Source organism: Rhizobium sp. BK316 (assembly GCF_014193695.1).
Taxonomy (GTDB): domain Bacteria; phylum Pseudomonadota; class Alphaproteobacteria; order Rhizobiales; family Rhizobiaceae; genus Rhizobium.
Window position 1 is genome coordinate 1 of sequence record NZ_JACHZR010000006.1, and the last position, 218,620, is coordinate 218,620.

Below are 218,620 nucleotides of genomic sequence, written 5' to 3' on the forward strand. Positions count from 1 at the left end.
CGCTGCCGTCAGAGACGTCTTGCCGTGGTCAACGTGGCCGATCGTGCCAATGTTGACGTGCGGCTTGTTGCGCTCAAACTTACTCTTTGCCATTTGAATGCTTCCTGTGGACGTAAAATGGGTGACCCCGGCGAACCGGTTTAGTGCCGCCGTTTAAGGCTTTCGGCGAAATTGCGCAAGACTTAATTACAGACGCCATTCTTGGCGTGTGGCCGGATATGGGAGATAATTTGCAACCCACAAGACGATTCGCCTGCCGCCTCCCCAAAATCCCTGAAATTTCAGACAAAAATCGAAAGAAGGGCGGGCTCGCGTCTTCACCGACCCTGGTCGTGACTGCAAATTCCGCAATCGTCGCGCAAGCATCATATGGTGTCGGCAATGCAGAACCTTCCGGCCCAGACGCAAAGCACTACGACAGGTCTTCTATGAAGGGGAACAGATGGAGCGGGTAGCGGGAATCGAACCCGCGTATTCAGCTTGGAAGGCTTTCAGATTATCTAGGCTTTATAATATAGGCGTGTCACTCTGTTTCTGTGTCGTTCATCTCGGAACATGACGGCGAGACACATTTTGTTCTCGTCATTTCAGAAATCACTTATGATGGAAACGAGCACAAGGACAACGCCAATGACTGATACAATCGGCAGATTGCGAGAAGCACGGCGCACCTCGGAAGTTCTGGATTTGCTGGAAGAGGCTATCGACAAGATCGAAGGTCTGGAGGCTGATCTAGATAGCGCCGTGGAAGTCGCTTACAAGCGTGGCGCTACGGAATGGGTGCGGCTGAACTATCCAGCGAAGTACGCAAAGCTCAAGGAGCGCAATAATGACTGATATAGCCCTGACGAAAGAGCAAATGCGCGATTTGCGCGCCATACACGGAAATCCAGGTTGCTATAGCCGGTGCAAAGAAGACGGCGAACTGATGACACTCGCCAATTTAAGCCTGATACGATGGATCGAAACCGGCGGCTATGAGATAACCAGGAACGGCATTGCCGCCCTAAACGAACCAAAGAAGGCGCGGCTTGAGCGTGTCGAAGCAGCGCTCCGTGACAATATCCAAGCAGCACTCCCGAAAGGCGTCATAGTGGATTACCGGTATGCGGCTTTGGCCGCAATTGCCGCGGCCGAATCTTTCGAGAAAGAGCTCGCCCAATGACAGACATGGTAACGCGAGTTGCGAGAGCGATCGGGAAGGTTGCCGATCCGCACACGCCATGGAATGAATGCGGAAGCGGGTTCAAGGAGATTTGTGCGGAATTTGCGCGGGCAGCTATCGAAGCCCTCCGCGAGCCTACCGAAGAAATGCTTGAGCCTTTTGACGACCTGTATCAGGCTGAGTCTGTATGGGAACTCATGATAAATGGCGCCCTTCGTGAACCGAACGGGGAAGATGAGAGGAGTGGGGAATAATGGAAGTCAAATATGGCGGTGGCACAACGAAATATGGGCCAGGTGTGTCAATAGAATTGACCGGAGATGAGGTCGCTACTGCGATCGACGCCTACCTTGTCGCGCATGGTGTTTTCGTCTCTGGGCCTCGAACGATAACGGCCAATGGTGATTTATGCGAAGATGGGCAGGTATATGTCGATCCAGGCGGTTTCGTGATTTATAACGGAAATAAATTTTCTGGCAGAGGTCCGGGTTATTGATGTTCACCCGCCTGAAATGGACGATCTACACCGCCATCGTCTTTACCGGGTTCATCGGTGTGCTGGCTTGGGAAGGGGTGAAATGGGTATGGGAGGGGATAGTGGGATGATAGACGATTTTTCACCGGACGCAGCGGAATTTCGATGCCTTGTGCCATTCCCCGATCAATCAGAGAACTTTGTCTTGGGATTCGAGGCCGGGATGATTTGGCAAAGAATGGTGAGCGGAGAGACAACCATTGGCGGTTTAGACGAAATAGCTACGCATGCTGGGAACATTGCTGTTTTCCAGCGCATGGCTGATGCTCAAGGTTATGATTTAATGACTGATGATGCTGGCGATGGATGGATAATCGCGACGTTTACCAAGCGTAAAAATCGATTTCGGTTGGTTAAATGACGGAATCATGAAGTTTCTGCTTGGCTAAACGCCCTATCCAGCAGACTTCTTGACCCGCAACGAGCGATAAAAATTAATCACGCCGTCCTTTGCAGTAACGGCTTTAATATCGATCCAATCCGGCAGTTCACCGATTTCATGAAGCTCCGTAAGAGCATGAGCTAGATTAGCCTTAATGGCCGACGCCATAGCCTTCTTCTCTTCGGCGGATTTAATCTGCTGTTCCAAGGCCGCGAGTTCTCTTTCCGCTGCTGCCTTCTGCTTTTTCAGTTCGTCCAGTTTTGCCATTGGTGTACCCCCGATTGGTTGATGGTCGGGCGCATGTGATGGCGGAAGCTAGGGATTGTCAACTTATTTGCCGAGCGCGGTAAAGAAAGCCTTCACCTGATCCCCAAATGTCGCGACTAACCCACCCCCTGTAATAGCCGCCCCTACCGCTACACCGGCAAGCCATCCCCTACCCTGCTTGCGCATGGTATCGATGATCTCCGCGGCTTCCTCTCCCTTTGCGATTCTCGGTTCAAGGCTTTCAATCGTTCCCTTGAGTTCGGTAATGACCTGGGTCAGGGCGTGGATGGATTCCGACCGTTCTTTTCCGTCTTCGAGCAAGCGCTTTACATCAGATTTGAGAGAACCGATGTCACCGGACAGTTCGAACAGTTTGACTTCAGCTTCGGTCATCATGGGCTTTCGGGGGGATGGGAGAGGAGGAAAAACCGCCGCTAGTGGGCGACGGTGGGTGTCAGACGATGGGGCGGCGAGGATCAGGCAGTTAACATCGGCTGCGCATTGAAATTGGCCATTTTGTTATAGCCCTGCGCTGTTGGGTGAATACCATCGACATTGATATCGCCGTTTGCGGAAGCGGTAGCGTAATCGCCAAGGCCTGCCGGTGGTGCGAGTTGAAGATCAACGAGTGGAGTATTGAGCGTTACAGCCAAACCTTGAATATAGCCACGGAAGGCCGCCTGGTTGGCTGTTGCGCTGCGCGGGTTCGGCACATTAAGGACCACGTCTCCGCTCAATCTGGCGGTATTGACAAGAGTCGTTACGTTTGCCTCGAACGTCGCCTGCGGTGTGGTCGGGTAATCGTTGATGCCGATATTCAGGATCATCAGATCCGGCTGCATGAACTGGATCATGTTCAGCGTGCGATAATTCGCTGTCGTCACCACCAAATCCGTAGATTTCGCCGATGCCCAACCGCAGTTATAGATGAGGAATTCCTTGTTCTGGCTGTCGTAGACCTCGACAGAGCTGACATAGATGTTCGTTCCAGAATTGCGCAGGATTTCAACGGACGTGTGCGCCCCACGAGGAACCGTGATCGTAGCTCTTTGAGGTGTCCCGGTTACGCCGCCGCCGGCCGTGGGGGAGAAACTGCCAACAGCAACCGCACCGCCATCGATGAAAACAGAGCAGTTCCCAGCGGCGATGTTGATGTAGACGATCTCGATCGTATCCCACGTGCCTGAGAACGTCTTCACCCACCGATCTACTGTGGTGCTTCCGGCGCGGATCAAGCCGGCGCCGATAGATGATGCAGTCTGAATAGCCCACCCCACACCAGAACCGAAAGAATTTCGTGTGTCGTATGCGGTATAAGCAGACAGCGAAGCGCTGTTCCCATCACCCATAGAGCATGATCGAGCAGGAAGCCCATGGCTGGTCAGATAAGCTGCTAGATCAGCAGGGTAAGAAAGAGGAAAGGCACCATCAAGCGTACCGTTGGTCAGGGCGCCAAAACCTGCCGTGGTAGAGTCTCCTATGTTTAAGGCGCGGCCGAACCGGGTTCCAGCCAATACCGCAGCGCGAGCAGCCTTGTACTTCGCCATATTGTTGACCCCACCGCCCCGAGCAAGGGCGAATCCCTGCGGTCCAAGAGAAGAAATCGCGGTATTAGGGCCGCGCAGCGATGTAAGTTTGGTATCGATACCGACCATGCGCGTCTTCCCTTAAGCGGCGGAGGCGTTGACCTTGAAGCCTTCTTTGGCCGCGATATCGCGAAGCTCGTTGGCGGCTAGGTGCGCTCGTGCATTGTTTGCATTGGTTGAGACCGCCACTGTCGAGTCTGGCGCGATGCCGGCGGCGACATACACTTCAGCCGCAGTAGGAGCGCTGATGCGGAAGATCAGATTGCCATTGAACGGACCAACTGGGGCCGCTTGCGTGGTAGTTCCGGGGACAGCAATCGTCTCCGACCAGATGACCGAAAAGAGGGTCGAATTGCCGTAAACGATAGACGTACCGCATTCGACATGGACGCCGGTAAGGGCCATGGTGGTATTCTCCTGTTGATGTTTGGGTTAGTTGGTGGTTAGTGAGTCGTTTCAGTCTTGGACAAGGCCGCCCCGTATTTCTTCCTGACGGAGTCGTAAAAAGCCCCACACAGCCCCGTACGCGCGTTTTGTGCTCTGGCCGCTGTCACCCACCGGACATAGATGCCAAACCACTCAGCGCCTTCCATTAAGCCGATTATGGGCATTTTCTCGCGACACTTTTCCGGAAGTTCAGGAAGCGCGACCGGAGCCTGCGCGATAGCCGCCTTAATTGCCGCACCCTGTCTCCGCTCATTGAGCGTTGAGCACCCTGTTAATGCGCTCAATGTCATCGCGAGTAACAACCGACCCGCCACGGTTCTCCGAGATGGCTTTCTCATCTGCGGCTTGCCTCTTTTGGAAATCGATATCGAGTTGTTCAGCGGCCTTGTCGGCCTGTTCCCGGATCTGTTGTCCGAGGTAGAGGTCATGCTGGAGCTTCTTCACGATGGCGTCGGAAGCGTCCTTTTCCGATTGGAGGACATAGCCCTTGAGAATCGCTTTATTGTGCTGATGCAGCCAGAGACGGAACGCGCCAACGATAGCCAGAACAAGCAGGATGGAGCCGACAATCCGGAATACCCATTTGCCAAGAGGCGTAGCGAGGAAAGCGGGCATCAGAGGCCGCTCATGCACATCTCGCCATCCCCAATTCGGGAGGCGTCGCCCATACCGCGGCGCTTGACCAGGCCGTCATATGTCCTGCCGCCCGACTTGATGTAGAGGGTGGCATAGCCGCAACTCGCCTTGTAGTCAGGCGTTTTCTTCAGCTTAACAGCCGTCTTGACGACTTGGATTGCTGTTGAATTGCACGTTGCGCCGGGGCCAATGTTCCACGACAGATCAAGCATCGCGCCGCGCCATCCAAGCGGGTGATTATCCCAATCTGGAACGCACGCAACGAGCTTCGGGCGGTAATCGCGCTCCATCTTGACGGCAACACGCTTGTCGCAACCTTCATTAGTTTCGACTTGGCCCGGTTTTACATCTGTTGTATCGCCATCGCAGATCGTCCAGCGATCCGGATTCGGAAGCGTGTCGAGATAGGCGACAAGTCGGCGCCCCTCCCAAGGGCCGGTCAGGTACTTGATGGCAAGCGCGGTATCGTCATGGACTTTGTAGCCGGACGGCAGCGTAGCCCACCCGCCAACCGCCATTGCGACGATGGAGGCAATAGCTGCGGAAGCGCGCTTGCTGGGCACGAGCTTAATCGGCATTGTCGTCTCCCTTGAGAGTGGGTTGGTGGATGACGTAGGCGAGCGGAGAGACCGCCAGGATGGCGATAGAGGCCCACTTCGGAATCCAGTCATCGATGTACGGAAGGAAGTACGGAGCGATACTCAGAAGCCCGGAACAGTAGACGCACCACATCGAGTAGGAGCGCGCTAAGCGCCTACGCTTGTTCTTCACAAAGATCATGGGATCTGCCTATTTCCAACGCGATGCGCTAACGATATTCAACGCAATCTCCACCACTTCAGCGTGGGTGAGGTCGCAGAGCTTTTCGCCGCGGAACATGAGTTCGTAGAGGGTCTTGGTGCCGTTCTTGGAGACACGGACATATGCAGGGGGGAGATCGCTCATGCGACGAATGCCCTCCTCGTTATCGGCTTCAGATGGATATGACGGCGGCTGTGCTCGCCCTCCCTGGTTTTCACCCATCGGGCAATCTCCCGCCCATCGGCACCGATGAACGCCGAAACACCCTTGATCCGATGCCCGTCAGGCGGCTTGAACGTCGGCCCCTTCTCTGGCTTCTGCTCCACTGTTGTCCCGCGAGGTCCGGTCTGGATTCGGGTGACTTCGAAACCCGGCATGATGTCGGATTCGGATGCAGGAGAAAGAAACCCCCTCCTTGCGGCAACCTTCAGTTGGCTTTGTATCGTTGTCCTTGGCCGGTCGAGAGCCAATGCTGTCTGTACTTTGTTCATCCCGGTCGAAAGATAGACGGATACAAGTTCCGCCAACTCCTCATCAGAGAGCGGGGATGCAAAGGACATGGGTCCACTTTCATTATTGCCGGGGAATTGTATTGACCCTCATCCAAGGGCGCGTGGGTTGCATCCTGGCTGCAGACTGCGTATGGAATGCAGAAACAACCGTGGGGGATGGTTCTTTGATAAATTCACTCAAGCGTGCCGTGCAGAAATCGATCAGTAACATCGGGATTGAAGTTCGGCGCCTGGAAGATCCGTATCGGCTTCATGTCTATGAAAAGCTGTTCGACAAGCAGACGCTTGCCCGTCGGCCGTTTTACAACATCGGCGCGGCAAACTTTAAGCACCCGTACTGGACGAGCGTCGATTACGATTCAGATTGGTACGGGCGAAACCGCGATATCGTGCATTACGACCTTATGGCGATAGAGCCTCTTCCGATCGGTGACGGACAGGCCCATATCATCTACACATCGCACACGATCGAGCATGTAACCGATAAGGCCGTGGCAAATCTATTCCGGGAAGCCTACCGCGTTCTTGCACCTGGCGGGGTCTGCCGCGTCACTACCGGCCCCGATGCTGAAACCGACTATCGCGCCCTCATGGCTGGCGATGACGATTGGTTCTACTGGGATCAATGGTACGACAAGCCGGAAGCATACTCGTCATTCCTACGGGCTCCGGCGACCAGTGCCCCTCTCGAAGAGAGATGGCTGCACCATGTCGCTTCACAGCTAGCTCCTAATCAGGTGGAAGACCACAAGAAGATCACGGCTGCTGAGGTGCGTGCGCTGTTTGCCGAGAAAGGCTTCGAAGGCACGCTCGACTATCTTGCCAGCCTCGTCTCCTTCAATCCTCAGAAGCCAGGCAACCACGTCTCCTGGTGGACGCATGGCAAGGTTGAACGATTCCTGAGAGACGCCGGCTTCACGACTGTTTACCGATCAGGATATAGACAGTCCGTTTCTCCACTTATGCGGCAATCAAACCTGTTCGATTCGACGCATCCACAAATGTCTATCTACGTGGAGGCGATCAAATGACGCCGAGCGCTTGGAGCGCCGCCTTGATGCCGGCGCACTGGATATCGTCGCCGGCGCGGCTCAGATGCATTCCGTCGATGTGGTTGGCGGCGGCAAGATTCCCGGTGCTGTCCACCAGTTGCTCCTTCAGCCCGACGAACTGGACTTGCGCGGGGCTGGTTGTCCACACATTCCGAACCTTCTGGTTTGCCATGTCAATCTTGGCATTCATGCCGGAATAATTGGCGCTGACATTGGCGCATAGAAGCGGCTCATCCACCGGCAGGATATCGCGGATCACCCATTTCCCGGTTGCTTGCGCGGCAAGCCCAGAATGCAGATAGGCCACGTTGTCGGTTATGACTGAAGCCGAATAAGGAGCGTACCCAGTGAAATTCGAAAGCTCATTTATGCCGGATGCAAACACGACAGTGCCGGCTCTATGGACCAAGCCGCCCCGAGCCATTCTATTGATGCAGCGTCGTAGGCTTTCGCCACCGACACCGAACGTCTGAACAAACTGGCTGATCTTCCCATCTACCATATCCTGAACAGTCGAGTCGCCCCATATGCCGATCGTGCCATCAGGGCAATGTGCCATGAGGCGATCGTAGTAACCAAGTTCAACCGATGTAGGCTGCGTATCATTGGAGTAAAGGCTAAGCGGGAACGCCGGATAGTTTGCCCCTGTCGGCCATGTACCTGCCAGGCAGTCTATTCCGGTCGGGATAGTTGGATCAGTCGGCACACCTACAGGGATAGCATCAACCGCATCTGCTATCGTCTGGAGAGACAGTGCCACGGCGCGAATGGAATCACCTATTGCCGTCATCAATTCCATCCATCAATTGGCGTTGAGAAGCGAAGAATTATCGGGTTTCCGGTTCCGAGCACTGATCCGGCAACCGGAGTAAGGCCGTCACGACCTGAAGCCGCAAAACTCAGATTTACGAGATTTGAGCCCCCAAGCCCCAAGACATAGATGCTTATTGCACCCGCCACCTGTATTGCCCCGACCCCGACAACCGGTCGGAAGCCGTTCCAGAAGGTATCGCAGACGACACTTCCGTTGACGCCATTGAACCCCATTGTCATATCAAACGTCGTCCCGGTGACCGTCCCCGTCGCAAATGCCACCTCTACTTCCAGGTTGGCCCCGACACGCCTAGATCGGCATTTGACATTCGTAGCCGTGCCTATCCCGTTGAATGTAGGCGTGTAGGATACCCACGGCGTCACAATGGGAGGAGGCGCAACGGCCCTTGTATAACTGACGCACCTCCATACGCCGGAACCTTCGAAAACGAAGACCGCCACATCGCCGGCAGCTGTTATGATATCTGCGCCCCCCGGCAGGATGATATTGGCGTTGTTCGTCAAGGTGGCGGCATCATCGAATGCCAGCGTGACCGGGCTCGGCGTGCCGCTGATGGCGGTGATTATCGCGGTCCCGGTGACATGGAAGAAGTTCCCACCATTGCCGAGCACCAGAGTAGCGGCCGATGCAATGGCTGTCCCCTCGCTCCATGCTTGGGCCGCTGTGAATGTGTTTACCGCAGATGTGGTGATCGCTCCGATATTTGCCGCTGCCGCTGCCGGGTTTGCCACATCGGAGAGATTGTTGGCTGCAGCGAGGCGCGAGGTATCGGATGGATGAACGTGATCAGCCCTCGCAAATCGCGTGGACACGCCAACAGCCCCCGTCCCGTCCATGACCGGCGTTGTGGACGAGGCCTGCGCGAGAACAAAGGCCGTTGAAGCAGCCTGCGTCGTATTCGTCCCTACGGAGGCCGTCGGCACAGTCGGTATGCCGGTCAATGCCGGCGAAACGCTCAAAACAACGGACCCGGTTCCAGTTGATGTCGTCGTGCCGGTACCGCCCTGCGAAATGCTGAGTGCCGTCGTGAGCCCCGTCAGACTTGTGATATCGAAATTCACACCGGATGCCGCGGCGCCAATGTTTGTTCTCGCACTCGATGGATTAGAAACATCCGACAGGTTATTGTTTTTGTTGAGTGCGTTGACAATACGACTGTCGTCGCCAGCCGCGACTGTATTCACTCCAGTTCCGACCGGAAGGCGTGCATAGGCCACAGTTCCAGTCAATTGTCCGGCATCTATGCTCTTATTCGTCAGCGTCTGGGTGTCGGTCGTTCCAACAATCGCGCCAGCCGGAAGCGCCTTGCCGGAATCGGATAGTAGTTTTCCGGTCGTGTTGGAAAAGATCGGGATATCGCCGGCTACGGAAGACGCGGGGCCAACGACATCACCCTGATTCGTGATCACGACCTGAGATGCCGCAGTAACGCGCCCCGTTGCATCGATCGTCACACGGGAGACATGGGTTCCGTCACCATAAGTCCCGGCCACGACGCCATTTGTGGCAAGGCCTATGCTGATATCCGCGCCGGGGCCGCCATCACTCACGTTGATCTGGCCCGCAGCCCCTGCGAGGCGTCGTGAATTGGGAAGACCGACCGTGACCTGGGCAACAACATAGGGCTGCGTAACGCCGAGCGACGAAAGAGAATTGATCGACGTCTGCTGCGTCACATATCCAGGCCCGGTGTTCTTATCGATCGCGATAAGTTCCGTGCCGTCGAGAGAAGCGGCTGGCGGCAGTTCGTTGATTTCAATGTTCGCCATCGGCGGTCTCCGGCGCGAGAAGTTCGTCGGCGCGTGCGGGCGGCAGACATGAGGCGAGCATCCGCTGCAGTGTCGGCCACAGAGCATCATTGGATTGGAGGTACGGAGCGGACTTGTAGATTTCCTGCAGTCGGATCGGCATTCTATCCATGGCGGCGCGGACGATGGCCGCTTCCTCGTCCGTCATCCGCAACCACGGAGTCATCTTGGAGATGATGTAAAAATCCGGCGCGCCCGGTATGCCCGGTTCTGGATGTAGTGGCGCGTCCTTGATCTCTAGGCCGTTGCCGACTGAGACGGTCTTGCCTTCCTGCATCCCAGCGAGCGCAGCGCGATATTGCTCCGCCGAAATCGAAATGCCGCCATCGATCGGGTCTTCTGAGATAACGCCGTTAGCTGCATAGGGCATTACTTGATCCTCATATAATAAGGCACAGCTTCGTTTTTCACACGCGTCTCAATACCCACGCGGGGTGTTCCGTTCGTTCCATCACTGACTGGGCCTCCCGTTGCAGCAAGGGCTGCTACGGTTGACCCGCCAACCAAAGCCGACCCGCCAGGGCCGCTTGTGATAAACCCAACTTGGCCTGACGGAGGGGCGTGTGCGTGTCCTTGGAATGCATCCATCTGGAGAGTACCGATCGGAAGGTTCGGTCGGGGGCTGCGGCCTTCCGTGTTCCATAAATTGATCGTCTGGCCGTTCATTGGGCTACCGGCTAACGAGACGACCGCCGTCGCAATCACCAGAGGCGCCGACCCGCTCACAGTTTCGCTCGTCAGAACGCCCGTATTGTAGGCATCCGCCGCGGTGAGCTTGACATAGCGATAGCCTTTGGTTGTCGGCGGTTCCGTGGCGCCTTTATGGGTCATGATCGGGAACGGGACACCGATTGGCATAGCCCACCATGGGTCATTCGTTTCCTGAACCACGTCGGTGCCGTTAAGTACGAAGAACAGCGCATCTCCTTGAGAAATGGCCACTGTCGCGCCACCGACTGCCGAAGTCTTCAGCGTGACGGTGAAGGCCCCTGTCGTTCCGTTGCGGACAAAGTAGGTTCGACCAATCTGCGGGAAGATGACGTTGACATTAGCGGACAGGGTACCGCTCAGGTCGATGAAATTGTTCTGCGACTGGGTGGTGGTGAGGGTGACATCGGCGCCAGCGAGCGGCAACGACAGGACACGCCCCATCGCGTTGTCCACGATGGAGAAGACGTTATTGTTTAAATTGTCTCCCCACGTCCCATTATCCTCGCCCGTCACCTGCAATTCCAGGTGAAGGTTTGGGCTGAATGTAGATGCCACTGGCCGGCCCTTTCATGAAAAAGGCGCCTCTTTCGGGGCGCCTGTAGGTCGTATAAAAATGGTATAGAGATGGTCAGCCAAGCCAAGCCCATCTCTTGCCGCTCTGGACGCGACTGATAACTGACTGGTCAACGCCAAATCGTTGTGCGATTTCCGCTTGCTTGGCTTTGCCGCACAAGGATCGAATCGTCTCCACGGCAGCCTCAGTTAACTTTGCATTTCCATGTTTGGTGCCGCGAGCACGCGTCCCGTGGATTAGTTGATCAGCCTTATTCTCTGTTGGTGTCTTCCAAGACAGGTGACGTTTAGTGGCGCACCCGAGATGACCTTTGCCGCATGAGTGAGCGGCTTCATGCGTTATAGATGGCGCCGGACCGCAGATTTTTTCACAGACAAAGCGGCTGACTAAAGCCGACTTTCCATCGATTCTAACCAATCCATAACCGGTCGATACGCGACCGAAGGGCCAAATGAGGCATTCGTCGCCATTATACGAAAGAACGACATCATAAAGATACTTCTCTGGATCTCCAGGTGTGGTTTTACTGATATGCGGGTCACCGTATTTTCTCAGGCGTTGCCAATGCTTATTGCATAACCCGCGACCGTAATGTGGCTTGCCGCAATCAGGAATCGAGCATAAACGAGATTTAGCCATTCTTCGAACCTCCTATGTTCGGGCTTGGTTAGAGCGCGTCGTGGGATTGCCGTCCCCGGCGCGTTCGCATTTGTATTACATCTACTGGCGGTTGTCACCGCTCTGCTTCTGGCTCTGCGCCGCCGAGAATGCCGACAGGTTCCGAAGCCTCGCCGCTAGCGTCAGCGCCGATCCTGTATCGGGCCGTTTCGGAGCCTTCATCAGGAGGGCTTTCGCCAGATCAGGATTCAGCATCGCGTCTCGAATGAGATCCTCAATGTTGCGGATACCTGCCTCGCGCATAGAACCGAGAACATGGCTACCGACAACGCCAGCAGCCAAGCCCACCGGTCCAGTCGTCAGGAAGCCGGCACCACCGCCAACGATATGCGTGACGATCTTCGACAGAAGCGATTCCTTCATGCTGTGCGCAGCAATGGCCGCCGTGTCCTGGGCGGTGTTCGAGCCGCCAGGTAGTTTCGAGCTTGCGATCGACCGGTTGGCCCGTTTCAAATCCTGGGCGATGGCCCGCATCGTGTTCAATTCTTCATCGCTGAAGACCTGGCGCAGTGCGGTGAAGTTCTTGCCGAGGAAGGTCTGGAACTGGTCGGACTTGATGAGATTCCGGCCCGATGTGCCGGCTTCTGTATTGGAGATCAGCCGGTTTTCCATATGCTCGACGATAGCTTTCCGAAGGCCGGCCATTGCATCGGGATCAGCCGCCGCAGCCTTGGCAAGCGCCTTCATCTGGGCCACGGCGTCGCTGCGGTTGAAGATGGCGCCAATGGTCTTGACGACATCGGAGGGATCATCGACCTTGAGCAACTTTCCGGCGGCGGACTTCTGGTAGGAATCAAGCGCGGCTTTTCGGTCGGCTGCGGTCTGGGCAAGATGCTCTCCAGCCTTCGCTGCAGTCTCGAACTTCGCCATAGTACCGGGCGCTGCTTCCTCAAGAGCATGGAGAGCAGGACCATGAGCCTTCTTCCATGCATCGAGAGCCTTAGGCGTGATGACGCCGTTCTCTGCCTTGTCCCGGAGGGATTGTGCCGCCATGTTGCGGATCGCATCGACGGACTCGGCGCTGTTGCCAGCGGCCTTCAGGGTAGAGCGAACCGTGTCCGCACCGGCATTCCCGGCCTTCCAGATGGAAGACGTGACGCCAGCAGAGGGCATCGTGTAGGGTTGCGTGTTGCCGGGACGCTGTAGGATTTGCGAGACAGGCTTTGCGCCATAGGTCTGCTTGCGCTCGGCGGTGGCAGCAGTGGCAGTCTTCAGGCGGCCGGCGGCTTCTTCGTCGAGGAACGGTTGTCCAGACAGATCCTCGCCGCCCGCATCATGACCAGGTCGGCTTCTTGCTTGGCTTTCTGTTCCAGATGGGCGAGAAAAGGAAGCTTGTCCGCTTCCGGCATTCCTTCCATCCCCTGTTCCAGAAGCCTCCAAGGCTCTTTCATCGTACCACTTTTGCCTCTCAGCAGCGATACGCGCCATCATCGCGTCTTCTGGCTGCAACGCCCCTGTAACCACGGCCTGCTGCTCTTGCGCGGCCTTCTGGGCGATGCTGTCAGATATAGCGTCCTCAATCGCTCCGCGCAATTGGGTGAGCCGTGCATAAGCTGGCTGATTTGCCTGTAATGGTGAACGCACATCCCGCATGGCCTGCGAAACCGCGCTGCGCAGGTTGATCAGCCGCTGAAATGGCAGCGTTTGCCCGTATCCCTCGATCACGCTGGCAATGTTCTTCTCGATCGGAGCAAGACCGAGTTCGCCTTCCGGCCCAAGATCGCGATAGATGCGGCTTGCGGCCTGCTTGATGGGAGAGGCCACCGTTACGAGATTGCCTTCGGGGTCTACGGCCTTCCACAGCGACCGTTCCTGATTGCGGACATCATCTAGGCGGTTCTGGATGGCAGTTCGTGCCTGCTCCCCAAGGGTTGCCGCATCTCCGCCGCCAAGACCAGAGGCCGCATTCTTGGCCTGCGTCTCTGCGGCCTCGTGAAGGGCCTGTGTCGATTTGTCGAGATCATCCAACTGGCTGCGGAAGAAACTGCTGACCGCCTCCGGATGGCCGGCTGCCTGTATGTCGGAAAGCGCATCAAGGCGTGCGGCGTTCTGTTCGCCTCGGATCTGCTGGAACGTCTCCGGGTTCTTGGCCGCGACGGCGCGCTCCAGCGTTCCGAGACCAGGATCGCCGGTCAACTGGAACGTGGTTGGCTCGGACCCTGCAACGAGATTGCGCGGCTGCTTGTCGATGGAGGCAATCACGTCTTCAGGATTGGACGCAGCATCCCGCAGCGCCTGCCCCGCTAGGCGTTCCCGGCCGCCTTCGGTAAGAGGCGCGACATAATCCCTTGCCCCCCTCGCCGCAGATTTAACCACCCCTGGAACTGCCGTGACGGCCTCACCCGTCAACCCGCCGACCAGACCGCCCACGAGCGATGCCAGCGGCTTGTATTTCTCGGGAACGACTTCAGCCGCTGTCTGCGATCCAGCACCGGACAGGCCACCGACAACAGCCCCGCGTGCGATATTGGCAGCCGTGCCAGCCTTACCGAAGAGGCCGCCAGGAACGGCCATGGTGACCGCGCCCTCGCCCGTCATGCGCGCGACACGCTCTTGCGGATTCTTGGGCTCCGGCAACTGGTCGACATGCGAAAGGCGTCGGATATCATCACCAGTCGTCGGGATATACGGTTCCGGCTTCGGCTCTTCGCCATCGATCAGACCCAGCGTGCGGCCCAGAGCATGGAACGTGTTTTCCCCCGTCACCGGGTTGGAAAACGTCAGCGTGTCCATGGTGCCCTTTTCGAGCAGATCGGAAATGCCTCCGATGGCGTTCGGGATACCGCTGAGGAGTCCGAGACCGGCCTGTTTCGCCAGACTTCCTGCGGTTGGCCGCGTGACGTGGGGCTGGTCTACAGAATGGCCCGTATTCCCCTCTGGTTGCCCCATAGGACGCAAGGACGAGATATCCAGCCCATGAGACCCGCCAGAGGGAGACGCAGCGCTGTGGCCTCCCAGAGGCGTCAGAGAGGATGTATCCAAATCCATCACTTCACCATCAGCTGGCCATTGACGTTGAACATCGTGCCCTTCGGCGCATTATCGATGTCGGCTTGAGATGTCGGAACCACCGCAAGGCTAAGGAGCGCTGCGTTGGCATATTTTTCCGGCGGATTGACTTTATTGAAATAATCATCCGCCCCAAGGATGGAGCCGCCGCTCTTGGCCGTCCAGTCCTGAAGGAACCGGTAGTAATCGAGCTTGCGCTGGTTGGCAGCCTCGATGCCAGCAATGATGCGCTGCGCACCTTCCTTGGAATTGTAGCCGCCGGGAACGGCAGACACGGCCTGATCCACAACCGAGGCCGCTTCGTTGGAGCCCAGCGTCTTGCTGAGATCGAAACCGAGACGGGTGGACAGCTTGTTCAGGTCTTCGCCAGCGGCAACGGCCGTCGCATCGATCGGTGGCTCAATGCCTAGCCCCTGAAACGCCGTGTTGATGGTCTTCGCCCACTGAACACGGCGCTGGAACCCAGTTCCCGGTGTCGTCCATGCGGAATTGTCGATGGTCGCCAGATCGTGCTTCATCTCCTCGAGCTGCGTCTGCGCGCTGGCGGCACCTTGGTATTCGGCGCGAGCCTGCTTCAGACCATCGATCGCTTCCTGCTTTGCGATGTCCTGCCCTGCTGGCGAGAACAGGCGCCCATCCATCGGGACCGTCTGCGGCGCACGGGTGACAAACTCCTGCGGCCCTGCAACGGGCTGCGTGGGCGCCGCGGTCACCGGAGCCTGTTGTGGCACGCGATTGCCCTTGGTGGGCTCCTGTGGGGCATTCTGAGGCTGCTGGTTGCCGGATGCCACTGATGCACCGATAGCCTCATTGCTGGTCGCTTCCGGCGGCAACCCGTTCTTCTGGATATCTCCCCAGGTGGTGAGCTTCGGCGGCGCGTTCGGGTCCGTCATGTCGCGGATGATGATACCGGCCGGCGTGATCGTCTGCTGATAGCGCTTGGTCTGGTTCTCCAGTTCCAGATTGGCGGTATTGGCGGTGGTCTGCGCTATATCGGCAGCATTCTTCTGGGCTTCAAGAGCAAGCTGGCGCCCTGCGATATCGACACGCTGGCCTTCCAGCCCGAGCTGCCCCCTGCGGGTGGCGATTTCGGATTCGGCCTGCGCCTTCTCGCGGTTGATCTTCTGGGCTTCGCGCCAGGATTCAACGCCCTTGAGGCCACCCGTCCCGACATTGGTTGCGAAGTTCGGGCTGGTTCCCGCCATCATCCCGAGACCAGCCGATAGAAGCGCCATGCGCTGGTCATTGGACAGGTGGAAGCCCTTACCGCTGAACAGATCGCCAAGGCTCGTAGAACCCTCTTCATTGGAGGCCGGAGGAATCACACCAGAGGCATCAGCGAATGTCCTTGTGGGCACCGTGGAGCCTGTCGCGCTGGTATCGACGCTCGAATCACTGGGGGCGCCGTTGAACTTGTTCGTCCAGAGTCCGGCAAACTGGCCAGCGGTCATGCCGGCCTTACCACCGTTTTGAACCACCGCAGCGCGACCAACGATGTCGGTTGCCGGCGCATCGGGATGCGTGAGAAGGTTCAACGCTCCGGATGCGCCCTGCTGGTGGGCGAGATAGAGCTCGCCAGCAGACGGATCTCGACCAAGTCCATTCTTGAGGAAGCGATAGTTATCCTGCGCCAGACGCGCTGCGGCATTGGCGGATGCCATCGGGTCGAACGGGTTCTTGAGCCCATACTGCCCCGCCGTCGCATTGGTGAACTGGAACATGCCGCGCGACACGCCATTATTGGCGTTCGGGTTATAGGTGCTCTCCAGATAGGCCGTGCGATTGAGATACCCCTCCGGCAGACCAAACTCGGAATTGATCTTGTTGAGTGGTGCGGTCCACTTGTTGCCCTTCGCGGGTTCGGGGGCGGCAGCATTGTCATTCTGCGGCACGACACCGGCAACCGGATAGCTCTTCTTTGCCACTTCAACGGGTGGGGGAAGCGCAGGAGCTGCTTCCGGTGCCCCGGCGGCTGCGGTCGGTGCGAACGCATTCCAATCTGCAGGAGCGGTCTGAGCTGGCGGCAGAATGCCTTCGTTCAACTGCTGCCCGACAAGGCCCTTCTGTAGATCCTTCGGGGTCGTGGCGACGGGTTCCGAGGCAAAGCGGCTCGGATCGAAAGCAACTGGCGCAGGCGCGGCGTTTCCTGCATCGAATGCAGCGATGCCCGGAGGGACAGGATCGGGAGCGACCAGATAGGGATCTACATAGCCTCCGGGAGCATAGCCGCGCACAGCCCCGCCGTCTGCGAAGCCAAAGAGATGCCCAAGCGTCGAGAAAACACCACCGTTCGCTTCAGGTGCCGGCACTGGCGGCGTGGGAGCGGCGGCAGGCGCTGCGCCGAGGCCAGCGATAATCCCGTTGGGATATTTCTCCTGAATGCTAGACGAAGCAGCCTTGATGCCCTGCTGCAGCATCTGGTCGCCCTGGTCCGGCTGATGCGATCCGCCCGAAGGTGCCTGCGGCAATGTGGATCGACCCGGCGAAATGCCGGCCGTTGCTACCTGCGGCACATATCCCATGCCGCCGTTGTCATTGGCACCGGGAGGATTGTTGTTGTTGGCCGCCATGATGCCGGATGGGCTGGTATAGGGGATGATGCCGCCCTGTGCGAAGTGACCGCGCTCGGCTGCTTTGTCCGTTGCAGTCTTGTACTCGACGGTCTTGTAGCCATGGCTTTCACCAACGGCATCCGGGTTCCGCTTCTCGACTTCCTGCGCCATGAGGCCGATCCGTTCTGTCGGATCATCCTTGTACCGGAAGCGATAGATGTTCTGCCCATCAAAGGTTTTGCCGATCGGGACAACGCCTTCTTTGAGTCGGCGGTCGGAGAACAGCGATGCAAGCGACAGGACGCCACCAAGCACGGCACTCCCGGTGTTACCACTTGGCTGCGTGGTGGTGGTTGTCCCGCCCATTCCCGACCCAAGGCCAGAAACGATATTGGCAAGCCATGAAGTCGTTTCAAAGGGATACGCGAGTTTGTTCTGATACTGCTGATAGTTCCACTGCTGCTGCTGCGTACCCGCACCGACCTGTGCCGCAGCCTGAGCAAGGTTCGTCTGCATGGCAGTCGACCCGAGATTGGCATAACCCGCTGCTGCGTTCTGAGCGGCTGCCTTGTCGGATTGTGCAGCCCCAAGCGCGGTATTGTAGCCCTGATTATAGAGACCGGCGATCGTCTGCTGGTTGGCGAGGTTCTGCTGACGGGCAAGTTCGGCCTGCGCCACGCCGACACGGTTGCCACCAAGCGCACCCATCGCCGCGGCATTACCGAGCACGCCCTGCTGCTGTTCGGCATTCTGCTCCGCCATATTCGCCATCGTGGATTTGACCACGTTGTCGAGATACGGGCTCATATACTGGTCGACCGTGGAATAGGTCGGCGCCGTGGACGAGTTCAGGGCAGCGTTGGCGCTGTCGAAATAGCCGTTTGAGGCGCCATTGAGGCCGGCGATGGTGTTGAAGCCGGTAAGCTGGTTCTGCTCAAACCCGGAGCCCCCGACGCCGCCCGTATATGCCTGATACGGTGTCTGCGAAATGGGCGTCGCCTGAGCAATAAGGGCGTTATACGCCTTTTCGATCGACGGCGGGAGCTTTGTCTCTGTCGTCGTCTTGGAGCTTTTGCCGCCCATTGCCTATCCTTACTTATCCCATGCCGAGGGGCCGACGAGATGCCGGTTCCAGACGAAAAAGGCACCCGCCTTCTCCAATTGCTTCTCGTAAAGCCGGACCTTGGCCTCGGTCCTGTGATTACTGACGATGCCCACCATGAGAGGCAGCTTCATCTGCTCGGAAATATCCTTGGCCCAGCCGAGAAGCTTCTTGGCGTAATCGGAGCGCCGATGGTCGGGATGGACGAAGTTCCACGCCTCGTTCAGATACCAGGCGTCACTGTAATAGGGCTGCTCGATACCGAGATAGATGCTCGCCACCGGATCGCCGATATCACCTATGACACCGATCAACGCCCCCTCCTTTCGGAAATAGCGCTGCATGTACTCGCGAACCCGCTTTTCGGAGAGCGGGAACAAGCCATTCTCGTCATGCAGGAGCGAGATCATCGAAATGATCTTGTCCTCGTCTTGCGGCACTGCGTACCGGACGGTTTCAGACATACAGGTTTCTCACTTATGGGGACCGGGTAGGGACTTAAGGGTCTTGATAGTCTTCTTGCGGACGTGACGGACGAAGGAGTCGAGAACCTTGTGCCCCTTCTTGATGTCGCCACCGCCAAGCTTTGCGACGACTTCGGGCGGAACGACAAACTCGCCACCCGCGGCCATGATCGGCACGGCACCGCCATCCTTGCGATTGATTGCGGGCGGGGCAGACCCACCCGGAAGACTGAACATGTTTTCGAGAACCTTATGGCCGTTCTCGGAATTTCCCTCCCCGAGGCCGGAAACAACGTCTGCCGGGATGACGAAGCTTTCAGCGGGGACATCAATTGCGAGGTGATCGGTGCGCCCTGCCACATGCGAGCGTAAAGCCCCCACAGAGGGCGCAGGACGCGTGTAAGGCGTTGCGGCTAGTCTCATGGCTGCGCCGATAGAATCGCCGTCAGCGCCGCTCTGTGCCGGTTTATTCATGAGTAGTATGGAACCTTAGCCGATGTGCCGTCAGGCAACGTTACGACGATGAAACCGACCGGGTTTGGCGGCAGAGTTGCCGCTCCGCCTGTTGCAGATGTCGCCGTGCCGCCCGTTTGAGGAAAGATGGCAGTGATTGCCAGCCGCAGGTCGTTCATCGCCCGCACGCCAAGCTGCAGCGTTGAGAGAATGCCGTCGCTATATGCCATGATTATCGTTTCCCATCAGGGGCACCCCTGTACCGAAGTCCACCCATGCGCCACCAGCCGCCCAATCCCGTTCCCTCGATCCTCATTCCGACCTCTCTGGCCCGAATGCGCGGGTTGCGGAAATTGGTCGTCGAGATCACCTGATACGGACCTTTCGACTTTTCCGAAGAGCCGGGGTAGTCGGTGAATTTCAGAGTGACGTTGAGGGCTGCGTTCGGCGCAGCGTTGTATTTTCCGTAGGTGAAATCCGGGATCATCCAATCGATGAACGTCAGTTCCTCGCCTTGGGAAATCTGCGCATAGCCGGTCTCGAAATATTCGCCCATCGGAGCGCCGTCTGCATCATTGGCGACCTCATGCTGGTAGATGAAGCCATCGGACGTTGCGCCGATCGGTTGACCAAGCACGGATTGATCGATCCACGCCGTGCGCTGAAGACGCCCGCAATCCCAGCAATTGAGCAAAAAATTGAACTTTATGTACGAGTCCACTTCCCCCGTGCCGCCAGACTTTGACGGGAAGTACCACGCCACCTCGCCAAAGCCATTATTGGAGGCAACATGAATCTTGTCGGCGTTATCGGTATCGAGATCCTGAAACACGAAATCCCAAACCGAACAGACGATCGGCTGCACCCCGGCGCCAGCATATTGGAAGAACTGGTTGTTCCCCATCCAGTAGACGGTCGAGTTGATGACGCAGGCCGAATGCCTGGATATCAGCCCGCATTCCTCCGCCAGCTTGTTAAATCCAAACACCAGCGGTGGCTGGATATACTGCATCGCCCAGACATCGACATCGGTCCAGATGAAGCCGAACTGCGGCCCTTGCAGCCCTCCGACGATCTTGGAACCGGTCGGAATGCGATAGCCACCGGCTTGCGTCAGGGCCGAGACGGTCCAGTTGGTAAAGTCGCCACTATCGGACCAGTTGATCTGCAGCGGGTCTTGAACGCCATCGATCGAGGACGCCCATGCCACCAGGATCTGCGAGGGCTCGGAAACGAAGATGCCACCGTTCACCCTTGGAGCATTCACGACCTTGGACGCGACCGGAAAGCCGCTATCGGCAGACCATGAATAGATCGCTCCATTCGCCGGACAGGCAAGGAGAATATTGCCCCAGTTATCGAGGCTCCAGTTCGTCGCGGTGATCGGCGTGCCGCTGCTCGGGGACGGTGCGACACCTAGACCGTAGGCACCTGCCCCATAGGGACCGATACCGTATCCCGCCAATGGGTACGTCGGGGATAGCGTGACATAATAGATGATATTGACCTGGCCGCCATTCATCGATGCCGTGGCGCCCGATGTCGCAAGCGACGAGGCATTGATCGTAAAATTGTTGGCATCGACGACAGACCGGACGAGATAGGAGCCGGAAAGCGTGATTCCGCCAACCGTTGTTGGTACCAGAACCGGGAATGTGGTTCCGACGATTTCCCCATGATCGGCAAGGTTGACAGTGACGGTGGCGGAATTGGCCGTGGTCGTGAATGACGGAACTGCGCCCCCGTTTGCCACAGTTGCAGTCGCAGCCGTTGCGGCCGTGATCTGGTACGAGGTCGAGGACAGCGTCAGGTCGATCTGGTATGCACCCTGCAACACAATCCCGCCGACCGATACCGGCGTTGTGATGAAGATCGAGTCCAGATTGGATGTCACGAAATTCGGGTCAACGATTGTGACCGTCGTGCTGCCTGATGTCGTCGAGAAATCCACCGCGGCATTGCTGACGAAGGTTCTCGGCGTGATGTTCTGCGCCGCATTCTGCGTGATGACGCTGAGAGACTGTTCCGCACCAACGGCAAGGTGTCTGCCCGAACTCGTGTCCTGCCAAGCGTGAAGCTCCCGGATAGCCGATCCGATCGAGGTGGCGTAATATTTCAGCCATCCGCCCAGCTTCTCCACCAGGATCATCTTGCCGGCCGCCTTGAAGCGGATGAGCTGCGACTGCTGGATGGTTGCGGCGTTCTGCGTGGCTGTCGCCTCCACATTCACGCCGGCATCAAGGGTAATCGTCTGGAGCGGCATGAGTTAGCCTCTCGAGGGCTGCGCAATGGGGGTTGGAGAAAACGAGGTCCAAGCATCCGACCACGACTTCTTGCGCAACTCTTCGATGTTCGCCGATGCCTTCAGGTTCTGGTATTGGGCCTCCCATGAAGACGACATTTGCGGGTCAGAGGACATAGCGCCGAAATTTCTCATCCAGCCCGAAACGAAGATCATGGAGGCGGCCAGAAACAGATCATAGAGATAGGTGGTCAGGAACGTGGTTGGGTTTGTTGCCGACAACGGGTTTGGCCGGATCGTACCGTAGCTTTCCACTCCGAATGCCGCGCTCGGGGATGGACCGACAATCGCCGTCCATTGATCGACCATGGCATACATGGATGGCGTTCCAGTGGCCGTAGGATCGCCCCACAGCGCGTAGACGACTTCCTTGGACACAGACACCAGCGGCGTGCGAGACGCCGTTGCTGGAGCTGCTCCGGCGGGAAGAAGATTGATGCCCTGAATGACGACAAATGTATTGGGCAACGTGATGTTCTGGTTGCCTGCGGTCATGACAACCGAGGTATCTCGCGTGATCGTGCTGATCAGGTCCAGTTCGCGGTAAATCCGCATCTCCGCGTAGTTGATGATGGCCGGAATGATCGTCGGAAAATCCCCGTCTGCGGGGTCCATGGCGATCATGTTTTCGAGCTGGGAGACGTATGTCGTATAGTCCGTCATGATCCGCTCGTGATTATGTTGTCGTCATCATTGGTGGAGATGCGATCACCGTCATTCGTGGTGATGAAGGTATTGTTGGCCGTGTTGTAATCCTGCGGGCGTGGGTCTTTGATCGGCATCGGATCAGGCGGCAGGATACGCGTCTTCAACTGCGGTTGCGGTACGTCAAGGCATCGATTACAGACGAGAAGACGGAGATTCTGCAGGCGCGTCCCTGCCCATTCCTGTTGCCAATTAAGGGACGTGTGGTTGTAAAGGGCACCGCACCGATCGCAGATGGCGAACGAACGCGGATTTGAAGGACTGACCTGCGCCCTACCGTGGAACCTCCAAGCCAAATCTCGTTACCTCTGATAAAATCCGCCGGTTGCAGGGGCCAAAAACAAAGGCACGTTCTCGGTGTCCTGCTCTTGCGCGTTCTCCAGCGCCTGTTGCGCCTTGGCCTCAAGCCGTCCGACCTGTGCCGGTGCATAGCTGTGGGCCAGTCGTGCAGCCAGCCCCCACGCGAAGGCGCCGAACCAGCGATTAGGCAGATCGACATTCTCCCCGCCCTGCATGTTGGCATCGAAGATCTGCGAGACGCGGTAGTAGCGCAGCAGATACGGGCCATTGCCGTCCGGAACCTGCCAGAGGTAGATCGACGGCGACAGCAGACGGTCGAACCAGAAGCTCGTCACCCGCCCCTGTTGTTCCTTGTTCGGAAGCGATGCGTATTCGGTGCGCGACAGCGGCCAGATGACCGTATCGATCGGGTTCCCCGCGCCATCAAAAATGCGCCAGTAGATATCGAGGATCATCACCGTGCTGGGATCGACGGCATATTGCGCCTGTCCCTCGATCAACGGCACTTCGACCAGATCGACCTTCCACAAGTTCGGCGTGTCGTTGTTCCACTCCGCGAGCATCAGGTTCATCGCCATGCGGGCGTCCTGAAGATGCTCCTGCGTGATGGCGGAACGCCGGATGCCCGCCAATCCGAACGAGTAGAGGATGAACTCGCCGTTGGACGGATTGAAGTTGGTGGTGCCGCTAAGGGTCATCGGATCAGCTCAACACAATGGCGGTCACAGCGCCGCCGGAAACCGTGAGGGTAGCAGTCGTCGTGTATGTTCCGGTTACAGGGACAGTGAGAGCCTGATTGTTCGTCACGACAGCCTTTGTCGGGGCAAATGAGACCGTTACGCTCTGCAAGCCACCCGATGACACATTGACGGTCGCAAAATCGGTGGAGGGACTGACCGCAACGGACGCGTTTGTGGTGAAGCCATTCGATATGATCGTGTCTGTCGCAGCGGCAAGCGCTACCCAGTTGATGAAGCCGCCGGTAATCGCCACGGTACCGTCAACGGGACCGCCACCGCCGTTGTTTGCCATCTTCACGGTCATGCCGTTGGTGACGAGCGCGCCAGTACCTGGAACACCCACATAGGAAAGCTGGCCGGTCGGATCGACGATGGTTGCGGTGCAATTGATCTGCGTGCCATCGGCATCCTGAACGGTAATTGCGCCGGCCTGGTTGGTGATGACCGTTCTTCCCGCTGGCAGCGACAGGCTTTGCAGAGAGCCGCCGGAAACCTTGGCCGTTGCCGTGGAAAGCTGCGTTGTGCCATTGGAAGCCGTGACTGACGAGGATACTCCATCGATCACAACGGCACCGTTGGACGGCACTACCGTACCCGGCACGAAGGAAACGCCGCCCGGTCCAGACAGACCGTTCGCTGATATCGATCCAGCCATGCGTTGATCCTTATTGTACCGTGTAGCTAAAATTGATGCCGTAATCGTTGCTGCTGGTATTGGCCGACCAGAGTGTCAGGGAGGCGCTGTTGTCTCCTGCAAAGGAGATGACCGAGAATTGCCCCGCAGCGACAGGGTTCAAGACCGTCGTGCCAAACCCAGTTGCCTGATTCCCGGTGGTGAACGACGTGGAGACTGGCACCGAAAACCTAATGCTCGCCGATGATGCGTTGTTCGTGACCGTCGCCGAGAACCGGCCTGTCACGTTCACCACGTTCCCGACACGCTGATAGTAGAACAGGCCGACAAAGCCGACGGACGCGTTGTTGGTAAACAGCACACTCGGCGTATAGGTGCCCGAAGCCAGAGCAAGGCCTCCGCCAACGGCGGTGTCAACGTATTGCTTGGTGGCGAGCGACGCGGGATTGGCCGGGGCATACCCAGCGGCTGCCGCAATATCCGTATCGGAAATCGCCAGCCTGGCAGCAGCTCCGGTCAGAAAGACATGCTGCGTGACCGTTGCTCCGCTACGCACCATGGAATAGCCGACTTGGCCGGTCGTCGGGTCGGCGTCGGAAGCGGCCTGGATATTGAAGGTCGTCGTAGTCGGAAGAAGGCGCCAATATTTCTGATCTGCGGCATTCCCGCTGCGGAAGAAACGAATCTCCGGGGAGATATCTCCGAGAACCATGCTCGGGGTCCCGGCAACATTTCCTCCATTGAACGTGTGGAGGCCCGTCCATGTGGGAACGATAGCCTGATCGATGGGAGGGGCCGCATCGCTGCGCATGAATGTCTGAGCGCTGCCATTGACGGCGCTTGTACCAACCGATGCAGTCGGATTGGCAGCAGATGGAGGCGTTGCGCCCGGAACGTAAGAGATGCCCCCGCCGGTCGAGATACCGCTCATCCGATTTTACCACTCAGTTGATCGAAAGGGACTGGCGCACCTTCAGTTCGATGCTGCCGCCAGTGATGGTCGCGACATTCAAGCGAACCGCTGCGATAGGCACGATATAGTTGCCCGTGATCGTGGCGCTCGACCCGACCGGAAACTGCGGATCGGTTGTCCAGCGGACATTCGGGTTGGCGGTGTTGTCCTGCAGAAGTAGGTCATCCAGCGTGTATTCGACGCTATAGGTCGTGGTCACGCCGCCGGGAACATAGACCTGTATGGCGACGCTGAACGGCGCAATGGTCGAATCCAGATTGCACACCGTCGCCGTGCCCGTCGCTGATACGGTGACGAATTTCGAGAGCGGAGACGCCATTGGGCCATCCTCATACGGAAAGAGAAAGGCAGAGGCCGTAGCCCCTGCCTCAGTGGTGGAAGGATTTGAGGGTTTCGGCGAGCCGTGCTCTCTTGGCGAGCTTCGGATTGTCCGAGTGAGCAGCCTTTTCTAGCTTCTTCTCCGGTATCTTATCGCCTTGAGCTACGCCTAGCTCGCGATGCAGGGCACCCTTTTCGATATTGGCGCCCTGTATCCACTTCTTGCCGACTTCGCCACCTCGGGCGTAGTCAGTCACCCTCCTTGTCGCTGCGGTCGGAAACCTTAGCCGCAGACGATAACGGGCTGGAGTCGGCGCCGACACGGCCACCCGACTTGCGGCCGGGACGGTCGAGACGCATTTTCGACATCTTGCCGTCCGGCTTGCCCACTTCCTTCTTCTTGACGCGGCCTCCGTCCTTGCGTTCGTCGGCTTCCTTCACGACTTTGCTGCCGGCACCGGCATAGACTTCCTTCGGAGAGTCGTCCTTCGGAACCACACCGCCGTCCTTGCGGCAATTCTTCATCTTAGCCTTCATGGCGTATCTCCTGCCTGGGGCTGTTGAACATAGAGAACGGTTACGCGAACCGATCCGGCTGTGGTGGCTCCAACCGGGGTGATTGTGAACACCACTTGTGGAGTGGTGCCGATATCATCCATTGCTGCGAGCTGGGCGGCCGTGAACGTGGGACGTACCCGGCCTGCTGTCTTTGCATTGACGCCGCTGGCATATTGCGTGCCAGCAGCAGCAGTTCCCGCCGTCAACGTCGCGGAGGTCGCGGAGTCGAAGGCGACCAGCACGTCAACGATGATATCCACGATCTGGCTGCCGAATGGCATGTAGAGCGTGGAAGACACTGCATTGGTGCTGTTCTGTGTAAGGAGGGTGGTCTGCGACATCGCGCAGAAGCCCATATCGGAATAACCAGCGGCCGTTCCGTCGGGCTTCTCCGTGAATGTGGCAACCGGCCCCGTGAAGGCCGTCGTTGTCATGATGGCCTCCGATCAAGCCGTTGGGAAGGAGCCCCAGAGCGCTCTCCAGTCATTATACCCAAAGCTGTAGCGCTCGTATCCCTTCACCAGAAGGTTATCGGTGGTAAAATCGACCTGCATATCCGTCTCGAAGGCGACGCGCTCCAGATAGAGCAGTCCTTCGTTGTTGGTCAGCAGGAACCACGCGAAGTTGCTGGTGAGGAATTCCGAGACGACATAGCCCTCGCGAAGACCGCCCGAGGTGGACAGGATGGCGTTGACATCGTTGTCGGCTGTACCCGGACGAAGTTCCGTCTTGGTGAGGCGGATGGCGACCGGTTCAAGCGCATTCGGAACCACGAGCTTGCGAGCCCGTGCGAAGGTCTTCAGACCGGCATTATCGAGGAAGGTGACCGGGATCGTGGTCATCGCATTGAGCAGCGATGCCTCGTTGAGGTCAACCTGGACAGCCGGCGTGTTGGCGACAGTGCCGCCATCGATCGGATGCGCAGTGGAGCAGAGTGCCACACCATCGCCGCCGACTGCCGGATTGTAGACGTTCGCCGTGTTGAAGACGTTCCAACCGTAGATTTCCTTGGTCTGGGCAAAGGACTGCATCAGGCCGAGGTTGGAGGGCTGGAACTGCGCCTTGTAGAGGTTGTCGTCGATCGCCTTGCGGGTGATCGCGTAACCAAGAGCGATTTCGTTGTGCTCCTGGTTGTAGACGTAGCGCTCGCCAGCCTGGTTGTCGAAGGAGGTTTGCCCACCTTCGGTCTTGAGCTTGGCAAGGCCGAGGTAACGCATGGAGACCGTGCGTTCCAGAGCCATGTTGGATTTGCCCTTGCTGAATACATTCGGCCAGCGGGCGGGGATCTGATCGTACTTGCCGGTAACGCCACGCAGGCCCGGCAGCAGGAGATCGCGGATTGATGCGAGATTGACAGCCATGTTCCGAGACCTCCGTTACACGATGCCGGTGAGCGACTTGGTGTCGACGTTATTGAAGGCGACGACGATCCAGTTGCCGTTCGAAGCGACATCCGTACCGGGTCCACCCGGAGGCTGGGTCACGACAGCCACGATGCGGAAAGGCAGCGTAGCGGTGGTGGCAATCGTTGCCTGGTTGGCATAGGCGCCGGACTGGCCGTTGAGGGCATTACCGGTACCGATGGCGAAGTTGATGTTCGCGCCGATATCAGTTGCCGCAACGGGCGAACCGGCATTACCGGACTGAACGAGGAACTGCGCGTTCGGGTCGGTGATGATGTAGGCCGTGACGGTCGTATTCGCGAGAGCGGAACCGGAACCGGGCCAATAGGGCGACCAGACCTTGCGGTTGACGGCGGCGGAGTAATATTCGCAACCGACGAAGATACCGGCAATCTGTGTGGTGCCGGCGACGGACTGGGCAACCGTGCCGTCCGCCTGGGTCGTTACCGGGTCGCCCGAGTAGATCGCGCCAGCGGTCAAGGCGACACTGCGAGCAACCTGCTCATAAGTGGGCGCAGAACCGGTACCGCGGTACTGAGAGAACCCGAAGGGAGCAAAGGTATTAGCCATTGCCATTCTCCATTCTGGGATGTCTGAGTCTTGCTACCGGCCCGGTAGTTCGTCTCTGGGTGATGCCGCAGCGGCCCGCCACGGCATGAGAAATGGAAGCGCTCAATTGTCGATCGGGAGCGCTTCGTAAGAGGTGCGAGCGTAGTTCTTCAGGTTGGACGCTTCGCGCGACATCGTGCCGGCCGGCGTCTCCCCGAGGATCTGCTGTTTCTTGATGGTGACCATCTCGGTCGCGTTGGCGCGGTCTTCGGCCATTGCTTCCTGAGTGAGTTCGATCGGGCGTTCCATCAGCATCAGGCCGTCACGGATGATCGGGCCTGTGTGGCCGTCTGCGACGAGACCGGGATGGCGGGAGCTGTCCACCGGTTCCCATCCCTGTTCGCGCAGCAGCACGTTGTAGGACGGGTCTTCCTTGCCGTAGACCGTGACCGTCTTCCATTCGTAGGAGGAGCCGGACGGAATCTGCGATGCATCGATATGGAACTTATCGACGCTCTGGCCGCCCTTGCGCTTGCGGGAGCGGATTTCGTCGCGCACCGGTTCAAGGCGCAGGCTGGAGCGTGGTGCCACGCCGCGACGGGCTGGCTGTTCTGTCTCTTCGGTCATGAAGGTATCCTCAGTGAGTGGTGGTGCCGCTCTCGCGCTGGATAGCGACGAGGTGTCTGGCATATTCCGCATCGGTCATGCCGCAAGCCGCAGCAATCTCACGCTGGGCCGCAGAGAGGCGAATGCGGGTCTGCGAAGGGTTGGATGGCGACGTGGCGCTCTCGCGGCTTGGCGGGGCTGCTGGGGCCGATTGCGTGCGGGTCTGCGCTGGTTCGTGCATCGGGTCGGTGCGCGTCTCTTCCTTGGCCGGGTAGAGCTGCTTGTTCAGGAACTCGAAGTAGCCATCCGTGTCGGCCTGATGACCATTGCCGAGCGCCAGGTAATGCGCCTGCTCAAGCTTGCGCTGCTGATCGACGGTTCGAACGCTGTCGGGATGCGAGCGAATCCATGCCGCAGACTTTTCGGATACGCGGGATGCCCACTGTTCCACCGGATCGCTCTGCTGGCGGGCATCCTCGGCGCGGCGCTCGATGGCTGCCTTGCCTTCCTTGATACGCTGCGATCGGACGGCGATATCGGCAAGCTTGGCCTGTGCTTCTGCCGCAGCTTCATAGTCGCCGGCTTCCATCGCCTTGCTGTACTCGGCCTTGGCATCGGCCTTTTCATGCTCGACATTGGCAATCGCATTGTCGATCGCCGTCATTTCTGCACTTACGGCAGTGGCGCGGACCTGGGCGGTTTCGCGGGCATGACGCTCTGCCTCGCTCTGGCGAAGGCGTTCCGCCTCCTCCCGCTTGGCGTCTGCTTCCTCGGCCCGCTTCTGCGCGGCTTCGAGCTGCGCTTTCCAGTCTTCCGGCTGCGTGTCATTGCTGGGGACTTCGATATCGCCGTCCTTGGCCTTGTCAAGCGCAGCGTCATCGACGATCACTTCCAGATCGTCCTTGTCGGTCTCAATGTCTGACATGATGGATCACCTTAGTAGATAACGGACGGCTCGCTGACGCGGCCCTTGATATGAACGTCTTCAAGCAGACGGCAATGCGTGGCGTTCACGTCGATCGAGAAGCCGTCGGAGGTGCGATAGATCACCCAATCGCCTTCGTTGACGGTCTGCCCCCTGAAATCGTTATTGGGGTCATCCTCGAAGGCCAGCGGGCCTTTCTTCAGAACGAGTCCGACCTTGCCCTGCCACTTGTCCTCATTGATCGTGTTGTCAGTGAGGAAGATGCCGCCAGCTGTCTTCTCCGGGCGCATCCAGATACCGACGAGGATCTGATTGTGCATGACTTCGATCTGCGAGAGGTCGCCGACCGATGCGAGGATTTCTTCTTTCGTGCTCTGCGATTTCCTGCCTAGCATAAGGGCTCCATGGTTATAGGCGGCTTTCGCCCATCTGGCGGACGATCTCTTCCATCACCTCCAAGGCCATCCGCATGCCCTGGATTTCACCGCAGCGCTGTTTGTAGGCTGCGTGGTCTTCGGCCATGCCGGACGCCACCGCTTCCGTTCTGGAGTCGATCAGTTCATTGATCTGCTGGCGCGCTCTGGTGAGCAGGCGAACATCGAGATGGCTGGCGGTCATTGGTCCTCGCTTGCCTGCTTCCCCCGCCCTTCGATGCAGAGCGCACGCCAACGGAGCCGTTCTTCACGGACGAGCAAAACCTTGTCCCACCCGCGAGTTGGGGCAGCTTGTGAGAAGCGTGCGCTATTTCTTGGCTTTGCTGCCGTACTCCTCGATCTTCTCCAGTCGGCCGTCGCCCGAGCCTGCGCCGGCTTCCATCTTCGGATAACTGACACGGCCACCGTCCTTGCGCATCGGCATGGATGGAGACGGCGGCATGGGAGCGCCAGGAGCGCCTTGTGCGGGCATCGGAGGCGGAACTGGAGCACCACCCATGGGAGGAGGAACAGGCGGCGCTCCCGCCCCTTTCGGGCCAGATGCGACGATCACATTCACCGTGGTCCCCGAACCTTTCTTCGCCTTGCCGACATTACCGCCATTAGCGAACTTGCCGGGGCGATCCATGCGGGTCTTTGTCTTGGCGCCATCGACCTTGCCGCTGTCCACCCGACCGCCGCGCTTGTAGCCCTTGGCATAGCCGGTGGATGCTTCACCCTGCGAGCCATCGGATGCTGGCATGACATGGCCCACGCCTTCATCGCGCCCGAGATCGGCGGTGGTGATCTTCATGCTGCGCATCTTGTCATCGCGGGACTGGTCGGCCTCGCGCTTCATCTGGTGGGCCATGGTATTCTCCTATTGAGGGCCTAGAACGCCCAGATTGCGGGAAGCGTCCTGCACTTCATCAAGCGCCGTCTCGTGCTTTGCCAGATCGCCAAGGAAGTTGAGGCCGGCGATCTTGGTTTTGGCCTGTAGCTCTCTCGTATCGGTCGCAGCGGTTGCCATCGCGGTCTCGCGCTTCAATTGCAGTTCGTCATTGTCGGCTTTGGCCTTCTGAGCAACGCTAGCGGCCTTGAGTTGGATTTCCTGAGCCTTGGCTGCGGCCTTGGACTGCTGATCCTGCCCCTTCAGTTGCAGTTCAGCCATCTTGGCGAGAGCGAGAGGATTCGGCGGCTGTGAACCGTCTGCGGCAAGCAGGGCATCGGGGTTATCGTCACCCATCATCATGATGACACGGCGCAGCACTTCCTTGCTGTTCATCTCGCCTGGATATGCCTTGTCCAACTGGACCAGCGCCTGCGCCTTCATCAGCCGGTGCATATGGGATGGTGTGTTCGGATCAGCCATTGGCACGAGGGATGCATCCTCAAGTGCGGCGACGAACATCTCAGCGTTCCAACTGATCGTTCCCTTGACGGAACGTGTGAAGGATTCCGGGTTCTCCCTGAAGCATTCCTTCAGAAGCTGGAATTCCTCTGCCTGAGCGGCGTGGAGGCGTTTGTGGACCGCGCTCTCTATCTTGGTCGCCTGCTCGATCAAAGCGAGCGTGGTGCCAACTGGGGCGTCCTGCTTGCCCTCTCCAATGGCTACCTCTGCCGTGCCGCCGACCCTCTGGCCGGTTTCGCCGACCTTATCGATGAAGCCCGCGAAAGAGGGGCCGATATCCTTGTAAGGCAGTGGCATCACGGCATCGGATAGCTTTCCGCCGGATGTATCCAGACCCACGCCTCCGCCCGGAGGAACACGGAATTCATTGGTGTTCTGCCGCCCCGCCCCCTTGGCATAGAGGAAACCGGGGAAATTGGCGAACATGCCGGCATCCAGCATTTCACGCCATGCAGCGGTCAGCGCATTGGTGGTGTTCCCGAGGATATGGACGAGACCGATGTCATAGAAGCCGAGACCGGGGACGAACGAGTATTTGACGAAGCAGATCTTCGCCAGCTTGTTGTCATCTTCCTCGCGCCAGTTGCGACGCACTTCCAAGATGCGGCGGCTGTCCTTGTCGATCACCACGCGATAGGGAAGCGCGAGACCGGTGATCTTGCCCTTCTGCCGATCCTCAAAGCCGCGGATATCGAGTTCGCAATAGCATTCGTAGATCGTGTGATCGCGATCGGACTCCTGCATTGCAATCTGCGGATCAATGCCCTGGGTATTGGCAATTTCCTGATCAACCGCATTGGGCTGCGACGGATTGGCAACGCCAAGCTCCACAGTGCGATAGGCACCCGCCAACTGCATCCGCTTCAGTGTTGAGGGCCGCATTGTGATCTGATGCGTGACGCGGCGCGAGTTGCGCAGATCCGTTGATGCATCCGAGACGATCAGATCCTTGGCATCCACCGATTCCGATACCGGGCGTTGTCTGATCGGGCAGTTATAAACCTTCTTGAAACTGCAGCCACCGAAGCCGACGTAGAACAGCATCCGATCCGTGTCGGGGTAATATTCCGTCGCCGTGGTCGTCAGGTAGTAGTTGAGCCCGCTTTCCAGCGCTTCGGCAAGCTGGTCCTGCGTACCGTCTTCCTGGATCTTGTCGCTGACCTTCACCGGCCCGGAGGCAGGCAGGAGTTCGCCTCTCGCATTGGCCTGGAACCGCAGCACCGCCTCAAGCAGCAGCGGGTGGCGAACCGTCGACATGCCTTCGAGCGCGACGGAAGAGTCAATGCCGCTCTTCGGGTTCTCAAGCTTCAGACCGAGCAGGCGGATGCCCTGCGCCCGCGTTTCCAGCCAGTCGGTGCGTGACTGCTCGTCCTGCTGAATGCCGAGAAGCAATTCTTCCGATATGCGGTTAAGCTCACTCTCATCGATGTATTCGGCAAGGTTGGCATCATGCTTGGCCGAGCCGGTCGGATCGCGCTTGGCCTCCGGTTCGAAGTCGACAATGACGCCGCCGTCATCCATCTCGATGATCGCAGCACCCGTGGCAGGATCGACCGCAATACCATCGACATCGCCTTCCGTCTGCAGATCGACATCGATGTCACCGAGTATGCCTGCCGGCTCCGGTGGCGGCTCACGCAGCGCAGACGGCGCAAGCAAGCCCATCGGCATAGGTACTGCCGGGATGTCAGTCTTGGGCGGTCGTGCCATCAATACTATCCGCGGGTCAGAGCCGAGTCACGGCTGCGCTCGATCCAATGGCGATGGAGTTTTGTCATCCATGCATGGGCCTCATCCATCCTCATTCCGAGGAACAGAGGGCGGCATCCGAACGCTTCCTCCATAAGATTGTTGAGCAGGTCGTTCTCTTCCGCCATAGAGATTTTCTTGGGGTTATCGTTCGCAGTTTTGGCCACTGGGGCAACTCCTTAGATATCGAGAACGCTCAAAGCCGCTTCGGCCTCGGCGGTGAAGAATGTCCAGAGCGGGCGCTGATGGTCGGATGGGGGGACAATCATGATCCCGGCTCCAACCTGTCGCGGCGTGTATCGGCATGCCAGTGCATCAGGATCGTAGCCCATGCGGGTCACGACGGCGCGCGCTGCCCTCTCTATGCGGTCCATCTCTGGGACGGCGCCCGTCATTGATGGCGATGTGAGGAGATGGTCCGGGATGTAGTAGGACATAGGCTGGGGAACCATAGCCCCCTCATTGGCCGAGGCGATGATGCTTTCGGAAATATTCACCATACGGCTTTCCATCACTTTTCCTCTGCGCTGTCTGAAAGCATGACTGCTTCCTTCCATGTTCCAGCAGCAAACCAGCGGAACGGCGTATATCGTGGTGGAGGAAGCATCATTAGAGGCGGCAGCCAGCGCTTTTCAGCGGCAGGGTCGCGATAGTAGACCACATCGTAAAGGGTTAGCGTACCACGCTCATCAACTGACACGCGTCCAGCGTTCATGTTTTCGAAGCCGCCATCAGAGAACGTGACGCAGTATCGGTGTGATTGCTTCTCTGCAACGATGGCCATGATCGATCCTCACACTGGATAAAGCGGCTTCTCAACGCCGCGATGTTGCAAATCATCCACCAAGTCGGCGGCCATTTCGGAACCGTGGACCAAGAACCCGATATCGCGCAGATGCTTCAGCGCCTGGGTGCAGCTATCCACCAAGTCGTCATGCGGCGCCCTCGGGAATGACGCCATCTCGGTAATCACCATATCCGCCCAATCCCGATCAGGCGCATAGATCATCTCGTCCGCAAACAGATGCTGGATCGCATAGGCTCGGGCTACCTTGTCGCCACCCTTGGGATCGACGAGCTGCACGCCATACCCTTCAGCGGCATGAAGCCTGCGCAGTTCCTGCGAGACCGATATGCCGGCCGCCTTGGACTCGATCAGCAATCGATCCACCTTCAACCGCCGGCATGTCGACGCAGCCCGCTCCACCAGATTGTGAAGCGCCAGTCGATCGCGCCAGGCATTCATCAGGATCGCCTTGGGCATGTCGTAGCGGTCGTAGTAGACGCCCCAGACCGTCATGGCCGAATAATCGTTCTCTGTCTTTTCGGTGTAGGCCGTGTCTAGCGAGGCGATGATGTAATCACAGGATGGAAACTTCTTGAACTGCGGGTCATCGGGATCATCAGGATTGCCCCAGAGTTGCCACCAACCCCGCTGGAAAATGCCGCCGCCGCGTGGCGTAGGTGCCTGCTGATACTGGCCCGCATAACCATATGGCCCGAGCGTCGTCTTGAAGCCCTCGACCGTTCTGCGGGAGAAGCGATCAGACCAAGCAAGCTCTCCGTCCTCATCGCGAGGATCAGTCCAGCCGATAGAGGTATGATAGCGTCGGCCGTCCCATTCCATCGGGATCATCAGGTGCTCATAGTCGCCCAGTTCGATCAGGGCACCCGATACGTCTTCCTCATGGACACGCTGCATGATGACAGCGATTGCCGACTTCTCTTGATCGTTGAGGCGGTTCGACATGCCCTCACGGACCCATCGTACAGTTTCCTTGCGAACGTCTTCCGACTCCGCCTGCTTGACGTTGTGCGGGTCATCGAGAATGACACGGTCACCGCGCTCGCCCGTACCAACACCCCCGACAGACGAAGCGAACTTAAAGCCCGTATGACTGTTGGTAACGCGCTCCTCGCCGATCTTCCTCAGTGTGAACTTGTCACCGAATATACCCTGATACCAAGGGCTGATGAGCAGATCGCGGAAGCGCCCATTGTCGCGGTAGGTCAGAGCAGAGGCATAAGAGAACGCCACGTAACGCAGATGCGGGAACATGGTCCACTCCCATGCGGGCCAGAGCACATCCGCAATGAGAGACTTCATAAATCCCGGCGGGACGTTCACCAGAAGGCGATTGATCTGCCCGTAGGTGATCGCCTCGAAATGCTCGCAGATAGCCTCCAGCGCCCAGCCTTCGACCAACTGGCGGGAGGGCTCAAGGATATGCCATCCCTCGCGGACGAAGCCTAGAAGCGTCTGGCAGCGGGCTCGTATCTCTTCAGCTTCTGCAGCGATCCGATCACGTTCAGACTGAAGCTTACGCCGCTCCTTCTCCTCCCGGATCATCCTCAGCATCACGGCCGGCGCTACCGGCAAGGTTACCAAAGATGGTTTCGAGGCGTTCAAGGTCATCCGGCTCAAGATGGGTTAGATCGACTTGGATTGGTCCGCCGTTCGGGCCGCTGATGCCCTGCGTCACCTTGCCATCAAGGCGATCCGCAATTTCCTTGATGGCGCTTACTTCGCCCTTCTCAAGAAGCTGGCGAGCGTTCCATCTGAGTGAGCCTTTTTTGGCCACGCACTTGTCGCCGCGCTCAGCCGAAAGAGCCTCCATGAGAAGCGCTTCCTTGAAGGGTTTTGATTTTGGTCGGCCACCGGGATTGCCGCTTTTACCGGCTTCGAAGGTCATGTGTTGTTCTCAACTGATACGGTCGTTGATTTTGTTGCGTTTTCTTATATGAATTTCGAGAACTTAGAAAATATTTTCGCGCAGTTCAGTACTGGACCGGTAAAATACGATACATGGCGGATGAATTTTCTAAGCCACATAGATCAGCAGGACGATAAGCGCGATCCATAGCCACCCTATCTCGAAGGATAGTTCATCGCCGGCCACGCGAAGTTTGAAGGCGCATATATTGCGGATGTACTGCATCATCGGCACACCACCACAAACCCGCTCGCCTTCACATTCCCATCCTTGCCCCGTATAGCCCACAGGACGCGCTTTGGAGTCATGCCTAGTGTCTGACAGCGGACAGCACCAGAAACCTCGTGTACGACGCTCTGTGTGGCAAATAGAGGCATATCCGGTTTAGGGGTGTACTGTTTTGCTTCTGCGGCGGCTACAAGGAGTGCCATGGTGAACCCAGCAATGGCTGCGAGGACAGCAATAGCAATGAGAACGTCTTTAATGGACCGTTCGGATTGCGGGCTCACGCTGGAACACCCAACGATGGACGCGCCTGATGATACTCGCATTCGAAGCGCATTGTCTTGAGAGCGGCGAGTTCCTTTGCGGTCACATTACGGTTCTCCGCCTTGGAGAAACCCGTATCGATGACCTCTTGCGTCTTGGCCCGAAATACGTCTCTGCGGCTTTCGCACTCTTTCATGTCATAGGGCAGCGGGCCGGCTACACCGCCGATCGCTACGCCCATGTAGATGACAAGGAAGAGATTCATGCCGCCTCGCACTTGAATTGCTGCATGCGCTTGATGTCGGAATGCTTGGCGCGATGGCCGATACAAGAGCCCTGACGCTTCCACGGCTTGCACATGAGGCAGCCGGAGCGGGTTGACTTGGGGCGCTTGCGCTTGATGGTGGGCCATCAGTTCAGCCACCTGTGCGTCAGTTCATGTTCGGTGATGTAGAACCAGATGACGCTTCTGTTTTCCGAGAACAGTTCAAGCTCTCCGTCGCTGTCGAAAAGAGCCCAGCCGGGGAGCCCTTCTTCCGTCGTGGCGCGGCGAATGTATCTGCAGCGATCCAATGACGAGAAGTCGCTTTCACTGCTCATCTCGCTCTCCTGAATGATCCACGCCTACCAAATCTCGCCCAGGTGGCGAGCGCTGATTTTATTGATCTTTCAGCCAATTTAACGGGATTTCCCCGTGATTTACGCCCAGGTTGGCGAGCGCCTACCGGATGGGTGTGGGTGTGGTCGGGAAGGCAATCCTGCATATTCGCCTACGGGACGGATGCCCTCTTTGGTGCGATTTCTGCCTAGTTCAAGCTACACGCTTGTTTCGGCTATCTGCCGCTTCGGCTACTTGCGATCCATTCGCCTTCCCGATCTGGACGCCGAGGAGGCCGAAGCCTCACACGCAAACGCGCTCCCGAACGATATGCTGGATCTTCAACGGGGCGCAGGCCCTCAGATCCGTAACTTTCCTGCGCTGCATGTCCGCCTACCGGATGGGCGAGAGAGTTCTCCCGAACGATTCATGCCCTAGTCGGACCCTTGCGGGCGAGGACCTCACGAGGCCTTTGCATCCACCATTAACCGACTGTCGGAAACGACATGGACTTCCACCATGCTCGGAGTATTGCCGGCCGGGCTAGGCTCCGTTTCCGATCTCTGTGCCTTGCGGCGAATTGGCTTTGGAAGGCTGGAACCCGTTTATTAGACGGGGGCGGACTTTTCGCTTTATACCAGCGCTTCCAAATTCTTACGCAGCCTGCCGCTTCTTGCGCTGTTCGTAGCGCTGGCGACGGCGTTCGTTTTGCGCCTCGGCCCACGAGAACTCTTCAAGCTCACGGTCGAAATCGCTTGCCATTGGCCTTGCATCAGGAGCGCGCCATACTGCGATGTTGGTGTCTTTATGCCCGATTTCCGGGTCATCTGTAAAGCCATCGTCTGGCGCATTATCGTTATGCTGCAATGGCTTGCGCCGAAAAGCTGCAACAATGCATTCAATTGCGGCCCGACGACGCCAATCTCCGAGCTGTCGGCTAATCCCCTCGACCTGCTTACACCACTTGGCGAACGGTTGCCTACCGGCTTCAGAAGCTGCCCACGCCCATAGCGCCCGACGTTTCCTTTCATCGGGGATAAGGGCAATCACCTCCATAGCAGCTTCCCACAGCCCCACGTCATTTGTGGTAGCGCGTAGCTTCTTCGGGTCGAGCCACGCCCAGTTGGCAGCGTGAAGGTCTTCTTCGTGCCAATGGTTCATGTCTGCAAACGAATGTATGTACCCGTGATTCATAGCTTTGAGCTGAATAGGCCGCGCCGTGTCCGGTAGCTTGCGATCGACTTCTGCAGCCTTGACGAAAAGCTCGATTATCTGTCCCTCATTCATGCCGCACCTCTTCGCCTATCGTCTAAAAGATCGGGTTGTTTGGCTAAGCCGCCGAACTGGCGCTTCAGTCTCTCGTATATCATGCCAGATAATGCGTATCGCTTGGGAATGATACCATCGAGGTCTAAGCACCAATGTTCAAGCCATCCGAGCGGAAGCGCATCCCAGAACTTGAACCATGATTCAACGTTGTTCTCTATCAGGTCTGGGAAGTTCTCGTTCGTTGCCCGGATCATATCACTAACGGCCCAAAGCGTAGTCTCTGTCAGCGCGCTCTTGTTGTTGGCCGTCTCTGCCAATGTCATCACAAGAAAGCGGCCATGATCCTCTCCGTAGCGCCTGCATATCCGCTGCAATGTCACGACAGCCCGCGTCTCTCCAACAGCCGGCATGACATTCGCCGGGACTATGGTTATCCCAAAGTCGGAGAATATCTGTTCAGCGCAGAGAGCAGAGACGCGGGGGGATACCGTCATATGCCTGCCGCTTTCTCGATTGCTTCACGCTTCATTGCATTCCAAAGGCGAATAGCTTTCGTGCGGTTGAGATCGTTAGGGTCAGCCTTGAAGGCCCCGATTGCTTTCCGATAGACCTTGCGGCGCTCCATTCGGATCGATGTCCAATGCGAGCGGCATATCCATTCGACAGCGCGCTCATCACCCTTCCAAGTGCGTCCGCAGAAGGGCACGCAGCAGGAAAGACGGTCGCTCATGCCTTCACCTTCCTTTCCCATCCATTGCGGTCTGCAAGACGCACAATGGTCTTGCCCCGGCTTTGCAGCGCCTTCTTCGTCAAATCCGCTCGCCTATAGGGCCATTCCATGTAACGGGCGATCCTTTGGATGCTGTTCCTGCTTATCTTGAAGGTTTCGTTGAAATCGCAATACGGCATACCGTCATAATAGGCTTTCTCAACAGCCCAAAGAAACGTTTCCCCGCTTGGAAGAACGAGCCGCATTGACGCCTCTTGTTCAGTCGGTTTCGGCTCCTTGAGCATGAGATAAACGCAACTGTGATCCCGCATGAACATCCTGCCTATCTGGGTGGTGCCCAATCCCCATTTGGTGTGCAATTCCCAAGCGAGAACACGCCGCGCCATCCGATGCGGAATATATTGGAATTCGCCTATTATCTCATTGACGGTAAACCCCAGTTCCCACGCCCTGCGCTCAAGGTATTGCCGTGGGTTCTTGGCATATTTCGATGACCTGCGGTAATCATCCACATGGGCATCAAACCAGATATGCTCTCTTTGCCACGCAGCGTTCGCTACAGCGCGTTCAATGGGTTTTGCAATGGTAGACACCGGACGCGGCTTAACGCTCGTCTGTAGCCCCATCAGCTTCTTTCTGCGCTCTGCCTGCATTCTGCAGTAGGCGTCTGCGTCGAAGGGCTTCTTTGGTTGGACGTGGACGTTCATTGGCCTATCGCCTTCAACAGATCGCGCAAGGAGCGCTTGTGATAGAGCATGTTGATCTCCTCTTGGATCAAGGTCATGCGCTCGCTGTAGATTGCCAGCTTGCGATGGGCCGCTACCGAATGAAGCGCCATGACGTTCTGAGATACGATCGGATCAAGCCGGTGAAGTTTTTGCTGCCGCTTTTCTTCGATCTCGTCGTCTGAGAGTTGGCCGCTGATAAGGCGCTTGAGACGGGCGATCTCGTCTAGCCGCCAGTCTCCGCTGCCTTTAATGCAGCTAGCGTCGGATACCGGAGTGCCCCATGGCTGAACCGCCATAAGCCCACCGACATTCATACCGGAAGGAAGAGACTTGACGGCTGTCTTCGCCGCTTGTGGACCGGCTATAGCCGCGCCGCCGATGAAGCCGAGGAAACCGCGTCGTTTCATTCCGCTGCCTCCTGCATGTCTTCCTCAAGCATGCGCTGCCAGCGTCGGAAACCATTCAGCTTCCGGTCGGCTCGATCGCCGTCGTATTCATCGTTGACCAGCTCGCGCAGCCACTGCACTGCTGCATCAAGGTCGGCGATCTCTTCGAACAGCGCTTGGCGGTTCGGCTTGCCGGTGACTGGCTCGCTTTGGTCGAGGCCCTGAATGAGACAACGGGCAAGGATGCCGGCAAGCTCGGTTGCTTCTTCGCATGCCTTACCGAGCGCCTGGTGGATGAGCACGTCCGGCTCTGGTTTCCAAAGGGTGATGCCGCTCATGCCTTCTCCTTTCGCTGTCTGAAAACCGACCCCGCTTCTTTTCTCGCGGCTCCGATAACCTCTCCGTCGCGGACCATTTCGCTATTGAGATAAACCAGTAACGCATCCGCTGCGGCTGCTCTTGCCTTCTCTTCCGTTGGATAGATGACGGGTTTGCCGTGAGATTTGATGATCTCGTTGGTGGCTTTGTGCACCCGTCTGAACCAAGCCAGATAGCCATTGCGGACGGGTTGAGTGCCGATGGCGAAGTGGTTCATCTCTCGGAACTGCCCCTGCGTCGAAGCTCACTGACTTTCTGATCGACACGTGCGAGATTCATAAGAACAGGCTTCAGTTCGTCAGGGGCGGCGTCGTAAGCCATGACACGGGTCGCACGCCCACCATTGAGCCTGGGAAGAACGCCGCGAGGAATCAGTATCCAATTCGCAGGATCTGTGTTCTGCCTGTTGCCGTCAGCTGCCTTCAAGCACATGCCATCCGGCACCGCGCCGTTGGCTTTCTCCCAAAGGTAAAGGTGCTTCAGCACATACCGGCGTTCATATCCAGTGTGAAGGTTTTCCTCATCGACGCTGATTTCTATGTAGCCGTCCTTTGAAAGGCGCTCATGTCCGAGGAACTTGGTGTTATGCGGAAGTTGGCCGCGTTTGAATTGCGTCTTGCGAGCGTTCGGGGGGCGCCCACCCTTACCTTCTGGGCATGGAACCCCCTTGTTGTGTGGCTCCTGTCCTTTGGAAAAATAACCCGTGCGGCCTGTCTTCCACCCCTTACGCTTGCGTAGCGCGTGAAGGTTCGCGGCTGATACATCCGAACGCCCAAAGGCATCTGAAAACGCGCGGTGATAGTCAGCAATGGGGAGAAGACGGTTATCCTCAAGCCATGCCATCTCGGCGGCGCTATACGGGATCGAACGACCTTTCACTTCTCGCTCCCGTCAGCGATAGCCTTACCTTCGATAGTGTCAGGCTGGCGGAAGATCGTCGGTAGCATTGGCTTGAAGCGGTCGCCGTGATTGGCAACGAGAGTTGCCGCCTTCAAGGATAGATCCGAATTGCGGATGATCTGCTCGCTGACACCAACAATAGCATCGGCGCGCTTCACTTCGTTTTCTATCTGCTCTGTTGTCAGGTTCTCATCACACAGCCGTTCAAGCTGCGAAAAAAGATGATTGTTAAGATCAATAAGGCGGTTCTTCATGCTCATCTCCTCGATGAAAACTGTTTCGCTAACTTCGCCATCACACTCCAAGACTCCCCTGCCCCGAAGCGCCCAAGTCTTCGAACTGTGTCCGCGCTCCGTTCATGCTGCCTCTCCGAAAAGGTCCATTTGCCCCTTGGCCTCGGGTGGATTTGGTGTTGTCGGCTGTGGCTCAGAATCTGCCGCGGGCTTTGAGGTGATTGCCTCGACTTCCTTCTCTTCGAAATCGCAGCACACAACCTCACAGATGGGCGATACACTGCGCCAGGCATCCTTGTAGCAAGCAGTATCGATGCCGCATGACGGGCCGAGATAAATGCCGGTCTTCTGTTGGAAATCGAAGGCTTTGCCGCTGGTATCTCGCCGATAGGTCTGGTCTCCGCTGTACCGGAATCCTGCCGACATTTGCGGAAGGATGAAGGCGCCGTAGTTTGCTAGATGGGCGGCAATGTCGATCACATGGAATTCGAACTCAGCGCCAGTGTATCTTGGCGCGCCCTTCCCTTCGGGTCGCTTGATCTTGCCGAAGGGCGGGTTGCTGATCGCGATATCGAAGTGGCCCAGATCCATATCCAGCACATCGAAGACGCTTGCTTCGATCCATCTGGCTTCTGGGAGGAGTTTCTTGCCAACGGCGATATAGTCGGGATTGATCTCAATACAGGTGATATCTAGCGGCGTCCCGCTCCAGCGATGCATCATGCTTGCCGCGAACGAGAGGATGCCTATGCCGGCGCAAAGGTCGATCATTCGACCCGAGAACGTCTCAATCGCAAAGTCTCGCGCCAATTCGTATGGGGTGAAGAAAGCACCGGCCACGGTGTTGATATGCGAGGCGGACTCCTGCCAGTTGTCGATAACGAAGAACTTCTCATCTTCAGTCAGCACATCTTTGCTGAGTAGATCGCAAGCCTGTTGATGCGCCTTGGCTTCGGCCTTGGTGAGCTTCGCCATCAGATCATTCTCCCTTGCGGGTCTTCGGACCTCATGGACACATAGCGGGTATATCGAGCCTCAAATTTCAGGCGCTGCGTAACGGACGTATCGCCGAAGCGGCTCTTGATGACGCCGATCTCAGCGACCGTTTCGATATCCGCGCCGAACTCCGCAAAGACTGCGGTTATGTTTGCATGATCCTTCGGGCCAGCCGTCGCCAGCATATCCTTGCGGTACTTCTCTGGGCGATAGAGATATACGATGGCATCGTAGTCTTCACGGGCGCCCGCGCCGCCATAGAGATCCTTGCTGATCGGACGCGGGTTTAGACGACGATCACCCTCCCCGTTTCTTTGATTGAGCATCAGAACAGCCGTCTTCGTCTCGTCCGCAAAGGATTTCCATTCGACGTTGATTTCGCCGGCAATGCGGTCTGGAGACTGCCGCTCGTCGCGCGGCTTGATCTTTTTGATGTGGTCTATGACGATGAATGGCGTCTTGCCGCCTTTGTGCTTGGCTATGAAGTTCTTTGCGTAACCAATTAGGCGAGGATTGCTTTCGCGATGGCAGCGGATGATGTCGATCGGCTGGGTGTTGATCCATGTGGCGAAATTGATGCTCTGGTCCTGTTCGGATTGGCTCATCAGGCCATGCGGGTTCTTCTGCTGCTTGGAGTCGATCCCGTAAACCTGGGCTATCATCTGCGCTACGCATTGGCCCTGCGATTGGTCATAGGAGAGGAAGAGGACCGGATGGCCGCACTTGAGGGCGTGGAGCATGATCTGGATGGTGAGGCTCGTCTTTCCTTCATTACTTGCCGATAGAAGGCCGTAGAAATTTCCGGCTTCGAAAACATCCTCGTTCAGTACCTTGCGCAGTTCGGACAAGCCCACCGCAACACCGACCGAACCTTGATTGGCCGCCGACGCATTAAACCGGTCCATGTAGGAATCACCGGGACGCGCATGCTCCTTCGCGGACAATTCCATGCAGCGGGTGCGGATCTTCTGGCTTAGGCTATCGATCTCATCGAGAAAACCAGCAGTGCCCCACCGATCATAGGCGGCGGCAATCATGTCCTCCGCATCCTCGATAGCCCATCGAGCCGCGGCAGCTCTGATGATGTCCTCCGCGTGCTGGTTGACCATGATCACCATGCAGGCGCTGTTGACGAGAAGCGCCAGGTATTCCGCTACGGTCAGATCCCCGACCTTCATTGCAGACCGGATAAATGGCATGATCGATACCGTGGTGATCCGCTTGCCATCGGCGCGAAGCTGTTTCATTGCCTCGTATATCTTGCCGTGCAATGGCTCGTAGAAGTGTTCTGGCTCCAGTGGATGACGGATTGCATCGAATGCGTCTCCGTTCATCATGATGGCGCCTATGAGCTGCTGTTCTGCTAGAAGGCTTTCAGGGACAGAGCGAGACGTTTGGAGATTACGGGCGGGGGCTGTCATGCGAACATCTCCCCCTGACGGGCGTCATTGCGGTCAAGCATGCGGAGAATGGTTTCGCCTTTGTGCGCCTTATCCCAAATGAACCAGGCATTGAGCATGGGAGGAGCGCCCTGCCCGGTGAAGTCGATCTTCCAGCGCATGAGGTAGACGCGGGCCGGAGGGTGCGCGGCGTAGAACTGCTTGAGCCCCCCAGCGCCAGGCCATCCCCAATTCATCAGGAGGCCCATGTATTCGACATCGAGAACATCAAGAGCGTGTTTCAGCCAGCGGGCCTTGCCGTTCCCCCAACCACATTCTGCAAACGGAGGATTTTCAAGAATGGCCGTCGCCGGGGCTTCTGAATATTCGTAGAAGCTTTTGATCTCTGCTCCGCATCCACGGTCAACCAAATCGCTATCGTAGGTATTCAGCCCATGCGCACGCAGTTCCCGGCCGATAACGCCAGTGCCACAGGCCGGCCCCCAAATAAGAGGGAAATCTTTGAGGCGATCTATCTCGGCGTGGATGATGGCGCGAATGGGTTCGATCGGAGTCGGGTAAAACTCGTCCTTCTCACGCTCCAGCGCGTCCACCTTGACGATATTGCCTTCGAGGTCGCGCACGGCGACGGGCTTTGACTTCTTGCCAGTCGCGCGGAATAGCCCGCGTGCAGATGTCGCAGTGTTCATGCTGCAGCACTCCGCTCGTTACGGCGCTGCAGGAGGGCAAGGAAAGCAGGCTCGTATCGACGCGCATGGAGCTTTGCACCCCGCCAGCAGATCGCAAGGGCGCAGCTCTCCGCGGCATTATGGCTGATTGCCTTCTGTGCAGGCAGAGTGATCTCCAGCCGCTCGCATTCGGCTACCGCCGCGGCCTTCCAATCCTTCTTGCCCTTGTTGTCGAGCGGCGGTTGAAAGCGTTCACCGAAGAACAGCTTCCGCCATGTTGCCGGCGGTATTGTTCCATACGCGATTCCAAAGTTGGATATTGTGGCGACAATGGCCGAGGTAGCAATCCAGGGATAGAGCATTGCATCGGCGCTCGTATTGCCGATCTTGGCTAGGGACTGCTCTTCCAGCACCACAAAATCAGGCTTGCCAAGCTCACGGATAAGCCGCGTTACCTTGAGGCCGATCTGGTCTCCGGTGAAATAATGGTCGGAACCTTTCGGCACTTCCATGACACCGCAACGGATAGCCGAATGATGCTTGGAAGTGTCGTACCAGCAGTAACCGGTGTGCTTTGACGGGTCGAATGAAGCGATTATCAAGACAGCTTCTCCATTCCGCGATGCGCCCGCCGCTCGGATTCCGTTCCCGGCCCGAAGGAAATACGCGCATGATGAGAGCAATAGGACGGGTGACGTTCGGATATATGCGAACCGCAGCAGCCCATGTCCGGGCCCAGTTCGTTATCGACCGGGAATTTGCATTGCCCTCCTTGGAGATCGATGAGTTTGACCGGCGCAACGCCTTCCAACTGAAACTGCACCGCATCGAATATGTGCGTCTTCGCCTTGTTGTTCATCAGGGCTTCAACCGGAACTTCGGGAATACCCTTGATACGAACGACGGTCGGAATCCGTTTGCGCTTCGGAAAGCGATGCCGGTATTCATGTGCCCTGTCATTGATGGTCGTGGCACCGCACCCGAGAGCGGCGGCGATCTTCACCACCAGTTCGCCAGCGGCCCACATACGCGCTGCTTTGTCCTCAAGCTCTTTCGTCCACATGAAGCGCTTTTTGGAAGGTTCGTGCGGTTTGGACGAGCTCGGCGACATGCGCCGTTGCGGGAACCTGTCTCGCTCGCGCCTGGCTAGACTGACGACGGAATTCTTCGTGCGGTTAAGACGATCTGCGATCTGCTGCGAGCTGTATTCGTCGCGCCACATCTGGACGGCGATGGTCTTCTCTGCGTCGGTCCATGAGTCTTGTTTGACGTGGATGCTCATGCGAACGCCCTTTCCCGCTTATCGAACCCGGCATAGTGGATAAGTGTTTTGATTACCGGCTTCGGCACAGAAACCGCCACAGGAGGCCGCTGAGTGGCTTTCTCAGTCTTGGTTACCTTCCTATGCTCTTGACGCTTCGTGCCCTTTGGCGCGCCAACGCGGGCGATTGTGACCACTTCGCATTGCTCGGGTCTGACATGGCAGACGAATTCCGTTCTGCCCCAGCGCCGCTTGGAGTTGATACGCTGCGCAAGGCCCATATCCGCCAGTTCGTTGACGATGGTGTAGATGTTGCGCTTGTCTTTGTAGCCGAGGTCATGGGCTGCATCGTCCATGTTGAAGGCGACGATGGAACCGAGTGGCCCCCATGATGAGAGATAGGCGAGCAGAAGCTCTTGCTGGACGGAGATTTTAGGTTTCATGACGTTGCCCTCAGAATGATTGCGGCGGGGCGTAAAAGCAGCGGAGGGTGTCTTCGTCTGGATAGAGGCAGGCGTGATATCCGCCGTCTGTCGCCTCGCGCACCTTGTCGTAGGGAATGAAGAAGACGTGTTGCCGCGTCACAAGGCGATGGTCGCCCGGATTCAGTGAAATTTGGTAGCCACCCGAGACGGCCTTGACGCTGCGGGATGGAATAGGCTGGCAATCTCCGCTCATGCCATCGCCATTACAGCAGTAGGCACTGTATTCCATGCCGCTCGGGGCTGTGTGCCCATAAGCAGAACCTGCAACGAGAAGCGCCGTGAGAAGAACTGTCTTGCGCATGGCCTCAGTCCTTCTTGTGAACGGTGGTCTTGAGATAGCCGCCGATGAAGCCAAGTGCGGCTCCGAGTTGCCACATCGTCAAGCCTTCGGTATCGACGCCGATCCGGTGAAGGAAGCCGAGGATTTCAGTTGAGAACACGAGGCCGACAAGCCAACCAGCGAGCGCTCCGAACGCGACTCCGAGGATCGGAGATACAAGCGTCAGAACGAGGCTGAACAGCACGATAGATGCAATCTTTTCCATTTGACCCAACCTTTCGAAAATGTCGGGGAGGCATTTGCGCCGTCCCCGACCAGTTCACCATCACCTCTTGGGAGGAGGATTAGGGCGACGGTGTCGTACCCAACCAAGACGGAGAGGATTCCGGCTTGCGAAATTCGTGTGCCCTTAGCGGGTGGTGCAGATGAAGAAGGCGACAAGAAACGCCGCTATCGATGCAGCCACGCCAACAGTTGCAAAAGCGTCAGGCCAGCCCATGGATCACCTCACGCTGCTTCATCTTCGGAGAACGGATCGGAGTCTGCCGGTGGAGAGGGTTCCTCTTTCGTCGCCTGCGCCTGGATGCGGGCCATGATGTCCGGCAACTCGGTTTCGTATTCCTTGCGTCCAGCGTCGTAAGACGATAGCCAGAGCTTGTCGTCGGATGACCCAGCATCGTAACAGGAGACACGGTCAAGACCGTTCAGTCCGGCGAAGAATCCCTTGGCTTGGATCATCCCTTCGGCATCAACCCGATCAACGCGCGAGAACAGATCGCCCTTGATGTTTGGATCGGGGATCAGACCCAAATAGGCCAAATTCTCCATATCGCGCTTCAGCTTATCGACCGGCTTCTGCTGGTCTTCGGCCTCGAAGGACTTCAGCAGATGGTCGAGCTGCGATGACGGGATGCCAGCGGCCTTGGCATTGAGCCGGTTTGCTTTCTTGTCGGCAGCGAGAGCCTTTGCCCTTGCTGCAATATCCCTGTCTGTCCGGTGGTAGTAGGCGAGCGTCACTCGCCGCTGTTGCTCTGCCTTTTGGCTGTTATCGCCTATTGTCGTCATCACGTTTAGCGTCCTTTCGCTCGCTCTTTCGCAGCGCGCACTTGCGCCGCCAGATCGTCCACATTGTCTTTAAAATCCGCCACAGCATCATGGCCGTGAGTCTCCTCGATAGCCTTCACGTCGTTCTGTAGCTGCGCGATAAGGGAGTTACAGAGGTTCAGGTAGGCCAGACGGATGCGCTTGCTAAGCCCAACGTCCACACCCTTCCTCTGCCCCTTCATCAGACGCTTGAAGCTGATTGCCGACATACCGCACTGACGGGCAACCTTGCTCAGGGCGCGCTCCTCATCGCCCCATCCGGCACTCTCGTGCCGATACATTTTGTTGGCGAGTAACCTCGCCTCCTCCGGGCTAAATGCGTCGATTACGCACGACATCTTTTTCGCCTCATTCCCTGTTTTGGTTTTGACTGATGAATGTTGACTTTCTGAGCAGTCCATGAACGAAAACCCCGTTATGTTGGTCCTCGTTCGGGCGGTGCAGAGAAAGGAATTAACCGCCGCTATTGAGCGACAGACGTTGATAGACATTCCGAACGCTAAGGCTACCAACCGGAGCAGACGGATATGGAGACTGAACACCGAGGAGAAGGCTTCGCTGCTGCGAAACAAGACGAAGCGCTTCGCTCTCGTGGATGTGCAAGAAAGACGCGATATCGGAGGTATCGTTGCCTGCTTTGAACAGGTTATAGGCAACAGCCTGCCGATCGCGGTCATCGAAGATGGAGTCGTGTCGAGTACGGTTCGACATCACGCGGCATCCGTGGAATTGAGGTGCTTGACGTAGGCGGTCAGATCGCCTTCCAAAGCTGCCTCATCGATTTCTTCCCGTGCACAGCGTCCATATACACGGCAGGCTGCGAGGACGAAGAATGTGACGAAGATTGACGCGCCACCGAATGCCAATAGGAAATTGCTCATTGCCGAAATCTCCGTTCATTTGTGCGTTCGCTACCCGCTTCAACAGCGTCCCTTGCATCGCAATGCGGGATGGAAAGGCTATCGCCAATGATGCGGTCGAAGTCGGATTCCAAGCGTTTCCACTCTTCGGAAGAGCGGGCTTTCTGTGCGGCCTGGATGAGACGTTTGCCGGAAGTGGTCATATCAGTCGAACCTCACGGTGTAGCCCTTGAGAACGCCGCCACAGACAACGCCTCTGATGTCGTGCCCTTTGGCATCCTTCGCAGTGAACGAGGAACGGTATGTGTCCTCCTTACCGCACCCAAACCATGAGTAACCGCCGATAACGACATCGCTCAAACCCTGCCCTTCGAGAATGCGTTTTGCCTTCGTGTGGTCAACGCCACAGCCAGCGAGAACGGAAAGGCATGCAATTGCGACAAGCTTTCTCATGCTACTCGCTCCTTCACCGCAACGGGCTTCGTGTATGTCTTGCAGTCGGTGCAAAACCTTTCAATGAATTCCGCGACACTCAATACCCGCTCGCATGTCGGGCAGTGGTGGACTGTATGAACGGGCTCAATGGGCGATTGGAGACCGGTGATGAGCTTGGGGGATGGGTGGGTCATGCTGCGGCCCTCCACTCGTTTGGAAGAAGAGACTTGTTTCCGCGAGCAATCTTTGGGCGCTGCTTTTTCGGGATGCGATTGAGTTGAAAGACGAGGGTATAAACGTCCTTGACCTTTGGGTTCGCATCTATGCGGTCGCCCCACAGGATGCGAGCTGCACGCCAGTAATCTTCGATACCATCGAGCTTGCCCACCTTGACGCCATTGGCACCAAGGAATGCGCGAACACTACTTTCCGCCGAAGACATATTACCGATATCGGACTTAGCTTTCTTACCGGCCACCTTCGTGCGAATGAACAGTTCAAGACGAGAGAGCAACCGCTCCCCGTTCTCATCGGATCGATCATCGAAATTGAAGCCACCGAATTCTGTCAGAGCATCATCGTCGAGATCAGTGGCAACGTTCACCGCAGCCCAGAACTTCGTGAAGCCTTCTTCGCTGAGATTGCAGCGCTGAAACTTGAGGCGAGCGGCGCAGAACGGATATGCGGAGACGTTCAGCATGTGCCGTCCTCCCGAATGAGGTTTGGCCATTTCGCCTTGGCTTCGAACATGCGTTGGTCAATACCATGCAGGTGTTCGACTTCTTCAGGAGCCGGTATCCTTGACCCGAGAAATTCCAAAAGCTCAGGGAACTCCCAGAGAATGTCCTGCCGCCCATGATTGATCACAGAGGAGACGACTTTGCGAAGGAGACTAACCGGATTGATATCAAGCTCTCCGGTGCAATCCTGCGATTTTCCGCTTACGAGCTGTTCTTCCTGCTTCGCCAGCATCCTCTCGATACGATCTGGCGTGAGGAGATTGCTGGAACACATAGGACATTTGATCGCGCTCATGCCGCAGTCTCCGGTTGCTGCGAAATGCGCTGGCGGGCGAGCCACTCAAAGGTGATGCCCTCTATTTCCTTCTCTGCGGAGATGGCGATCACCTTGGGCCAGTGCTCGGGAGCAATGCTATTTCGCTTATGCATCTTACGAGCAGCCTCATACCCGCAGCCCATATCGGCCGCGAAACCAGCTATCGTTTTCCACTCGGAGATGAGGTCTTGGACAGTGCTTGGATTTTTGCTCATGCCTATTCGTACAAAACGTACGAGAATAAATCAAGCGCAAATCGTACACCTTGGACGACAAATTTCAGTCATAAGATGGCAATGACCGCACCGAACGTACGATTGCAGATGGCGATGGAAGCTGCCGGCGTCAAAAAGCCGGCTGATGCTGCAAGGAAATTTCGTGAAATCAATCAGAATACGATTACCAGCCACGCTAACGGGAATAAGCCGTTAACCAAAAAGGCGGCGACAATGTACGCCAGGCTGTTTCGCTGCTCGGCGAGCTGGCTTCTTTTTGGGGAAGGCCAACCACCGGGCGGTCAACCTCCAAAGACCGAGGAATGGCTGGACCGCATCAAAACCACCGCAACGGAGGCAGTTATGTCTGGGGCCGACAGCAACGAAGTAGTCAACGCCTTACTCGACGTGATCTCTACGATTCGACAAATTGCGGAACAGAAACCCGAACTTCTTCCAGAAGCGAAAGAGGTTGTTCGACGAGCTGCCGCGCAGTCTCGCACTCGGAAAAACGATGGCAAAGAAAACAATGGAGAACGACATTAACTGCCGCAATCTCCTGAACCGACATCCCCGATAGACTCTCGACTGCCCCTGCTAATTCCATATCACCCGACACAACCCCACCCTGCCTTTTGTTGATTTTTAATGCACCTGATAATTGCTCGTTCTTGAGAACGAAATAGGAACATCTTCCTAACCCGTAAGTCAACCCTTTTATTCGCCCGCCTCAGAGCATGGCACATCCACGGCACATTGCCACCATACTTGCACCATTTTCAGCACTGATAATTTCCCCCATAAGGCAATAATGCCACAGCACGAAGATCCTCGTCATAACTTGCGACTCCCGCCGGAACTGAAGAAAAAGCTCGCCCATTCCGCCGTGGACAACGGCAGAAGCATGAACGCTGAAATCTTGTCCAGGTTGGAAAAGTCTTTCGACCCGTCCCCGATAAATGACGTAAGCGCAGCACTTCGGGGTGTACTCGCTCTTGACGATGCTGACCGCGCCGAAGCCGCCGCGCTCCTATCGAAAATCGCCGCGATCCTCGCAAAAAAATAAGGGATCGTTCGTGGCCGAGCATTCGAATATATAATCTACCCCTACGTTAGCAATAGGGAAAACGTGGGTATCAAAAAAGGGTGAGTAGCGGACGGGATTTCAGTCTGCTTTTAGCGCTCTCCCACCCTTCCAACTACTCCCCTCAGAGCAAGAACCTTATTAACAAACAAACTATGTTATTAAGCCTACCGTTATTAGGGGGGGCGCTAGTGCACCTTTGCCAAGGGGGCGCTAGTGCACCCTAGAGAACTTCCCATGCGAAGATCAGCCGGTATTGATTGACGGCACGTCCGCGCCTTCCACGCTGCACTTGGTCCTTGTCGATCAGTTTTTCATCGACCAGCTTCGCGACAGCTCGTTTGACTGTCGAAGGGCTTAAGTTCAGATCTTTGGCGATCGTCTTTTGCTGGTGTTTAGTGTGATTGTCGCGCCGGTTCATGTGCATGGCGATGAAGATAGCCACCCTTTGGCAATCTGCGGAGAGATACGAGCGCCCCAAGATGTGGCGAATCCATTCGTCCCTGTTCCGATACCACCTTCCCGCATCGGATAACTCCGGCTCGTTTTCCATCTTCACCTGTCCAATTTTGAGATTCCGCTGAGGCGACAATCGCGCCGTCATCCGTGATGTACGATTAAAAAAACACCCGAACAAGGAAAATCGTACAAAGCGTACTTGACCTGCAATCGTACAAAGCGTACGAATGTCTACATCAACCGAAACGGAATGACCCCGCGAAAGCGAAGCACTGAGAAACCGGATCGGCTGATCATCCACCCCAAGCATACGACCTGGGCATGTCGGAAAACTGCCCCAACGGATTGAGGAGCGAGACGATGATCTTGAATGAAATGCACATGATGCCGCGTACTCGCGCAGCCCATGAACGGCTTAGTGCTCAGATCGAAGCTCGTCGTGCCGCGGATTTCAAGGCGGATATCGACTCTCACCTTCTCCGCTGGAGCGAGCCTCCGTGCACGCTCGACGAGGCCCGTTGGTACGACAAGAACGAGCCGAACACGAGTGCTCGTGATGCCGCCGAAGACATCATGTTCCAGCGTTACTAACCACACCAGAAACCGCGCAGGGCTCGCGTTACAGCCCAACAGATTCACCGGAGAGGGAATGAAGATGGACAGCAAGGAAATCCAGAAGCGCGTTGATGAAATCTCTCAGGCTATGACGGCCAAGGGACTTCGCGAGCCGAACGTACAGGCCACGATCGAAAGCAACGTCCAGCCCCACGTTTACCTCAAGTGGAAGGACGTGACTGCTCCCGCAGCTGCGATCCTCAATCACGAATACAAGTTCATCAGAGCCGGATCGATCATCGCATGTCTGGATGAGGCAGACAAATTCGTTTCCGACATGCCTTCTGCTGATGAGACCCGCATGAAGCAGTTCATGGGTGCGCTCGCCAACGTTATCGAGCTTGGCAAGGACAACGGCATGGATGTCGCGTTTATCAACCCGCTCCAAGCCACCATGAAGAAGCTCTCCGAAAACATCCTGACAGATCAACGCGCAGCCTAACACACCCACCCACCGCCCCGCCCGCCCCAAGCGAAGGCCGGGGACTGTGTGAAGAGAGGAATACGGACATGCCAATGATCAAGCGTTACGCGATTGCCCGCCGGTCCGGTTTTGCCACGGAATATTACGACGGCTGCGAAACCGCCCGTTACGACGGCTGGTCCGAATTCCGCACGGATGCCGATGAATTCCGCACCTATGCCAAGGCAAAGCGTCGGGCCGACCGGATCGGTGGAGAGGTTTTCTCCTACGAGCGCTTCTCCGACATCCCGGACACGTTCGCGGTTCCGGTGATCGTTCTTGCGCCGTCAGTGGGCTCACGGCTTGAGCGCCATTTCACACAGATCGCAGCCGAATAATTCAACCAAACAATCAGAGGGTACCATGCAGTTTAACGTTCTTGACCGCTTCAGCGGCGAAGTGAAGTTCACAGCCGAAATCGACTGCGACGAAAACGCGTTGCTTTCGGTGAAGCTTGGCCTGGCAGTGAAGTGGGCTATCAAGGAAAAGGCCGACCTGCGCTCCGCCAACCTGAGCTCCGCCAACCTGCGCTACGCCGACCTGCGCTACGCCGACCTGCGCTCCGCCGACCTGCGCTACGCCAACCTGAGCTCCGCCGACCTGCGCTACGCCAACCTGAGCTCCGCCGACCTGCGCTACGCCAACCTGAGCTACGCCGACCTGCGCTACGCCGACCTGCGCTCCGCCGACCTGAGCTCCGCCAACCTGAGCTCCGCCAAGAATGCGGAATTGGCTATCGCCATGACGCGCATTCTTCCCGAAGGCTCCCTCATCGGCTGGAAGAAGTGCATGGATGGCGTGATCGTCAAGCTCCGCATTCCGGAAGAAGCAAAACGTTCTCACGCCTTCGGTCGCAAGTGCCGCGCTGAGTATGCCGATGTTATCGAAGTCATCGGCGGCGAGTTCGGGATTTCGCTTCACGACCGCAAGACGAAGTACGTAGCCGGCCAGCGCATAACGCCCGACAAGTTCGATGAGGACTGGGCCGAGGAATGCTCCAACGGCATCCACTTCTTTGTGACGCGGTTGGAGGCCGAGAACTACAGCGGCTGACCGCCACCCACCCCCACGACAGACTGAAATAAACTAGAGGACGTAAGGCGATGAGCAACACCTTCGACATGCGTGAATTCAGCGCCGAAAATCTTGAGCGCTGCACATCTCCGGAAGTCTTCAACCACAAGCTCGATAGCTGGTCTTTGTCAGACTGGATGACAGCAACGCTTGGCGAACTCGGCGAGGCGGCAAACGTTCTCAAGAAGCTGAACCGCGTTCGTGACGGCATTCCAGGCAACAAGGAAACTCCTGACGAGCTGCGCGGGATGCTTGGCGACGAAATCGCCGACGCGTTCATTTACCTAGACCTATTCGCTCAGGCCGCCGGCATAGACCTCCCGTCAGCTGTCAGATCCAAGTTCGAAAAGACGAGCCTCAAGATCGGCTACGTCCGCCCCTCCAATAACGGCTGAGGAGGCCGGTACGATGAAGAAAGAACACATTCTGGCTTTGGCCGATCTGATCGAGGAGCAGGAGCACACCGAAGAGGATGATGCTGAAGGCTTCACAATGACTGCAATAACGCACGACTGCGGCACGCCTGCATGCATTGCAGGATGGGCAGCTTGGGAGGCTCTAGGGCGCCCAAGCGGTCATCTGTACGATGTTGCTTGTGACTTGGAAGGCGAAGCAACGGATTATCTAGGGATCAATCCCATGAAGGCGGATCTCCTGTTCTATCCGCCCGAAGAAGTGGGCTTATACCAGGAGATCACCCCTTCCCAAGCCGCCGCCACTCTCCGCCATCTCGCAGAGACCGGTGAAGTCGATTGGACTGTCGGAGGTGTGAAATGACCATTTCCGCCTCCACCCTCCGCAACATCATAGCGATCCTTCGTAACATTGACCGGGACCAGATCGACTCTGTTCTCTCTGCCGGTGAATGGATCAAATTCCGAGACGACCCTTACGGCTCATTCCTACGCATGAACGACGAACAGCAAGACGCTATCGCCCGTATCGTGTCGGAGCGGCTAGGGCCGAAGCCCGTCGATGAAGATCAGGAATGGCTAGAAGCCCTAGAAGAGCACGAAACATCCTGGCTGTCACCGGCAGAACTTGCTGAATGCGAAGCGCGTGCCGCCGCTGCGTCCGACTTCCACGGCGAACCGCCAGCGCTCAAGTCTGCGCTGACAAGAAAGCAAGAGCTTGAAGAAGGCGAAAGAGACTTCGCCGATGGCGAGATGCCCGGAGGGTTCAACTGATGGCAGACGTAAACATTACGCCACGCATCTCCTGCGACAACTGCGGGTTCACCGCTGATAAGGTTCAGGAAGCGTTTTCACAGAACAAGTCGTTCAAGAAGCCCGGCGCTTGGGGCTCTCTGAAAATCGAAGGCTCCCGATCCGCTGATAGTTACGGCGGCAAGGAGAAGCTGGATTTCATCGACCTTTGCCCGACCTGCGCTACTGCCGCTCTCGATGCTGCGGCATCAAGGCTCAAGATGATGCGGGGTGAAGAGTGATGAACACGAACCTTATCAGAGTAGCAGCATCAGACATTGAGAAAAACCAGAAGGCTTTGAGCTGGTTCGAAGAATACGGCCACAACCTTCTTTCCAGAGACAGAGGCAGCTTCAAGATTGCTGTTACGCTATACGCCGCGTCTGCATGCGTAGGCGCGACAGAAGCAACGGAAATGCTGTCAGCCTATGCCGCCTCAATGATCGAGGACATTCTGATGACGGCGCAGAAGGGTTGCGCCAATACGATCGAGATCAGGCGAGATCAAATTAAGCAGGAGATAGGCGAATGACCATCTTTTGCTCCATGCGCACCGTCGAATGCACCTGCACGCAAGACGAATGCCGCGCTGCAAAGCCTCAATCTCTCGCTGCCGAACTTATGGTTCCATCGTGGAAGACGCAGCTAGCCGTCTGTGTATTCGGAGGGGTTATCGCCGGCATAACCGCATTCGGAATTCTCGGTAGCCAGGAAGGCTATTTCAAACAGATCGATCTTGCACAACAGGAGAGCCGTCGTGGCTGAACAATCAATTGGCGCTTTGGCACAGAAGGTCATCGGCCCGTGGGCTTGGTGGCAAGCAGCATTGAAGAACCCCGCCGCTATCGGAAAGACGCTCCCTGTTCATGATGGCGATCCTCAGCAGGGCTATTACCGCGTCCGCTACGGCAAGGATAAGCCGTTCGAGCCTGTCGCGATCTGGAAGGACGAGCAGGGCAACTGGATTGCGTATCGAGCGGGACGCGAAGTTCGCGCCGAAGACATCTGGACGAGCGTCTGCCGCAATCCTGTGAGCTATGAAGCATATGTCAATGCCGATGAAGGCAAAGGCTGGCCCGACGATGACAAGGTTGTTGCCGCCCAGGTGAAGCCACCGGAACCGACAGTTGGTGACAACTCTGGCGCGGCAGATGAAGCCGCAACACTCATGGATCAGATCGAGGCGGCTCTCGCTGGCATGGATGCCTACAAGGCTATTTCCGATGATGCCACGGCGGCAAAGGCGCTCTCACTGCGCAACAGACTGAACGAGCTTTCCCGCGAAGCAGATAAGATCCGCACCAAGGAAAAGGAACCGCATCTTGAGGCCGGGAAAGCCATAGATGCCAAATGGCAACCTTTGGTGAAGAAGGCAAAGGCCGGAGCCGATCAGGTTCGCGATTCTATCGGCGCATGGGAGACGAAGAAGCTCCAGGCAGAACGCAAGCGACAGTACGAAATTGAACAGGCCCGTATTGCCGCAGAGAACGCCGCACATGAGCGAGACGGCGAAACCGCTGCATTGGACGCGCCACAGGCCGACGCCATTCCTGAAGGCGCCACGGGACAAATAAAGGCTACCTATGGCAAGGCCGCCAGTGTCTCGGCAAAGGTGTTCCTGAAGGAAGTCACTGACTATGCCGCACTGTATGCCTACATGGCCGGTCGCGAGGAAGTGCAACTCGTGCTTCGCCAGCTTGCGCAGCGCGCGCTCGATGCGGGCCGCACAAACATCCCAGGCATCACCACTGAAGAGAGGGCAAACGTGAGATGAACGCTGTAGCTGAAATCAGGCCGAAATCCGTCCTGCTCGACATGGCAAACCGCTACGGCATGGAGCCGCCGGCATTTGAAGCCACGGTTCGCGCCACATGCATGAAGCCCGACAAGAACGGGAAGGTTCCTTCTCGTGAAGAGTTTGCGGCGTTCCTTCTCGTCGCGAAGGAATACAATCTCAACCCGCTTCTGAAGGAAATCTATGCATTCCCAGCGAAGGGCGGCGGAATCGTACCAATAGTCAGCGTAGACGGGTGGGTTAATCTCATCAACAGCCAAGACGCATTGGATGGAATCGAATTCGCCGTAGAACACGATGACAAGGGCGCTCTCGTTTCGATCACATGCCGAATCTATCGCAAGGATCGGTCGCGCCCGATTGAGGTCACTGAATATCTTGTCGAGTGCGTGCGGCAGACAGAGCCGTGGGCAATGAAGCACAGGATGCTTCGCCACAAGGCTCTCATCCAGTGCGCTCGTTATGCGTTTGGTTTCGCTGGAATCTACGATGAAGACGAAGGCGAGAAGATCGCCAACATGAAGGATGTCACGCCCCCGAAGCCGCCGGCACCTCCTGCCCCCCCATCTGAGGACACAGCAGAAGTTATCGAAGAGCGCCGCGTGGAAAAGGTAATCGATGGCGAAATCATCAATCCACATGAGGACGCGAACGGCATATATCTCGACCCGACGCAGTTCTTCGAAACTATGGAAGCCGAAATGGCGCAGGCAACCACGGCTGCAGATGTTGAGGAAGTATGGACGGCCCGCGACCCAATGGCTGTCTTCGATGGTGACGACATCAACCAGGGAATTGCCAAAGCCATCAAGAACCGGCGCCTGAAGCAGATCGGAGGCTGACATGTCGAAGGGAGATTTTCCGGCGCTGCGAATGATCATAGAAGGAGGCAGGCTTTCCCCTGCTGCTCAATTCGATCAGGAGCGACTGAATAGTTATCGCCGCGGTACTGTCGTCTATGTTCGCTTCACAGAGGAAAAGGATCGCGTTCTTGTACGCAAGTGGTGGGCAATCCTTAGCCTTGTCGTCAAGCAGTGCGATACGCCGTGGAAGACAAAGGAAGAGGCCAGCGAGGCAATCAAGCTCGCTCTCGGTATCGTCAATCTTTCGAAGACGGTCGGAGGTCAGTTTATGCAGTATCCGAAATCCCTTACCGAACTCGACGACCCGGAGATGACCGAAGCTCTGGAGAATATGACCGAGCTTCTATCACGCATGACTGGCGTTGATGTTGCGACCTTGAAAAAAGAAACGGCTCATATCCGCGAAGAGGATCACGATCCATCAACCGGCGAAATCATTGAACAAGAACCCGGCGAGCGCCCTCTCGCCGGCGCAGACGAGTCCCCGCATAATTCCTCGTCTGCCGAGCCTGCCGATCACGCCCCCGATTTGGCAGGCTCACCCCATACCGACACAACGGATTCCCGTGGCGGATCTGTGTCGGTCGAGTCCTTCGGTGGTGGTGGCTCGACATCGTCACCGGAGGCTCCAACCCTTATCGACTGCGCTCGTGAAATGCTCTCTCTCACCGTCATGAGTTATTCGGATGACGAAGAGCGGGTAGCCGCCATCGGACAGTGTGCTGGTGAATGGAAGGTGAAACTTCCTGACGATCAGAAGAAGATTGATTCTATCCTCATCGCTGCAAACGCGGTCTCCACAAAGAACAGGACGCTTCTCCAAGCCCGGTCTTTCCTTTCCGGTGTTCTTGAGTGCAGTTTGGAAGATCTGGAGAGCGATAATGGATGAATCTAGTTCATGCTCGATTTCTGGCTGCGACAAGCTTCAGTACCGCAAGGGCTACTGCCAAGCGCATTACAGGCGCCTTTTGCGGCACGGGGACCCGCTAGCAGGCGGCACGTTTGAAGGTGACCCCCTGCGCTTCATCAACGAAGTCGCCATGCTCCACACTTCCGACGAGTGTCTGTCTTGGCCGTTTAGCAAGGGCAGAAACGGCTATGGACAGATCAGGATCGACGGCAAGACGGCTACTGCTTCTCGCTACGTCTGCGAACTCGCACACGGAGCTCCTCCAACTCCAAAACACGAGGCGGCGCACAGCTGCGGCAAAGGCCATCTCGGATGCATCAGCCCTGGGCATCTGGACTGGAAGACGAAGACAGAGAACCAAGCTGACAGGTTAGTCCACGGCACGCTGATGCGTGGCGAACGACACGGCCAAGCCAAGCTCACAGAGAATGACGTACGCGATATATTGGCCCTGAAGGGCAATGTGACGCAAAGCAAGATGGCTAAGCGGTTCGGTGTGACGCGCCAGACTATCAGTTACATCCAATGCGGTAAAAGACGGGCTTGGCCTACTGATGGCCCGTCCACCCTCCGCAGCCAGTCTGAACCGGTAGAGTAAGGGGAAGGATATGGAAATCGTCGAACACGCATGGGCGGCATTCTGGCCGTCCGGAACTCCAAGGGCGTTTATCCTCGCAAATACAGCTCGCGATACCCGTAGGGCATCATGCGAAGCGATTGGCAAAACGTGGGCTCGGGAAGGTGGAACGGAGATGCAGGGTTGGAAGCGTGCTTATCGAGCTGGGTGCCGGGTTGGGCGTGTCACTTTGCGTCTGAACCCTGCATACTTCCCTCATCAGGAGCCCAAACAATGACCGGACAGACAGATCATGAGAAGGCTATTGACGCTGCTGTTGCCGCATATTGGGCGGCTTTCACAATGGATGATGAATATTCCCGGCAAGAGATTGAAGCGGCAATAAGCGCCTATCTCAAAGCCCGCAATGCCGAGCCGGTGGCATGGTACATGATTGACGGCCTTGGATGCTATTACATCACAATGAGCCGTGCACAAGCTAAAGCATGGCCTTCGGCAACGCCACTCTACGCCTCACACTCTCCATCTGAAGGAGGAGGAGCGGAGGGCCGCCGCATGACTGTTGTCGAAAAACTTCAGCGCGTTCTCCAAACCATGACGAGCGACGACGTGTCTGCCGCCAGATCTCCGAATCGCGAACGGTTCGTAGAGCGCTCGAGGCTTTTGCTCGAATGCATTGAGGAACTTGGCTCTCCGTCGCCCGTCCCACTTTCAGCCGGCGGAAGATACATCAACCCGGCAAACGGCGTTGTCTTCGTCGTCGCGGGAGAAGACGACGACGTCGTCTCATTCAAGGCCGAAGGCAGTGAGACGCTGCGGTATCTCGGCCGAGCCGAGTTCGACAAGCGTTTCGAACCGGTCTCCCCATCGCCCTCGCCACAAACGGTGGTGCCCTCCATTGAGGGCGGACGCTTCGAAACATGGTCGCTGGCTGACTTCGCAGGCCAGTGCCGCATGCAGGCTCGTGAGCAGCTCGATCCGGAATTCTCGCAGTTCATGGCGGCGCTCGGGCAAAGGCTTGCTGAGGTCGCATCTCTGCTCGACGACCCTGTGCCCGATGCCATGCTGGCCTTCGTCGATAACGTTGATCGATGGGGAGCATTCGAGTGGTTCAATCGAATGGCGTGGGCTATTCGCGCGCAAGACAAGGCGGTCATTGAGGCCTACCGCGCCAAGGGAGACATGCCTATCCTAGACACGTTCAAGAACATCGCCCTTTCGAGTGCGATGCGACTGGTACGCGACTATGAAGACGAGGTTCGTCTATCCCTCGCGACAAGGCCCGCTCCCGCTGAACATGTGCTTGGGGGTGATCAGCACCCTGACGATATCGCCGTCGACCAATTTGCCGCCGCCATGAAAGCCAAGCTTGCCAAGAAACGCGAGGAAGGCCGCGGCGGCTGGGACGATCCAAAGCAATGCTCACTCTCCCACCTCGGCAAACTCCTCGTCGAGCACATCGAGAAAGGCGATCCCGTCGATATCTGCAACTTCGCCATGATGATCCACCAGCGCGCAATTACGGAGGCCGATCATGGCTGATCGCAAAACTAAGACGTTCCCGATAGACGCCGTCATGTCCACGCTGACCGGCTTCCTCGTGTCAGAGAGTGGCATTGGATGCGTTTATGAAGTTCTCAACTGGATGACGGGCGAGAGCGTCTACACGCATCAGATCCCGCGCATCAGCCGCGAGGCGCGCCCCGTGCTGCTGGCGGAATACCCTGACATGCAAGGCGCAATCGACGAGGCGAAACAGGTCAACGGTGAGAACTGGCGCGACTGGCTCGCCACATGGACAGAGCGCTACGGCACAGAGATCGCCGTGCCTGTCATGAACATTGCAGAGCACGAGCGCATCGATCCTATGTCGGAACTGGCAGAGATGGTCCCATCCGACCGCATCATCGCGATTGGAGTTGAGAAGCCATGACAAACGCTGTCACCCCTGCCGGCTGGAACGATCCTGCTACCGCACCGAAAAACGGCACCATGCTTCACCTGCTGATCCTGCCAGGTCAGGAGGAATTGGACGCCTTCACTTCATTCCACGATAGCCGCGACCCGTACGAAACAATTGGCTTCAACCAGCTTTCGGACACGACGGTAGATGAATGGCGGTTCGCCGGCTGGGACTGGTGCCACGATTGCATCACCGATGGTCATGGCGAGGTTATAGGCTGGCTGCCCTTCGGCAAGACGCCATCCCCCAAGACAAATGTGCGGGCGACCGACAGCTTCGGAAATGACCTTATCGAGCGCGAGCTTGTGTCCATCGTCCTGCGCATGTCCCGTCATCTTCAGGCCGTGGAAACGCCCGCTGCCAAGAAGCTCAATGACGGTGCGCTCGACTATCTACGCCGCAAAGGGCTCATGCCTTCTCCACTGCGGGCTGATGAAACCGTCGTGCAATCCGCAACGGAGGGCAGCGGCGATGCCTAAAGTCATATTTGATCAAGAGGATGTGCGCAAAGCCGTCGATGCGGGTTTGAAGAAAGTGAACCTGATCGAACTCGCGAATGACGACGTGCTTAGGCTTGATAGACTGGACGAGTTCATGTCCGCGGCCCTAGCCGCCTTATCGGGTAGGGTGAAAAAATGACCGACCGCAGTAACCGTCGTGAGGTTCGAAACCCTGTGCTCGCTCTGCCGGCAGTGAAGCGGCTCGATGATTTGTCGCCGGAAGCCCGTGAGATCGTCGCCGATATCCTTGGTGACCTAGTCACCGATGCCCGCAACCGCGCACAGCAATCTTGGTCGAAGAATAAAGGCCCGATGGCCGCATATTGGAAGGCAGTCGGCGCCTATGCCCACCACTTCCGCCGTGTTGTTCGGTCGCCATCACCCTCGAAGGGAAAGGTGGGGTCCGATGTCTAATCCCACCCACCAGCCCAACCCCGTAAAGCAGCTACGGGCCATTGCCGTATTGATGGCAAAGCAGGCTGCGGAGAACGAGCGGGTCGAGCGAGAAGAAAGGGAGATTGCCAAGGATGTTTGAGCACAGGATCAAACATGGAATCGTGACCCTCTGCATAGTCAAGAGCGAGGATCGCAAGGCTGCAATCAATGCAGCGGTAAAGCGTGTCATCGAATTTCAACGAAAGGGCTTCACGCCTAGGATCACCAACGTTGATGCCGAAACATGGGCGCTCGTTGAAGATGTTCATAACTGGCCAAAGACGGTGGTGCAATGATGTGGACGCCTTACGAGATAGAAATCATCCTGCACCACAACTGCAGCCTTGCGCCGTTCGAAAGGAACACCGCTCCCAGCTATTGGCCAACCGTCAAGCGCCTCGTGGATGTCGGCATCTTGCGTCGGGGTGATATCGAAAGCCCTGTCGAGACGACGGATCTAGGTAAGGGCCTCGTCCGTCTCTGGTGCGAGACTCCTATACCGGTTCAGCAGTTCGTTGACCCACGTTTCATGGGAGGTGGCGCCGAATGACATCCTTCATGAAAGAGCCATGCGCTCATTGCCCCTTCCGTCGAGACGTTCGCCCTTTCCTCCATGTAGAGCGGGCTGAAGACATCGCCTACTCGGCGCAGAACCCGTATTCGGAATTCCTGTGCCACAAGACCATCGAACACGATGACGAGACGGGCGAAGGGATTGCGACCCGAAAGTCTCTGACATGCGCCGGGTTTCTGTCCATGCAGATCAACGAAGCAGGGGTAAAGCCGCCTCGTGGGTTCAAAGTCAGTGAATTGGCATACGACAACTGCCGCGAGATGATCGACGCCTATTGCGATGAAGAAGAAGGTAATTGGAAACCACCTGCATGGCTCCTGAAGAAGGAGCCTGCAACATGAGCCGCCGCGAATTTTCCCGTAACCAGAAAGAGCAGATCGTCGAGCGTGCCCGTACCGCCTCTGGGAACGTCGCCTGCGAGCGTTGCGGCTTGGTGCTGAAGAAAGGGGCATGGGAAATCGATCACGTGATTCCCGAGGCTCTACGACCGGAAGCCGACAAGCAGCGCAAGATAACCATCGCCGAAGGCCAGTTGCTAGGCTTCTGCTGCCATCGCGGCAAAGACGGCAAGACGAACGATGATGTGAAGAAGATAGCCAAGGCCAAGCGGGTTTATAATGCCGCTCACGGGCTCAAGGCGGCCACGCAGAAGCCCATTCGCAGCGCGGGCTTCCCTCAGTCACCAAAGGCTGCAAAGCGACTCCCTAAGCCCGCGTTGCCGCCAAGGGCCATGTTCAAACCGGTGGATGAGTCGAGATGAGAGGGACTGTAGAGCAAGCCATATCGGACGCCATTGACGAGATCAATCGCCTACGCATCGAACTTGCTGGCAAAGAGACGGAATCTCTAGGGTACCTCAAGGCGGTTGGCGAATTACAAAAGCGCAACGATGACGCAGCAGACGAGATCGAGCGGCTTAGGAAGGCATTGGAGCCGTTTGCCGATGAAGCCGCCTGCTATGATCCCGACAACGGAGATGGCGATGATACAGTTTGGGCAACACCGGCATATTTCAAAATCAGGGATCTCCGACGCGCCAGGGCTGCTCTCGACGCTGTAAAGGATAGGTAGGATGACGCGAGCCGCTTTTCGCCAAGCCGACATGGAGCGCATCTTCCGAGCCGCCAAGTCTCAGGGGATGGCGGTAACGATCGATATCAAAACGCTGGTTGTCACCGCTATCCCCGATATCCACAAGCAGAAAATGGTTGACGCCCCCTCAATTGACCCAGGCATGGTTCCATCGGGCAATCTCGCCCCTGATGGAAAGGAAGATTGGGATGAGGACTGATAGGCCCGGTTACCAGTACCGGGATAACAAAGATGGGTCTCGCGCCCACTACTGGAATCCGAAACGGGCGGTCAAGGGAGCACCTGCCGCCCTTTCTGCTATCCGGCTTGATGATGGTTTATCTGATGAGCAAATCGCCGCAGAATGCCAGCGCCGAACAAACGAACTAAAAGCCGAACTCGTAGAACGCAGCGTCCCGCATCAGTTCGACGGCACAATCAAATCCCTGATTACCTGCTACCGGAATGACAAGACCAGCACCTTGCATTCCGTGAAGCATTCAACTCGCATAAGGGATTATGAGCCGAGCCTTCGTGTGCTAGAAAAGAACGTCGGGAAACGTCGCGTTGACGCATTGCGGGCTTCCGACTTCCGGGAGTGGTTTGCCAATTGGCGCAAAAAGGGCCACAGAAGGGCGTCAGGCGCGATCAAGCTCTTGCGGGTGATAATCTCCTATGGAGCAGGAGAACGCTTCCACGGCTGCGCACAGGCCAGACTGATACTGTCTGACATGCGATTCGAGCAGCCGGCGGCGCGTACCGTGGCAATGACCTACGACCAATGCCTAGCAATCGTGAAGAAAAGTGCCGAACTCAAATGCCCCTCGATTGGCTTTGTCGAGGCCGTCAAGTTCGAAACGGCTCTTCGCCGCATCGATGTCATCGGGGAATGGGCGCCGCCGCCCGGTGGTGGGGAATTCCGCTGGTCGGGCCTGATGGCCAAGGACATATCAAGAGATATGATCCTGTCGCTCAAGACGAGCAAGACCGGTGCTGCGGTTGCACGCGATCTGAAAGAATATCCACTCGTCCAGGAGGCTTTAAAAGCCTACCGCATTCCCGATATTGGCCCTGTTGTCATCGATGAAGATCACGGCAAGCCATATTGGGAGAACCGCTATACGGAAAAATTCCGTAAGGTTCGCGATGCGGCTGGAGTTCCTTCGAACGTTTGGTCGATGGATTCCCGAGCTGGGGCTGTCACGGAAACGGAGGAGGCTACTGGCTCTCTGGAAGATGCCAGCAAATTGGCAACCCACAGCACGACGAAGACGACTCGGCGCTATAGCCGGGGCGACGGTTTGGAAAAGAGCCGGGAAATAGCGAAGGCTCGTGCCAAAAAGCGCGGCTGACACGGCATGACACGGGTGACACGCCTGTTATCTAAGTAATTGAAAGTATTGGAGCGGGTAGCGGGAATCGAACCCGCGTATTCAGCTTGGAAGGCTGCTGCTCTACCATTGAGCTATACCCGCGGGGTGGTCCGATCCAATGACGAATGGTGGAGAGAGTTGGATTTGAACCAACGTAGGCTGAGCCAACGGATTTACAGTCCGTCCCCTTTAACCACTCGGGCATCTCTCCAGTTTTTCGTCCGGATCTTGAAGACCAAGTTCGTCAGACTTTGAAGCGTTGCCGCCCCGTCGTCTGCGCCGCGTATATGACCGGACGATTTCAGTCTGTCAACACGATGACAATGGAAAATACAGGAAAAATTTCATTGTCCGTTGAAAGCCGGCGCATGAAAGAAGGCCTATGCGGCAACAAGCGCCATCGTTATAAAGCCGCATGAGCAAAGATAAAAAATCCGGCGGCACGCCCGCCACCGACAAGTCCGCAAAAGACACGCATTACGCAACGCTCCGGCGCGCGCACCGCGACGCCAAGCGCGAACGCGGCGAAATCCCGACACCAGCGCCGCAGAAGCGCAAGCGAGGCGCTGATGACTGGAAGCCGCCGGCGCTCGCCCCCGATCAGGTCTTCCTCTACGGCCTTCATACCGTTCGCGCCGCGCTTGAAAACCCTGAACGCAAAAACATCAAGCTCTCGATCACGCAGAACGCGCTTGCGCGACTGGAGGTCGATCCCGACGTGATCGGCATTCCGGTCGAAATGGTTTCGCCGCAGGATATCGACAAGGTGCTCGGCCCCGAAGCGATCCATCAGGGCGTGCTGCTGGAAACGCGCCCCCTGCCCGTCCGGCGACTGGAAGCGCTGAAGGACAGCCCGCTGCTTCTCGTGCTCGATCAGGTGACCGATCCGCACAATGTCGGCGCCATCATGCGCTCGGCCGTCGCCTTCAACGCCGGCGCCGTCATCACCACCCAGAGACATAGCCCGACCGAATCGGGCGTGCTTGCCAAATCGGCTTCGGGCGCGCTGGAGCTCATACCTTATATACAGATCACCAATCTCTCGGATGCGCTCGGCGAGTTGCACAAGCTCGGCTTCTTCACGATCGGTCTCGATTCGGAAGGGCCGGCGCCGCTCGAAGGCACATTCTCAGGCGGCAGAATCGCGTTGGTGCTCGGCTCCGAAGGCAAGGGCTTGCGGCAGAAGACACGGGAGACCGTCAGCGCGCTCGCCCGCCTCGATATGCCCGGCGCCATCAAATCGCTGAACGTGTCGAATGCCGCGGCGATTGCCCTTTATGCGGCAAGGCTGCACCTGAAGGCATAGGTGTCAATGCCCGGCTTCTCGGGCAGCCACCACCAATATGTCGTGGACAGAGGCAAGGATTGCCGCGCTTGCGGTTGAACACCTTCGTTCATGGTCCATATTCCGCCTTGGAAAAGGCCAGCCGGTCATTGTACTCGGCTATACATTCTTTTTTCCAGGGGCGCCGGCAAAAAGGAAATCCACATTATGGCATTTCGACCGCTGATCTTCGGCGTTCTCTTCATCGCGGTCCTTGTCATGATCATTCTGAGCCTCATCTGGGTCGATAAATCGCATCCGATCCGGCAGCCCGACCCGCTCGCGCCGACGGCACCGGCAAATCCGCCCCAGCCAGCGCAATAGCCGGTCCGGAACCCACCAAGCTGTCGGATGTTCAATCCCGCAAGACAAACAGGGATTTAAATGTTCGTGCGCCCGAAGATGCCGTCGTTGCCGTCTCAGCGAACGAGGCGCAGGACGTTATCCTCGATATCACGAAGCAGCTTTGCGCGGCTGGCTCCATCGTCGCCGGCATCGTCTTGATTGACGACCCCATGAAGGGCGTTGAACAAAAATATGGCGGTGAAAGCCGGGTCCGCCAACGACCATGCGCCTTCGCGGTTTCCTTCTGCGAGCAGTTCCGCCTGCGACCGAATACAGGTCGCGCAAAAATCCCGTCGCAAGCTCGAAATCTTGCGACGGGATTTTGTTCGGGGTTGGAAGGCGGCTTGCCTCACTCAGCTCCGATAGAGCCAATAGGGTCCGCCGTGATGGCGCCGCCAATATTGACGCTCGCGCCAACGCTCTTCCTGCCACGGGCTCCAGCGGCGCTCATAACCCCAGGCCGGGCGCCAGTAACGACGTTCACGCCAATGGCGGCGCTCGCGCCAGTCACGGCGATCGCCCCAATCCCGATCGCCCCTATCGCGATCACCCCAATCCCGATCGCCGCCACGGACCTGGATCACATCGCTCCGTTGCGAGACGGCAGGACGGTCGAGAGGGACAGCCGCAGCCGGGGCTACGGCGGAAAACAAAGTACCGGCCGAAATGGCGGCTGCTAGGAGAAAACTGGAGATCCTCATGGCTCACTTCCTCGTTTCTGATGAAGCGAGAATGATCGAGCGCGTCTGAATTGCTGCTGAATCGACCCTTCAGTCTCTGTTCATGTAATGGAATGGCTGGAAAACTGGTGCCCCCGGCAGGGTTCGAACCCGCGACCCCCTGATTACAAATCAGGTGCTCTACCAACTGAGCTACAAGGGCAATGGCTGCGAAGTAGCAGATTCTGATCTTTTGTAAAGAAAATTTGCCCTTTCCGGCAACGAGGCAAATCTATCCACAGCGGAGGTTTTGTGCCATCGGCGCTTCGATAAGGATTCAATTCGAGCGCGGACGTAACCTGCTGCGGCATATCGATCGAAGGGCGGCGGCCTATCTCTTTGTTTCCAGGATCGCCCAAACTCCGGCAGCAGACGCAAAACGTCTTGTCGTAGAAGCCCTTTATCCTTTAGCTAGAGCAGCATAACAAAGGGCATTGCATGGGCCGGTCATTTCAGACGCTTTCTTTTATCGCCTCGCCGACCACGGAAGCGCTCGCCGCGCGAGACGAGCTGATTCGCCTTTACGGCGATGTGCCCGCAAACGAGGCCGATGTGATCGTCGCGCTCGGCGGCGACGGCTTCATGCTTCAGACGCTGCACAGCACGATGAACAGCGGCAAGCTCGTCTACGGCATGAATTGCGGATCCGTCGGCTTTCTGATGAACGACTACAAGACGGACGGCCTGCACGACCGCATCTGTGCCGCCGTCGAGAATGCGTTTCACCCACTGAAGATGACGACATCCAATGCCGACGGCAGCAACTCGTCGGCGCTTGCGATCAACGAAGTCTATCTTTTCCGGCAATCCTATCAGGCAGCGAAGCTCAGGGTGGAAATCGACGGGCGCGTGCGGCTGGAGGAGTTGATCTGCGATGGCTTGATGGTGGCCACGCCTGCCGGCTCGACCGCCTACAATCTTTCCGCCCACGGTCCGATCCTGCCGCTTGACGCGCCCCTCCTCGCCATGACGCCGGTTAGCGCCTTCCGGCCGCGGCGCTGGCGCGGAGCGCTGCTTCCCAACCGGGTGACCGTCGACATCCATATATTGGAAGCCGAGAAGCGGCCTGTGAATGCGGTCGCAGACAATACCGAGATCAAATCCATACTGCATGTGCGCATCGCCCAGTCCGAGGACATGACGGCACGCATCCTTTCCGATCCCGACCGCTCGTGGTCGGACCGGATTCTGGCGGAACAGTTCGAGGATTGAAATGATGGCGATGCGGCAAGCATTTATGACGGCGCTCCTTGTTTCGGGCTGGGCGACCGCCGCCGAGGCGCAGACCGTTCACGACGATATCCTGCCGGCCTCGATCATCTTCGCGACCAGCACCGGCTATTGGGAAGATGACGGCAATTCGCTGCCGGTCGAGCGTGCCCCGACAACCACGCAGAGCGTCAGCACCCAAAATGTGAGCGGGGAGGATGCCAAACCGCAGCAGCGGCACGGCTATTACAAGCTTTTCGCCGTGCGCCAGCCGGACAAAACCTCCAAGATCTATCTGCAGCAGATCGCGCAGAGCGACGCCGGACCTGCCATCGTCTCGACGGTCGAACTGCAGGAAATCAGCGACCTCAAACCCTATGTCACGGATATCCGGCCCGAGAATTCGAGCGGCATCATCAAGGAGCCGGGCCTTTTCGCCACGGTCTACCTGAAGACCGATGCTGCTGCCGAATCCGACGGCTGGACGGTGCTGATCGACGAGTTCGGCGATATTACCGTGGAGAAAGCGACGAACTGAGCGTCGCAGGCTATTCATCGGGGCTAAGCCATGAAACTCGGCTTTCGCGAAGGCATTCTCCATGACGAGACGCGGCCTGACTGGGGCGGGACCGGCCCAAGACCTGTTCGCTGGTCCCTGTGGTATCCGGCAGCCGAGGGCTCGCTTGAAACCGAAATTCCGGGACGAAGCTGGTTCCGGAGGGCCGCGGTCGCCCGCGATGCGCCCATCCGCCCGGCGACGAAATCCTATCCGCTGGTCCTGCTGTCGCATGGTACCGGCGGCTCGGCAGCCGGGCTGGAATGGCTCGCCCGCCGTCTGGTCGATCGTGGTTTTATCGCTCTCGGCGTCGACCATCATGGCAATACCGGCGGCGAAGCTTATCGCGCCGAGGGTTTTGCCTGTCTCTGGGAGCGCGCGCCCGATCTGAGCTTCATGCTCGACCGCCGAAAAGACTGGCAGGGCGATCTGGCCGGACATATCGATACGGACAGCGTGTTCGCCGCCGGATTTTCAGCTGGTGCCTATACGGTGATGCTGCTTCTCGGTGCCATCGCTCAATTCTCGCAGTTCGAACAATCCAGGCTGAAACCTGGAGGGCCACGTGGCCCGCGGGAGTTTCCCGACCTCGCCGATCATATCCCGTCGCTGCTCCGCACAAGCACGGCATTTCGCGAATCATGGTCGCGGATGTCGCGATCCTATCGGGACGACAGAATCAGGGCAGCGCTGGTCTGCGCGCCGGGTCGATCTATCCGCGGCTTCAGCGAGGAGAGCCTGAAAGCCATCCACAAGCCCGCTCTCATTCTGGTCGGCGATGCCGACAACACGGCCCCGGCCGAAGAATGTTCGTCATGGCTGCATGCGCGGCTTGATCGAAGCACCTTGAAAATCCTTCCGGGCGGTCTTGGGCATTATATCTTCCTGCCGGAAGGCACGGCACTGGGACTCTCCTTTGCAGAGCTCCTGTTTACCGATCCGGCGGGTATTGAACGTGCTGATGTTCACGAGGAGATCGCCGAACTATCGGGTGCGTTCTTTCACGGAATCGACATTTCTGCGGACGCCTGAAAATGAAAAAGCCCCGTTTCCGGAGCTTTCTATTTCAGGTCTGTCTTTGCCGATTAGTCGACGTCATCGACGACGGCATCGGCTGCGCCGCTGATGCGGTGAGCAAGTGCTGCTTCCATGAACTCATTCAGATCGCCATCGAGCACGTCATCGGGAGCAGTGCTCGTAACGCCGGTACGCAGGTCCTTCACGAGCTGGTAGGGCTGCAGAACGTAGGAGCGGATCTGGTGGCCCCAGCCGATATCCGTCTTGGAGGCAGCCTCGGCGTTTGCGGCCTCTTCGCGCTTCTTCAGCTCGGCTTCATACATGCGGGCACGCAGCATTTCCCAGGCCTTGGCGCGGTTCTTATGCTGTGAGCGTTCCTGCTGGCAGGCGACGACGATACCGGTCGGAATGTGAGTGATACGTACGGCCGAGTCCGTCGTGTTGACGTGCTGGCCGCCGGCACCCGACGAGCGGTAGGTATCGATCCGGCAATCGCTTTCATTGATCTCGATGTTGATCGAGTCATCGACGACAGGATAGACCCAGATCGACGAGAACGAGGTATGGCGGCGCGCATTGCTGTCATAAGGCGAGATGCGCACGAGGCGGTGCACGCCCGATTCCGTCTTCAGCCAGCCATAGGCGTTGTGGCCCTTGACCAGCAGGGTCGCGGACTTGATGCCGGCTTCTTCGCCGTCATGCACTTCCATGAGTTCGACCTTGAAGCGCTGGCGCTCAGCCCAGCGGGTATACATGCGCAGGAGCATGTTCGCCCAGTCCTGGCTTTCCGTGCCGCCTGCGCCGGAATGGACTTCCAGATAGGTGTCGTTGCCGTCGGCCTCGCCTGACAGCATGGCTTCGACCTGTCGGCGGGCGGCCTCGGCCTGCAGGCCTTTCAGCGCGTCCTCGGCTTCCTTGACAATGCTTTCATCGCCCTCTTCCTCGCCGAGTTCGACAAGCTCGATATTGTCGGAAAGCTGCTGCTCCAGCGACCTGACGCCATTGATGCCGTCATCGAGCTGCTGGCGCTCGCGCATCAGCTTCTGGGCTTCCTGCGCATCGTTCCAGAGGTTGGGATCCTCTGCCTTGTTGTTCAACCAGTCCAGTCGTCTTACCGCCTGGTCCCAGTCAAAGATGCCTCCTCAGCAGGGTGATAGCCTGCTTGGTTTCATCGACTATGTTCTGGATTTCCGCTCGCATTTTCCTGCTTCTTTGCTTCGGTATTCTGTGAGTAACCGGGTATTCTGTAAGGCTGGTGACATAGAGACGCCCGCCGCGGATGTAAAGAGCCGTGGCGGGCGCAATGGAAATCGGTTGTGATCAGAACAGGCCGGGCGTGTTGGTCTGGACTGCCTGGTTTGCCTGCGGCGACGTGCGCAGGATTTCTTCCGGCGCCATCATGCCGTCCATGCCGATGACGGAGAGGCTGTCGGCCGGGCCGGTGCCTGGCTTGAAGGCTTCGATGATGGTGCCTGGATCGCCATCGACAGCCGCCATGCCGGTCTTGCGGTTGATCGCGATCATGTTCATGCCGGCCGGGACCACGAATTTGGATTCAGGCATATCCTTGACAGCCGCCTGCATGAATTCATTGAAGATCGGCGCCGAGAGACCGCCGCCCGTGCCGCCGCGGCCGAGCGGAGCCGGCGTATCGAAGCCCATGTAAAGGCCTGCGACCAGATCCGGCGTGAAGCCGACGAACCAGGCATCCTTCTCGTCGTTGGTCGTGCCGGTCTTGCCGGCAACGTCGCGGCCCGAAAGATCGATCTTGCCGGCAGCGGTACCGCGCTGGATGACGCCCTGCATCATCGAGGTGATCTGGTAGGAGGTCATCGGATCGAGAACCTGCTCGCGGTTGTCGACGATGTTGGGCTCGTCCTGGCTCTGCCAGTCGCCGGCATTGCAGCCTTCGCAAAGACGCTCCTCATGCTTGAAGATCGTCTTGCCGTAACGGTCCTGGATACGGTCGATCAGCGTCGGCTTGATCTGCTTGCCGCCATTGGCGATGACTGAATAGGCCGAAACCATGCGCAGCACCGTCGTTTCGCCCGAACCGAGCGACATGGCGAGCAGCGGCGGCATCTTGTCGTAGATGCCGAAGCGCTCGGCATATTCGGCGACGATATTCATGCCGAGATCGTTGGCGAGGCGCACCGTCATCAGGTTGCGCGAATTCTCGATGCCGGAGCGGAGCGTCGAGGGGCCGCCGACTTCGCCGCCATAGTTTTCCGGCTTCCAGACCTGACCGCCCGAAACGATCTCGATCGGCGCGTCCATGATGACCGAGGCCGGCGTGTAGCCGTTGTCCATCGCGGCAGCGTAAACGAAGGGCTTGAAGGAGGAACCCGGTTGGCGCATCGCCTGGGTGGCACGGTTGAATTCCGACTGGGCATAGGAGAAGCCGCCAACCATGGCGAGAACGCGGCCTGTCTTCGGGTCCATGGCGACGAGACCGCCCTGCACTTTCGGTGGCTGGCGCAGACGATAGGAGGTCGAACCGTCGCCTCCGAGACGCTCGACATAGACGACATCGCCTGCCGAGACGGCGCCGACCGGCGACTTCGTGGTCTTGCGGTCACCGCCGGCGGAGCGGAATGCCCACTGCATGTCCTTAGCCGCAATCGTGCCACGCTCACGTGCGGCCGCAACCTTGCCGCCTCCATCCTTCGGCGGCTGGAGGCCGATATCGACAGCCTCATTGGAAACGGCAAGCACGACCGCAAGGCGCCATTCCGGCACGTCGGAGAGAGCGGGTACTTCGGCCAGCGGCGGACCCCAGTCGCCAGACGTGCTGATCTGCTTGATCGGACCGTGGAAACCGCGACGCTCGTCATAGGTGATCAAGCCGTCCTGCAGCGCCCTTCTGGCCTCGAGCTGCATCTGCGGATCGAGCGAGGTGCGCACCGAAAGGCCGCCCTCATAGAGCGCCTTTTCGCCATACTGGTCGATGAGCTGGCGACGGACGGCTTCGGCGAAATAATCGGAGGCAAAAAGAGATGAGCCGCTGTTGCGGGCGGTAACGCCGAGCGGCTGCTTCTTGGCGTCCTCGCCATCGCTCTGGCTTACGTAGCCATTTTCGACCATACGATCGATGACCCAGTTACGGCGCGTGACGGCGGCATCGGGATGGCGGAACGGATGGTAGTTGGCCGGCCCCTTCGGCAGCGAGGCGAGATAGGCCGCCTCGGCAATGGTCAGTTCACTGACGGACTTATTGAAATAGGTCAGGGAAGCGCTGGCAACGCCGTAAGAATTCAGGCCAAAGAAAATCTCGTTCAGATAAAGCTCGAGAATCTTGTCCTTGCTGTAGGCCTGCTCGATGCGGAAGGATAGGATCGCTTCCTTGGCCTTACGCTCCATGGTCTGTTCGCTCGACAGCAGGAAGTTCTTGGCCACCTGCTGGGTGATGGTCGAACCGCCCTGCGTCGGACCGCCGGTCAGATAGGCAACCACCGCGCGCATGAAACCAGTGATATCGATACCCGGATGCTGGTAGAAATTCTTGTCTTCGGCCGAAAGGAAGGCCGCCTTCACGCGGTCGGGCACGGCCTGGATCGGCAGAAACAAGCGCCGCTGCTTGGCATATTCGGCCATCAGCGCGCCGTTGCCGGCATGGACTCGCGTCGTGACCGGCGGCTCATAGCTGCTCAAAACGGCGTAGTCCGGAAGATCCTTCGTGACGCTGCCAAGATAGACGGCGACGACAGCCGCAGCGCCCAGAAAACCGACGCACGCTATTCCGAAGAAATATCCAAGAAGTCTAACCATATTTTCAGCTACCGGTACTTCTAATCTCTGATCGGCGCAGCCGCTACAATCGCATAGACGATGCTGGTTTGCACATTGCGCGGCTTACTCCATGCGCGTTGGCGCCACAAGACGATTCCGTCTCACATATGCGAAACATATAGACCCGAGTAACGGCGTGAATGTGAGCAAAATAGGGCTCGTCCCACCACTTTCCCTTTCCCTTCCTCCAAGAGGTCCGGTTTAGGCCTGGGTGTCGCTTCCGGGCAACGCCTGGTTTAGCCGCCGTTGGCCATAAGGCTCGTGCGGTAACGCTTCACCGCATCGGTCAAAAGATCGGTTATCTTTCCGCGCCAGCCCTCATCGAGCAGAAGCTTCTCGTCATCGACGTTGGAGAGGAAGCCGAGTTCGAGCAGGATCGAGGGGACGTCCGGCGCCTGCAGCACACGAAAGCCTGCATGACGGTGCGGATTGTTGATCGTGCTGACCTGATCCTTGAAGGAAGCGAGTACGCTTTCGGCGAGCGAGATCGAGAAAGCCTGTGTCTCGCGCCGCGTCAGGTCGAGAAGGATATCGGCGACTTCCGGCGGCTCGGCGACCGTTTCCTTGCCGGCGATCTGGTCGGACAGATTTTCGCGTTCGGCGAGATCGGCGGCGAGCTTGTCCGAGGCTTTGTCGGAAATCGTGTAGACAGTCGCGCCGCGAATGTCTTTCTGCTTCAGCGTATCGGCATGCAGGGAAATGAAGAGACCGGCGTGGTTCTGCCGAGCGATGAGCACGCGCTGCGAGAGCGACAGGAATTCGTCACTGTCACGCGTCAGGAAAGCCTTGATGCCCGGCTCCTTGTTCAGGCGGTCGGCGAGCGCCTTGGCGAAGGCAAGCGTCACCTGCTTTTCCTCGGTCTTCGTATCGACGCCGATAGCGCCCGTGTCGATACCGCCGTGGCCGGCATCGACGGCAATGACGAAATCTCCCGGCGCGGTCTTTTCCGGCTGCGGAATGGCGCTCGTCGTCTGCGCTGCATTGGCCTGATCGGTCCAGGACTGGGTCTTCACCAGTTCGGCGAATTTCTGTTTGTCGATCATCTCGGCATCGAGCACCAGCCGGTGACCGCTGCCTTTCTCATCCGTCTGTACCTTGGCGAACGCGAGCTGGACCGGGCGTGCCGCCGTCAACACGATGCGGGCGCTCCCCTCGTCCATGGCACCGTAGCGGATGTCCTTGAAGAGGCCGCGGGCTTCGAGGTCCTTGGCCGGGAAACCGAAGGCCGTTGCCGGCAGGTCGACGACGATACGCTCGGGATTGGCGATGTAGTGGACGGAGAAACGCGGCTCGCGGTCGAAATCGATGACGATACGGGTTCTGGCGTCGTCGCCGACGATTCGCGCTCCATAAGCCAGCAGGGAATCCTTCGCACCGGCTGCGCTGCCCGGAACCGTGCAAAGCGCCGCGAAGGCGAAAAGCCACGCCGCAAATCCCAGTTTTCGCCCTGCGGACAACTCCGCCCCGACCCAAAACCTCTTAAACAATAGCCCGTCACACCCTATTTATTACTGCGATGGACCCTACGTCGCCCCGGCGCACTCTCGCCAGAGGCGAGCGCGCATATGCCGACCCGCGAATCAGGATCGCTTATCCCCCAGGAGTTTATGCGATACGAAATCCATCAATATTATGGCACATTTGGCTTTTCCCTTGCTATTGTGACAGAGAAAACATACAACAAATTTCAGGGTAGAAGTGTTGACGGGATAGAGTCGCCGCGAGGCAGCCAGCCGGCCCCCCGGACCTGGCGCCACAACCGGTAATCGTCCGCCGTCGAATGCATTTCCACCCGAGAACTGGATCCTGATTTTCCGGCTTCATGCTGGGATTTCATCGGTGGATCAGCCACCACGCTCTCAGGGAGCAAACTCATCGGACCCGAAATGGGTCTTCGTCATTGTCGATCACGCTTGGTTGTTGATGGTTTCGCAGCAGGTTTTATCTGAAGTGTACAGGCCCCGGAACGAAATTGTTCCGGTTGCGGTCTGGCTGCTGCCCTCTCCCCCGCACCAATCGCGACTTTCATTATCCGGCGCGGCCACGGCGGACCGCATTCTTTCTGTGTCAACAGCAGTCGGGAATGCGCTCTCGCGGCCTCGCCGAGGAGCTCAGCTTACATGGCAGACAAAATGCTTATCGATGCGTCTCACGAGGAAGAGACGCGCGTCGTTGTCGTTCGCGGGAACCGCATAGAAGAATTTGACTTTGAGTCGCAGCACAAGAAGCAGATTCGCGGCAACATCTATCTTGCAAAAGTAACGAGGGTCGAGCCCTCGCTGCAGGCCGCTTTCGTAGATTACGGCGGCAACCGGCACGGCTTCCTTGCCTTCGCCGAAATCCATCCCGACTATTACCAGATTCCGCTTGCCGACCGTCAAGCCCTGCTTCGCGCCGAAGCCGAGGAGCACCGCCGCGACGAGGATGTCGAGCATGTCGAGACGGCTCCTGTCGTCGATCTCTCGACGCAGGATCAGCCCGATATCGGCATCGTTCCGGTCGAACAGCCCGAAGCAGAGTCTGCGGAAACAAACATAGCAGCAGTGGCGACCGAAGAAGCAGCACCCGTCGCTGAAGAAGCGCCTGCCAAGAAGCCTCGCGCCCGCCGCAGCCGCAAGAAGGCAGCCGAACCTGTCGCCGAAGAGGCCGCAGCACCGGAAGCATCCGTTGCCGATAACGACGATGAAGGCTCCGTTGGTGGCGAGATGGCCGCTATGGTCGAAACGGACTCTATTTCCGAGGACGTAGACGTTTCCAAGCGTCGTCACGACGATGATGACGACGATGACGACCACGGCGAAGAGGAAGTCATCGAATCGGTCGGCGCCGAAGATGCGATGGAAGAGGTTCCGGACCGCGTGCAGCGCAAGCCGCGCAAACAGTACCGTATCCAGGAAGTCATCAAGCGCCGGCAGATCCTGCTGGTGCAGGTTGCCAAGGAAGAGCGCGGCAACAAGGGCGCGGCTCTCACAACCTATCTCTCGCTTGCAGGCCGCTATTCGGTTCTGATGCCGAACACGGCGCGTGGCGGTGGCATTTCCCGCAAGATCACCAACCCGCAGGACCGCAAGCGGCTGAAAGAAATCGCCCGCATGCTGGAAGTTCCGCAAGGCATGGGCGTGATCCTGCGTACCGCCGGCGCGAACCGCACCAAGGTCGAGGTGAAGCGCGACTTCGAATATCTGATGCGCTTGTGGGAGAACGTCCGCACGCTGACGCTCGCTTCCACCGCTCCCTGCCTCGTCTATGAGGAAGGCTCGCTCATCAAGCGCTCGATCCGTGACCTTTACAATAAGGACATCGGCGAGATCATCGTTGCGGGTGAGGAAGGCTATCGTGAAGCCAAAGACTTCATGAAGATGCTGATGCCGAGCCACGCCAAGGTGGTTCAGCCCTACCGCGATATCCATCCGATCTTCTCGCGCTCCGGCATCGAGGCGCAGCTCGACCGCATGCTGCAGCCGCAAGTGACGCTGAAGTCCGGCGGTTACCTGATCATGAACCAGACCGAAGCGCTGGTTTCGATCGACGTCAACTCCGGTCGCTCGACCCGTGAGCACTCGATCGAGGACACGGCTCTCCAGACGAATCTCGAAGCAGCGGACGAAGTCGCCCGTCAGCTTCGCCTGCGCGACCTTGCTGGCCTCATCGTCATCGACTTCATCGACATGGAAGAGAAGCGCAACAACCGCGCTGTCGAGAAGAAGCTGAAGGAATGCCTGAAGAACGACCGCGCCCGCATCCAGGTCGGCCGCATCTCGCATTTCGGACTTCTGGAAATGTCGCGCCAGCGCATCCGCGCTTCCGTTCTCGAATCGACGACGCAGGTCTGCTCGCATTGCGGCGGCACCGGCCACGTCCGTTCGCAGTCCTCCGTTGCCCTGCATGTTCTGCGCGGCGTCGAGGAATATCTCTTGAAGAACACGACGCACAATATCACCGTGCGCACGACGCCTGACATCGCGCTCTACCTGCTCAACCACAAGCGCCAGACGATCGTCGATTATGAAAACCGCTTCGGTGTGGCGATCATCATCGATGCGGATGGCTCGGTCGGTGCGCAGCACTTCGCGATCGATCGCGGTGAGCCGGTCGAAAACCCCGTCAAGATCGAAAGCCTCTTCAACTTCGCAGCCATTCCCGATGACGATGATGACGATGTCGTCATCGAGCATGACGAGGAAGAAGACGAAGAGCTGGAAGAAAAGCCCGCTGCTGCCGAGCGCCCCGCCGCCCGTGCAGAGAGCGAAGGCGAAGGTGGACGTAAACGCAAGCGCCGCCGCCGCCGCCGTGGCCGCAACGGCAGCACCGAGCAGCAGGTTGCTGCCGATGCCGTCTCCGACGAGGCTGACGATAGCGAAGAGGGCGAGGACGGCGGCAGCGAGGGCGACAGCGATGTCGCCGAAGGTGCCGCAGAGGCCCGCGCCGAAGGTGATGACTCCCAGCGCCGCAAGCGCCGCCGTCGCGGCAAGCGTGGCGGCCGCCGTAACCGTGGTGAGGAAGGCGCTGAGGGCGCAGTTTCGGAAGACGGTAGCGCGGACGAAGACGATGACAGCGCAGCTGAAGAGACGTCTGCGACCGAGGTGGAGGCGGTCGAAGTCGTCGCAGCCGAAACCAATGAAGGCCAGTCCGCGGCGGCTGCCATCGAAGGCAGCGAAAGCGTTGCCGAGGTGGTCAAGCCGGCACGCGGCCGTGGTCGCCGTAAGGCGGCCGCCCCCTCGCCGGTCGAAGAGCCCGTCATTGAAGCCCCCGTCGCCGAAACGCCTGTTGCTGAAGCCGAGCCGGAAGCAGCGGAAGCCTCTGCGGATCTCGCCGCGCCGGCGCAGGACGAGGCAAAGCCTGTTCGTGCCAACCGCGGCTCCAACATCTCGTCTTCCGAACCGACGGTCACCTCGAACCGCACCGACAGCGCGGAGGCTGAAGGCGAAGGCAAGCCGAAGAAGGCAGGCTGGTGGCAGCGCCGCGGCTTCTTCTGAACGCTTATTTTCGGGAATAAGTGACATGATCCGGCTGCGGTGACGCGGCCGGATTTTTTATGCAATTGAATGAGAGCGTTCAGCCCGCCGTCGGTTGGACGAAGCTCAGCCTCGAGCGTACGGCCAAACCAGACGGTGGTTTCCGAGAGCGAGACGAGCGGCGGGAGCAGGCGCACGAAGCCCGCGAAGATCAGAAGCGCAGACCGCCCTGATTGCCGGCGTTGATGCCGGGATAAATGCAGCACATGCTGCACTTTCGGGCCTGCGACACCCAGATGGCTCGCTCTTGCCCGCCGTCACGCATCGCAAGCGAAATGGCGTAGATCTCACCGAGATCGCACCTTACGCATAGCGAACGGCTGCGCTACGCAGCAGGCGGGTAAAGCAGATCGACGATATAGCTCGCGTCGAAGCGCGAATCGAGCATGCCGTAGGTCGAGCGCCAGCCGCCGGCAAGACGGGTCTCGATGAAGGCATCGGCAATGCGCCCTGCCCCGAGACGGTAGAGTTCGGCGGCACCGGCGGCAAGCGCCAATTGCTCGACGAGCAGGCGGGCCGCGCCCTCGTCCTGTTCGCAGAGCGCGATCGCCGCGCGCAGCACGTCGATCGTCTTCTTGCCGGCCGGGCCGAGATCGCGCGCAAAACCTGCGAAAACCGTCTCGAAGAGATCCTTTCCACGATTCAGCACACGCAGCACGTCCAGCGCCATGACATTGCCCGAACCTTCCCAGATCGCATTGACCGGGGCCTCGCGATAATGGCGGGCGATCGGGCGCTCTTCGATATAGCCGCTGCCGCCGATGCATTCCATCGCCTCATAGATCAGCGACGGGGCGATCTTGCAGCACCAGTATTTGGCGACCGGCGTCATGACGCGGGCATAGGCCGCGTCTTCGGCATTGCCGCGCGCCTTGTCGAAGGCATCGGCCAGACGGAAAGAGAGGGCCGTGGCCGCGGCCACGTCGAGCGCCATATCGGCGAGCACACGCGTCATGATCGGCTGGTTGACCAGCATCTTGCCGAAGACGCTGCGACCGCGTGTATGATGCACAGCTTCAGCCAGCGAGGCGCGCATGATGCCGGAAGAGGCCAAGGCGCAGTCGAGCCGTGTCAGCGTCACCATATCGAGAATGGTGCGGATGCCGGCATCGGGGCCACCGAGCAGGAAGCCGAACGTATCGGTGAACTCCACTTCGGATGAGGCGTTGGAGCGGTTGCCGATCTTGTCCTTCAGGCGCTGAAATTGCAGGCCGTTGGCTGAACCGTCCTCCAGCAGGCGCGGCACCAGGAAGCAGCCCATGCCCTCCTTGGTCTGCGCCAGCATGATGAAGGCGTCACTCATCGGCGCGGACATGAACCACTTGTGGCCGGAGAGCCGGTAAATGCCCTCGCTGATTTTTTCGGCAGCGGTCTTGTTGGCGCGCACATCCGTGCCACCCTGTTTTTCCGTCATGCCCATGCCGATCGTCACGGCCGATTTCTGCATGGCCGGCCGGTTGGACGAGTCGTATTTGCGCGACAGGATCTTCGGCGCCCAGTCCTTTTGAACAGCCGGTGACGCCGAGAGAGCGGCAACGGATGCGCTCGTCATCGTCAGCGGGCAGAGATGGCCGGATTCGAGCTGCGCCGTCAGATAGAAGCGGGCCGCGCGAATGTGGTGGGACTGGTCCTTGGCCTCGGTATCGGCCTGCGGGTCCCAGACGGAGGAATGCAGGCCCGAAGCCATGGAACGGCGCATCAGCGCATGCCAGGCGGGATGGAATTCAACGATATCCAGACGCTCGCCGCGCGGACCGTGGGTGCGAAGCTGCGGCGTGCCCTGGTTTGCCATGCGCGCCAGTTCCTGGGCCTCAGGCGAGGTCACGTAACGGCCCATGTTTTCAAGGTCGTCGCGGATGGTGCGCGGCAGCGTGGAGGTCAGATCGACGATCAGCGGATCGGATCGATAGGCATTGATTCCCGACCAGAGGCTCGGCTGGTTGAGTTCGGCGAGTTTGTCTTCAGTCCGGTTTGCGGCGGTCATTATTCGCTTCTATTTCAAGAGCCCGGCAAAAGGAAACCGGAAGTTCATGATTCGCAGATTTCTGCTCTACAGCGCCGCGCGTCTTTTCAGATGCGCAAAGGACGCTGCAGCACCTTAAATTGCTGCATAATTTAATCCTTAATCGATTCCGATTTAAGGAATCATGCAGTAGCGGGATTCGGCGGAAAATGCATGGGGAACGTAGGGATTTGCGCATAGCACATGCTTGCCCCTTCCCCCCGCACTCTTTATAGACCCCGCGAAGACAATAAGAGGCAGGGTCATGGTCTTTTTCCCCCACCGCCACCTCATTGGCATCAAGGGCCTCACCGAGCAGGATATTACCTATCTTCTCGACAAGGCCGACGAAGCCGTCAAGATCAGTCGACAGCGAGAGAAGAAGACGTCGACCCTTCGGGGCCTGACGCAGATCAACCTCTTCTTCGAGGCATCGACACGGACGCAAGCCTCCTTCGAACTTGCCGGCAAACGCCTTGGCGCCGACGTGATGAACATGTCGGTCGGCAATTCCTCGGTAAAGAAGGGTGAGACGCTGATCGACACGGCGATGACGCTGAACGCGATGCGGCCGGACGTCTTGATCATCCGCCACTCCAGCGCCGGTGCCGCAGCGCTTCTCGCCCAGAAGGTCTCCTGCTCCGTCGTCAATGCCGGCGATGGCCAGCACGAACATCCGACGCAGGCGCTGCTCGACGCGCTGACGATCCGCCGCGCCAAAGGGCGGCTGTCGCGCATCATCGTCGCAATCTGCGGCGACGTTTTACATTCGCGCGTGGCGCGCTCCAACATCCTGCTTCTGAACGCCATGGGAGCCAGGGTGCGCGTCGTCGCCCCTGCGACGCTGCTGCCGGCGGGCATCGCGGAGATGGGCGTCGAGGTCTTCCATTCGATGAAGGAAGGGCTGAAGGACGCCGACGTCGTCATGATGCTGCGGCTGCAGCGCGAGCGCATGTCCGGCGCCTTTGTGCCGTCGGTGCGCGAATACTATCATTTCTACGGCCTCGATGCGGAAACGCTGAAGGCGGCGAAGGAGGATGCGCTCGTCATGCATCCCGGGCCGATGAACCGCGGCGTGGAAATCGCTTCCGAGGTCGCCGATGGTCCGCAGAGCGTAATTGCAGAACAGGTGGAAATGGGGGTCGCGGTGCGCATGGCCGTCATGGAGACGCTGCTCGTTTCCCAGAACCAGGGTCCCCGCACGGATGGAGTGGGCGCATGAGCAATCTCGTCCTTAAGAACGTCCGCATCGTTGACCCCTCCCGCAATCTCGATGAGATCGGCACTGTTATCGTCAAAGACGGCCTCATCGTTGCGGCCGGCAAGGATGCGCAGAACCAGGGCACTCCCGGCGGCGCCACGGTGCGCGACTGCACCGGCCTCGTCGCAGTGCCCGGCCTTGTCGACGCCCGCGTCCATATCGGCGAACCAGGCGGCGAACATCGCGAGACCATCGCTTCGGCAAGCCGCGCTGCGGCGGCGGGCGGTGTGACCTCGATCATCATGATGCCGGACACGCATCCCGTCATCGACGACATCGCGCTCGTCGAGTTCGTCAAGAAGACGGCTCGGGATACGGCCGTCGTCAACGTCTATCCGGCAGCGGCCATCACCAAGGGTCTTGCCGGCGAAGAGATGACGGAGATCGGTCTCTTGATGGAGGCTGGCGCCGTCGCCTTCACCGACGCGCATACCAGCATCTCCGACACGCAGGTGCTGCGCCGGGTGATGACCTATGCACGCGAATTCAGCGCCGTCATCTCCTGCGCTACGCGCGACAAGTATCTCGGTGCCAATGGCGTCATGCATGAAGGGCTGCTCGCAAGCTGGCTTGGCCTTTCCGGCATTCCGAAGGAAGCGGAGCTGATCCCGCTGGAACGCGACCTGCGCATCGCGCAGCTGACGCGCGGCAACTATCACGCGGCGATGATCTCCGTACCGGAATCGGTCGACGCGATCGAGCTTGCCCGCTTGCGCGGCGCGAAAGTCACCTGCGGCGTGTCGATCAACAATCTGGCGCTGAACGAGAACGACATCGGCGAATACCGGACCTTCTTCAAGCTCTATCCGCCGCTGCGTTCCGAAGACGACCGTGTGGCGATGGTGGATGCGCTGGCCAGGGGCGTAATCGATATTATCGTCTCCTCGCACGATCCGCAGGATGTCGATACCAAGCGCCTGCCCTTCGGCGAAGCCGAGGACGGTGCGGTCGGGCTCGAAACCATGCTCGCGGCAGCTTTGCGGCTTTATCACAGCGAGCAGGTCAGCCTGATGCGGCTGATCGATGCGATGTCGACGCGACCGGCGCAGATCTTCGGTCTTAATGCCGGTACGCTGAAACCTGGTGCGAAAGCTGATATTGCATTGATCGATCTCGAAGAACCTTGGCTTGTCGCCAAGGACATGCTTCTCTCCCGCTCGAAGAACACGCCGTTCGAGGATGCACGCTTCAGCGGGCGAGCCGTCGCGACCTATGTCGGCGGCAAGCTGGTTCACGCATTGCAGGGCTGAGAGCTGCCCAGCCCTTGCGGGCAGCCTCTCGGCAAAGGATTGGGGAACAAAATGATATCTGATCTTGTCACCTGGCAGATTACGCTGCCTCTGGCGCTTGCGGCTGTTGTCGTCGGCTACCTGCTCGGCTCCATTCCGTTCGGCCTCATCCTCACACGCGCTGCCGGCCTTGGCGATGTTCGCAGCATCGGCTCCGGCAATATCGGCGCGACGAATGTTCTGCGCACCGGCAACAAGAAGCTTGCGGCAGCAACGCTGCTGCTCGATGCGCTGAAGGCGGCCGCAGCCGCCTGGATCATGGCCCATTTCGCGGGTGAGGAAGCGGGCATCATCGCCGGTTTCTTCGCCTTCATCGGCCACCTTTTTCCGGTCTGGATCGGCTTCAAGGGCGGCAAGGGTGTCGCCACCTATATCGGTACGCTTCTTGGCGTTGCGCCATCAATGGTCCTCCTCTTTGCAGCCGTCTGGCTGGGGACCGCCTTTATCACCCGCTACTCCTCGCTCTCCGCGCTGATTGCGATGCTTGTCATTCCGGTTGCATTATGGATATTGGGCGACGAAAAGGTTGCGGCGATCATGGCGATCATGACCGTCATCTCCTACTGGAAGCACAAGGCCAATATTTCCCGCCTGATGAATGGCACGGAAAGCAAGATCGGGGCTAAGGGATAATGGACGCGCTCAGCGCAAGGCCAAAGGGAATTGCGCTGACGGAGAGGCAGAGGATCGCCTGGCTGAGGCTGATCCGTTCCGACAATGTCGGCCCTGCAACCTTTCGCGATCTCATCAATCATTTCGGCTCGGCGGAAGCGGCACTTGCCATGCTGCCGGAGCTTTCGGCGCGCGGCGGTGCGACCCGTTCGATCCGCATCGCCACCGAGGCTGAAGCGCATCGCGAACTCGAGGCGGCCCAGCGTTTCGGCGCTGTTTCGTCGGCATCGGCGAGCCCGATTATCCGCAGGCGCTACGCCAGATCGACGGCGCGCCGCCGCTGCTCGCGGTCAAAGGCGATCTTTCCGTGCTGAACAGGCCGGCGGTCGGTATCGTCGGTTCGCGCAATGCTTCGATCAGCGGCGCGAAGTTCGCGGCGATGATTGCTCGAGACTGTGGCCGGGCTGGCTATATGGTCGTCTCCGGCCTTGCCCGCGGCATCGATACGGCCGCCCATCGGGCGAGCCTCGATACCGGCACCATTGCCGCAATGGCCGGAGGGCTCGATCAACCCTACCCGCCTGAAAATATCGGGCTGCTCGAGGATATATGGAATGGCAACGGGCTTGCCGTCAGCGAGATGCCTTTCGGCTGGGAGCCGCGTGCGCGTGATTTTCCCCGCCGCAACCGGCTGATTGCCGGCATCTCGCTCGGCGTCGCGATCGTGGAAGCAGCGGTTCGCTCCGGTTCGCTTATCACGGCGCGGATGGCCGGCGAATTCGGGCGGCTGGTCTTTGCCGTGCCAGGTTCGCCGCTCGATCCACGCTGCCACGGCACGAACGGCCTTCTCAAAGAGGGAGCGATGATCGTCACTTCGCCCGAGGATGTCGTGGAGGCGCTGGCGCCGCTCTCCCAGCCCGATCTCTTCTCGATGCCATCAGCCGAAGAACCGAAGCGCGAGGGCGGCAGGATGTCGCTTCCGCCCGACGAAACGGATCGCACGCTCGTCAGCGATGCGCTCGGTCCGACGCCGGTGGAGGTCGACGACATCATCCGTCACACCGGTCTTTCGGCTTCCGCCGTCTATCTCGTTCTTCTCGAGCTGGATATGGCCGGGCGGCTTCACCGCCATGCCGGCGGATTGGTTTCAATTTCCATGACCGACTGAGCCGTCATGCATGCGTGACTGCAGGTCTCCAGCCTCGACATAAGCCATCTCGATGAGATAGCAGAGCATCTCCGCCTTTTCGCGTTCTGCCACCTGGTGCAATTCACCGAGCATCTGCCGGATGAAAGTAATATTCTCAAGCGATGCCAAGCGATCGATGTCTTTTTCTGCAACCTTGGGCGCCATAATTGTCTCTGTGAAATCAGAAAAGGCTGCTTTACAAGGAGCCCGAACCACGCGCAAAAAACGATAGAGCAATTATCCTGAATTGCAACAGACTTTCAATCTCGCAATGGTTGCGACGCATCGGAAAGAGGTAAAATTAGAGCAAACCTCTTGACCGGAGCGAATTCCCTGTCCATGTCGGAGGGCCGGTATTCATGTTGCAGTGCGTGTTCCGCCTGCTTGTTCGCCGGATCGGCATCTTTTTTAGAGAATCATCATGAATGTTGTAGTGGTGGAATCGCCTGCCAAGGCCAAGACGATCAACAAGTATCTGGGTCCAGGATACAAGGTGCTCGCCTCTTTCGGCCATGTACGCGATCTGCCTGCCAAGGATGGATCAGTTCTTCCGGATCAGGATTTCGAGATGCTCTGGGAGGTGGATGGCGCCTCGTCCAAGCGCATGAAGGATATTGCCGACGCGGTGAAATCCTCCGATGCCTTGTTCCTGGCGACCGACCCCGATCGCGAAGGCGAAGCGATCTCCTGGCATGTTCTCGATCTTCTGAACAAGAAGCGTGTCATCAACGGCAAGCCGGTCAAGCGCGTCGTCTTCAATGCCATCACCAAGAAGGCCGTGCTCGATGCGATGGCCGATCCGCGCGATATCGACGTCCCTCTGGTCGATGCCTATCTGGCACGCCGCGCGCTCGATTATCTCGTCGGCTTCAATCTCTCGCCCGTTCTCTGGCGCAAGCTGCCCGGCGCGCGTTCGGCAGGCCGCGTGCAATCGGTTGCGCTGCGCCTGGTTTGCGACCGTGAATCCGAAATCGAACGTTTCATATCCGAGGAATACTGGAACCTGTCGGCGCTCCTGAAGACGCCGCGCGGCGACGAGTTCGAGGCAAGGCTGGTTTCTGCCGACGGAAAGCGGTTGCAGCCGCGCTCGATTACCAATGGCGAGGAAGCCGGCAAACTGAAGGCGCTGCTGGACGGTGCAAGCTACGTCGTCGAAAGCGTCGAGGCAAAGCCCGTCAAGCGCAATCCGGCACCGCCCTTCACGACCTCGACGCTCCAGCAAGCGGCGTCCTCCAAGCTCGGCTTCTCGGCCTCGCGCACCATGCAGATTGCGCAGAAGCTTTATGAGGGCGTCGACATCGGCGGCGAGACCGTCGGTCTCATCACCTATATGCGTACGGACGGCGTGCAGATGGCCCCCGAAGCGATCGATGCGGCGCGGAGCGCCATCGGCGAACAGTTCGGCGACCGTTATCTGCCAGAGAAGGCGCGCCTTTACTCCACCAAGGCGAAGAACGCCCAGGAAGCACACGAAGCAATTCGCCCGACCGATTTCAATCGTTCGCCCGACCGCGTCCGCAAGTTCCTCGATGCCGACCAGATCCGCCTTTACGACCTGATCTGGAAGCGCGGCATTGCCAGCCAGATGGCATCCGCCGAAATCGAGCGCACCACGGCCGAAATCCTCGCCGACAAGAACGGCCAGAAGGCCGGGCTGCGCGCCGTCGGCTCCGTCATCCGTTTCGACGGTTTCATCGCCGCCTATACCGACCAGAAGGAAGATGGCGAGCAGGGTGACGATGCCGATGACGAGGATGGCCGCCTGCCGGAGATCAATGCGCGCGAAAACCTCGCCAAGCAGAAGATCAACTCCACGCAGCATTTCACCGAACCGCCGCCGCGCTATTCGGAAGCCTCGCTCATCAAGAAGATGGAAGAGCTCGGCATCGGCCGTCCGTCCACCTATGCCGCGACGCTCGCCACTTTGCGCGACCGCGATTATGTGACGATCGACAAACGCAAGCTGATCCCGCAGGCAAAGGGTCGCCTCGTCACCGCCTTCCTCGAAAGCTTCTTCACGAAGTACGTCGAGTATGATTTCACGGCCGATCTCGAAGAAAAGCTCGACCGGATCTCGGCTGGCGAACTGAACTGGAAGCAGGTTCTTCGCGACTTCTGGAAAGACTTCTTCTCGCAGATCGAAGACACCAAGGAACTGCGCGTCACCAACGTTCTGGACTCGCTCAACGAAGCGCTGGCGCCGCTGGTCTTCCCCAAGCGTGAGGACGGCAGCGACCCGCGCATCTGCCAGGTCTGCGGCACCGGCAACCTGTCCCTGAAACTCGGTAAGTATGGCGCCTTCGTCGGCTGCTCGAACTATCCGGAATGCAACTATACCCGCCAGCTTTCTTCCGAAAACGGCGGTGAGGCTGAAGGCGTCGCGCTGAACGAGCCGAAGAACCTCGGCACCGATCCGACCACCGGCGAGGAACTGACACTAAGGTTCGGCCGTTTCGGACCCTATATCCAGCGCGGCGACGGCAAGGAGGCCAAGCGCTCGTCCCTTCCCAAGGGCTGGAAGCCCGAAGATATCGACTACGAAAAGGCGATGGCACTGATCTCGCTGCCGCGCGACATCGGCAAACATCCGGAATCCGGCAAGATGATCTCTTCCGGGCTCGGCCGCTATGGGCCGTTCCTGCTGCATGATGGCACCTATGCCAATCTGGAGAGCATCGAGGACGTCTTCTCGGTCGGCCTCAACCGCGCCGTGACGCTGATTGCCGAAAAGCAGGCCAAGGCGCCCGGCGGCAGCCGCGGAACGCCGGCCGCGTTGAAGGAACTGGGCGATCATCCTGACGGTGGTGCGATCACCGTTCGCGACGGCCGCTATGGTCCCTATGTCAACTGGGGCAAGGTCAATGCGACGCTCCCCAAGGGCAAGGATCCGCAGGCCATCACCGTCGAGGAAGCGTTGGCGCTGATTGCGGAAAAGGCCGGCAAGGCGCCCGCTGCCAAGACCAAGGCTAAGACAGCTGCGAAGCCGAAGGCTGCAGCAGCCGAAGCCAAGACGACGAAGACCGCCGCAAAGCCGAAGGCAGCCAAGGCAAAAGCAGCGGCGAAAACAAAAAAGAGCTGAGAGTGGCCAGAGAACCGCGCGAGACTACGAGAGCCATGGGCAAGCGCCCGGGAAAGTTCGGACGCGCGAGTAGAGAAGCCGCGCCCGAACCATTGAATATCGCGCACGGCGTCCTGCCGCCGCGCGAGGTCATCCTGCGCTTCATTGCCGAGCATCCGCAGAAAGCCTCCAAGCGCGAACTCGCAAAGGCCTTCGGGTTGAAGGGTGAAAGCCGTGTCGAGCTCAAGCATCTGCTGCAGGAGCTGGAGCAGGAAGGCATGCTGCAGAAGACCCGCAAGTCGCTGATCCGGCCAGGCGCGCTGCCGCCCGTCACCGTGCTCGACATCACCACCCGCGACAAGGACGGGGATCTGATCGGCCGGCCGGCCGAATGGCCGGAAGATCAGGGCGTGGCGCCTGCCGTCGCCATCCGCCAGCAATCTCCGGCAGGCCGCCAGGGCAAGGGTAAGTCGCCCGTTGCCGGCCTCGGCGACCGTATCCTCGCCAAGATATTCCCGGCCGTCGACCGCGGCGGACCGGCCTATACGGCGCGCATCATCAAGGTGATCGACAAGCGGCGCGGCGCGACCATGGGCGTCTTCAAGGACGCGCCCGGAGGTGCCGGACGCCTGCTGCCGATCGACCGGCGCGGCGAGGAAATGGTGATTGATCCCGACTACAAGGGCGATGCCAAGGACGGCGACCTGGTCGAGGTAGAGATTGCGCGTCTCGGCCGTTTCGGCCTGGCTCGTGCCAAGGTGCTTTCGGTCATCGGCTCCGTCGGTTCGGAAAAGGCGATCTCGATGATCGCAATCCACGCGCACGGCATTCCGCATGTCTTCCCGCCAGCCGCCGTCGCGGAGGCGGATGACGCCAAGCCTGCCACGATGTCGCATCGGGAAGACTGGCGTGACATGCCGCTGATCACCATCGACCCCGCCGATGCCAAGGACCATGACGACGCCGTCTACGCCGAGGAAGATCCATCGGAAGACAATGCGGGCGGTGTCATCGTCACTGTCGCGATTGCCGATGTCTCCTGGTATGTGCGGCCGAATTCGCCGCTTGACCGGGAGGCGTTAAAGCGGGGCAACTCGGTCTATTTCCCCGATCGCGTCGTGCCGATGCTGCCGGAGCGCATCTCCAACGATCTCTGCTCGCTGAAGGAGGGGGTCGACCGCCCTGCCCTTGCCGTGCGCATGGTCTTCTCGAAGGAAGGCCGCAAGATCGGCCACACCTTCCACCGCATCATGATGAAGAGTGCTGCCAAGCTCTCCTACCAGCAGGCACAGGCAGCAATCGACGGCAAGCCCGACGACAAGACCGGCCCGATGCTGGAGCCCATCCTGAAACCGCTTTGGCACGCTTACGAAACGATGAAGCGTGGCCGTGAGCGGCGACAGCCGCTCGAACTCGATATGCCCGAGCGCAAGATCCTGCTGAAGCCCGACGGCACCGTCGACCGGGTCTTCGTGCCGCCACGCCTCGACGCGCACAAGCTGATCGAGGAAATGATGATCCAGGCGAATGTCTCCGCTGCCGAAACGCTGGAGAAAAAGCGCCAACTGCTGATCTATCGCATCCACGATGCGCCGACGCTCGCCAAGCAGGAAGTGCTGCGCGAGTTTCTCGCCACCCTCGGCATCTCGCTTGCCAAGGGCGGCAACGTGCGTGCCAACAGCTTCAACGGCATTCTCGCCAAGGCGGACGGCACCGCCCACCAGACCATGGTCAACGAAATGGTTCTGCGCTCGCAGAGCCAGGCAATCTATAGCCCCGACAATATCGGTCACTTCGGCCTGAACCTGATGAAGTATGCGCACTTCACCTCTCCGATCCGCCGCTATGCCGATCTTATCGTGCATCGTGCGCTCGTCGGCTCGCTCGGCTTCGGCGAAGGCGGCATCACGCCGGAAGAGGAGGCAACTCTCGACGATATCGCGGCCGAGATCTCCACCTTCGAGCGCCGGGCCATGGCCGCCGAGCGCGAGACGGTCGATCGCTTGATCGCTCATCATCTTGCCGGCCGCATCGGCCAGGAGTTCGAAGGACGCGTTTCGGGCGTTACCAAATCAGGCCTGTTTATCCTGTTGCCGGACTATGGCGCTGATGGTTTCATCCCTATATCTACGCTCGGCACCGACTACTTCATCTATGACGAGGCGCATCAGGCTCTGAGCGGTGAAAAAACCGGGCTCGGCTATCGTCTTGGCGATAATGTGACCGTGCGATTGGCAGAGGCCATCCCGCTTGCGGGTGCCTTGCGTTTTGAAATGCTGAGCGAAGGACGCAAGATGCCGACGGCAGTGCGTTCCTTCCACAAGGCGGGACGGCGCGATGCAAGCCGCGCCCGCAAGAAGATCGGAACGAGGCCGCCGCGCGGGCGGCGCTGAAGCAATTCCAGCAAAAGTGCGCAGCGGTTTGGCGTCCGGAGCTGCGTGAAGAGAAAGAGACAGAATCTTTCCATATTTCGAAGAAAGATGGAGAGACTCTGGTCCCGGGAAGGGAAAGATCGATGAGCACACCGACAGACGAGGCCGTCCGCTACGGGGATACGCCCGATGCCGAGCGCCCGCTCGGACGCTCCATTATGCGCGGTATGCTGAACCGCTGTCCGGCCTGCGGCAGCGGCAAGCTGTTCCGCGCCTTCCTCAAGCCCGTCGATCACTGTGCGGCCTGCGGCGAGGCGATGTACCACCATCGCGCCGACGACCTGCCGCCCTATCTCGTCATTCTCGTGCTCGGCCACGTCGTCGTCGGCGGCTTCATGCTGACGGACACGGCCTTCGTGCTGCCGGTCTGGATGCATCTCGCCATCTGGGCGCCGATCACCATCATCACCGCACTCGTCTCGATCCAGCCGATCAAGGGTTGCGTCATCGGCCTGCAGTGGGCGCTGAAAATGCATGGCTTCGGCGGCCAGGACGACGAACCTGATGATTACGACGTATCCGGCCGGCAAGCTTGAACACCTTCACCTTACAGGCATATTTCGCGTGTAGGGGCAGCGGTCAGAGCGCCATGGCCTGTAGCCGACTATCCGCAGCAGATCGACACGGTAATTATTTCTTGTACGGGGAAAGTTTACACTCAAGAAATCGCCGGCAGATGCCAGAATTATTATGAAACCCTGCCCGTCACCTGGATTTGGCATGCCTATGTCTTTCTATGTGGCACCAGACGGACGATTCGTCCGCATACTTCTCTAAGGATGGATAAATGTCTCAGCCGAGGAACGGCACACCGGGCGATGTCGAGGAAATCCATTGGCCTTCTCTGGTAGCTGCCGTCTCTTCCATCTCCGCCGTCGGCATAGCGATCGGCCTGGGACTGCCTCTTCTCAGCATCATTCTCGAAAAACGCGGCATTTCCTCCACTCTTATCGGCCTCAACACCGCAATGGCCGGTATCGCGGCGATGGCGGCGGCGCCGATCACCACCAAGCTCGCGCATAAATACGGCGTGGCGCCCACCATGCTGTGGGCGGTATTGATTTCGGCACTGAGCGCACTGGGTTTTTACTATGCGCAGGACTTCTGGATGTGGTTCCCGCTGCGCTTCGCCTTCCACGGCGCCACGACCACGCTCTTCATCCTCTCCGAATTCTGGATCAACGCCGCCTCGCCGCCTTCCAAGCGCGGATTCGTGCTCGGCATCTATGCCACGGTTTTGTCCATCGGTTTTGCCGCGGGACCGCTGATCTTCTCCTTGCTCGGCAGTGACGGCATCCTCCCCTTCCTGGTCGGCGCAGGCGCGATCCTGCTTGCCGCCATCCCGATCTTCATCGCCCGCTATGAAAGCCCTGTTCTGGACGAGAAGCCGGAACTGCATTTCATGCGCTACGTCTTCCTGGTGCCGACCGCGACTGCAGCGGTCTTCATTTTCGGTGCGGTCGAAGCCGGCGGCCTCTCGCTCTTTCCGATCTTTGCGGTGCGCGCACATTTCACCGAATCGCAGGCCGCCCTGCTGCTCACCATGATGGGTGTCGGCAACGTCATCTTCCAGATCCCGCTCGGATTGCTTTCGGATCGTATCAAGGACAAGCGTCCCCTGCTGGCGCTGATGGCCCTGACCGGTTTCGTCGGCACGATGATGCTGCCGGTCCTCGTCAATAACTGGCTTCTTATGGCCGGCATCCTGCTGTTCTGGGGCGGCTGCGTCTCCGGCCTCTACACGGTTGGACTCAGCCATCTCGGCTCGCGACTGACAGGTTCGGACCTTGCGGCGGCCAATGCGGCCTTCGTTTTCTGTTATGCCGTCGGCACCGTTGCGGGTCCCCAGGTGATCGGCGCTGCCATCGACGTTGCCGGAAACAACGGTTTTGCCTATGCAATTGCCGGTTTCTTCGGGCTTTATGCCCTGCTCGCAGGCATAAGGCTGCTTTTCATCGGAAAGCGGGCTTGACTTTTCGGGCTAGATTCGTAGTTTCGCGCCAGAATTTGCCGTGGAGCCTATCCGGCTTTCCACGGCTTTCATTTTCTTAAAGGCAGGACGACCATGGCCAAGGCTACCACTATCAAGATCAAGCTTCTGTCGACGGCCGACACCGGTTTCTTCTACGTCACGACGAAGAACAGCCGTACGATGACGGACAAGATGACGAAGACCAAGTACGACCCGATTGCCAAGAAGCACGTCGAGTTCAAGGAAACCAAGATCAAGTAATCACTTGGTCTGACGGTTCTAGAAAAGCGCGCGCCTTCGGGTTGCGCGCTTTTTGTTTGTTTTGGACTTGCTGACGGCAATGTTAGCGCAAACAAAGAAAAACGCCGCCCTTCCATCTTCGGGAAGTGACGGCGTTTTTACGAAAAGGGGGTCGGCCAGCATGCAAAACGGCACGAGGAACCGTCTTAAATTGCGTACCAGCCGACCGACCCCACGACCCAGGAGATGCGGCGGACCTGAGCATCATGGGGTATCGACAGCTCCTCCATGGGAGCGTTTTCTGTTCTGAGCCGATAATTTGCGCAAAAATGAAAGAAAATCAACAAATTCTTAATGGTAAAATTTCAAGGCATGATTCTATGGTTAAAAGTCCAGTTTTGGTACGTGTAAAACGGCATCCAATTCTCTTTTACCAAGAGGACAATATTTGACCAAACTAAGAATTTCATAAATATATTGCAATAACACCATCACCCCTACCCTTACGTGAGGCACCGGCGTTACGTTTTCTGAAATACGATTTACGCGAACAAACCGCTCGGAAGGCTGTTATAGTCCGCTCTTCTTTCTTCATTCCCTGCCTCTAGCTTTCGGGAGCAGGCGATACGCATTATCGGAAGAAACGCGCTTTAAAGTCCTTTTTTGGGCTATCGGGTTGAAAAACAAGCGTCTTCGTTGCAGCCGTCAATATTAAATATTCGTAAGGTTCAGTTACCGCCAGTGGATAACCGAAAGCGATGCGTTACGGCACATTGTGCGGTCAGGCGGCCGAGGCCACGACCCGGTTGCGCCCGGTGTTTTTCGCTTCATAAAGCGCAAGGTCTGCCTGCTTCATAAGTTGGTCGGGCGTTATGACCGAGGCGATACGCGAGGATATACCGAAAGAGGCCGTGATATTCAGTGTTTCGCCTGACGACTTCAGCAGGAAGGGTGTGGTTTCGATGGCTGCGCGCAGGCGCTCGGCAACGGCCGCAGCAACTTCGGGCGAGGTGTCCGGCATGACGACGACAAATTCTTCCCCGCCGTAACGGCAGGCAAGATCAGCGCCGCGGACGGTCGAGCGCACGCGGTTTGCGAATTCCTTCAGCACTTGGTCGCCGCCATCATGGCCATAGGTATCGTTGACCTGCTTGAAGCGGTCGATATCGGTAATCAGGATCGAAAGCGGCCGACCCCGCGCCATCGAACGGTTGAAGAGCACGTTGAGATGGTTGTCGAGATAACGGCGATTGCTGAGACCGGTCAGTGGATCGGTGACGGCAAGCTCGATCGTCTGCTTGACACTGGCGCGCAGGCGGTCGTTGTAACGCTTGCGGCGGATCTGCGTCAGGCTGCGGGCGACCAGCTCGTTCGGATCGACAGGGCGGACAATATAGTCGTTGACGCCGAGATCGAGCGCCCGGATGACCATCTCGTCGGCGCCCTGCTCCGTGATGATCAGGATCGGCAAAAAACGGGTCCGCTCCAGCGAACGGAACTGCGAGCAGAGCCGCAGCGGGTCGTAATCATCGAAATTGGCGTTGACGATGACAAGTTCGAAGGCGCTCTCGGCCGCTTCGAAAAGGGCAGCCTGCGGATCGGAAATGGCGAGAACATCGGCGACAGGCTTCAGCGTCTTGATGATGCGTTCCTGCGAGTTGGCGCGGCTGTCGACCAGCAATACCTGCCCAGCCTCGTCGGAGCGTCCGTCGCCAGAGCGCATCAACTCATCCATGCCCATCGTATGGGCGGTCTCGGCGCGCACGCGCAGTTCGTCACTCAGTGTCTTCAGGCGCAGCAGGCTTTTTACGCGGGAGATGAGCTGCAGGTCGTTGACGGGCTTCGTCAGGAAATCATCGGCACCGGCCTTCAGGCCGCGCACGCGGTCGGCCGACTGGTCGAGCGCGGTCACCATGACGACGGGAATATGCGCGGTCTTGGGATTGGCCTTCAGCCGCTCGCAGACTTCGAAACCGTCAATGCCGGGCATCATGATGTCGAGGAGAACGAGATCGACCTGGTTGCGGTCGCAGATCGCCAGCGCCTCGTAGCCGTCGGCCGCGGTCAACACGTCGAAATATTCCGCCAGCAGCCGCGCTTCGAGCAGCTTCACATTCGCTGGAATATCATCAACAACCAGTATTCGCGCAGTCATAATCTCTTCCGATGCCTCAGGCGTCGCCCAAATAAGTCTTGATCGTCTCAATGAATTTCGGAACGGAGATCGGCTTGGAGACATAGGCCTCGCAGCCGCCCTGTCTGATCCGCTCCTCGTCGCCCTTCATGGCAAAGGCCGTGACGGCGATGACCGGGATCACATGCAGTTCGTCGTCTTCCTTCAGCCACTTGGTGACTTCGAGGCCGGAAACTTCCGGAAGCTGAATATCCATAAGTATAAGGTCGGGGCGATGTTTGCGCGCAAGATCAAGCGCTTCCATGCCGTTGCGGGTCTGGATCGTGGTATAGCCCGAGGCCTCGATGAGGTCGCGAAAGAGCTTCATGTTGAGCTCGTTATCTTCTACAATCATCACCTGTTTGGGCATGATCAGCTGTCCCTACGTCCGCTCTTGAAGCCAAATGTCCATGATAAAGACATTAGCTGACAAATGGCTCCATGAAACCGATAGTGCAAGCTACCGGTATTTGGTTGAAGAAAAGGTAACTCGACCACCGCAATGCAAAGCAATTTCAAGACTTCGAAACAACTTGCGGCGACAGCCGATCCGCAAGAAACGGCCATCGCCGTCCTTGGCTGGCTTGCGAACGACCCGGATCTCTTCGGTCGCTTCCTGGCATTGACCGGCGTAGAACCGAGCCAAGTGCGCAATGCCATCAATGATCCCGGCTTTCTCGCCGGTATGCTGGATTTCCTCATGAACCATGAGCCGACGGCGATCGCCTTCTGTGAGGCGACGGACACGACACCCGAAGCGCTGACGGCGGCATGGCGACACTTCTCGCCACCCGGCCTCGATTCCGGAGAATATTGATCGTGAACGACAGCGCCGAACTCGACATCTCGCATATCCGCCTTAGCGACAGGCCGCTCATCGTCTGCGATGTCGATGACGTCGTACTGCAATTCATCGATCCCTTTCAGTTATACCTCAAGAGCCTCGGCCATGAATTCCTGCCGCGCTCCTTCCGGCTTCACGGCAATGTCGTCTCGCTTGCCGACGGGCTTGCGCTTGAGGATCAGCATGTCAGCCGGCTGATCCTGGAGTTCTTCGAGGCCCAGGAAAGCTGGCAGACGCCCATCGATCCTGTCGTTTCGACACTCGAACGCCTGTCTGATGATGCCGACATCCTGTTCCTCACCGCGATGCCGCCGCAGTTTTCCGCTCATCGCCGCCGCCTCCTGGACCGCACCGGCCTCACTTTCCCGCTGCTGGCCAGCGAACAGCCGAAAGGACCGATCGTGCAGGCGCTGCATGGCGGTCGCGACCTCCCGGTCGTCTTTATCGATGATATGGCGCGCAACCTGCATTCGGTGAAGGAGCATGTGAGTGCTTGTTTGCTCATCCATCTCATGCCGGACTCGCCCGTTCATCGCCTCGCACCGGCGGCCGCTGAGGATATTAAGCGGGCACGGGACTGGGCGCACGCCGCCATGCTCATTGACCAGCATCTTGCGGCAGACACCATCAGGCGCGCAAATCCAGCCGCATGAGCGGTCGGCCGTCCTTGCGCCGCGCAATCGTCTCGAAACCGACAGCATCGAAAATAGCCGTCGAGCCGATGCAGAGCGTGACGGATTTCGACTGCTTCACATGGTCGATCGGACAGGCTTCCAGCAGCCGCGCACCTTGGCTGCGGGCATAATCGACGGCGCCGGCAAGCAACCTGTGACTGACCCCTTTCCCGCGCAGCTTCGGCAGCAGGAAGAAGCAGCTGACCGCCCAGATCGAGGGATCGTGCGCATCGCCATCCTCCAGCGGCCGCGAGACCGTGCGCGGCGAATTGAACTGCGGCACGTCGTGGCGTGGCCCCACTTGCACCCAGGCCACTGGCTCGCCTTCGACATAACAGAGAATGCCCGGCGGCGGCCCCGCCGCGATGCGGCCGTGCATATAGGCCTTGCGCTCCGCGGGCTCCATCTTGGTGCGGACGGCATGCGGAAGGCGCAGCGCCACACACCAGCAATTGTAAAAGGCACCCTGCGGGCCGAATAGCGCCTCGAAGTCATCCCAGCGTTCGGCGGTGACAGGCTCGAAACGAAGATCGATATCCACGGCCAAGCTCTCCTCCCTCTCTTGAGACTCGAAAGCTTAGGGCGTAATGTTGCGATGTTCAACCTTTGTTCTCACCATGACGCCTGCACCTGACAAGACACCCGGCTTCTGTCGCGACTGCCTTGCCGGGCAGAAGGGTGAGGCGCGCCGTTGCCATGCCTGCGGCAGCCCCCGCCTCGTGCGCCACAAAGAGCTCTATGACCTGACGCTCGCGCATGTCGATTGCGACGCTTTCTATGCCGCCGTGGAGAAACGCGACAATCCGGAGCTCGCCGACAAGCCCGTGATCATCGGCGGCGGCAAGCGTGGCGTCGTCTCTACCGCCTGTTATATTGCCCGCATCCATGGCGTCCGCTCGGCCATGCCGATGTTCAAGGCGCTGGAGGCCTGCCCGCAGGCGATCGTCATTCGTCCCGACATGGAGAAATATGTAAAGGTGGGAAGGCAGGTCCGCGCGCTGATGCAGGAGCTGACGCCGCTGGTGCAGCCGCTCTCCATCGACGAGGCCTTCCTGGAACTCGGCGGCACCGAGCGGCTGCACCACGATCCGCCGGCCCGCACATTGGCGAAGTTTGCCCGCCGCGTCGAGAAGGAGATCGGCATCACCGTTTCGGTCGGACTTTCCTATTGTAAGTTCCTCGCCAAAGTCGCCTCCGATCTGCAGAAGCCGCGTGGCTTTTCCGTCATTGGGCGCGAGGAAGCGGTCGAGTTCCTGGCGCCTCGCTCGGTGACGACCATCTGGGGCGTCGGCAAGGCTTTTGCCGCGACGCTCGAAGCTGACGGCATCCGCACGATCGGCCAGTTGCAGGGGATGGAGGAGAACGACCTGATGCGCCGTTACGGCAGCATCGGCCAGCGGCTGTCCCGCCTGTCACGCGGTATCGACGACCGCGAGGTGCATATCAACGATGCCGCAAAGAGCGTTTCTGCCGAAACCACCTTCTTCGACGATATCTCGCGTTATGACGATCTGGTGCCGATCCTGCGCAATCTCTCGGAAAAGGTCTCCTGGCGGCTGAAGAAGAACGGCATCGCAGGCCATACGGTCGTACTGAAGATGAAGACGGCCGATTTCAAATCCCGCACCCGCAACCGCCGCCTTGAAGACCCGACACAACTTGCCGACAAGATCTTCCGCACCGGGATCGAGCTTCTGGGGAAGGAAGCCGACGGCACGAAATTCCGCCTGATCGGCATCGGCGTCACCGATCTCGGCGATGCCGGCCGCGCCGATCCGCCCGATCTCATCGACCAGCAATCCGGCCGCCGTGCGGCGGCGGAAGCTGCCATGGACAAGCTGCGCGACAAATTCGGCAAAGGCACGGTTGAAACCGGCTACACATTTGGCGGCAAGGGCAACCGATAGCTACGCCAGCACGGTCTCCATCTCCTGAAGCGCTGCGTCCCGGTTCTTTATTGCTTGAGCATAGCCCGGATCGATCGCGATCGCGCGGTCGTAGCTCTCCACCGCCTCGTCATGGCGTCCCAGCCGCCGCAGCACATTGCCGCGATTGTTGAAGGCGATGGCATGGCTAGCATCCAGCGCGATGGCCCGGTCGTAGCTTCCAAGCGCTTCTTCGAAATTCGAAAGACGCGCAAGTATATTGCCGCGATTGCAATAGGCCGAAGCGGAGACCGGTTTCACCTCGATCGCCTTGTCGACACAGTCCTTGGCTTCGCCGAGAGCGCCTTTCTGTAGCAGCAGCAGCGCCAGATGCTGCAGAGCATCGAAATGCTCAGGCACGATCGCGATCACATCGCGGTAGCCCGCTTCCGCCGCGACCAGATCGCCGGCCCGGTGCCGTTCGGCAGCCGCGCTGAAATGGGCTGCGGGATCGCTCACCAGTCTCGGCCGCTGCGTTGCTTCTATTTTCGCCAACAGTGAGGTTGCGGGCGCATGTGCATCGTCGGCGACAAGGATCTGCCGGCAGCAGAGTTCTGCCGACTCCGGGTTTCCACTTCTGAAAAAATGTGCCGCCTGATGCATGGCGCTATCCAGCGAGCGCGGGTCGAGGCGATCGCCGATATTGCGGCCGGAGAGCGTGGAGACCTGCAGCTTCTCAACGATATGGTGTTCGGAGCCCAAAAGATCCTTGTAGCCGTAATTGCCCGTGCCGAGATCGTAGGTTCGGTAGCCGTTCTCGATGCCCCAACGCATATTGTAGCAATGGAGCAGGAAGCCGGGGCTGATCGAGCGGCGGAAAGTCAGGTCGCGGCTTCCGAGGAAGCACATCATCGATTTGCGGTGGGGATCCAGGAAGCTGATGAAGGTGCAGACCGGCTTGTCCTGATGCCAGAGGATCGGCATGAAGACCGAACCGTCCTCTATGCAGGCCGGCAGCATGTGACGGCTGTTATCGAGGATGAACTTGCCGTAGCGCGGCTGACGCTCACCCCACTGGACGTTCCACATCCCGTAGAAGATTTCGAGATCGCGCTCCATTGTCTCCGGCGTCACATGCGTGATGCGCAGCTCATTGTCCGGCGCGACGAGATCACGCAGCGCCTTTCGCGCGTTGCGCCGCGTCTTGGCACCGATGCGCTCGTCCAGGAAGGTTTCAAAGACCTCGCCAAGCGGGACGTAGACATAGACGTCGTGGTCGATGTTTTCGCCATCAGCTGTGATATGCGGCCGGCGCGGAACTTTCCTCCTTGAGAATTCCGAGGCAGAAAAGCCCGCCAGAAACCTCTTCAGTCTCGCTTCGGACATATAGACGTCATCAAGATCGAGATGTTTCCAGTTGAAGCTCTGCAGGCAATCGGCGAAAGCGCCGAGCACCGCCTCGGCGTCCTCAGGATGCGTCAGAAGGCCGTTATAGCCGGCATAGGGCGTGCCGCCGAGGCGCACGATATTGCCAAGGCCCTGGCCTTCCTCGAAATCGACGTGGAGCTGAATGGGAAGGAAAGCTACATAGCGGTCATCCGCCTGCCGCCGCTTGGCGGCAAGAACGAACCATAATGACCGCCGCTGCAGCCATTGCGCCATCCAGTGCCAGGAAAGGAAATAGTGCGCTTCCGGGTCGGCGGCGTATACCTCGTTCCAGTTATCCTTCAGGGCATGCAGATCATCGAACGCAGAAACAATATCGACATGCATTTCCAAGTCTCCCCCAAGACTTCCCTTATTTTAGATTTGCATAAAATTGAATATCCCACAATCTCGTGATCAAAACGCGATGGCGTATTCAAGCCTTCGTTAAACTTCGCATGCTTAACTCGCGTGGTTTTTGTGCATGTGGTGTATTGCGTCATGTCTGTGCGTGTAGGTGTCCTTATCGGGTTGCTGTCGGCGACCGCCCTTGTCGATCCTGCTTTTGCAGCCGGTGCGCGTACGCTGCAGATATTCGTTTCCAAGGACAGGCAGTCGCTGACCGTCTATGACGGCGCGGAGGTCGTGGCGACCTCCAAGATCTCGAGCGGCAAGGACGGGCATACGACGCCGAGCGGCATCTTCTCGGTCATCGAGAAGCAGAGATACCACGAATCCAACATATATTCGAATGCGCCGATGCCCTTCATGCAGCGGCTGACATGGTCCGGGATCGCCCTGCATGAGTCCAATTCCGTGCCGCGCTACCCGGCCTCGCATGGTTGCGTGCGCATGCCCGACGCGTTTGCGAAATCGCTCTACAAGATGACCGAGATGGGCGTACCCGTCATCATCACCGACAGTGAGCTGACGCCCGAGCCGATCGACCATCCAACACTTTTCCGTCCCGACCGGCCCGAGCCGTCACCGCTGCTTTCCGACGTCGAGCTTCGCCCGGCCATCGGCGACGCGAAGACGCAGGTGCAGGTCGCCATGAACGAGACGACGGCTGCCCTGCCGATGCCGATGATCCAACTGCAGGCGCCTGCTGCGGATACCGCGCCGATCAGCATGCTGATTACGCGCCGGACGCTGCGTGAAAACGTCATCGACATCCAGACCTTCCTGAACAAACTCGGCTTTGCTGCCGGCGAGCCCGACGGGCTGGCCGGTCCCGCGACGGTTCAGGCCATCAATGCCTTCAAGGCGTTGCGACCAACCGAATTTGCCCGTGACAAGGGCCTGATCACGGATACTCTCCTCAGGGAAGTTTACGCCGCGGCAGGCAAGGGCGAACCGCCGAATGGCGTCATCATGGTGCGGCAGGATTTCAAGCCGCTCTTCGAAGCGCCGATCACGATTGCCGATCCGGGGCTTGCGCTCGGCACCCACTTCTTCTCGCTGCATGCCGTGGATGAGGCGGCCGGTACAGCCGATTGGCTGGGCGTCACGCTGGAAAACAATCTCTCTCGCGAAACGGTGAAGCGGCTCGGTATCGCCAATCAGGAAAGCTCCATCATCAGCGGCCGTCCTATCGCGAAGGCACTCAGCCGCATCTCGATGTCAGAAGAGACCCGTCATCGGATCGACGCACTGATCTCGCCCGGCTCGACACTGACAATCACAGATACCGGCCTCGGTTCCGAAACCGGCGAGGGCACGGAATTCATCACCATCACTCGCGAGAGCTGAGACCTACCAGAGCTTCTCGCTGGCGCGCTCGTCATAGCTTCGGCGAGCGGAGATGATCTTCGCCTGGTTCGTCTCGGTCCAGACGACGAGCGCCTTGATGGTCTCATGCAGTGTGCAGCCGAGTTCCGTCAGAGCGTAATCGACCCTTGGCGGCACCACTGGATAGACTGTCCGCTCGATCAGCCCGTCGCGCTCGAGCTGGCGTAAGGTCGTCGTCAACATGCGCTGGCTGATGCCATCGATGCTCTTGCGCAATTCGGTAAAGCGCAGAGTGCGCTTTTCAAGCAATGCGATAACCAGCAGCGACCATTTGTCGGCGATGCGATCCAAAATCTGACGCACCTCGCATTCCTCCCGCGAATCCCACTGGTGGATGTCGTAGTCGCGCTCGGTGCTGCAGCAGTCACTCGGTGAGTTTGAAGTGCCTTCTTCCATGGGTTCGAACCATGCCTTATGTCAGCTTTGGTTACAATAGGGAACCGAGGATTATAATGTAACCATTCTCGCTCTTCCCTGCTTCACGACAAGGAAATCATGATGTCTACAAGTCCTCCACTTACGGCGGAGAGCGGAAGAATGAGCCGCAGTGCTGCCGGCATGCTCGCCGTTCTCTGCGGCGCGATCTTCCTCGAAGGCGTCGATGCGGCCATGCTCAATATCGCGCTGCCCTCGATCCGGGCCGAGCTTGGCCTTTCGACCACGACGCTGAGCGCCGTCGTCTCCGCCTATGTGCTTGCCTATGCCGGCCTGATGCTACTCGGAGGGCGGGTCGCCGACATGTATGGTAAGCGCAAAGTCTTCCTGACGGCGCTGACCGTATTCCTGCTCTTCTCCGGCCTCGGCGGCTTTGCGACCGAAGGCTGGATGCTGCTGACGGCCCGCTTCGTGACGGGCGCAGCGGCCGCCTTCATGACGCCGGCCGGCCTTGCGCTCATCAATGGAAGCTTTCCCGAAGGGTCACAGCGCAACAGGGCCGTGCTGATCTATGCCGGCACCGCCTCGGCCGGCTTCTCGCTCGGGCTCGTCATCGGCGGGCTTTTGTCGGCCGTCGGCTGGCGATGGGTGTTCTTCGCTCCGGTTATCTTCTCCGCCATTCTTCTGCTTGCCGGCATGAAGCTGATCGTGGAGGACAGGCAAGAAGCCGTCCCGCGCCAGAGGTTCGACATTGCCGGCGCCCTGACCCTGACCGGCGCCATGCTGCTTGCCGCCTATACGCTGACACGACTGGAACATGCGACCAACGACCTGACCTGGACGATCGCTGCGGCAGCGGCAAGCGCGGTGCTTTGGCTTGCCTTCATACTCATTGAGCGTCATTCACGTGCGCCGCTCGTGCGTCTCGGAATCTTCCGGTCTGCCACCATAGTACAATCCAACCTCGGAGCGATGCTCTTCACCGGTGCCTTCTTCGGCTTCCAGTTCATCGTCTCGCTCTATCTGCAGGAACTGTTGGGCTGGTCCTCGTTCGAAACCAGCCTTGCCCTGATCGTCATCGGCATGGACGCCATTCTCGCACCGCTGCTGACGCCTCTGCTCGTCGAACGCTTCGGCAATGGACGCGTGGTGCTTGGCGGCTTTGCACTCGCTGTTGCGGGCTACGCGCTCTTTCTCCGCATGGGGCTCGATTGGACCTATGCGGCGATGCTGCCATCGACGATCCTTCTCGGCCTTGCCTTCTCGCTCGGCTACGGCCCACTGACGATCATCGCGACTGAAGGTATTGCCGAAAACGAACAGGGGCTGGCGAGCGGCCTGGTGAACACTTCGTTCCAGTTCGGCGCAGCGCTCGGCCTCTCCGCCGTCAGTGCTGTCGGCACACTTGCTCTCGGCGAGGGTGAAAGCCCGTCCGAACGGCTGGAGGCGCTGCGGACCGCTTTGCTGGTGCCGGTCGCGGCGACGTTGATCGGCATGGTCATCATGGGCTTCGGCAGAGGCCGCTGTGCCGATGCATCCTGCCGATTGCAGGCCGGCTGAAAGCAAAGGCAACCGGCACAGTGCCGGTCGCTCTTTCCCGTTCAGACGAGTTCGACGTCGACGACGCCAGGGGCAGCTCGCAAGGCCGCGGCGATCTCCGGCGTGATGCGGTACTTGTCCTGCAACACCACCTCGACCTCGCGCTTGCCCTCTTCCTTGATGACGATGAAGGAGACGAGGCCGTCGCCCTTGGCGTTCAGATGTGCTGCGACAGCGCGCAGCGGGCCGGAGTCGCGGACATAGACGCGCAGCGCCTTTTGCATCTGCAACGACTTTTCTTCCAGCGACTGGATGGTCTGCAGCCGCAGGCTCACGCCTTCCGGTCGTTCCTCGCCGATCGCGGTGATGACGAAGGACTTTCCGGGCTCCAGTATGTCACGGTACTGGTTCAGCATTTCGGAGAAGAGCACGGCTTCGAACTGGCCGGAGGAATCCGAAAAGACGATGATGCCCATCTTGTTGCCGGTGCGTGTCTTGCGCTCCTGCTTGGAAATCACCGTACCCGCCAGCCGCCCGTTCGCAGCGCCCTGCTTCACCGCCGTCGAGAAGTCCGCGAAGGTCTGGACGCGCATCTTCTGAAGGATGTTGTTGTAGCTGTCGAGCGGATGGGCGGTCAGGTAGAAGCCCAGCACCTGGAATTCCTTAAGCAGCCGCTCCGAGGCAAGCCACGGCGAGAATGGCGGCAGGGCGATCTTTTCCGGACCTGAAGACAGCGCTCCGCCGAAGATATCGGACTGACCGCTCAGCTTGTTTTCTTGGGCGCGCTGCGCATAGCCGAGCACGCGGTCGAGGCCGGCTGAAAGCTGGGCGCGATCCAGATTGAAGCAATCAAAGGCGCCGGCATAGATCAGGCTTTCCAGCACACGGCGGTTCACCTGGCGCGGATCGATGCGCAGGCAGAAATCCTCGATGCTGGCAAAGGGCTTATCTCCGCGCATTTCGACGATGTGATCGACAGCGGATTCGCCGACACCCTTGAGAGCCGCAAGCGCGTAATAGATACGGTTATCGCCGGTCTCGAACTGGCGGAAGGAGGTCTGAACGGAGGGCGCGATGACCTCGATACCGAGGCGCTTGGCATCCTGCCGGAAGTCGTTGACCTTTTCGGTGTTCGACATATCGAGCGTCATCGACGCGGCCAGGAACTCGACCGGATAGTGCGCCTTCATATAGGCCGTCTGGTAAGAGACGATGGCGTAGGCGGCGGCGTGCGATTTGTTGAAGCCGTAGTTTGCGAACTTTGCGAGCAGTTCGAAGATGTTGTCGGCCTGCGGCTTCGACACGCCGTTCTTGACTGCGCCGTCAACGAAGCGCTCGCGCTGCTGGTCCATTTCGGCCTTGATCTTCTTACCCATGGCGCGACGCAGAAGATCGGCTTCGCCGAGCGAATAGCCCGACAGGACCTGGGCGATCTGCATCACCTGTTCCTGGTAGACGATAACGCCCTGCGTTTCCTTGAGAAGATGGTCGATCGTCGGGTGGATCGATTCCAGTTCTTCGTCACCGTGCTTGCGGGCATTGTAGGTGGGAATATTCTCCATCGGGCCGGGACGGTAGAGCGCCACGAGCGCGATGATGTCTTCGATGCAATCCGGCTTCATGCCGATCAGCGCCTTGCGCATGCCCGCACTTTCAACCTGGAACACGCCGACCGTCTCGCCGCGCGAGAGCATCTCGTAGGTCTTCTTGTCGTCGAGCGGGATCTTGGCGAGATCCACCTCGATGCCACGCTTCTTGCAGAAATCGACGGCGACCTTGAGCACGGTCAGCGTCTTCAGGCCAAGAAAGTCGAACTTCACGAGGCCGGCCTGCTCCACCCACTTCATATTGAACTGGGTGACCGGCATGTCGGAGCGCGGATCGCGATACATCGGCACGAGCTTCGACAGCGGGCGGTCGCCGATCACGATACCGGCGGCATGGGTCGAAGCGTGGCGATAGAGGCCTTCGATCTTCTGGGCGATATCCAAGAGGCGCGCGACGACCGGTTCCCTGGCGGCCTCCTCTTGCAGCTTCGGCTCTTCCTCGATCGCCTTGGACAGAGGCGTCGGGTTTGCCGGGTTGTTCGGCACGAGTTTGCAGATCTTGTCGACCTGGCCGTAGGGCATTTCCAGCACGCGGCCGACGTCGCGCAATGCGGCGCGCGCCTGCAGCGAACCGAACGTGATGATCTGCGCCACCTGCTCGCGGCCGTATTTCTGCTGCACGTAACGGATCACCTCTTCGCGGCGGTCCTGGCAGAAGTCGATATCGAAGTCCGGCATCGAGACGCGTTCCGGATTGAGGAAGCGCTCGAAAAGCAGCGAGAAGCGAAGCGGATCCACGTCGGTAATCGTCAGCGCGTAGGCGACCAATGAGCCCGCACCCGAGCCGCGGCCAGGGCCAACCGGGATGTCATGCTGCTTGGCCCATTTGATGAAGTCCGCAACGATCAGGAAGTAGCCGGGGAACTTCATGCGTTCGATAACGCTGAGCTCAAATTCCAGCCGCTCGCGGTAATCCTTCTCCTCATAGCCAGCCGACATGCCGAGGGTGGCAAGGCGCATGTCGAGCCCCTCCTCCGCCTGCCGGCGAAGTTCGAGCGACTCTGCGCGCTCTGCCTCCTCTGGATCATCGGTCGCACCGGTGAAGCGCGGCAGGATCGGCTTGCGGGTCTTCAGCACGAAGGAGCAGCGCCGGGCGATCTCGACGGTATTTTCCAACGCCTCCGGGAGATCAGCGAAGAGCTTTTCCATCTCCGCGCGGCTCTTCAGGTAGTGATCCGGCGAGAGACGGAAGCGGCTGTCGTCGGAGACGATGGCGTTATGGGCAACCGCCATCAGCGCGTCGTGCGCGTCGTAATCGTCACGGGTCGGGAAGAAGGCCTCATTGGTCGCGACCAGCGGCAGATCATGCTTGTAAGCAAGGCCGATGACCTTCTGTTCGTGCCGCTTGTCATAAGTGCCGTGCCGCTGCAGTTCGACATAAAGCCGGTCCCCGAAGATGCGCTTCAGCGTCAGCAGCCGTGTTTCCGCCGCGGCGGCATGACCGTCCTTGAGTGGCATGTCGACCGGGCCGGTCGCGGCACCCGTCAGGGCGATCAGCCCTTCCGTGCCGATCTCATCCAGCCAGGAGGAACGGATATGGATGGTCGAGTTGCCCTCGCCACCGAGATAGGCGCGGCTGACGAGATCGACCAGCCGTTCGTAGCCTGCATCGGTGGCGGACAGAAGCACGATGGAAGGCAGCTTGACCAGCGCCTGCTGGCCGCCCCGCTTCTCGGTTTCGAGACCGTCTTCCATATCGATCGACACCTGGCAGCCGATGATCGGCTGCAGCCCCTCATCCATCGCTTTCTGGGAGAACTCCAGTGCAACGAAGAGATTGTTGGTATCGGTAATGGCAATCGCCGGCTGGCTGTCGCCCGACGCCTTGTAGAGGATCTTTTTGAGGGGCAGCGCGCCTTCGAGCAGTGAATAGGCAGAGTGAACCCTCAGATGGACGAAGCCCGGTTTTCCGCCGATCGCACCCTGTTCCGCATCCGCCATGACATGCCCTTCCAACTGCCTCAATGAAGAATGCGCATTGTCGGCATTGAAGGCGATTCTGTCCAGAAAAAGTCCCGCTGCGGGATCGCACGGCTGCCATGCGATCCCCTGAATTCTTACATTGCCATGACGATCAGCGAGAAGCTGGCAATGAACATTGCGATGGAGGTGAATGCTGCGATATCACGGATCATGTCAGTCATTTGGCTCTCCTTTGCTCTTATGTTTTTACTTTGTTCCATGTATGTTCTATTGTCAACAGGATTACCCCCCGTTTCCGCAGGACATGGTTAACATCGGAGCATCTGGGCGATGGACACGCAGGAACTCAACGGCTTCATCGTCGAAGCCAAATCGCAGACCTATGTCGCCGGAGCGAAGGCGCAACCGTCCTACCGGATCGGCGCCCATGACATCGGCTACAAGCGCGGCATCTGGCGCTATCTCGACAGCTACTTCGGCGGCACGGATTTCGCAGGTCAGGAGGTGGTGTGGCTGGCAGAAAAGCCGGTCTGGGCGATGAACTACTTTGGGCGGATCATCGAGCCCGGGATCATCGACGGGACTGTCGCAGGCACCATCATCAGCGCGGCGCTGTCACAGCTCTACAAGCAGGGCCGCTTCCTCGGAGGCATGATCTTCGATCATTCGCTGGGGCGTTATGTCGATACGAGCGAAGGCGACTGCACGCATTTCCGTGGTCACGAATTCATTCTCGTGGATGGTCAAAAGGCCTATGAGCTCGATTATCGCGGCGGGCTGATTATCCCCTGATAATCAGAAATCCACGACCTTGCCGTCTGATATCGTCACGCGCCGATCCATGCGCCGGGCAAGCTCGTGATTATGTGTGGCGATCAGCGCGGCAAGACCGGACTGGCGCACCAGGGCCTCCAGAGCGTCGAAGACATAGCTGGCGGTTTCAGGGTCGAGATTGCCGGTCGGCTCGTCGGCCAGAAGCAGGCTCGGTGCATTGGCAACGGCGCGAGCGATTGCCACACGCTGCTGCTCGCCGCCGGAAAGCTCGCCCGGGCGATGCGTACCGCGGTGGCCGATGCGCATATAATCCAGAAGCATCTTTGCCCGCTCGCCCGCTTCCTTCCATGAGAGGCCGGCGATGAGCTGCGGCATCATGATGTTCTCCTGCGCCGAGAATTCCGGCAGCAGGTGATGGAACTGATAAACAAAGCCGATCTCACCGCGGCGGATGGCCGTGCGCTTGTCATCGGAAAGGCCATCACAGGGGCGACCGTTGACCGATACCTCGCCGCCGTCAGGATGCTCCAGCAGCCCTGCGATATGCAGCAGCGTCGACTTGCCTGTGCCTGACGGCGCCACCAGCGCCACCATCTCACCGCTCGACAGGGTGAAATCCGCACCCTTAAGGATGGTCAACAGCGTTTCGCCCTGGCCATAGTGGCGCTCGACGCCCGAAAGCTTGAGAACGACGTTGCGTTTCATGAATGCGGCATTCCTTGGATTGGGCCTTGGATTTGACCTTGGATCACGGCCTTATTCGTAGCGAAGGGCCTGAACGGGATCGAGGCGGGAGGCGCGCCAGGCGGGGAAGATCGTCGCGATGAAGGAGAGCGTCAATGCCATGATGACGACCGAAACCGTTTCGCTCACATCCATTTCCGCCGGAAGCTGACTCAGGAAGTAGAGCTGCGGATCGAAAAGCACCGTGCCAGAGACCCATGAGAAGAACTGGCGGATGGACTCGATGTTGATGCAGACGAACACGCCGAGCAAGACGCCGGCGATCGTGCCGACAATGCCGATCGCCGCGCCTGTCATAAAGAAGATACGCATGATGGCGCCGGCGCTTGCACCCATGGTGCGCAGGATCGCGATATCGCTGCCCTTGTCCTTCACCAGCATGATGAGGCCGGAGATGATGTTGAGCGCGGCGACGAGCACGATCAGCGTCAGGATCATGAACATCACGTTGCGCTCGACCTGCAGGGCGGAGAAGAAGGTCTGGTTGCGCTGGCGCCAATCGGTGATTAAGATCTGCCGGCCGGCCGCCTCCTCGACCTTGGGTCTCAGATTATCGATGTCGTCAGGGTTGTTGACGAAGAGTTCGATCGACTGCACCAGCCCGTCGGCATTGAAATAGAGCTGCGATTCCTCGAGCGGCATGTAGATGATCGAGGCATCGTATTCCGACATGCCAATCTCGAAGAGGCCGGAAATCTTGTAGGATTTGATGCGCGGATTGACGCCCATCGGCGTCACGTCGCCTTCCGGTGATGTCAGTGTAATCAGGTCGCCCGCCCGCAGTCCCAGCTGATCGGCCATGCGGCTTCCGACCAGAACGCCGTCGCCCGCGGCAAAACCCACCATATCACCGGACTTGATGTTGTCGGAAACCGTCTTGAGCTTGGTCAGGTCTTCGGCCCGCGTGCCACGCACCAGCGCGCCAGTGCTGCCGCCCGTCTGCGAAGAGGCCAGCACCTGGCCTTCCACTAACGGCAGCGCCATCTTGATGCCGGGTACGGCTTCGAATTTCTTCACGAGATCGGCATAATCGGTGAACGGACCATCGACCGGCTGGATGATCATGTGGCCGTTGATGCCGAGAATGCGGGAGACGAGCTCCGTGCGGAACCCGTTCATCACGGCCATGACGATGATCAGCGTCGCAACGCCCAGCATGATGCCGACGAAAGAGAAGCCGGCGATCACCGAGATGAAGGCCTCCTTGCGGCGGGCGCGCAGATAGCGCCACGCCACCAGGCGTTCGAAGGTAGAAAATGGCTTGCCAGCCGGACCCAAGCCGGATTTTGAACTCCGGTCCACTGCTGCCTCTGCCATTTCGCCTCCGTCTTTTTAAGCCACGAACCTGTTGATCGCCGCCTCGATGGTCATCGTCTCGCGGGCGCCGGTCTTGCGGTCCTTCACTTCCACTTCGCCGTTCGCGACCGCGCGCGGACCGGCAATAATCTGATACGGCACGCCGATCAGGTCGGCGGTCGCAAACTTTGTACCGGCGCGATCGTCCGTGTCGTCATAGAGGACGTCCTTGCCCGCCTTGGTCAGCGCCGCGTAAATCAGCTCGCAGGTACCGTCGCAGGCTTCGTCGCCGGCCTTCATGTTGATAACAACGACATCGAAGGGTGCGACCGACTCCGGCCAGATGATTCCGTTCTCATCATGCGATGCTTCGATGATGGCGGGAACAAGGCGCGTCGGGCCGATACCGTAAGACCCCATGTGAACGAAGTGTTCCTTGCCATCGGGACCTTGCACTTTCGCGCCCATCGGCTCGGAATACTTCGTACCGAAGTAGAAAATATGGCCGACTTCTATGCCGCGCGCAGAAAGACGCTCGCCTTCGGGAATGGCGTTGAAGGCCGACTCGTCATGCATTTCCGAGGTCGCGGCATAGAGCGACGTCCACTTGTCGAAAATCCCCTTCAGACCGTCGACGCTGTCGAAATCCGTGTTTTCCGCGGGGATATCGAAGTTGACGAAATCCTTGTGGCAGAAAACCTCGGACTCGCCGGTATCGGCAAGGATGATGAATTCATGGCTGAGATTGCCACCAATCGGGCCGGTATCGGCGCGCATCGGAATGGCGCGCAGGCCGAGACGATCGAAGGTGCGCAGGTAGGCGGTGAACATCTTGTTGTAGGAATGTTCCGCACCTTCGCGCGTCAGATCGAAGGAATAGGCGTCCTTCATCATGAATTCGCGCGAGCGCATGGTGCCGAAGCGCGGACGGATCTCGTCACGGAATTTCAGCTGAATGTGATAGAGATTGAGCGGCAGGTCCTTGTAGGACTTGACCGAAGAACGGAAGATATCCGTGATCATTTCTTCGTTGGTCGGGCCGTAGAGCATCGGACGGTCCTGGCGGTCCTTGATGCGCAGCATCTCCTTGCCGTAGGCGTCATAGCGGCCGCTCTCCTGCCAGAGCTCGGCCGACTGCAACGTCGGCATCGAAAGCTCGATGGCGCCCGCGCGGTTCTGCTCTTCGCGGATGATATTGTTGACCTTGTCCAGCACCTTCTTGCCCAGCGGCAGCCAGGAATAGATGCCCTGCGACTGCTGGCGGATCATGCCGGCACGCAGCATCAGCCGATGGGAGACGATTTCCGCCTCCTTGGGATTTTCCTTGAGGATGGGTATGAAGAAGCGGGACAGACGCATGGCGGATTCCGGTACAGTTGAGACGCCGCTTACCCAAGCGGAATCGACGGTCTTTGATAAAGATGGGAGCGTTCATAGCCGCTTCGCGACAGGAAAGAAACCCGCGACCGACGCGAGCAGCCTCCCGCAGACGCATGTTAGCGCCCATAAATTCAGCAGGCGCGAAAAAGCGCGCATTTATAAGGACTTGAAGGTAAATCTTGTCAACAGAAAAATTTTGCGTGAGTGTAGCAAAAATGCAAAAAAAGCTGATGACAAAGCACAATCTTTGGGCTAGTTTTAGCTCACAAAACAGGCAAGAAGGTTAAATTCTTGCCGAATTCGCGGTCAAGTCTTGGGAGGATCAGATCTTAGGCGCGCTTGTCGCTGCCCCGGTAACGGTTAAGGATCACGCGATACTTAAAACAAGGCTTTTAGCCTTGTTTTTTTTTGCTTTTTCGGCTCCCAGCTGTCCCGAAAATCAAGCCATCTTACGTTAGGTGAGCCCGCTTTCCGTTACGCAAGCTCTTTGCCTCACTTGCGTGACGTGCATATGACAGTTTTTCGCGGTTGCGTTTACATTTGCTCAAAGTTTGAGCAAAAGACATCCCTAATAGAAGCTAGGCCCTATTTGTGGAAGTGCGTCGAAGCCGAAGCCGAAATAAGTCGAGCAGACGTACCAGATGCCGTAAATGGCGCCGGAGACGAGCGTCGTCAGAGAGAAGACGAAAAGCGGACGAAAGCGCGTCGGCGCGCTCGGAACCGTGCCAAGCACGATGTCATTGTCCTCCGCCTGCGTGCGCAGGCCGATCGGCAGGACAGCAAAAAGCGTGATCCACCAAATGATGAAGTAGACTGCGAATCCCTGGAGGAAGGCCTGAAACATGTTGGTTCCCGTCGATATGCGCCTTACAGCATCGGGCTTTCCGAAAATCGGAATCGATTTTCGGAAAGCCCGATGCGTCGATTCAAAGAGGTAGAGCGTCCTTAGTGCGTCCGAATGGACGCACGGCGCTCCAGCGCTTCGTTTTGCGTGCTTATAAGCGGGAATGCTGGCCAATTCAAAGGCTGTAGATAATTTAGGTCACTCTGCCGCAGCGCGATCAGACCTGCTCCAGCTCAATGAGCGTCCCGAAGAAATCCTTCGGATGAAGGAAAAGCACTGGCTTGCCATGAGCACCGATCTTTGGCTCGCCGTTGCCAAGCACTCTCGCTCCTGACGCCGTAAGCCGGTCTCGGGCGGCGAGGATATCCTCGACCTCGTAGCAGATGTGGTGCATGCCGCCGGCAGGGTTCTTCTCGAGGAAGGCTGCAATCGGCGAGGCGTTACCGAGCGGCTCCAGTAACTCCACCTTGGTATTCGGCAGTTCCACGAAGACGACCGTGACACCATGCTCCGGCAGCGCCTGAGGCTCTGAGACCACGGCGCCCAGCGTGTCACGATAGCTTGCGGTCGCAGCAGCAAGATCGGGCACGGCGATGGCGATATGGTTCACCCGGCCGAGCATCGTTCAGACCCTGGTGATGAAAACAGTGACGACGGGCTTCTTGCCCCAGATGTGATTGGCGGCAGCGCGCACGGCGCGGCGCACAGCCTCCTGTACCATGTCGATATCCTTCCGGCGGGCGCGTGGAATGCTCTCAAACGCACTGATCGCGGCGTCGAACAACCCATCCTCCATATCCTCGCCCTCGTCATCATAGGCCGGCAGGCCGATCGCGACGAGATCGGGCTCGCCGATGATATCATAGCGGCTGTCAAGGACGATGCTGACGGCAACATGGCCGACATAGGCAAGCTTCTTGCGCTCGCCGATACCCATCTCATCAAAATCACCGATCAGCGACCCATCCTTGTAGATGCGGCCATGCGGCGCCTTGTCGATCACCTCGGCCGGCCCCGGCGCGAGCCGCAGCACGTCGCCGTTGCGCACACGCGGCACGGTCGCGATACCGGATTGTTCGGCAAGCTCCTTGTGGGCCGTCAGATGCGTCGCCTCGCCATGCACGGGCACGACGATCTTCGGCCGTGTCCATTCGTACATCTTCTGCAGCTCGTTGCGGCGCGGATGGCCAGAGACATGCACCAGCGCCTCTGTATCAGTGATGATGTGAACGCCCTGCTCCACGAGGCCATTCTTGATATCCTGGATCGCCTTCTCGTTACCGGGGATGGCACGCGAGGAGAAGACGACGATATCGTCGGCGGTGAACGCCACATTGCGCATCTCGTCACGGGAAAGCTTGGCAAGGGCAGCGCGCGGCTCGCCCTGGCTGCCGGTGAGAATGACCACGACCTTGTCGCGCGGAATGAAACCGTAATCCTCCTCGGAGATGAACGGCTTAATGCCCTCCATCAGTCCGATGTCCTGAGCGACATCGCACACGCGCTTCAGCGAGCTTCCGAGCAGCAGCACTTCGCGGCCCGCAGCTTCTGCGGCTTCGGCGACAGTGCGGATACGGCCGACATTCGAGGAGAAGGTGGTGATGGCCACGCGTCCCTCGGCATCTTCGATGATCTTGCGCAGGCTCTCCGAGACATCCTTCTCCGAGGGCGAAACGCCATCGCGCAGCGCATTGGTGGAGTCGCAGAGCAGTGCCAGCACGCCTTCATCGCCAAGCTGGCGGAAACGCGTCTCGTCGGTCAGAGGTCCAAGCGATGGCTCGTGATCGATCTTCCAGTCGCCGGTGTGGATGACATTGCCGAGCGGCGTGCGGATCATCAGCGACATCGGTTCGGGGATGGAGTGATTGACGGCAACACCTTCGATGCTGAAGGGACCGACATTGATCGTATCGCCCGCCTTGAAAATCGTCACCGGCACTTCGCCGATCGCATCCTTCTCGAAATTGCGCTTGGCTTCCAGCAGGCCGGCGGTGAAGGGCGAGGCGTAGACTGGAACATTCAGGCCCGGCCAGAGGTCGGCGAGCGCGCCGTAGTGATCCTCATGGGCGTGGGTGATGATGATCGCCTTGAGGTTCTTGCGCTCATTGGCGAGGAAGCGGATATCCGGCAGGACGAGATCGACGCCCGGTAAATCCGGCCCCGGAAAGGTAACGCCGCAATCCACCATGATCCACTGGCGATGATCCGCCGGGCCGTAACCGTACAGCGCGAGATTCATGCCGATCTCGCCGACGCCGCCCAGGGGCAGGAATACCAGTTCGTCCTGTTTCGCCATAATGTCTATTTTTTCCACTATCCAAAGAATACATCGCCGGCCGCAATCGGCATCATCCTGCCTGTGCCGGTATCGAGCATCAACAGGCCATTATCATCTATCCCGGCGAAATATCCGGAAATCGACCGGTCGGGCAGATTCACGGTTATCTTTTCGCCAATACCACAGGCGACGGCACGCCACCGCGCCGTGATCTCGGCAATACCCTGTCCTTCATTCCAGATATCCAGCACGTCGGCCATCGAGGCGAAGAGGTGGGCGAAGAGCTCTTCGGGCGAAGCTGCACTTCCCTGATCGCGCAGGCAGGTGACGGGATAGATAGGATTGTCGGGCATGACCGACACATTGATGCCGATGCCGATCACGACAGCGTGACGGCCATCCGCCAGCCGTTCACCTTCCACGAGGATGCCGCAGGTTTTCTTGCGACCGATCAGGATATCGTTCGGCCACTTCACCTCCAGCGGCTCGGCGCCGGGCGGCAGCACACTGCGGACCGCCTGATGCACGGCGACCGCGATTGCCAGCGGCAGGGAGGCAAGGCGCTCCATCGGCGCCGGATCGATGAGCAGAAGGGAAGCGTAGAGATTGCCGCGCTCCGAAACCCAAGGACGGCCCCGGCGGCCCCGGCCGCCGGTCTGTCTTTCAGCGGTCACCCAGAGCAGGCCGCCGTCCCCTGCCCGAGCCCGGGCAAGGCATTCCGTGTTGGTCGATGACGTATCCGACAAGGCCTCGTGCCTGATATCGCCGAGCGATATCCGGCGCCGCTTGTCGGAAAACATCAAAACAGCGTTGCTGCGGCGAGTTCAGCCGCGCCGCCGATCGGGCCGCCGATGAGAACATAGGCGGCGACGAAGAGACCGGAGAGACCGAAGACGAGGCGCAGCGAACCGGAGACGCGAGCGAATTCGCCGGTCGCCTCATCGAACCACATCAGCTTGATGACGCGCAGATAGTAGTAAGCGCCGACGACCGAGGCCAGAACACCGATGACGGCAAGCGCATAGAGCTTTGCCTCGATGGCGGCGACGAAGACGAAGTACTTCGCGAAGAAGCCTGCAAGCGGCGGGATACCGGCAAGCGAGAACATCAGCGCGGTCAGCACCACGGCCATGAAGGGGTTCGTCGTCGACAGGCCGGCGAGATCGCTGACATTCTCGACAACAGTGCCGTCCTTGCGGCGCATCGACATGATGATCGCGAAGGAGCCGAGCGTCATGACCATGTAGATCGCCATGTAGAGCATGACGCCGGTGACGCCCGTCTGGTTGCCGGCCGCAAGGCCGACCAGCGCATAACCCATGTGACCGATCGACGAATAGGCCATCAGTCGCTTGATGTTCTTCTGGCCGATCGCCGCAAACGAGCCGAGCAGCATGGAGGCGATCGAGATGAAGACGATGACCTGCTGCCAGTCGGTCAATACCGGCTGGAACGCGCTGATGACGATACGGGTCATCATCGCCATGGCGGCAACCTTCGGTGCGCTTGCGAGGAAGGCGGTGACCGGGGTCGGCGCGCCTTCATAAACGTCCGGCGTCCACATGTGGAAGGGAACGGCCGAGATCTTGAAGGCGATGCCGGCGAGGATGAAGACGAGGCCGAAGACCAGACCGAGCGAGCGTGCTCCTTCGACCGTGAGCGCCTGGGCAACCTCGGCGAAGTGCGTGTGGCCGGTGAAGCCGTAGACCAGCGACATGCCGTAGAGCAGCATGCCCGACGACAGGGCGCCGAGCACGAAATACTTCAGGCCGGCTTCGGTCGACTTCAGGCTATCGCGGTTGATCGCAGCGATGACGTAGATCGCCAGCGACTGCAGCTCGAGGCCGAGATAGAGCGCGATCAGGTCGTTAGCCGAGATCATCAGCATGATACCGAGTGTGCACAGCACCAGGAGAACCGGGAACTCGAACTTGTCGAGCTGGTTTTCTCTGGCGAGACCCATCGACATGAACAGCGCAACGAAGGATCCGATCAGCGCCAGCACCTTCATGAAGCGTGCGAAGCCGTCAGCGAGATAAACCCCGCCATAGGCAAGGCCGTCGCCAGGGATGAAGATCAGCCAGAGGCCGGAGATGGCGATCACGATCATCGCCAGCGTGCTGACGAGCGGCCCGGACCGCTCGCCCGCGAAGACGCCGATCATGAGCAGCACGAGGGCACCGATCGCGAGGATGATTTCCGGCGCGGACAGGTACAGGCTCAGGGAGATTGTTTCAGCAGTCATGTCCTAAAGTCCCGTCATTTCATCGACAGCGCAACATTCTGCGCTGCCTGCACTGCGGCCGAATAGCTGTTGATCAGATGGTCTACGGAAGCTGCGGTCGCATCGAAGACCGGAGCCGGATAGACACCGAAGAAAATGGTGAGCGCGATCATCGGGTAGAGGATGATCTGTTCACGCGGCGAAAGGTCGAGCAGTGCCTTCAGCTTTTCCTTCTCCAGCGCGCCGAAGATCACCCGGCGATAGAGCCAGAGCGCATAGGCGGCCGAGAGAATGACGCCGGTGGCTGCAAAAAGCGCAACCCAGGTATTGGCGCGGAAGACACCGATCAGGGTCAGGAATTCGCCGATGAAGCCCGACGTGCCCGGCAGGCCGACGTTCGCCATGGTGAAGACCATGAAGGCGACGGCATATTTCGGCATGTTGTTGACGAGGCCGCCATAGGCGTTGATCTCGCGGGTGTGGGTGCGGTCATAGACGACGCCGACGCAGAGGAAGAGAGCGGCCGAAACGATACCATGCGACAGCATCTGGAAGATCGAACCCTGCAGACCCTGTGCATTGGCCGCGAAGATGCCCATCGTCACGTAGCCCATGTGGGCAACCGAAGAATAGGCGATCAGCTTCTTCATGTCGTCCTGCATCATCGCAACCAGCGAGGTGTAGATGATAGCGATCACGGACATGGCGAAGACGAGCGGCGCGAAATAGTCCGATGCGACCGGGAACATGCCGATCGAGAAGCGGATCAGACCGTAGCCGCCGAGCTTCAGGAGCACGCCCGCCAGGATGACGGAACCGGCCGTCGGCGCCTGGACGTGCGCATCCGGGAGCCAGGTGTGGACCGGCCACATCGGCATCTTCACCGCGAAGGAGGCGAAGAAGGCCAGCCACAGCCAGGTCTGCATCGCCGGCGGGAACTTGTAGTCCAGAAGCTGGGCGATATCGGTCGTGCCGGCCTGCCAGTACATGGCCATGATGGCGAGCAGCATCAGCACCGAGCCGAGCAGCGTATAGAGGAAGAACTTGTAGCTCGCATAAACGCGGCTCGCACCACCCCAGACACCGATGATGAGGAACATCGGAATGAGGCCGCCTTCGAAGAAGACGTAGAAGAGAACGATATCGAGCGAAACGAAGACACCGACCATCATCACTTCGAGGATGAGGAAGGCAATCATGTATTCCTTCATACGCTTCTCGATCGAGAGCCAGCTTGCGAGCACGCAGAAAGGCATCAGGAAGGTCGTAAGGATGATGAACAGCATGGAGATGCCGTCCACACCGACATGGTAGCCGATGCCGGTGCCGAGCCAGCTATGCTGCTCGATCATCTGGAAGCCCGGATTGGCGTTGTCGAAGCCGATCCAGATGAAGAGCGAGAGGATGAAGGTGAAGACCGTGGTGATCAAAGAGATCCACAGCACGTTCTTGCGGCCATTCTCGGTTTCGCCGTTCATCAGCAACAGGAGCACCACGCCGACGAGCGGCAGGAAGGTGACCGTTGAAAGAATAGGCCAATCGGTCATCAGAAGGAACTCCCGAGCATCATCCAGGTAACGAGCGCCGCAACGCCGATCAGCATCGCGAAGGCATAGTGATAGAGGTAGCCGGTCTGCAGGCGCACGACGCGGTCGGTCACGTTGACCACGCGGGCAGCGACGCCGTTCGGACCGTAGGCATCGATGACGCCGACGTCACCCTTCTTCCACAGGAAGTTGCCAAGCGCCTTGGCAGTGCGGACGAAGAGGAAGTCGTAGAGTTCATCGAAGTACCACTTGTTGAGCAGGAACTGGTAGAGAACACGGTGCTGCTGAGCGAGCTTGCGCGGCGTCGAGGGCGACCGGATGTACATGTACCAGGCGGTCACGAAGCCGAGCAGCATGGCGATGAATGGGCTGAGGCCGACCCAGGCTGGAACGTGATGGAACTCTTCCACCAGTTCGTTCTCGGCGCCGGTGAAGAGCGCGCCCTTCCAGAACTCGGCATATTCCTCGCCGTAGAAACGGCCTTCGAAGAGCACGCCGGCAAAAACTGCACCGATGGCGAGGAGGTAGAGCGGCACCAGCATGACCTGCGGCGACTCGTGGACATGATGCATGACCTCATGCGAAGCGCGCGGCTTGCCGTAGAAGGTCATGAAGATCAGGCGCCAGGAATAGAAGCTCGTGAACAGAGCGGCAATGACCAGCAGCGTGAAGGCGAAGCCGGCCACCGGGGAATGCGATGCATAGGCAGCTTCGATGATGACGTCCTTCGAGAAGAAGCCTGCAAAGCCGACCGGGGTGAAGGGAATGCCGACACCGGTGATCGCCAGCGTGCCGATGATCATCATCCAGAACGTCGCCTTGATGTGCGGACGCAGCCCGCCCATGTAGCGCATGTCCTGCTCGCCATCGACGGCGTGAATGACCGAACCGGCGCAGAGGAAGAGCAGAGCCTTGAAGAAGGCGTGCGTGAAGAGGTGGAAGATTGCCGCGCCATAGGCACCGACACCGAGAGCGACGAACATGTAGCCGAGCTGCGAGCAGGTCGAATAAGCGATGACGCGCTTGATGTCGTTCTGCACGAGACCGACGGTCGCCGCGAAGAAGGCGGTGATCGCACCGATGATCGTAACGACCACGAGCGCATCCGGCGAGTGTTCGAAGATCGGCGACATGCGGGCGACGAGGAAGACGCCGGCGGTCACCATAGTTGCGGCATGGATGAGTGCGGAAACCGGCGTCGGGCCTTCCATGGCGTCCGGCAGCCAGGTGTGCAGCAGGAACTGTGCCGACTTACCCATCGCGCCCATGAAGAGCAGCAGGCAGGCGCCGGTCAGCGCATGCGCCTTGTCGAGATGCATGCCGAAGAGGTTCAGGACCACTTCGCCGGCTTCACCGCCGCCTTCCGCCGGAGCGAAGGTCGCAGCATTGGCGAAGATCGTATCGAGATTGATCGAGCCGAACAGCACGAAGACGGTGGCGATGCCGAGCACGAAGCCGAAATCGCCGACGCGGTTGACGATGAAGGCCTTTATTGCAGCCGCCGATGCCGAGGGCTTCTTGTACCAGAAGCCGATCAGCAGATACGAGGCCAGACCCACACCTTCCCAGCCGAAGAACATCTGCGCGAGGTTGTCGGAGGTCACCAGCATGAGCATGGCGAAGGTGAAGAGCGACAGATAGGCGAAGAAGCGCGGGCGGTGCGGATCGGTGTGCATGTAACCGATCGAGTAGATGTGCACCAGCGTCGAGACCGTGTTGACGACGATCAGCATGACCGAGGTCAGCGTATCGACACGCAGCGACCAGGACACGTCGATCCCGCCGGACTGGATCCAGCGCAGAACCTCGACCTTGATAGCGCCCTCGGGATGGCCGAGCGCGACCGTGAAGAAGACGACCCAGGACAGAACGGCGGCGACGATCATCAGGCCGCTGGTGACATATTCCGACGCCTTGGCGCCGATCGCGCGGCCGAAGAGGCCGGCGATGATCGCGCCGATGAGGGGAAGGAAGACGATAGCCTTATAGAGGAACATGAGCCGCTCAGCCCTTCATCATATTGACGTCTTCGACCGCGATCGAACCGCGGTTGCGGTAGAAGACAACGAGAATTGCAAGACCGATCGCCGCTTCGGCAGCAGCAACGGTCAGAATGAACAATGCGAACACCTGGCCGACGATGTCGTTGAGGAACGATGAGAAGGCGACCATGTTGATGTTGACCGACAGCAGGATCAATTCGACCGACATCAGGATGACGATGACGTTCTTTCGGTTCAGGAAGATGCCGAAGATGCCGATCGTGAAGAGGATGGCGCTGACCGTGAGATAGTGGGAGAGTCCGATGACCATGTTCTTTGTTCCTTGACCTCTCGGTTCAGTTCACGCCCTGGCCCGGCTTGACCTTGACCACCTCGACGGCAGTCGCGGGCGTGCGGGCAACCTGGCGGGAAATATTCTGCCGCTTGATGTTGGTGCGATGCCTCAGCGTCAGCACGATCGCGCCGATCATGGCGACCAGCAGGACCAGACCGGCGATCTGGAAGAAGTAGACGTAATTCGTGTAGAGCACGTCGCCGAGCGCGGCCGTATTGGTGCGCTCTGTGAGAGCCGGAATCGGCATGGCGACCGTCTTGGCGACCTCCGGCGAGATCACGCTGCCGCCGACGACGACGATGAGCTCAGCAGCGAGGATGAGGCCGATCAGCGCGCCGATCGGCGCATATTCGAGAACACCGGCGCGAAGCTCAGTGAAGTCGATGTCGAGCATCATCACCACGAAGAGGAAGAGAACCGCAACCGCGCCGACATAGACGACGAGCAGGATCATCGCCAGGAATTCGGCACCCAGCAGCAGGAAGAGACCGGCTGCATTGAAGAACACCAGGATCAGGAACAGAACCGAGTGAACCGGGTTCTTCGCCCAGATGACCATGAACGCCGACGCTATCGCGACAAAGGCGAAAAGATAGAAAAATAGAGCCTGCAGACCCATGTTGGTGCCTTTTTCATCTTCCCCCGGGCAGCCGGGAGTTTCCCTGCCCGATAGGACCTCGCACAGCCTTCGCCGGCAAAGCCCCGGTGCATGTTGACCGCGGCAGGCAAGAGCGCCCTCTCCGCGGCATTTCAAATCTCAATCAGCGGTACGGCGCGTCGATCGCAATGTTACGGGCGATTTCACGCTCCCACCGGTCGCCGTTTTCGAGCAGCCGCTGCTTGTCGAAGTAGAGCTCTTCACGAGTCTCGGTGGCGAATTCGAAATTCGGGCCTTCGACGATCGCATCGACCGGGCATGCCTCCTGGCAGAAGCCGCAATAGATGCATTTCACCATATCGATATCGTAACGCACCGTGCGGCGCGTGCCATCGTTGCGGCGCGGGCCGGCTTCGATGGTGATCGCCTGAGCGGGACAGATCGCTTCGCACAGCTTGCAGGCGATGCAGCGTTCTTCACCGTTCGGATAACGGCGCAGCGCATGTTCGCCGCGGAAGCGCGGACTGACCGGACCCTTTTCGAAGGGGTAGTTGATCGTCGCCTTCTGCTTGAAGAAGTAGCGCATTGACAGGAAGAAGGCGCCGACGAATTCCTTGAGGAAAAGCGAGTTGATGGAGGCGGACAGGCTTCCCATCTTATTCTCCAATTTTGCCGGAAACGAGGTTGGACATCAGCCGGCCCATCCCGTCAGTTTCAGCACGAATGCAACGATGACGACCATGGCGAGCGACAGCGGAAGGAAGACCTTCCAGCCGAGACGCATGAGTTGGTCGTAGCGGTAACGCGGCACGAAAGCCTTGACCATGGCGAACATGAAGAACACCAGGCACGCCTTCAGCATGAACCAGATGATGCCGGGCACCCAGTTGATGAGCCAGAAGTCGACCGGCGGCAGCCAGCCACCGAGGAAGAGGATCGTCGTCAGCGAGCACATCAGGACGACGGCCGCATATTCGCCGAGCATGAACATCATGTACGGAGCAGAGCCGTATTCGACCATGAAGCCGGCGACGAGTTCCGATTCGGCTTCCGGAAGGTCGAAGGGCGGGCGATTCGTCTCGGCGAGCGCCGAAATGAAGAAGACGATGAACATCGGGAACAGCGACAGCCAGTGCCAGTCGAGGAACGATGCCGGCAGGCCGAGCATGGTGCCAAGGCCCGTATGCTGCGCATTGACGATATCGGTCAGGTTCAGCGAACCGACGCAGAGGAGTACCGTGACGATGACGAAGCCGATCGAAACCTCATAGGACACCATCTGCGCTGCCGAGCGCAGCGCGCCGAGAAACGGATACTTCGAGTTCGAAGCCCAGCCGCCCATGATGATGCCGTAGACCTCGAGCGACGAGATCGCGAAGATATACAGAATACCGACATTGATGTTGGCAATCACCCAGCCGTCGGCGAGCGGCACGACCGCCCAGGTCGACAGCGCCAGAAGCACGGTGACCAGCGGAGCCAGCAGGAAGACCGCCTTGTTGGCGCCGGCCGGAATAACCGGCTCCTTGAAGACGAATTTCAGAAGGTCGGCGAAGGACTGGAACAGGCCGAAGGGACCGACGACATTCGGGCCGCGGCGAAGCTGGACGGCAGCCCAGATCTTGCGGTCGGCAAGCAGGACGTAAGCGATGAAGACCAGCAGGCAGACGAGCAGCAGCAGCGACTGACCGATCATGATGATCGCCGGCCAGACATAGGTCGAGAAGAAAGAATCCATGAGTTCCTGCCCTTACTCTGCCGCGACTTTGAAATTGTTGCGGGCCAATGCCGAGCACTCGGCCATGACAGCCGAGGCGCGCGCTATCGGGTTCGTCAAATAGAAGTCTTTGACCGGCGACGCAAACCCGGATTTGTTCATCTTGCCGGCTTTTTTCGCCAGTGCGGCAATTTGGGCGCTGTTACCTTCGGCGATCTCGTCGACAGCCGCAAAATGCGGGAATGCCGCATAGAGCTTGCCGCGCAATTCGCCGAGGGAATCAAAGGGGAGCTTCTTGCCGAGCACGTCGGAAAGGGCGCGAATGATCGCCCAGTCTTCGCGGGCGTCGCCCGGTGCGAAGCCGGCGCGGCTGCCGATCTGGACGCGGCCTTCGGTGTTGACCCAGGTGCCGGACTTTTCCGTATAGGCGGCAGCCGGCAGGATGACGTCGGCACCATGTGCGCCGTTATCGCCATGCGAGCCGATGTAGACCGTGAACTTCGCGGTCTTGGCTGCGAGGTCGAACTCATCGGCACCGAGCAGGAAGAGCACGTCCATGGCCTTCAGCATTTCGGCAGCGTTGACGCCCTTGGCGCCTGGCACGAAGCCGAGATCGAGGCCGCCGACGCGGGAAGCCGCAGTGTGCAGAACGGCAAAGCCGTTCCAGCCATCGGCGATCGCGCCGACATTGACGGCGAGCTTGGCGGCTGTTGCGAGAACGCCTGCGCCATCGGTACGGGTCAGAGCACCCTGGCCGATGATGATCATTGGCTTGGACGCCTTGGAAAGAACCTCTGCGAAGGCGTGGCCGCCGTCGAGAATGTCCTTCAACGTGTCCGGACCAGCACCGAGGTAATCATACTTGTAGCGCATTTCGCCACCCTCACCAATCACGCCGATCGGGAAGCCGCCGCGACGGTAACGCTTGCGGATACGGGCGTTGAGGATTGCAGCCTCGAAGCGCGGGTTCGCGCCGATGATGAGCAGCGCGTCAGCCTGTTCGATGCCCGCAATGGTCGGGTTGAAGAGGTAGCTTGCGCGGCCGAGCGACGGATCAAGTGCCGCCCCATCCTGGCGACAGTCGAGGTTCTCGGAACCGAGCGACTTCACCAATTCGGAGAGTGCGTACATTTCTTCGACCGAAGCGAGGTCACCGGCGATCGCACCGATCTTGTCGCCCGATGTCGCAGAAACGGCTGCCTTGATGGCGCCGAAGGCTTCGCCCCAGGTCGCCGGCTGCAGACGGCCGCCCTTGCGGACATAGGGCCGGTCGAGGCGCTGCGTCTTCAGGCCGTCCCATACGTGGCGGGTCTTGTCCGAAATCCACTCTTCGTTCACGGCTTCATTGACGCGCGGCAGAATGCGCATGACTTCGCGGCCACGCGTATCGACACGGATCGCGGAGCCGACGGCGTCCATGACGTCGATCGATTCGGTCTTGTTCAGTTCCCACGGACGAGCCGTGAAAGCGAAGGGCTTGGAGGTCAAAGCGCCGACCGGGCAGAGATCGACGACGTTGCCCTGCAGCTCGGACGTCATGGCCTGCTCGAGATAGGTGGTGATTTCGGCGTCTTCGCCGCGGCCGATCAGGCCGAGTTCGGAGATGCCGGCGACCTCAGTCGTGAAACGGACGCAGCGCGTGCAGTGAATGCAGCGGTTCATGACCGTCTTGACGAGCGGGCCGATATACTTGTCCTCGACCGCGCGCTTGTCTTCCTGATAGCGCGACGTGTCGATGCCGAAGGCCATGGCCTGGTCCTGCAGGTCGCATTCGCCACCCTGATCGCAGATCGGGCAATCGAGCGGATGGTTGATCAGCAGGAATTCCATCACGCCTTCGCGGGCCTTCTTGACCATCGGCGTGTTGGTGAAGACTTCGGGCAGTTCGCCGTTCGGGCCGCCGCGGATATCGCGCACGCCCATGGCGCAGGAAGCCTGCGGCTTCGGCGGGCCGCCCTTGACCTCGACGAGGCACATGCGGCAGTTGCCGGCAACCGACAGACGCTCATGGAAGCAGAAGCGCGGAACTTCAGCACCGGCTTCTTCGCATGCCTGAAGCAGCGTGAAATGATCCGGAACTTCGATCTCGTTACCGTCAATCCTCAGTTTTGCCATCGTCACTCAGTCCTGTTTCCCATTCGCCGGGTACCGGCAAACAAACCTATTTTTGCAACATCCATATTGCCAAGGCGGTTATTTCATCCGTCCTGGCGCTGGTATTGCCCAAATTTTCTTTCGCTGGTTCCGAGACCCGGAACCCGCCAGCGGCATTGCGACCCGGAGCCCCTGCCCCGTCGGTCGATCCGCCATTCCTCCAGCCATCGCATTCGGCCGGAAATCTACTTCTTCCTGCGTCCCCGCGTCGCCAGCACCTTGGCCTGGCCGACCCAGTCGTCGCGCAAGATACGGCCGTCAACGCCGAGTTCGGCATCCAGGTTCGCAATCTCAGCATCGCTCCATGCCGCGATATCGGCGAAGGTGCGGATGTCCCTTCCGTTTAGCACCTGCTCCAGCTTCGGACCGATGCCGGCGATCAGCTTGAGGTCGTCAGCCTTCCTGGACCTTGCGGCCGGCTTGGCCTTGGCAGCCGCCGCAGGCTTGGCACTCTTCTCGGCCGGGGCCTTGGTGGAAACCACGGTCAGCTTCGGCTTTGCCGCCTTGCGAACCGGCTCGGTCTTTTCAGCCGGCCGGCGGATATTCTCCGGACGGACATCCATCTCCGGCGCGTCTTCATCTGGCGGCGTTTCGTCGAGTGCTGCGGCTGCCATGTTCGCCGTTTCGAGCGCACCCTGCAGCACGCCGAAGAAGGCGCCAGCCATCTGTGTGGAGAGGCCGAAACCGATCGCCGTCGCAGCGGCAAATGCCGCAGCCGGATGGGCCATCAGCGGATGAATAGGCATGGCGCGCGCATTTTCCAGCATGCCGGCAGCAAGACGGCCGAAGTCAGCCGCGAAATCAGCTGCCCCTTCCCTCACCTTGCTGTCGGACGTGCTGGTCGTCATGCGCTTACTCCGCCGCCTCCAGAACCGCGCCGTGATCGAGGGCATTGGCCGTGTACTGGTCGATGCGGGCTTCGATTTCCGGACGGAAGTTACGGATCAGACCCTGCACCGGCCATGCGGCGGCATCGCCGAGCGCACAGATGGTGTGGCCTTCGATCTGCTTGGTGACCTGGAACAGCATGTCGATTTCGCGCTTCTGCGCGTTGCCGCGCGCCATACGCTCCATCACGCGCCACATCCAGCCCGTGCCCTCGCGGCACGGCGTGCACTGGCCGCAGCTCTCATGCTTGAAGAAGGCCGAGATGCGGGCAATCGCCTTGATGACGTCGGTGGACTTGTCCATGACGATCGAGGCAGCCGTACCGAAGGAGGACCCGACGGCGCGCAGGCCGTCGAAGTCCATCGGGCAGTCCATGATGTCCTTGGCCGGAACGATCGGGCAGGATGCGCCGCCCGGAATGACGGCAAGCAGGTTGTCCCAGCCGCCGCGGATACCGCCGGCATGCTTGTCCACCAGCTCGCGGAAGGTGATGCCCATTTCTTCTTCGACGGTGCACGGCTTGTTGACGTGACCAGAAAGCATGAACAGCTTGGTGCCGACATTGTTTGGACGGCCGATGGACGAGAACCAGCCGGCGCCACGACGCAGGATGGTCGGAGCAACGGCGATCGATTCGACGTTGTTGACCGTCGTCGGGCAGCCATAGAGGCCCATGTTTGCCGGGAATGGCGGCTTCAGGCGCGGCTGGCCCTTCTTGCCCTCGAGGCTTTCGAGCAGCGCGGTTTCTTCACCGCAGATATAAGCGCCGGCGCCATGATGGACATAGATGTCCATGTCCCAGCCGAGCTTGTTGTTCTTGCCGAGAAGGCCGGCATCGTAGCATTCATCGATTGCCGCCTGCAGGGCTTCGCGCTCGCGGATATATTCGCCGCGCACATAGATATAGGCAGCGTTCGCACCCATGGCGAAACTTGCGATCACGCAGCCTTCGATCAGCGTGTGCGGATCGTTGCGCATGATGTCGCGGTCCTTGCAGGTGCCGGGCTCCGATTCGTCGGCATTGACGACGAGGTAATGCGGACGGCCGTCGCTCTGCTTCGGCATGAAGGACCACTTGAGACCGGTTGGGAAGCCTGCGCCGCCACGGCCGCGAAGGCCGGATGCCTTCATCTCGTCGATGATCCAGTCGCGGCCCTTTTCGAGGATCTGTTTGGTGCCATCCCAATGGCCGCGGCTCATCGCGCCTTTCAGGGATTTGTCCTTGAGGCCGTAGATGTTGGTAAAGATGCGGTCTTTATCTTGCAGCATGTCTCACACCTCTTACCGCGGCTTCTTGCCGAAGACCTTGATATATTCCGCTTCGCCGCCCTTGGCGAGCGCCTTGGCCTGTTTGACCCAGTCGTCGCGCTCAATGCGGCCGCGGAAATTCAGGAAGCTATCGACCCATTCGCGTTCGGCCTTCTTCCAGCCCGCGATCTGCGCGAAGGTGAAGATGCCGATTTCATGTAACGTCGCTTCGATCTTCGGGCCGACGCCGGAGATCATCTTGAGATCATCGGGAGCAGCGGGCTTTTCGATGCCGGCCGGACGATTCTTGTCGGTCAGCGACGGCTTTGCGGTGGTTTCAGCAGCAGTCGCCTTCGGCGCCGGCTCGGAAGCGGCAGTGCCAGACAGCGGCTGAACTTCGGCAGCCTTCGCATTCTTGGCCGATGCCTTGGGCGAGGTTGCCGGCGTCTTCAGCGAGGCGTTGGTCTCGGCATCGGTGCTCTTCGGGCGAGCGGCCTCGGAAGGCGGAACCGGCGCACCGTCGGCAGCAGCCGGGGCTTTGCCAGCCCGGGTGCGGGTCACAGTAACGTCGTCGAGAAGCGTCGTCGGGCCGCCCTCGGGCGAGGACAGGTGACGGTCGATCTGCGGACCGACCTTGACGCTGGTGCCGTTGCCGGCAGCAAACGTATCGATGATCTCTTCCAGGCGTTCCGGCGTCAGGTCCTCATAGGTGTCCTTGCCGATCATCACCATCGGAGCGTTGACGCAGGCCCCGAGACATTCGACCTCTTCCCAGGACAACGTGCCTTCAGCGTTGCGTTCGAACGGGTGCTGGTGGATCTTGCTGCGGCAGACGCCCATCAGCTTTTCCGAACCGCGCAGCATACACGGTGTCGTGCCGCAGACCTGCACGTGAGCGCGGGTGCCGACCGGATGCAGCTGGAACTGGGTGTAGAAGGTCGCGACTTCGAGAACACGGATATAGGCCATGTCCAGCATGTCGGCGATCTTTTCGATCGCCGGGCGGGTGACCCAACCATCCTGCTCCTGCGCACGCATCAACAGCGGAATGACCGCGGACTGCTGACGGCCTGCGGGATATTTCTGAATCGTCTTTTCCGCCCAGACCGCGTTTTCATCGCTGAAAGCGAATGCGGCCGGCTGGAATTGATCTTCGGCTAATCGACGAACGGACATTCTTCCTCACGCCTTGTCAGTTTAGCGTTCCACACCGCGAAGCAGTCAGAGACTGCATTTCACAGGCATAGGCCGACTGGTCTTTTTGCATAAATACCACAAACTTGCCGCCGTTCGGCACGGCGGCCTTGATTTGATAGCCCTTGGACAAAAGGTCGCCCATGGACGATTGCTCTGCCGGCGGCTGCGCTTCCTCGTGGCCCAGCGGCGTGCCGAGCTTTCCGGCTTCCTGCGCAAAGGCAGCGGAAGCCGAAAGAAGGAGTGCTGCTGCAAGCGACAGAGCCTGCATTACCGGTCCACCTCGCCGAACACGATGTCGAGCGAGCCGAGAACGGCCGCGACGTCGGCAAGCTGGTGACCACGGCACATGAAGTCCATCGCCTGCAGATGCGCATAACCCGGAGCACGAATCTTGCAGCGATAGGGCTTGTTGGTGCCGTCGGAAACGAGATAGACGCCGAACTCACCCTTCGGCGCTTCGACGGCAGCGTAAACCTCGCCGGCGGGAACGTGATAGCCTTCAGTGTAGAGCTTGAAGTGGTGGATCAGCGCTTCCATCGAACGCTTCATCTCGCCACGCTTCGGCGGAACGACCTTGCCGTCGATCGAGGAGAACGGTCCCGTCTTGGCATCACCGAGCAGGCGGTTCACGCACTGCTTCATGATCTTCACGGATTCGCGCATCTCGATCATGCGGATCAGGTAGCGATCGTAGTTGTCGCCGTTCTTGCCGACCGGAATGTCGAACTCGAGATCCGAATAGCATTCATAGGGCTGCGCGCGGCGCAGGTCCCAGGCCGCGCCCGAACCGCGCACCATGACGCCCGAGAACCCCCAGGCCCAGCAATCTTCCAGCGAGACGACGCCGATATCGACGTTACGCTGCTTGAAGATGCGGTTGCCGGTCAGAAGGTCGTCGATATCGTCGAGCTTGCCGGGGAATTCGTCGCACCATTTGCCGATATCCTGCACGAGCTGTTCCGGCAGGTCCTGGTGAACGCCGCCCGGACGGAAGTAAGCGGCATGCATGCGGGAGCCGCTGGCGCGCTCATAGAACACCATCAGCTTTTCGCGCTCTTCGAAGCCCCAGAGCGGCGGCGTCAGCGCACCGACGTCCATAGCCTGCGTGGTGACGTTCAGCAGATGCGACAGGATACGGCCGATTTCCGAATAAAGGACACGGATGAGCTGGCCGCGAATCGGGATTTCCAGGCCGATCAATTTCTCGACGGCCAGCGCATAGGCATGCTCCTGGTTCATCGGCGCCACGTAGTCGAGGCGATCGAAATAGGGAACGGCCTGCAGGTAGGTCTTGGTTTCAATCAGCTTTTCGGTCCCGCGGTGCAGCAGGCCGATATGCGGATCGACGCGCTCCACGATTTCGCCATCAAGCTCCAGCACAAGACGCAGAACGCCGTGCGCTGCCGGATGCTGCGGCCCGAAATTGATGTTGAAGTTACGGACGTTATGTTCGGTCATGGCGATGGGCTCGCTTTTTCGGGTAGTCAGTGAACGGCGGGCAAAAACCCGCCACACGCCTCAAACTTACTGCTTCGCCTTTTCGTCGCCCGGCAGCACGTATTCCGTGCCTTCCCAGGGGGACAAGAAATCGAAATTGCGGAATTCCTGCTTCAGCTCGACAGGCTCGTAAACGACGCGCTTTGCCGCATCGTCGTAGCGAACCTCGACGAAACCGGTCGTCGGGAAATCCTTGCGCAGCGGATGCCCCTCGAAACCGTAGTCGGTCAGGATGCGGCGCAGGTCCGGATGGCCGGTGAAAAGCACGCCGTACATGTCCCAGGTCTCGCGTTCGAACCAGTCGGCGCCCGGATAGACGGCGCAGGCGGACGGAACCGGCGTATCTTCGTCGGTCGCCAGCTTCACGCGGATGCGCAAGTTCTTCTTCGGAGACAGAAGATGATAGACGACGTCGAAGCGCAGTTCGCGCTGCGGCCAGTCGACGCCGCAAATATCCGTCAGGTTGACGAAACCGCACTTGGCGTCGTCGCGCAAGAAGGTCAGCAGCGGGATCAGATTGTCGCCGGTCGTCGTCAGCGTCAGCTCGCCATATTTGAGCTGCGAGGCAGCAATCAGATTGCCGCGCGCCTCCGAAAGGTACGACGAAAGCTCAGTGAGGGCTTCGCTCATAATGTCCAGTCCTTGCCCTTAGCGTTCGATCGTGCCGGTGCGGCGGATCTTCTTCTGCAGCAAAAGCACGCCATAAAGCAGCGCCTCTGCCGTGGGGGGACAGCCCGGCACGTAGATGTCGATCGGCACGACGCGGTCGCAACCACGAACAACCGAATAGGAATAGTGATAGTAGCCGCCACCGTTGGCGCAGGAGCCCATCGAGATGACGTAACGCGGTTCCGGCATCTGGTCGTAGACCTTGCGGAGAGCGGGCGCCATCTTGTTGGTCAGCGTGCCGGCGACGATCATGACGTCGGACTGGCGCGGCGAGGCGCGCGGCGCGAAACCGAAGCGCTCGACGTCGTAACGCGGCATGGAGAGCTGCATCATCTCGACGGCGCAGCAGGCAAGACCGAAGGTCATCCACATCAGCGAGCCGGTACGAGCCCAGTTGATCAGCTCATCGGTCGAGGTAACGAGAAAACCCTTGTCGGCGAGTTCGTTGTTGATCTCGCCGAAGAACGCGTCGTTGCTGCCGATCGGCTTACCGGTCGAGGGATCGATGATCCCCTTCGGCTGCGGCGCGACGAGCGTCTGATTGCCAGCGGGGGCTACTCCCATTCCAGGGCTCCCTTCTTCCATTCATAGATAAAGCCGATGGTCAGCACGAGGAGGAAGACCATCATGGACCAGAAGCCGAACCAGCCGATGGCGCCGAAGGAGACGGCCCACGGAAAGAGAAAGGCGACCTCAAGGTCGAAGATGATGAAGAGAATCGACACGAGGTAGAAGCGGATGTCGAACTTCATGCGGGCGTCGTCGAATGCGTTGAAGCCGCATTCGTAAGCCGAGAGCTTTTCCGAATCGGGCGCCTTGAAGGCAACGGCAAACGGCGCAATGAGCAGCGCCAGGCCGATGACGAGCGCGATACCGATGAAAATAGCGATCGGAATATAGGAACTGAGCAGTTCAGTCATCATGTTCATCCCTGCTTGCCGGCGGCGCCTGGCGGCGCAACTGGGCAAATGCCCGGCAAGCGAACGTGCGTTGCAACAAGCCGTGGTTAGCGCAGCCGGAGCCCCGGCGCAAGACTTTTACAGAAGCTATTCGAACAGTGGCGGACGGACATTATCAAGCAGATGCAACGATGTCGCGACAAATCCCCAAAAGTTGCGGAAGGCCGCATGGCTGACCCTCGGAAACTGCATGGCTTTTTGGAGATAAGTGGCGCGAGTGACGGGGCTCGAACCCGCGACCTCCGGCGTGACAGGCCGGCACTCTAACCGACTGAGCTACACCCGCGCATTGGACCTTGCGGACCGTGAGGATACCATGAAACCGGACAGACGGCGACAATTTGCCGCCTGCTTTGAAATGGCGCGAGTGACGGGGCTCGAACCCGCGACCTCCGGCGTGACAGGCCGGCACTCTAACCGACTGAGCTACACCCGCATTCTTTCAAGCAATCCGGTGCCTGAGCACCCTCCCCGAACGGGCTGGCCGTTGGGATGAGCGGCTAACTAAGGGGTTCGCCTTTTAGTGTCAAGCAGGTTTGGAGACAAAACCATGACAGTCCAGAAATTGTTTCGGAAAGCCTCCCCGAACCCCGCAGCAAATCGGCGATCTGCCGCGCCAAGTTTTCCACATGCAGCCGACGTGGATGCGGCCGAGACGTCCCCTCGCCGCGACGGAAATCATGACGAAGGCTCGAATCGCACGAGCATTTTCAGAGCCTGAGGCCTTTCTCAGCCGCCTTGGACCTTGCCGGCATATTGCTCGTCGCTGACCTGCTCCAGCCAATCTGCGACGCTGCCGTTCAGCGCTTCCTGGATGGCAATGTGGCTCATGGCCGTCTCGGGGCTTGCGCCATGCCAGTGCTTCTCTCCCGGCGCAAACCAAACGACATCCCCGGGGCGAATGTCCCTGATTTCCCCGCCCCATGTCTGAACGAGCCCCCTGCCTGATGTAACGATCAGTGTCTGCCCCAGGGGATGCGTGTGCCAGGCTGTGCGCGCGCCGGGCTCGAAGGTCACGTGAGCGGCCCGCACGCGCCCCGGCTCCGGCGCTTCGACGAGAGGATCCAGGCGAACGGAACCGGTGAAGTAATCGTCCTGGCCTTTCGTGGAGGGGCGCGAGCCTGCGGTTTTGATATCCATGATCTTTCCTGTTCTTCCGTCGTCTGCGGTTGAAGCCGTCGTGGACAAGGATATTTGATCGCAGCAGGCGATCCAAGCGGCATCGGCGATTGCCGCCCTAATCGGCACCTGCTACTGCGAGGCCTTTCATTACGAACGGAGGATTTCCATGAAACATCATGCTTTCGGCCGCTTGCCCTTTACCATCACCGATGTCGGCTTCGGCGCCTGGCAGATCGGCGGCTCCTGGGGCGATGTCAGCGAAGCGGACGGCCGCACTGCGCTGAATGCCGCACTCGATGCCGGCATGACCTTCATCGACACTGCCGACGTCTATGGCGACGGCCGCTCCGAAAAGATCATTGCCGACGTGCTGAAGGCGCGTGGCGGCGAGCGCCCGATGGTCGCGACCAAGGCCGGCCGCCGCCTCAACCCGCATGTCACTGAGGGCTACACCAAGGCCAACCTGGAAAGCTTCATCGACCGCAGCCTGAAGAACCTGCAGGTGGACAACCTCGACCTCGTGCAGCTTCACTGCCCGCCGACGGAGGTGCTCTATCACCCCGAGGTCTTCGCGGGGCTGGACGAACTGCAGAAGGCCGGCAAGATCAAGGGCTACGGCGTGAGCGTCGAGAAGGTCGAGGAAGCGCTGAAGGCGATCGAATATCCCGGAGTCGTCAGCATCCAGATCATCTATAACATCTTCCGCCAGCGTCCTGGCCACCTGTTCTTCGCCGAGGCCCGCCGCAAGAACGTGGCGATCATCGCCCGCGTGCCGCTCGCAAGCGGCCTGCTCTCCGGCAAGATCACCCGCGACACCAAATTCGCCAGCGACGATCACCGCAACTTCAACCGCCACGGCGAAGCCTTCGATGTTGGCGAGACCTTCTCGGGCGTGCCCTTCGAGGTCGGTCTGCAGGCGGTCGAGGAAGTGCGCAAGCTCGTTCCGGCAGGGGCCAGCATGGCCGCATTCGCGTTGCGTTGGATCCTGATGGCGGATGCCGTCACAGTCGTCATCCCCGGCGCGCGCAATGCCGAGCAGGCCAAGGCGAACGCAGCCGCTGCCGATCTCGCGCCGCTCTCGGCCGACGTCATGGCCGCAACGCGTGAAATCTACGGGCGGCTGATCGCTCCGCACGTGCATCAGCGCTGGTAAGCCCTGGCAGACCATCAAGCCCGGCCAACAACTTGCAGGCCGGGCTTGAGACATGATCCCAGCCGGACCGCATCAGGCCGTCACGACAATTTTGCCGAACTGCTCGTTCGATTCCAGGAACCGATGCGCTTCGACGATCTGCTCGAAAGGGAATGTCCTTGCAATGACAGGCTTCAGCGCGCCGGACGCGAGCCCCTCGAATATAAAGGTCTTTGCAGCCCGCAGCCGTATTGGATCGCGAATGATCTCATGGACGAGATAGCCGCGCAGCAGCAGGCATTTGCCGAGCACGGCAGGCAACGGAAGCGGTGTTGGCTGCGGGCTCAATCCACCATATTCGATAAGCATGCCGCCCGAGGACATCGCCGCCGTCAGCGGGTCGAAGATAGGTCCGGCCACGGCATCGAGGACGACACGAACACCTGCTTCTCCGGCGATTTCCTTTAGTCGTGTTTCCAGATCCTCCTCCTGCGAGGCGATGACATGCGCAGCACCGGCTTCCTGCAATGCAAGGCGCTTTGAAGAGGTTCTCGTGATCGCAATCGGTATAGCGCCAATCACGTTGGCGATCTGGATTGCGGCAAGACCTACACTGCTCGATGCAGCGGTGATAGCGACGAACTCCCCTCTTGAAAGTCGGGCGATATCGATGAGGGCGCCATAAGCAGTCAGATACGCCATCCAGAGAGCGGCAGCCTCCTCCCAGGAGATTGTCGGCGGGTGCCTGACAATAGATCCAGCGGGAAATGTGACCAGTTCACCGTAAGCCGGCGAGCGCACCATTGAGATCGGCGGGATGATGCTGACGGCGTCGCCGGGCGCAAAGCCGTCTACGCCCTCCCCTACCGCCTCGATGATGCCTGCCGCCTCAAGACCAAGGCCTGACGGCAGCGGCGCGGTTTCGATATAGGTGCCGGATCTTAGCAGGGCCTCGGCCCGGTTGATCCCAAGAGCCTTGACGCGGATCTGAACCTGTCCCGGCCCTGGGGCGGGAATATCCATATCCTCAATGCGGAGAACGTCAGGACCGCCAAATTCGTGAAAGCGGATTATGCGTGCCATTTCCCATCAACTCCAAAACAATCGGACTGAATGTTCTATGCCAATTGGATCGAGGGAGATAAATTGGGCTAGATGCAAGACAGAAGAAACCATGAGTTTGCAATATGGATCGTCTCACGAGCATGACCGTCTTCGTGAAGGCCGTGGATCTGGGTTCGTTTGCGGCAGCGGCAGCGGCACTCGGCATCTCCGGTCCGATGGTCGGCAAGCACATCCGCTTTCTTGAGGAGCGATTGGGGGTAAGCCTTATCACCCGGACGACACGCCGCCAAAGCCTTACGGATTTTGGACGCGCCTATTACGAGCGCTGCCGGGTGATCCTTGCCGAGACAGAAGCCGCGGATGCGCTCGCGTTCGACCATCTGTCCGAACCTTGCGGAAAGCTGCGCGTCACCATGCCCGTGCATTTCGGCCGGCATTGCGTGCTTCCGGTTCTGATCGAGCTTGCAAAGCGATATCCGAGCCTCGAACTCGATCTATCGTTCGGCGACCCGATTACCGATCTCGCCGATGACGGCTATGATCTCGCGATCCGCACCGGGGAACTCGCTGACAGGTCAGGCATTATTGCGCGACGTGTCGCGCGCCAGCGCATGGTGGTCTGCGCCTCGGCGAGCTATCTCGACGCGCATGGCAGACCGGAGAAGATCGAGGATATCGGCAAGCACGATGCAATCATTTACGCACGCACCGCGCGCTCCAGCCCATGGATCTTCCCGCATGAAGACCATGTTCCGGTAGAAGTTCGGCCGAATGGCCGATTGCGGCTCGATGATCTCGATGCGATTGCAGATGCGGCAACGGTCGGCATGGGGCTTGCCTGGCTGCCCTACTGGCTCATTCGCGACCGCGCGCAGGCTGGAGCGCTCGAAATCTTGCTGCCAGGTCAGCCGGAATTTCTCTATGACTGCCATGCGCTGTGGCTGCAGACACCGCACCTGCCGCTCAGGATCCGTCTTGCCGTCGACGCTTTGGCCGCCGCACTACCCAAATTCATGGCTTAATGCCGTCAAGCCGTCAGCGCGGGCGGCCAAAGAAAAGACCGGGCAAGAGTCCGGCCTTTCCATTTCATGAGACTACGAACTCAGTTCGTGGCGGTCAGGTTGACCGGGAAGAACAGGGTCTCGCCGGAAGAATCGCTCACACCGTCGTTGTCGGTCACGGCATAGGCCTTGCCCGATGCGTCGAAGGCGAAGCCTTCCAGCTTGTCGAGAACGTAGCCGTTGGTGGCCGACTTCAGGTCGCCGATGAAATCATGGGCTTCCGTCTTCTTGACGACAGGCAGTTCGCCGCCGAGCTTGCCGGGCTTCAGGTCGGAGATTGCGACCTTGTAGAGCTTCTTCAGCTTGGCCGCATCGCCGACGAGGTTGTCGCGCTCGATGATGTAGACGCTGTCGCCCTGGGCAGTGATTTCGGAGAGGCCGACCCAGCCGCTCTCGGTCTTGTCGAGCGGGTAGCGCACGCCGCCCCATTCCTTCTTCTTAGGGTTATAGGAGAGGAGCTTGACGAAGCCCTTCTCGTCATCGTTCCACTCGCGCTGAACAGCCATCCAGAGTGTTGCGTCGTCGCCAGTGCCGACGGTCGTCACACCTTCGAAGCCATAGCGGATTTCGTTGGCAAGCAGTTCCTTCGGCAGAGCGATCTCGGTCTTGATGTCGCCCTTGGCGGTGACGTTGTAGAGCGCATGCGGCACGAGGCGCTCGGTATAGCCTTCCGAAGCCAGCCAGAAGGAACCGTCGGCAGCGACAGCGATGCCTTCGATGTCGAGCTTCTGGGCCGGAGCGCCATCACGCTTGACGACGAGTGCGTCGGTGATGACGGCCGGCTTCCTGGTGGCGTCGATCGTGTAGATCGTCGGCTGCGAGCCGAGGACGCTGTCGCTGACGGCGTAGAGCATGCCCGGCTTGCCCGGAACGGCGGCGAGTCCCGAAAGGGCTGCAAAGCCGATCGGGTTGCCGTCCTTCTCGGCGGAGACGATCTGCGGATAGGCCTTCTCGCCTTCACTGCGTTCGTAGATCATGACGTGCGAACGCGTACCACCATCTTTGCCGAGGTCGAGTTCGTTGGCGGTGGCAAGCAGGTTACGCTGCGGAATGGCAATCGCGCCCTCCGGGGAAATGCCCGACGGCAGGATCTGCAGCAGTTCCGGATCAGCACCCGTATCCTTGTAAACGCCGACGACGGAAGCGCGCTCGGCGAGCAGGAAGAACAGGTTGTCATCGCCGAACTTGGCGGCTTCCAGACCTTCCGGCTCGACGCCCTTCGACGAGGACCGGCTTTCCGGATAATGGCCGAGAGAGGCTACGGCGCGCTCGAAAGAGCTGCCGGATTCGAAGAGAACCTTGCCGGTCTTATCGAAGATGGTGAAGCCGCACGAGCCGCCCTCATAATCGCCTTCGTTGGCGACGACGAGGCGGTTGTCGTCCAGCCACTTCACGGCGTCCGGTTCGCGCTTGACGCCCTTCTTCTCGCCGGTGAATTTCAGGGCGCCATCACGCTTGGTGTCGATGCCCGAAAGGTCGACGCTGCCGGCGGTAAAGTGCGTCTTCACCGTGCCGGTCGTGCCGTCGAGAATGATGATCTCGTTGTTTTCCTGCAGCGTCAGGGCGATTTCGTTCTGGTTGTTGAAGGCAACGAATTCCGGCTCCGGATCTTCAGGGGCAACGCCTGCGAGACCGGTGAGCGCAACATGCTTGATCGTGCCGCAATCGACGGTGCCGTCGGTCTTGAGCTGGAAGACGACGAGGTCGCCTGCCGGCATCTGCGGGATCTTGCCGTCGTTGACCTCTTCATCGCGTTCGTTTTCGATCGCGATGGTGCCGAGCGTCCTGTCCTTGTTGAGAGCGATCGAATCGGGCTGGCCGCCGAGATCGCAGGTCGCGTCGATCTTCTTCGTGGCGATGTCGACGATCGCCAGACGGCCAGACGGCTTCTGCTTGCTTTCGCCGGTGTTGACGGCGACGAGCGCCTTACCGGCTGCTGTCGTGACCGAGGTCGGCTCGCCATCCATCATCAGCGCGCCGCCGGCCTTGGGTGCCTTTGCATCGGTGATGTCGATGAAGCCGATCGCGCCGAGCGGGCTGTCGCTGTAGATCAGCGTGTTGCCATCCTGCGAAGCGGTGATGATTTCGGCCGAGGTGGTCGAAAGCTTGTCCTTGTCGGCCGGCAGGTTGGTTGCAACCGGGAAAGAGGCGATGCGGTTAAAAACCGGCTCAGCCGCTGCCGGGAAGGCAACGGATGCGAGAAGCACGGCGGTGAGCGCTGCCTTGCACGAGAAAGTTGTCATTGAAATCCCCCAATGTCGAAAAAATCGAACAGAGGGTTTTTGCGGGACTGGCATGACAGAGACATGACAGCCTGCGACATTTTATACAGTTTGTGTCAGCCCGATTCCCGCTCCCGGCGCATCTCGTTGCGCATGATGAAAAGCGATGCGCCGAGGATGATTGCGGCGCCCAGCCACAAATAGCCGGCCCCGCCCTGAGAACGTCACCGTCGTAAAACAAAGCGCAACATGCGGCATGCGGCGAAAAGAAAAAGGGGTCCGGCAATGCCGAACCCCTTAAAATCCTGCGCGGCCGTTCTCGTTTACGGCCGGCGGACAATCTCGTATCAGCCGTTGACGGCGTCCTTCAGGCCCTTGCCGGGCGTGAACTTCGGCACGTTGCGTGCCGGAATATCGACTTCGGCGCCGGTCGACGGGTTGCGGCCCTTCGTGGCAGCGCGATGAGAAACCGTGAAGCTGCCGAAGCCGGCGAGACGGATGTCGCCCTTGTTCTTCAGCTCAGCCTGCACGACATCGAAAACTGCGTCGACGGCAGATGCTGCGTCAGACTTCGTCAGTCCAGCCTTTTCGGCTACTGCGGACACGAGTTCATTCTTATTCATGTTTCCACCCCTTTCTAAATGGTTTGAAACAACTCAATCTGTAAGCTAGGCGCGGAAATCGCTTTCATCAGGCCCGCCGAGAACCCAAAAGCCCTGCAAATCAAGGAAAAGCAAGCGTCTACATGACGTTTTCACAAAAAAAGGCCGGCGTTTCCGCCGGCCTTTTTGGTGATTTGCAACAATTGGGCATAAATGTGGCAACCACCAGCTCAATGAGCTATGGCGGCGCCTGCATCGTCAAGCCCTTCGACGGTCGCGATGACAGGCGTTTCGACCGTGCCATCCCATTCGATCGGCTCGGGGCGGCGGACCAGCGCATGCTTGATCACTTCACCCATGCGGGAGACCGGAATGATCTCCATGCTGTTCTTCACATTGTCCGGAATCTCTGCCAGATCCTTGGCGTTCTCTTCCGGAATCAGCACCTTCTTGATGCCGCCGCGAAGTGCCGCGAGCAGCTTTTCCTTCAGGCCGCCGATCGGCAGGACACGGCCGCGCAGGGTGATTTCACCCGTCATCGCCACATCCTTGTTGACCGGAATGCCGGTCATGATCGACACGATCGCGGTTGCCATGGCGACACCGGCCGAGGGGCCATCCTTCGGTGTGGCGCCTTCCGGCACGTGCACGTGGATGTCGCTCTTGTCGAAGCGCGGCGGCTCGATGCCGAAATCGACGGCGCGCGAGCGGACGTAAGATGCCGCTGCCGAGATCGATTCCTTCATCACTTCCTTCAGGTTGCCGGTGACGGTCATGCGGCCCTTGCCGGGCATCATGACGCCTTCGATCGTCAGCAGCTCGCCGCCGACTTCCGTCCAGGCAAGACCGGTGACCACACCGACCTGATCCTCACGTTCGGCTTCGCCGTGGCGGAAGCGCGGAACGCCCAGATAATCGTCGATGTTTGCTGCCGTGACGTGAACCGATTTCGTCTTGCCCTTGATGATCTCGGTGACCGCCTTGCGGGCGAGCTTCATCAATTCGCGTTCGAAGTTACGGACACCGGCTTCGCGCGTGTACTGCTGGCTGATCGCCATCAGAGCATCGTCGCTGACCGAGAATTCGCTCGGCTGCAGTGCATGTTCCTTGATGGCCTTCGGCAGCAGGTGCCGCTTTGCAATCTCGCGCTTTTCGTCTTCGGTGTAGCCGGCGATACGGATGATTTCCATGCGGTCCATCAGTGGGGCCGGGATGTTCAGCGTATTCGCCGTCGTGATGAACATCACGTCCGACAGGTCGTATTCGACTTCCAGGTAATGGTCCATGAAGGTCGAGTTCTGAGCCGGGTCGAGCACTTCCAGCAGAGCCGAAGACGGATCGCCGCGATAGTCCTGGCCGAGCTTGTCGATCTCATCGAGCAGGAACAACGGATTGGACTTCTTCGCCTTCTTCATCGACTGGATGACCTTGCCGGGCATCGAGCCGATATAGGTGCGGCGGTGACCGCGGATTTCGGCTTCGTCACGGACGCCGCCGAGAGCCATGCGGACATATTCACGGCCGGTTGCCTTGGCGATCGACTGGGCGAGCGAGGTCTTGCCGACGCCCGGAGGGCCGACGAGGCACAGGATCGGACCCTTGATCTTGGTGGCGCGAGCCTGGACCGCCAGATACTCGACGATGCGCTCCTTGACCTTTTCGAGACCGAAGTGATCGGCTTCGAGGATCTTTTCGGCATTGTTGAGATCGGCCTTGATCTTCGACTTCTTGCCCCAGGGGATACCGAGCAGCCAGTCCAGATAGTTGCGCACGACAGTGGCTTCAGCCGACATCGGGCTCATCTGGCGCAGCTTCTTCAGCTCGGCGTCAGCCTTTTCACGGGCTTCCTTGGACAGCTTCGTCTTGGCGATGCGCTCTTCCAGTTCGCTCATCTCGTCGCGGCCTTCCTCGCCGTCGCCGAGTTCCTTCTGGATCGCCTTCATCTGCTCATTCAGGTAGTATTCGCGCTGGGTCTTCTCCATCTGGCGCTTGACGCGCGAGCGGATGCGCTTTTCGACCTGCAGGACCGAGATCTCGCCTTCCATGAAGCCGAGCGCCTTTTCGAGGCGGGCCTTGACGCTGGTGGTTTCCAGCATCTCCTGCTTCTCGGTGATCTTGATCGACAGGTGCGAGGCAACCGTATCGGCGAGCTTGGAATAGTCGTCGATCTGGCTGGCCGCACCGACAACCTCGGGCGAAATCTTCTTGTTGAGCTTCACGTAGCTCTCGAATTCCGAGACGACGGAACGGGAGAGCGCTTCCAGCTCGACCGGATCGTCATGCGGCTCATCGAGCACATGGCCGAGGGCTTCGTAGAAATCTTCGCGGCTCGTGTAGCTGTCGATCTCGGCGCGGGCGCGGCCTTCGACCAGAACCTTGACGGTGCCGTCAGGCAGCTTCAGGAGCTGCAGCACGTTCGCGACCGTACCGACGCGGTGGATCGCAGACGGATCCGGATCATCATCGCTGGCGTTGATCTGGGTGACCAGCATGATCTGCTTGTCGGAGCCCATGACCTCTTCGAGCGCGCGGATCGACTTTTCCCGCCCGACGAACAGCGGCACGATCATATGGGGGAAAACCACGATGTCGCGCAGAGGAAGAACAGGATAGGCGGTGCTGGTGCTCGCTACAGACGTTTTCTTCGTCATTTTTATTCCTTTCCATCGTCCCGTTACCGGGCTCTTTGGCGCGGCCGCTTGGGACCGGCCGGCACTCTCACTTGTTGTTACAAGTGGAGGTTCTGACTACGCTTTTCAAGCCACGTTAACGCCCGCGTTCCACGGTTGTGACAGCTTTATTACATGGAACGCCAACACAATGAAGCGCCTATCTGGAGCGACGCTTACCATTTCCGAACCGCCTAAAATAACAACGCCAGCAACACGCTACGGAATCACAGCATCATTGCCAAGGGTCATCGTTTGCGCAATATCGGCCAAGGCTGTTTTCAACCTTGCCCGCAACTATTATCAGCGCCCGGCACCCATTTTCAAATAGAAAGGGGCCTGCACAAGGCAAGCCCCTTAAAATAACGGCTCTCAACGCAAGCTTCAGGCCGAAACGTTTGCCTTCTCGTCCTGGCGATCGGCGTAGATATACAGCGGACGAGCCGAACCACGCGCGACCTCTTCGGAGATGACGACCTCGCGAACGCCTTCCAGGGCCGGCAGTTCGAACATCGTGTCGAGCAGGATCTTTTCCATGATCGAACGCAGGCCGCGAGCACCGGTCTTGCGGACGATCGCCTTGCGGGCGATTTCGCGGAGCGCATCCTCATGGAAGGTCAGCTCCACGTCCTCCATCTCGAACAGGCGCTGATACTGCTTGATCAGCGCATTCTTCGGCTCGGACAGGATCTGGATCAGCGCATCCTCATCGAGGTCTTCCAGCGTTGCCAGAACCGGCAGTCGGCCAATGAATTCCGGGATGAGGCCGAACTTGACCAGATCTTCCGGCTCCAGTTCGCGCAGCACTTCGCCGACGCGACGGTCGTCCGGTGCCTTGACTGTCGCGCCGAAGCCGATCGAGGTCTTCTCGCCACGGGCGGAGATGATCTTGTCGAGACCTGCGAAGGCGCCGCCGCAGATGAACAGGATGTTCGTCGTGTCGACCTGCAGGAATTCCTGCTGCGGATGCTTGCGGCCACCCTGCGGCGGTACGGAGGCTACCGTGCCTTCCATGATCTTCAGAAGCGCCTGCTGCACGCCCTCGCCCGATACGTCACGGGTGATCGACGGGTTGTCGGACTTGCGGGAGATCTTGTCGACTTCGTCGATGTAGACGATGCCGCGCTGGGCGCGCTCGACATTGTAGTCCGCAGCCTGCAGAAGCTTCAGGATGATGTTTTCAACGTCTTCACCGACATAGCCGGCTTCCGTCAGCGTGGTCGCATCGGCCATCGTGAAGGGAACGTCGATGATGCGGGCGAGCGTCTGGGCAAGATAGGTCTTGCCGCAGCCGGTCGGACCGACCAGCATGATGTTCGACTTCGCCAGCTCGACATCGCCGTTCTTGGAGGCGTGCGCGAGACGCTTGTAGTGGTTGTGGACGGCGACCGACAGGATCTTCTTCGCCTGACGCTGGCCAATGACATATTCGTCGAGAACCTTGATGATGTCCTGGGGCGTAGGAACGCCATCACGGGACTTGACCATCGAGGACTTGTTCTCCTCGCGGATGATGTCCATGCACAGTTCGACGCATTCATCGCAGATGAACACGGTCGGTCCGGCAATAAGCTTCCGGACCTCGTGCTGGCTCTTTCCGCAGAAAGAACAATAGAGGGTGTTCTTACTGTCGCCGCCGTTGCTGCCGCTGACCTTGCTCATATCACTTTCCTTCCAGCACGCCGCATTTCGAACGCGAAATTGCGGTCCACTCAATCAGCTCCCTGGCAGCACTCCCTACCCGGAGTTTCTGCCGACAAGGGCTTCAGGGGCTACGAACCGGGTCCGATCCAATTGTGTCCGGGCACCGGCGGCAACGAATTCCCCTTCGAATGCCGAATGCTATGTCACAAAAATTCAACATAGCATTAATAGTTACTATTAGCGTCTCCGCCGCCAGATGAAACCCCTAGTTCAATCACAAATGGGATAGAACTGTGGCGGCGAAAACACCATCCCTATTAATTACTAGGCCTGATCGCCTTCCATTTCGATGCGCGATGTCAGAACCTTGTCGATAACGCCCCAGGTCTGGGCCTCGTCCGCATCCATAAAATGGTCGCGATCGAGGGTCTTTTCGACCTCCTCGTAGCTGCGGCCCGTATGCTTCACATAGACTTCGTTGAGGCGGCGCTTCATCTTCAGGATGTCGCGGGCATGACGCTCGATATCCGATGCCTGACCCTGGAAACCGCCTGAAGGCTGGTGAACCATGATGCGGGAATTCGGCGTGGCGAAACGCATGTCCTTATGGCCGGCGGCCAGAAGCAGCGAGCCCATGGAAGCGGCCTGGCCGATGCAAAGCGTCGAGACAGCCGGCTTGATGAACTGCATCGTGTCGTAGATCGCCATGCCGGCGGTAACTACGCCACCCGGCGAATTGATGTAGAGCGCGATTTCCTTCTTCGGATTTTCGGCCTCGAGGAAGAGAAGCTGGGCGCAGACGAGTGTCGCCATATGATCCTCGACAGCGCCTGTCAGGAAGATGATACGTTCCTTGAGCAGGCGGGAATAGATGTCGTAGGAGCGTTCACCGCGATTGGTCTGTTCCACAACCATCGGCACGAGGGCCATAGCGGTATCGACTGGGTTTCTCATGTGCGTCCTTTTAACGTCTTTCCGGCGAATGCCGGGAATCAAAGAAAAATGCCTTGTCCCTACATAGAGTGTCTCAGCCCCCCTCTTCAAGACACGCATAAGGATAACGTTAAGAAGGGTGGGCGACATATGGCTTTGACATTTCCCTATCCCGTTTCTCCCAAACGCCTGTTAACGGCGAGGCCGGACCTTTCGCTCTCACAGTTTTTCTCTATGACAGGATGAAGGAAGGCTTACCGCGCTCGACAAAAGTCGCGGGCATTTACCGAGCGGAAAGCCTACCAGCAGATATCGGCCCGATTGCCGACTACAGCCTCACGTCATTAATCAAACAGCGAGCTTCTTCGGCAAGGATGCGGCCAACACTCAAGGGGTTGATGCCGTGTTCAATGTCACTACAGGTCTGTCCATCTGGTGCTCCGAAGCCCTGACGCTGGCTCTGGTTCTGTTCGTGGCCTGGCGCCACAACCGGAAAAGCGGCGCCTACCTTTATTGGGGGCTCGGTTTCCTGTTCAGCGGCATCGGCTTTGCGCTTGCTGCGGCCCGCGGCGAAATCCCCAACCTGCTTTCCATCGAAATCGGCAATGCCGTTGCTCTGCTTGGGCAAAGCGCCTGGGTCGCCGGTTTCCTGGCGCTCGACCGCAGGAAGATGGAATGGTGGGCGCTGCTGCCGCCGGCAATCTGGCTTGCAGGCGTCTTCCTGCCGTGGATCAATGAGGATTATTCCAACCGCGTCATTCTCTACAATCTCTCCTCGGCGACCGGCGCCACCGCGCTTGCCATGGCGGTCGCCGCCGGTGACATCCATCGCGAGCGCACACGCATCAAGCTGATGGCGATCTTCGTGCTGCAGGCTTTCCTCTGCTTCGGTGTGGCATTGGCAATGGCGCTTGTTCTCCCTTCGGATGGGGAAGCGACGAATTTCGGCGGTGCGGCCGCCATGGCCACCGCCTTTCTGCTCATCATCGCCTTTGCGCTCACCTGCCGCCTCATCATGGAACGGTCGGAACGCCACCTGCGTTTCCTGACGCTCACGGATTCGCTGACGGGCGTGCTGAATCGCCGCGGCTTGCTCGGCCATTTCGACAAGATCCAGGAAAAGGCCCATGACGAGCAGCATCAGGTCGGCGTCATCCTCTTCGACCTCGACCATTTCAAGCGCGTCAACGACCGTTTCGGCCATCAGTCGGGCGATGCCGTCCTGACCGCCTTCGCCCGCCTTGCCCGCCAGTACATCCCGAACAATGTCTTCGGCCGGATGGGCGGCGAGGAATTCGCAGCCTTCGTGACCGTCCGCGACCAGACGGAAGCGGAAGCGCTGGCGGAATCGATCCGTGCCGAATTCTGCCGCCTGCCGATCAATACCGGCGAGGCACTGATCCCCGCCACCGTCAGCGTCGGCATCGCACTATCCTCGGCGATCGAAGCCAATATCGACCGGATGGTGTCGGCCGCCGACCGGGCGCTCTATTCGGCGAAGGCTGCCGGCCGCAACTGCACCGTGGTCTTCGGCGAGGAGGAAACAGCGGCACCGGTGCCTGGCGAACCGAACACCAATGCCGGCGAACTCGTGCCGACCGTCGACGATCAGGTGGAGGCACTGCGCCGCATGGGTGTACTCTCACGCGCCGGCTGAACCACTATCTCTACCACTATCTTTCCGAGGCCCGGCAAATCCGCTAAGCCTCTGGCCATGATGATACCGCCCTTCCTCAAGATCGATCCAGCAACCCGCCGCGTGTCGCTCGACGGCAGCGACCCGGCCTTCTATGGCAACCCGAACGCGGTTTATGCTGCGCTTCATGCCCATTGTCCCACCTTCTACTGGGAGGAGCAGAAGCAATGGTTCGTCACCGGCTACGATTATGTGAACGGACTGCTGCGCGACCGCCGTTTCGGCCGGCAGATCCTGCATATCGCCAGCCGCGAAGAACTCGGCCTGCCGGAACCGGAGCCGCATCTCGCCGCCTTCGATCTCGCCGAGCGCTATTCGCTGCTGGAGCTGGAACCGCCGGAACACACGCGGCTGCGCACCCTCGTCAACCGCGCCTTCGTCTCGCGCCATGTCGAGAAGATGAAGCCGGAGCTGGAAGAGCTCGCGAATAGACTGATCGACGGCTTCGCCGACAAGGGCGAAGTCGAGCTTCTATCGGCCTTCGCCGATATCATCCCGGTGACGATGATCGCCCGGATGATCGGCATTCCCGAGGAAATGGGGCCGCAGTTGCTGAAATGGTCGCATGCCTATGTGCGCATGTACATGTTCGGGCGCACCCGCGCGGACGAAGATGCCGCCGAACAGGCCGCACAGGAATTTTCCGCTTATGTGAAAACCGTCATCGCCGAGCGCCGGGCAGAACCTCGCGACGATCTTCTGACCCACATGATCCATACCGAACACAAGGGCCAGTACCTGACGGAAGACGAGCTCGTTTCGACGACCATCGTGCTGCTCAATGCCGGCCATGAAGCGACGGTTCACCAGATCGGCAATTCCGTGCGCATCATTCTGGACAGCGGCTACGATCCGGCAGAGCTTTTTCGCGACGAGACCGCCACAGAGCGCACCGTCGAAGAGTCACTGCGCATCTGCGCGCCTGTTCATATCTTCCAGCGCTGGGCGCTCGAACCCGCAGAGATCGACGGCGTGGAGTTCAAGCGCGGCGACAAGATCAGCATGATCCTGGCCGCCGCTAATCTCGATCCGGCAAAGTTCAGTGATCCCCTCACCTTCAAGCCCGACCGCAACGAGGCGCCCAACCTCTCCTTCGGCGCGGGCATTCATTTCTGCATCGGTGCGCCGCTGGCGCGGCTGGAGCTCAATGTCGTGCTGCCGATCCTGTTCAAGCGGCTGCCGAGACTGAAGCTCGCGAAGACGCCCGTCGTCAAAGACGTCTATCATTTCCACGGCCTCGATCGCCTGGATCTCGTCTGGTAGAGCATCGATCCGACACCTGAAAATAAAAAGGCCGGCATGCTCATCGCGTGCCGGCCGTTTCTTTTCCACAAGGGAAAGTCGTATCAGCCGTAGCGACCGGTGATATAATCTTCCGTGCGCTGGACCTTCGGCGACTGGAAGATCTGCGCGGTCGGGCCGTATTCGATCAGCTCGCCGAGATACATGAAGGCGGTGTTGTCGGAGATGCGGCTTGCCTGCTGCATGTTGTGGGTGACGATAACGATCGTAAACTCACCCTTCAACTGCGCGACCAACTCTTCGACCTTGGCAGTCGAGATCGGGTCGAGGGCCGAGGTCGGCTCGTCGAGCAGCAGGACTTCCGGACGCAGCGCCACGCCGCGGGCGATGCAAAGACGCTGCTGCTGACCGCCGGAAAGGCCGAGGCCGCTGCCCTTCAGCTTGTCCTTGACCTCATCCCAGAGGGCCGCCTGACGGAGCGCCTGTTCGACGCGGACATCCATGGCGGCCTTGTTGAGGCGCTCATGGTGGCGAATGCCGTAGGCGATGTTGTCATAGATCGACATCGGGAACGGCACAGGCTTCTGGAACACCATGCCGACGCGGGCGCGCAGTTCGTTCATCGAGAAGCTTGGATCGAGGATGTTCTTGCCGTCGAGCTTGATCGAGCCGGTGGCGCGCATCTTCGGATACAGCATGTAGATGCGGTTCAGGATGCGCAGCAGCGTGGACTTGCCACAGCCGGACGGACCGATCAGGGCCGAGACCTGGCGCTCGGGAAACCTCAGGCTCACATCCTTGATCGCGTGGGCGTCACCGTAATAGAAATTGACTTTCTCGAGAGCGATCTTGTCTTTGGCTGTCGACTTTTCCGACTTGCTGGCGGTCTCGAAAGTGTCTGCAGGCTGAAGCATCATTTCCCACCTTTTTGGTTCAGGACGGAGCGCGATACGACGCTCAGGATCAGAACGACGGCCGTCATTACGAAGGCGCCGGCCCATGCAAGATTCTGCCATTGCTCATAGGGGCTCATGGCGAACTGGAAGATGACGACGGGAATGTTCGCCATCGGCTGCGACATATCGAGGCTCCAGTACTGGTTGTTCAGAGCCGTGAACAAAAGAGGCGCGGTTTCGCCCGAGATGCGGGCGATCGCAAGAAGGACGCCGGTCAGGATGCCGGTGGAGGCGGCGCGGTAGAGGACGTCGACCGTGACCTTCCAGCGCGGGATGCCGAGCGAAAGTGCCGCCTCACGCATGACATCGGGAACCAGCCGCAGCATCTCGTCGGTCGTGCGCACGACGACCGGCAGGAAGATGAAGGCAAGCGCGATGCCGCCGGCAAAGCCGGAGAACCGCGCCGTCGGGCGAACGACCAGTTCATAGACGAACAGGCCGATGATGATCGACGGCGCCGAGAGCAGGATATCGTTGACGAAGCGGATCGCCTCGCCGAGCTTCTTGCCTCGAGCGAATTCCGACAGATAGGTACCGGCCAACACACCGATCGGCGTGCCGATGACGACGGCCAGAGCGACCATCAGCAGGCTGCCCATGAAGGCATTGCCGAGACCACCGCCGTCTTCACCGGGAGGCGGCGTCATTTCGGTGATGAGGCTGGGGCTCAGCGCAGACAAGCCATGTACCAGCGTCGTCCAGAGGATCCACACCAGGAAGACCAGGCCAAGTACGGTGGCAATGCCGCAGAGCGTCAGCGCGATCATGCTGCCAATCTGGCGGCGGCGGTAGAGAGAACCTGAATAGGTAGCCATGATTACTCTCCCCTCTGCCTTGCCATGCGCACCAGCATGAGCTTGGCAGCCGCCAGAACGACGAAAGTGACGACGAAGAGGATGAGGCCAAGGGCTGCGAGCGACGACCGGTAGAGGTCATCCGAAGCCTCGGCAAACTCGTTGGCGAGCGTCGCGGCGATCGAGGTGCCCGGCTCCATCAGCGACACAGCAATATTATGGGTGTTGCCGAGCACGAAGGTCACCGCCATCGTCTCGCCGAGCGCGCGGCCGAGGCCAAGGAAGATGCCGCCGACGACAGCCGTGCGGGTGTGCGGAATGACGATGTCGCGTACCACTTCCCATTTGGTCGAACCCAGCGCATAGGCCGATTCCTTCAGCTGTGACGGGACAACCAGGAAGACGTCGCGCATGACCGAGGAGATGAAGGGGATGATCATGATCGCCAGCACGATGCCTGACGTCAGCATGCCGATGCCGAGCGGAGCGCCGGAAAACAGCGCGCCGATCAGCGGGATCGGGCCTAGCCAATCGATCAGCAGCGGCTGGATGTAATCGGACATGAAGGGAGCAAACGTAAAGAGACCCCACATGCCGTAGATAATCGAGGGGATACCGGCCAGAAGCTCGACTGCACCGCCGATCGGCCCACGAATGGAGCGAGGCGCAACTTCAGTAATGAAAACCGCGATACCGAGGCTGACAGGAACGCCGATGATCATCGCGAGTGCGGAGGTGACCAGCGTGCCGTAGATCGGCACCAGACCGGCGAACTGCTGGGCAACCGGATCCCATTCGGTGCCGGTCAGGAAGCCGAAGCCGAAGGTCCGGAACGCGAGAAGCCCGCCCATGGCCATGGAAATCGCCGCTGCCAGCAGAGCGGCGAGAACGAATAGGCCGCAGCCCAAAACCATCCAATAAAAAATACGATCGCCTGCGGCGCCGTCGCGGCGCTTCACGCTCGCGGTATCGGCGGGCAGCGATGCCAATGCTTCGCTCATATCCGTACGCTCTGCTGCTTTGAGGGGGTGTCAAAGGCATCAGGGACGAGAAGCAAAGCCTCCCGCCCCGACCGCAGTTTCGTCGGGATCAGCTCTTGAAAGAGGCCGTCCAGTAATCTTCGATCTGCTTCACCAGCGTGTCCGGAAGCGGAACGTAGTCAAGCGAGGACGCTTCCTTCTGGCCCTTTTCGAGAGCCCACTTGAAGAAAGTGAAAGCAGCCTTGGAGCGTTCAGCGTCCTTCGGCTCCTTGTACATGATCGCCCAGGTGGTTGCCGTGATCGGCCAGGCCTTTTCGCCCGGAGCGTTGGTCATGATCAGGTAGAAGTCCTGAGCCTTGCCCCATTCCGCGCTGGCAGCGGCAGCCGAGAAGCTTTCAGCGTTCGGCTTCGGATACTGGCCGGCAGCGTTTTGGATGAGAACGTAGGGCAGCTTGTTCTGCAGAGCGTAGGCGTATTCGACGTAGCCGATCGAATCCTTGACGCGGGTGACATAAGCAGCAACGCCTTCGTTGCCCTTGCCGCCGATACCAACAGGCCAGTTGACGGCGGTGCCTTCCCCGACCTTCGACTTCCAGTCCGGATTGACCTTCGAGAAGAAGTTCGTCCAGTTGAAGGAAGTGCCCGAGCCGTCCGAACGGTGGACAACGGCGATCTGGCTGTCGGGCAGCTTCAGGCCCGGGTTCAGATCGGCGATGGCCCTGTCGTTCCACTTGGTGACGTTGCCGAGATAGATGTCGGCGAGAACCTTGCCCGAGAGCTTCAGTTCGCCTGATTTGATGCCCTTGACGTTGATGACCGGAACGATGCCGCCGACAACCAGCGGGAACTGGCCGAAGCCGCCAGCGGCCAGATCCTCCGGCTTGAGCGGGGCGTCGGAAGCGCCGAAGTCAACCGTTGCGGCCTTGATCTGGGCGATCCCGCCGCCCGAACCGATCGACTGATAATTCAGCTTGTCGCCGGTTTCCTTGTTGTAGTCTGCCGACCACTTCGAAAGAACCGGGTAGACGAAGGTGGAGCCAGCGCCGGTAATATCGGCAGCGGAGGCCGAAACTGCCAGAGCGGCAGCCAGGCCAGCGCCGAGGCAGGCCGAAAGAAGTTTCTTGGTGAGCATTTGCGACTCTTCCCTGATGGAACTGGAGGACGACGAGGTCCCGCGCCATGGAGGGGGTGTCCACTGTCGAGGGCGCAGAATTTCCTCGTCACGGACAGTGGGGCTAGGCGCCTATTATTACAGTTTGATGACGATTTCCGACGGTCACTGCGACGTGCAAACCTGTGCATAAGTCGCTGAAGTCACTGACTTTCCGAGTGAATCGTCCATTCACAGCGCCTTGGCGTAGGACGTGCGGACCCATTGCCGCAGGGCTGTGGTCGATTGCCGCAGCAGTGCATGAAAATGTCGTCTTCAGACATCGAAATGTTCAGAGGACCGGACGATCACCTCAGACGCGTGTGCCGCAATCCATGCGACATCACGCTGCATGCTCTTGAAGTTTGCTGGATATGTCGAGCGCCGACATAGGCTTTCCGATCAGATAACCCTGCAGTTGGTCACAACCGGCTTCTCGCAGGATCGCCGCCTGGCGCGAGGTCTCGATGCCCTCTGCGGTGACGGGAATCTGCAGAGCGGTCGCCAGAGAGATGGTTGCCCGCAATACGTCGGCGCCATTCGAGCCTTGGTCGAGAGCGGATACGAGCGAACGGTCGATCTTCATTCGATCAAACCCGAACTGCCGCAATGCGCCAATGCTTGCATAACCGCAGCCAAAGTCATCAAGCGCGAATTTTATACCGACCTGTTTGAGGTGATCTATGGACCGGCGAGCCTGTTCCGGGTTTGTCATGAGAACGCCTTCGGTGATCTCCAGCGTCAGGCGCTTCGGATCAAAATCGAGCTCCTGTAGGAGCGAGATCACTTCGCCGGCGAATTCCGGATTGCAGAGTTGGACCGGCGAAACGTTTACCGACAGCGCCAAACCGGGCCAGTTCTTCGCGTGCTCGATCGATGTCTTCAGCATATGAACGCCGAGTGCATCGATAAGGCCGCACCTTTCGGCGAGCGGGATGAAGATCTCGGGGCTGATGTTTTCTGTTGGGGTCCGCCAACGTGCAAGTGCTTCAAGACCAGTGACAGCGCCTGTGGTGGCGGAGACGAGCGGCTGGAAAAAGGCTTCGATCGTACCATTACTGATAGCGCTCCTGAGTAAACCTTCCATTTCGGCGACCCTTTGGCGCTCCCGATCCAGCTCTGGATCGTATTCGATCGCCCGGCCTCTGCCATTTGCCTTGGCGCGATAGAGCGCCATGTCCGCCCTGCGGAGAAGCTCCAAAGGCTCGATGTCTCCGTCACGTGCGGCGGCTCCGATGCTTGCGCCGACTTCGATCGTCCGCCCATCGATTTTGAAGGGCTCGGTGAACAGCGCCAGAATAGTCTCTTCTATCTCTTCACGCGCGGCGGTTCCAATCTGCACCAGCGCAAACTCGTCGCCCCCCAGCCGGGCCGCCGCAACAATTTCAGGGTGGCAGGCGATCAGCGCGTTCGAGACGATGCGGATCAAATCATCCCCTACCGCATGCCCCCAGGCATCGTTGACAGCCTTGAATCCATCGAGATCGATCAGATAGAGCCGGGGCGGCGCAACATCAGTGTTTTCCAGTTCTTCCAGCAGTGCAAGAAGCCCGTGCCTGTTCAACAGGCCGCTCAGGCTATCGTGGTTCGCTTCGAAAATCGCCGCTTGCGCCAATCGGCGCAGGCGCCGGGCCTCCAATGCGCCCACCAGCAGAACGCCCCCAAGAAACATCACAAGGATGATGACCGCGGCCGCAACGTAAGGATAGACTTGGTGAAACACGGCGTTTCCGGGCGCTTTGCTGGGCCAGACAAGATGGCCAATGACACCACCCTTGATGTCCGTGATCGGTGTGTTCAGCCGGCCCGGCTCGGGCGCGGCTGCAAGGCGCAAGCCTTCGAGTTCGTGCTCGTTCGAAAAAGTGTCTAGGACTTCCGACGTAAGATCCTTGTAGAAGCTCAGCACACTCAACTTCGGAAGCTCGCCTTCCGCGGTGAAAGGCTGGATTGCCTGCGACACGATCAGCGCGATTCCCGTTTCAGTCCGGATGAAATTGACGACCGGCGCCTGTCTGGATTCGGCGGCTTTGTTGATCTGCTGGTAAAAGCCTTCACCGAAAAAAACACTTGGCTGGATGGGCTTGCCTTTGGCATACGCGGAGACGACCGAAGAGCGGTCGGGGCCGATCACGACGGCGCCGTCGTAGAGCGGATAATCCGCGCTGGTTTTTCCCCAGTTCTCATAGGCCCAATCCGCGGCGGCGGCAGATGAGATCGCGTTATAGGCGTCATCCCATGCGGCGTTGTCCGTGGTTGTCGCGCTCAAGCGACTGATAAAGGCCGCAATCGCCGCACGGGCGGCGCGAGTGGCCCTGGCATCATCGATCTGGTTTGCAGATCGGGTCATCGTAACGACGACATGGGCCATGAGGCCTGTCAGCACGAGAGCGACGACAAGGAAGCAGACGGTTGTCGCAATGATGGAAGATGTTTGAGTCCGAACGCGCCTACCCGCAAGATTCGACGACATGCCAATCCCGAAAAGATGAATTGCAAGGGCATGTCTTTGGTGACGGCAGGAGACATCATGTCCGCAATGCGCTGCAGATGAGGTCTAGCATTTGATGATGTAGGCGCCGTTAATAAGAATGCTCAAAAAGCTTCTATCCGGTCGCCGCTCAAACCTTGATCACATAATCCTTGCGAGTCGTTTCAACGACTTCCCAGGTTCCCTTGAAGCCGGGCCTGAGGATCATCCGGTCACCCGCCTTTAGATGAATCGGCTCGCCGCCGTCTTCGGTCACGATGGAATGGCCGGAGAGGATGCTGAAATATTCCCATTCCTCATAGGCGATCCGCCACTTGCCGGGCGCCGCCTCCCATATGCCGGCATAGAGGCCGCCTTCGGCCTCTTCCAGGTTCCAGGTGCGGAATTGCGGATTGCCGGAAATGATGCGTTCGGCGGCTGGCGCGCCGATTTCCGGTTCGACGCTGTCGATATCGAAGGGGATCGCGTTTGTCATGGTCACCGCGCCGAAGTCAGAAGTTTCAGGCCGAAGCCCATGAAGATGACACCGGCCGCGGCATCGAGTGCCTTGCGGCCGCGCGCATAGGCACCGGCAACGGCCGGATTGCGCAGCACCGTCAGCACGAACGTGTACCAGAGCGAGGAGACCAGAACCATCGCGGCGACGGCCGCCGCACCCTGCATCCAGCTGTGCTCGGCCGGAAGCGTAGCGGCAAAGAGAGAGGCGACGAAGACGGCCGATTCCGGATTGGCAAGGTTGGTGGCAAGCCCCGAATAGAAGGCCTGTTTCGGAGCGATCCCCGCCCGACCGGCCTGCGGCGCCAACCCACCTGCCCTGCGCCTTGTATTCCAGATGAGCCTAGCGCCGAGCCAGCAGAGATAAAACCCACCGGCAATCTTCAGGGACAGATAGGCGAAAGGTGCCGCCGCAAAGAGCGCGCTGATCCCCAGCCAGCCGGCGAGCCCCCAGCAGAAAGTGCCGAGGATGACGCCGGCGATGACGGCCACCGCGGCGCTGCGGGATCCCTCCAGCGCCGTTCTGACGACGATGAAGAAGTTCGGCCCCGGCGTGATGGCGGCTACCGCCCAAATGGCCACAACGGAAAGCAGGAACATGAAGGCCTTTCCTCAAATCTTCGACAACGACTGTTCGAGATCGGCGATGATGTCCTTCACATCCTCGATGCCGACCGAGAGGCGCACCACGTCCGGCCCGGCGCCGGCGGCGATCTTCTGCTCGTCGGTCAGCTGCCGGTGCGTGGTGGAGGCCGGATGGATCACGAGGGAGCGCGTATCGCCGATATTGGCGAGATGCGAGAAAAGCTCCAAGCCCTCGACCAGCGCCTTGCCGGCCTCGTAACCGCCCCTGACGCCAAAGGTGAAGACGGAACCTGGGCCTTTCGGCGAGTAACGCTGCTGCAGAGCGTGGTTCGGGTCGTCCTCCAGACCGGCATAATTTACCCAGGCGATCTTCGAATGGGCCTTCAGCCATTTGGCGACATCAAGCGCGTTGTCGCAATGGCGCTGCATGCGCAGCGGCAGCGTCTCGATGCCGGTCAGGATCAGGAAAGCGTTGAAGGGCGAGATCGCCGGGCCAAGGTCGCGCAGGCCGAGCACGCGGCAGGCGATCGCGAAGGCGAAATTGCCGAAGGTCTGATGCAGGACGACGCCGTTATATTCCGGGCGCGGGCTTGACAGCATCGGGTAGTTGCCGGTCTTCGACCAGTCGAAAGTGCCGCCATCGACGATGATGCCGCCCATGGAGTTGCCATGACCGCCGAGGAATTTGGTCAGCGAGTGCACGACGATATCGGCGCCATGTTCGATCGGCCGGATGAGATAGGGTGTGGCCATTGTGTTGTCGACGATCAGCGGCAGATCGTGACGATGCGCTATTTCGGCGATGGCCGCAATATCGACGAAGGTGCCGCCGGGATTGGCAAGGCTTTCGATGAAGATCGCCCGCGTCTTGTCATCGATCTTGCTCTCGAAATCATCGGGATTATCTGGATCGGCCCAGCGTACCTGCCAGCCGAAATTCTCGAAGGCATGGCCGAACTGGTTGATCGAGCCGCCGTAGAGACGGCGGGCGGCGACGAAATTCTCGCCGGGGCGCATCAGCGTATGGAAGACGATCATCTGCGCCGCATGGCCGGAGGCAACGGCAAGAGCTGCCGTGCCGCCTTCAAGGGCCGCGACACGTTCCTCCAGAACCGCCTGTGTGGGGTTCATGATGCGGGTGTAGATATTGCCGAACTGCTGCAGGCCGAACAGTGCCGCGGCATGGTCGGAATCGTTGAAGACGAAGGCCGTCGTCTGGTAGATCGGTGTTATCCGCGCGCCGGTCGCCGGATCGGGCTGTGCACCCGCATGGATCGCCAGCGTGTTGAATCCCGGATCGTTTTTGGCCATGTCGTCCTCCCGTATTGTTGTTGACGGGCGCGATCATAACCACTCGAATGTGAAAGTTAACCGCGATCTTTTTCAACCGCGGCGCCTTCCGAGGAAAATCCGTTCTGCCCGACGGCGTCAGCCGAGAAGGCCTGGATACTCACAGCGTCAGCCGAAAAGACGCGGATATTCGATCGCCGGGCAGCGGTTCATCACGACTTTGATGCCACCGGCTTCGGCTTTGGCGGCGGCCGCGTTGTCGCTTACACCGAGCTGCGCCCATACGACCTGCGGGCGGGGCTCTAGCGCCAGCGCCTCATCCACCACCCCGTCAAGATATTCGGATGCGCGGAAGACATCAACCATGTCGACCGGCTCGGGAATGTCGGCAAGGCGGGCATAGACGGTCTGGCCGTGGATCTGCTTGCCCGCCTGCCCCGGATTGACGGGAATGACCCTGTAGCCGCGCGACAGGAGATAGCCCATGACACCATTGCTCGGCCGGGCCGGATTGGGCGAAGCCCCCGTCAGCGCGATGGTTTTCACGGATTTCAGAATGCCGGAGAGATAGTCGTCGGCATAGGCATCATGGTTCATATCTGGTGTCTCCAGTCTGGTGTCTTCAGGAGGCGGATTTGACAGTCGCTGATCATTGAAACCGGGCGGCCTGTTTCAACGTATATATAGGTGCCGGAAATATCAGGGAGAAATTGTGCCATGAAAAAGGTAATCCTTGCGCTCGCGCTCGTATTAGCTGCCTCGCCGACGCTTGCGATCTCACGCTACAATCCGCTTGCCATGAGCTGCCAGAGCGTGCGGGCGGCGATCCATAACGAAGGCGCCGTCATCTTTCGCTACACCTCGCCGCGCGGCCTTCCGCTCTACGACCGCTATGTCCGCAACAGCAACTACTGCGACGCGACCGATTATGCGGAATGGACGAGCATTCCCTCCAAGGACAATCCCAGGTGCCGGGTGCTGAACTGCCAGAATATAGACAACCTGGACGGGACGTTCTTCATTCCACACTACAGCCTCTAATTCAGCATTTATTCGGAAATGTGAATATTATCGATCCTTTCGCATGCGCGAAAGGATCGATGTTCAATCCAAGGATACAAAAATCTCAAAAAAATCGCTTTCGGTTGTAAATTTACAATTATTTCAAAGTTATAGAATAATGTCTATATTTCAGCATCATAGGATTCTCGACATTCTCTTTCTCCACAAGAACTTCACCTTTCATGCATAATTTGATCATGATATGTTCACACGTTCATTAGAAACATCTCATAGTTGAATAAGGTGAGTATAATTGACGTATTTCGAGCGCACGCAGAAATTGCTACAACGGTGAGCAATTGTTCACCTAACCAATCCATGTTATTCAAATTCTGAACATGCGGAATACACCTTCAGATTAAATCGCGCAAATACAGGTTGCCGCCATAAGGCATGACCAAACGGAAAAGTTGTGATACTTTCCTATATTTTGTTGCACTGCTCCCGGACCAGCCACCTTGCCCCTCGACGTCGTTCTTCTCGTCCTTTTCGGTGCTCTTCTGCATGCAACATGGAATGCCATCATCAAAGCGGGTACCGACAAGTCGCTCGATGCGGCGCTGATCTCTGCAGGCGGCGCGGTCGCCTCGCTGCCTTTCCTGCTGCTGCTTCCCCTGCCGCAGCCGCAGGCCTGGCCTTTCATCGGCGCCTCCGCCATCCTGCAATTTGCCTATTTCCAACTGGTCGCCGCCGCCTACAGGGCGGGCGATATCGGCCTCGTCTATCCGCTGATGCGCGGGGCAGCGCCACTGCTCATCGTCGCTACCAGCGGCTTCATCCTGGGGGAGAACCTGACGGGTCGAGCGCTTGCCGGTACCATGACGATCTGCGCCGGCATCCTCACACTCGCCTTCGAAGCGCGCCACGGCAGCCGCCACGCGATCATGCTGGCCCTCGTCAACGCCTGCGTCATCGCAACCTATACCTATGTGGACGGTATCGGCGCCCGGCTTTCCGGCAATGCGGTTTCCTACACGCTGTGGATGTCGCTTCTGCCGCCGGTTCTGCTCCTTACCTGGGCGGTCTCCCAACGCGGTCTGGCGACTGTCGGCAAGCACGTCAGGCGCAACTGGTGGCGTGGGCTGATCGGCGGGGCGGGCTCGATCGCGTCCTACGGGCTGGCACTCTGGGCGATGACGAAGGCGCCAGTTGCGACCGTGGCGGCGCTACGCGAAACCGCCATCCTGTTTGCGCTTGCCATCTCGGTTCTGGTGCTGAAGGAAAAGGCCAGCGTCTGGCGCTATCTTGCCGGCATCATCATCGCGCTCGGCGGGCTGATCCTGAAGCTTGCCTGATCAATCGTCCTTCCACTCGGGCGTACGCTTGCCGAGGAAGGCCCCGATGCCTTCTTGCGCATCGCCGGTCAGCATGCTGTCGACCATAACGCTGGCGGCATAATCATAGGCTTCCTGAATGGGCATCTCCAATTGCCGGTAGAAGGCCTCCTTGCCGATCCTCAGCGCCTGCGGCGACTTCGAGGCGATGACGGAAGCGTATTTGCTGACGACCTGCGTGAGATATTGCTTCGGCACGATGCGGTTGACCAGACCGAAATCCTTGGCAGTCGAGGCATCGATCGTCTCGCCCGTCAAAAGCATTTCCATCGCCTGCTTGCGGTGGGCGGCGCGGGAGACGGCGACAGCCGGCGTCGCGCAGAAAAGGCCGATATTGACGCCCGGCGTGCAGAAGGTGGACGTATCCGTGCAGATCGCAAGATCGCAGCTTGCGACGAGCTGGCAGCCTGCCGCCGTCGCGAGCCCGTCGATCTCGGCGATGACGGGCTTCGGAAGGCGGCTGATCTCCAGCATCAGGTCGGCGGCCAGCGCGAAGGTCTCTTCGAAGAAGGCGATGCCATCATCCTCGTCGGCGCGGTGGGCCGTCAGTTCCTTGAGGTCGTGTCCGGCGGAAAAGACATTGCCGGTCGATGCGATGACGACGATGCGCACGTCCTCGTCGTCGGCCGCGCCCTGCAGCTCGCCCATCAGCGTTTCCATTGTCGATATCGACAGGGCATTGGCCGGCGGATTGTTGAGCGTCAGGCGCAATATGCCACCGGAAAGCTGACGGAGCACAAGGGCGCCTTCGCCCGAATTGCTGTTGTCCTTGCGGAAGGATACGATTTCGGCCATGGCATGTTCCTGTCGCTGTCTCTATCCCGTCCTTGTGCCACAAGGGTGCGGCGATTTCGAGCCGAATACGGCATTGCAGGGCCTCCTAAAGGGCAAAACCTCCTGCTTTCAGGCGCATCAAAGTGAGGTATTCAAATACCTCACACTTAAGTCATTGTTTTCAAATATCTATTTTTCCGATCACCAGAATCGCTCATATTGACCCGATAGGGGTTTGCCGCTATAAGCCGCGCCGGAAATGCAGCCTTTCGGGGCTGTTTTCTTTTTTGGTCTGTCTTTCGATCAGCCAAGCCAAGCAACAAGAAACGCCCCTTCGCCTTCGGGCATGGGGATCCAAGAGAGAGTGACAATTATGGTAACCTTCTCCCAGAAGCCTGCAGAGGTGGAGAAGAAGTGGGTCGTCATCGACGCCGAAGGGCTCGTCGTTGGCCGTCTCGCTTCCGTCATCGCTATGCGTCTGCGTGGCAAGCACAAGGCAACTTTCACGCCTCACGTTGACGACGGCGACAACGTTATCGTTATCAACGCTGACAAGGTCGTTTTCACCGGCAAGAAGTATTCCGACAAGGTTTACTACTGGCACACCGGCTATGCCGGCGGTATCAAGGAGCGTACGGCTCGTCAGATCATCGAAGGCCGCTTCCCGGAGCGCGTCCTCGAGAAGGCTGTTGAGCGGATGGTTCCCCGCGGCCCGCTCGGCCGTCGCCAGATGAAGAACCTGCGTGTTTACGCCGGCCCGAACCATCCCCATGAAGCCCAGCAGCCGTCCGTCCTCGACGTGGCCTCGCTGAACAAGAAGAACGTAAGGAGCGCCTGATAAATGGCTGACCTTTCCTCCCTGAAGGATCTCGGCACGTCGTCTGAAGTAGCAGCTGCTGCTCCGGCTCACGTCCGCAAGGTCGACTCGCTTGGCCGTTCCTACGCGACCGGCAAGCGCAAGAACGCCGTTGCCCGCGTTTGGGTCAAGCCGGGCTCCGGCAAGATCATCGTCAACGGCAAGGAATTCGCGGAATATTTCGCACGTCCGGTTCTGCAGATGATCCTGCGCCAGCCGATCGTCGCTGCTGCCCGCGACGGCCAGTTCGACATCATCGCCACGGTTGCCGGCGGCGGTCTCTCCGGACAGGCCGGTGCTGTTCGCCACGGTCTGTCCAAGGCCCTCACCTACTTCGAACCGGGCCTGCGCTCGGTCCTGAAGAAGGGCGGCTTCCTGACCCGCGACAGCCGCGTCGTCGAACGTAAGAAGTACGGCAAGGCCAAGGCCCGCCGTTCGTTCCAGTTCTCGAAGCGCTGATCGCTTTCTGGATATGCTTTCATGGAAAGGCCGGGTTTTCGCCCGGCCTTTTCGTTTGTGCTGTAATCTTTTGACAAATTCCCACTGTGAATTATAATTCACACATGATCGAAGTTCGTCAGACCGCCTTATTCACCAAATGGCTTGGCGAGCTTCGGGACGGAAACGCCCGGATGCGCATTGTCACGCGGATTCGCCGTCTGGAATTGGGAAATCCCGGTGACGTGAAGCCAGTCGGTGAAGGCATCAGCGAAATGCGCATCACCTATGGCCCCGGCTATCGCATCTATTTTGTACGGACAGGCGATACGATCGTCATTCTTCTCTGCGGTGGAGACAAATCCTCGCAGAACCGCGACATCGCCTTGGCGAGGCAACTGGCAAAGGAGATTTGAGATGCCTTTCGAAACCACCCGCTTCGACATTCAAGATCACCTGAAAACGCCAGAAGAACGCATCCTTTATCTCGAGGCTGCATTCGAGGACGGCGACCCCTCCCTCGTCGCCCATGCGCTCGGCGATGTTGCCCGTGCGGTAGGGATGACCTCCGTCGCCAAGGGGGCCAGCGTCACTCGCGAAACGCTCTACAAATCACTCAGCGAAACGGGAGACCCCCGGCTTTCGACTTTCTTCGGCGTGATCAAGGCGCTCGGCTTGAAGATTTCCATCTCGTCCGATCAGGATGCAGCCTAGTAAAACGATGCCTCACTCCGGCTTGTTGAAGAAAGCCTCAAGCCGATAGCCGTCCGGATCGATGATGAAGGCGGCATAATAGAACTGGCCGTAATCCGGACGGATGCCCGGCGCACCGTTGTCCTCGCCGCCATTGGCCAATGCGGCAGCGTAGAAGGCGTTGACGGCTTCCTCACTCGTCGCAACGAAGCAGAAATGCAGTCCCGAGCCGCGATCCGCCGGCACCGGGCGCTCCACTTCGCTCACCCAGAAGGCAGGCCTCTCGGCGCCGTACCCCATCGTTCCCTCGAAATTCGACAGCCGCTCGTAACCGAGCGGCGCCAGTGCCGCATCATAGAACTGGCGTGACCTTTCGAGGCTTTTGACCCCGATCGAAACGTGATCGAACATTGCCTGTGGCTCCCTGGTGATTTGCTTGCAGCAGCTTCTTGGAAGCGATTTGCGAAGTCAACGCATGGGCAAGCCAAAGCCGCATCTGCTTGCAATCGACCTGCCGCTCGCCTACCCCATGCTGGAGAGACAAGGAATCTTGATATGTCGACCGACCAGCCCTCACCCTTCGCCACCACGCCCGAACCGCCCTATTACGTCGTTACCTTCTCCTCCCTCCGTACCGAGGGCGACAATGGCTACGGCGCCATGGCCGACCGGATGACGGACCTGGCGCTGCAGCAGCCGGGCTGTCTCGGGGCTGAAAGCGCGAGGGATGCCGATGGCTTCGGCATCACCAACTCCTACTGGGCCGACGAGGAAAGCCTGAAGGCCTGGAAACAGGTGGCAAACCATCTTGCCGCCCAGCGCCTCGGCCGTGAGCGCTGGTACAAGCAATATAAGGTTCGCATTGCGCGGGTAGAGCGCGCTTACGAATTTATCGCAGAGGAAGGAGCCTCCCATGGCGAATAAGACCATCGACCATGCCTTCACGGCACAGAGCCTTACATCGGCCGCCTCCGACCCGACCTTTGCCGGCGCGCTTTCCTTCATGCGCCGCCGCTTCACCAAGGATCTGACAGGAGCCGATGCCGTCGTCTGGGGCATTCCCTTCGATGCGGCGACCTCCAACCGGCCAGGTACACGCTTCGGGCCGCAGGCGATCCGCCGGGCTTCGGCGATCTTCGACAATGATCCGCAATATCCGTTCCAGCGCGATCTCTTCGCCGAGATGGCCGTCATCGACTACGGCGACTGCCTGCTCGACTACGGCAATCATCAGGATACGCCTGCAGCCATAGAGCGGCAGGCGAGCGCCATTCTCGACAGCGGCGCCTTCCTGCTCACCCTCGGCGGCGATCACTATGTCACCTGGCCGCTGCTGAAGGCGCATGTCGATCGCCACGGCCCGCTGGCGCTCGTGCAATTCGACGCGCATCAGGACACGTGGTTGGACGACGAGCGCCGTATAGACCACGGCTCCTTCGTGGCCCGTGCGGTGCGCGCCGGCCTCATCGATCCTGACCGCTCGATCCAGATCGGCATCCGCACGCACGCGCCAGAGGATTTCGGCATCCATCTTCTCTACGGCCATCAGGTCGAGGATATGAGCGCGACCGAAATCGCTTCCGCAATCATCACGCATACGAAGGGCTCGCCCGTCTACCTGACCTTCGACATCGATTGCCTCGATCCGGCCTTTGCGCCCGGCACCGGCACGCCGGTTTCCGGCGGCCCGTCCAGCGCGAAGATCCTCTCCGTGCTGCAGCGCCTGAAGCAGCTCGATGTCAGAGGCGCAGACGTCGTCGAAGTCTCCCCGCCCTACGATCACGCCGATATCACCGCCATTGCGGGGGCGACAGTCGCGATGTATATGCTGGGTCTTCACGCCGAACGGCGCGCAACGGCAGGATGACTGCTGTTATCAAATTGATTCAACTTCATGGCAAACTGATTCCGGAAACAATCCGAACCCACTGAAAGTGCAGGATAATCATGGCAGCAAAGATCTTCATCGATGGCGAGGCTGGAACGACGGGTCTGCAGATCCGCGAGCGTCTGGCGGAGCGCCGCGATCTTGAGCTGCTGTCGATCCCGACCGAGAGCCGCAAGGACAAGGCGGTGCGTGCCGCATTGCTCAACGAGGCCGATATCGCCATCCTCTGCCTGCCTGACGATGCCGCCAAGGAAAGCGTCAGCCTGATCGAGAATGACCGTACAAAGGTAATCGACGCCTCGACGGCGCATCGCGTCGCCGAAGGCTGGGCGTATGGCTTTCCGGAAATGAGCAAGGAGCAGGCCGGCGTCATCGCCTCGGCCAAGCGGGTCGCCAATCCTGGCTGCTGGCCGCAAGGCCCGATCGCCATGCTGCGCCCGCTGATCGTGGCCGGCCTGGTACCGGCCGATTTCCCGGTCACGGTCAACGGCATTTCCGGTTATACCGGCGGCGGCCGCACCATGATCGAGGATTACGTCGCCAAGGGCGAGGATGCTCCGGAATACATGCCCTACGGCCTGAACTTCAAGCACAAGCATCTGCCGGAGCTGCAGCGCTACGCCAGGCTTGGACGCGTGCCCTTCTTCCAGCCGGTCGTCGGCAATTTCGCACAGGGCATGGTCGTGACCGTGCCGCTGCAGCTCTCGCATCTGCCCAAGGTGCCGAAGGGTGCTGACCTACATGCCGCCATCGCCGACTATTATGCCGGCATCACGGGTTTCGTGGAGGTCGCCCCCTTGGAGGCGTCGGAACGCACGCCGGAGCTCAACCCGGAAATCTATAACAACACCAACCGCATGCGCCTGCACGTCTTTGCTAATGACGATATCGCGCAGGCGCTGCTCGTCGCCGTCTATGACAACCTCGGCAAGGGCGCTTCGGGTGCCGCCGTGCAGAACATGGATTTGATGCTGGGCGTATAACGCCCGGCAATGCCTATTATCAGGCGGTTGCGGCATTTGCGTTCGACGGTCTGCTTCGGTAGTAGCTGATACGATTGCCCGCCTGATATGAAAGCCTTACACTCTCCCATGTGAGGGGAGCTCAATGGCGTCGGTTCTGATCGGCATCGCCATCATTGGAGGCACGACCGCAACCGTGCTTGCGGCCTATTACATTATGCATCTGGTCATGGGCGGCGACCCGGGCGGACGTGACAGGGAGCTGGCCAGTTCAGTCATCACCCGCATTGCCAGCTTGCACGCACTCATCCTTGCCCTCGTTTTCGCGCAGGAAATGATCGAATACCAGGCTCTGCGGACGGAAAGCGCAGTGGAAAGCAATGCAGTCGGCGATGTCTTCTATGATGCCGAGCGCTATGGCCCGGAGGCGCAGGCACCGATCCAGAAGGCGCTGAAAGACTATGTCCGTATCGTCATCGAGGAGGAATGGACCGAACTCGGACGGACCGGCGAACTCTCATCGGCGGCCTGGGATCAATGGAACAACGCCTATCTCAGGATTCTCGAGTTGGCTCCCGTCAATGCCAAGCAGCAGAGCCTGCGCGGCCACATGCTCGATGAAATCCATACAATCTCGGAATCCCGCGACCGGCGGGAAAACAGCGGCACCGACTCCATCAGCCTGATCTTCTGGTTTGCGGCGGTTTCGGGCGTGATCTTCACCGCCATCGGCTATTACCCCTACGCGCCCGACGGCCGCAACCTGCTGCTCCTGTCTATCTTCGGCGTCTTTACCGGCATCATCCTCTTCTTCATCTACGCCTTCTCTAATCCTTACAGCCCACCCGCCACGCTGTTTCCAACAGCTTTCGAGCGATTGCAGGAAGAGATCGGCGGGCCTGATCCGTGAGCGGAAATGCTCCGCACACCTCGCCCAAACCTATCGCCGTCATGCGCCACAGCAAAAGACAGTCGCCTTTTGCGGCGTTTTGCGGTAAAAGCGGCACGCTGTCAGCAAGGCTGCGCTGCTTGAAAGGCGCGCGGCCCCTGTTTCACGCCGATGGGAGGCCCTCATGAAAACGATCCTGAGCAACCAGAAAAACAAGATCAACACTCAGGATATCCGTCTTCATGTCCAGCTTGCTTTCACGCGCGAGGAAAAACCCGCGGCGTCCTAACCACAGCCTCTCCACCGCAACGCACATCCACAACAGGCGCCAGCTGCGCCTGCGCAAGTTCCTGTCCTACTTCCGGCCGCATCTTCCGCTGCTTATGGCCGATATTGCCTGCGCCGTCGTCGTCGCTGCCGCCGCAGTAGCATTGCCGCTCTGCGCCAACATCGTCATGGGCTATCTCATCGCGCTCAACGATACTTCTTCGGCCTATTGGCAGATTCTCGGCATGGGCGGCGTCATGCTGGCCATTGTGGCAATAGAGACAGCCGCCATCTTCTTTGTCGATTATCGCGGCCACATGATGGGTGCGCATATCGAGGCGAATATCCGCCAGGAACTGTTCGATCACTGCCAGAAGCTCTCCTTCGGCTTCTATGACCGGCACCGCACCGGCCAATTGATGAGCCGCATCGTCGGCGACTCCTTCTGGCTGGGCGAACTTTTCCATCACGGGCCTGAAGACCTGCTGATCGCCATTCTGAAGTATGGCGGGGCCATGACGGTCCTGTTCTTCATCGATCCGCAGCTTGCGTTTCTGATCCTCCTGCTGACGCCTTTTGCTGTGGCTTATGCGCTGCATTTCAACAGGCGCATGAATCGCGCCCTTGAGGCAAGCAAGCAGGAGATCGCTGCCGTCAACGAAAGGGTCGAAGATGCGCTGGCCGGTATCCGCGTCGTCCAATCCTTTGCCAACGAGGATCTGGAGCGGAAACGTTTTGCTGCCTTGAACCGGCGCTTCCTCGAAAGCCGCTCCGATGGCTACCGGAGCGAAGCCTGGTTTTCCGCCGGCGCCGAAACCTTCGCCCAGATCATCACGCTTCTGGTCGTCATCCTCGGCGGATTGCGCATCCTTGCGGCGGAACTCACCATTGCGGACCTTTTGACCTTCCTGCTCTGCGTCGGCGTTCTCGTCGATCCGGTCAAGCGGATGGCCAATCTCGCCCGGCTCTGGCAGGAGGGTTATACGGGGTTTGTGCGGGCGATGGAGATCCTGGAGATCGATCCTGACGTGATGGATCGTCCCTCGGCCCGCGCGTTGCATATGCCGAAGGGAGAGATCAGGCTCTCGAATGTCGATTTCAGCTATGTCGACGGGGCGGAGGTGCTCAGCAACCTTTCGCTGACCATCCGGCCTGGTGAATTCGTGGCGCTCGTCGGCCCGTCGGGTGTGGGGAAAAGCACGCTCTGCGCGCTGCTTCCCCGCTTCTATGATGTCACTGGCGGTTCGATCGAAATCGATGGCACCGATATCCGCGATGTGACACTTGCCTCGCTGCGCAGCCACCTCGGCGTCGTGCAGCAGGATGTCTATCTCTTCGCCGGCACCGTGGCGGACAATCTGCGCTACGGCAGACCGGACGCGACAGACGAAGAGGTGGAGGCCGCAGCCCGCGCCGCCCATGCGCATGAGTTCATCATGGCATTGCCGCAGGGCTATCAGACTGATATCGGCCAACGCGGCGTGAAACTCTCGGGCGGCCAGCGCCAGCGGCTGACGATCGCTCGCGCTTTCCTCAAGAACCCTGCCATCCTCATCTTCGATGAGGCGACGAGCGCGCTCGACAATGAAAGCGAGCGGGCCGTGCAGCAGGCCTTCCTGACGCTTGCAAAGGGGCGCACGACGCTCGTGATCGCTCATCGCCTTTCGACGATCCGCCACGCCGACCGTATTCTGGTGCTGACAGGCGACGGTATCGTCGAAGAAGGCAATCACGACAAGCTGATGGAGAGCGGCGGCATCTATGCCAATCTCTATGGGCTGCAGGCGAGCATCTGAGGTCCGATGAGCCGACATGCGGAACCGTTCGGCAGACAGGTCCTGAACTGTTCCGCAGATCGACCAAGTGCTATTTCTCTTCGACTGGAGGAAGGAACACCATGACAGTGCTGCGCATCGTACCGAATATCGCCGCCGCCTCCATCGAAGAGGTGCGCAACTTCTATTCCGAGCTGTTCGATCTCGACATCGTGATGGATCATGGCTGGATCGTCACTCTTGCATCCGACAAGCGAGCACTCACCCAGATCGGCATCGCGACGGAAGGCGGATCGGGAACCGCAGTGCCTGACGTTTCGATCGAGGTCGATGATGTGGACGAGGTCCATCAGCGTGCGGTGACAGGTGGACATCAGATCGTCTACGGGCCGGCCGACGAGCCCTGGGGCGTTCGTCGTTTCTATATTCGCGACCCCACCGGCAAGCTGCTGAATATCCTCTCTCACGCAGGCTAATCGGCTCCGTCAGACGCAGGGAGGATCATTGCAATGCTTGCGAAAGCCTCTATTCTGCGACAGCCGTGCGAGACACGAAATAACTGCTTTCATTGAGAATTTTCGAAGATAGCCAGATCATACCATGAATACATTAAACCGCCCGGACTTGAGCGATATTCATCAAGGTGACTGGGTGGACCGGCTGTTGCCGGGCACATGGCGACCTTACACGAGGCTCGCGAGGCTCGATCGTCCAGTCGGAATATGGCTGACGCTGTTTCCATGCTGGGCGGCGTTGTTTCAGGCGGCCCATGGGCTGCCCGATATCCGGCAGCTGGCCGTCTTCACGCTCGGTGCTCTGCTGATGCGAAGCGCCGGCTCCACGATCAACGATATCGCGGACCGGAAATTTGACGGCCATGTCGAGCGAACCCGTTTTCGGCCACTGGCGAGCGGGCAGATCGGAGTCAGTCAGGCGTTGACCTTTCTGGCCATCGAACTCGCCCTGGCGGCGTCTCTTCTGTTGTTTCTGACACCCTATACGCGGCTGGTCGCCTTATGCGTCTTGCCGCTTGTCTTCGTCTATCCGCTCTGCAAACGCTTCACCCATTGGCCACAGGCCGTGCTGGGCGCGGCGTTCAACTGGGGCATGCTCATGGCCTGGGCCGAAATTGCCAGCCATATTCCGGCCGGAGCCGTGCTTATGTGGGCTGGAGCCATCGCGTGGCAGATCGGCTATGATACCGTCTATGCCTATGTCGACGTGAAAGACGACAGAGCCCTCGGCCTGAAATCGACTGCCATCCTGTTCGGCCGGCATGGCAAGCTCGTGATTGGCCTGTTCTACGCTTTGACGGTCGCCGCATGGTCGCTTGGAGGCTGGCTGTCCGGCATGTCCCTGCCTTATGCGCTCGGAATGCTCGTCATCGCCGCGCACCTTGTCTGGCAGACCTGGCGGATCGACCTTGCACGGCCGGAAGTGAATTACCGCCTGTTCCTGGCAAATATCCTGACCGGGCTATTGCTGGCAGCCTCGGCCTTTATGGGAACCTGGTAAGCCCGTCGGCTCAATAAGAGCAGGGGCGATTGTCGCTGGGACGGAAACCGCCGGCGCAGGCCGGGTTCAGGGACGTATCCTCGCCATAGTCGTAGCTCTCCGTTGAGGTGCAACTCGAAGCGATTGCGGAAAGCGTGATCAGAACGCCTGCCATTACGAATGTGCGAAATCTGTTCATGTGAACATCCCCCTTCATAGGATCGCCCATGCGCCAAGCCGACAATCTAGCATGTCACGGCAAATCCATGCGAGGAGCATCGCATTGATCCCATTCACTCTTCCGCGAGCCAGGGGATAGGACGTCTCTATCCCTGCTCAGTCGCGCTCGGCGATAACAGTTGCGCGGGGATATTCGCCGTAGTAGCCGCGCCAGTTGGCGACGGCGAAACCGAATACCACCAACGCACCTGCCTGATGCAGCAGGCCCCAGTGCAGCGGCACCTCAAGCAGCAGCGTGGTGATGCCGATTGCTGCCTGGATCGTGATGAGCGCGAAGAGCAGCACGGCCCGGCGCGCATGGGTGCTCCAAGATGCGGCTCGCAGTGCAATCACCATGTTGATGAACGCGACCGCAAAGAGCGTGTAGGCACCGAGACGATGGATGAACTGCACCGTCTTCGGGTTCTCGAAGAGATTGATCCAGAAGGGCTGCTGGATGAAGAGATCGCCAGGCAGGACGGCGCCATCCATCAGAGGCCAGGTATTATAGGTGAAGCCGGCATCGAGGCCGGCGACCAGCGCACCGAGATAGATCTGGAAAAGCGAGAAGATGGCGATGGCCGCTGCCCAGCGGTGGGAATTCTTCGTCGGGGCCGGATCGTCGGAATGCGGCGAGAGCCCGCGCATGATCCACATGCAGGAAGCGAAGATCAGGCACGCCATGACGAGATGGGTGGCAAGCCGGTACTGGCTGACATCCGTGCGCGCAGACAGGCCGGAGGAGACCATCCACCAGCCGATGAAACCCTGCAGGCCACCGAGCGCCAGGATGCCGGCAAGCGGCCAGCGCAGGCGCCTCTCGATCCGGCCGGTCGCCCAGAAGAAGACCAGCGGCAGCGCGAAGATGACGCCGATGCCGCGCGCGATCAGCCGATGCGCCCATTCCCACCAGAAGATGCTCTTGAACTCATCGACCGTCATGTCGCTGTTCAGCTGCTGGAATTCGGGGATGCGCTGATAGAGCTTGAACTCCTCTTCCCACTCGGCGGCATTCAGCGGCGGAACAACACCATGGATCGGCTTCCATTCGGTGATGGACAGGCCGGAATTGGTCAGCCGCGTGGCGCCGCCCACGAGCACCAGACAGAAGAGCGCCAGAAGCACGAAGCCCAACCAGATGCGCACGGCGCGGCGGTTATTGTCCTGCCTGCGCACTTCGGTGCGGATCGCCTGCTCCGGGCTCAGGTTTGCGACGGCCATGATCTCTCCTTTTATCCGGCAGTTGATTTGCCCCAGCGGCTGATGCAAAACAAGCCCCGAACCTTTGCGGCATGCCGTCGCGCCGGTTCAATCCCATCCGTTCGAAAGTTATACGATGCCCGTCCGCCTTCGCAAATTCATCGGCACGATCCTGATCATCATCCTCGTGCTTTTCTATGCGATTGTGGCGAATACGATCGCGGTCGCCACACTCGGCAATGCGCCGTGGTGGGGACATCTGCTTTACTTCGCGCTCACCGGACTGCTCTGGGTGCTGCCGGCGATGGTCATCATCAAGTGGATGGCCGGCCCGAGACAGCAGTAGGGGCCGATTAACGGCGGAATAACCCTGTCAGTGGAAAACTGCAGCCAGGCGCAGCGGTTAAACCAAATATACGTCTCGGCACTCTACCTTCCTCTGCAACACATCTCTTGACCGGAGAAAGACCCGTGCAGACGCAGAGGCTCGATGTCCTTGAACAAAAGCTTGACGCTGCAGCGCAAGCCCAAACCGGCATTTCCCGGCTGCGACAACTCAGCGTGAAACTCGCCATGGGCGAACTCGATATCCAGCTTTTCGACAGGATGGAGCCCCTTGAAGAGGAATGGCGCGCGCTGGAGCGCGACAACCTTTCCTCGCTGCACCAGAGCTACGATTGGTGCGCGGCCTGGGTGGCAGCCTTCCACCGTCCGCTCGCCATCCTGTGCGGCAGGAGCGGCAACCACACCGCCTTCATCCTGCCGGTGGAAATCGTCGCCTCGCGCGGCATGCGGATCGCCAAATTCATCGGCGCCGACCACAGCAACATCAATACCGGCCTGTTTTCGCAAGCCTTTGCCGAAGATGGCGATGCGGTGGACAGCCATCGCCTCGCCGCCCGCCTTCGTGCAGCACTCTCCGGCAAGGCCGATCTGCTTCTCTTACAGAATATTCCGCTGGAATGGCGCAGCCGTCGCAACATGCTTGGCGGCCTGCCCATGGTGCAGAACCAGAACCACGCCTATCAACTTCCGCTCTTCGATACGTTTGAGAAGACGCTGCAGCAGCTGAACGCCAAAAGCCGGCGCAAGAAGTTCCGCACGCAGAGCCGGCGGCTGGAGGCGGTTGGCGGCTTCGACTATATCGCGCCGGAAGCGTCCGCGGAGCAGCATGAACTGCTCGACACGTTCTTCCGCCTGAAAAGCGCCCGCTTCGCCTCGCTCGGCCTGCCCGATGTCTTTGCGGATTCGGAGACCAAGGCCTTCCTGCACGGCCTGATCGACAAACGGATCGGCGACAATTTCGGCCTGCAGATGCGCGCCCTGCGCCTAAAGGGCGAGTATGAGGGACGCATCGCCGCGCTGTCGGGGATTTCCCGCAAGGGCGACCACGTCATCTGCCAGTTCGGTGCGATCGACGAGGATCTGGTTGCGGATGCAAGCCCCGGCGAATTCCTCTTCTGGCAAATGATTTCAAGCCTGCACGGCAAGGGAGTCGCGCTTTTCGATTTCGGCCTCGGTGATCAGACCTACAAGCGCTCCTGGGCGCCGATCGAAACCGACCATCACGATGTGGTCCTGCCGATCTCCGGCATCGGCGTCGCTGCCGGCGCAGCGCACCGGGCGATCACCCGTGGCAAGGCCTTCATCAAGGCCCGCCCCGGTCTCTATAAATTTGCCCAGAACATCCGGGCCAAGATTGGCTGAAGATCAGGCAGCATGGCGTGCGGGGCTGCGCATCGCGGCCTCTTCGCCACCCGACATCAGTACCACACGCTCGTAGCCGGCACCTTGGAAATCCTGCATCAGGCCGACGAAGGCAGCTTCTTCGATCTCAGGCAGAGACAGGATGATCTCGATCTCCTTGCTGCGCGTCAGTCTTGACACGCCGGCGACATCGGCCGCGCCGCATTCCACGATGACGATATCGTAGGCCGATGACAGAGCATCGAGCAGCAGCGACAGCCGATCGGCGCCTCGCATGGCGCGACGTACATCACTCACACCCTGCGGGATCAGATGCGCATCGGAAAACCGGTCGCCGTGGATCGTCTCGCCGAAGGCAGCCTCGCCGCAGAGAAGATCGGTAACGCCCGGTGCCTCGGGGTTTTCGGCCATGAGCTCGGTCGGATAGCCGGAGCCGGTCATGTCGATCAGGATCACCCGGCGTCCGTCATCGGCCAGCAGGCGTGCCAAGGCAACTGTTGCGGCAGAACCATTGTCACCGGTTGGGGATATGGAAACGGCGAGCGGTGCACGGCAGTCGGCGAGATAGCTTGCGACGGAAGAGACGGAGAACTCGTTCTCGTCGGCAGGCGCTTCCTCGACCGGCTCGGCTTGCGGCTCCTCGTCGTCGTCGACCGCTGCCGTCAGCATGCTGGGCTTGGCAAGCGTTGCCGCGGAAACGGGAGCCGTTCCCGCAGGAAGGGGTGCTGCTCCGCCCTGCTCTTCGTCCTCGACGCTGTCTTCGATGGTGCGGGATTCGACATCCAGAGGCTCGACCGGGCGAAGCGCGCGGCCACTGAAGAGTTCGGAGAGCATGATGACGATCGCACTCATGATGAGGGTTGCGACCGCAGCAACGATGACGATCGGCACGACTTTCGGGAAATAAGGATCGACCTGCTCGATCGCTTTCGAAACGATACGGGCGTCCGCCGGGCTGGAATTCCGGTCGGCACGCGAAGCGGCTTCGCGGTAGCGGACGAGGTAGGTTTCGAGAAGCTGGCGCTGGGCGTTCGCCTCCCGCTCCAGTGCGTTAAGACCCACTGCGTCCTCGCCCGCCCTGGCGCTGTTGGCCTGCAGCCTATCGGACTGCTGCTCCAGTTCCTTGGCGCGCAGCTCGGCAACCTTCGTCTCGTTTTCGATGCTGGCAAGGATCTTCTGCGTTTCCTGGCGGATCTGCGTGCGGATATCGGCAAGTTGGGCACGCAGGCTCTTCAGCCGCGGATGATTGTTGAGCAGGCTCGTCTGCAGGTCTGATATCTGCGACTGCAGCCCGGATTCCGTCGCCTTCAGCCGCTGGATCGACTGCGACGACATGATGTCAGCAAGCGTGTCGGAGGCTTCGCCCGATGACAGCGCATTGCGCACGGCTTGTGCCCTCGCCTCGGCATTCGCCTTGTCGGTGCGCACGCGGGTCAGTTCGACGGAGATGTCGTTGAGCTGCTGCGCAGTGAAGGTCGTCGTGCCATTGGTCTGCAACAGGCCGTGGGTCGTGCGGTAATCGGCGACCTTTTTCTCGGCCTCGCTCACCTTCTGGCGCAGGCTGTCGATCTCCGGTTCGAGCCAGCGCGTCGCTTCCGAGTTGGAGGCGAGCTTGGCGCCGCTCTGGATCGCCAGGTAGACCTGCGCCATGGCGTTCGGAATGCTCGCGGCGAGCTTCGGATCCTTGGAGGTGAAGGTAATGCCGATGACGCGCGAGCCCGGCACCTGATAGACCTGCAGGCGCTGGGTGAAGGCGTCGATGACACGCTCTTCCGGCGGATTTTCCAGCGGGTTCTTCTTCAGGTGCAGCGCCACGAGGATATCGGTGAGCGCGGAGCCGTTCGCGGCAGCATCGAATTCCGGCAGATTGTAGAGCTTCAGATTGTTGATGACCTGCTTGATGAGGTCGGCCGATTGCAGAAGCTGCACCTGGCTGGCGATATTCAGCTCGTCGAGCAGCGGTCCGGCATTGGCGTCACTCGTCTGCGTATTGGCAAAGGCCGGAGCGCGTGGTTCGATGAGGACGCGTGTCTCGCTGCGATATTGCGGCGAAACGATCTTGGCGCCGGCAAAAGCGACTGCCGCACCCAATGCGGTGATCGTCAATATTCTCAGACGACGTGCCCAGACCGCGCGCACAAGCTGGCCGAGGTCGATGTCCACATCCTGATCACTCGCTACGCGGGACATACTCATTACTCCAATACGAACTGCCCCAAGCGTAAACGACCATGGTAACTCAACGGTTAATGGCAACTCCCTCGCAAATACGATGCTCCTGATAAAGGATTTGAGGAAATCGGCGGTTTTTTTACCGGGCATTAACCCTAATAGATCGATAACGGCCCGACCGAATTATCTTCCTGTGAGCAAGCGGATGCCCTTCGTCCAGCCCAAGATCCTGATGGCTATGAGCCTTGTCGCCATGATGGCTGCACTGGCGGGCTGCACCACCTATCGGCCCGCGCCGAAGGCCTTCAACCAGGCGACGATCCAGCCCTATTCGCTCGACAGCGGCGACCGCCTGCGCATCACCGTCTTCGATCAGGCAACGCTGACCAATACCTATACGGTGGATCAGGCCGGCTATATCGCATTCCCCCTTATCGGCCAGGTCCCTGCCCGCGGCCGCACCTTGCAGCAACTCTCGGGCCAGATCGCCCAGAAGCTGCAGCAGGGATATCTTCGCGATCCTGATGTCACCATCGATGTCGACCGGTATCGTTCCGTCTTCATCATGGGCGAAGTCGGCCAGCCCGGCCAATATGCCTATGTGCCCGGCATGACGGTGCAGAACGCCATCGCAGTTGCCGGCGGCTTCACCAGCCGTGCCAACCAGAGCATGGTCGACGTCACGCGCAAGATCAACGGACAGGTGCTGACGGGCCGCGTCAATATTTCCGGCCCGATCATCGCCGGCGACACGATCTATGTCCGCGAACGGCTTTTCTAGCCGATGATAGAGCAGAGGCCCCTCCGCATTCTTCACTGCTTCCGCTCGCCGGTCGGCGGAATTTTCCGTCATGTCCGCGATCTCGTGGAGGAACACAGCCGGGCGGGCCATGATATCGGCATCATCTGCGACAGTTCGACTGGCGGCGAATATGAGGACAGTCTCTTCGACGATATCCGCCCCTTTCTTTCGCTCGGTCTGATGCGCATTCCGATACGGCGCTCCATCAGCCCGTCGGATGCAGCGGTTCTCTGGAACACATTCAAGGAAATCAGGAGCTTGCGGCCGGATGTGCTGCATGGGCATGGCGCCAAGGGCGGCGTGCTCGCGCGGCTTGCCGGCTCAGCCCTGCGGGTCAACAGGTATCGCGTAGCCCGCCTCTATACTGCGCATGGCGGAAGCCTGCATTACTCCCGCGCCTCCATGCTCGGCCAGTTCGTGCTGCGCATGGAGCGGCTGCAGGAATATTTTACCGATGCGCTGGTCTTCATCTGCGAATACGAGCGACAAACCTATGCGACCAAGGTGGGCCGGCCCCGGGTCATGAACCGGCTGATCTATAATGGCATCGGCGCACGGGATTTTTCCGATATTCCGACCCGCTCCGACGCCGTACATTTCATCTATGTCGGCATGCTGCGCGATCTCAAAGGCCCGGATCTTTTCATCGACGCCTTCGCCAAGACCGAGCGCCTGCTCGGCCGGCCGCTTTCGGCGCTGATGATCGGCGACGGGCCGGAACGCGACCGTTATCGCGAGATGATGGTCGAGCGCGGCCTCGGCAAGCGCATCGGCATGCTGCCGGCCATGCGCGTGAGGGACGCCTTCTCCATGGCGCAGAACCTTGTCGTCCCCTCCCGCGCCGAAGCCATGCCTTACATCGTTCTGGAAGGGCTCGGCGCCGGCAAGACGGTCATCGCCTCGCGTGTCGGCGGCATTCCCGAGGTGCTTGGAACAGACAGTCCCGCACTGGTGACACCGGGGGACTCCGACGACTTGGCGCGGGTGATGGCTGAAGCACTGACAGTGCCCGGCTGGCACGACAAGGTCATGCCTTCTCCCGACGCGGTCAAGTCGGTCTTTTCCGCCCCAGTCATGGCCCGCGAAGTGCTGAAACTCTACGGCGAGCTCGTCAATCCCGCTACGGCACAGGCAATCCCGGCCGCCTCGTAAAAGTTTCTTAGGGGCTTTCTGTTATCCCGCTCACATCAACGAGCGATGAAGCCCCATGAACAAGCTGGAAAAGAGCGGACAGTTCGACGTGGAAGCCCTGCGCAAGCAGGTCTCTGATACGGAGACGCGCGGCGACGCCTCTACGCATGCCGCCGGCGAGACGCCTCCCATCAATCCCTATGCCCGTCGGATTGCCGAGCAATTCCGTGACGGGACCTACTCGCCTGTCATCATCATCGGCCAGTTGCGGCTGCTGGAATTCCTGACGCAGTTCGCCATCGGCCTTGTCACCTTCTATTTCGCACCCGGCGACGGCAGCGACAGCATCGCGATGCGGGCCGTCATCGCGGCTGTCGTTTCAGCATTGACCGTCGTGGCGCTTCAACTTGCCGATACCTATTCCATTCCGGCTCTCAGATCCCGCGTGCGGTATCTGCCGCGTACCTTCGCGGCATTCGCCATAGTCTTCGTGCTGACAACAGGCAGCTTCTCGCTCTTGCGCGGTCTCAGCGCAGCGACTGCGGAATCCTACGGTATCTGGTTTATTGCCGGTGCGCTCTTCCTGGTTATCGAGCGCTTCCTCGTGGCGCAGGGCGTGCGCAGTTGGGCGCGCAACGGCATCATGGAGCGCCGCGCCGTCATCGTCGGTGGCGGCGAACCGGCCAAGGAACTGATCCGCATGCTGGAGCAGCAGGCGGATAACGACATCCGTATCTGCGGCATCTTCGACGACCGCGGCGAGAAGCGCTCGCCGATCATGGTCGCAGGCTATCCGAAGCTCGGCACGGTGAGCGAGCTCGTGGAATTCGTGCGGATGACGCGCATCGACATGCTGATCATCGCGCTGCCGCTGTCTGCTGAAGCGCGCATCTTCGAGCTTTTGAAAAAGCTCTGGGTGCTGCCGGTCGACATCCGCCTTGCCGCACACGCCAATCGCGTGCGTTTCCGGCCTCGCGCCTATTCGCACGTCGGCGCGGTGCCGATGCTCGACATTTTCAAGAAGCCGATCCGCGACTGGGATTCCGTTGCCAAGCGCGCATTCGATATCTTCTTCGCCATCATCGCGCTCTGCCTGCTCTGGCCTGTCATGCTGGCGACAGCGATCGCCGTGAAGGCGACTTCGGAAGGGCCGGTCTTCTTCATGCAGAAGCGCCATGGCTTCAACAACGAGATCATCAACGTCTTCAAGTTCCGCTCCATGTACGCCAGCATGGGCGATCCGACGGCAAGGGCTGCCGTCACCAAGGGCGATCCCCGTGTCACCCCTGTCGGCCGCTTCATCCGCAAGTCCTCGATCGATGAGCTGCCGCAGCTCTTCAACGTGCTGAAGGGCGAACTTTCGCTGGTCGGCCCGCGTCCGCACGCCGTGCTCGCGCAGGCGCGCGAGCGCGCTTTCGCCGATATCGTCGACGGTTATTTCGCCCGCCACCGCGTCAAGCCCGGTGTCACCGGCTGGGCGCAGATCAACGGCTGGCGCGGCGAAGTGGACAATGAAGAGAAGATCAAGTTCCGCACGGCCTACGATCTCTATTATATCGAGAACTGGTCGCTCTGGTTCGATCTCAAGATCCTGTTCCTGACACCGATCCGGCTGCTCAACACGGAAAACGCCTATTGAGCGCGATCGACGCCTCCCATGTGCGCGTGGCCCAGCCGCAACGGCTGACGCTGCGCCTCATCGGCTCGGCGGCGGTCGCTTTCGGGGTCTTTCTTTCCGGCTTCGTCATCGACGAGCCGGCGCCTTATGAACTGTGGATGGCAGGGCTGATCGGCCTCTGGTTCATCCTCGGCCTGAAGATATCCCGCACCACCGCACCGCTGCTGGCGCTGCTTCTGACCTTCAATATCGGCGGCATGCTGTCGCTCACCCAGATGCGGGACCTGGCGACCGGCCCGATGTATATTGCCGTTTCCACCTTCCTGGCACTGACATCCATCTTCTACGCCGCGATCATCGAGGACAGCCACAAGCGGCTGCCGCTGATCTTCAATGCCTGGAGCTTTGCGGCGGTCATCACGTCCCTGCTCGGCATCCTCGGCTATTTCCACGCCTTTCCGGGCTTGGAAGTCTTCACGCTTTACGACCGCGCCAAGGGCGCCTTCCAGGACCCGAATGTCTTCGGCCCTTTCCTCGTGCCGCCGGGGCTTTACCTCGTCCACGGCATTCTCGCCGGAAATCTCAAGACGTTACCGATCAAAGCGGGAGCGCTGCTCATCCTGGCGCTCGGCATCTTCCTCTCCTTCTCGCGTGCAGCCTGGGGCCTTTTCGCCTTTGTCGTGATCGTGCTGATTTTCGTGATGTTGCTGAAAGAACGCAGTGGCGCCTTCCGGCTGCGTGTGCTGATCCTGTCGCTCGGCGCGATCATCCTGATGGTGGCCTCGCTGCTGGTCGCGCTGCAGGTTCCCAAGGTCAGCGAGCTTTTCTCCGCCCGCGCCCAGCTCGTGCAGCAATATGACGGTGAACACCTCGGCCGTTTCGATCGCCATCGCATCGGCTTCCAGATGATGATGGAACGGCCGCTCGGCATAGGACCGCTGGTCTTCGGCACCATGTTTCCGGAAGACGAACACAATATCTGGCTGAAATCGCTGACCACCTATGGCTGGCTGGGCTTCGTCAGCTATGTCGGCATGCTGTGCTGGACGCTTTATCTCGGCTTCCGCAACATATTGCTCGACCGGCCGTGGCAGCCTTTTCTCATGGTCGCGTGGATTTCCGTTCTCGGCCATGCGGCGATCGGCAACGTGATCGATATCGACCACTGGCGACACGTCTACCTGTTGTTCGGCATCGTCTGGGGTTGTGCTGCGCTGGAAGTTCGCCACAAGCGCTCGAGCCGCTCACAGACACTTGAGAAGTTCGGCAAAAGCGCTAAATTTCCGGCATGATTACAGGGACACAGATACGCGGCGCACGCGCCATGATCGGCATGAGCATCGAGGATCTCGCAGCTCATGCAGGACACTCCGTCGAAACAGTCCAGGCGCTGGAAAACGGCGAATGGGTGGGTGAGACGCGCGCCGCGATCGACGTGCGCAACACGCTGGAAGCCCACGGCATCATCTTCATCGCCAGCGGCAACCAGGATGAAGGCGGCCCTGGCATACGCCTGCGCGCCCGCAGCTCCAACGATGACGGCATCAGGCCGGAAAACCTCAACGCTGCCAACGACGATTGACGGAACCAGGCGCCGTCTCAGACGTCATATCTTCCACGAAGCGAGCAAACCCGAAGGCATCGAGATGAGCATCGGCAAGAACAGTGTCTCGATCGAGCAGACCTGAGCTTTAGAGATAGGTCTTGGCCAGAATGGTCAACTTGCCGCTGTCCTTCACGCCCTGCCTGTAAAGCTGGATGAGGGCTGCACCGATCCGGTCGGCTTCCGGCGTGCGGGGAGTGATGCCGCTGTCATCGCAAACCTGGCTCAAAACCCGCGACAGCAGGTCGATATCTTCCGAGAAGAGCGGTAAATCCTGGGGGTGAACTGACGATTTCAACATCGCGCCACATTTCCCTTAGAGGGCACAACGCATCGTCATGTTGCGCAGCCGACGCCCTCCCTGTCAGCCTCTTTCTCATTATGCGCGTAGCCCGAAATTTTAGCAACCGCGCAATTAAATCGTCGGGAACAATCTCGTGCCTCGTGCGTTATGGTCCGTTTGGAATGCATATGGAATGAGGAGCCGTGAACGAAAACGCTTCCGTTTGCCCGTGAGTGTCAAATCTCCAAGCAACGGTTTCATTGTCGCAATCGCCTGGGAAGCCTTCGAATATCTCAAACGCTGACTGGCCAAGCGGCCGCGAGTACCACATAGCGCTCCAGCACTGCCTCTATGTGGTGGACCGGCTGAAAAGCGCAGCACAGACCTCCCTTCGTGGAGGCTGCCGGAAGCGCTGAACTATTGGTGTAAGAATTGAAGATTCGGCTCAGAATTTCAGCCGGCCGCTCGCTGCATAGAGCTGCAACTGGTTAAAGCCTTCGACGATCGCCTTGGCGCCGACCTCGGCCACATATTCTCCGGCAAGCTCCGCAAGCGCAAGGGCAACATCCCCTTCCGGCCAGCCGGCTTTCACGGCCTCCTCGGAGAGGGCCTTAAACGCAGCGGCAAGGGTCTGCCGGCAATCCTGCCTGTTACTGTCGATCGTCATACGCCCGAAACTACGCTTCCTACGATTTCCCTTGCTTACACGTTCAGCAACAAAATTGCGAATAAATTTCAGTTTCAGACGTCAAAAATTGGAAATGTCGCAGACGCTTGGCTTCAGCCAAAGGTAGACTTCACTGAATATATAATAAATCTCCTTCATTAAGCAGGAATATTGAGTCAAAATATTAAGGAAATATTTTACCTGAAATTTATCAGCTTAGAAACTGCAACCGGAAATCTACATTATTTCGGCAAGATGCCGTCTCCAGCTTAACGCCACATTGCTCACCAGCGAAAGAATTTCCATGCCGCCTCGGCGTATGCAAGGACTTTTGACGCTTTGCGCAGACTTTTTTCGGCAGTCATCAGCCGGTTTTGAGGATTCCAGGCAGCACCGGAGAGGCAGAGTAAAAGCTGCCCGGCAGACATTCCATTGAACAAGTTCCGTTTTATGATCGCGGCGGCATTTTTCCCTTGCGTCCAAAAACCGAAAAGTCTAACAGGAGCAAGCCGTTTCGGCAGGTCGGGGCGTAGCGCAGCCCGGTAGCGCACTTGACTGGGGGTCAAGGGGTCGCTGGTTCGAGTCCAGTCGCCCCGACCATTTAATCCCTTGAAATCTCAGTCTAAAACAGCCGGTTGACTTCGCGTCCAACCGGACGGCGGAGCGCAACGCGAATAGCGTCCGGTTTTGAGCGATCAGTCCCGGAAATTCCCAGACATCGCCTCCTGCGTCTGACCACGATCCTGTGGCGTGAAGCCGATCGCTCTTCATCCTTGCTCCGCCGAATGACACGTCGCTCTCCGGCGTGAGGGCGCGACGAGCCAGCGAATGCCTCAGTGAATGGTGTGGGGTAAGCCGTCCCAGGAGGACGTCAGGTCTTCGAGCAGGACGAGGAGTTTTTCGAATTCGGCAAGCACGGAACGGAATTCCTCGTTGTCCAACAAGGCGATCTGCGGAGTCTTGGTCGAAAGGGATGCGATCAATCGTTCGATCCACGTGCGTCGGTCCGCAGGCACGTGTCCGAGAATATCGTCCCGGTATTCCTGGAGATAGCTGTGGATGCGCGCCACGATTACACGGCGGTCGGTCGCCCCAAGCGTGGCAAGATTGCTTCGAGCCGTCTGCAGTTCCGCGATGATCGATATCTGCATCTCTCTCCCCTTGGTTCGTCACCACTCCTACGCGGCCGAATACCACGATCACGGAGCTTTCGACATGGACCAGGTCTTACGAAATCGAGGGGCGTGGTTTGGTTGCCATTCTTACACTGCCGAGGGTCGACCGGAAGATCCCGGTCGAAGAGCAAAACGAGGTGCTTAGCGCGATTCATCCGTCCATATGCGGCGCTGGCCGCGATAGATATATTGTCCGGAGCCCTGGCGCGTATTGTCGCGATAATAGTCACGGCGGTTGCGGTTGCGGTCGTCGCCGGCGCAGCGCTCCGGAAAACGGCGGCAATCCTCGCGGTTTTGGCGGTCGACGCGCGGATTCGTCGGATCGACAGCCATTGCATTACTGGCAAGCATTGCTAAAGCTAAGGTAAGAACGACCCTGATCATTTCACTCTCTTCAATCTGCCGCAGACCATTGCCTGGAGTTTACCACATGCTGCCAAGCCGCTCACTTCTCATCGGCGTGATCGTAACGCTGGCCTCCTCGCATATCGCATTGGCAGAAAACGTCCAGTTCCGGAACGCCAAGGAAAATGAAATCCGACAGCTTCTGAACGGCGCCAGCGACCTGCGGAAGGCCTCGAACGGCTATGAATACCGCCAAGGCAATAAGAACGGCTACAAGATTTCAGACGGTCAGATCTGCGTTCTTTTTCCCAACAAGCAGACCGACTGCGTCTCGATCAAGACGGATGGCAAGGTGCTGCAGATGATCGACAACAAGGGCAATCGCGTCAAGCTCTGAGCCCGGCGTGGGCTACAAATTCTGAAACCCTTCGGCCGCCATCACAGCGCGGACAATGCGAGCTTGCCGTCCGCCGTCATGCGCGGCTGCCAAGAGGCATAGTTGTAAATCGTGAAGTGCGGCGTCTCGAAGGGCGTCGCATGGGTTTCAGCGATGACGGTGACATCTGCGCCGGCGGCCTCGCCGGCGAGAATGCCGGCAACCGCGTCCTCGAAGACCAGGCAGCGGGCGGGATCGACGCCGAGACGGCTTGCGCCAAGCAGATAACATTCCGGGCTCGGCTTGCCTGCCGATACTTCTTCACCACTGACGATCATTTTCGGCATGGGAATGCCCGCTGCCGCCATACGGCGACGGGCGAGTTCGATGGGCGCGGAGGTGACGATGCCCCAGCGATCGGCGGGCAGCGCATTCAGGAAGCGGATGGAACCCGGAATCTCGATGATACCTTCGAAATCCTCCATCTCCTCCTTCAGAAGGAGCTTGGCTTCGGCGACCGGATCGACGCCGGGAAGACCGAGCTGCCTGATAGCATCGGATGCACGAACGCCGTGGATGGTCTTGAGCAGGACTTCCGGCTCGAAGCCGTGGCGGACAGCCCACTCGCTCCAGACGCGCTCGACGACGGCGATGGAGTTCAGCACCGTGCCGTCCATATCGAAGAGGAAGGCATCGTAGGTCTTGTCGAGAACGCGATGGGAAGCGGACACAGGAGGTTCCTTGCGAAGCGGAGGCTGTCAGGCCTCCGCGACTAACCGAGCGCGGGAGCTGCGTCAACCTCGGCTCGCATGGTTGACCTTGGGATGAGGATGCTCTTGATGTCGGCCAGTGCGCCGCGTCGGCGGGCAACCATGAAGCATGGCTGGCGTTCTCTCCGATGGCTGGCTCCGCAGCCTTGACGAGCAGCCGGCTTAGGACACATAAGCCGTGACACCCAGCAAAGGGCCTGGCACGAGCTGCGCAAGGGCGGACGGGACCATGAAAGACATACTCATCGTCGAAGACGATGCGCTGATCGCCATGCTGCTTGAGGAGATGCTTGTGGATCTCGGCTATCGCGTGACCGCCAGTGTTACGGATCTGGAGCAGGCGCTCGATGCGGCCCAGAACAAGGAATTCGACGCAGCTATCCTTGATGTATCGCTGGCTGGAAAGAGTTCGCTGCCGGTCGCGAAACTGCTTGAGACACTCGGCAAGCCCTATGTCTTTGCGACGGGATATGGCAGCGCGCCCGAAGGCAGCAGTTCAAGCTTGCCTGTCCTCAGAAAACCGTTCCAGCTCTCCGATCTCGAAAAAGCGCTCAAGGGCATGCAGACCTGAAGCGAATCGCGATCTTTCTGATTCGCCGGTAACGCCTCAGGTTCCTGCCTCACGCGTGTCGTCACGGCAAAACCGCTGCGCGACGTGCTTTAGCGCACCTGATCGAGCAGGCGCTTGCATTCCAGGAGATCGTAAAGCGCTTCCTGGAGAAGCGCGCGGTCCTCCTTGCCGACACTCGACTTGCCGACCGAGATTTCCGGCTGATCGTCCTCGCCGCTGACGAAATTGAAGAAGCGGCGCGTAATCGGCGGCTTGGCGCGGCCGACGATCTGGTCCTCTTCCGCCATAGCAACGCGCGGTTCACCTGCGACAATATCGCCCACGTTGGCCGAGAGTGCCTCGACGCTTGCAAGATCGCCGTGACCAACCGCGACGACAAACTTGTTGCCGTTGGTCTTCAAGAGCTTCTGCACGCCCTTGATCGTATAACCATGATCATAGAGCAGATGGCGGATGCCTTTCAGGAGATCGACATCCTCCGGCCGGTAATAACGCCGGCCACCGCCACGCTTCATCGGCTTTATCTGCGGAAAACGGGTTTCCCAAAAGCGCAGCACATGCTGCGGCAGGTCAAGATCATCAGCAACTTCGCTGATGGTGCGAAAGGCATCCGGGCTCTTGTCCAACGTCATACTGCTACGCGACCTCGCGGATCCATCCAAAACGGCGACTCATCATATTTCAACGGTTTGGAGCCGCGAATTCAAGTCACGTCTTCGCGTTGCGCACAGCCGGAGGAGCGACGCGGCAAAAGTTTCCCTTCAGCGGGAAAAAAGATGATCAGGCAGCCGGGTTTTGCGGCTTGGTTTTGCCCTTCCGGGCAACATGGGACTTGAGAATGCGCGTCTTGAGCACATTCGAGGCCTTGAAGGTCATGACGCGACGGGGTGAAATCGGAACTTCCTCGCCGGTCTTCGGGTTGCGGCCGATGCGCTCGTTCTTGTCGCGCACCTGGAAGGTTGCGAAAGAGGAGAGCTTGACGGTCTCGCCGCGTACGATGGCGTTGCAAATCTCGTCGATGACCGTTTCGACGAGCTCAGCAGATTCCGTCCGGGAGAGACCGACCTTCCGAAAAACGGATTCCGCCAGGTCTGCTCGCGTAACTGTCTTTCCGGTCATGGTTTCCCCGCCCAATAGAAAATATTTTGTGAAAGTGGACGAAGATTATTTGTCTTGTGCCTCACGGTCAAGCTCTTGTTCGCCGCCAGTTTTTTAGGATTCGTGCCTACCAGCGCAGCAAAGCCGCGCCCCAGGTGAAGCCGCCGCCCATCGCTTCCAGCATCACGAGATCGCCCTTCTTGATGCGTCCGTCGCCGGCAGCCGTCGCAAGAGCCAGCGGAATGGAGGCAGCGGACGTATTGCCATGCAGATCGACTGTTATGACGACCTTTTCCGGGGCAATGTTCAGCTTCTTGGCCGAACCATCGATGATGCGGCGATTGGCCTGGTGGGGGACCAGCCAGTCGAGATCCTCTGATGTCGTGCCGGTCGAATCGAAAGCGGCCTGGATGACGTCGGTAATCATACCCACGGCATATTTGAAGACCTCGCGGCCTTCCATGCGCAGCTTGCCGACCGTACCGGTCGAGGACGGACCACCGTCGACATAGAGCTTGTCCTTGTGCGAACCATCGGAGCGCAGATGCGCAGTCAGCACGCCGCGGTCTGCCGCCGTCCCCTCGCCCTCGGCCGCTTCCAGCACGATCGCGCCGGCACCGTCACCGAAAAGCACGCAGGTGGTGCGGTCATTCCAGTCGAGGATGCGGGAGAAGGTCTCAGCGCCGATGACGAGCACGCGCTTGGCAAGACCGCCACGGATATAGGCGTCAGCCGTCGTGACCGCATAGACGAACCCCGTGCAGACGGCCTGGACGTCGAAGGCAAAGCCATGCGCCATGCCGAGACGGTTCTGGATATTGACCGCCGTCGCCGGGAAGGTGTTGTCAGGCGTCGAGGTGGCACAGATGATCACGTCGATATCGTCAGGCGTCAGGCCGCCATTTGCGAGCGCCGCACGTGCTGCCGCCTCGCCGAGCGATGCCGTGGTTTCGTCATCACCGGCAATGTAGCGCTGGCGGATGCCGGTCCGCTGGACGATCCACTCGTCCGACGTGTCGACGATACCTTCCATTTCCCGGTTGGTCATTACGCGTTTCGGCAGTGCAGCCCCGAAGCCGCGAACCACAGATCGGATCATATTGCTTGAACCTCGTTGCTCACGCGGCTTCCGGCCCCATCGGGGGCAGCCGCTTGGCATGGTATTTTTTGAGATCGTTTTCTATTTTCTGGGTCAGGCCATTCTTGGCCATGTCATAACCGACTTCGATGGCCGCGGCGATGCCTTCGGCATTCGCCCCACCATGGCTCTTGATGACGATGCCGTTCAGGCCGAGAAACACGCCACCATTGACCTTGCTCGGATCGAGCTTCTCACGCAGCATGTCGAAGGCGCTCTTGGCGAAGAGATAGCCGATGCGGGCAAGCAGCGTGCGCGACATGGCAGCGCGAAGATAGCCGGCGATCTGCCGGGCCGTACCTTCCGCAGCCTTCAGCGCGATATTCCCGGAAAAGCCTTCGACAACCACGACATCGACGGTACCCTTGCCGAGATCGTCACCTTCGACGAAGCCGGAATATTCGAGCGAATCGAGATTGGCTTCCCGCAGCAGGCGGCCAGCTTCCTTGACTTCTTCCTGACCTTTGATTTCCTCGACGCCGACATTCAGCAAGCCGACGGTCGGACGCTCAACCTCGAAGAGGGCGCGCGCCATGGCGCCGCCCATGAGCGCGAAATCCATCAATTGCTGCGAATCGGCGCCGATCGTGGCGCCGACATCGAGCACGATGCTTTCGCCCTTCATCGTCGGCCAGATGGCGGCGATCGCCGGGCGTTCGATATTGGCCATCGTGCGCAGACAAAACTTGGCCATTGCCATGAGCGCGCCGGTATTGCCGGCGGAAACGGCGACATCGGCCTCGCCCGACTTCACCGCTTCGATGGTGCGCCACATGGTGGAGACATAGCGGCCGCGGCGCAACGCCTGGCTCGGCTTCTCTTCCATGCTGACGGCAAGTTCGCAATCGTGAAAGGTCGACTTTTCCCTGAGCTTGGGAAACTTCGCCAGAACCGGGTCGCACTGTTCCTTGATGCCGTAAAAGACGAAGGAAATATCCGGGTGCCTGTCCAGCGCCTTGGCAGCACCGGGGATGACAACCTGGGGACCAAAGTCGCCACCCATGAGGTCGAGAGATATTCTGATCACGCGTCCCTGATCCTTCTCTTTCGCCTCAGGGGCGAAATTTCGGCCAAAATACCGGTTTTGGCGTCGCTTACAACTGAATTATGGCGAATGCCGGTGTTGCTTCAGTCCTTTTTCCAGTCCTTGAGCGCGGCAAATGCAGAGGGCCTCCGGTCATTTTCCCCCGTATCCTCGATATGGGCCTCGAACTCCACGCCTTCTTTGCGCGGATAGGGATCGATGGCGAGTGCTGCGAATTCCGCGACGATCTCGCCGGCATCGATTGTATCGCCGGTAAAGATTTCAGGCAGGTCCGGACCGTCGGGATCCAGCACCATTTCCCCGGTATCATTGGCGGGATGGCGGGCAAGCTTGGAATTTTCCGGCACGAAGATCTGCTCGAAGGTCTCATCGATTGCAGATTCGACCGGCTCGAGCGTGACGACGCAGGACTGGACGATCTTCGCCTGCACGCGTCCCTTGACGCGGATGCCGTCGCGCTTCCACCTGTTGATCTGCAGGTCGGCATGGAGATCGTCCACCGACAAGACGTTCCAGCTTTCGGCCAGCGCCTTCAGCTCGTCCTTGTCGGCGCTCACGCGGACCTCGACCGGATTGGCGGAAATGTGGCCGACCTTGACCGGATAGGAAAAGGGAATCTCGCTCAGATCTTTCTTCATGATTCTACTCCTCAGGCGACCCCGGGGATCGTCGCCGAACCGGTGGCGATCGCCTCTTCGGGAATGGCCGACAGGTGGACTTCCGCCGCCACCATCCATTGCGCCAGCCCGCTCATGTCGGCGGGCTCGGCTGCTTCGGGATAAATATTGCGCTGGAGGGCCACGGAAAGTGCGGCAGCATCGCCGGCATCCATGGCCTTCGAATAGGCTTCCAGCCGTCCATAAAACATGCCCGCCAGCTTCTTCATGCGCTTCGGCACCCTGTTGTCGCCGATTCCGAGTTCGCGGATCGAATAGTCGATATCCTGAAAAAAAGCATCGACGATTTCCTGGGCGATCTCCTGGCCGCTCGTCCCGGAGGTGCGGGTGCGGCGGAAAAACAGGATCATGGCGATCGACAGCATCTCGAAACGGCCCATGACGGTATCGGGCACGTCAAGGCGCTCATAAAGCTCCGGCATGCGAGCGGCGGCCGTCAGCGCGGCGTATTGCCGGTCGACGATGGTCTGGTTGCTGTTTCTCTTACCGAAGAGCCCGAAGATCATTTGTTTTTTCCGGAAATACCGCATTCTTGGCGCCGAGCGGCACCGGGCCTTGTTGCATGATTTCGAAAGCTGGTTTACCGAAGCAGGCGCGAATTGCAATGCCGTTCGTGGCCGGTTTCGAGACAGGTGCGCTCCGGTGCACAACGAGGCAGATCGGGAGAATTCGACCCCGGAATGGCCACAATGGTTTTGCAGGAGGAAGCACGCAGTGTTTGGAATGGCTGCTATCGATACTCAAGGGAGTAGATGTCGTTGAAGAAACGGTATTTCAAGTCAGACATGAAATTCTTCAGCAATGCGGCCATTGCCATCATAATCGCCTCCGCCACCACACTCTCAGGATGCCAGACGAGCACCGTGCTGAACGGCGGCTATATCGTTGACGAGCAGTCGTTGGCGCTGGTGCCTGAAGGTTCCAGTCGTGAGCAGGTGCTGCTGTCGCTCGGCACGCCCTCGACCACGGCAACCTTCGACGGGGAGGTCTTCTATTACATCTCGCAGCGCCGCCAGCGCTCGATGGCATTCCAGAAGCTGCGCGTCACCGCCCAGAGCATTCTCGCCATCTATTTCGACAAGGACGGCGTCGTTACCCGCCGCGCCAACTACACCCTGCAGGACGGCAAGGTGTTCGACACGATTGCTCGCGTCACGCCGACCGGCGGTCGGGAACTCACCTTCCTGCAGCAGATGCTGTCCGGCGGCAGCGCGGCGAATGCGGCCAAGAGCCTCTTCGGTGGCGGCGCCGGCGGCACGCCGCAGAACCCGTCCAGCCTGCGCTAAAGCAAGCGGTTTCCCATATGCAAAACCCGCCGGAGCGATCCGGCGGGTTTTGTTTCATTCGCTTGAAGCGTCTTAGCTTGCGAGAACCGCCAGCAGCAGCAAGGCTACGATATTGGTGATCTTGATCGCCGGGTTGACGGCGGGACCTGCCGTATCCTTGTAGGGATCGCCGACGGTATCACCCGTCACTGACGCCTTGTGGGCGTCCGAGCCCTTCATGTGGCGCACGCCGTCCTTGTCGACGAAGCCGTCCTCAAAGCTCTTCTTGGCATTGTCCCAGGCGCCGCCGCCCGAGGTCATCGAGATCGCGACGAAGAGACCGTTGATGATGACGCCAAGCAGCGATGCGCCAAGTGCTGCAAAGGCCGACGCCTTGGAGCCGGAGATGATCAGCACGCCGAAATAGACGACGACAGGCGCCAGCACCGGCAGCAGCGACGGTATGATCATTTCGCGGATCGCCGCCTTGGTCAACAGATCGACTGCCTTGCCATAATCAGGCTTCTCCGTACCCTGCATGATGCCGGGCTTTTCGCGGAACTGCTTGCGCACTTCCTCGACGATCGCGCCGGCGGCACGGCCGACGGCGGTCATGGCGATGCCACCGAAGAGATAGGGAATCAGGCCCCCGAACAGCAGACCGGCAACCACGTAAGGGTTCGACAGATCGAATGAAATCGTGCCGATATTCTGGAAATAAGGATACTGGTCGGGATGCGCGGCAAAATATTGCAGGTCGTTCGCATAGGCCGCAAAGAGCACCAGCGCGCCGAGACCGGCCGAACCGATCGCGTAACCCTTGGTGACGGCCTTCGTCGTGTTGCCGACGGCATCGAGCGCATCCGTGGATTTGCGCACTTCGGGTGGCAGATGGGACATTTCGGCAATGCCGCCGGCATTGTCCGTGACCGGGCCGAAGGCATCGAGCGCCACGATCATGCCGGCAAGGCCGAGCATGGCGGTGACCGCGATGCCGGTGCCGAACAGGCCGCCGAACTGATAGGTGGCAAGAATGCCGCCGACGATGACGAGTGCCGGCAACGCCGTCGATTCCAGGGATACCGCGAGGCCCTGGATGACGTTGGTGCCGTGGCCGGTGACCGATGCCTGGGCGATCGATACGACCGGGCGCTTGCCGGTGCCGGTATAATATTCGGTGATGACGACGATCAGCGCTGTGACGACGAGGCCGACGAGACCGCAGAAGAAGAGCTTCGTGCCGGTAACGTCGAAGCCGGCGACCTGACTGAGCGAACCCCAGCCGACCGTCAGCGAGGTCGCGGCACCAAGGCCGATGATCGACAGAAGGCCGGTCACGATAAGGCCCTTGTAGAGGGCGCCCATGATCGAGCCGTTCGGGCCGAGCTTGACGAAGAAGGTGCCGATGATCGAGGTGATGATGCAGGTGCCGCAGATTGCCAGCGGGTAGATCATGGCCGACTGGAGGATGGGTGCACCGGCAAAGAAGATTGCTGCCAGAACCATGGTCGCGACGACGGACACCGCATAGGTTTCGAAAAGGTCGGCCGCCATGCCTGCGCAATCGCCGACATTGTCGCCGACGTTATCGGCAATGGTTGCCGGGTTACGCGGATCGTCTTCAGGGATTCCGGCCTCGACCTTGCCGACGAGGTCGCCGCCGACATCGGCGCCCTTGGTGAAGATGCCGCCGCCCAGACGGGCGAAGATCGAGATCAACGAAGCGCCGAAGCCGAGCGCCACGAGGGCGTCGATGACTTCGCGCGAGCCTGCCTCATGGCCGAGTACGATCGTCAGTACATAATAATAGATGGAGACGCCGAGCAGCGCGAGGCCGGCAACCAGAAGGCCGGTGATCGCACCGGACTTGAAGGCGATGTCGAGGCCGGCCTTGAGGCTCGTGGACGCTGCCTGGGCGGTGCGCACGTTGGCGCGGACGGAGACGTGCATGCCGATGAAGCCGGCAGCACCCGAGAGGACGGCGCCGATCAGGAACCCGATCGCGGCCGTGGCGGAAAGGAGCAGCCATGCTGCAATGAAAACAACAATGCCGACGATGGCAATGGTTCTGTACTGACGCGTCAGATAGGCCTGTGCGCCCTCGCGGATATAGCCCGCGATCTCCTGCATGCGGCTGTTGCCCTGATCGGCAGCAAGCACCGACCGGGTTGCCCAGATGGCGTAGACCACCGAGAGCAGGCCACATGCGATTACCAATAAAAGAATGGTCATTCGCTCTTTCCTCCCATAAGCCGGAGCTCACTCCTTCTCCGGCGACGAACGCTGCTGAATCGACTCCTCTCCACAGAAACGCCCAGCAGGCGAGTGGAGATTGCGTGGTCGATAACGTCGCGTCAAGACTGCAAAACCTCAAAAGCCTTGCAGTTCCGCAGAAAGAACGGGAGGGATCGTTTGGCGGCTAAGTGCCTATTTCTTCTGCTCGCCGCGCACCTGCTTGGCGATGCGGTCCAGAACGGCATTGACGAGCTTCGGCTCATCATCGTCGAAGAAGGCGCGAGCGATCTCGACATATTCGGTGACGATGACGGCGATCGGAACGTCCTTGCGGTCGACGAGTTCGAAGACACCGGCGCGCAGGATGGCGCGGACGGTGCTGTCCAGACGCGACAGCGCCCAATCGTCCTGCAGGGCGGAGGCGATCAGCGGGTCAAGACGGAGTTGGTCGCGCACGACGCCTGAGACGATCGAGCGAAACCAGCCGGCATCGGCCTTCAGATAGGTTTCGCCGTCAAGTTCCTGGCCGAGGCGGTGGGCCTCGTATTCCGCCACGATTTCCAGAACGCCGGTGCCGCCGATATCCATCTGATAAAGCGCCTGCACAGCCGCAAGACGCGCAGCACCCCGCTGGTTGGCAGCCTTGACCGGTCGTTCGGTATTTTCGTCAGTCATTCTTTATGCACCCAACTTCTTCTTCAGCTCGATCATGGTGAGAGCTGCACGGGCGGCAAAACCGCCCTTGTCCTTTTCCGAGCGGCGTACACGCACCCAGGCCTGTTCATCGTTCTCGACGGTCAGGATGCCGTTGCCGATGGCAAGGGACTCGCTGACGGCGAGATCCATGAGCGCGCGCGAAGACTCGTTCGACACGATGTCGAAATGATAGGTTTCGCCGCGGATGACCATGCCGAGTGCAACGAAACCGTCATACTGCGTGCCGTCATTATCCGCGCCATCGAGCGCCATGGCAATCGCCGCCGGAATTTCCAGCGCGCCGGGCACGGTGACGACGTCAAACGTGGCGCCGGCTTCTTCCAGCGCGAAGGTCGCGCCTTCGAGAAGAGCATCGGCCATGTCGTCATAGAAGCGTGCTTCGACGATCAAAATATGGGGAGCGGTCTCTTTCGGCATGGTTCACCTTCGGTTGGAGGGGCATTTTCCACTCGGGCAGGCCGCGGTCAAAACATGCCTTCGAGCGAATGGCAAGCAAATTCGGGTGGCGCTCCAAAAGGAAAGACAAAATATCTGCAATGGGATAGCGGAGCTCGCCACTGTCGGGCGCAACGACGTGAAAAACATGCCTAGCCGGGTGGCGCAAAAACGGCAAATCCAAGGCGGATTTCATGAACAATTTTTAATTTATTTTCAGTTACTTACGCCATTGAAACGACAATGCTGCAGTGCCAAATCCCAGTCGCAACACCGACGATCCCCTGCAACGACAGCCGACCGTCACAGCAGACGAAAGGATACCATCATGAACCGCGTTGCTAAAATCGCCATCGCCGCCGCTTTCTCCTCCCTTGCATTTGCCGGCGTCAGCCGGGCTGAAAGCCTCGGCATGAATACCGCCCAAGGTATCGAGCAGACGCTTCGCACCTTCCAAGGCGACTTCGACATCCAGCCGGTCTACGACTGGCACAATCTCGACGACGAAACCACCGGCCCGCGCTCCGCCCCCCAGCGCTCGGAAAGCGCTATCCACGCCATCCAGGCTTCCATCGACGCCAACAGGTCGCTGGCACACAAGCTCAACAATGATGGCATCGCTATCCGCAATGTCGTGAACGCCGAACAGGCAGCCGACGGCAGCATTACGTTCTACGTTCGCTGAGGCTGCCAACTTGGAAGGCGAGCATGGGCGGCTGATCTCCTCACCGCCCATACTCGCCTTTTATCGAAATCGCTGTTGCATTTTCCGCCGGATAGGATTGTTTTCTCGCCAAAGCGGAGGACCCCATGGCGACGAATGCAAAACCGGTCATCAACACGGCCGATCTCTCCCTCGAACACTGGACGAAGGGAAGGTTTTTCGAGAGCCGCGACACGTCTTTCGGAAACCAGCTCGGGCTCACCAATCTCGGCATCAGCTACAATGAAGTGCCATCAGGCAAATCCGGCTGCCCTTTCCACAATCACCATGTGGAAGACGAGCTCTTCTACATCATCGAGGGCACGGGCGAATATCGATTCGGCGAGCAGCGCTATCCGATCAAGAAGGGTGATGTGCTGGGGGCGCCGGCGGGCGGGCCGGAAACGGCGCATCAGATCATCAATACCGGATCGACGCCGCTGATCTATCTGGGCCTATCGACCAAAGCGAAGACCGAGATTTGCGAATATCCCGATTCCGGTAAATTTCTCGCCAAGACCAATCGCGACGGCAGATCCTTCGATCACATCGGCCGGGGCGAGAACGCCCTCGACTACTGGGACGGCGAGCCCGGCTTCTGATATCAGCGCCTTCATCGCAAATCGTTTCAGAGCATTTTCATGATCGATATCCCGACACTGGAAACCGGACGGCTTGTTCTGCGCGCGCATCGGCGTGACGACTTCGACGCACATTTCGAGCTCTGGCGCGACGAAGACGTCGTGCGTTTCATCAGCGGCGTACCCTCCAGCCGCGAGCAGAGCTGGTCACGGCTGCTGCGTATTGCCGGCATGTGGCATCACATGGGCTTCGGTTTCTTCGCTATCGAAGAAAAGGAAAGCGGCCGCTTCATCGGCGAAGCCGGTTTTCTCGAAGCCAAGCGGGACATGCAGCCTTCGATCGAAGGCACGATGGAGGTGGGCTGGGCGCTGATGCCATCTGCGCATGGCAAGGGTTATGCCACCGAGGCGCTGACGGCGATCATCGGCTGGGGCGAGACACAGTTTCCGGGGCGGGTGATGACCTGCATCATCAGCCCAGACAACATACCGTCGCTCAGGGTTGCCGAAAAGCTCGGTTTCAGGGAAACGGCGCGGACGGACTATAACGGCCCGATCATTCAGTTTTCGCGTTAGGGAACTCAGCGAGGCGGGCAGCGTAACGCGCCATCGTATCGACCTCGAAATTGACGAAGTCGCCAGCCTTGCGTTCACCCCAAGTCGTGACCTCGAGCGTGTGGCGGATCAAGAGTACGTCGAAATCCGTACCATCGACGGCATTGACGGTCAGCGACGTGCCGTCGAGGGCAATCGAGCCCTTGGGCGCCACGAATTTCGCGAGATGGGCCGGCGCGCGCAGGCGGTAGCGCGTCGCATCGCCTTCCTCCGTCACCGACAAGATCTCGGCCTTGCCGTCGACATGGCCGGAGACGATGTGGCCGCCCAGCTCATCACCGATCTTCAGCGACCGTTCGAGATTGATATGGCTGCCAGCCTGCCAGGCGGAAACGGTGGTGAGGCGCAGCGCCTCTTCCCACGCCTCCACCTCGAACCAGCGGCCGTTGCTGCCCGCCTGCGGCAGGCCGGTCACGGTGAGGCAGATGCCGGAATGGGAGATGGAAGCGCCCATATCGATGGTCGCCGGATCGTAATTTGTCGCGACACGGAGCTTGATGCCCTCTTTGAGGGCCGAAACGGATTCGATCGTGCCGATATCAGTGATAATTCCGGTGAACATCAAGTCTCTCTTTCGTATTCGTCCAGGCGATCCGCGCCGAATATATATGTGCCCCTGTGGGCAAAGCCGGATGGTATGTCGGTTGCCTGCAATGGGGATTCAATCCCCCCCTCACCGATGACGAGAGGCGCCTGATAGAGCTGGATGCGATCGACGAAACCGGCTTCGAGGAAAAGCTTCGCAGTCTTTGCGCCGCCTTCGACCAGAAGCGAGGAGATGCCGCGTGTGGCGAGCGCCGGCAGCAGGACCTCCGGGTGATAGGGATTGCAGTAAAGGATCTCGACGCCGGCGGCTTCGAGTGCGGTGCGGCGGGAGTCCATGTCGGTGGCATCCGTGGGTGCGGTACCCCCCTCTGTCCTGCCGGACGTTCGGAGCTGCGATCGATTCACTGGATCGATCGCTCCGGCTTCGCCGGAACGCACCTCACCCCCCACAAGGGGGGAGATTCGCTGGGTGCTAGCCCCCTGCCCCGCATCTGGCCTCGAGGCGGAAACATCATCATCGGAAGCTGGGGAACTGGGAGCAGGCCCCTTGTCGATCTCCCCCCTTGTGGGGGAGATGTCCGGCAGGACAGAGGGGGGTGCCCCTTCCTCAGACCCTAACGGCGATATCTCTTCACTCGCCACCACAATAACGGGCACATCCCGCGCCGTCTCGACGAGCTTGCTCGTCAGCGGCAATGCCAAAGCGGGATCGAGCACGATGCGAACAGGCGATTGCGCTTCAAGACCCGGTGTCCGCACCGTCAGCAGCGGATCGTCAGCAATCGCCGTGCCGATGCCGACAAGGATGGCATCGGTTTCGGCCCGCAGCGCCTGCACCTGAGCGCGGGCTTCCGAGCCAGTTATCGCCACCTGCCCTACCCCTGCTCGACCGATCATGCCATCTGCAGAAACAGCAAGTTTGAGAGTCACATAGGGGCGGTTCTTCGTCTGGCGGGTGAGATAGCCGGCAAGCGATTGCCGGCCCTCTTCCTCCAGCACGCCCGAGGTCACCTCGATGCCGGCAGCTTGCAGCATCGCAATACCGCGACCGGACACTCTGACATCAGGATCGGTGACGCTGATGACGATACGGCCGACGCCATGGGCAATCAGAGCCTCGGCGCAGGGCGGCGTCTTGCCGTGATGGGAGCAGGGTTCGAGGGTGACATAGGCCGTCGCACCGCGGGCGAGTTCGCCGGCTTCGGCGAGCGCCTGCGGCTCGGCATGCGGGCGGCCGCCGAGTGCGGTCACGGCGCGGCCGACGATTGCGCCATCGCGAACGATGACGCAGCCGACGGATGGATTGGTGGAGGTCTGGCCCGTGTGCCATCGCGACAGGCGGATCGCGGCGGCCATGAAGCGTTCGTCCTCAGGCTGCACGATCCCCCCGCCCATCGTCAGACGTCCAGCGGATCGCGGGCGATCTTGGCGTTGAGCTCGGCGATCAGCTTTTCGAAATCCTCGGCATGCGTGAAATCGCGATAGACCGAGGCGTAGCGCACGAAGCCGACATCATCGAGGCTCTTCATCGCTTCCAGAACCTGCAGGCCGATCTGCTCGGAGGAGATTTCCGTCTCACCCGAGCTTTCCAAGCGACGTACGATGCCGGAGACGGCGCGCTCGATGCGATCGCGATCGACCGGGCGCTTGCGCAATGCCACATCGAAGGACCTGACCAGCTTGTCGCGATCGAAGGGAACCTTTCGGCCGGTCTTCTTGGTGACCATCAGCTCGCGAAGCTGCACGCGCTCGAAGGTCGTGAAGCGGCCGCCGCAATCCGGACAGATGCGGCGCCGGCGGATGGAGGTGTTATCCTCCGCCGGGCGGGAATCCTTGACCTGAGTGTCTTCCGAACCGCAATAGGGGCAGCGCATGCCTTCTCCTTGAGCATCGGCCCGAAAATCGGAACCGATTTTCGGAAAGCCTGATGCGTAGATTCAAAGAATTAGAGCGACCTTTGTGCGCCCGAACGGGCGCACGGCGCTCTAGCCCATGTAGTCATACATGGGGAAGCGATTAGTCAGATTCACCACCTTGCCGCGGACGGCAGCTTCGACAGCGGCGTTGCCTTCGTCGGAATTGGCGACCTTCAGACCATCGAGAACCTCGACGATGAGGTTACCGATCTCGCGGAATTCCGCTTCCTTGAAGCCGCGCGTCGTGCCGGCCGGTGCGCCGAGGCGCACACCCGAGGTGACGAAGGGCTTTTCGGGATCGAAGGGAATGCCGTTCTTGTTGCAGGTGATGTAGGCGCGGCCGAGTGCGGCTTCCGCGCGCTTGCCGGTGGCGTTCTTCTTGCGCAAGTCAACGAGCATCAGGTGGTTGTCGGTGCCGCCCGAGACGACATCGAGGCCGCCGGCGACAAGCGTTTCGGCAAGCGCCTTGGCGTTCTTGACCACCTGGGCGGCATATTCCTTGAAGGAGGGCTGCAGGGCTTCGCCGAACGCGACGGCCTTGGCGGCGATGATGTGCATCAGCGGGCCACCCTGGAGGCCGGGGAAAACGGCGGAGTTGAACTTCTTCGCCAGGTCCTCGTCATTCGTCAGGATGACGCCGCCGCGCGGGCCGCGGAGTGATTTGTGGGTCGTGGTGGTCGCGACATGGCAGTGCGGGAACGGCGACGGATGCACGCCACCGGCAACAAGACCGGCGATATGGGCCATGTCGACCATCAGGTAGGCGCCAACCGAGTCTGCGATCTCGCGGAAGCGCTTCCAGTCCCAAATACGGGAATAGGCCGTGCCGCCGGCGATGATGAGCTTCGGCTTGTGCTCCTGGGCCTTGCGCTCGACTTCATCCATATCGAGCAGGTTGTCGCCGTCGCGCACGCCGTAGGACACGACGTTGAACCACTTGCCGGACATGTTGACCGGCGAACCATGCGTCAGGTGACCGCCGGAGTTCAGGTCGAGACCCATGAAGGTGTCGCCCGGCTGCAGCAGCGCCAGGAACACGGCCTGGTTCATCTGCGAACCGGAATTCGGCTGAACGTTGGCGAAATTGACGCCGAAGAGCTTCTTGGCGCGCTCGATGGCCAGTTCCTCGGCGATATCGACGAACTGGCAGCCGCCGTAATAGCGCTTGCCCGGATAACCCTCGGCATATTTGTTGGTCATGATGGAGCCCTGGGCTTCCAGAACGGCGCGGGAAACGATGTTCTCGGATGCGATCAGTTCGATCTCATGCCGTTGACGACCGAGCTCTTTTCCGATCGCGCCGAAGATTTCCGGATCGACGTCCGCAAGCGAGCGATTGAAGAAGGATTCGGTGGAAGCATTGGTCATGGGCTGGCTCCTACGGTGGAATGCGGCAAGGTATTAACCTTCCGCAGATGCGAGGGCAATACGAAGAACGACATTTGCTGGGCTAAGCGCGCGAGGTGAGTAGTTTGCGCTGGCTACGGCCCCGCTGAAATAAAAAAGCCGCGCAAATGGCGCGGCTTCTGAGGATCGTTTGATGTCCGGATTACTGAACCGGCTGTTCCATGCCTGAAGTGGTGTCGAGCGCCAGTTCGGCATTGCCGTCCATCTCGTAAATGTCGTCGCGGAACTGGACGACGCCGTCGGGCATGCCCCAGGCCGAGATGTAGACGAAATAGACAGGAACTTCGGTCGCGAGCTTGATCGGCGTATTGATGCCGCTGGCGATCACCTGCTCCATCTGCTGGCGGTTCCAGCCGGGAGTTTCGCGCAGAAGCCAGGTCGTGAGGTCGCGGACGTTCTGGACGCGCACGCAGCCCGAGGATTCGAAGCGCATGAGCTTGTTGAACAGGCCCTGCTGCGGCGTGTCGTGCATGTACTCGCCGTTCTTGTTGTAGAAATTGATCTTCGTGGACGCCATGGCGTTGATCTTGCCGGGGTCCTGACGGAACATCAGGTTCGGCGCCTCGCCGTTCCAGTCGACGGTCTCAGGGGCGACTTCGTTGCCCTTGCCGTCGATCAGGCGGATGGCGTTCTTTTCGAGATAGGTCGGATCCTTGCGCATCAGCGGCATGATGTCCTTCTCGACGATCGAGCGCGGTGCCGTCCAGTACGGGTTGAGGATGACTTCGTAGACCTTTGAATTGACGATATGCGTCGGGCGGCTCAGCCGGCCGACAACCGCGGTATGGCGCGTCGCAACGCTGCCGTCTTCAACGGCTTCCACATAGGCGGCCGGAATGTTGACCATCAGATGACGGCGGCCCAGGTCTTCCGGGAAGGTCTGCAGGCGGATGAGGTTGGTGTTCAGCTGCTGCAGGCGCACATCGGCCGGAATGTTCATCGCCTTCAGCGTGAATTCGCCGATCACGCCATCGGCCGGCAGGCCGTGACGGGCCTGGAAACGCTTGACGGCGCCATCGACATAGGAATCGAAGGCGTTGGACAGGCCGGCCTCACGCGGCAGATCGCCGGTGATCGCCAGACGCTGGCGCAGCGCCTGGACGGCAGGGGAGCTGGCACCGAGCTGCAGGCGCTGATCGCCCGGATTGACCTCCGGCCAGCCGCCGGCCGATGCGATCTGCTGATACTGCATGATCGCCTGCTGCGTGCTCGGCACCGACTGCGGGCTGAGGATCGGCGTATTGGAAAGGACGGCAGTCGCCGTGCGCGAGGCAGCCTTGGCGTCGAACTGGTCGTCCCAGTTGCCGCGTTTCGGGGCATTCAGCAGCCCATCGAGCGCCGATTGCGCGAATGCGGGTGCGGCAAGCGCGCCGGCACCAACCGTTGCCGCCGACGCCAGGAAGGCGCGGCGCGAGAGAGCTTCAATTCCGTTCTTTTTAGACATTCGTCCCAACCACTCAATGCCACGGTGGAGGAAGCCGCGGCCCTTTGCGATATCCTGCGCTTTAACGCAGATCCCTATCCGTTCGTTCTTCCGGCGCACCTGAAAATTCCGCCAGTCCCATCACAAGATTGCGAGCAACCTGGATGGTGCCAATGGTCCATCGAGGACGCCGGCTGTCGAATATTCCGCTGTCACATCAATATGGCCAATTCGTGTTTCCGGACCGCAAGACAGACTGCCGGTTGTGACGGGTAAACCGTGCTGGTTAATAACGACTAAAAAACGGCTTGAATACCGGGCTTTGCGCTTGGCTGGTGTGCGTTGCAAAGATGCCACGCAGAGGTGAGCGGCGGCGGAGCTGCGTTTTGTGTGCTAGATACCGCAGACCTCGTGGGCTTTAAAAAACAAGAAAACGTTACGCATCTAAAACCTTCCCTTATTTTGCCGCCCATGCACAGTTTCTTAAGCGGGCGCCGGTCTAGGACCGCACCCCCTTGCATACACGCTTAATCAGGTTGTGGATTTCGACAACTAAAAATTATCTCCAACCCTTGCACCTCATGCACCTGACCGAAGCGACGTGGTAGAACATACGTCATTCGACTATGGAGATGCGGGTGGACTGGCAGGAATTCACGACATCATGGGGCTTTAACTACGCATTCTGGGCTGGCATCGCCCTTACAGCTACCCTCGCTTATTGGACTTACACCACTCTTCCGAGATCTCGGCTGGCGTATCATATACGCAATTCAACCGTCATCGACGGTGCGAGCCCTGAATACTCGTCCAGCATCAAGATCACCTATGAAGGCACCGAAATCCCGCGTGCCACGCTCTCGCAGGTCTTTGTATGGAACGACGGCAATCAGACCATCCGAAGACGGGATATCACGCCTAAGAGCCCGCTAACTCTTTACGTTCCAGGTGGTCAGCACATTCTCCAGATTGGAGTTGAAGCAGTTGCCGAGGAGGCAATAGACGTTCATCTCGGCCATGGCGATGAAGCGGCATTGGATGTGGCGTTCGAGTACATGGAGCCTCGACAGGGTTTCGTTTGTTCCATTCTGCATACGGGCACGCAAGAAGACCTTAAATTCGACGGTATTATTGTATCGGCGGGTTCGCCGATATCCTCACCGCTACCCGCCGAGCACCTCTCGAATCGTGGTTTCATCTTCACTGTGCTCTCAGCGGCAGTCGTCTCCATTACGGCTGGCGAGATGTTGAGAGACTACTTTTCTGGGCCGCTGGCATTTCTCATTGGGACAGGGGCGCTTCTCGTCCTGACCCTCGGATGGACATTCCTCATGATGGAAATTGCGTCCCGACGTGGCCACGCGAGGATAAAGTTCGGCAAGTCCCTTCAATAACCGGTACGCCCAGTCGGGCTAGTTCAGTTTCTGACCAGCGGGCGCTTGCTCAGGCTCTGGTTGGCTGAGCATATTTTTGATGAATTCTGCAGTTCGGCCGGCGATCCTAAGTCGCGCGCAAACCTGCGCTTTGCGCGAGATGGCGTGACTCTCGCCGTCTACGATCACGTTGGCCAGCGAGATGTAGAGAACCCCGTCATTCACGCGTAGTTCTGTCACCAAATCTGCGTAGACGGGCTGGATGTTGTGTGGGTCCACAACGTCAATTTCCAGATCCTCGCCAAGTCTGATTTTCCCAGCGCCCATACCCGTTCTCCATTAGACATCCGGAATATAGATGATTCGCGTTCGGATGAACAAAGTCGCGTGCGGTTATCAACCGAAGATTGGTGATTCCTCATTGCCTCAAAATAGAAAGGCGCCCACGGAGGGAAAGCCGTGGTGCGCCCTTTGTCGCCAGAGGAGGTCATTTTTCCTGCAACACAACTGTTACGCGGAAATACGCATCTGGGTGAATCTCAGTGTCTCGTAAAACACCGCTGCGCATCTTACAAATCCCAATTCGCTTGCACTGCCAAGCGATACAAAATCTGATCGCCACATTTAACATCGACTACTTCGGAGTGGTACGGAAATTCGCGGGCGCAAAAAGGCTAGGCGTCAGCAACCTCGATATCGACCGTATCGTAGTCGTCCTCTGCGAGAACGTAAAAGGTTTTATTGCCCGCTTCATCGGGTGCGGGGCCATTGCGAAACTTTAATGCGGCCTCTGTATGCTTCGGTATAGTGAAGTGTCGGCCTTGCGAGCTCTCAACTTCGTCAGAGTCATTTATTATGGCTAGTATGACCGAGCCGATTTGTGGCCTTGCATCATTATTAGTTGCGGTGAAGCTGCCGATAATCTTTTCGCCGAGCTCCCATACGAGCTTTGCCAGCTCGACAGCAGTAATAGCCACACCTAACGTCGCGCCAAGTTGCGCCCCAGATATCGCCTTGGCTGGCCGTAAAGGCATGGCGGCATAAGTTGCTGTCGCCGCTAAACCCAACAGGACTTCTCGACGCGGCAGCCAAACACCCGCTTTCTTCTCGAATGACTTGGACAACAGGTAGTCAGGGATCTCCGACTTATGGAGACCATTCGGTAGGAACTGCCCGGCATTTTTAACGGATGAACCGCGATACTGATGCGAAACCATTGGCGCCCCCTCCCCCACAGCGAGACACGTAATAGTAGCTAGATACAACTTATAGAGTCAATCTAGCGGTCGAGTACACCCGTTTCTCCTTTCTGAGGATGGCATCATCTAGAAGGATGCTCTTATCGACCCAAGGCCGTAGCAATCTTCAGCCATTCCCTGCCCTCGATACCCGGCGTCCTCAAGATTTCTAAAGTATCGATGTCCGCAAGACGGCCAACGGTTGTGAATCCGCCCCTATCCGAGCCCTTTCCATCGAGGAAACGACACTATAGCTCAGATGCCGCCGCATCTGGACCTACGGCGGTAATGTGAAGAAATGCCTTGAGCATGGATGAAGCGTCGGCAAGGTTAATCGCCGAGTAGACCAGAAGCAGTATCGGAGTTGTAAACAGCACGATTCCAAGGCCGAGCGAAAACCACGAATCGGTTTTGCTCGCGCCGACGTGCACCCGCTCGCGGTCTACCATTGACGCGATGATGTAGGTCGCGATTGCGTTGATCACGCCAGCTCGCAGTGCCGGATACATGTCGTCAAGCACTTTGGCGAGAAACGTATTGGGAGTTACGTCACCGAGGACGCTTATGACTCCCGAAATTGCTGCCAGTCCCACAGCAGCCACACCAAGGCTTGCAGCCTTGACGCCCTTAACCAAGGAGATTTCGGTTTTTATCAGATCGGCAATGACTTCTTTCATTCGCCGATGGTCGCAGCGAAAGCTGGTGCGTGGCTGTTGCCAGAAGCAGAAAAGCGCATCGCGGAGGGAAACCGCGTGCGCTTCAGGTGCCGATTGGAGGTCGGAAATCGCCGGCGTTCAAGCGGCGCGATCCGCGCCACCTGTGCCATCTCGTGCCCTTTGATGCGGCCACTGCCGAACAGGGCATTCTGGTGTTCATGCCTGGGGACAGATAGTCGCCATCTTACAGGCGGTACAAAATCTGATCGTTCCAGAACCGGTCCAGCCGCTGCAGCAGTTTGTTCATCTGCGTAAACTCATCCGTGCCGATGCCGCCGACCTTGTCGATCGAGGTGATGTGGCGTTCGTAGAGCCGGGCGACCGTTTCGGCGATGTCCTGGCCGGTTTCGGTCAGGCTGATGCGGACCGAGCGGCGGTCGATGCGGGAGCGCTGGTGGTTGATGAAGCCGAGGTCGACCAGCTTCTTGACGTTGTAGGAAACATTCGAGCCGAGATAGTAGCCGCGGGAGCGCAGCTCGCCGGCGGTCAGTTCGGAGTTGCCGATGTTGAAAAGGAGCAGCGCCTGGATGGCGTTGACGTCGCTGCGGCCCTGACGATCGAACTCGTCCTTGATGACGTCGAGAAGACGACGGTGAAGACGTTCGACAAGATGAAGGGATTCCATGTAAAGATCACGGATGCCCTGTTCGTGTGCATGGAAAGTCGATGCCGCCTGCGGCTTGATTTTCGTGTTCATTTGACTGCCTCACTGTTTTGTTTGGCGGTGTCGTTTTCTTCCCGCCTTGAGTGAGACCCTATCGAATACATATAAAATTCGACTTAAACCGCAGGCTTAACAGAGGCTTACGAAAAGCCCTTGATGTATCAGGGTAAATCAACACTTACCTGGCGACGCTGCCGGCGCCGCTCCAGCCACAGGGAAAGCCTGAAAATCCAATAGATGACGGCGACGATCACGTGGAGCAGGATGATCAGCCGGTTGGGTCCGAAGATCTGCGGAAGCAGGCCGTACATGAGGATCTGGCCGCCGGCCGCAAGCACCCAGATGACCGGTCCCCATGAAACGGTGAGCCAGAGGCCAAGCGAGGCGACCGGGAAAAGAACGGCAAGGGACGTGCTTGCGACCTTCCACGGCAGGCTCAACAGATCGAAGCGGCCGGCGCCGACCAGCGAATAGCCGACGAGCATCGCCCAATATTGCAGGCCGAACCAGAAGCAGGAAACGGCAACGAGCCGCAGGAAGAAGATGAAGAGGATATCCGTCAGCGTGCGTTTCGGTATCGTCGGAGAATCGGTTTCCATGGCGAGACCTCACATTCGGATCGCAGCTTCATTTTTCCGGGTTTCATCCGCCGCGGCCAATCGTCCGGTTTGGATTTCCCGGCGCGCATGATAATGACCGCTCCGATAAATGGAATGGCCCAGGGACAGATATCATGCAGGACAAGACGCATCTCGTCGATGAAATCACCGGTCACCGCCGCATGCGGCGCAACCGCAAGGCGGACTGGACGCGCCGCCTGGTGCAGGAAAACCGACTGACGGTTGACGATCTGATCTGGCCGATCTTCATCGTTCCGGGAACCGGCATCGTCGATCCGATCGCTGCCATGCCCGGCGTGAACCGCATGAGCGTCGACAAGGCGGTCGAGGCGGCGAAGGAAGCAGCCGACCTCGGTATCCCTGCCATTGCCACCTTCCCCGATATCGAGATGGAGCTGCGTGACGAAACGGGCTCCAACAGCCTCGTCGCCAATAACCTCATCAATCAGACAACGGCCGCCATCAAAAAGGCGGTGCCCGATATCGGCATTATTACCGATGTGGCGCTCGACCCCTTCACCAGCCATGGGCACGACGGCATCCTGCGCGACGGCGAGATCGTCAATGACGAGACGGTCGACCAGGTGGTCAAGGCGGCAATCCTGCAGGCCGATGCCGGCGCCGACATCATCGCACCGTCGGAAATGATGGACGGGCGCATCGGCGCGATCCGCCGCGGGCTCGATGCGGCGGGACACCAGAGCGTCGGCATCATGTCCTATGCCACGAAGTTCTCTTCCGGCTTCTACGGCCCCTATCGCGAGGCGATCAATACCAAGGGTCTGCTGAAGGGCGACAAGAACAGCTATTACATCAATCCGGCCAACGGCACGGAAGCGATCCGCGACGCCGCCCTCGATGTCGAGGAAGGCGCCGACATGCTGATGGTCAAGCCGGGGCTTGCCTATCTCGACATCTGCTGGCGCGTGAAGGAGGCTTTCGGCCTGCCGACCTTCGCCTATCAGGTCTCGGGCGAATATTCGCAGATCAAGGCTGCGGCGATGAACGGCTGGATCGACGGCGAGCGGATCATGATGGAGACGCTGCTGGCCTTCAAGCGTGCCGGCTGTGACGGCATCCTCACCTATTTCGCGCCGGAAGTGGCCAAAATCCTCGCAAAAAGGTGATTTTCGGGCGGATTATTGCATTTCCCCCTGACGATACCATATCAGCGGCATCGTCTTTCGAAGGGAGATATGGATGAGCTACAACCCCAATCCGCTTTATGCCGCACCGGAGGAGTGGCGCGCCTATAGTGGTGTGCTCAGCCGTCGCGTCTTCGCATTCATCCTCGACTATGTCATCGTGGCCATGCTCTGCATTCCCGCGGCGATCGTAGTGTTCTTCCTGGGGATCGTCACACTGGGGCTCGGCTTCATTCTTTATCCGGCCCTGTTCGCCATCGTTGCAGGCCTGTACTTTGGCATGACTGTCGGCGGTCCGTCGCAAGCTTCGCTCGGCATGCGCGCGATGGGTATCGCCATCGTGCGCGTTGATGGAAGGCCGATGGACTTCATCCTGGCCATTGCTCACCTGGCGCTCTTCTGGATTCTGAACTCGGTGTTGACGCCGCTGATTCTGCTGGTCGGCCTCTTCACGGAGCGCTCGCGCCTGCTGCACGATTTCCTCGTCGGCACGGCTACGATCCGCATCAGCTGATACCGGCCCGGCGGGGACGAAATAAAGTCTCCGCCCGCCCTTTGCCGGCCACAAAAGGGCGCCATATCCAAGAAATCGAATATTCGATTGCGCGGCACTGAATGCCGCGCTGTTGACGTTTTTTATTCTTGCGTCATGCTGTCTGGAATGACAGGTGCCCCGAAAGGAAATCTCCGCAAGAGATGAATACGCAGACCACGCCATCCCCTCAGTTTTATCTGACGGCTCCGGCAACGTGTCCGTATCTGCCGCATGAGATGGAGCGCAAGGTCTTCACCCATCTCGTCGGCCCCCGGGCGGCGGAGATGAACGATATCCTGACCCAGGGCGGTTTCCGCCGTTCGCAGAACATCGCCTATCGCCCCGCCTGCGAGGCCTGTCGCGCCTGCGTGTCCGTGCGCATCCTCGCGCAGGAGTTCGAGCCCACGAAATCGATGAAGCGGGTGCTGGCGGCCAATTCCGATGTCATTTCCACGGAATTTGCGGCCCAACCGTCGAGCGAGCAATATTCCCTGTTCCGCCGTTACCTCGACTATCGACACCAGCAGGGCGGCATGTCCGACATGACCGTGCTCGACTATGCGATCATGGTGGAGGACACGCATGTGAACACCAAGATCATCGAATACCGCCGGCGCGAGGAAGGCTCGGGACTGGAAACGCGGCCGAAGGGCGAGTTGCTTGCCGCCGCGCTCACCGACACGATGAGCGACGGTCTTTCGATGGTCTATTCCTACTTCAATCCTGATCTCGACCGGCGCTCGCTCGGCACTTTCATGATCCTCGATCATGTGCGCCGCACGAAAGCGCTCGGCCTGCCGCATGTCTATCTCGGCTACTGGGTTCAAGGATCGCGGAAGATGGATTACAAGACGCGCTTCCAGCCGCAGGAACATCTGACGCCGCGCGGCTGGGAACGCTTCGACCCCTCTTCCCTCCAGGACGACCCGCAGGACTGATGCTTCCTGCCACCTTTCCGATCACCGGAAGGGCCTGTTGCTGACGGCAGTCGGCGGACTGGCGCTTTCCATGGACATCCCCGCTCGTCCGCCTTCAGGACTCTCGATCACTCATCCCAGCTGAATCGTCTTCAACGGCGCGCTTGATTGGCGGCTGGTTGTCGCCTATCTTTCTGTTATAACCTTGTTGCAACAGGAGGCGACAATGAACGTCACCATTCGTAAGATCGGCAATTCGGAAGGCGTGATTATTCCGAAGGAAGTGCTGGACCGTTTTGGGTTGAAGGCGGGAGATATTCTGGAGCTTCAGGCCGAGGACGGTCGCTTTTACATGCAGCCTGTTGATGAGGATATCTCCGAAGAGCTTAATGCAGCCCGTCTCTTCATGGAGAAGTATAAGGTCGCGCTCAAGAAGCTTGCCGAATAATGACATTCAAGTTTCTAAGCAGACGGCTGGTCGAGCAGATGCACGCGATGCAGATCGAACGGTTTGGCGGCCTCGCCGGCCTTCGCGATGAAGGTTCGCTGGAATCCGCTTTGGGGCGCCCCATCAACAAGGCAAACTACGGATGCGATGACATCATTGAGCTTGCCGCCGCATATCTTTTCGGTTTGGCGCGCAATCACGCGTTTCTTGACGGAAACAAACGGATCGCCATTGTCAGTTGCGGTGTCTTTCTATTGCAGCACGGCTATTCGATAGAGACGACCGACGCCCATCTGTACACTTTTGTCATAGGTGTGGCAGCAGGCGAAATCGACGAGGACGGCGCGACGCGCTTCCTGCGCGATCACACGATCCCGCTCACGCCGTAGCGCCTGCAGACTGGCCGGCTTCGGGATTCGATCGTTTCGAACCTGCGGAAAGCTCCAGTTCCCGATCCAGCCCTTCGACGATATGCGTCCAGCCCTGACGGGTCTTTTCCTCGTATTCCGCCCATTCCGCACACATTTCATGCGTGAGGGTCAGGCGACTGCCGCTGCCGAGCGGTTCGATATCGATTTCGACGCGATCGCAATTATGGTCGTGCTCCTCGACCGAAAAGCAGAAGACAATGCGCTTCGGGCGTTTCAATTCCAGAAACACGCCGTGATGAAAGGCATCGCCGGTCGGGCGGCGGTCGACGATGATGAAGCGGCCGCCGACGCGCGGATCGATATCGGCGCGGATGACATGGCCGTCGTCGGTTGCAAATAAAAAGCGGCGGGCGATTTCGGGATTGAGCCAGGCATCATAAACCGTAGCGGGCGGCGCCCTGTAGCTGTGGGCGACATGCAGTTTGATGGTATTGGCGGCAGGCATCGACGGTCCTCCATTGTTCGCACGCTTTCAGCGCACGGTTCACGGCCATCCCGCCCGCCCACGGAACGACGTTGCCCTTCTTTTTAGGCCCTTCTTTTGGTGACAGGACTGAGATAGAGGAGTTGCCCCGCCTGCCAAGGGCGGAGCCTCAAAATTCCGGGATCAGCCGGCGAATTTGCCGCTGCGCGGGAAGCCCTTCGGTACGGTACGGCCGGCGGTAGCGCGGTCGGCCAGCCATTCGGCAAGCTCGTCCTTGTTCTTCGTAAAGGTGCGGCCGGCGCTGTCTTCCCAGTTCAGGCCATCGGCGATCGCAAAGCAGCGAATGTCGGAAATGCCGCCATCCTTGTAGCGCTGCAGGCGCACGCCCTTGCCGCGTGTCATCTCCGGCACTTGGCTCAGCGGGAAGACCAGCATCTTGCGATTTTCGCCGACGACGGCGACGTGATCGCCGTTCACGGGAACGAGAAGCTTCGTCTCGTCGGGCATGGAGACGTTCATGATCTGCTTGCCCTTACGGGTATTGGCGACCATTTCCGCTTCCGGCACCACGAAACCATTGCCGGCAGTCGAGACGAGCAGCATCTTGCGCGCCGGGTCGTGGACGAAGGCGGTCAGCACGTCCTGATCGTTGTCCATGTCGATCATGATGCGCAGAGGCTCACCGTGGCCACGGCCACCGGGCAGCTTGTCACCACCGAGCGTGAAGACCTTGCCGCCTGTGGTGACGATCAGGATCTTGTCGGTCGTCTGCGCCGGGAAGGCCACTCTCAGGCCGTCGCCTTCCTTGAAGGTCAGCGCCGAGGTATCGGAAATGTGGCCCTTCAGAGCGCGGATCCAGCCCTTTTCGGAAACGACGACCGTGATCGGCTCCTTCTCGATCATTGCATGCTGGATGGCTTCTTCGTCGGCCTCAGGCGCTTCGGCAAACTGCGTGCGACGACGGCCGATCTCGGTGGCCTTGGCGAATTTCTTCTTCACCTCGCCGATTTCCCAGGAAACCGTCTGCCATTGCTTTTCATCGGAAGCGAGCAGCGCTTCGATATCAGCCTTTTCCTTGGTGAGTTCGTCGTGCTCCTTGCGGATCTCGAATTCTTCGAGCTTGCGCAGGGCGCGCAGCCGCATGTTGAGGATCGCTTCGACCTGAACATCGGTCAGATCCCAGCGCGCCATCATGACGGGCTTCGGCTCATCCTCTTCGCGGATGATGCGGATCACCTCATCGATGTTGAGGTAAGCGACAAGCAAACCACCGAGGATTTCGAGGCGCCTGTCGATCGCGGCAAGGCGGAAGCGCGAGCGGCGCTGCAGGACCTCGCGGCGATGCTCCAGCCACTCCTTCAGCACTTCATTCAGCGCCATGACGCGCGGGATCACGCCCATCGAGAGCACGTTCATGTTCAGCGGGAAACGGCTTTCCAGCTCCGTCAGCTTGAACATGGATTCCATGAGGATGGTCGGATCGACGGTGCGGCTCTTCGGCACCAGGACAATGCGGATGTCCTCGGCCGATTCATCCCTGATGTCTTCCAGCAGCGGCAGCTTGCGGGCAATCAAAAGCTCGGCGATCTTTTCGATCAGGCGCGACTTTTGCACCTGGAAGGGAATCTCGGTGACGATGATCTGGTAGCCGCCGCGGCCGAGATCTTCCGTTTCCCATTTCGCACGCACGCGAAAGCCGCCGCGGCCGGTGCGGTAGCTCTCGATGATGCTTTCCTTGTTGTCGATGATGATGCCGCCGGTCGGGAAATCCGGGCCGGGGATGAATTCGACGAGCTTCTCGACCGTGGCATCGGGATGCTTGATCAGATGCAGTGCCGCGTCGCAGACCTCATGCACGTTGTGCGAAGGAATTGATGTCGCCATGCCGACCGCAATACCCGAGGAACCGTTCGCCAGAAGGTTCGGGAAGGCGCCGGGGAGAACGACCGGCTCGGAATTGGATTCGTCGTAGGTGTCACGGAAATCGACGGCGTCCTGATCGATGCCCTCGAGCAGCAGTTCGGAGACCGCGGTCATCTTCGATTCGGTGTATCGCATGGCGGCAGGACTGTCGCCGTCGATATTGCCGAAGTTGCCCTGCCCGTTCACCAGCGTGTAGCGCTGCGAGAAATCCTGTGCGAGGCGTGCCAGCGCGTCATAGATCGACTGGTCGCCATGCGGGTGATAGTTACCCATCACTTCGCCGACGATCTTGGCGCATTTCCTGAAGGCCGCATTCGGCCGCAGGCCCATGTCGTTCATCGCATAGACGATGCGGCGATGGACCGGCTTCAGGCCATCGCGCACGTCAGGCAGCGCACGGTGCATGATGGTCGACAGCGCATAGCGAAGATAGCGCTCTTCGAGCGCCGCCTTCAGGTCGACCGGATGAATATTGTCGCCGTCTCCGCCAGAAGGCGGTAAAATCTCTTGTCCCATGGAATCCTGACTAGCTCAGAAGTGCCTGTGGGGCAAGGAATCCGGGCATTCCGGCTGTGGATGACGTCTTCGTGCTGACACGAAAGACGGAAAAAAGTATCACCTGAATTTGGACTTCGTTTGCCGATCCTCTCAACAGAAATTTAGGGGTCTGCAAATATAAAGGCGGACCGTTCCGCAGTCGCTTCTTTGTAATATTCAACGGCACTTGCCATCCAGGGGACTTTCTCATGACCTTTTACCGCACAACGCGGCTGATGCTGTCGAGCGCAGCCATTCTTTCGTTCGCCGGTTCAGCATTCGCGCTCGACGGCCAGGATCTCCTGAAGAAGATCAATGCTCCCTACAGCCAGCAGGGCGGGATGATTGTCGCCGCGGATGGCGTCGATATCGAGGGCACGACCGTCACGCTCAAGAATGTCAGCGTCAAGCCAGCCGGCAGCGAGCCGCTTTCGATCGGCGAGGTCACTCTTTCCGGCGTGGAAGAACAGGATGACGGCAGCTACTATATCGAAGAGGCGGCCTTTCCCGATATCAACTCGTCCAAGGATGGCGTCACCGTCAAAGTCCAGGAGATGAGCCTCGGCGGCATTTCCGTTCCCGCTCAGCCCGGCGACACCATCGATTCCATGCTCATCGCCGAAAGCGGCCATACCGGCGCGATGACGATCGTCAAGGATGGCGTCGAGGTCTTCTCGGTGCTTGAGAGCGAAGCAAACGCGACGCTGCGCGAAGACGAATCCGGCTTCGATTTCGACGGCACTTTCAAGAGCATCAAGGCCGATCTCAGTCAGGCGGGGGATACTCCGGACAGCAAGGAAGCGATCGAGAAACTGGCGCTTCAGCACGTCCAGGGTGACATCGCCATGAAGGGTACCTGGGATCTCGAGCCGGGCACGGTCGATCTTTCGGAAATTTCCCTCGACATCACCAACGTCGGCAAGCTGAACTTTGGCCTCAAGATCTCCGGCTACACGATGGCCTTCATCAAGGCGATGCAGGACGCGGTCAAGCAGTCGGAAGCCAATCCGAACAAGGAAGAAGCACAGCAGGCGCTCGGCCTCGCCATGCTCGGCCTTGCCCAGCAGTTGACCTTCGATTCCGCTCAGATCCGCTTCGAAGATGCCTCGATCACCAAGCGCGCACTCGACTATGCCGGTTCGAAGCAGAACGTCTCGGGCCAGCAGATGGCGGATTCGCTGAAGGCCATGACGCCGATCATGCTGGCGCAGCTCAATATTCCGGAACTGCAGAATGCGATTTCGGCTGCCGTCAGCACCTTCCTGGACAATCCGAAGAGCTTGACCGTCAAGGCCACGCCGGACAAGCCAGTCGCCTTCCCGATGATTGTCGGTGCTGCCATGGGTGCACCCAACACGGTGCCGCAGATGCTCGGCGTGAAGGTTTCGGCCAACGATTGAGCCTGTTCTGGATCCAAAAAAGCCCGGCGATGATGAACTCGCCGGGCTCTTTTTGTTGAGGAGCTTGCGCCTCAGTCTTTCTTCACTGGCGGGATCGGGCGGATCGCCAGTTCGCGAAGCTGGGTGGGCGTTGCCGGGGTCGGCGCACCCATCAAGAGGTCCTGAGCCTGCTGGTTCATCGGGAAGAGCGAGATTTCGCGCAGGTTCTTGGCGCCGACGAGCAGCATGACGATGCGGTCGATACCGAAGGCCGCACCGCCGTGCGGCGGTGCGCCGTACTGGAAGGCGCGATAGAGGCCGCCGAAACGATCTTCGACGTCCTGCTGGGTGAGACCCACCTTTTCGAAGGCAGCGACCATGGTTTCCGGCGACTGGTTACGGATCGAGCCCGAGGCGATTTCGAAGCCGTTGCAGACCGCGTCGTACTGGAAGGCCTTGATGCCAAGCGGATCCTGGTTCTGCAGCGCATCGAGGCCGCCCTGCGGCATCGAGAACGGGTTGTGTGCGAAGTCGACCTTCTTCTCTTCTTCGTTCCATTCGAAGAACGGGAAGTCGACGATCCAGCACAGTTCGAAACGGTCGCGGTCGATGAGGTTCAGCTCGTCGCCCGCGCGGGTACGCGCTTCGCCTGCGAACTTGTAGAACTTTTCCGGCTCGCCGGCGACGAAGAAGCAGGCATCGCCATCACCGAGGCCGAGCTGCGTGCGGATAGCATCGGTGCGCTCTTCGCCGATATTCTTGGCGAGCGGGCCGGCACCCTCAAGCTTTTCGCCTTCCTTGCGCCAGAAGATATAGCCGAGGCCGGGCTGGCCCTGGCTCTGCGCCCAGGCGTTCATGCGGTCGCAGAAAGCGCGCGAACCACCAGTCTTGGCCGGGATCGCCCAGACCTGAACCTTGGGGTTGGAGGCGATCATGTTAGCGAAGACCTTGAAGCCGGAGCCGGCGAAATGGTCGGTCACGGCTTCCATGACGATCGGGTTACGCAGGTCCGGCTTGTCGGTGCCATATTTGCGGATCGCTTCGTCATAAGGGATGCGCGGCCATTCCTTGGTGACCGGCTTGCCTTCGGCAAACTCTTCGAAAATGCCGGTCATCAGCGGACCCATCGTGTTCCAGACGTCTTCCTGGGTCACGAAGCTCATTTCGAGGTCGAGCTGGTAGAATTCGCCCGGCAGGCGGTCGGCGCGCGGATCTTCGTCACGGAAGCACGGCGCGATCTGGAAGTAGCGGTCGAAACCGGCAACCATCAGCAGCTGCTTGTACTGCTGCGGAGCCTGCGGCAGTGCGTAGAAAGTGCCGGGATGGATGCGGCTCGGCACTAGGAAGTCGCGTGCGCCTTCCGGGGAGGATGCCGTCAGGATCGGCGTCGTATATTCGGTGAAACCGACATTGCCCATTTCGCGGCGCATGGCGGAGATCACCTGCGTGCGCTTGACGATGTTCCGGTGCAGCGTCTCGCGGCGCAGATCGAGGAAGCGGTATTTGAGGCGAACCTCTTCCGGATAGTCCGGCTCACCGAAGACCGGCAGCGGCAGTTCCTTGGCAGCAGAGAGAACTTCGATCTCCTGCGCGTAGAGCTCAATCTCGCCGGTCGGCATGTTCTTGTTGACGGTATCTTCGGTACGGGCCTTGACGAGGCCGTCGACGCGGATGACCCATTCGCCGCGAACGGTTTCTGCCTGCTTGAAAGCCGGCGAATCCGGGTCGGCAACGATCTGCGTCGTGCCGTAATGGTCGCGAAGGTCGATGAACAGCACGCCGCCATGATCTCGGACACGATGGACCCAGCCGGAAATACGGACAGTCGAGCCGACGTCCGATTTGCGAAGAGCGGCGCATGTGTGGCTGCGGTAGCGGTGCATGATCTCAATTCCTGGTATTTGGCTTAAGACGGCGGCATGGTCCGCAGACCTGCAGCGCCGACAAGAAAATCGGGCGGACAAGCGCATGGACGCTTTGATTTGTCAAGACTTGGCGCGGCCGACGGGCCGTTTGCGTCAGCGTTTCCGAGGGAGTTGCGGTGCTCGCGCTGCGGCAGTTTGGCAGAAGCCAGCATATTGATGAAGACGGCAGTCAACTTTAAAAGGAGGCATCTTCAAAGACGGAGTTTCCGATGCCCCTGCTCACACGCCGCAACCTCATCAAGGCTTCCGCTGTCGCCGGCGCCTATGGTGCGGGCATGGCCATTGCGGGACGGTTCGGGCTGGCGGAAGCCGCACCCGAGCCGCGTGTGCTGACGGCACGCAGGACGGAAGCACAGATCGTCGATGCAGCCGCAACCAAGGATATCATGACATGGGGAGACGAAGGCCTGCCGCCGGTGCTGAGGATGCCGCGGGGAAAACCCTATGCGGCGCGGCTGAGCAACAGCCTCGAAGAGCCGACGACGATCCATTGGCACGGGCTGCGCATCGACAACAAGATGGACGGCGTGCCCTTCATGACGCAGCCCTATGTCTATACCGGCGACAGCTTCGATTATCTCTTCACGCCACCGGATGCCGGCACCTTCTGGTATCACCCGCACTGCAACACGCTGACCCAGATGGGTCATGGAATGACGGGCGTACTTGTCGTGGAAGATCCATCGGATCCCATCTTCGATGCGGAGGTCGTGCTCAATCTGCGCGACTGGCGGCTCGGCGGCGATGGACAGTTCATCGCGCCGTTTCGTCCGCGCGATGCGGCCAAGGCCGGTACATATGGCACGATACGTACCGCAAACTGGCATCAGGAGCCGGCATATGACGCACCTGCGGGTGGGCTGATCCGCCTGCGCATCGCCGCCACCGATGTGACCCGCATCTTCCAGCTTAAAATGGAAGGTGCCGATGCGACGGTCATTGCCATCGACGGCAATCCGGTGCCGAAGCGCTTCCCGCTCGACCTCCTGCAGATCGGTCCGGGGCAGCGGCTCGATCTTGCCGTTCGCATGCCCGACAGCGAGGGTGCGGTCGCGACGCTCGAAGATATCCGTGGTACGACGCCGAAGGTGATCGCGAGCCTGCGCGCCATCGGCCAGTCGCTGAAACGCGATATCGGCGATCTCGGCGCGCTCGCGGAAAATCCGGTGCCGAAGGCCGATCTCTCGTCTGCGGAAACAATCCCGCTGGTGCTGTCCGCTACCGCAGAGAACGCGGCCGTCGACAGCATTTGCGGCACGCTCGGCTACAGCTTCTGGGCCATCAACAAGGTGCCGTGGCCGGGCGACACGTCCGATCCGACTGCGCCGCTCGCCGAGCTGAAGCTCGGCAAGAGCTACATCTTCAATCTGGAAAATGTCACGCCGCACACCCACCCGATCCATCTGCACGGCATGAGCTTCACTGTCATCTCGTCCTCGACGCGCCAAGTCATGCCGCTGATGTCCGATACCTACCTCGTACAACCGGATGAGAAGGTGCAACTCGCTTTCGTCGCCGACAATCCCGGCGACTGGGTGCTGCATTGCCATATCATCGAGCACCAGAAGACCGGCATGACGAGCTACGTTCGCGTGGTTTGATATGATGACGCTTTCGGAACCAAATATCTGGCAAATGCGACCGACAGGGCATCAACGTCCTGTCTGACGGTTGGGGTTTTCGCCCCGATCGCCGCGGCGCTTTATTCCGCAACAGGGACTATTGCTTCAACCTTCACGTTCGTGATCGGTGCCTTCTGTTGGCTTTCGGCCGCGGTTGCATTACATTTGGCAGGAAGACGCGCACTTAAAGGTCTGCCCCTAATGAGCGGCATCGAAATCTTCGCCTTTATTATCCTGCCGGCGATGGTCGCCATCGGCGGGTGGGTTGCCGTGCTCGCGAACGAACGCAGCAACCGCAGAAAACATCGCCTGCATCCCGGCGAATAAGACTTCGCGAAGGTGAAGCCCGCTCACCGTATTGACATATCTCTTCGAAAGGGGAAGGAAGGTTTAACCGACCTCTTCCTTGCGAATGAACTGATATGATCGAAACCACCGCCGATCTGGCGGCCGCCTGCAAAGAGCTGGCCAAGTCCGATTTCATTACCATCGATACTGAATTCCTGCGTGAAACGACCTTCTGGCCGGAACTGTGCCTGATCCAGATGGCGAGCCCGACGGTGGAAGTACTGGTCGATCCGCTGGCGAGGGATATCGATCTTTCACCCTTCTTCGAGCTGATGGCCAATCCTGATGTGCTGAAGGTGTTTCATGCAGCGCGGCAGGATATTGAAATCATCTTCAATCGCGGCAACCTCATCCCTCACCCGATCTTCGATACGCAGGTCGCCGCCATGGTCTGCGGCTTCGGCGACAGCGTCTCCTACGACCAGCTCATCAGCCGCACGAAGAACGTCCATATCGACAAGTCTTCGCGCTTCACGGACTGGAGCCGCCGGCCGCTCTCCGACAAGCAGCTCGAATATGCGCTGGCCGACGTCACCCATCTGCGCGACGCCTATCTCTATCTCAAGGCGGAACTGGAGCGCGAAGGCCGCGCTTCCTGGCTGCGCGAGGAAATGGACATTCTGGAATCGCGCGAGACCTACGACATCCATCCTGACGATGCCTGGCAGCGCCTGAAGCTGCGCCTGCGCAAACCGCAGGAACTGGCGATCCTGAAATATGTCGCCGCCTGGCGCGAGCGCGAGGCCCGCTCCCGCAACGTGCCGCGTTCGCGCGTGCTGAAGGACGACGCGATCTACGAGATCGCCCAGCAGCAGCCGAAGGATGCCGAAGCATTGGGCCGCCTGCGGACAATTCCGAAGGGCTGGGAGCGCTCGGCTACCGGAGGGGCGGTGCTCGAAGCCGTCAACACCGCGCTTGCACTGCCACGGTCCGAAATGCCGCATGTACCGCGCCAGGCACAGCCGCCGGAAGGTGCTGCAGCGGCGGTCGAGCTTCTCAAAGTGCTGCTCAAGCTGATCTCCGAAAAGCATGGCGTGGCGCCCAAGGTGATTGCCAACAGCGACGACCTCGACAGGATCGCGGCTGAGGGCGAAACGGCCGATGTGGGCGCGATGCATGGCTGGCGGCGCGATCTTTTCGGCGAGCCGGCGCTACAGCTCATCCGCGGCGAGATCGCCCTGCGCTTCGCCGGTCGCAAGGTCGAGACCGTCGCGCTGCCGGCTTAAGCAGTTTCAAACCTTCAGGTTCGCCGACCGCACTTCAAATCGTTGTTACGCATGTCGTTGTCGCAAAACAACTGCACAGTTTTTCGCGACCTGCCTTAAATTCGAAATGTCTTGACCATAGCACTGCGCGGGAAACAATAGCCGAATGACGTGCTTCGGCGAAAGGGCGGCATGAGAGAGATATCCCCGACGCAGAACTGGATCCTGATCGCGCTCGTCCTGGCACTCAGCGGCGTGGTCTACGATCTTTACTACTATAGCGGCCAGACGCCCATCATCGGAGCGATCTTCGCGCTCTTCATCGGCATGCCGATCCTCGCCTTCGAGCGCAGGGTATTCTTGCGCGGCCTCTACCGGCGCATTCAGAGATTTCCGACACTGCTCTTCATCATCACCGAGCTCGTCATCTATGAAATCCTGATGAGCATCGGCTTTGCGGCTGCCGGTTTCCTTCTCACTCTGCTGGGCGCTCTGAAGCCACCGAAGATGATCGACGTGCTGATCATGCCGTTCGATATCTTTCTCTATGCGCTTGCTGTCTGCACGATGCTGATCTTCCTGCTCAGGGTGCGCGAATTGCTGGGGCGCGAAGTCTTCGTCAGCATGCTGGTCAGCCGCTACCGCAATCCGGCGAAGGAAGAGCGCGTCTTCCTGTTCATCGATCTCGCCGAGTCCACCGCCTTTGCCGAAAAGCATGGGGACCTGCGCGCGCAACAGCTTCTGAGTTCGCTGTTTGCGGCCTTCGCAGAGCCGGTGCGGCGCCACAAGGGCATGATCAACGACTATGTGGGCGATGCGGCGATCATCACCTGGCCCTTAGCGCGCGGCACCAAGAATGCTCGTTGCGTGCGATGCCTTTTCGATATCCTCGCCGATATCGAAGCTAATGCCGCAAGCTGGAAGAAGAGCTACGGTCATGTGCCGAAGCTCAGGGCCGCTCTTCACGGCGGCAGTGTCATTACCGCCGAAGTCGGCGTCGATCATCACAAGATCAGCTTCTTCGGCGATACCGTGAACACCACGGCGCGGCTGGAGTCGCTTTGCCGGACGCTGAACCGGCCGGTGCTGATTTCCGCAGAGCTTGCCCAACGTATGACGCTTCCCGAGGATATCGTCGGCGAAAACCTCGGCAATCACGCGGTGCGCGGACGCGGCCAGGGGCTCGATGTCGTCGCCCTTTCTTCGCGCGCCGTGACCGTTCTCAATCAGCCGGCAACCCTGCGGCGCGGTTGAGCCGGGGCTTTATCCACACGTCACCAAAGCTTCACCCAACCGTCAATGTGCCGACATGAATGCCCTGCTAAGCGGATGGCGCTTTTGCACTCCGTTCTATGGGGACATCATGAAGAACGTTCTTTTTGCTTCCGTATCACTTTTCATGCTCGTCGCAGGCTCCGCCTCCGCCGACCAGCAGCATTTCCCGGCGAAGCTCGCCGGCCAGGCCATCCTGCCTGCCAACACGCTGACCCCGGCCCCGGCCGATGCACCGGCCTTCCTGAAGACCTCCGGCAAGTTCACGACGCCGGACCGCAAGCGCACCGAAAAGCTCGGCACGATTGCCGGCAAGGACGGCGCCCGCGTCACCGACGTCAAGCTGCCGCTCGACGGTCAGCCGATCCAGGGCTTCTCCGGCATCAAGACCATGCCCGACGGCACCTTCTGGACGCTCTCGGACAACGGCTTCGGTTCGAAGTTTACCTCGTCCGATTCCATGCTGTTCCTGCATCAGCTGAAGTTCGACTGGAACGCCAACAAGGTTGATGTCGTCAAGAACGTCTTCCTGTCCGACCCGAACAAGATCGCTCCATTCCCGATCGTCACGGAAGCCTCCGATACGCGCTACCTCACCGGCGCCGATTTCGACATCGAATCCGTTCAGCCGGTTGCCGACGGCTTCTGGCTCGGCGACGAGTTCGGCCCGTTCCTCCTGAAGATCGACACCGAAGGCCGCCTGACGGACGTCATCCCCACCACGCTCGACGGCAAGCCGGTCCTGTCCCCCGACAATCCGCTGATCCAGCTGCCGGGCAACCCGGCCGCCAAGAACCCGGTCTTCAACCTGAAGCGCTCCGGCGGCTTCGAAGGCCTGGCCATGTCGAAGGACGGCTCCAAGCTCTACGGCCTGCTCGAAGGCGCCATCTATCAGGATGACGGCAAGATGGAATCGGTTGACGGCCACACCGCCATCCGCGTCATCGAATTCGACGTCGCTTCCAAGAAGTGGACCGGCCGCAGCTGGCTCTATCCGTTCGAA

The 218,620-nt window shown here is 59.2% G+C and carries 250 protein-coding genes, 6 tRNA genes and 2 pseudogenes (1 of these 258 cut by a window edge); 99 read left to right on the forward strand and 159 right to left on the reverse strand.

What is annotated here, in order from left to right:
* On the reverse strand, nt 1-93 hold a 93-nt coding region (locus FHT87_RS25140; RefSeq protein WP_018010120.1), incomplete at its 3' end, for a GTP-binding protein.
* A 537-nt stretch (nt 94-630) separates the two neighbouring features.
* Between FHT87_RS25140 and FHT87_RS25145 the strand changes: the two genes are divergently transcribed.
* The 4 genes from FHT87_RS25145 (at nt 631) to FHT87_RS25160 (ending at nt 2,061) form a co-directional block, all read left to right on the forward strand.
* Nucleotides 631-837: a hypothetical protein gene (locus FHT87_RS25145; RefSeq protein ID WP_183805431.1), complete on the forward strand. Its 207-nt coding sequence runs from the start codon at nt 631-633 to the stop codon at nt 835-837.
* Nucleotides 830-1,165: a hypothetical protein gene (locus tag FHT87_RS25150; RefSeq protein ID WP_183805433.1), complete on the forward strand. Its 336-nt coding sequence runs from the start codon at nt 830-832 to the stop codon at nt 1,163-1,165. Before FHT87_RS25145 ends, FHT87_RS25150 begins: the two co-directional genes overlap by 8 nt.
* Before the next feature lie 253 nt (nt 1,166-1,418).
* Nucleotides 1,419-1,661 carry a hypothetical protein gene (locus tag FHT87_RS25155; protein ID WP_183805435.1) on the forward strand — a complete coding sequence of 81 codons (243 nt, stop codon included), beginning with the start codon at nt 1,419-1,421 and terminating at the stop codon, nt 1,659-1,661.
* A gap of 106 nt (nt 1,662-1,767) precedes the next feature.
* A complete protein-coding gene (locus FHT87_RS25160; RefSeq protein ID WP_183805437.1) occupies nt 1,768-2,061 on the forward strand; it encodes a hypothetical protein in 294 nt (97 codons plus the stop codon).
* Nucleotides 2,062-2,094: 33 nt separating this feature from the next.
* Here FHT87_RS25160 and FHT87_RS25165 read toward each other — a convergent pair whose 3' ends face one another.
* The 8 genes from FHT87_RS25165 to FHT87_RS25200 all read right to left on the reverse strand — a co-directional run bounded on the left by FHT87_RS25165 (nt 2,095) and on the right by FHT87_RS25200 (nt 6,379).
* The gene (locus FHT87_RS25165; RefSeq protein WP_183805439.1) at nt 2,095-2,349 is read right to left on the reverse strand and encodes a hypothetical protein; all 255 of its coding nucleotides are present in this window, start codon (nt 2,347-2,349) and stop codon (nt 2,095-2,097) included.
* Between the two features lie 63 nt (nt 2,350-2,412).
* Nucleotides 2,413-2,745: a hypothetical protein gene (locus tag FHT87_RS25170; RefSeq protein WP_183805441.1), complete on the reverse strand. Its 333-nt coding sequence runs from the start codon at nt 2,743-2,745 to the stop codon at nt 2,413-2,415.
* An 80-nt stretch (nt 2,746-2,825) separates the two neighbouring features.
* Entirely contained in the window at nt 2,826-4,004 is a 1,179-nt protein-coding gene (locus FHT87_RS25175) for an SGNH/GDSL hydrolase family protein (RefSeq protein WP_183805443.1), read from the reverse strand.
* Nucleotides 4,005-4,016: 12 nt separating this feature from the next.
* Nucleotides 4,017-4,340, reverse strand: coding sequence for a hypothetical protein (locus FHT87_RS25180; protein ID WP_183805445.1), 324 nt, complete (start codon nt 4,338-4,340; stop codon nt 4,017-4,019).
* A gap of 291 nt (nt 4,341-4,631) precedes the next feature.
* Complete coding sequence (locus FHT87_RS25185) at nt 4,632-4,997, reverse strand: hypothetical protein (protein ID WP_183805447.1); 366 nt, start codon at nt 4,995-4,997, stop codon at nt 4,632-4,634.
* On the reverse strand, nt 4,997-5,596 hold the full coding sequence (locus tag FHT87_RS25190; protein WP_183805449.1) for a glycoside hydrolase: 600 nt from the start codon (nt 5,594-5,596) through the stop codon (nt 4,997-4,999). Before FHT87_RS25190 ends, FHT87_RS25185 begins: the two co-directional genes overlap by 1 nt.
* Before the next feature lie 211 nt (nt 5,597-5,807).
* Complete coding sequence (locus FHT87_RS25195) at nt 5,808-5,963, reverse strand: hypothetical protein (protein WP_183805451.1); 156 nt, start codon at nt 5,961-5,963, stop codon at nt 5,808-5,810.
* Nucleotides 5,960-6,379 carry a hypothetical protein gene (locus FHT87_RS25200; RefSeq protein WP_183805453.1) on the reverse strand — a complete coding sequence of 140 codons (420 nt, stop codon included), beginning with the start codon at nt 6,377-6,379 and terminating at the stop codon, nt 5,960-5,962. Before FHT87_RS25200 ends, FHT87_RS25195 begins: the two co-directional genes overlap by 4 nt.
* Before the next feature lie 32 nt (nt 6,380-6,411).
* Here FHT87_RS25200 and FHT87_RS25205 point away from each other — a divergent pair, with 32 nt between their 5' ends.
* Nucleotides 6,412-7,362: a class I SAM-dependent methyltransferase gene (locus FHT87_RS25205; protein ID WP_183805455.1), complete on the forward strand. Its 951-nt coding sequence runs from the start codon at nt 6,412-6,414 to the stop codon at nt 7,360-7,362.
* On the opposite strand, the gene FHT87_RS25210 is transcribed toward FHT87_RS25205, so the two are convergent.
* From FHT87_RS25210 to FHT87_RS25505, 60 genes are all read right to left on the reverse strand, one after another.
* Complete coding sequence (locus tag FHT87_RS25210) at nt 7,355-8,173, reverse strand: hypothetical protein (RefSeq protein ID WP_183805457.1); 819 nt, start codon at nt 8,171-8,173, stop codon at nt 7,355-7,357. The two genes, FHT87_RS25205 and FHT87_RS25210, sit on opposite strands and share 8 nt — an antisense overlap.
* The gene (locus FHT87_RS25215) at nt 8,173-9,987 is read right to left on the reverse strand and encodes a hypothetical protein (protein ID WP_183805459.1); all 1,815 of its coding nucleotides are present in this window, start codon (nt 9,985-9,987) and stop codon (nt 8,173-8,175) included. Before FHT87_RS25215 ends, FHT87_RS25210 begins: the two co-directional genes overlap by 1 nt.
* Complete coding sequence (locus FHT87_RS25220) at nt 9,974-10,396, reverse strand: hypothetical protein (RefSeq protein WP_183805461.1); 423 nt, start codon at nt 10,394-10,396, stop codon at nt 9,974-9,976. The genes FHT87_RS25215 and FHT87_RS25220 overlap by 14 nt, the downstream gene beginning before the upstream one ends.
* Nucleotides 10,396-11,292, reverse strand: a complete 897-nt coding sequence (locus tag FHT87_RS25225) for a hypothetical protein (RefSeq protein ID WP_183805463.1) — start codon at nt 11,290-11,292, stop codon at nt 10,396-10,398. The genes FHT87_RS25220 and FHT87_RS25225 overlap by 1 nt, the downstream gene beginning before the upstream one ends.
* Nucleotides 11,293-11,365: 73 nt before the next feature.
* Nucleotides 11,366-11,950, reverse strand: coding sequence for a hypothetical protein (locus FHT87_RS25230; RefSeq protein ID WP_183805465.1), 585 nt, complete (start codon nt 11,948-11,950; stop codon nt 11,366-11,368).
* An 81-nt stretch (nt 11,951-12,031) separates the two neighbouring features.
* Nucleotides 12,032-14,722, reverse strand: a complete 2,691-nt coding sequence (locus FHT87_RS25235) for a hypothetical protein (protein ID WP_183805467.1) — start codon at nt 14,720-14,722, stop codon at nt 12,032-12,034.
* Nucleotides 14,723-14,976: 254 nt separating this feature from the next.
* Nucleotides 14,977-18,633 carry a tail fiber domain-containing protein gene (locus tag FHT87_RS25240; RefSeq protein ID WP_183805468.1) on the reverse strand — a complete coding sequence of 1,219 codons (3,657 nt, stop codon included), beginning with the start codon at nt 18,631-18,633 and terminating at the stop codon, nt 14,977-14,979.
* Nucleotides 18,634-18,642: 9 nt separating this feature from the next.
* Nucleotides 18,643-19,116 (reverse strand): GNAT family N-acetyltransferase, encoded by a 474-nt coding sequence (locus tag FHT87_RS25245; RefSeq protein ID WP_183805469.1) that lies wholly within the window; start codon nt 19,114-19,116, stop codon nt 18,643-18,645.
* A gap of 9 nt (nt 19,117-19,125) precedes the next feature.
* Nucleotides 19,126-19,539 carry a hypothetical protein gene (locus FHT87_RS25250; RefSeq protein WP_183805470.1) on the reverse strand — a complete coding sequence of 138 codons (414 nt, stop codon included), beginning with the start codon at nt 19,537-19,539 and terminating at the stop codon, nt 19,126-19,128.
* Between the two features lie 47 nt (nt 19,540-19,586).
* A complete protein-coding gene (locus FHT87_RS25255; RefSeq protein ID WP_183805471.1) occupies nt 19,587-19,799 on the reverse strand; it encodes a hypothetical protein in 213 nt (70 codons plus the stop codon).
* Between the two features lie 2 nt (nt 19,800-19,801).
* Entirely contained in the window at nt 19,802-21,832 is a 2,031-nt protein-coding gene (locus FHT87_RS25260) for a hypothetical protein (protein ID WP_183805472.1), read from the reverse strand.
* Between the two features lie 3 nt (nt 21,833-21,835).
* Complete coding sequence (locus FHT87_RS25265; protein ID WP_183805473.1) at nt 21,836-22,534, reverse strand: hypothetical protein; 699 nt, start codon at nt 22,532-22,534, stop codon at nt 21,836-21,838.
* Complete coding sequence (locus tag FHT87_RS25270; protein WP_183805475.1) at nt 22,531-22,683, reverse strand: hypothetical protein; 153 nt, start codon at nt 22,681-22,683, stop codon at nt 22,531-22,533. Before FHT87_RS25270 ends, FHT87_RS25265 begins: the two co-directional genes overlap by 4 nt.
* Before the next feature lie 195 nt (nt 22,684-22,878).
* Entirely contained in the window at nt 22,879-23,574 is a 696-nt protein-coding gene (locus tag FHT87_RS25275) for a hypothetical protein (RefSeq protein ID WP_183805477.1), read from the reverse strand.
* 4 nt (nt 23,575-23,578) lie between these two features.
* Entirely contained in the window at nt 23,579-24,271 is a 693-nt protein-coding gene (locus FHT87_RS25280; RefSeq protein ID WP_183805479.1) for a hypothetical protein, read from the reverse strand.
* 10 nt (nt 24,272-24,281) lie between these two features.
* Nucleotides 24,282-24,962 (reverse strand): hypothetical protein, encoded by a 681-nt coding sequence (locus tag FHT87_RS25285; RefSeq protein ID WP_183805481.1) that lies wholly within the window; start codon nt 24,960-24,962, stop codon nt 24,282-24,284.
* A 232-nt stretch (nt 24,963-25,194) separates the two neighbouring features.
* The gene (locus FHT87_RS25290) at nt 25,195-25,542 is read right to left on the reverse strand and encodes a hypothetical protein (protein ID WP_183805483.1); all 348 of its coding nucleotides are present in this window, start codon (nt 25,540-25,542) and stop codon (nt 25,195-25,197) included.
* 49 nt (nt 25,543-25,591) lie between these two features.
* Complete coding sequence (locus tag FHT87_RS25295) at nt 25,592-25,798, reverse strand: hypothetical protein (protein ID WP_183805485.1); 207 nt, start codon at nt 25,796-25,798, stop codon at nt 25,592-25,594.
* Nucleotides 25,791-26,078 (reverse strand): hypothetical protein, encoded by a 288-nt coding sequence (locus tag FHT87_RS25300; RefSeq protein WP_183805487.1) that lies wholly within the window; start codon nt 26,076-26,078, stop codon nt 25,791-25,793. Before FHT87_RS25300 ends, FHT87_RS25295 begins: the two co-directional genes overlap by 8 nt.
* Nucleotides 26,075-26,533 (reverse strand): hypothetical protein, encoded by a 459-nt coding sequence (locus tag FHT87_RS25305; RefSeq protein ID WP_183805488.1) that lies wholly within the window; start codon nt 26,531-26,533, stop codon nt 26,075-26,077. The genes FHT87_RS25300 and FHT87_RS25305 overlap by 4 nt, the downstream gene beginning before the upstream one ends.
* Before the next feature lie 12 nt (nt 26,534-26,545).
* Nucleotides 26,546-27,460, reverse strand: coding sequence for a hypothetical protein (locus tag FHT87_RS25310; protein ID WP_183805489.1), 915 nt, complete (start codon nt 27,458-27,460; stop codon nt 26,546-26,548).
* A gap of 15 nt (nt 27,461-27,475) precedes the next feature.
* Nucleotides 27,476-28,072 carry a hypothetical protein gene (locus FHT87_RS25315; RefSeq protein ID WP_183805490.1) on the reverse strand — a complete coding sequence of 199 codons (597 nt, stop codon included), beginning with the start codon at nt 28,070-28,072 and terminating at the stop codon, nt 27,476-27,478.
* A 102-nt stretch (nt 28,073-28,174) separates the two neighbouring features.
* Complete coding sequence (locus FHT87_RS25320) at nt 28,175-28,678, reverse strand: hypothetical protein (RefSeq protein ID WP_183805492.1); 504 nt, start codon at nt 28,676-28,678, stop codon at nt 28,175-28,177.
* Between the two features lie 10 nt (nt 28,679-28,688).
* The gene (locus tag FHT87_RS25325) at nt 28,689-29,582 is read right to left on the reverse strand and encodes a hypothetical protein (RefSeq protein WP_183805494.1); all 894 of its coding nucleotides are present in this window, start codon (nt 29,580-29,582) and stop codon (nt 28,689-28,691) included.
* A gap of 11 nt (nt 29,583-29,593) precedes the next feature.
* Nucleotides 29,594-29,977, reverse strand: coding sequence for a hypothetical protein (locus FHT87_RS25330; RefSeq protein WP_183805496.1), 384 nt, complete (start codon nt 29,975-29,977; stop codon nt 29,594-29,596).
* Between the two features lie 13 nt (nt 29,978-29,990).
* Nucleotides 29,991-30,200 (reverse strand): hypothetical protein, encoded by a 210-nt coding sequence (locus tag FHT87_RS25335; RefSeq protein ID WP_183805498.1) that lies wholly within the window; start codon nt 30,198-30,200, stop codon nt 29,991-29,993.
* Nucleotides 30,201-30,323: 123 nt separating this feature from the next.
* The gene (locus FHT87_RS25340) at nt 30,324-30,866 is read right to left on the reverse strand and encodes a hypothetical protein (RefSeq protein ID WP_183805500.1); all 543 of its coding nucleotides are present in this window, start codon (nt 30,864-30,866) and stop codon (nt 30,324-30,326) included.
* 9 nt (nt 30,867-30,875) lie between these two features.
* Nucleotides 30,876-33,116, reverse strand: coding sequence for a hypothetical protein (locus FHT87_RS25345; protein WP_183805501.1), 2,241 nt, complete (start codon nt 33,114-33,116; stop codon nt 30,876-30,878).
* A gap of 5 nt (nt 33,117-33,121) precedes the next feature.
* Complete coding sequence (locus FHT87_RS25350; RefSeq protein ID WP_183805504.1) at nt 33,122-33,322, reverse strand: hypothetical protein; 201 nt, start codon at nt 33,320-33,322, stop codon at nt 33,122-33,124.
* Between the two features lie 12 nt (nt 33,323-33,334).
* Complete coding sequence (locus FHT87_RS25355) at nt 33,335-33,667, reverse strand: hypothetical protein (RefSeq protein WP_183805506.1); 333 nt, start codon at nt 33,665-33,667, stop codon at nt 33,335-33,337.
* Nucleotides 33,667-33,939: a hypothetical protein gene (locus FHT87_RS25360; protein WP_183805508.1), complete on the reverse strand. Its 273-nt coding sequence runs from the start codon at nt 33,937-33,939 to the stop codon at nt 33,667-33,669. The genes FHT87_RS25355 and FHT87_RS25360 overlap by 1 nt, the downstream gene beginning before the upstream one ends.
* 9 nt (nt 33,940-33,948) lie before the next feature.
* Complete coding sequence (gene terL / locus FHT87_RS25365; protein ID WP_183805517.1) at nt 33,949-35,514, reverse strand: phage terminase large subunit; 1,566 nt, start codon at nt 35,512-35,514, stop codon at nt 33,949-33,951.
* On the reverse strand, nt 35,477-35,848 hold the full coding sequence (locus FHT87_RS25370; RefSeq protein ID WP_183805519.1) for a DUF5681 domain-containing protein: 372 nt from the start codon (nt 35,846-35,848) through the stop codon (nt 35,477-35,479). Before FHT87_RS25370 ends, terL begins: the two co-directional genes overlap by 38 nt.
* A gap of 526 nt (nt 35,849-36,374) precedes the next feature.
* Nucleotides 36,375-36,623, reverse strand: coding sequence for a hypothetical protein (locus FHT87_RS25375; RefSeq protein WP_183805520.1), 249 nt, complete (start codon nt 36,621-36,623; stop codon nt 36,375-36,377).
* 146 nt (nt 36,624-36,769) lie between these two features.
* On the reverse strand, nt 36,770-36,958 hold the full coding sequence (locus FHT87_RS25380) for a hypothetical protein (protein WP_183805522.1): 189 nt from the start codon (nt 36,956-36,958) through the stop codon (nt 36,770-36,772).
* Between the two features lie 652 nt (nt 36,959-37,610).
* Nucleotides 37,611-38,243 carry a hypothetical protein gene (locus tag FHT87_RS25385; protein ID WP_183805524.1) on the reverse strand — a complete coding sequence of 211 codons (633 nt, stop codon included), beginning with the start codon at nt 38,241-38,243 and terminating at the stop codon, nt 37,611-37,613.
* Entirely contained in the window at nt 38,240-38,635 is a 396-nt protein-coding gene (locus FHT87_RS25390) for a hypothetical protein (protein ID WP_183805526.1), read from the reverse strand. The genes FHT87_RS25385 and FHT87_RS25390 overlap by 4 nt, the downstream gene beginning before the upstream one ends.
* Nucleotides 38,636-38,715: 80 nt before the next feature.
* On the reverse strand, nt 38,716-38,955 hold the full coding sequence (locus FHT87_RS25395; protein ID WP_183805528.1) for a hypothetical protein: 240 nt from the start codon (nt 38,953-38,955) through the stop codon (nt 38,716-38,718).
* Nucleotides 38,952-39,662, reverse strand: a complete 711-nt coding sequence (locus tag FHT87_RS25400; protein ID WP_183805530.1) for a hypothetical protein — start codon at nt 39,660-39,662, stop codon at nt 38,952-38,954. The genes FHT87_RS25395 and FHT87_RS25400 overlap by 4 nt, the downstream gene beginning before the upstream one ends.
* Nucleotides 39,659-40,090: a hypothetical protein gene (locus tag FHT87_RS25405; protein WP_183805532.1), complete on the reverse strand. Its 432-nt coding sequence runs from the start codon at nt 40,088-40,090 to the stop codon at nt 39,659-39,661. The genes FHT87_RS25400 and FHT87_RS25405 overlap by 4 nt, the downstream gene beginning before the upstream one ends.
* Nucleotides 40,087-40,407, reverse strand: a complete 321-nt coding sequence (locus FHT87_RS25410) for a hypothetical protein (RefSeq protein ID WP_183805534.1) — start codon at nt 40,405-40,407, stop codon at nt 40,087-40,089. Before FHT87_RS25410 ends, FHT87_RS25405 begins: the two co-directional genes overlap by 4 nt.
* Nucleotides 40,404-40,664, reverse strand: a complete 261-nt coding sequence (locus FHT87_RS25415; RefSeq protein WP_183805536.1) for a hypothetical protein — start codon at nt 40,662-40,664, stop codon at nt 40,404-40,406. The genes FHT87_RS25410 and FHT87_RS25415 overlap by 4 nt, the downstream gene beginning before the upstream one ends.
* Complete coding sequence (locus FHT87_RS25420; protein WP_183805538.1) at nt 40,661-41,326, reverse strand: HNH endonuclease; 666 nt, start codon at nt 41,324-41,326, stop codon at nt 40,661-40,663. The genes FHT87_RS25415 and FHT87_RS25420 overlap by 4 nt, the downstream gene beginning before the upstream one ends.
* Entirely contained in the window at nt 41,323-41,601 is a 279-nt protein-coding gene (locus FHT87_RS25425; protein ID WP_183805540.1) for a hypothetical protein, read from the reverse strand. The genes FHT87_RS25420 and FHT87_RS25425 overlap by 4 nt, the downstream gene beginning before the upstream one ends.
* Nucleotides 41,602-41,703: 102 nt before the next feature.
* A complete protein-coding gene (locus FHT87_RS25430; protein WP_183805542.1) occupies nt 41,704-42,555 on the reverse strand; it encodes a methyltransferase in 852 nt (283 codons plus the stop codon).
* The gene (locus FHT87_RS25435; RefSeq protein ID WP_183805544.1) at nt 42,555-43,997 is read right to left on the reverse strand and encodes a DnaB-like helicase C-terminal domain-containing protein; all 1,443 of its coding nucleotides are present in this window, start codon (nt 43,995-43,997) and stop codon (nt 42,555-42,557) included. The genes FHT87_RS25430 and FHT87_RS25435 overlap by 1 nt, the downstream gene beginning before the upstream one ends.
* Nucleotides 43,994-44,665, reverse strand: coding sequence for a hypothetical protein (locus FHT87_RS25440; RefSeq protein ID WP_183805546.1), 672 nt, complete (start codon nt 44,663-44,665; stop codon nt 43,994-43,996). Before FHT87_RS25440 ends, FHT87_RS25435 begins: the two co-directional genes overlap by 4 nt.
* Nucleotides 44,662-45,246, reverse strand: coding sequence for a hypothetical protein (locus FHT87_RS25445; RefSeq protein ID WP_183805548.1), 585 nt, complete (start codon nt 45,244-45,246; stop codon nt 44,662-44,664). The genes FHT87_RS25440 and FHT87_RS25445 overlap by 4 nt, the downstream gene beginning before the upstream one ends.
* Entirely contained in the window at nt 45,243-45,926 is a 684-nt protein-coding gene (locus tag FHT87_RS25450; protein ID WP_183805550.1) for a GcrA family cell cycle regulator, read from the reverse strand. The genes FHT87_RS25445 and FHT87_RS25450 overlap by 4 nt, the downstream gene beginning before the upstream one ends.
* Nucleotides 45,923-46,348, reverse strand: coding sequence for a hypothetical protein (locus FHT87_RS25455; RefSeq protein ID WP_183805552.1), 426 nt, complete (start codon nt 46,346-46,348; stop codon nt 45,923-45,925). The genes FHT87_RS25450 and FHT87_RS25455 overlap by 4 nt, the downstream gene beginning before the upstream one ends.
* 10 nt (nt 46,349-46,358) lie before the next feature.
* Entirely contained in the window at nt 46,359-46,691 is a 333-nt protein-coding gene (locus FHT87_RS25460; RefSeq protein WP_183805554.1) for a hypothetical protein, read from the reverse strand.
* Between the two features lie 4 nt (nt 46,692-46,695).
* A complete protein-coding gene (locus tag FHT87_RS25465; protein ID WP_183805556.1) occupies nt 46,696-46,935 on the reverse strand; it encodes a hypothetical protein in 240 nt (79 codons plus the stop codon).
* 242 nt (nt 46,936-47,177) lie between these two features.
* Complete coding sequence (locus tag FHT87_RS25470; protein WP_183805882.1) at nt 47,178-47,735, reverse strand: hypothetical protein; 558 nt, start codon at nt 47,733-47,735, stop codon at nt 47,178-47,180.
* Nucleotides 47,736-47,740: 5 nt separating this feature from the next.
* Nucleotides 47,741-48,175 (reverse strand): hypothetical protein, encoded by a 435-nt coding sequence (locus tag FHT87_RS25475; protein WP_183805558.1) that lies wholly within the window; start codon nt 48,173-48,175, stop codon nt 47,741-47,743.
* Nucleotides 48,176-48,227: 52 nt separating this feature from the next.
* Nucleotides 48,228-48,485, reverse strand: coding sequence for a hypothetical protein (locus FHT87_RS25480; RefSeq protein WP_183805560.1), 258 nt, complete (start codon nt 48,483-48,485; stop codon nt 48,228-48,230).
* Nucleotides 48,485-48,655 (reverse strand): hypothetical protein, encoded by a 171-nt coding sequence (locus FHT87_RS25485; protein ID WP_183805562.1) that lies wholly within the window; start codon nt 48,653-48,655, stop codon nt 48,485-48,487. Before FHT87_RS25485 ends, FHT87_RS25480 begins: the two co-directional genes overlap by 1 nt.
* Nucleotides 48,656-48,838: 183 nt before the next feature.
* On the reverse strand, nt 48,839-49,087 hold the full coding sequence (locus FHT87_RS25490) for a hypothetical protein (RefSeq protein WP_183805564.1): 249 nt from the start codon (nt 49,085-49,087) through the stop codon (nt 48,839-48,841).
* A gap of 172 nt (nt 49,088-49,259) precedes the next feature.
* Complete coding sequence (locus FHT87_RS25495; RefSeq protein ID WP_183805566.1) at nt 49,260-49,769, reverse strand: hypothetical protein; 510 nt, start codon at nt 49,767-49,769, stop codon at nt 49,260-49,262.
* Nucleotides 49,763-50,104, reverse strand: coding sequence for a hypothetical protein (locus FHT87_RS25500; RefSeq protein WP_183805568.1), 342 nt, complete (start codon nt 50,102-50,104; stop codon nt 49,763-49,765). The genes FHT87_RS25495 and FHT87_RS25500 overlap by 7 nt, the downstream gene beginning before the upstream one ends.
* The gene (locus tag FHT87_RS25505) at nt 50,101-50,340 is read right to left on the reverse strand and encodes a hypothetical protein (protein WP_183805572.1); all 240 of its coding nucleotides are present in this window, start codon (nt 50,338-50,340) and stop codon (nt 50,101-50,103) included. Before FHT87_RS25505 ends, FHT87_RS25500 begins: the two co-directional genes overlap by 4 nt.
* A gap of 81 nt (nt 50,341-50,421) precedes the next feature.
* Here FHT87_RS25505 and FHT87_RS25510 point away from each other — a divergent pair, with 81 nt between their 5' ends.
* Entirely contained in the window at nt 50,422-50,886 is a 465-nt protein-coding gene (locus FHT87_RS25510) for a hypothetical protein (RefSeq protein ID WP_183805573.1), read from the forward strand.
* 265 nt (nt 50,887-51,151) lie between these two features.
* Nucleotides 51,152-51,406, forward strand: a complete 255-nt coding sequence (locus tag FHT87_RS25515; protein WP_183805574.1) for an Arc family DNA-binding protein — start codon at nt 51,152-51,154, stop codon at nt 51,404-51,406.
* Between the two features lie 241 nt (nt 51,407-51,647).
* Here FHT87_RS25515 and FHT87_RS25520 read toward each other — a convergent pair whose 3' ends face one another.
* Complete coding sequence (locus FHT87_RS25520) at nt 51,648-51,977, reverse strand: helix-turn-helix domain-containing protein (protein ID WP_183805575.1); 330 nt, start codon at nt 51,975-51,977, stop codon at nt 51,648-51,650.
* Between the two features lie 266 nt (nt 51,978-52,243).
* Between FHT87_RS25520 and FHT87_RS25525 the strand changes: the two genes are divergently transcribed.
* The 27 genes from FHT87_RS25525 to FHT87_RS25650 all read left to right on the forward strand — a co-directional run bounded on the left by FHT87_RS25525 (nt 52,244) and on the right by FHT87_RS25650 (nt 65,280).
* Entirely contained in the window at nt 52,244-52,474 is a 231-nt protein-coding gene (locus FHT87_RS25525) for a hypothetical protein (protein ID WP_183805577.1), read from the forward strand.
* Between the two features lie 58 nt (nt 52,475-52,532).
* Nucleotides 52,533-52,940, forward strand: coding sequence for a hypothetical protein (locus tag FHT87_RS25530; RefSeq protein WP_183805579.1), 408 nt, complete (start codon nt 52,533-52,535; stop codon nt 52,938-52,940).
* 68 nt (nt 52,941-53,008) lie between these two features.
* Nucleotides 53,009-53,299, forward strand: a complete 291-nt coding sequence (locus FHT87_RS25535) for a hypothetical protein (RefSeq protein WP_183805581.1) — start codon at nt 53,009-53,011, stop codon at nt 53,297-53,299.
* A gap of 25 nt (nt 53,300-53,324) precedes the next feature.
* Nucleotides 53,325-54,014, forward strand: coding sequence for a pentapeptide repeat-containing protein (locus FHT87_RS25540; protein WP_183805583.1), 690 nt, complete (start codon nt 53,325-53,327; stop codon nt 54,012-54,014).
* 50 nt (nt 54,015-54,064) lie between these two features.
* Nucleotides 54,065-54,430 (forward strand): hypothetical protein, encoded by a 366-nt coding sequence (locus tag FHT87_RS25545; protein ID WP_183805585.1) that lies wholly within the window; start codon nt 54,065-54,067, stop codon nt 54,428-54,430.
* A 13-nt stretch (nt 54,431-54,443) separates the two neighbouring features.
* Complete coding sequence (locus tag FHT87_RS25550; RefSeq protein WP_183805587.1) at nt 54,444-54,812, forward strand: hypothetical protein; 369 nt, start codon at nt 54,444-54,446, stop codon at nt 54,810-54,812.
* Nucleotides 54,809-55,222 (forward strand): hypothetical protein, encoded by a 414-nt coding sequence (locus tag FHT87_RS25555; protein ID WP_183805589.1) that lies wholly within the window; start codon nt 54,809-54,811, stop codon nt 55,220-55,222. Before FHT87_RS25550 ends, FHT87_RS25555 begins: the two co-directional genes overlap by 4 nt.
* Complete coding sequence (locus tag FHT87_RS25560) at nt 55,222-55,482, forward strand: hypothetical protein (RefSeq protein WP_183805591.1); 261 nt, start codon at nt 55,222-55,224, stop codon at nt 55,480-55,482. Before FHT87_RS25555 ends, FHT87_RS25560 begins: the two co-directional genes overlap by 1 nt.
* Nucleotides 55,482-55,772, forward strand: a complete 291-nt coding sequence (locus FHT87_RS25565; RefSeq protein WP_183805593.1) for a hypothetical protein — start codon at nt 55,482-55,484, stop codon at nt 55,770-55,772. Before FHT87_RS25560 ends, FHT87_RS25565 begins: the two co-directional genes overlap by 1 nt.
* Nucleotides 55,769-56,005, forward strand: coding sequence for a hypothetical protein (locus FHT87_RS25570; RefSeq protein ID WP_183805595.1), 237 nt, complete (start codon nt 55,769-55,771; stop codon nt 56,003-56,005). The genes FHT87_RS25565 and FHT87_RS25570 overlap by 4 nt, the downstream gene beginning before the upstream one ends.
* A complete protein-coding gene (locus FHT87_RS25575; RefSeq protein WP_183805596.1) occupies nt 55,998-57,014 on the forward strand; it encodes a hypothetical protein in 1,017 nt (338 codons plus the stop codon). Before FHT87_RS25570 ends, FHT87_RS25575 begins: the two co-directional genes overlap by 8 nt.
* A complete protein-coding gene (locus tag FHT87_RS25580; RefSeq protein ID WP_183805598.1) occupies nt 57,011-57,877 on the forward strand; it encodes a recombinase RecT in 867 nt (288 codons plus the stop codon). The genes FHT87_RS25575 and FHT87_RS25580 overlap by 4 nt, the downstream gene beginning before the upstream one ends.
* A 1-nt stretch (nt 57,878) precedes the next feature.
* Nucleotides 57,879-58,787 (forward strand): hypothetical protein, encoded by a 909-nt coding sequence (locus FHT87_RS25585; protein ID WP_183805600.1) that lies wholly within the window; start codon nt 57,879-57,881, stop codon nt 58,785-58,787.
* Nucleotides 58,780-59,406 (forward strand): hypothetical protein, encoded by a 627-nt coding sequence (locus tag FHT87_RS25590; protein ID WP_183805602.1) that lies wholly within the window; start codon nt 58,780-58,782, stop codon nt 59,404-59,406. The genes FHT87_RS25585 and FHT87_RS25590 overlap by 8 nt, the downstream gene beginning before the upstream one ends.
* A gap of 252 nt (nt 59,407-59,658) precedes the next feature.
* Nucleotides 59,659-60,927, forward strand: a complete 1,269-nt coding sequence (locus FHT87_RS31040) for a hypothetical protein (protein WP_210277915.1) — start codon at nt 59,659-59,661, stop codon at nt 60,925-60,927.
* Complete coding sequence (locus tag FHT87_RS25600; RefSeq protein WP_183805604.1) at nt 60,920-61,318, forward strand: hypothetical protein; 399 nt, start codon at nt 60,920-60,922, stop codon at nt 61,316-61,318. Before FHT87_RS31040 ends, FHT87_RS25600 begins: the two co-directional genes overlap by 8 nt.
* On the forward strand, nt 61,315-61,827 hold the full coding sequence (locus FHT87_RS25605) for a hypothetical protein (protein ID WP_183805606.1): 513 nt from the start codon (nt 61,315-61,317) through the stop codon (nt 61,825-61,827). The genes FHT87_RS25600 and FHT87_RS25605 overlap by 4 nt, the downstream gene beginning before the upstream one ends.
* Nucleotides 61,820-61,987 carry a hypothetical protein gene (locus tag FHT87_RS25610; RefSeq protein ID WP_183805607.1) on the forward strand — a complete coding sequence of 56 codons (168 nt, stop codon included), beginning with the start codon at nt 61,820-61,822 and terminating at the stop codon, nt 61,985-61,987. Before FHT87_RS25605 ends, FHT87_RS25610 begins: the two co-directional genes overlap by 8 nt.
* On the forward strand, nt 61,984-62,262 hold the full coding sequence (locus tag FHT87_RS25615) for a hypothetical protein (RefSeq protein ID WP_183805609.1): 279 nt from the start codon (nt 61,984-61,986) through the stop codon (nt 62,260-62,262). The genes FHT87_RS25610 and FHT87_RS25615 overlap by 4 nt, the downstream gene beginning before the upstream one ends.
* The gene (locus tag FHT87_RS31440) at nt 62,255-62,383 is read left to right on the forward strand and encodes a hypothetical protein (RefSeq protein WP_281411233.1); all 129 of its coding nucleotides are present in this window, start codon (nt 62,255-62,257) and stop codon (nt 62,381-62,383) included. The genes FHT87_RS25615 and FHT87_RS31440 overlap by 8 nt, the downstream gene beginning before the upstream one ends.
* Nucleotides 62,376-62,579 (forward strand): hypothetical protein, encoded by a 204-nt coding sequence (locus tag FHT87_RS25620; RefSeq protein WP_183805611.1) that lies wholly within the window; start codon nt 62,376-62,378, stop codon nt 62,577-62,579. The genes FHT87_RS31440 and FHT87_RS25620 overlap by 8 nt, the downstream gene beginning before the upstream one ends.
* Nucleotides 62,576-62,833, forward strand: a complete 258-nt coding sequence (locus FHT87_RS25625) for a hypothetical protein (protein WP_183805612.1) — start codon at nt 62,576-62,578, stop codon at nt 62,831-62,833. The genes FHT87_RS25620 and FHT87_RS25625 overlap by 4 nt, the downstream gene beginning before the upstream one ends.
* A complete protein-coding gene (locus FHT87_RS25630) occupies nt 62,830-63,198 on the forward strand; it encodes a DUF6283 family protein (RefSeq protein WP_183805615.1) in 369 nt (122 codons plus the stop codon). The genes FHT87_RS25625 and FHT87_RS25630 overlap by 4 nt, the downstream gene beginning before the upstream one ends.
* A complete protein-coding gene (locus tag FHT87_RS25635) occupies nt 63,195-63,617 on the forward strand; it encodes an HNH endonuclease (protein WP_183805617.1) in 423 nt (140 codons plus the stop codon). The genes FHT87_RS25630 and FHT87_RS25635 overlap by 4 nt, the downstream gene beginning before the upstream one ends.
* Nucleotides 63,614-63,928 (forward strand): hypothetical protein, encoded by a 315-nt coding sequence (locus FHT87_RS25640; protein WP_183805619.1) that lies wholly within the window; start codon nt 63,614-63,616, stop codon nt 63,926-63,928. The genes FHT87_RS25635 and FHT87_RS25640 overlap by 4 nt, the downstream gene beginning before the upstream one ends.
* A gap of 1 nt (nt 63,929) precedes the next feature.
* Complete coding sequence (locus FHT87_RS25645) at nt 63,930-64,148, forward strand: hypothetical protein (RefSeq protein ID WP_183805621.1); 219 nt, start codon at nt 63,930-63,932, stop codon at nt 64,146-64,148.
* Nucleotides 64,138-65,280: a hypothetical protein gene (locus FHT87_RS25650; RefSeq protein ID WP_183805623.1), complete on the forward strand. Its 1,143-nt coding sequence runs from the start codon at nt 64,138-64,140 to the stop codon at nt 65,278-65,280. The genes FHT87_RS25645 and FHT87_RS25650 overlap by 11 nt, the downstream gene beginning before the upstream one ends.
* A gap of 49 nt (nt 65,281-65,329) precedes the next feature.
* Here FHT87_RS25650 and FHT87_RS25655 read toward each other — a convergent pair.
* Both FHT87_RS25655 and FHT87_RS25660 read right to left on the reverse strand, forming a co-directional pair.
* Nucleotides 65,330-65,403: transfer RNA gene (locus FHT87_RS25655), tRNA-Gly, on the reverse strand.
* 24 nt (nt 65,404-65,427) lie between these two features.
* Nucleotides 65,428-65,512: transfer RNA gene (locus FHT87_RS25660), tRNA-Tyr, on the reverse strand.
* A gap of 204 nt (nt 65,513-65,716) precedes the next feature.
* Here FHT87_RS25660 and rlmB point away from each other — a divergent pair.
* Nucleotides 65,717-66,607, forward strand: coding sequence for a 23S rRNA (guanosine(2251)-2'-O)-methyltransferase RlmB (rlmB, locus tag FHT87_RS25665; protein WP_183730086.1), 891 nt, complete (start codon nt 65,717-65,719; stop codon nt 66,605-66,607).
* A 186-nt stretch (nt 66,608-66,793) separates the two neighbouring features.
* Nucleotides 66,794-66,949 carry a hypothetical protein gene (locus FHT87_RS25670; RefSeq protein WP_183730088.1) on the forward strand — a complete coding sequence of 52 codons (156 nt, stop codon included), beginning with the start codon at nt 66,794-66,796 and terminating at the stop codon, nt 66,947-66,949.
* A gap of 95 nt (nt 66,950-67,044) precedes the next feature.
* Here FHT87_RS25670 and FHT87_RS31045 read toward each other — a convergent pair whose 3' ends face one another.
* The 3 genes from FHT87_RS31045 to FHT87_RS25680 all read right to left on the reverse strand — a co-directional run bounded on the left by FHT87_RS31045 (nt 67,045) and on the right by FHT87_RS25680 (nt 67,852).
* Complete coding sequence (locus tag FHT87_RS31045; RefSeq protein ID WP_210277916.1) at nt 67,045-67,323, reverse strand: hypothetical protein; 279 nt, start codon at nt 67,321-67,323, stop codon at nt 67,045-67,047.
* A complete protein-coding gene (locus FHT87_RS25675) occupies nt 67,324-67,671 on the reverse strand; it encodes a hypothetical protein (protein ID WP_183805625.1) in 348 nt (115 codons plus the stop codon).
* Nucleotides 67,672-67,776: 105 nt separating this feature from the next.
* Nucleotides 67,777-67,852, reverse strand: a tRNA-Thr gene (locus tag FHT87_RS25680).
* Between the two features lie 275 nt (nt 67,853-68,127).
* On the opposite strand from FHT87_RS25680, the gene FHT87_RS25685 reads away from it, so the two are divergent.
* The 3 genes from FHT87_RS25685 to FHT87_RS25695 are packed head-to-tail and all read left to right on the forward strand — an operon-like array spanning nt 68,128 to nt 70,486.
* Nucleotides 68,128-68,901 (forward strand): NAD kinase, encoded by a 774-nt coding sequence (locus FHT87_RS25685; protein WP_183730094.1) that lies wholly within the window; start codon nt 68,128-68,130, stop codon nt 68,899-68,901.
* Between the two features lie 4 nt (nt 68,902-68,905).
* On the forward strand, nt 68,906-69,436 hold the full coding sequence (locus FHT87_RS25690) for a hypothetical protein (protein ID WP_183731005.1): 531 nt from the start codon (nt 68,906-68,908) through the stop codon (nt 69,434-69,436).
* Nucleotides 69,437-69,466: 30 nt separating this feature from the next.
* Nucleotides 69,467-70,486 (forward strand): dienelactone hydrolase, encoded by a 1,020-nt coding sequence (locus FHT87_RS25695; protein ID WP_183805627.1) that lies wholly within the window; start codon nt 69,467-69,469, stop codon nt 70,484-70,486.
* Between the two features lie 53 nt (nt 70,487-70,539).
* Here the strand turns inward: FHT87_RS25695 and prfB are convergent.
* The 3 genes from prfB to FHT87_RS25710 form a co-directional block, all read right to left on the reverse strand.
* A protein-coding gene (gene prfB, locus FHT87_RS25700; protein ID WP_183730100.1) for a peptide chain release factor 2 occupies nt 70,540-71,671 on the reverse strand; the annotation gives its coding sequence in 2 pieces (ribosomal slippage) (nt 70,540-71,601 and nt 71,603-71,671; 1,131 coding nt in all).
* Nucleotides 71,672-71,791: 120 nt separating this feature from the next.
* Complete coding sequence (locus FHT87_RS25705; RefSeq protein ID WP_183805629.1) at nt 71,792-74,239, reverse strand: penicillin-binding protein 1A; 2,448 nt, start codon at nt 74,237-74,239, stop codon at nt 71,792-71,794.
* Nucleotides 74,240-74,496: 257 nt separating this feature from the next.
* Nucleotides 74,497-75,747 (reverse strand): N-acetylmuramoyl-L-alanine amidase, encoded by a 1,251-nt coding sequence (locus FHT87_RS25710; RefSeq protein ID WP_183805631.1) that lies wholly within the window; start codon nt 75,745-75,747, stop codon nt 74,497-74,499.
* A gap of 633 nt (nt 75,748-76,380) precedes the next feature.
* On the opposite strand from FHT87_RS25710, the gene FHT87_RS25715 reads away from it, so the two are divergent.
* Nucleotides 76,381-79,236: a ribonuclease E/G gene (locus tag FHT87_RS25715; protein WP_183805633.1), complete on the forward strand. Its 2,856-nt coding sequence runs from the start codon at nt 76,381-76,383 to the stop codon at nt 79,234-79,236.
* A 364-nt stretch (nt 79,237-79,600) separates the two neighbouring features.
* Here FHT87_RS25715 and FHT87_RS25720 read toward each other — a convergent pair whose 3' ends face one another.
* Entirely contained in the window at nt 79,601-81,259 is a 1,659-nt protein-coding gene (locus FHT87_RS25720) for an acyl-CoA dehydrogenase family protein (protein WP_183730113.1), read from the reverse strand.
* A gap of 283 nt (nt 81,260-81,542) precedes the next feature.
* Between FHT87_RS25720 and FHT87_RS25725 the strand changes: the two genes are divergently transcribed.
* The 4 genes and pseudogenes from FHT87_RS25725 (at nt 81,543) to dprA (ending at nt 85,607) form a co-directional block, all read left to right on the forward strand.
* Entirely contained in the window at nt 81,543-82,499 is a 957-nt protein-coding gene (locus FHT87_RS25725) for an aspartate carbamoyltransferase catalytic subunit (RefSeq protein WP_007823958.1), read from the forward strand.
* Entirely contained in the window at nt 82,496-83,788 is a 1,293-nt protein-coding gene (locus tag FHT87_RS25730) for a dihydroorotase (protein ID WP_183805635.1), read from the forward strand. The genes FHT87_RS25725 and FHT87_RS25730 overlap by 4 nt, the downstream gene beginning before the upstream one ends.
* A gap of 51 nt (nt 83,789-83,839) precedes the next feature.
* Nucleotides 83,840-84,460, forward strand: coding sequence for a glycerol-3-phosphate 1-O-acyltransferase PlsY (plsY, locus tag FHT87_RS25735; RefSeq protein WP_183805637.1), 621 nt, complete (start codon nt 83,840-83,842; stop codon nt 84,458-84,460).
* Nucleotides 84,460-85,607: pseudogene (gene dprA, locus FHT87_RS25740) on the forward strand (DNA-processing protein DprA). Before plsY ends, dprA begins: the two are co-directional and overlap by 1 nt.
* Here dprA and FHT87_RS25745 read toward each other — a convergent pair.
* Nucleotides 85,587-85,793, reverse strand: a complete 207-nt coding sequence (locus tag FHT87_RS25745) for a hypothetical protein (RefSeq protein ID WP_183730124.1) — start codon at nt 85,791-85,793, stop codon at nt 85,587-85,589. The pseudogene dprA and the gene FHT87_RS25745 overlap by 21 nt on opposite strands.
* 256 nt (nt 85,794-86,049) lie before the next feature.
* Here FHT87_RS25745 and topA point away from each other — a divergent pair, with 256 nt between their 5' ends.
* The 5 genes from topA to rpmG all read left to right on the forward strand — a co-directional run bounded on the left by topA (nt 86,050) and on the right by rpmG (nt 93,351).
* Nucleotides 86,050-88,707, forward strand: a complete 2,658-nt coding sequence (gene topA, locus FHT87_RS25750; protein ID WP_183805639.1) for a type I DNA topoisomerase — start codon at nt 86,050-86,052, stop codon at nt 88,705-88,707.
* Between the two features lie 2 nt (nt 88,708-88,709).
* On the forward strand, nt 88,710-91,079 hold the full coding sequence (rnr, locus tag FHT87_RS25755; RefSeq protein ID WP_183805641.1) for a ribonuclease R: 2,370 nt from the start codon (nt 88,710-88,712) through the stop codon (nt 91,077-91,079).
* Nucleotides 91,080-91,201: 122 nt separating this feature from the next.
* Nucleotides 91,202-91,654: a DUF983 domain-containing protein gene (locus FHT87_RS25760; RefSeq protein ID WP_183805643.1), complete on the forward strand. Its 453-nt coding sequence runs from the start codon at nt 91,202-91,204 to the stop codon at nt 91,652-91,654.
* A 251-nt stretch (nt 91,655-91,905) separates the two neighbouring features.
* A complete protein-coding gene (locus tag FHT87_RS25765; RefSeq protein ID WP_183730135.1) occupies nt 91,906-93,090 on the forward strand; it encodes an MFS transporter in 1,185 nt (394 codons plus the stop codon).
* Between the two features lie 93 nt (nt 93,091-93,183).
* The gene (gene rpmG / locus FHT87_RS25770; RefSeq protein WP_003587245.1) at nt 93,184-93,351 is read left to right on the forward strand and encodes a 50S ribosomal protein L33; all 168 of its coding nucleotides are present in this window, start codon (nt 93,184-93,186) and stop codon (nt 93,349-93,351) included.
* A gap of 760 nt (nt 93,352-94,111) precedes the next feature.
* On the opposite strand, the gene FHT87_RS25775 is transcribed toward rpmG, so the two are convergent.
* Both FHT87_RS25775 and FHT87_RS25780 read right to left on the reverse strand, forming a co-directional pair.
* Nucleotides 94,112-95,485, reverse strand: coding sequence for a PleD family two-component system response regulator (locus FHT87_RS25775; protein ID WP_183730138.1), 1,374 nt, complete (start codon nt 95,483-95,485; stop codon nt 94,112-94,114).
* 16 nt (nt 95,486-95,501) lie between these two features.
* Nucleotides 95,502-95,873: a response regulator gene (locus FHT87_RS25780; protein ID WP_003547430.1), complete on the reverse strand. Its 372-nt coding sequence runs from the start codon at nt 95,871-95,873 to the stop codon at nt 95,502-95,504.
* A gap of 132 nt (nt 95,874-96,005) precedes the next feature.
* Between FHT87_RS25780 and FHT87_RS25785 the strand changes: the two genes are divergently transcribed.
* Both FHT87_RS25785 and FHT87_RS25790 read left to right on the forward strand, forming a co-directional pair.
* On the forward strand, nt 96,006-96,320 hold the full coding sequence (locus tag FHT87_RS25785) for a DUF3572 domain-containing protein (RefSeq protein WP_183730141.1): 315 nt from the start codon (nt 96,006-96,008) through the stop codon (nt 96,318-96,320).
* A 2-nt stretch (nt 96,321-96,322) separates the two neighbouring features.
* A complete protein-coding gene (locus tag FHT87_RS25790) occupies nt 96,323-97,000 on the forward strand; it encodes a hypothetical protein (protein ID WP_183730144.1) in 678 nt (225 codons plus the stop codon).
* Here FHT87_RS25790 and FHT87_RS25795 read toward each other — a convergent pair.
* Entirely contained in the window at nt 96,975-97,562 is a 588-nt protein-coding gene (locus FHT87_RS25795; RefSeq protein ID WP_183730147.1) for a GNAT family N-acetyltransferase, read from the reverse strand. The two genes, FHT87_RS25790 and FHT87_RS25795, sit on opposite strands and share 26 nt — an antisense overlap.
* 76 nt (nt 97,563-97,638) lie before the next feature.
* Here FHT87_RS25795 and FHT87_RS25800 point away from each other — a divergent pair, with 76 nt between their 5' ends.
* The gene (locus tag FHT87_RS25800) at nt 97,639-98,928 is read left to right on the forward strand and encodes a DNA polymerase IV (protein ID WP_183805645.1); all 1,290 of its coding nucleotides are present in this window, start codon (nt 97,639-97,641) and stop codon (nt 98,926-98,928) included.
* Here the strand turns inward: FHT87_RS25800 and FHT87_RS25805 are convergent, their stop codons facing one another.
* Nucleotides 98,929-100,659 carry a GNAT family N-acetyltransferase gene (locus tag FHT87_RS25805; RefSeq protein ID WP_183805647.1) on the reverse strand — a complete coding sequence of 577 codons (1,731 nt, stop codon included), beginning with the start codon at nt 100,657-100,659 and terminating at the stop codon, nt 98,929-98,931.
* A gap of 153 nt (nt 100,660-100,812) precedes the next feature.
* On the opposite strand from FHT87_RS25805, the gene FHT87_RS25810 reads away from it, so the two are divergent.
* Nucleotides 100,813-102,063: a L,D-transpeptidase family protein gene (locus tag FHT87_RS25810; RefSeq protein ID WP_183730155.1), complete on the forward strand. Its 1,251-nt coding sequence runs from the start codon at nt 100,813-100,815 to the stop codon at nt 102,061-102,063.
* Between the two features lie 3 nt (nt 102,064-102,066).
* Here the strand turns inward: FHT87_RS25810 and FHT87_RS25815 are convergent, their stop codons facing one another.
* On the reverse strand, nt 102,067-102,498 hold the full coding sequence (locus FHT87_RS25815) for a helix-turn-helix domain-containing protein (RefSeq protein ID WP_183730159.1): 432 nt from the start codon (nt 102,496-102,498) through the stop codon (nt 102,067-102,069).
* A gap of 141 nt (nt 102,499-102,639) precedes the next feature.
* On the opposite strand from FHT87_RS25815, the gene FHT87_RS25820 reads away from it, so the two are divergent.
* The gene (locus tag FHT87_RS25820; protein ID WP_246699673.1) at nt 102,640-104,037 is read left to right on the forward strand and encodes an MFS transporter; all 1,398 of its coding nucleotides are present in this window, start codon (nt 102,640-102,642) and stop codon (nt 104,035-104,037) included.
* Between the two features lie 41 nt (nt 104,038-104,078).
* Here the strand turns inward: FHT87_RS25820 and dnaE are convergent, their stop codons facing one another.
* Nucleotides 104,079-107,564, reverse strand: coding sequence for a DNA polymerase III subunit alpha (gene dnaE / locus FHT87_RS25825; protein WP_183805649.1), 3,486 nt, complete (start codon nt 107,562-107,564; stop codon nt 104,079-104,081).
* A gap of 312 nt (nt 107,565-107,876) precedes the next feature.
* On the opposite strand from dnaE, the gene FHT87_RS25830 reads away from it, so the two are divergent.
* Nucleotides 107,877-108,338: a DUF5680 domain-containing protein gene (locus tag FHT87_RS25830; protein WP_183805651.1), complete on the forward strand. Its 462-nt coding sequence runs from the start codon at nt 107,877-107,879 to the stop codon at nt 108,336-108,338.
* 3 nt (nt 108,339-108,341) lie between these two features.
* Here the strand turns inward: FHT87_RS25830 and FHT87_RS25835 are convergent, their stop codons facing one another.
* From FHT87_RS25835 to proS, 3 genes are read right to left on the reverse strand one after another with little or no spacing between them, the layout of a single operon-like run.
* Complete coding sequence (locus FHT87_RS25835; RefSeq protein ID WP_183805653.1) at nt 108,342-109,025, reverse strand: ABC transporter ATP-binding protein; 684 nt, start codon at nt 109,023-109,025, stop codon at nt 108,342-108,344.
* Between the two features lie 51 nt (nt 109,026-109,076).
* On the reverse strand, nt 109,077-110,381 hold the full coding sequence (locus tag FHT87_RS25840) for a lipoprotein-releasing ABC transporter permease subunit (protein WP_183805655.1): 1,305 nt from the start codon (nt 110,379-110,381) through the stop codon (nt 109,077-109,079).
* 15 nt (nt 110,382-110,396) lie between these two features.
* Nucleotides 110,397-111,719, reverse strand: coding sequence for a proline--tRNA ligase (gene proS / locus FHT87_RS25845; protein ID WP_183805657.1), 1,323 nt, complete (start codon nt 111,717-111,719; stop codon nt 110,397-110,399).
* Between proS and FHT87_RS25850 the strand changes: the two genes are divergently transcribed.
* On the forward strand, nt 111,718-111,996 hold the full coding sequence (locus FHT87_RS25850; RefSeq protein WP_246699674.1) for a hypothetical protein: 279 nt from the start codon (nt 111,718-111,720) through the stop codon (nt 111,994-111,996). The two genes, proS and FHT87_RS25850, sit on opposite strands and share 2 nt — an antisense overlap.
* Nucleotides 111,997-112,308: 312 nt before the next feature.
* Here FHT87_RS25850 and FHT87_RS25855 read toward each other — a convergent pair whose 3' ends face one another.
* From FHT87_RS25855 to FHT87_RS25965, 23 genes are all read right to left on the reverse strand, one after another.
* Nucleotides 112,309-112,584, reverse strand: a complete 276-nt coding sequence (locus FHT87_RS25855) for a DUF1467 family protein (RefSeq protein WP_183730177.1) — start codon at nt 112,582-112,584, stop codon at nt 112,309-112,311.
* Nucleotides 112,585-112,801: 217 nt separating this feature from the next.
* Nucleotides 112,802-113,206, reverse strand: coding sequence for a methylmalonyl-CoA epimerase (gene mce / locus FHT87_RS25860; protein WP_183730180.1), 405 nt, complete (start codon nt 113,204-113,206; stop codon nt 112,802-112,804).
* Nucleotides 113,207-113,209: 3 nt separating this feature from the next.
* A complete protein-coding gene (locus FHT87_RS25865; RefSeq protein ID WP_183805659.1) occupies nt 113,210-114,880 on the reverse strand; it encodes a ribonuclease J in 1,671 nt (556 codons plus the stop codon).
* A 17-nt stretch (nt 114,881-114,897) separates the two neighbouring features.
* Nucleotides 114,898-115,662, reverse strand: a complete 765-nt coding sequence (locus FHT87_RS25870) for a biotin--[acetyl-CoA-carboxylase] ligase (RefSeq protein ID WP_183805661.1) — start codon at nt 115,660-115,662, stop codon at nt 114,898-114,900.
* A complete protein-coding gene (nuoN, locus tag FHT87_RS25875) occupies nt 115,662-117,107 on the reverse strand; it encodes an NADH-quinone oxidoreductase subunit NuoN (protein WP_183805662.1) in 1,446 nt (481 codons plus the stop codon). Before nuoN ends, FHT87_RS25870 begins: the two co-directional genes overlap by 1 nt.
* A gap of 14 nt (nt 117,108-117,121) precedes the next feature.
* Nucleotides 117,122-118,633: an NADH-quinone oxidoreductase subunit M gene (locus FHT87_RS25880; protein ID WP_183805664.1), complete on the reverse strand. Its 1,512-nt coding sequence runs from the start codon at nt 118,631-118,633 to the stop codon at nt 117,122-117,124.
* Nucleotides 118,633-120,630, reverse strand: a complete 1,998-nt coding sequence (nuoL, locus tag FHT87_RS25885; protein WP_183805666.1) for an NADH-quinone oxidoreductase subunit L — start codon at nt 120,628-120,630, stop codon at nt 118,633-118,635. Before nuoL ends, FHT87_RS25880 begins: the two co-directional genes overlap by 1 nt.
* A gap of 7 nt (nt 120,631-120,637) precedes the next feature.
* Nucleotides 120,638-120,946, reverse strand: coding sequence for an NADH-quinone oxidoreductase subunit NuoK (gene nuoK / locus FHT87_RS25890; protein ID WP_183730199.1), 309 nt, complete (start codon nt 120,944-120,946; stop codon nt 120,638-120,640).
* 25 nt (nt 120,947-120,971) lie between these two features.
* The gene (locus FHT87_RS25895; RefSeq protein WP_183730201.1) at nt 120,972-121,589 is read right to left on the reverse strand and encodes an NADH-quinone oxidoreductase subunit J; all 618 of its coding nucleotides are present in this window, start codon (nt 121,587-121,589) and stop codon (nt 120,972-120,974) included.
* Nucleotides 121,590-121,731: 142 nt separating this feature from the next.
* Entirely contained in the window at nt 121,732-122,223 is a 492-nt protein-coding gene (nuoI, locus tag FHT87_RS25900) for an NADH-quinone oxidoreductase subunit NuoI (RefSeq protein ID WP_183730204.1), read from the reverse strand.
* A 36-nt stretch (nt 122,224-122,259) separates the two neighbouring features.
* On the reverse strand, nt 122,260-123,306 hold the full coding sequence (nuoH, locus tag FHT87_RS25905; protein ID WP_183730207.1) for an NADH-quinone oxidoreductase subunit NuoH: 1,047 nt from the start codon (nt 123,304-123,306) through the stop codon (nt 122,260-122,262).
* A gap of 12 nt (nt 123,307-123,318) precedes the next feature.
* Nucleotides 123,319-125,400 carry an NADH-quinone oxidoreductase subunit NuoG gene (gene nuoG / locus FHT87_RS25910; protein ID WP_183730210.1) on the reverse strand — a complete coding sequence of 694 codons (2,082 nt, stop codon included), beginning with the start codon at nt 125,398-125,400 and terminating at the stop codon, nt 123,319-123,321.
* A gap of 224 nt (nt 125,401-125,624) precedes the next feature.
* Nucleotides 125,625-126,287 carry a 5' DNA nuclease gene (locus FHT87_RS25915; protein ID WP_183730213.1) on the reverse strand — a complete coding sequence of 221 codons (663 nt, stop codon included), beginning with the start codon at nt 126,285-126,287 and terminating at the stop codon, nt 125,625-125,627.
* Nucleotides 126,288-126,291: 4 nt separating this feature from the next.
* Nucleotides 126,292-127,596, reverse strand: coding sequence for an NADH-quinone oxidoreductase subunit NuoF (gene nuoF / locus FHT87_RS25920; protein ID WP_183730216.1), 1,305 nt, complete (start codon nt 127,594-127,596; stop codon nt 126,292-126,294).
* Nucleotides 127,597-127,608: 12 nt separating this feature from the next.
* Nucleotides 127,609-128,751 carry an NADH-quinone oxidoreductase subunit E gene (locus FHT87_RS25925; RefSeq protein WP_183730219.1) on the reverse strand — a complete coding sequence of 381 codons (1,143 nt, stop codon included), beginning with the start codon at nt 128,749-128,751 and terminating at the stop codon, nt 127,609-127,611.
* 16 nt (nt 128,752-128,767) lie between these two features.
* Nucleotides 128,768-129,040 (reverse strand): hypothetical protein, encoded by a 273-nt coding sequence (locus FHT87_RS25930; RefSeq protein ID WP_183730222.1) that lies wholly within the window; start codon nt 129,038-129,040, stop codon nt 128,768-128,770.
* Nucleotides 129,040-130,230 carry an NADH-quinone oxidoreductase subunit D gene (locus FHT87_RS25935; RefSeq protein WP_183730224.1) on the reverse strand — a complete coding sequence of 397 codons (1,191 nt, stop codon included), beginning with the start codon at nt 130,228-130,230 and terminating at the stop codon, nt 129,040-129,042. The genes FHT87_RS25930 and FHT87_RS25935 overlap by 1 nt, the downstream gene beginning before the upstream one ends.
* Nucleotides 130,231-130,296: 66 nt before the next feature.
* Entirely contained in the window at nt 130,297-130,899 is a 603-nt protein-coding gene (locus FHT87_RS25940; RefSeq protein ID WP_183730227.1) for an NADH-quinone oxidoreductase subunit C, read from the reverse strand.
* An 18-nt stretch (nt 130,900-130,917) separates the two neighbouring features.
* Complete coding sequence (locus tag FHT87_RS25945; protein ID WP_112544560.1) at nt 130,918-131,502, reverse strand: NADH-quinone oxidoreductase subunit B; 585 nt, start codon at nt 131,500-131,502, stop codon at nt 130,918-130,920.
* Entirely contained in the window at nt 131,493-131,858 is a 366-nt protein-coding gene (locus tag FHT87_RS25950) for an NADH-quinone oxidoreductase subunit A (RefSeq protein ID WP_008521906.1), read from the reverse strand. Before FHT87_RS25950 ends, FHT87_RS25945 begins: the two co-directional genes overlap by 10 nt.
* Nucleotides 131,859-132,106: 248 nt before the next feature.
* Nucleotides 132,107-132,183: transfer RNA gene (locus FHT87_RS25955), tRNA-Asp, on the reverse strand.
* A gap of 73 nt (nt 132,184-132,256) precedes the next feature.
* Nucleotides 132,257-132,333 (reverse strand) — tRNA-Asp (locus tag FHT87_RS25960).
* Between the two features lie 293 nt (nt 132,334-132,626).
* Nucleotides 132,627-133,037, reverse strand: coding sequence for a cupin domain-containing protein (locus FHT87_RS25965; protein WP_183730230.1), 411 nt, complete (start codon nt 133,035-133,037; stop codon nt 132,627-132,629).
* Between the two features lie 148 nt (nt 133,038-133,185).
* Here FHT87_RS25965 and FHT87_RS25970 point away from each other — a divergent pair, with 148 nt between their 5' ends.
* Nucleotides 133,186-134,172: an aldo/keto reductase gene (locus tag FHT87_RS25970; protein ID WP_183730232.1), complete on the forward strand. Its 987-nt coding sequence runs from the start codon at nt 133,186-133,188 to the stop codon at nt 134,170-134,172.
* 72 nt (nt 134,173-134,244) lie between these two features.
* Here the strand turns inward: FHT87_RS25970 and FHT87_RS25975 are convergent, their stop codons facing one another.
* Nucleotides 134,245-135,234: a zinc-dependent alcohol dehydrogenase family protein gene (locus FHT87_RS25975; protein ID WP_183730235.1), complete on the reverse strand. Its 990-nt coding sequence runs from the start codon at nt 135,232-135,234 to the stop codon at nt 134,245-134,247.
* 104 nt (nt 135,235-135,338) lie between these two features.
* Between FHT87_RS25975 and FHT87_RS25980 the strand changes: the two genes are divergently transcribed.
* Nucleotides 135,339-136,238, forward strand: a complete 900-nt coding sequence (locus FHT87_RS25980; RefSeq protein ID WP_183730238.1) for a LysR family transcriptional regulator — start codon at nt 135,339-135,341, stop codon at nt 136,236-136,238.
* 80 nt (nt 136,239-136,318) lie between these two features.
* On the opposite strand, the gene FHT87_RS25985 is transcribed toward FHT87_RS25980, so the two are convergent.
* The 5 genes from FHT87_RS25985 to clpP all read right to left on the reverse strand — a co-directional run bounded on the left by FHT87_RS25985 (nt 136,319) and on the right by clpP (nt 144,368).
* Nucleotides 136,319-138,520 carry an esterase-like activity of phytase family protein gene (locus tag FHT87_RS25985; RefSeq protein WP_183805668.1) on the reverse strand — a complete coding sequence of 734 codons (2,202 nt, stop codon included), beginning with the start codon at nt 138,518-138,520 and terminating at the stop codon, nt 136,319-136,321.
* A gap of 326 nt (nt 138,521-138,846) precedes the next feature.
* Nucleotides 138,847-139,122: a DNA-binding protein HupB gene (hupB, locus tag FHT87_RS25990; RefSeq protein WP_003558438.1), complete on the reverse strand. Its 276-nt coding sequence runs from the start codon at nt 139,120-139,122 to the stop codon at nt 138,847-138,849.
* A gap of 209 nt (nt 139,123-139,331) precedes the next feature.
* On the reverse strand, nt 139,332-141,752 hold the full coding sequence (lon, locus tag FHT87_RS25995) for an endopeptidase La (RefSeq protein WP_183730242.1): 2,421 nt from the start codon (nt 141,750-141,752) through the stop codon (nt 139,332-139,334).
* A gap of 402 nt (nt 141,753-142,154) precedes the next feature.
* Nucleotides 142,155-143,432, reverse strand: coding sequence for an ATP-dependent Clp protease ATP-binding subunit ClpX (clpX, locus tag FHT87_RS26000; protein ID WP_183730245.1), 1,278 nt, complete (start codon nt 143,430-143,432; stop codon nt 142,155-142,157).
* Between the two features lie 306 nt (nt 143,433-143,738).
* Nucleotides 143,739-144,368 (reverse strand): ATP-dependent Clp endopeptidase proteolytic subunit ClpP, encoded by a 630-nt coding sequence (gene clpP / locus FHT87_RS26005; protein ID WP_183730247.1) that lies wholly within the window; start codon nt 144,366-144,368, stop codon nt 143,739-143,741.
* A 382-nt stretch (nt 144,369-144,750) separates the two neighbouring features.
* Between clpP and FHT87_RS26010 the strand changes: the two genes are divergently transcribed.
* The gene (locus tag FHT87_RS26010; RefSeq protein WP_183805670.1) at nt 144,751-146,004 is read left to right on the forward strand and encodes a GGDEF domain-containing protein; all 1,254 of its coding nucleotides are present in this window, start codon (nt 144,751-144,753) and stop codon (nt 146,002-146,004) included.
* Nucleotides 146,005-146,061: 57 nt separating this feature from the next.
* Nucleotides 146,062-147,306, forward strand: a complete 1,245-nt coding sequence (locus FHT87_RS26015) for a cytochrome P450 (RefSeq protein ID WP_183730252.1) — start codon at nt 146,062-146,064, stop codon at nt 147,304-147,306.
* An 83-nt stretch (nt 147,307-147,389) separates the two neighbouring features.
* Here the strand turns inward: FHT87_RS26015 and pstB are convergent, their stop codons facing one another.
* The 9 genes from pstB to FHT87_RS26060 all read right to left on the reverse strand — a co-directional run bounded on the left by pstB (nt 147,390) and on the right by FHT87_RS26060 (nt 156,620).
* Nucleotides 147,390-148,199, reverse strand: a complete 810-nt coding sequence (gene pstB, locus FHT87_RS26020; RefSeq protein ID WP_183805887.1) for a phosphate ABC transporter ATP-binding protein PstB — start codon at nt 148,197-148,199, stop codon at nt 147,390-147,392.
* On the reverse strand, nt 148,199-149,056 hold the full coding sequence (gene pstA, locus FHT87_RS26025; protein ID WP_183730258.1) for a phosphate ABC transporter permease PstA: 858 nt from the start codon (nt 149,054-149,056) through the stop codon (nt 148,199-148,201). The genes pstB and pstA overlap by 1 nt, the downstream gene beginning before the upstream one ends.
* 2 nt (nt 149,057-149,058) lie before the next feature.
* Complete coding sequence (gene pstC, locus FHT87_RS26030) at nt 149,059-150,036, reverse strand: phosphate ABC transporter permease subunit PstC (protein ID WP_183805672.1); 978 nt, start codon at nt 150,034-150,036, stop codon at nt 149,059-149,061.
* Between the two features lie 88 nt (nt 150,037-150,124).
* Nucleotides 150,125-151,147: a phosphate ABC transporter substrate-binding protein PstS gene (gene pstS, locus FHT87_RS26035; protein ID WP_183730264.1), complete on the reverse strand. Its 1,023-nt coding sequence runs from the start codon at nt 151,145-151,147 to the stop codon at nt 150,125-150,127.
* A 361-nt stretch (nt 151,148-151,508) separates the two neighbouring features.
* On the reverse strand, nt 151,509-153,635 hold the full coding sequence (locus FHT87_RS26040) for a bifunctional diguanylate cyclase/phosphodiesterase (protein WP_183805674.1): 2,127 nt from the start codon (nt 153,633-153,635) through the stop codon (nt 151,509-151,511).
* Between the two features lie 148 nt (nt 153,636-153,783).
* On the reverse strand, nt 153,784-154,128 hold the full coding sequence (locus tag FHT87_RS26045) for a cupin domain-containing protein (protein ID WP_183805677.1): 345 nt from the start codon (nt 154,126-154,128) through the stop codon (nt 153,784-153,786).
* 2 nt (nt 154,129-154,130) lie between these two features.
* Nucleotides 154,131-154,748, reverse strand: coding sequence for a LysE family transporter (locus FHT87_RS26050; protein ID WP_183805679.1), 618 nt, complete (start codon nt 154,746-154,748; stop codon nt 154,131-154,133).
* Nucleotides 154,749-154,760: 12 nt separating this feature from the next.
* Entirely contained in the window at nt 154,761-156,044 is a 1,284-nt protein-coding gene (locus FHT87_RS26055; protein ID WP_183730378.1) for an O-acetylhomoserine aminocarboxypropyltransferase, read from the reverse strand.
* A 147-nt stretch (nt 156,045-156,191) separates the two neighbouring features.
* Nucleotides 156,192-156,620 carry a CoA-binding protein gene (locus FHT87_RS26060; RefSeq protein WP_183805680.1) on the reverse strand — a complete coding sequence of 143 codons (429 nt, stop codon included), beginning with the start codon at nt 156,618-156,620 and terminating at the stop codon, nt 156,192-156,194.
* A 120-nt stretch (nt 156,621-156,740) separates the two neighbouring features.
* Here FHT87_RS26060 and FHT87_RS26065 point away from each other — a divergent pair, with 120 nt between their 5' ends.
* Together FHT87_RS26065 and FHT87_RS26070 are read left to right on the forward strand one after the other, a co-directional pair.
* Entirely contained in the window at nt 156,741-157,064 is a 324-nt protein-coding gene (locus tag FHT87_RS26065; RefSeq protein ID WP_183730384.1) for a hypothetical protein, read from the forward strand.
* A 479-nt stretch (nt 157,065-157,543) separates the two neighbouring features.
* Nucleotides 157,544-158,380: an EamA family transporter gene (locus FHT87_RS26070; RefSeq protein ID WP_183730386.1), complete on the forward strand. Its 837-nt coding sequence runs from the start codon at nt 157,544-157,546 to the stop codon at nt 158,378-158,380.
* On the opposite strand, the gene FHT87_RS26075 is transcribed toward FHT87_RS26070, so the two are convergent.
* Nucleotides 158,381-159,214, reverse strand: coding sequence for an enoyl-CoA hydratase (locus FHT87_RS26075; protein ID WP_183730389.1), 834 nt, complete (start codon nt 159,212-159,214; stop codon nt 158,381-158,383). It lies immediately after the preceding gene.
* 352 nt (nt 159,215-159,566) lie between these two features.
* On the opposite strand from FHT87_RS26075, the gene rplM reads away from it, so the two are divergent.
* The 4 genes from rplM (at nt 159,567) to FHT87_RS26095 (ending at nt 161,201) form a co-directional block, all read left to right on the forward strand.
* Complete coding sequence (gene rplM, locus FHT87_RS26080; RefSeq protein WP_183730392.1) at nt 159,567-160,031, forward strand: 50S ribosomal protein L13; 465 nt, start codon at nt 159,567-159,569, stop codon at nt 160,029-160,031.
* A 3-nt stretch (nt 160,032-160,034) separates the two neighbouring features.
* On the forward strand, nt 160,035-160,508 hold the full coding sequence (rpsI, locus tag FHT87_RS26085) for a 30S ribosomal protein S9 (RefSeq protein WP_183730395.1): 474 nt from the start codon (nt 160,035-160,037) through the stop codon (nt 160,506-160,508).
* A gap of 104 nt (nt 160,509-160,612) precedes the next feature.
* Nucleotides 160,613-160,903 carry a type II toxin-antitoxin system RelE/ParE family toxin gene (locus FHT87_RS26090; RefSeq protein ID WP_183730397.1) on the forward strand — a complete coding sequence of 97 codons (291 nt, stop codon included), beginning with the start codon at nt 160,613-160,615 and terminating at the stop codon, nt 160,901-160,903.
* A 1-nt stretch (nt 160,904) separates the two neighbouring features.
* On the forward strand, nt 160,905-161,201 hold the full coding sequence (locus tag FHT87_RS26095; RefSeq protein ID WP_183730400.1) for an addiction module antidote protein: 297 nt from the start codon (nt 160,905-160,907) through the stop codon (nt 161,199-161,201).
* 12 nt (nt 161,202-161,213) lie between these two features.
* Here the strand turns inward: FHT87_RS26095 and FHT87_RS26100 are convergent, their stop codons facing one another.
* Nucleotides 161,214-161,591 (reverse strand): VOC family protein, encoded by a 378-nt coding sequence (locus FHT87_RS26100; protein ID WP_183730403.1) that lies wholly within the window; start codon nt 161,589-161,591, stop codon nt 161,214-161,216.
* A gap of 144 nt (nt 161,592-161,735) precedes the next feature.
* On the opposite strand from FHT87_RS26100, the gene FHT87_RS26105 reads away from it, so the two are divergent.
* The 7 genes from FHT87_RS26105 to ubiA all read left to right on the forward strand — a co-directional run bounded on the left by FHT87_RS26105 (nt 161,736) and on the right by ubiA (nt 168,476).
* Nucleotides 161,736-162,104: an antibiotic biosynthesis monooxygenase gene (locus FHT87_RS26105; protein WP_183730406.1), complete on the forward strand. Its 369-nt coding sequence runs from the start codon at nt 161,736-161,738 to the stop codon at nt 162,102-162,104.
* Complete coding sequence (speB, locus tag FHT87_RS26110; RefSeq protein ID WP_183805682.1) at nt 162,094-163,047, forward strand: agmatinase; 954 nt, start codon at nt 162,094-162,096, stop codon at nt 163,045-163,047. The genes FHT87_RS26105 and speB overlap by 11 nt, the downstream gene beginning before the upstream one ends.
* An 80-nt stretch (nt 163,048-163,127) precedes the next feature.
* On the forward strand, nt 163,128-164,051 hold the full coding sequence (argC, locus tag FHT87_RS26115) for an N-acetyl-gamma-glutamyl-phosphate reductase (RefSeq protein ID WP_183730413.1): 924 nt from the start codon (nt 163,128-163,130) through the stop codon (nt 164,049-164,051).
* A 124-nt stretch (nt 164,052-164,175) separates the two neighbouring features.
* Nucleotides 164,176-164,940, forward strand: a complete 765-nt coding sequence (locus tag FHT87_RS26120) for a DUF4239 domain-containing protein (RefSeq protein WP_183805684.1) — start codon at nt 164,176-164,178, stop codon at nt 164,938-164,940.
* Nucleotides 164,941-165,161: 221 nt separating this feature from the next.
* Nucleotides 165,162-166,982 carry an ABC transporter ATP-binding protein gene (locus FHT87_RS26125; protein WP_183805686.1) on the forward strand — a complete coding sequence of 607 codons (1,821 nt, stop codon included), beginning with the start codon at nt 165,162-165,164 and terminating at the stop codon, nt 166,980-166,982.
* Nucleotides 166,983-167,083: 101 nt separating this feature from the next.
* A complete protein-coding gene (locus tag FHT87_RS26130; protein WP_183730419.1) occupies nt 167,084-167,437 on the forward strand; it encodes a VOC family protein in 354 nt (117 codons plus the stop codon).
* A gap of 124 nt (nt 167,438-167,561) precedes the next feature.
* Nucleotides 167,562-168,476: a 4-hydroxybenzoate octaprenyltransferase gene (gene ubiA, locus FHT87_RS26135; protein WP_183805687.1), complete on the forward strand. Its 915-nt coding sequence runs from the start codon at nt 167,562-167,564 to the stop codon at nt 168,474-168,476.
* A gap of 10 nt (nt 168,477-168,486) precedes the next feature.
* On the opposite strand, the gene FHT87_RS26140 is transcribed toward ubiA, so the two are convergent.
* Both FHT87_RS26140 and FHT87_RS26145 read right to left on the reverse strand, forming a co-directional pair.
* A complete protein-coding gene (locus tag FHT87_RS26140) occupies nt 168,487-168,654 on the reverse strand; it encodes a hypothetical protein (RefSeq protein WP_183805688.1) in 168 nt (55 codons plus the stop codon).
* A gap of 137 nt (nt 168,655-168,791) precedes the next feature.
* Complete coding sequence (locus FHT87_RS26145) at nt 168,792-169,895, reverse strand: COX15/CtaA family protein (RefSeq protein ID WP_183805689.1); 1,104 nt, start codon at nt 169,893-169,895, stop codon at nt 168,792-168,794.
* Between the two features lie 115 nt (nt 169,896-170,010).
* Between FHT87_RS26145 and FHT87_RS26150 the strand changes: the two genes are divergently transcribed.
* Nucleotides 170,011-170,220 carry a DUF2842 domain-containing protein gene (locus FHT87_RS26150; protein WP_037096587.1) on the forward strand — a complete coding sequence of 70 codons (210 nt, stop codon included), beginning with the start codon at nt 170,011-170,013 and terminating at the stop codon, nt 170,218-170,220.
* A gap of 125 nt (nt 170,221-170,345) precedes the next feature.
* Nucleotides 170,346-171,581, forward strand: a complete 1,236-nt coding sequence (locus tag FHT87_RS26155) for a GNAT family N-acetyltransferase (RefSeq protein WP_183805690.1) — start codon at nt 170,346-170,348, stop codon at nt 171,579-171,581.
* 3 nt (nt 171,582-171,584) lie between these two features.
* On the opposite strand, the gene FHT87_RS26160 is transcribed toward FHT87_RS26155, so the two are convergent.
* On the reverse strand, nt 171,585-173,771 hold the full coding sequence (locus FHT87_RS26160; RefSeq protein ID WP_183805691.1) for a Wzz/FepE/Etk N-terminal domain-containing protein: 2,187 nt from the start codon (nt 173,769-173,771) through the stop codon (nt 171,585-171,587).
* Nucleotides 173,772-173,958: 187 nt separating this feature from the next.
* Here FHT87_RS26160 and FHT87_RS26165 point away from each other — a divergent pair, with 187 nt between their 5' ends.
* Genes FHT87_RS26165 through FHT87_RS26185 form a run of 5 tightly spaced genes read left to right on the forward strand, consistent with a single transcriptional unit; the run spans nt 173,959 to nt 178,886 of the window.
* Complete coding sequence (locus tag FHT87_RS26165) at nt 173,959-174,534, forward strand: polysaccharide biosynthesis/export family protein (protein ID WP_183730433.1); 576 nt, start codon at nt 173,959-173,961, stop codon at nt 174,532-174,534.
* A 3-nt stretch (nt 174,535-174,537) separates the two neighbouring features.
* Nucleotides 174,538-175,707, forward strand: coding sequence for a glycosyltransferase family 4 protein (locus FHT87_RS26170; RefSeq protein WP_183805692.1), 1,170 nt, complete (start codon nt 174,538-174,540; stop codon nt 175,705-175,707).
* 55 nt (nt 175,708-175,762) lie between these two features.
* Complete coding sequence (locus FHT87_RS26175) at nt 175,763-177,325, forward strand: undecaprenyl-phosphate glucose phosphotransferase (RefSeq protein ID WP_183805698.1); 1,563 nt, start codon at nt 175,763-175,765, stop codon at nt 177,323-177,325.
* Nucleotides 177,322-178,596 (forward strand): O-antigen ligase family protein, encoded by a 1,275-nt coding sequence (locus FHT87_RS26180; RefSeq protein WP_183730441.1) that lies wholly within the window; start codon nt 177,322-177,324, stop codon nt 178,594-178,596. Before FHT87_RS26175 ends, FHT87_RS26180 begins: the two co-directional genes overlap by 4 nt.
* On the forward strand, nt 178,593-178,886 hold the full coding sequence (locus FHT87_RS26185) for a DNA-binding protein (RefSeq protein ID WP_183730444.1): 294 nt from the start codon (nt 178,593-178,595) through the stop codon (nt 178,884-178,886). The genes FHT87_RS26180 and FHT87_RS26185 overlap by 4 nt, the downstream gene beginning before the upstream one ends.
* 109 nt (nt 178,887-178,995) lie before the next feature.
* On the opposite strand, the gene FHT87_RS26190 is transcribed toward FHT87_RS26185, so the two are convergent.
* Nucleotides 178,996-179,208 (reverse strand): hypothetical protein, encoded by a 213-nt coding sequence (locus tag FHT87_RS26190; RefSeq protein WP_183730446.1) that lies wholly within the window; start codon nt 179,206-179,208, stop codon nt 178,996-178,998.
* A gap of 427 nt (nt 179,209-179,635) precedes the next feature.
* Nucleotides 179,636-179,857, reverse strand: coding sequence for a hypothetical protein (locus FHT87_RS26195; RefSeq protein ID WP_183805700.1), 222 nt, complete (start codon nt 179,855-179,857; stop codon nt 179,636-179,638).
* A gap of 523 nt (nt 179,858-180,380) precedes the next feature.
* On the opposite strand from FHT87_RS26195, the gene FHT87_RS26200 reads away from it, so the two are divergent.
* Nucleotides 180,381-180,457 (forward strand) — tRNA-Pro (locus FHT87_RS26200).
* A 233-nt stretch (nt 180,458-180,690) separates the two neighbouring features.
* Here FHT87_RS26200 and FHT87_RS26205 read toward each other — a convergent pair.
* Both FHT87_RS26205 and FHT87_RS26210 read right to left on the reverse strand, forming a co-directional pair.
* Entirely contained in the window at nt 180,691-181,008 is a 318-nt protein-coding gene (locus FHT87_RS26205) for a hypothetical protein (RefSeq protein ID WP_183805701.1), read from the reverse strand.
* Nucleotides 181,009-181,173: 165 nt separating this feature from the next.
* On the reverse strand, nt 181,174-181,416 hold the full coding sequence (locus FHT87_RS26210) for a hypothetical protein (RefSeq protein ID WP_183805703.1): 243 nt from the start codon (nt 181,414-181,416) through the stop codon (nt 181,174-181,176).
* Nucleotides 181,417-181,462: 46 nt separating this feature from the next.
* Here FHT87_RS26210 and FHT87_RS26215 point away from each other — a divergent pair, with 46 nt between their 5' ends.
* A complete protein-coding gene (locus tag FHT87_RS26215; protein ID WP_183730454.1) occupies nt 181,463-181,774 on the forward strand; it encodes a hypothetical protein in 312 nt (103 codons plus the stop codon).
* A gap of 41 nt (nt 181,775-181,815) precedes the next feature.
* Here FHT87_RS26215 and FHT87_RS26220 read toward each other — a convergent pair whose 3' ends face one another.
* Nucleotides 181,816-182,484: an HAD family hydrolase gene (locus tag FHT87_RS26220; protein WP_183805705.1), complete on the reverse strand. Its 669-nt coding sequence runs from the start codon at nt 182,482-182,484 to the stop codon at nt 181,816-181,818.
* Between the two features lie 268 nt (nt 182,485-182,752).
* Here FHT87_RS26220 and FHT87_RS26225 point away from each other — a divergent pair, with 268 nt between their 5' ends.
* Nucleotides 182,753-183,094 carry a response regulator gene (locus tag FHT87_RS26225; protein ID WP_183805706.1) on the forward strand — a complete coding sequence of 114 codons (342 nt, stop codon included), beginning with the start codon at nt 182,753-182,755 and terminating at the stop codon, nt 183,092-183,094.
* Between the two features lie 89 nt (nt 183,095-183,183).
* On the opposite strand, the gene FHT87_RS26230 is transcribed toward FHT87_RS26225, so the two are convergent.
* From FHT87_RS26230 to FHT87_RS26255, 6 genes and pseudogenes are all read right to left on the reverse strand, one after another.
* Nucleotides 183,184-183,726, reverse strand: a complete 543-nt coding sequence (locus FHT87_RS26230; RefSeq protein WP_183730462.1) for a MerR family transcriptional regulator — start codon at nt 183,724-183,726, stop codon at nt 183,184-183,186.
* Nucleotides 183,727-183,874: 148 nt separating this feature from the next.
* Nucleotides 183,875-184,213, reverse strand: coding sequence for an integration host factor subunit alpha (locus tag FHT87_RS26235; RefSeq protein ID WP_007819963.1), 339 nt, complete (start codon nt 184,211-184,213; stop codon nt 183,875-183,877).
* 106 nt (nt 184,214-184,319) lie between these two features.
* Nucleotides 184,320-185,291: a beta-ketoacyl-ACP synthase III gene (locus FHT87_RS26240; protein ID WP_183730464.1), complete on the reverse strand. Its 972-nt coding sequence runs from the start codon at nt 185,289-185,291 to the stop codon at nt 184,320-184,322.
* A 19-nt stretch (nt 185,292-185,310) separates the two neighbouring features.
* Nucleotides 185,311-186,357, reverse strand: coding sequence for a phosphate acyltransferase PlsX (gene plsX / locus FHT87_RS26245; protein ID WP_183730465.1), 1,047 nt, complete (start codon nt 186,355-186,357; stop codon nt 185,311-185,313).
* Between the two features lie 101 nt (nt 186,358-186,458).
* Nucleotides 186,459-187,013, reverse strand: coding sequence for a DUF177 domain-containing protein (locus FHT87_RS26250; RefSeq protein ID WP_183805708.1), 555 nt, complete (start codon nt 187,011-187,013; stop codon nt 186,459-186,461).
* A gap of 11 nt (nt 187,014-187,024) precedes the next feature.
* Nucleotides 187,025-187,616: pseudogene (locus FHT87_RS26255) on the reverse strand (ubiquinol-cytochrome C chaperone family protein).
* 188 nt (nt 187,617-187,804) lie between these two features.
* On the opposite strand from FHT87_RS26255, the gene FHT87_RS26260 reads away from it, so the two are divergent.
* Nucleotides 187,805-188,338, forward strand: coding sequence for an outer membrane protein assembly factor BamE (locus tag FHT87_RS26260; protein ID WP_183730471.1), 534 nt, complete (start codon nt 187,805-187,807; stop codon nt 188,336-188,338).
* A gap of 72 nt (nt 188,339-188,410) precedes the next feature.
* On the opposite strand, the gene FHT87_RS26265 is transcribed toward FHT87_RS26260, so the two are convergent.
* The 3 genes from FHT87_RS26265 to ribH all read right to left on the reverse strand — a co-directional run bounded on the left by FHT87_RS26265 (nt 188,411) and on the right by ribH (nt 191,686).
* Complete coding sequence (locus FHT87_RS26265) at nt 188,411-190,549, reverse strand: sodium-translocating pyrophosphatase (RefSeq protein ID WP_183805712.1); 2,139 nt, start codon at nt 190,547-190,549, stop codon at nt 188,411-188,413.
* Between the two features lie 195 nt (nt 190,550-190,744).
* Entirely contained in the window at nt 190,745-191,227 is a 483-nt protein-coding gene (gene nusB / locus FHT87_RS26270) for a transcription antitermination factor NusB (RefSeq protein ID WP_183730475.1), read from the reverse strand.
* Between the two features lie 3 nt (nt 191,228-191,230).
* Nucleotides 191,231-191,686: a 6,7-dimethyl-8-ribityllumazine synthase gene (gene ribH, locus FHT87_RS26275; protein WP_183730477.1), complete on the reverse strand. Its 456-nt coding sequence runs from the start codon at nt 191,684-191,686 to the stop codon at nt 191,231-191,233.
* A 346-nt stretch (nt 191,687-192,032) separates the two neighbouring features.
* On the opposite strand from ribH, the gene FHT87_RS26280 reads away from it, so the two are divergent.
* From FHT87_RS26280 to FHT87_RS26290, 3 genes are all read left to right on the forward strand, one after another.
* A complete protein-coding gene (locus tag FHT87_RS26280) occupies nt 192,033-192,389 on the forward strand; it encodes a hypothetical protein (RefSeq protein ID WP_183730479.1) in 357 nt (118 codons plus the stop codon).
* A gap of 125 nt (nt 192,390-192,514) precedes the next feature.
* Nucleotides 192,515-193,009: a cupin domain-containing protein gene (locus FHT87_RS26285; RefSeq protein ID WP_183730481.1), complete on the forward strand. Its 495-nt coding sequence runs from the start codon at nt 192,515-192,517 to the stop codon at nt 193,007-193,009.
* Nucleotides 193,010-193,048: 39 nt separating this feature from the next.
* Nucleotides 193,049-193,564: a GNAT family N-acetyltransferase gene (locus tag FHT87_RS26290; RefSeq protein WP_183730483.1), complete on the forward strand. Its 516-nt coding sequence runs from the start codon at nt 193,049-193,051 to the stop codon at nt 193,562-193,564.
* On the opposite strand, the gene FHT87_RS26295 is transcribed toward FHT87_RS26290, so the two are convergent.
* The 5 genes from FHT87_RS26295 to FHT87_RS26315 all read right to left on the reverse strand — a co-directional run bounded on the left by FHT87_RS26295 (nt 193,545) and on the right by FHT87_RS26315 (nt 198,916).
* Nucleotides 193,545-194,165 (reverse strand): riboflavin synthase, encoded by a 621-nt coding sequence (locus tag FHT87_RS26295; protein ID WP_183730485.1) that lies wholly within the window; start codon nt 194,163-194,165, stop codon nt 193,545-193,547. The two genes, FHT87_RS26290 and FHT87_RS26295, sit on opposite strands and share 20 nt — an antisense overlap.
* On the reverse strand, nt 194,165-195,544 hold the full coding sequence (gene ribD, locus FHT87_RS26300) for a bifunctional diaminohydroxyphosphoribosylaminopyrimidine deaminase/5-amino-6-(5-phosphoribosylamino)uracil reductase RibD (RefSeq protein WP_183805714.1): 1,380 nt from the start codon (nt 195,542-195,544) through the stop codon (nt 194,165-194,167). Before ribD ends, FHT87_RS26295 begins: the two co-directional genes overlap by 1 nt.
* 2 nt (nt 195,545-195,546) lie before the next feature.
* On the reverse strand, nt 195,547-196,023 hold the full coding sequence (gene nrdR, locus FHT87_RS26305) for a transcriptional regulator NrdR (RefSeq protein WP_183805716.1): 477 nt from the start codon (nt 196,021-196,023) through the stop codon (nt 195,547-195,549).
* A 111-nt stretch (nt 196,024-196,134) separates the two neighbouring features.
* The gene (glyA, locus tag FHT87_RS26310) at nt 196,135-197,433 is read right to left on the reverse strand and encodes a serine hydroxymethyltransferase (protein ID WP_183805718.1); all 1,299 of its coding nucleotides are present in this window, start codon (nt 197,431-197,433) and stop codon (nt 196,135-196,137) included.
* Nucleotides 197,434-197,614: 181 nt separating this feature from the next.
* On the reverse strand, nt 197,615-198,916 hold the full coding sequence (locus FHT87_RS26315) for a L,D-transpeptidase family protein (RefSeq protein WP_183805720.1): 1,302 nt from the start codon (nt 198,914-198,916) through the stop codon (nt 197,615-197,617).
* 617 nt (nt 198,917-199,533) lie between these two features.
* On the opposite strand from FHT87_RS26315, the gene FHT87_RS26320 reads away from it, so the two are divergent.
* Nucleotides 199,534-200,289, forward strand: coding sequence for a hypothetical protein (locus tag FHT87_RS26320; RefSeq protein ID WP_183805722.1), 756 nt, complete (start codon nt 199,534-199,536; stop codon nt 200,287-200,289).
* 18 nt (nt 200,290-200,307) lie between these two features.
* Here FHT87_RS26320 and FHT87_RS26325 read toward each other — a convergent pair whose 3' ends face one another.
* The 5 genes from FHT87_RS26325 to FHT87_RS26345 all read right to left on the reverse strand — a co-directional run bounded on the left by FHT87_RS26325 (nt 200,308) and on the right by FHT87_RS26345 (nt 203,485).
* Nucleotides 200,308-200,595 carry a hypothetical protein gene (locus FHT87_RS26325; RefSeq protein ID WP_183805724.1) on the reverse strand — a complete coding sequence of 96 codons (288 nt, stop codon included), beginning with the start codon at nt 200,593-200,595 and terminating at the stop codon, nt 200,308-200,310.
* A gap of 347 nt (nt 200,596-200,942) precedes the next feature.
* Complete coding sequence (locus FHT87_RS26330; protein ID WP_183805726.1) at nt 200,943-201,485, reverse strand: hypothetical protein; 543 nt, start codon at nt 201,483-201,485, stop codon at nt 200,943-200,945.
* 269 nt (nt 201,486-201,754) lie between these two features.
* Nucleotides 201,755-202,183: a hypothetical protein gene (locus FHT87_RS26335; protein WP_183805728.1), complete on the reverse strand. Its 429-nt coding sequence runs from the start codon at nt 202,181-202,183 to the stop codon at nt 201,755-201,757.
* A gap of 223 nt (nt 202,184-202,406) precedes the next feature.
* Entirely contained in the window at nt 202,407-202,919 is a 513-nt protein-coding gene (locus FHT87_RS26340; RefSeq protein WP_183805730.1) for a MarR family winged helix-turn-helix transcriptional regulator, read from the reverse strand.
* A gap of 128 nt (nt 202,920-203,047) precedes the next feature.
* Nucleotides 203,048-203,485 (reverse strand): DUF6163 family protein, encoded by a 438-nt coding sequence (locus tag FHT87_RS26345; protein ID WP_007819997.1) that lies wholly within the window; start codon nt 203,483-203,485, stop codon nt 203,048-203,050.
* A gap of 134 nt (nt 203,486-203,619) precedes the next feature.
* Here FHT87_RS26345 and hemB point away from each other — a divergent pair, with 134 nt between their 5' ends.
* The 5 genes from hemB (at nt 203,620) to FHT87_RS26370 (ending at nt 206,940) form a co-directional block, all read left to right on the forward strand.
* Nucleotides 203,620-204,633: a porphobilinogen synthase gene (gene hemB / locus FHT87_RS26350; protein WP_183805732.1), complete on the forward strand. Its 1,014-nt coding sequence runs from the start codon at nt 203,620-203,622 to the stop codon at nt 204,631-204,633.
* 73 nt (nt 204,634-204,706) lie between these two features.
* Nucleotides 204,707-205,165 carry an RDD family protein gene (locus tag FHT87_RS26355; RefSeq protein WP_183805733.1) on the forward strand — a complete coding sequence of 153 codons (459 nt, stop codon included), beginning with the start codon at nt 204,707-204,709 and terminating at the stop codon, nt 205,163-205,165.
* 182 nt (nt 205,166-205,347) lie between these two features.
* A complete protein-coding gene (locus FHT87_RS26360) occupies nt 205,348-206,124 on the forward strand; it encodes an arginyltransferase (RefSeq protein WP_183730502.1) in 777 nt (258 codons plus the stop codon).
* A 205-nt stretch (nt 206,125-206,329) separates the two neighbouring features.
* Nucleotides 206,330-206,551 (forward strand): AbrB/MazE/SpoVT family DNA-binding domain-containing protein, encoded by a 222-nt coding sequence (locus tag FHT87_RS26365; RefSeq protein WP_132651098.1) that lies wholly within the window; start codon nt 206,330-206,332, stop codon nt 206,549-206,551.
* A complete protein-coding gene (locus tag FHT87_RS26370) occupies nt 206,551-206,940 on the forward strand; it encodes a type II toxin-antitoxin system death-on-curing family toxin (RefSeq protein ID WP_183730504.1) in 390 nt (129 codons plus the stop codon). Before FHT87_RS26365 ends, FHT87_RS26370 begins: the two co-directional genes overlap by 1 nt.
* Here FHT87_RS26370 and FHT87_RS26375 read toward each other — a convergent pair.
* On the reverse strand, nt 206,930-207,427 hold the full coding sequence (locus tag FHT87_RS26375; protein ID WP_183730506.1) for an SRPBCC domain-containing protein: 498 nt from the start codon (nt 207,425-207,427) through the stop codon (nt 206,930-206,932). The two genes, FHT87_RS26370 and FHT87_RS26375, sit on opposite strands and share 11 nt — an antisense overlap.
* Before the next feature lie 162 nt (nt 207,428-207,589).
* Nucleotides 207,590-209,845 (reverse strand): DNA topoisomerase IV subunit A, encoded by a 2,256-nt coding sequence (gene parC / locus FHT87_RS26380; RefSeq protein ID WP_183730508.1) that lies wholly within the window; start codon nt 209,843-209,845, stop codon nt 207,590-207,592.
* Nucleotides 209,846-210,075: 230 nt separating this feature from the next.
* On the opposite strand from parC, the gene FHT87_RS26385 reads away from it, so the two are divergent.
* Entirely contained in the window at nt 210,076-211,266 is a 1,191-nt protein-coding gene (locus FHT87_RS26385) for a hypothetical protein (protein WP_183805735.1), read from the forward strand.
* Between the two features lie 71 nt (nt 211,267-211,337).
* Here the strand turns inward: FHT87_RS26385 and aspS are convergent, their stop codons facing one another.
* Complete coding sequence (gene aspS / locus FHT87_RS26390) at nt 211,338-213,128, reverse strand: aspartate--tRNA ligase (protein ID WP_183730514.1); 1,791 nt, start codon at nt 213,126-213,128, stop codon at nt 211,338-211,340.
* 251 nt (nt 213,129-213,379) lie between these two features.
* Here aspS and FHT87_RS26395 point away from each other — a divergent pair, with 251 nt between their 5' ends.
* The 5 genes from FHT87_RS26395 to FHT87_RS26410 form a co-directional block, all read left to right on the forward strand.
* Entirely contained in the window at nt 213,380-214,771 is a 1,392-nt protein-coding gene (locus FHT87_RS26395) for a multicopper oxidase family protein (RefSeq protein WP_183730517.1), read from the forward strand.
* A gap of 222 nt (nt 214,772-214,993) precedes the next feature.
* Nucleotides 214,994-215,119 carry a hypothetical protein gene (locus tag FHT87_RS31445; RefSeq protein ID WP_281411234.1) on the forward strand — a complete coding sequence of 42 codons (126 nt, stop codon included), beginning with the start codon at nt 214,994-214,996 and terminating at the stop codon, nt 215,117-215,119.
* A 95-nt stretch (nt 215,120-215,214) separates the two neighbouring features.
* Entirely contained in the window at nt 215,215-216,366 is a 1,152-nt protein-coding gene (gene rnd, locus FHT87_RS26400; RefSeq protein WP_183730520.1) for a ribonuclease D, read from the forward strand.
* Nucleotides 216,367-216,537: 171 nt separating this feature from the next.
* Nucleotides 216,538-217,599 carry an adenylate/guanylate cyclase domain-containing protein gene (locus tag FHT87_RS26405; RefSeq protein ID WP_183730522.1) on the forward strand — a complete coding sequence of 354 codons (1,062 nt, stop codon included), beginning with the start codon at nt 216,538-216,540 and terminating at the stop codon, nt 217,597-217,599.
* A 109-nt stretch (nt 217,600-217,708) separates the two neighbouring features.
* On the forward strand, nt 217,709-218,620 hold the 5' portion of the coding sequence (locus FHT87_RS26410) for an esterase-like activity of phytase family protein (RefSeq protein ID WP_183730524.1). 447 nt of this gene lie beyond the right edge of the window; the window shows 912 of its 1,359 coding nt (coding positions 1-912); the start codon lies at nt 217,709-217,711; its stop codon lies off the right edge, out of view.

What these genes read in the sequence shown, in the direction of transcription:
- FHT87_RS25435 (WP_183805544.1), bottom strand. Translation starts at nt 43,997, where the DNA reads ATGACAGCCCCCGCCCGTAATCTCCAAACGTCTCGCTCTGTCCCTGAA.
- FHT87_RS25800 (WP_183805645.1), top strand. Translation starts at nt 97,639, where the DNA reads ATGACGCCTGCACCTGACAAGACACCCGGCTTCTGTCGCGACTGCCTT.
- FHT87_RS26055 (WP_183730378.1), bottom strand. Translation starts at nt 156,044, where the DNA reads ATGGCCAAAAACGATCCGGGATTCAACACGCTGGCGATCCATGCGGGT.
- pstA (WP_183730258.1), bottom strand. Translation starts at nt 149,056, where the DNA reads ATGGCTACCTATTCAGGTTCTCTCTACCGCCGCCGCCAGATTGGCAGC.
- nrdR (WP_183805716.1), bottom strand. Translation starts at nt 196,023, where the DNA reads ATGCGCTGCCCCTATTGCGGTTCGGAAGACACTCAGGTCAAGGATTCC.
- FHT87_RS25315 (WP_183805490.1), bottom strand. Translation starts at nt 28,072, where the DNA reads ATGGCTAATACCTTTGCTCCCTTCGGGTTCTCTCAGTACCGCGGTACC.
- dnaE (WP_183805649.1), bottom strand. Translation starts at nt 107,564, where the DNA reads ATGGCGGATGCGGAACAGGGTGCGATCGGCGGAAAACCGGGCTTCGTC.
- FHT87_RS25640 (WP_183805619.1), top strand. Translation starts at nt 63,614, where the DNA reads ATGAGAGGGACTGTAGAGCAAGCCATATCGGACGCCATTGACGAGATC.
- nuoF (WP_183730216.1), bottom strand. Translation starts at nt 127,596, where the DNA reads ATGCTGCAAGATAAAGACCGCATCTTTACCAACATCTACGGCCTCAAG.
- FHT87_RS26280 (WP_183730479.1), top strand. Translation starts at nt 192,033, where the DNA reads ATGAACCGCGTTGCTAAAATCGCCATCGCCGCCGCTTTCTCCTCCCTT.
- nusB (WP_183730475.1), bottom strand. Translation starts at nt 191,227, where the DNA reads ATGACTGACGAAAATACCGAACGACCGGTCAAGGCTGCCAACCAGCGG.
- FHT87_RS26330 (WP_183805726.1), bottom strand. Translation starts at nt 201,485, where the DNA reads ATGGTTTCGCATCAGTATCGCGGTTCATCCGTTAAAAATGCCGGGCAG.
- FHT87_RS26355 (WP_183805733.1), top strand. Translation starts at nt 204,707, where the DNA reads ATGAGCTACAACCCCAATCCGCTTTATGCCGCACCGGAGGAGTGGCGC.
- FHT87_RS26130 (WP_183730419.1), top strand. Translation starts at nt 167,084, where the DNA reads ATGACAGTGCTGCGCATCGTACCGAATATCGCCGCCGCCTCCATCGAA.
- FHT87_RS25515 (WP_183805574.1), top strand. Translation starts at nt 51,152, where the DNA reads ATGCCACAGCACGAAGATCCTCGTCATAACTTGCGACTCCCGCCGGAA.
- parC (WP_183730508.1), bottom strand. Translation starts at nt 209,845, where the DNA reads ATGGGACAAGAGATTTTACCGCCTTCTGGCGGAGACGGCGACAATATT.
- FHT87_RS25235 (WP_183805467.1), bottom strand. Translation starts at nt 14,722, where the DNA reads ATGGACACGCTGACGTTTTCCAACCCGGTGACGGGGGAAAACACGTTC.
- FHT87_RS25160 (WP_183805437.1), top strand. Translation starts at nt 1,768, where the DNA reads ATGATAGACGATTTTTCACCGGACGCAGCGGAATTTCGATGCCTTGTG.
- ribH (WP_183730477.1), bottom strand. Translation starts at nt 191,686, where the DNA reads ATGCCGAAAGAGACCGCTCCCCATATTTTGATCGTCGAAGCACGCTTC.
- FHT87_RS26015 (WP_183730252.1), top strand. Translation starts at nt 146,062, where the DNA reads ATGATGATACCGCCCTTCCTCAAGATCGATCCAGCAACCCGCCGCGTG.
- FHT87_RS25895 (WP_183730201.1), bottom strand. Translation starts at nt 121,589, where the DNA reads ATGGGTCTGCAGGCTCTATTTTTCTATCTTTTCGCCTTTGTCGCGATA.
- FHT87_RS31445 (WP_281411234.1), top strand. Translation starts at nt 214,994, where the DNA reads ATGAGCGGCATCGAAATCTTCGCCTTTATTATCCTGCCGGCGATGGTC.
- FHT87_RS25255 (WP_183805471.1), bottom strand. Translation starts at nt 19,799, where the DNA reads ATGGCATATAGCGACGGCATTCTCTCAACGCTGCAGCTTGGCGTGCGG.
- FHT87_RS25970 (WP_183730232.1), top strand. Translation starts at nt 133,186, where the DNA reads ATGAAACATCATGCTTTCGGCCGCTTGCCCTTTACCATCACCGATGTC.
- FHT87_RS26405 (WP_183730522.1), top strand. Translation starts at nt 216,538, where the DNA reads ATGAGAGAGATATCCCCGACGCAGAACTGGATCCTGATCGCGCTCGTC.
- FHT87_RS25940 (WP_183730227.1), bottom strand. Translation starts at nt 130,899, where the DNA reads ATGAGCGAAGCCCTCACTGAGCTTTCGTCGTACCTTTCGGAGGCGCGC.
- FHT87_RS26185 (WP_183730444.1), top strand. Translation starts at nt 178,593, where the DNA reads ATGATTACAGGGACACAGATACGCGGCGCACGCGCCATGATCGGCATG.
- FHT87_RS25690 (WP_183731005.1), top strand. Translation starts at nt 68,906, where the DNA reads ATGGCGATGCGGCAAGCATTTATGACGGCGCTCCTTGTTTCGGGCTGG.
- clpX (WP_183730245.1), bottom strand. Translation starts at nt 143,432, where the DNA reads ATGAGCAAGGTCAGCGGCAGCAACGGCGGCGACAGTAAGAACACCCTC.
- FHT87_RS25180 (WP_183805445.1), bottom strand. Translation starts at nt 4,340, where the DNA reads ATGGCCCTTACCGGCGTCCATGTCGAATGCGGTACGTCTATCGTTTAC.
- FHT87_RS25785 (WP_183730141.1), top strand. Translation starts at nt 96,006, where the DNA reads ATGCAAAGCAATTTCAAGACTTCGAAACAACTTGCGGCGACAGCCGAT.
- FHT87_RS26165 (WP_183730433.1), top strand. Translation starts at nt 173,959, where the DNA reads ATGCCCTTCGTCCAGCCCAAGATCCTGATGGCTATGAGCCTTGTCGCC.
- lon (WP_183730242.1), bottom strand. Translation starts at nt 141,752, where the DNA reads ATGACGAAGAAAACGTCTGTAGCGAGCACCAGCACCGCCTATCCTGTT.
- FHT87_RS26290 (WP_183730483.1), top strand. Translation starts at nt 193,049, where the DNA reads ATGATCGATATCCCGACACTGGAAACCGGACGGCTTGTTCTGCGCGCG.
- FHT87_RS25830 (WP_183805651.1), top strand. Translation starts at nt 107,877, where the DNA reads ATGGACACGCAGGAACTCAACGGCTTCATCGTCGAAGCCAAATCGCAG.
- FHT87_RS25925 (WP_183730219.1), bottom strand. Translation starts at nt 128,751, where the DNA reads ATGTCCGTTCGTCGATTAGCCGAAGATCAATTCCAGCCGGCCGCATTC.
- FHT87_RS26240 (WP_183730464.1), bottom strand. Translation starts at nt 185,291, where the DNA reads ATGATCCGATCTGTGGTTCGCGGCTTCGGGGCTGCACTGCCGAAACGC.
- FHT87_RS25835 (WP_183805653.1), bottom strand. Translation starts at nt 109,025, where the DNA reads ATGAAACGCAACGTCGTTCTCAAGCTTTCGGGCGTCGAGCGCCACTAT.
- FHT87_RS25930 (WP_183730222.1), bottom strand. Translation starts at nt 129,040, where the DNA reads ATGCAGGCTCTGTCGCTTGCAGCAGCACTCCTTCTTTCGGCTTCCGCT.
- FHT87_RS25210 (WP_183805457.1), bottom strand. Translation starts at nt 8,173, where the DNA reads ATGACGGCAATAGGTGATTCCATTCGCGCCGTGGCACTGTCTCTCCAG.
- FHT87_RS25815 (WP_183730159.1), bottom strand. Translation starts at nt 102,498, where the DNA reads ATGGAAGAAGGCACTTCAAACTCACCGAGTGACTGCTGCAGCACCGAG.
- FHT87_RS26325 (WP_183805724.1), bottom strand. Translation starts at nt 200,595, where the DNA reads ATGGGCGCTGGGAAAATCAGACTTGGCGAGGATCTGGAAATTGACGTT.
- FHT87_RS25945 (WP_112544560.1), bottom strand. Translation starts at nt 131,502, where the DNA reads ATGGGAGTAGCCCCCGCTGGCAATCAGACGCTCGTCGCGCCGCAGCCG.
- FHT87_RS25760 (WP_183805643.1), top strand. Translation starts at nt 91,202, where the DNA reads ATGAGCACACCGACAGACGAGGCCGTCCGCTACGGGGATACGCCCGAT.
- pstB (WP_183805887.1), bottom strand. Translation starts at nt 148,199, where the DNA reads ATGCTTCAGCCTGCAGACACTTTCGAGACCGCCAGCAAGTCGGAAAAG.
- FHT87_RS26090 (WP_183730397.1), top strand. Translation starts at nt 160,613, where the DNA reads ATGATCGAAGTTCGTCAGACCGCCTTATTCACCAAATGGCTTGGCGAG.
- FHT87_RS25780 (WP_003547430.1), bottom strand. Translation starts at nt 95,873, where the DNA reads ATGCCCAAACAGGTGATGATTGTAGAAGATAACGAGCTCAACATGAAG.
- FHT87_RS25985 (WP_183805668.1), bottom strand. Translation starts at nt 138,520, where the DNA reads ATGACAACTTTCTCGTGCAAGGCAGCGCTCACCGCCGTGCTTCTCGCA.
- FHT87_RS26175 (WP_183805698.1), top strand. Translation starts at nt 175,763, where the DNA reads ATGAACAAGCTGGAAAAGAGCGGACAGTTCGACGTGGAAGCCCTGCGC.
- FHT87_RS25310 (WP_183805489.1), bottom strand. Translation starts at nt 27,460, where the DNA reads ATGGCTGTCAATCTCGCATCAATCCGCGATCTCCTGCTGCCGGGCCTG.
- FHT87_RS26205 (WP_183805701.1), bottom strand. Translation starts at nt 181,008, where the DNA reads ATGCAGATATCGATCATCGCGGAACTGCAGACGGCTCGAAGCAATCTT.
- FHT87_RS26190 (WP_183730446.1), bottom strand. Translation starts at nt 179,208, where the DNA reads ATGTTGAAATCGTCAGTTCACCCCCAGGATTTACCGCTCTTCTCGGAA.
- FHT87_RS25490 (WP_183805564.1), bottom strand. Translation starts at nt 49,087, where the DNA reads ATGAGAAAGCTTGTCGCAATTGCATGCCTTTCCGTTCTCGCTGGCTGT.
- FHT87_RS25425 (WP_183805540.1), bottom strand. Translation starts at nt 41,601, where the DNA reads ATGAAGAACCGCCTTATTGATCTTAACAATCATCTTTTTTCGCAGCTT.
- FHT87_RS25245 (WP_183805469.1), bottom strand. Translation starts at nt 19,116, where the DNA reads ATGTCTGAAACCGTCCGGTACGCAGTGCCGCAAGACGAGGACAAGATC.
- FHT87_RS25355 (WP_183805506.1), bottom strand. Translation starts at nt 33,667, where the DNA reads ATGGAAAGCCGTATGGTGAATATTTCCGAAAGCATCATCGCCTCGGCC.
- FHT87_RS25635 (WP_183805617.1), top strand. Translation starts at nt 63,195, where the DNA reads ATGAGCCGCCGCGAATTTTCCCGTAACCAGAAAGAGCAGATCGTCGAG.
- FHT87_RS25525 (WP_183805577.1), top strand. Translation starts at nt 52,244, where the DNA reads ATGATCTTGAATGAAATGCACATGATGCCGCGTACTCGCGCAGCCCAT.
- FHT87_RS25870 (WP_183805661.1), bottom strand. Translation starts at nt 115,662, where the DNA reads ATGTTTTCCGACAAGCGGCGCCGGATATCGCTCGGCGATATCAGGCAC.
- FHT87_RS25530 (WP_183805579.1), top strand. Translation starts at nt 52,533, where the DNA reads ATGAAGATGGACAGCAAGGAAATCCAGAAGCGCGTTGATGAAATCTCT.
- FHT87_RS25290 (WP_183805483.1), bottom strand. Translation starts at nt 25,542, where the DNA reads ATGGCGTCTCCGCTCTCGAAATTCGTCACCGTATCAGCGACGGGCACG.
- FHT87_RS25585 (WP_183805600.1), top strand. Translation starts at nt 57,879, where the DNA reads ATGTCGAAGGGAGATTTTCCGGCGCTGCGAATGATCATAGAAGGAGGC.
- clpP (WP_183730247.1), bottom strand. Translation starts at nt 144,368, where the DNA reads ATGAGAAACCCAGTCGATACCGCTATGGCCCTCGTGCCGATGGTTGTG.
- FHT87_RS25670 (WP_183730088.1), top strand. Translation starts at nt 66,794, where the DNA reads ATGGCATTTCGACCGCTGATCTTCGGCGTTCTCTTCATCGCGGTCCTT.
- FHT87_RS25250 (WP_183805470.1), bottom strand. Translation starts at nt 19,539, where the DNA reads ATGAGACTAGCCGCAACGCCTTACACGCGTCCTGCGCCCTCTGTGGGG.
- FHT87_RS26395 (WP_183730517.1), top strand. Translation starts at nt 213,380, where the DNA reads ATGCCCCTGCTCACACGCCGCAACCTCATCAAGGCTTCCGCTGTCGCC.
- FHT87_RS26100 (WP_183730403.1), bottom strand. Translation starts at nt 161,591, where the DNA reads ATGTTCGATCACGTTTCGATCGGGGTCAAAAGCCTCGAAAGGTCACGC.
- FHT87_RS26045 (WP_183805677.1), bottom strand. Translation starts at nt 154,128, where the DNA reads ATGACAAACGCGATCCCCTTCGATATCGACAGCGTCGAACCGGAAATC.
- FHT87_RS26370 (WP_183730504.1), top strand. Translation starts at nt 206,551, where the DNA reads ATGACATTCAAGTTTCTAAGCAGACGGCTGGTCGAGCAGATGCACGCG.
- rnd (WP_183730520.1), top strand. Translation starts at nt 215,215, where the DNA reads ATGATCGAAACCACCGCCGATCTGGCGGCCGCCTGCAAAGAGCTGGCC.
- FHT87_RS25280 (WP_183805479.1), bottom strand. Translation starts at nt 24,271, where the DNA reads ATGGCTGGATCGATATCAGCGAACGGTCTGTCTGGACCGGGCGGCGTT.
- FHT87_RS25880 (WP_183805664.1), bottom strand. Translation starts at nt 118,633, where the DNA reads ATGACCGATTGGCCTATTCTTTCAACGGTCACCTTCCTGCCGCTCGTC.
- terL (WP_183805517.1), bottom strand. Translation starts at nt 35,514, where the DNA reads ATGCTGAGGATGATCCGGGAGGAGAAGGAGCGGCGTAAGCTTCAGTCT.
- FHT87_RS26065 (WP_183730384.1), top strand. Translation starts at nt 156,741, where the DNA reads ATGAAAAAGGTAATCCTTGCGCTCGCGCTCGTATTAGCTGCCTCGCCG.
- rplM (WP_183730392.1), top strand. Translation starts at nt 159,567, where the DNA reads ATGGTAACCTTCTCCCAGAAGCCTGCAGAGGTGGAGAAGAAGTGGGTC.
- FHT87_RS25370 (WP_183805519.1), bottom strand. Translation starts at nt 35,848, where the DNA reads ATGACCTTCGAAGCCGGTAAAAGCGGCAATCCCGGTGGCCGACCAAAA.
- FHT87_RS26170 (WP_183805692.1), top strand. Translation starts at nt 174,538, where the DNA reads ATGATAGAGCAGAGGCCCCTCCGCATTCTTCACTGCTTCCGCTCGCCG.
- FHT87_RS25695 (WP_183805627.1), top strand. Translation starts at nt 69,467, where the DNA reads ATGAAACTCGGCTTTCGCGAAGGCATTCTCCATGACGAGACGCGGCCT.
- FHT87_RS25720 (WP_183730113.1), bottom strand. Translation starts at nt 81,259, where the DNA reads ATGACCGCCGCAAACCGGACTGAAGACAAACTCGCCGAACTCAACCAG.
- FHT87_RS25520 (WP_183805575.1), bottom strand. Translation starts at nt 51,977, where the DNA reads ATGGAAAACGAGCCGGAGTTATCCGATGCGGGAAGGTGGTATCGGAAC.
- pstC (WP_183805672.1), bottom strand. Translation starts at nt 150,036, where the DNA reads ATGAGCGAAGCATTGGCATCGCTGCCCGCCGATACCGCGAGCGTGAAG.
- FHT87_RS25175 (WP_183805443.1), bottom strand. Translation starts at nt 4,004, where the DNA reads ATGGTCGGTATCGATACCAAACTTACATCGCTGCGCGGCCCTAATACC.
- FHT87_RS25415 (WP_183805536.1), bottom strand. Translation starts at nt 40,664, where the DNA reads ATGAACCACTTCGCCATCGGCACTCAACCCGTCCGCAATGGCTATCTG.
- FHT87_RS25765 (WP_183730135.1), top strand. Translation starts at nt 91,906, where the DNA reads ATGTCTCAGCCGAGGAACGGCACACCGGGCGATGTCGAGGAAATCCAT.
- FHT87_RS25505 (WP_183805572.1), bottom strand. Translation starts at nt 50,340, where the DNA reads ATGAGCAAAAATCCAAGCACTGTCCAAGACCTCATCTCCGAGTGGAAA.
- FHT87_RS25300 (WP_183805487.1), bottom strand. Translation starts at nt 26,078, where the DNA reads ATGAAGGCTAAGATGAAGAATTGCCGCAAGGACGGCGGTGTGGTTCCG.
- FHT87_RS25385 (WP_183805524.1), bottom strand. Translation starts at nt 38,243, where the DNA reads ATGAATGAGGGACAGATAATCGAGCTTTTCGTCAAGGCTGCAGAAGTC.
- hupB (WP_003558438.1), bottom strand. Translation starts at nt 139,122, where the DNA reads ATGAATAAGAATGAACTCGTGTCCGCAGTAGCCGAAAAGGCTGGACTG.
- FHT87_RS26335 (WP_183805728.1), bottom strand. Translation starts at nt 202,183, where the DNA reads ATGAAAGAAGTCATTGCCGATCTGATAAAAACCGAAATCTCCTTGGTT.
- FHT87_RS25965 (WP_183730230.1), bottom strand. Translation starts at nt 133,037, where the DNA reads ATGGATATCAAAACCGCAGGCTCGCGCCCCTCCACGAAAGGCCAGGAC.
- argC (WP_183730413.1), top strand. Translation starts at nt 163,128, where the DNA reads ATGGCAGCAAAGATCTTCATCGATGGCGAGGCTGGAACGACGGGTCTG.
- FHT87_RS25475 (WP_183805558.1), bottom strand. Translation starts at nt 48,175, where the DNA reads ATGGACTGCTCAGAAAGTCAACATTCATCAGTCAAAACCAAAACAGGG.
- FHT87_RS25840 (WP_183805655.1), bottom strand. Translation starts at nt 110,381, where the DNA reads ATGGCAGAGGCAGCAGTGGACCGGAGTTCAAAATCCGGCTTGGGTCCG.
- FHT87_RS26345 (WP_007819997.1), bottom strand. Translation starts at nt 203,485, where the DNA reads ATGGAAACCGATTCTCCGACGATACCGAAACGCACGCTGACGGATATC.
- topA (WP_183805639.1), top strand. Translation starts at nt 86,050, where the DNA reads ATGAATGTTGTAGTGGTGGAATCGCCTGCCAAGGCCAAGACGATCAAC.
- rpsI (WP_183730395.1), top strand. Translation starts at nt 160,035, where the DNA reads ATGGCTGACCTTTCCTCCCTGAAGGATCTCGGCACGTCGTCTGAAGTA.
- FHT87_RS26385 (WP_183805735.1), top strand. Translation starts at nt 210,076, where the DNA reads ATGACCTTTTACCGCACAACGCGGCTGATGCTGTCGAGCGCAGCCATT.
- FHT87_RS25405 (WP_183805532.1), bottom strand. Translation starts at nt 40,090, where the DNA reads ATGAAACGACGCGGTTTCCTCGGCTTCATCGGCGGCGCGGCTATAGCC.
- FHT87_RS31440 (WP_281411233.1), top strand. Translation starts at nt 62,255, where the DNA reads ATGTCTAATCCCACCCACCAGCCCAACCCCGTAAAGCAGCTACGGGCC.
- proS (WP_183805657.1), bottom strand. Translation starts at nt 111,719, where the DNA reads ATGCGTCTGTCCCGCTTCTTCATACCCATCCTCAAGGAAAATCCCAAG.
- FHT87_RS25810 (WP_183730155.1), top strand. Translation starts at nt 100,813, where the DNA reads ATGTCTGTGCGTGTAGGTGTCCTTATCGGGTTGCTGTCGGCGACCGCC.
- FHT87_RS25375 (WP_183805520.1), bottom strand. Translation starts at nt 36,623, where the DNA reads ATGAATCTCTTCCTTGTCATCTACATGGGCGTAGCGATCGGCGGTGTA.
- FHT87_RS25430 (WP_183805542.1), bottom strand. Translation starts at nt 42,555, where the DNA reads ATGGCGAAGCTCACCAAGGCCGAAGCCAAGGCGCATCAACAGGCTTGC.
- FHT87_RS25805 (WP_183805647.1), bottom strand. Translation starts at nt 100,659, where the DNA reads ATGCATGTCGATATTGTTTCTGCGTTCGATGATCTGCATGCCCTGAAG.
- FHT87_RS25775 (WP_183730138.1), bottom strand. Translation starts at nt 95,485, where the DNA reads ATGACTGCGCGAATACTGGTTGTTGATGATATTCCAGCGAATGTGAAG.
- FHT87_RS25715 (WP_183805633.1), top strand. Translation starts at nt 76,381, where the DNA reads ATGGCAGACAAAATGCTTATCGATGCGTCTCACGAGGAAGAGACGCGC.
- FHT87_RS26285 (WP_183730481.1), top strand. Translation starts at nt 192,515, where the DNA reads ATGGCGACGAATGCAAAACCGGTCATCAACACGGCCGATCTCTCCCTC.
- FHT87_RS25220 (WP_183805461.1), bottom strand. Translation starts at nt 10,396, where the DNA reads ATGCCCTATGCAGCTAACGGCGTTATCTCAGAAGACCCGATCGATGGC.
- FHT87_RS25260 (WP_183805472.1), bottom strand. Translation starts at nt 21,832, where the DNA reads ATGCCGCTCCAGACGATTACCCTTGATGCCGGCGTGAATGTGGAGGCG.
- FHT87_RS26150 (WP_037096587.1), top strand. Translation starts at nt 170,011, where the DNA reads ATGCCCGTCCGCCTTCGCAAATTCATCGGCACGATCCTGATCATCATC.
- FHT87_RS25410 (WP_183805534.1), bottom strand. Translation starts at nt 40,407, where the DNA reads ATGAGCGGCATCACCCTTTGGAAACCAGAGCCGGACGTGCTCATCCAC.
- FHT87_RS26160 (WP_183805691.1), bottom strand. Translation starts at nt 173,771, where the DNA reads ATGTCCCGCGTAGCGAGTGATCAGGATGTGGACATCGACCTCGGCCAG.
- FHT87_RS25555 (WP_183805589.1), top strand. Translation starts at nt 54,809, where the DNA reads ATGACCATTTCCGCCTCCACCCTCCGCAACATCATAGCGATCCTTCGT.
- aspS (WP_183730514.1), bottom strand. Translation starts at nt 213,128, where the DNA reads ATGCACCGCTACCGCAGCCACACATGCGCCGCTCTTCGCAAATCGGAC.
- FHT87_RS26050 (WP_183805679.1), bottom strand. Translation starts at nt 154,748, where the DNA reads ATGTTCCTGCTTTCCGTTGTGGCCATTTGGGCGGTAGCCGCCATCACG.
- FHT87_RS25460 (WP_183805554.1), bottom strand. Translation starts at nt 46,691, where the DNA reads ATGCGCAAGACAGTTCTTCTCACGGCGCTTCTCGTTGCAGGTTCTGCT.
- FHT87_RS26040 (WP_183805674.1), bottom strand. Translation starts at nt 153,635, where the DNA reads ATGTCGTCGAATCTTGCGGGTAGGCGCGTTCGGACTCAAACATCTTCC.
- rlmB (WP_183730086.1), top strand. Translation starts at nt 65,717, where the DNA reads ATGAGCAAAGATAAAAAATCCGGCGGCACGCCCGCCACCGACAAGTCC.
- FHT87_RS26315 (WP_183805720.1), bottom strand. Translation starts at nt 198,916, where the DNA reads ATGTCTAAAAAGAACGGAATTGAAGCTCTCTCGCGCCGCGCCTTCCTG.
- FHT87_RS26230 (WP_183730462.1), bottom strand. Translation starts at nt 183,726, where the DNA reads ATGACGTTGGACAAGAGCCCGGATGCCTTTCGCACCATCAGCGAAGTT.
- FHT87_RS26235 (WP_007819963.1), bottom strand. Translation starts at nt 184,213, where the DNA reads ATGACCGGAAAGACAGTTACGCGAGCAGACCTGGCGGAATCCGTTTTT.
- FHT87_RS25390 (WP_183805526.1), bottom strand. Translation starts at nt 38,635, where the DNA reads ATGCCGGCTGTTGGAGAGACGCGGGCTGTCGTGACATTGCAGCGGATA.
- FHT87_RS25820 (WP_246699673.1), top strand. Translation starts at nt 102,640, where the DNA reads ATGAGCCGCAGTGCTGCCGGCATGCTCGCCGTTCTCTGCGGCGCGATC.
- FHT87_RS26250 (WP_183805708.1), bottom strand. Translation starts at nt 187,013, where the DNA reads ATGAAGAAAGATCTGAGCGAGATTCCCTTTTCCTATCCGGTCAAGGTC.
- FHT87_RS25465 (WP_183805556.1), bottom strand. Translation starts at nt 46,935, where the DNA reads ATGGAAAAGATTGCATCTATCGTGCTGTTCAGCCTCGTTCTGACGCTT.
- FHT87_RS25915 (WP_183730213.1), bottom strand. Translation starts at nt 126,287, where the DNA reads ATGACGACCAGCACGTCCGACAGCAAGGTGAGGGAAGGGGCAGCTGAT.
- FHT87_RS25535 (WP_183805581.1), top strand. Translation starts at nt 53,009, where the DNA reads ATGCCAATGATCAAGCGTTACGCGATTGCCCGCCGGTCCGGTTTTGCC.
- FHT87_RS25685 (WP_183730094.1), top strand. Translation starts at nt 68,128, where the DNA reads ATGGGCCGGTCATTTCAGACGCTTTCTTTTATCGCCTCGCCGACCACG.
- FHT87_RS25400 (WP_183805530.1), bottom strand. Translation starts at nt 39,662, where the DNA reads ATGAACGTCCACGTCCAACCAAAGAAGCCCTTCGACGCAGACGCCTAC.
- FHT87_RS25975 (WP_183730235.1), bottom strand. Translation starts at nt 135,234, where the DNA reads ATGGCACGCATAATCCGCTTTCACGAATTTGGCGGTCCTGACGTTCTC.
- FHT87_RS25155 (WP_183805435.1), top strand. Translation starts at nt 1,419, where the DNA reads ATGGAAGTCAAATATGGCGGTGGCACAACGAAATATGGGCCAGGTGTG.
- ubiA (WP_183805687.1), top strand. Translation starts at nt 167,562, where the DNA reads ATGAATACATTAAACCGCCCGGACTTGAGCGATATTCATCAAGGTGAC.
- FHT87_RS26075 (WP_183730389.1), bottom strand. Translation starts at nt 159,214, where the DNA reads ATGGCCGAAATCGTATCCTTCCGCAAGGACAACAGCAATTCGGGCGAA.
- FHT87_RS26140 (WP_183805688.1), bottom strand. Translation starts at nt 168,654, where the DNA reads ATGAACAGATTTCGCACATTCGTAATGGCAGGCGTTCTGATCACGCTT.
- FHT87_RS26225 (WP_183805706.1), top strand. Translation starts at nt 182,753, where the DNA reads ATGAAAGACATACTCATCGTCGAAGACGATGCGCTGATCGCCATGCTG.
- FHT87_RS25950 (WP_008521906.1), bottom strand. Translation starts at nt 131,858, where the DNA reads ATGACTGAACTGCTCAGTTCCTATATTCCGATCGCTATTTTCATCGGT.
- FHT87_RS25675 (WP_183805625.1), bottom strand. Translation starts at nt 67,671, where the DNA reads ATGAGGATCTCCAGTTTTCTCCTAGCAGCCGCCATTTCGGCCGGTACT.
- FHT87_RS25320 (WP_183805492.1), bottom strand. Translation starts at nt 28,678, where the DNA reads ATGACCGAAGAGACAGAACAGCCAGCCCGTCGCGGCGTGGCACCACGC.
- FHT87_RS25610 (WP_183805607.1), top strand. Translation starts at nt 61,820, where the DNA reads ATGCCTAAAGTCATATTTGATCAAGAGGATGTGCGCAAAGCCGTCGAT.
- FHT87_RS26340 (WP_183805730.1), bottom strand. Translation starts at nt 202,919, where the DNA reads ATGAACACGAAAATCAAGCCGCAGGCGGCATCGACTTTCCATGCACAC.
- FHT87_RS25580 (WP_183805598.1), top strand. Translation starts at nt 57,011, where the DNA reads ATGAACGCTGTAGCTGAAATCAGGCCGAAATCCGTCCTGCTCGACATG.
- FHT87_RS25325 (WP_183805494.1), bottom strand. Translation starts at nt 29,582, where the DNA reads ATGTCAGACATTGAGACCGACAAGGACGATCTGGAAGTGATCGTCGAT.
- FHT87_RS25335 (WP_183805498.1), bottom strand. Translation starts at nt 30,200, where the DNA reads ATGACCGCCAGCCATCTCGATGTTCGCCTGCTCACCAGAGCGCGCCAG.
- FHT87_RS25600 (WP_183805604.1), top strand. Translation starts at nt 60,920, where the DNA reads ATGGCTGATCGCAAAACTAAGACGTTCCCGATAGACGCCGTCATGTCC.
- FHT87_RS25485 (WP_183805562.1), bottom strand. Translation starts at nt 48,655, where the DNA reads ATGAGCAATTTCCTATTGGCATTCGGTGGCGCGTCAATCTTCGTCACA.
- FHT87_RS26095 (WP_183730400.1), top strand. Translation starts at nt 160,905, where the DNA reads ATGCCTTTCGAAACCACCCGCTTCGACATTCAAGATCACCTGAAAACG.
- FHT87_RS25275 (WP_183805477.1), bottom strand. Translation starts at nt 23,574, where the DNA reads ATGACCCTTAGCGGCACCACCAACTTCAATCCGTCCAACGGCGAGTTC.
- FHT87_RS25510 (WP_183805573.1), top strand. Translation starts at nt 50,422, where the DNA reads ATGACCGCACCGAACGTACGATTGCAGATGGCGATGGAAGCTGCCGGC.
- FHT87_RS25395 (WP_183805528.1), bottom strand. Translation starts at nt 38,955, where the DNA reads ATGAGCGACCGTCTTTCCTGCTGCGTGCCCTTCTGCGGACGCACTTGG.
- FHT87_RS26195 (WP_183805700.1), bottom strand. Translation starts at nt 179,857, where the DNA reads ATGACGATCGACAGTAACAGGCAGGATTGCCGGCAGACCCTTGCCGCT.
- nuoI (WP_183730204.1), bottom strand. Translation starts at nt 122,223, where the DNA reads ATGGGAAGCCTGTCCGCCTCCATCAACTCGCTTTTCCTCAAGGAATTC.
- nuoG (WP_183730210.1), bottom strand. Translation starts at nt 125,400, where the DNA reads ATGGCAAAACTGAGGATTGACGGTAACGAGATCGAAGTTCCGGATCAT.
- plsY (WP_183805637.1), top strand. Translation starts at nt 83,840, where the DNA reads ATGATATCTGATCTTGTCACCTGGCAGATTACGCTGCCTCTGGCGCTT.
- FHT87_RS25590 (WP_183805602.1), top strand. Translation starts at nt 58,780, where the DNA reads ATGGATGAATCTAGTTCATGCTCGATTTCTGGCTGCGACAAGCTTCAG.
- ribD (WP_183805714.1), bottom strand. Translation starts at nt 195,544, where the DNA reads ATGGGCGGGGGGATCGTGCAGCCTGAGGACGAACGCTTCATGGCCGCC.
- FHT87_RS26365 (WP_132651098.1), top strand. Translation starts at nt 206,330, where the DNA reads ATGAACGTCACCATTCGTAAGATCGGCAATTCGGAAGGCGTGATTATT.
- FHT87_RS26215 (WP_183730454.1), top strand. Translation starts at nt 181,463, where the DNA reads ATGCTGCCAAGCCGCTCACTTCTCATCGGCGTGATCGTAACGCTGGCC.
- FHT87_RS25185 (WP_183805447.1), bottom strand. Translation starts at nt 4,997, where the DNA reads ATGCCCGCTTTCCTCGCTACGCCTCTTGGCAAATGGGTATTCCGGATT.
- FHT87_RS25540 (WP_183805583.1), top strand. Translation starts at nt 53,325, where the DNA reads ATGCAGTTTAACGTTCTTGACCGCTTCAGCGGCGAAGTGAAGTTCACA.
- FHT87_RS25240 (WP_183805468.1), bottom strand. Translation starts at nt 18,633, where the DNA reads ATGGGCGGCAAAAGCTCCAAGACGACGACAGAGACAAAGCTCCCGCCG.
- glyA (WP_183805718.1), bottom strand. Translation starts at nt 197,433, where the DNA reads ATGACCAATGCTTCCACCGAATCCTTCTTCAATCGCTCGCTTGCGGAC.
- FHT87_RS25645 (WP_183805621.1), top strand. Translation starts at nt 63,930, where the DNA reads ATGACGCGAGCCGCTTTTCGCCAAGCCGACATGGAGCGCATCTTCCGA.
- FHT87_RS25380 (WP_183805522.1), bottom strand. Translation starts at nt 36,958, where the DNA reads ATGAGCAGTGAAAGCGACTTCTCGTCATTGGATCGCTGCAGATACATT.
- FHT87_RS26105 (WP_183730406.1), top strand. Translation starts at nt 161,736, where the DNA reads ATGTCGACCGACCAGCCCTCACCCTTCGCCACCACGCCCGAACCGCCC.
- FHT87_RS26145 (WP_183805689.1), bottom strand. Translation starts at nt 169,895, where the DNA reads ATGGCCGTCGCAAACCTGAGCCCGGAGCAGGCGATCCGCACCGAAGTG.
- FHT87_RS25190 (WP_183805449.1), bottom strand. Translation starts at nt 5,596, where the DNA reads ATGCCGATTAAGCTCGTGCCCAGCAAGCGCGCTTCCGCAGCTATTGCC.
- FHT87_RS26120 (WP_183805684.1), top strand. Translation starts at nt 164,176, where the DNA reads ATGGCGTCGGTTCTGATCGGCATCGCCATCATTGGAGGCACGACCGCA.
- FHT87_RS25570 (WP_183805595.1), top strand. Translation starts at nt 55,769, where the DNA reads ATGACCATCTTTTGCTCCATGCGCACCGTCGAATGCACCTGCACGCAA.
- nuoK (WP_183730199.1), bottom strand. Translation starts at nt 120,946, where the DNA reads ATGGTCATCGGACTCTCCCACTATCTCACGGTCAGCGCCATCCTCTTC.
- FHT87_RS26260 (WP_183730471.1), top strand. Translation starts at nt 187,805, where the DNA reads ATGTCGTTGAAGAAACGGTATTTCAAGTCAGACATGAAATTCTTCAGC.
- speB (WP_183805682.1), top strand. Translation starts at nt 162,094, where the DNA reads ATGGCGAATAAGACCATCGACCATGCCTTCACGGCACAGAGCCTTACA.
- FHT87_RS25340 (WP_183805500.1), bottom strand. Translation starts at nt 30,866, where the DNA reads ATGGCCCACCAGATGAAGCGCGAGGCCGACCAGTCCCGCGATGACAAG.
- mce (WP_183730180.1), bottom strand. Translation starts at nt 113,206, where the DNA reads ATGCTCGGCCGGGTGAACCATATCGCCATCGCCGTGCCCGATCTTGCT.
- FHT87_RS25215 (WP_183805459.1), bottom strand. Translation starts at nt 9,987, where the DNA reads ATGGCGAACATTGAAATCAACGAACTGCCGCCAGCCGCTTCTCTCGAC.
- FHT87_RS25450 (WP_183805550.1), bottom strand. Translation starts at nt 45,926, where the DNA reads ATGAGCATCCACGTCAAACAAGACTCATGGACCGACGCAGAGAAGACC.
- FHT87_RS25495 (WP_183805566.1), bottom strand. Translation starts at nt 49,769, where the DNA reads ATGCTGAACGTCTCCGCATATCCGTTCTGCGCCGCTCGCCTCAAGTTT.
- FHT87_RS25265 (WP_183805473.1), bottom strand. Translation starts at nt 22,534, where the DNA reads ATGACGGACTATACGACATACGTCTCCCAGCTCGAAAACATGATCGCC.
- FHT87_RS26375 (WP_183730506.1), bottom strand. Translation starts at nt 207,427, where the DNA reads ATGCCTGCCGCCAATACCATCAAACTGCATGTCGCCCACAGCTACAGG.
- FHT87_RS25455 (WP_183805552.1), bottom strand. Translation starts at nt 46,348, where the DNA reads ATGAAACCTAAAATCTCCGTCCAGCAAGAGCTTCTGCTCGCCTATCTC.
- FHT87_RS25145 (WP_183805431.1), top strand. Translation starts at nt 631, where the DNA reads ATGACTGATACAATCGGCAGATTGCGAGAAGCACGGCGCACCTCGGAA.
- FHT87_RS25615 (WP_183805609.1), top strand. Translation starts at nt 61,984, where the DNA reads ATGACCGACCGCAGTAACCGTCGTGAGGTTCGAAACCCTGTGCTCGCT.
- FHT87_RS26265 (WP_183805712.1), bottom strand. Translation starts at nt 190,549, where the DNA reads ATGACCATTCTTTTATTGGTAATCGCATGTGGCCTGCTCTCGGTGGTC.
- FHT87_RS25705 (WP_183805629.1), bottom strand. Translation starts at nt 74,239, where the DNA reads ATGGTTAGACTTCTTGGATATTTCTTCGGAATAGCGTGCGTCGGTTTT.
- FHT87_RS25330 (WP_183805496.1), bottom strand. Translation starts at nt 29,977, where the DNA reads ATGCTAGGCAGGAAATCGCAGAGCACGAAAGAAGAAATCCTCGCATCG.
- FHT87_RS25545 (WP_183805585.1), top strand. Translation starts at nt 54,065, where the DNA reads ATGAGCAACACCTTCGACATGCGTGAATTCAGCGCCGAAAATCTTGAG.
- FHT87_RS25980 (WP_183730238.1), top strand. Translation starts at nt 135,339, where the DNA reads ATGGATCGTCTCACGAGCATGACCGTCTTCGTGAAGGCCGTGGATCTG.
- FHT87_RS25625 (WP_183805612.1), top strand. Translation starts at nt 62,576, where the DNA reads ATGATGTGGACGCCTTACGAGATAGAAATCATCCTGCACCACAACTGC.
- FHT87_RS25480 (WP_183805560.1), bottom strand. Translation starts at nt 48,485, where the DNA reads ATGTCGAACCGTACTCGACACGACTCCATCTTCGATGACCGCGATCGG.
- FHT87_RS25855 (WP_183730177.1), bottom strand. Translation starts at nt 112,584, where the DNA reads ATGTTTCAGGCCTTCCTCCAGGGATTCGCAGTCTACTTCATCATTTGG.
- FHT87_RS25195 (WP_183805451.1), bottom strand. Translation starts at nt 5,963, where the DNA reads ATGAGCGATCTCCCCCCTGCATATGTCCGTGTCTCCAAGAACGGCACC.
- pstS (WP_183730264.1), bottom strand. Translation starts at nt 151,147, where the DNA reads ATGCTCACCAAGAAACTTCTTTCGGCCTGCCTCGGCGCTGGCCTGGCT.
- FHT87_RS25200 (WP_183805453.1), bottom strand. Translation starts at nt 6,379, where the DNA reads ATGTCCTTTGCATCCCCGCTCTCTGATGAGGAGTTGGCGGAACTTGTA.
- FHT87_RS25850 (WP_246699674.1), top strand. Translation starts at nt 111,718, where the DNA reads ATGGCGGATTCCGGTACAGTTGAGACGCCGCTTACCCAAGCGGAATCG.
- FHT87_RS25360 (WP_183805508.1), bottom strand. Translation starts at nt 33,939, where the DNA reads ATGGCCATCGTTGCAGAGAAGCAATCACACCGATACTGCGTCACGTTC.
- FHT87_RS25605 (WP_183805606.1), top strand. Translation starts at nt 61,315, where the DNA reads ATGACAAACGCTGTCACCCCTGCCGGCTGGAACGATCCTGCTACCGCA.
- FHT87_RS25865 (WP_183805659.1), bottom strand. Translation starts at nt 114,880, where the DNA reads ATGGCGAAACAGGACGAACTGGTATTCCTGCCCCTGGGCGGCGTCGGC.
- FHT87_RS25730 (WP_183805635.1), top strand. Translation starts at nt 82,496, where the DNA reads ATGAGCAATCTCGTCCTTAAGAACGTCCGCATCGTTGACCCCTCCCGC.
- FHT87_RS25165 (WP_183805439.1), bottom strand. Translation starts at nt 2,349, where the DNA reads ATGGCAAAACTGGACGAACTGAAAAAGCAGAAGGCAGCAGCGGAAAGA.
- nuoL (WP_183805666.1), bottom strand. Translation starts at nt 120,630, where the DNA reads ATGTTCCTCTATAAGGCTATCGTCTTCCTTCCCCTCATCGGCGCGATC.
- FHT87_RS25285 (WP_183805481.1), bottom strand. Translation starts at nt 24,962, where the DNA reads ATGGTTCTCGGAGATATCTCCCCGGAGATTCGTTTCTTCCGCAGCGGG.
- FHT87_RS25620 (WP_183805611.1), top strand. Translation starts at nt 62,376, where the DNA reads ATGTTTGAGCACAGGATCAAACATGGAATCGTGACCCTCTGCATAGTC.
- FHT87_RS25725 (WP_007823958.1), top strand. Translation starts at nt 81,543, where the DNA reads ATGGTCTTTTTCCCCCACCGCCACCTCATTGGCATCAAGGGCCTCACC.
- FHT87_RS31040 (WP_210277915.1), top strand. Translation starts at nt 59,659, where the DNA reads ATGACCGGACAGACAGATCATGAGAAGGCTATTGACGCTGCTGTTGCC.
- FHT87_RS25470 (WP_183805882.1), bottom strand. Translation starts at nt 47,735, where the DNA reads ATGACGACAATAGGCGATAACAGCCAAAAGGCAGAGCAACAGCGGCGA.
- FHT87_RS25560 (WP_183805591.1), top strand. Translation starts at nt 55,222, where the DNA reads ATGGCAGACGTAAACATTACGCCACGCATCTCCTGCGACAACTGCGGG.
- FHT87_RS25550 (WP_183805587.1), top strand. Translation starts at nt 54,444, where the DNA reads ATGAAGAAAGAACACATTCTGGCTTTGGCCGATCTGATCGAGGAGCAG.
- FHT87_RS25650 (WP_183805623.1), top strand. Translation starts at nt 64,138, where the DNA reads ATGAGGACTGATAGGCCCGGTTACCAGTACCGGGATAACAAAGATGGG.
- FHT87_RS25440 (WP_183805546.1), bottom strand. Translation starts at nt 44,665, where the DNA reads ATGAACACTGCGACATCTGCACGCGGGCTATTCCGCGCGACTGGCAAG.
- FHT87_RS25170 (WP_183805441.1), bottom strand. Translation starts at nt 2,745, where the DNA reads ATGATGACCGAAGCTGAAGTCAAACTGTTCGAACTGTCCGGTGACATC.
- nuoN (WP_183805662.1), bottom strand. Translation starts at nt 117,107, where the DNA reads ATGACTGCTGAAACAATCTCCCTGAGCCTGTACCTGTCCGCGCCGGAA.
- FHT87_RS26125 (WP_183805686.1), top strand. Translation starts at nt 165,162, where the DNA reads ATGTCCAGCTTGCTTTCACGCGCGAGGAAAAACCCGCGGCGTCCTAAC.
- FHT87_RS25745 (WP_183730124.1), bottom strand. Translation starts at nt 85,793, where the DNA reads ATGGCGCCCAAGGTTGCAGAAAAAGACATCGATCGCTTGGCATCGCTT.
- nuoH (WP_183730207.1), bottom strand. Translation starts at nt 123,306, where the DNA reads ATGGATTCTTTCTTCTCGACCTATGTCTGGCCGGCGATCATCATGATC.
- rpmG (WP_003587245.1), top strand. Translation starts at nt 93,184, where the DNA reads ATGGCCAAGGCTACCACTATCAAGATCAAGCTTCTGTCGACGGCCGAC.
- FHT87_RS25230 (WP_183805465.1), bottom strand. Translation starts at nt 11,950, where the DNA reads ATGGCTAAATCTCGTTTATGCTCGATTCCTGATTGCGGCAAGCCACAT.
- FHT87_RS25345 (WP_183805501.1), bottom strand. Translation starts at nt 33,116, where the DNA reads ATGGCACGACCGCCCAAGACTGACATCCCGGCAGTACCTATGCCGATG.
- FHT87_RS25150 (WP_183805433.1), top strand. Translation starts at nt 830, where the DNA reads ATGACTGATATAGCCCTGACGAAAGAGCAAATGCGCGATTTGCGCGCC.
- FHT87_RS26295 (WP_183730485.1), bottom strand. Translation starts at nt 194,165, where the DNA reads ATGTTCACCGGAATTATCACTGATATCGGCACGATCGAATCCGTTTCG.
- FHT87_RS26360 (WP_183730502.1), top strand. Translation starts at nt 205,348, where the DNA reads ATGAATACGCAGACCACGCCATCCCCTCAGTTTTATCTGACGGCTCCG.
- FHT87_RS25630 (WP_183805615.1), top strand. Translation starts at nt 62,830, where the DNA reads ATGACATCCTTCATGAAAGAGCCATGCGCTCATTGCCCCTTCCGTCGA.
- FHT87_RS26210 (WP_183805703.1), bottom strand. Translation starts at nt 181,416, where the DNA reads ATGATCAGGGTCGTTCTTACCTTAGCTTTAGCAATGCTTGCCAGTAAT.
- FHT87_RS25935 (WP_183730224.1), bottom strand. Translation starts at nt 130,230, where the DNA reads ATGACCGAACATAACGTCCGTAACTTCAACATCAATTTCGGGCCGCAG.
- FHT87_RS25305 (WP_183805488.1), bottom strand. Translation starts at nt 26,533, where the DNA reads ATGACAACGACGGCCTTCACGGGGCCGGTTGCCACATTCACGGAGAAG.
- FHT87_RS25565 (WP_183805593.1), top strand. Translation starts at nt 55,482, where the DNA reads ATGAACACGAACCTTATCAGAGTAGCAGCATCAGACATTGAGAAAAAC.
- FHT87_RS25500 (WP_183805568.1), bottom strand. Translation starts at nt 50,104, where the DNA reads ATGAGCGCGATCAAATGTCCTATGTGTTCCAGCAATCTCCTCACGCCA.
- FHT87_RS26060 (WP_183805680.1), bottom strand. Translation starts at nt 156,620, where the DNA reads ATGAACCATGATGCCTATGCCGACGACTATCTCTCCGGCATTCTGAAA.
- hemB (WP_183805732.1), top strand. Translation starts at nt 203,620, where the DNA reads ATGCAGGACAAGACGCATCTCGTCGATGAAATCACCGGTCACCGCCGC.